The 230686-nt window shown below is 27.4% G+C and carries 234 protein-coding genes, 2 tRNA genes and 1 pseudogene (2 of these 237 cut by a window edge); 83 read left to right on the top strand and 154 right to left on the bottom strand.

The genetic code is table 11. From position 1 onward, the window contains the following. Positions 1–334: the 3' portion of a DUF505 domain-containing protein gene (locus CLV39_RS02175; RefSeq protein WP_121922582.1), read on the top strand. Its footprint begins 1619 nt before the window's first position; the window shows 334 of its 1953 coding nt (coding positions 1620–1953); its start codon lies off the left edge, out of view; it ends in the stop codon at positions 332–334. 32 nt (positions 335–366) lie between these two features. On the opposite strand, the gene CLV39_RS08570 is transcribed toward CLV39_RS02175, so the two are convergent. Together CLV39_RS08570 and CLV39_RS02170 are read right to left on the bottom strand one after the other, a co-directional pair. Further along, positions 367–537, bottom strand: a complete 171-nt coding sequence (locus CLV39_RS08570; protein WP_170145581.1) for a hypothetical protein — start codon at positions 535–537, stop codon at positions 367–369. Between the two features lie 33 nt (positions 538–570). Beyond that, a complete protein-coding gene (locus CLV39_RS02170; protein WP_121922581.1) occupies positions 571–1761 on the bottom strand; it encodes an MFS transporter in 1191 nt (396 codons plus the stop codon). A 76-nt stretch (positions 1762–1837) separates the two neighbouring features. Between CLV39_RS02170 and acs the strand changes: the two genes are divergently transcribed. Continuing rightward, positions 1838–3748 (top strand): acetate--CoA ligase, encoded by a 1911-nt coding sequence (acs, locus tag CLV39_RS02165; RefSeq protein WP_121922580.1) that lies wholly within the window; start codon positions 1838–1840, stop codon positions 3746–3748. Between the two features lie 27 nt (positions 3749–3775). On the opposite strand, the gene CLV39_RS02160 is transcribed toward acs, so the two are convergent. From CLV39_RS02160 to CLV39_RS02145, 4 genes are read right to left on the bottom strand one after another with little or no spacing between them, the layout of a single operon-like run. Further along, the gene (locus CLV39_RS02160) at positions 3776–4483 is read right to left on the bottom strand and encodes an HvfC/BufC N-terminal domain-containing protein (RefSeq protein ID WP_147435391.1); all 708 of its coding nucleotides are present in this window, start codon (positions 4481–4483) and stop codon (positions 3776–3778) included. Further along, a complete protein-coding gene (locus CLV39_RS02155; RefSeq protein ID WP_121922578.1) occupies positions 4464–5297 on the bottom strand; it encodes a DUF692 domain-containing protein in 834 nt (277 codons plus the stop codon). Before CLV39_RS02155 ends, CLV39_RS02160 begins: the two co-directional genes overlap by 20 nt. Next, positions 5279–5614: a hypothetical protein gene (locus tag CLV39_RS02150; RefSeq protein WP_121922577.1), complete on the bottom strand. Its 336-nt coding sequence runs from the start codon at positions 5612–5614 to the stop codon at positions 5279–5281. The genes CLV39_RS02155 and CLV39_RS02150 overlap by 19 nt, the downstream gene beginning before the upstream one ends. 20 nt (positions 5615–5634) lie before the next feature. Next, positions 5635–6090 carry a DoxX family protein gene (locus CLV39_RS02145; protein WP_121922576.1) on the bottom strand — a complete coding sequence of 152 codons (456 nt, stop codon included), beginning with the start codon at positions 6088–6090 and terminating at the stop codon, positions 5635–5637. A 73-nt stretch (positions 6091–6163) separates the two neighbouring features. Between CLV39_RS02145 and CLV39_RS02140 the strand changes: the two genes are divergently transcribed. After that, on the top strand, positions 6164–6823 hold the full coding sequence (locus CLV39_RS02140) for a Crp/Fnr family transcriptional regulator (RefSeq protein WP_170145580.1): 660 nt from the start codon (positions 6164–6166) through the stop codon (positions 6821–6823). Here the strand turns inward: CLV39_RS02140 and CLV39_RS02135 are convergent. Together CLV39_RS02135 and CLV39_RS02130 are read right to left on the bottom strand one after the other, a co-directional pair. Beyond that, positions 6786–7454, bottom strand: coding sequence for an alpha/beta fold hydrolase (locus CLV39_RS02135; RefSeq protein ID WP_121922574.1), 669 nt, complete (start codon positions 7452–7454; stop codon positions 6786–6788). The genes CLV39_RS02140 and CLV39_RS02135 overlap by 38 nt on opposite strands. Beyond that, on the bottom strand, positions 7451–8185 hold the full coding sequence (locus tag CLV39_RS02130; protein WP_121922573.1) for a 6-carboxyhexanoate--CoA ligase: 735 nt from the start codon (positions 8183–8185) through the stop codon (positions 7451–7453). Before CLV39_RS02130 ends, CLV39_RS02135 begins: the two co-directional genes overlap by 4 nt. 45 nt (positions 8186–8230) lie before the next feature. Here CLV39_RS02130 and dcd point away from each other — a divergent pair, with 45 nt between their 5' ends. Further along, positions 8231–8779 carry a dCTP deaminase gene (dcd, locus tag CLV39_RS02125; RefSeq protein ID WP_121922572.1) on the top strand — a complete coding sequence of 183 codons (549 nt, stop codon included), beginning with the start codon at positions 8231–8233 and terminating at the stop codon, positions 8777–8779. Here dcd and CLV39_RS02120 read toward each other — a convergent pair. Next, entirely contained in the window at positions 8776–9591 is an 816-nt protein-coding gene (locus tag CLV39_RS02120; RefSeq protein ID WP_281271965.1) for a YihY/virulence factor BrkB family protein, read from the bottom strand. The two genes, dcd and CLV39_RS02120, sit on opposite strands and share 4 nt — an antisense overlap. Before the next feature lie 43 nt (positions 9592–9634). Next, on the bottom strand, positions 9635–9928 hold the full coding sequence (locus CLV39_RS02115; RefSeq protein ID WP_121922570.1) for a YtxH domain-containing protein: 294 nt from the start codon (positions 9926–9928) through the stop codon (positions 9635–9637). A gap of 157 nt (positions 9929–10085) precedes the next feature. Between CLV39_RS02115 and CLV39_RS02110 the strand changes: the two genes are divergently transcribed. Continuing rightward, positions 10086–10544 (top strand): YbhB/YbcL family Raf kinase inhibitor-like protein, encoded by a 459-nt coding sequence (locus CLV39_RS02110; protein WP_121922569.1) that lies wholly within the window; start codon positions 10086–10088, stop codon positions 10542–10544. Between the two features lie 197 nt (positions 10545–10741). Further along, positions 10742–13492 (top strand): excinuclease ABC subunit UvrA, encoded by a 2751-nt coding sequence (uvrA, locus tag CLV39_RS02105; RefSeq protein ID WP_121922568.1) that lies wholly within the window; start codon positions 10742–10744, stop codon positions 13490–13492. Here the strand turns inward: uvrA and CLV39_RS02100 are convergent. Then, on the bottom strand, positions 13480–13671 hold the full coding sequence (locus CLV39_RS02100; RefSeq protein WP_121922567.1) for a hypothetical protein: 192 nt from the start codon (positions 13669–13671) through the stop codon (positions 13480–13482). The genes uvrA and CLV39_RS02100 overlap by 13 nt on opposite strands. Before the next feature lie 73 nt (positions 13672–13744). On the opposite strand from CLV39_RS02100, the gene ispH reads away from it, so the two are divergent. The 8 genes from ispH (at position 13745) to htpX (ending at position 21253) form a co-directional block, all read left to right on the top strand. Next, positions 13745–14599 (top strand): 4-hydroxy-3-methylbut-2-enyl diphosphate reductase, encoded by an 855-nt coding sequence (ispH, locus tag CLV39_RS02095; RefSeq protein ID WP_121922566.1) that lies wholly within the window; start codon positions 13745–13747, stop codon positions 14597–14599. Further along, the gene (locus CLV39_RS02090; RefSeq protein ID WP_121922565.1) at positions 14599–15636 is read left to right on the top strand and encodes a flagellar brake protein; all 1038 of its coding nucleotides are present in this window, start codon (positions 14599–14601) and stop codon (positions 15634–15636) included. Before ispH ends, CLV39_RS02090 begins: the two co-directional genes overlap by 1 nt. 3 nt (positions 15637–15639) lie before the next feature. Continuing rightward, a complete protein-coding gene (locus CLV39_RS02085; protein WP_121922564.1) occupies positions 15640–16398 on the top strand; it encodes a motility protein A in 759 nt (252 codons plus the stop codon). A 3-nt stretch (positions 16399–16401) separates the two neighbouring features. Next, entirely contained in the window at positions 16402–17100 is a 699-nt protein-coding gene (locus CLV39_RS02080; protein ID WP_121922563.1) for an OmpA/MotB family protein, read from the top strand. A gap of 8 nt (positions 17101–17108) precedes the next feature. After that, positions 17109–17813, top strand: coding sequence for an OmpA/MotB family protein (locus tag CLV39_RS02075; RefSeq protein WP_121922562.1), 705 nt, complete (start codon positions 17109–17111; stop codon positions 17811–17813). A 72-nt stretch (positions 17814–17885) separates the two neighbouring features. Then, positions 17886–18806 (top strand): ornithine carbamoyltransferase, encoded by a 921-nt coding sequence (argF, locus tag CLV39_RS02070; protein ID WP_211325027.1) that lies wholly within the window; start codon positions 17886–17888, stop codon positions 18804–18806. Beyond that, positions 18806–20266, top strand: coding sequence for an NADPH-dependent glutamate synthase (gltA, locus tag CLV39_RS02065; protein WP_121922560.1), 1461 nt, complete (start codon positions 18806–18808; stop codon positions 20264–20266). The genes argF and gltA overlap by 1 nt, the downstream gene beginning before the upstream one ends. 114 nt (positions 20267–20380) lie before the next feature. After that, positions 20381–21253, top strand: coding sequence for a zinc metalloprotease HtpX (gene htpX, locus CLV39_RS02060; RefSeq protein WP_121922559.1), 873 nt, complete (start codon positions 20381–20383; stop codon positions 21251–21253). On the opposite strand, the gene CLV39_RS02055 is transcribed toward htpX, so the two are convergent. Next, a complete protein-coding gene (locus tag CLV39_RS02055; RefSeq protein WP_121922558.1) occupies positions 21250–21519 on the bottom strand; it encodes a hypothetical protein in 270 nt (89 codons plus the stop codon). The genes htpX and CLV39_RS02055 overlap by 4 nt on opposite strands. A gap of 2 nt (positions 21520–21521) precedes the next feature. Next, positions 21522–22466, bottom strand: coding sequence for a magnesium/cobalt transporter CorA (gene corA / locus CLV39_RS02050; protein ID WP_121922750.1), 945 nt, complete (start codon positions 22464–22466; stop codon positions 21522–21524). A gap of 186 nt (positions 22467–22652) precedes the next feature. On the opposite strand from corA, the gene CLV39_RS02045 reads away from it, so the two are divergent. Genes CLV39_RS02045 through CLV39_RS02035 form a run of 3 tightly spaced genes read left to right on the top strand, consistent with a single transcriptional unit; the run spans position 22653 to position 25568 of the window. Beyond that, positions 22653–23051, top strand: coding sequence for a hypothetical protein (locus tag CLV39_RS02045; RefSeq protein WP_121922557.1), 399 nt, complete (start codon positions 22653–22655; stop codon positions 23049–23051). After that, positions 23041–24555 (top strand): murein biosynthesis integral membrane protein MurJ, encoded by a 1515-nt coding sequence (gene murJ / locus CLV39_RS02040; RefSeq protein WP_121922556.1) that lies wholly within the window; start codon positions 23041–23043, stop codon positions 24553–24555. Before CLV39_RS02045 ends, murJ begins: the two co-directional genes overlap by 11 nt. Continuing rightward, positions 24552–25568 (top strand): aldo/keto reductase, encoded by a 1017-nt coding sequence (locus CLV39_RS02035; protein WP_121922555.1) that lies wholly within the window; start codon positions 24552–24554, stop codon positions 25566–25568. Before murJ ends, CLV39_RS02035 begins: the two co-directional genes overlap by 4 nt. 13 nt (positions 25569–25581) lie before the next feature. Here CLV39_RS02035 and CLV39_RS08795 read toward each other — a convergent pair whose 3' ends face one another. Next, the gene (locus CLV39_RS08795) at positions 25582–25716 is read right to left on the bottom strand and encodes a hypothetical protein (protein ID WP_281271955.1); all 135 of its coding nucleotides are present in this window, start codon (positions 25714–25716) and stop codon (positions 25582–25584) included. A gap of 116 nt (positions 25717–25832) precedes the next feature. Continuing rightward, positions 25833–26609: a cytochrome-c peroxidase gene (locus CLV39_RS02030; RefSeq protein WP_245960279.1), complete on the bottom strand. Its 777-nt coding sequence runs from the start codon at positions 26607–26609 to the stop codon at positions 25833–25835. Between the two features lie 223 nt (positions 26610–26832). Here CLV39_RS02030 and CLV39_RS02025 point away from each other — a divergent pair, with 223 nt between their 5' ends. Then, entirely contained in the window at positions 26833–28227 is a 1395-nt protein-coding gene (locus tag CLV39_RS02025; protein WP_121922554.1) for a Do family serine endopeptidase, read from the top strand. On the opposite strand, the gene CLV39_RS02020 is transcribed toward CLV39_RS02025, so the two are convergent. The 4 genes from CLV39_RS02020 to atpC form a co-directional block, all read right to left on the bottom strand. Continuing rightward, positions 28217–28966 (bottom strand): patatin-like phospholipase family protein, encoded by a 750-nt coding sequence (locus CLV39_RS02020; protein WP_121922553.1) that lies wholly within the window; start codon positions 28964–28966, stop codon positions 28217–28219. The two genes, CLV39_RS02025 and CLV39_RS02020, sit on opposite strands and share 11 nt — an antisense overlap. Before the next feature lie 59 nt (positions 28967–29025). Continuing rightward, positions 29026–29646: a prepilin-type N-terminal cleavage/methylation domain-containing protein gene (locus CLV39_RS02015; protein WP_121922552.1), complete on the bottom strand. Its 621-nt coding sequence runs from the start codon at positions 29644–29646 to the stop codon at positions 29026–29028. 231 nt (positions 29647–29877) lie between these two features. Next, entirely contained in the window at positions 29878–30600 is a 723-nt protein-coding gene (locus CLV39_RS02010; protein WP_121922551.1) for a tRNA1(Val) (adenine(37)-N6)-methyltransferase, read from the bottom strand. Continuing rightward, positions 30593–31009 (bottom strand): ATP synthase F1 subunit epsilon, encoded by a 417-nt coding sequence (gene atpC / locus CLV39_RS02005; RefSeq protein ID WP_121922550.1) that lies wholly within the window; start codon positions 31007–31009, stop codon positions 30593–30595. Before atpC ends, CLV39_RS02010 begins: the two co-directional genes overlap by 8 nt. A 77-nt stretch (positions 31010–31086) precedes the next feature. Between atpC and elbB the strand changes: the two genes are divergently transcribed. From elbB to acnA, 11 genes are all read left to right on the top strand, one after another. Next, a complete protein-coding gene (elbB, locus tag CLV39_RS02000) occupies positions 31087–31743 on the top strand; it encodes an isoprenoid biosynthesis glyoxalase ElbB (RefSeq protein ID WP_121922549.1) in 657 nt (218 codons plus the stop codon). Between the two features lie 13 nt (positions 31744–31756). Continuing rightward, complete coding sequence (locus CLV39_RS01995; protein WP_121922548.1) at positions 31757–33085, top strand: homoserine dehydrogenase; 1329 nt, start codon at positions 31757–31759, stop codon at positions 33083–33085. Continuing rightward, on the top strand, positions 33072–34571 hold the full coding sequence (locus CLV39_RS01990) for an SLC13 family permease (protein ID WP_245960278.1): 1500 nt from the start codon (positions 33072–33074) through the stop codon (positions 34569–34571). Before CLV39_RS01995 ends, CLV39_RS01990 begins: the two co-directional genes overlap by 14 nt. 9 nt (positions 34572–34580) lie before the next feature. After that, a complete protein-coding gene (locus tag CLV39_RS01985) occupies positions 34581–35012 on the top strand; it encodes an NUDIX hydrolase (protein ID WP_121922547.1) in 432 nt (143 codons plus the stop codon). Continuing rightward, complete coding sequence (locus CLV39_RS01980; RefSeq protein WP_121922546.1) at positions 35012–35893, top strand: lysophospholipid acyltransferase family protein; 882 nt, start codon at positions 35012–35014, stop codon at positions 35891–35893. Before CLV39_RS01985 ends, CLV39_RS01980 begins: the two co-directional genes overlap by 1 nt. 138 nt (positions 35894–36031) lie before the next feature. Beyond that, a complete protein-coding gene (gene hemL, locus CLV39_RS01975; protein WP_121922545.1) occupies positions 36032–37321 on the top strand; it encodes a glutamate-1-semialdehyde 2,1-aminomutase in 1290 nt (429 codons plus the stop codon). Between the two features lies 1 nt (position 37322). Then, positions 37323–37730: a nuclear transport factor 2 family protein gene (locus CLV39_RS01970; protein WP_121922544.1), complete on the top strand. Its 408-nt coding sequence runs from the start codon at positions 37323–37325 to the stop codon at positions 37728–37730. A 4-nt stretch (positions 37731–37734) separates the two neighbouring features. Then, the gene (gene nrdR / locus CLV39_RS01965) at positions 37735–38199 is read left to right on the top strand and encodes a transcriptional regulator NrdR (protein WP_121922543.1); all 465 of its coding nucleotides are present in this window, start codon (positions 37735–37737) and stop codon (positions 38197–38199) included. After that, positions 38199–39404, top strand: a complete 1206-nt coding sequence (locus CLV39_RS01960) for a cation:proton antiporter (RefSeq protein ID WP_121922542.1) — start codon at positions 38199–38201, stop codon at positions 39402–39404. The genes nrdR and CLV39_RS01960 overlap by 1 nt, the downstream gene beginning before the upstream one ends. Continuing rightward, positions 39401–40180, top strand: a complete 780-nt coding sequence (locus tag CLV39_RS01955; protein WP_121922541.1) for an undecaprenyl-diphosphate phosphatase — start codon at positions 39401–39403, stop codon at positions 40178–40180. The genes CLV39_RS01960 and CLV39_RS01955 overlap by 4 nt, the downstream gene beginning before the upstream one ends. Positions 40181–40262: 82 nt before the next feature. After that, positions 40263–42998, top strand: coding sequence for an aconitate hydratase AcnA (gene acnA / locus CLV39_RS01950; RefSeq protein WP_121922540.1), 2736 nt, complete (start codon positions 40263–40265; stop codon positions 42996–42998). 29 nt (positions 42999–43027) lie between these two features. Here acnA and CLV39_RS01945 read toward each other — a convergent pair whose 3' ends face one another. The 5 genes from CLV39_RS01945 to CLV39_RS01930 are packed head-to-tail and all read right to left on the bottom strand — an operon-like array spanning position 43028 to position 49435. Continuing rightward, entirely contained in the window at positions 43028–44098 is a 1071-nt protein-coding gene (locus tag CLV39_RS01945; protein WP_121922539.1) for a M24 family metallopeptidase, read from the bottom strand. Then, entirely contained in the window at positions 44091–44267 is a 177-nt protein-coding gene (locus CLV39_RS08565; RefSeq protein WP_170145579.1) for a hypothetical protein, read from the bottom strand. Before CLV39_RS08565 ends, CLV39_RS01945 begins: the two co-directional genes overlap by 8 nt. Before the next feature lie 45 nt (positions 44268–44312). Next, positions 44313–46700 (bottom strand): ribonucleoside-diphosphate reductase subunit alpha, encoded by a 2388-nt coding sequence (locus tag CLV39_RS01940; RefSeq protein WP_121922538.1) that lies wholly within the window; start codon positions 46698–46700, stop codon positions 44313–44315. 16 nt (positions 46701–46716) lie between these two features. Beyond that, positions 46717–48423 (bottom strand): DUF7487 domain-containing protein, encoded by a 1707-nt coding sequence (locus CLV39_RS01935; RefSeq protein WP_121922537.1) that lies wholly within the window; start codon positions 48421–48423, stop codon positions 46717–46719. Positions 48424–48445: 22 nt separating this feature from the next. Continuing rightward, positions 48446–49435, bottom strand: a complete 990-nt coding sequence (locus CLV39_RS01930) for a ribonucleotide-diphosphate reductase subunit beta (RefSeq protein ID WP_121922536.1) — start codon at positions 49433–49435, stop codon at positions 48446–48448. Positions 49436–49606: 171 nt separating this feature from the next. Here CLV39_RS01930 and CLV39_RS01925 point away from each other — a divergent pair, with 171 nt between their 5' ends. The 4 genes from CLV39_RS01925 (at position 49607) to purH (ending at position 54244) form a co-directional block, all read left to right on the top strand. After that, the gene (locus CLV39_RS01925; RefSeq protein WP_245960277.1) at positions 49607–50245 is read left to right on the top strand and encodes a sulfite exporter TauE/SafE family protein; all 639 of its coding nucleotides are present in this window, start codon (positions 49607–49609) and stop codon (positions 50243–50245) included. A 12-nt stretch (positions 50246–50257) separates the two neighbouring features. Continuing rightward, a complete protein-coding gene (locus tag CLV39_RS01920) occupies positions 50258–51658 on the top strand; it encodes an MBL fold metallo-hydrolase RNA specificity domain-containing protein (RefSeq protein ID WP_245960276.1) in 1401 nt (466 codons plus the stop codon). A 153-nt stretch (positions 51659–51811) separates the two neighbouring features. Continuing rightward, a complete protein-coding gene (locus tag CLV39_RS01915) occupies positions 51812–52654 on the top strand; it encodes an SIR2 family NAD-dependent protein deacylase (RefSeq protein WP_121922535.1) in 843 nt (280 codons plus the stop codon). 39 nt (positions 52655–52693) lie between these two features. Next, positions 52694–54244 (top strand): bifunctional phosphoribosylaminoimidazolecarboxamide formyltransferase/IMP cyclohydrolase, encoded by a 1551-nt coding sequence (gene purH, locus CLV39_RS01910; protein WP_121922534.1) that lies wholly within the window; start codon positions 52694–52696, stop codon positions 54242–54244. On the opposite strand, the gene CLV39_RS01905 is transcribed toward purH, so the two are convergent. From CLV39_RS01905 to CLV39_RS01890, 4 genes are read right to left on the bottom strand one after another with little or no spacing between them, the layout of a single operon-like run. Continuing rightward, positions 54234–55634, bottom strand: coding sequence for a sigma-54-dependent transcriptional regulator (locus tag CLV39_RS01905; protein ID WP_121922533.1), 1401 nt, complete (start codon positions 55632–55634; stop codon positions 54234–54236). The two genes, purH and CLV39_RS01905, sit on opposite strands and share 11 nt — an antisense overlap. A gap of 1 nt (position 55635) precedes the next feature. Further along, the gene (locus CLV39_RS01900) at positions 55636–57672 is read right to left on the bottom strand and encodes a two-component system sensor histidine kinase NtrB (RefSeq protein WP_121922532.1); all 2037 of its coding nucleotides are present in this window, start codon (positions 57670–57672) and stop codon (positions 55636–55638) included. Further along, on the bottom strand, positions 57669–58220 hold the full coding sequence (locus tag CLV39_RS01895; protein WP_121922531.1) for a hypothetical protein: 552 nt from the start codon (positions 58218–58220) through the stop codon (positions 57669–57671). Before CLV39_RS01895 ends, CLV39_RS01900 begins: the two co-directional genes overlap by 4 nt. A gap of 2 nt (positions 58221–58222) precedes the next feature. Further along, the gene (locus CLV39_RS01890) at positions 58223–58945 is read right to left on the bottom strand and encodes a hypothetical protein (protein ID WP_121922530.1); all 723 of its coding nucleotides are present in this window, start codon (positions 58943–58945) and stop codon (positions 58223–58225) included. A gap of 76 nt (positions 58946–59021) precedes the next feature. Between CLV39_RS01890 and CLV39_RS01885 the strand changes: the two genes are divergently transcribed. The 3 genes from CLV39_RS01885 (at position 59022) to CLV39_RS08655 (ending at position 62722) form a co-directional block, all read left to right on the top strand. Continuing rightward, the gene (locus tag CLV39_RS01885; RefSeq protein ID WP_121922529.1) at positions 59022–60161 is read left to right on the top strand and encodes an anthranilate synthase component I family protein; all 1140 of its coding nucleotides are present in this window, start codon (positions 59022–59024) and stop codon (positions 60159–60161) included. A 367-nt stretch (positions 60162–60528) separates the two neighbouring features. Beyond that, positions 60529–61452 carry a hypothetical protein gene (locus CLV39_RS08660; RefSeq protein WP_211325025.1) on the top strand — a complete coding sequence of 308 codons (924 nt, stop codon included), beginning with the start codon at positions 60529–60531 and terminating at the stop codon, positions 61450–61452. A gap of 163 nt (positions 61453–61615) precedes the next feature. After that, positions 61616–62722, top strand: coding sequence for a hypothetical protein (locus tag CLV39_RS08655; RefSeq protein WP_211325023.1), 1107 nt, complete (start codon positions 61616–61618; stop codon positions 62720–62722). Positions 62723–62791: 69 nt separating this feature from the next. On the opposite strand, the gene CLV39_RS01875 is transcribed toward CLV39_RS08655, so the two are convergent. From CLV39_RS01875 to CLV39_RS01795, 17 genes and pseudogenes are all read right to left on the bottom strand, one after another. After that, positions 62792–63997 carry a glycosyltransferase family protein gene (locus CLV39_RS01875; RefSeq protein ID WP_121922528.1) on the bottom strand — a complete coding sequence of 402 codons (1206 nt, stop codon included), beginning with the start codon at positions 63995–63997 and terminating at the stop codon, positions 62792–62794. A 2-nt stretch (positions 63998–63999) separates the two neighbouring features. After that, positions 64000–65253, bottom strand: a complete 1254-nt coding sequence (locus CLV39_RS01870) for a glycosyltransferase (RefSeq protein ID WP_121922527.1) — start codon at positions 65251–65253, stop codon at positions 64000–64002. Positions 65254–65257: 4 nt separating this feature from the next. Then, a complete protein-coding gene (locus CLV39_RS01865) occupies positions 65258–66553 on the bottom strand; it encodes a glycerate kinase type-2 family protein (RefSeq protein WP_121922526.1) in 1296 nt (431 codons plus the stop codon). Positions 66554–66588: 35 nt separating this feature from the next. Continuing rightward, complete coding sequence (locus CLV39_RS01860) at positions 66589–67404, bottom strand: HAD-IIB family hydrolase (protein WP_245960275.1); 816 nt, start codon at positions 67402–67404, stop codon at positions 66589–66591. Beyond that, the gene (locus CLV39_RS01855; protein ID WP_121922525.1) at positions 67401–70535 is read right to left on the bottom strand and encodes an efflux RND transporter permease subunit; all 3135 of its coding nucleotides are present in this window, start codon (positions 70533–70535) and stop codon (positions 67401–67403) included. Before CLV39_RS01855 ends, CLV39_RS01860 begins: the two co-directional genes overlap by 4 nt. Then, on the bottom strand, positions 70532–71728 hold the full coding sequence (locus CLV39_RS01850; RefSeq protein WP_121922524.1) for an efflux RND transporter periplasmic adaptor subunit: 1197 nt from the start codon (positions 71726–71728) through the stop codon (positions 70532–70534). The genes CLV39_RS01855 and CLV39_RS01850 overlap by 4 nt, the downstream gene beginning before the upstream one ends. After that, entirely contained in the window at positions 71725–72942 is a 1218-nt protein-coding gene (locus CLV39_RS01845; RefSeq protein ID WP_121922523.1) for a TolC family protein, read from the bottom strand. Before CLV39_RS01845 ends, CLV39_RS01850 begins: the two co-directional genes overlap by 4 nt. Continuing rightward, positions 72939–73445: a M48 family metalloprotease gene (locus CLV39_RS01840; RefSeq protein ID WP_281271964.1), complete on the bottom strand. Its 507-nt coding sequence runs from the start codon at positions 73443–73445 to the stop codon at positions 72939–72941. The genes CLV39_RS01845 and CLV39_RS01840 overlap by 4 nt, the downstream gene beginning before the upstream one ends. Positions 73446–73710: 265 nt before the next feature. Then, entirely contained in the window at positions 73711–74127 is a 417-nt protein-coding gene (locus CLV39_RS01830) for a BlaI/MecI/CopY family transcriptional regulator (protein ID WP_121922520.1), read from the bottom strand. A 20-nt stretch (positions 74128–74147) separates the two neighbouring features. Further along, positions 74148–74405 (bottom strand): annotated as a pseudogene (locus tag CLV39_RS01825) (FixH family protein); the annotation flags it as partial. A gap of 149 nt (positions 74406–74554) precedes the next feature. Continuing rightward, positions 74555–74938: a DUF302 domain-containing protein gene (locus CLV39_RS01820; protein WP_121922518.1), complete on the bottom strand. Its 384-nt coding sequence runs from the start codon at positions 74936–74938 to the stop codon at positions 74555–74557. Positions 74939–75027: 89 nt separating this feature from the next. Then, positions 75028–75330 (bottom strand): hypothetical protein, encoded by a 303-nt coding sequence (locus CLV39_RS08705; protein ID WP_245960273.1) that lies wholly within the window; start codon positions 75328–75330, stop codon positions 75028–75030. 35 nt (positions 75331–75365) lie between these two features. Beyond that, entirely contained in the window at positions 75366–75725 is a 360-nt protein-coding gene (locus CLV39_RS08700) for a hypothetical protein (protein WP_245960272.1), read from the bottom strand. Between the two features lie 123 nt (positions 75726–75848). Next, the gene (locus CLV39_RS01810) at positions 75849–77057 is read right to left on the bottom strand and encodes a type II secretion system F family protein (protein WP_121922517.1); all 1209 of its coding nucleotides are present in this window, start codon (positions 77055–77057) and stop codon (positions 75849–75851) included. A 1-nt stretch (position 77058) separates the two neighbouring features. Continuing rightward, on the bottom strand, positions 77059–78486 hold the full coding sequence (locus CLV39_RS01805; protein ID WP_211325021.1) for a GspE/PulE family protein: 1428 nt from the start codon (positions 78484–78486) through the stop codon (positions 77059–77061). Positions 78487–78491: 5 nt separating this feature from the next. Beyond that, complete coding sequence (gene gspD / locus CLV39_RS01800) at positions 78492–80498, bottom strand: type II secretion system secretin GspD (protein ID WP_121922516.1); 2007 nt, start codon at positions 80496–80498, stop codon at positions 78492–78494. Continuing rightward, complete coding sequence (locus tag CLV39_RS01795) at positions 80485–81348, bottom strand: hypothetical protein (protein ID WP_121922515.1); 864 nt, start codon at positions 81346–81348, stop codon at positions 80485–80487. The genes gspD and CLV39_RS01795 overlap by 14 nt, the downstream gene beginning before the upstream one ends. A gap of 60 nt (positions 81349–81408) precedes the next feature. Between CLV39_RS01795 and gspM the strand changes: the two genes are divergently transcribed. The 6 genes from gspM (at position 81409) to CLV39_RS01765 (ending at position 87358) form a co-directional block, all read left to right on the top strand. Beyond that, entirely contained in the window at positions 81409–81885 is a 477-nt protein-coding gene (gspM, locus tag CLV39_RS01790) for a type II secretion system protein GspM (protein ID WP_121922514.1), read from the top strand. Next, positions 81882–82553 carry a hypothetical protein gene (locus CLV39_RS01785; RefSeq protein WP_121922513.1) on the top strand — a complete coding sequence of 224 codons (672 nt, stop codon included), beginning with the start codon at positions 81882–81884 and terminating at the stop codon, positions 82551–82553. The genes gspM and CLV39_RS01785 overlap by 4 nt, the downstream gene beginning before the upstream one ends. Before the next feature lie 81 nt (positions 82554–82634). Beyond that, positions 82635–84227, top strand: a complete 1593-nt coding sequence (cimA, locus tag CLV39_RS01780) for a citramalate synthase (RefSeq protein WP_121922512.1) — start codon at positions 82635–82637, stop codon at positions 84225–84227. A 3-nt stretch (positions 84228–84230) separates the two neighbouring features. Further along, positions 84231–84806: an RNA methyltransferase gene (locus tag CLV39_RS01775; RefSeq protein ID WP_121922511.1), complete on the top strand. Its 576-nt coding sequence runs from the start codon at positions 84231–84233 to the stop codon at positions 84804–84806. Then, on the top strand, positions 84807–85874 hold the full coding sequence (mraY, locus tag CLV39_RS01770) for a phospho-N-acetylmuramoyl-pentapeptide-transferase (protein ID WP_121922510.1): 1068 nt from the start codon (positions 84807–84809) through the stop codon (positions 85872–85874). It begins immediately after the preceding gene. Continuing rightward, positions 85874–87358: an ArnT family glycosyltransferase gene (locus CLV39_RS01765; RefSeq protein ID WP_121922509.1), complete on the top strand. Its 1485-nt coding sequence runs from the start codon at positions 85874–85876 to the stop codon at positions 87356–87358. The genes mraY and CLV39_RS01765 overlap by 1 nt, the downstream gene beginning before the upstream one ends. On the opposite strand, the gene CLV39_RS01760 is transcribed toward CLV39_RS01765, so the two are convergent. From CLV39_RS01760 to rpmB, 13 genes are all read right to left on the bottom strand, one after another. Beyond that, on the bottom strand, positions 87355–87768 hold the full coding sequence (locus CLV39_RS01760; RefSeq protein ID WP_121922508.1) for an NfeD family protein: 414 nt from the start codon (positions 87766–87768) through the stop codon (positions 87355–87357). The genes CLV39_RS01765 and CLV39_RS01760 overlap by 4 nt on opposite strands. Next, a complete protein-coding gene (locus CLV39_RS01755; protein WP_121922507.1) occupies positions 87765–88613 on the bottom strand; it encodes an SPFH domain-containing protein in 849 nt (282 codons plus the stop codon). The genes CLV39_RS01760 and CLV39_RS01755 overlap by 4 nt, the downstream gene beginning before the upstream one ends. A gap of 56 nt (positions 88614–88669) precedes the next feature. Beyond that, on the bottom strand, positions 88670–89926 hold the full coding sequence (locus CLV39_RS01750; RefSeq protein WP_121922506.1) for a hemolysin family protein: 1257 nt from the start codon (positions 89924–89926) through the stop codon (positions 88670–88672). After that, positions 89919–91211, bottom strand: a complete 1293-nt coding sequence (locus CLV39_RS01745) for a hemolysin family protein (protein WP_121922505.1) — start codon at positions 91209–91211, stop codon at positions 89919–89921. Before CLV39_RS01745 ends, CLV39_RS01750 begins: the two co-directional genes overlap by 8 nt. Then, a complete protein-coding gene (locus CLV39_RS01740; RefSeq protein WP_121922504.1) occupies positions 91204–92151 on the bottom strand; it encodes an oligopeptide/dipeptide ABC transporter ATP-binding protein in 948 nt (315 codons plus the stop codon). Before CLV39_RS01740 ends, CLV39_RS01745 begins: the two co-directional genes overlap by 8 nt. Further along, positions 92117–92737: a hypothetical protein gene (locus CLV39_RS01735; protein WP_121922503.1), complete on the bottom strand. Its 621-nt coding sequence runs from the start codon at positions 92735–92737 to the stop codon at positions 92117–92119. Before CLV39_RS01735 ends, CLV39_RS01740 begins: the two co-directional genes overlap by 35 nt. A 3-nt stretch (positions 92738–92740) precedes the next feature. Continuing rightward, positions 92741–93076 carry a DUF190 domain-containing protein gene (locus tag CLV39_RS01730; protein WP_121922502.1) on the bottom strand — a complete coding sequence of 112 codons (336 nt, stop codon included), beginning with the start codon at positions 93074–93076 and terminating at the stop codon, positions 92741–92743. A gap of 1 nt (position 93077) precedes the next feature. After that, positions 93078–93455: a fluoride efflux transporter CrcB gene (crcB, locus tag CLV39_RS01725; RefSeq protein ID WP_121922501.1), complete on the bottom strand. Its 378-nt coding sequence runs from the start codon at positions 93453–93455 to the stop codon at positions 93078–93080. Beyond that, the gene (gene fbp, locus CLV39_RS01720) at positions 93449–94414 is read right to left on the bottom strand and encodes a class 1 fructose-bisphosphatase (protein ID WP_121922500.1); all 966 of its coding nucleotides are present in this window, start codon (positions 94412–94414) and stop codon (positions 93449–93451) included. Before fbp ends, crcB begins: the two co-directional genes overlap by 7 nt. A gap of 12 nt (positions 94415–94426) precedes the next feature. Next, complete coding sequence (gene hfq / locus CLV39_RS01715; protein WP_121922499.1) at positions 94427–94663, bottom strand: RNA chaperone Hfq; 237 nt, start codon at positions 94661–94663, stop codon at positions 94427–94429. Positions 94664–94745: 82 nt separating this feature from the next. Then, positions 94746–95198 (bottom strand): nucleoside deaminase, encoded by a 453-nt coding sequence (locus CLV39_RS01710; RefSeq protein ID WP_121922498.1) that lies wholly within the window; start codon positions 95196–95198, stop codon positions 94746–94748. Between the two features lie 6 nt (positions 95199–95204). Continuing rightward, positions 95205–96203 carry a GTPase ObgE gene (gene obgE, locus CLV39_RS01705; protein ID WP_121922497.1) on the bottom strand — a complete coding sequence of 333 codons (999 nt, stop codon included), beginning with the start codon at positions 96201–96203 and terminating at the stop codon, positions 95205–95207. 140 nt (positions 96204–96343) lie between these two features. Then, the gene (gene rpmB / locus CLV39_RS01700) at positions 96344–96535 is read right to left on the bottom strand and encodes a 50S ribosomal protein L28 (RefSeq protein ID WP_121922496.1); all 192 of its coding nucleotides are present in this window, start codon (positions 96533–96535) and stop codon (positions 96344–96346) included. 157 nt (positions 96536–96692) lie between these two features. Between rpmB and moaCB the strand changes: the two genes are divergently transcribed. The 3 genes from moaCB to CLV39_RS01685 are packed head-to-tail and all read left to right on the top strand — an operon-like array spanning position 96693 to position 99188. Continuing rightward, on the top strand, positions 96693–97613 hold the full coding sequence (moaCB, locus tag CLV39_RS01695) for a bifunctional molybdenum cofactor biosynthesis protein MoaC/MoaB (protein ID WP_121922495.1): 921 nt from the start codon (positions 96693–96695) through the stop codon (positions 97611–97613). Beyond that, a complete protein-coding gene (locus CLV39_RS01690) occupies positions 97610–98101 on the top strand; it encodes a DUF4416 family protein (RefSeq protein WP_121922494.1) in 492 nt (163 codons plus the stop codon). Before moaCB ends, CLV39_RS01690 begins: the two co-directional genes overlap by 4 nt. 7 nt (positions 98102–98108) lie before the next feature. Beyond that, complete coding sequence (locus tag CLV39_RS01685) at positions 98109–99188, top strand: VIT1/CCC1 transporter family protein (protein WP_121922493.1); 1080 nt, start codon at positions 98109–98111, stop codon at positions 99186–99188. Positions 99189–99217: 29 nt separating this feature from the next. Here CLV39_RS01685 and tpx read toward each other — a convergent pair whose 3' ends face one another. From tpx to CLV39_RS01655, 7 genes are all read right to left on the bottom strand, one after another. Continuing rightward, entirely contained in the window at positions 99218–99730 is a 513-nt protein-coding gene (gene tpx, locus CLV39_RS01680; protein WP_121922492.1) for a thiol peroxidase, read from the bottom strand. 108 nt (positions 99731–99838) lie between these two features. Continuing rightward, positions 99839–99914, bottom strand: a tRNA-Pro gene (locus tag CLV39_RS01675). A gap of 9 nt (positions 99915–99923) precedes the next feature. After that, a complete protein-coding gene (locus tag CLV39_RS01670) occupies positions 99924–100466 on the bottom strand; it encodes a hypothetical protein (protein WP_121922491.1) in 543 nt (180 codons plus the stop codon). Then, positions 100456–100992 carry a gamma carbonic anhydrase family protein gene (locus tag CLV39_RS01665; RefSeq protein WP_121922490.1) on the bottom strand — a complete coding sequence of 179 codons (537 nt, stop codon included), beginning with the start codon at positions 100990–100992 and terminating at the stop codon, positions 100456–100458. Before CLV39_RS01665 ends, CLV39_RS01670 begins: the two co-directional genes overlap by 11 nt. Then, a complete protein-coding gene (locus CLV39_RS08790) occupies positions 100979–101101 on the bottom strand; it encodes a hypothetical protein (protein ID WP_281271954.1) in 123 nt (40 codons plus the stop codon). The genes CLV39_RS01665 and CLV39_RS08790 overlap by 14 nt, the downstream gene beginning before the upstream one ends. Then, the gene (locus CLV39_RS01660; RefSeq protein ID WP_121922489.1) at positions 101098–101586 is read right to left on the bottom strand and encodes a 6-pyruvoyl trahydropterin synthase family protein; all 489 of its coding nucleotides are present in this window, start codon (positions 101584–101586) and stop codon (positions 101098–101100) included. Before CLV39_RS01660 ends, CLV39_RS08790 begins: the two co-directional genes overlap by 4 nt. A gap of 10 nt (positions 101587–101596) precedes the next feature. Beyond that, positions 101597–102379, bottom strand: coding sequence for a dihydroorotate dehydrogenase electron transfer subunit (locus tag CLV39_RS01655; protein WP_121922488.1), 783 nt, complete (start codon positions 102377–102379; stop codon positions 101597–101599). A 112-nt stretch (positions 102380–102491) separates the two neighbouring features. Here CLV39_RS01655 and CLV39_RS01650 point away from each other — a divergent pair, with 112 nt between their 5' ends. After that, positions 102492–104564 (top strand): heavy metal translocating P-type ATPase, encoded by a 2073-nt coding sequence (locus tag CLV39_RS01650; protein ID WP_121922487.1) that lies wholly within the window; start codon positions 102492–102494, stop codon positions 104562–104564. A 141-nt stretch (positions 104565–104705) separates the two neighbouring features. Here the strand turns inward: CLV39_RS01650 and argH are convergent, their stop codons facing one another. Then, the gene (gene argH / locus CLV39_RS01645; protein WP_121922486.1) at positions 104706–106088 is read right to left on the bottom strand and encodes an argininosuccinate lyase; all 1383 of its coding nucleotides are present in this window, start codon (positions 106086–106088) and stop codon (positions 104706–104708) included. A 41-nt stretch (positions 106089–106129) separates the two neighbouring features. On the opposite strand from argH, the gene CLV39_RS08650 reads away from it, so the two are divergent. Further along, on the top strand, positions 106130–107530 hold the full coding sequence (locus CLV39_RS08650; protein ID WP_211325019.1) for a GGDEF domain-containing protein: 1401 nt from the start codon (positions 106130–106132) through the stop codon (positions 107528–107530). Here CLV39_RS08650 and CLV39_RS01635 read toward each other — a convergent pair. Together CLV39_RS01635 and mtaB are read right to left on the bottom strand one after the other, a co-directional pair. After that, complete coding sequence (locus tag CLV39_RS01635; RefSeq protein WP_121922485.1) at positions 107527–108198, bottom strand: peroxiredoxin family protein; 672 nt, start codon at positions 108196–108198, stop codon at positions 107527–107529. The two genes, CLV39_RS08650 and CLV39_RS01635, sit on opposite strands and share 4 nt — an antisense overlap. Next, a complete protein-coding gene (mtaB, locus tag CLV39_RS01630; protein ID WP_121922484.1) occupies positions 108195–109508 on the bottom strand; it encodes a tRNA (N(6)-L-threonylcarbamoyladenosine(37)-C(2))-methylthiotransferase MtaB in 1314 nt (437 codons plus the stop codon). Before mtaB ends, CLV39_RS01635 begins: the two co-directional genes overlap by 4 nt. A gap of 127 nt (positions 109509–109635) precedes the next feature. Here mtaB and CLV39_RS01625 point away from each other — a divergent pair, with 127 nt between their 5' ends. From CLV39_RS01625 to CLV39_RS01610, 4 genes are read left to right on the top strand one after another with little or no spacing between them, the layout of a single operon-like run. Continuing rightward, on the top strand, positions 109636–111213 hold the full coding sequence (locus CLV39_RS01625; protein WP_121922483.1) for an ATP-binding protein: 1578 nt from the start codon (positions 109636–109638) through the stop codon (positions 111211–111213). Then, positions 111213–111872: a phosphoribosyltransferase gene (locus tag CLV39_RS01620; protein WP_121922482.1), complete on the top strand. Its 660-nt coding sequence runs from the start codon at positions 111213–111215 to the stop codon at positions 111870–111872. The genes CLV39_RS01625 and CLV39_RS01620 overlap by 1 nt, the downstream gene beginning before the upstream one ends. A 3-nt stretch (positions 111873–111875) precedes the next feature. After that, on the top strand, positions 111876–112598 hold the full coding sequence (gene hisA / locus CLV39_RS01615; RefSeq protein ID WP_121922481.1) for a 1-(5-phosphoribosyl)-5-[(5-phosphoribosylamino)methylideneamino]imidazole-4-carboxamide isomerase: 723 nt from the start codon (positions 111876–111878) through the stop codon (positions 112596–112598). Next, entirely contained in the window at positions 112599–112973 is a 375-nt protein-coding gene (locus CLV39_RS01610; RefSeq protein ID WP_121922480.1) for a RidA family protein, read from the top strand. Here the strand turns inward: CLV39_RS01610 and glgB are convergent. The 8 genes from glgB to glgP are packed head-to-tail and all read right to left on the bottom strand — an operon-like array spanning position 112968 to position 126329. Further along, positions 112968–114872 (bottom strand): 1,4-alpha-glucan branching protein GlgB, encoded by a 1905-nt coding sequence (gene glgB, locus CLV39_RS01605; protein WP_121922479.1) that lies wholly within the window; start codon positions 114870–114872, stop codon positions 112968–112970. The genes CLV39_RS01610 and glgB overlap by 6 nt on opposite strands. After that, the gene (gene glgA / locus CLV39_RS01600; protein ID WP_121922478.1) at positions 114865–116331 is read right to left on the bottom strand and encodes a glycogen synthase GlgA; all 1467 of its coding nucleotides are present in this window, start codon (positions 116329–116331) and stop codon (positions 114865–114867) included. Before glgA ends, glgB begins: the two co-directional genes overlap by 8 nt. Next, positions 116321–117343 carry a galactose-1-phosphate uridylyltransferase gene (galT, locus tag CLV39_RS01595; protein ID WP_121922477.1) on the bottom strand — a complete coding sequence of 341 codons (1023 nt, stop codon included), beginning with the start codon at positions 117341–117343 and terminating at the stop codon, positions 116321–116323. The genes glgA and galT overlap by 11 nt, the downstream gene beginning before the upstream one ends. Next, positions 117336–119330 carry an alpha-amylase/4-alpha-glucanotransferase domain-containing protein gene (locus CLV39_RS01590; protein ID WP_121922476.1) on the bottom strand — a complete coding sequence of 665 codons (1995 nt, stop codon included), beginning with the start codon at positions 119328–119330 and terminating at the stop codon, positions 117336–117338. Before CLV39_RS01590 ends, galT begins: the two co-directional genes overlap by 8 nt. After that, complete coding sequence (locus tag CLV39_RS01585; RefSeq protein ID WP_121922475.1) at positions 119327–121339, bottom strand: glycoside hydrolase family 57 protein; 2013 nt, start codon at positions 121337–121339, stop codon at positions 119327–119329. Before CLV39_RS01585 ends, CLV39_RS01590 begins: the two co-directional genes overlap by 4 nt. Next, positions 121340–123853, bottom strand: a complete 2514-nt coding sequence (locus CLV39_RS01580; RefSeq protein ID WP_121922474.1) for a sugar phosphate nucleotidyltransferase — start codon at positions 123851–123853, stop codon at positions 121340–121342. Positions 123854–123868: 15 nt separating this feature from the next. Beyond that, positions 123869–124147, bottom strand: coding sequence for an isoamylase early set domain-containing protein (locus CLV39_RS01575; protein WP_211325018.1), 279 nt, complete (start codon positions 124145–124147; stop codon positions 123869–123871). A 55-nt stretch (positions 124148–124202) separates the two neighbouring features. Beyond that, the gene (glgP, locus tag CLV39_RS01570) at positions 124203–126329 is read right to left on the bottom strand and encodes an alpha-glucan family phosphorylase (protein ID WP_121922473.1); all 2127 of its coding nucleotides are present in this window, start codon (positions 126327–126329) and stop codon (positions 124203–124205) included. A gap of 87 nt (positions 126330–126416) precedes the next feature. On the opposite strand from glgP, the gene CLV39_RS01565 reads away from it, so the two are divergent. After that, positions 126417–126815 (top strand): secondary thiamine-phosphate synthase enzyme YjbQ, encoded by a 399-nt coding sequence (locus tag CLV39_RS01565; protein WP_121922472.1) that lies wholly within the window; start codon positions 126417–126419, stop codon positions 126813–126815. Between the two features lie 78 nt (positions 126816–126893). Here CLV39_RS01565 and CLV39_RS01560 read toward each other — a convergent pair whose 3' ends face one another. The 7 genes from CLV39_RS01560 to CLV39_RS01530 all read right to left on the bottom strand — a co-directional run bounded on the left by CLV39_RS01560 (position 126894) and on the right by CLV39_RS01530 (position 132916). Then, entirely contained in the window at positions 126894–127844 is a 951-nt protein-coding gene (locus tag CLV39_RS01560; RefSeq protein WP_170145578.1) for an outer membrane beta-barrel protein, read from the bottom strand. Between the two features lie 28 nt (positions 127845–127872). Further along, complete coding sequence (locus tag CLV39_RS01555; protein WP_121922742.1) at positions 127873–129165, bottom strand: ammonium transporter; 1293 nt, start codon at positions 129163–129165, stop codon at positions 127873–127875. Between the two features lie 25 nt (positions 129166–129190). Then, positions 129191–129529 (bottom strand): P-II family nitrogen regulator, encoded by a 339-nt coding sequence (locus tag CLV39_RS01550; RefSeq protein ID WP_121922470.1) that lies wholly within the window; start codon positions 129527–129529, stop codon positions 129191–129193. Positions 129530–129696: 167 nt separating this feature from the next. Continuing rightward, a complete protein-coding gene (gene recR, locus CLV39_RS01545) occupies positions 129697–130296 on the bottom strand; it encodes a recombination mediator RecR (RefSeq protein ID WP_121922469.1) in 600 nt (199 codons plus the stop codon). Continuing rightward, positions 130296–130628, bottom strand: coding sequence for a YbaB/EbfC family nucleoid-associated protein (locus tag CLV39_RS01540; RefSeq protein WP_121922468.1), 333 nt, complete (start codon positions 130626–130628; stop codon positions 130296–130298). Before CLV39_RS01540 ends, recR begins: the two co-directional genes overlap by 1 nt. Positions 130629–130633: 5 nt before the next feature. Further along, positions 130634–132085: a DNA polymerase III subunit gamma/tau gene (dnaX, locus tag CLV39_RS01535; protein WP_121922467.1), complete on the bottom strand. Its 1452-nt coding sequence runs from the start codon at positions 132083–132085 to the stop codon at positions 130634–130636. Between the two features lie 51 nt (positions 132086–132136). Further along, positions 132137–132916 (bottom strand): YlqF/YawG family GTPase, encoded by a 780-nt coding sequence (locus tag CLV39_RS01530; RefSeq protein WP_121922466.1) that lies wholly within the window; start codon positions 132914–132916, stop codon positions 132137–132139. Between the two features lie 61 nt (positions 132917–132977). Between CLV39_RS01530 and CLV39_RS01525 the strand changes: the two genes are divergently transcribed. Next, a complete protein-coding gene (locus CLV39_RS01525) occupies positions 132978–134999 on the top strand; it encodes an LPS-assembly protein LptD (protein ID WP_121922465.1) in 2022 nt (673 codons plus the stop codon). Here the strand turns inward: CLV39_RS01525 and CLV39_RS01520 are convergent. After that, the gene (locus CLV39_RS01520; RefSeq protein ID WP_121922464.1) at positions 134996–135658 is read right to left on the bottom strand and encodes an IclR family transcriptional regulator; all 663 of its coding nucleotides are present in this window, start codon (positions 135656–135658) and stop codon (positions 134996–134998) included. The genes CLV39_RS01525 and CLV39_RS01520 overlap by 4 nt on opposite strands. 83 nt (positions 135659–135741) lie before the next feature. Here CLV39_RS01520 and miaA point away from each other — a divergent pair, with 83 nt between their 5' ends. Genes miaA through CLV39_RS08645 form a run of 12 tightly spaced genes read left to right on the top strand, consistent with a single transcriptional unit; the run spans position 135742 to position 143796 of the window. After that, the gene (gene miaA, locus CLV39_RS01515) at positions 135742–136653 is read left to right on the top strand and encodes a tRNA (adenosine(37)-N6)-dimethylallyltransferase MiaA (RefSeq protein ID WP_121922463.1); all 912 of its coding nucleotides are present in this window, start codon (positions 135742–135744) and stop codon (positions 136651–136653) included. After that, positions 136654–136845: an RNA chaperone Hfq gene (hfq, locus tag CLV39_RS01510; protein WP_121922462.1), complete on the top strand. Its 192-nt coding sequence runs from the start codon at positions 136654–136656 to the stop codon at positions 136843–136845. It begins immediately after the preceding gene. A gap of 24 nt (positions 136846–136869) precedes the next feature. Then, positions 136870–137997 carry a GTPase HflX gene (gene hflX, locus CLV39_RS01505; protein WP_342769296.1) on the top strand — a complete coding sequence of 376 codons (1128 nt, stop codon included), beginning with the start codon at positions 136870–136872 and terminating at the stop codon, positions 137995–137997. A 14-nt stretch (positions 137998–138011) separates the two neighbouring features. Next, complete coding sequence (locus CLV39_RS01500) at positions 138012–138359, top strand: HIT domain-containing protein (protein ID WP_121922740.1); 348 nt, start codon at positions 138012–138014, stop codon at positions 138357–138359. Then, entirely contained in the window at positions 138359–138940 is a 582-nt protein-coding gene (locus tag CLV39_RS01495) for a sulfurtransferase TusA family protein (protein WP_121922461.1), read from the top strand. The genes CLV39_RS01500 and CLV39_RS01495 overlap by 1 nt, the downstream gene beginning before the upstream one ends. A 44-nt stretch (positions 138941–138984) precedes the next feature. Then, entirely contained in the window at positions 138985–139857 is an 873-nt protein-coding gene (locus CLV39_RS01490; protein WP_121922460.1) for a DHH family phosphoesterase, read from the top strand. Then, positions 139854–140456 (top strand): TetR/AcrR family transcriptional regulator, encoded by a 603-nt coding sequence (locus CLV39_RS01485; RefSeq protein WP_121922459.1) that lies wholly within the window; start codon positions 139854–139856, stop codon positions 140454–140456. The genes CLV39_RS01490 and CLV39_RS01485 overlap by 4 nt, the downstream gene beginning before the upstream one ends. A gap of 9 nt (positions 140457–140465) precedes the next feature. Beyond that, complete coding sequence (locus tag CLV39_RS01480; RefSeq protein ID WP_121922458.1) at positions 140466–141200, top strand: ATP-binding protein; 735 nt, start codon at positions 140466–140468, stop codon at positions 141198–141200. Beyond that, positions 141197–141784, top strand: a complete 588-nt coding sequence (hisB, locus tag CLV39_RS01475; RefSeq protein WP_121922457.1) for an imidazoleglycerol-phosphate dehydratase HisB — start codon at positions 141197–141199, stop codon at positions 141782–141784. The genes CLV39_RS01480 and hisB overlap by 4 nt, the downstream gene beginning before the upstream one ends. Next, positions 141784–142392: a DeoR family transcriptional regulator gene (locus CLV39_RS01470; RefSeq protein ID WP_245960271.1), complete on the top strand. Its 609-nt coding sequence runs from the start codon at positions 141784–141786 to the stop codon at positions 142390–142392. The genes hisB and CLV39_RS01470 overlap by 1 nt, the downstream gene beginning before the upstream one ends. Before the next feature lie 2 nt (positions 142393–142394). Beyond that, positions 142395–143333, top strand: coding sequence for a methionyl-tRNA formyltransferase (gene fmt, locus CLV39_RS01465; RefSeq protein ID WP_121922455.1), 939 nt, complete (start codon positions 142395–142397; stop codon positions 143331–143333). 1 nt (position 143334) lies between these two features. Beyond that, entirely contained in the window at positions 143335–143796 is a 462-nt protein-coding gene (locus tag CLV39_RS08645; RefSeq protein ID WP_211325014.1) for a hypothetical protein, read from the top strand. Here the strand turns inward: CLV39_RS08645 and CLV39_RS01455 are convergent. Then, entirely contained in the window at positions 143793–144359 is a 567-nt protein-coding gene (locus CLV39_RS01455) for a hypothetical protein (RefSeq protein ID WP_121922454.1), read from the bottom strand. The genes CLV39_RS08645 and CLV39_RS01455 overlap by 4 nt on opposite strands. Before the next feature lie 84 nt (positions 144360–144443). Between CLV39_RS01455 and bioA the strand changes: the two genes are divergently transcribed. After that, a complete protein-coding gene (bioA, locus tag CLV39_RS01450) occupies positions 144444–145814 on the top strand; it encodes an adenosylmethionine--8-amino-7-oxononanoate transaminase (RefSeq protein ID WP_121922453.1) in 1371 nt (456 codons plus the stop codon). Here the strand turns inward: bioA and CLV39_RS01445 are convergent. After that, positions 145811–146059 (bottom strand): hypothetical protein, encoded by a 249-nt coding sequence (locus CLV39_RS01445; protein ID WP_121922452.1) that lies wholly within the window; start codon positions 146057–146059, stop codon positions 145811–145813. The two genes, bioA and CLV39_RS01445, sit on opposite strands and share 4 nt — an antisense overlap. Before the next feature lie 92 nt (positions 146060–146151). Here CLV39_RS01445 and CLV39_RS08640 point away from each other — a divergent pair, with 92 nt between their 5' ends. Next, positions 146152–146373, top strand: coding sequence for a carboxymuconolactone decarboxylase family protein (locus tag CLV39_RS08640; protein ID WP_211325012.1), 222 nt, complete (start codon positions 146152–146154; stop codon positions 146371–146373). A gap of 135 nt (positions 146374–146508) precedes the next feature. Here CLV39_RS08640 and CLV39_RS01435 read toward each other — a convergent pair. The 9 genes from CLV39_RS01435 to CLV39_RS01395 all read right to left on the bottom strand — a co-directional run bounded on the left by CLV39_RS01435 (position 146509) and on the right by CLV39_RS01395 (position 153654). Further along, positions 146509–146581 (bottom strand) — tRNA-His (locus CLV39_RS01435). 56 nt (positions 146582–146637) lie between these two features. Further along, the gene (gene hemH / locus CLV39_RS01430) at positions 146638–147576 is read right to left on the bottom strand and encodes a ferrochelatase (protein ID WP_121922451.1); all 939 of its coding nucleotides are present in this window, start codon (positions 147574–147576) and stop codon (positions 146638–146640) included. Between the two features lies 1 nt (position 147577). Further along, entirely contained in the window at positions 147578–149473 is a 1896-nt protein-coding gene (locus tag CLV39_RS01425) for a transglutaminase family protein (RefSeq protein ID WP_121922450.1), read from the bottom strand. Further along, on the bottom strand, positions 149466–150209 hold the full coding sequence (locus CLV39_RS01420) for a DUF58 domain-containing protein (RefSeq protein ID WP_121922449.1): 744 nt from the start codon (positions 150207–150209) through the stop codon (positions 149466–149468). The genes CLV39_RS01425 and CLV39_RS01420 overlap by 8 nt, the downstream gene beginning before the upstream one ends. Positions 150210–150325: 116 nt before the next feature. Then, positions 150326–151255: an AAA family ATPase gene (locus CLV39_RS01415; RefSeq protein ID WP_121922448.1), complete on the bottom strand. Its 930-nt coding sequence runs from the start codon at positions 151253–151255 to the stop codon at positions 150326–150328. Beyond that, positions 151252–152706: an Asp-tRNA(Asn)/Glu-tRNA(Gln) amidotransferase subunit GatA gene (gatA, locus tag CLV39_RS01410; protein ID WP_121922447.1), complete on the bottom strand. Its 1455-nt coding sequence runs from the start codon at positions 152704–152706 to the stop codon at positions 151252–151254. Before gatA ends, CLV39_RS01415 begins: the two co-directional genes overlap by 4 nt. Positions 152707–152709: 3 nt before the next feature. Continuing rightward, complete coding sequence (locus tag CLV39_RS01405) at positions 152710–152997, bottom strand: YtxH domain-containing protein (RefSeq protein ID WP_121922446.1); 288 nt, start codon at positions 152995–152997, stop codon at positions 152710–152712. Continuing rightward, positions 152994–153245, bottom strand: coding sequence for a hypothetical protein (locus CLV39_RS01400; protein ID WP_121922445.1), 252 nt, complete (start codon positions 153243–153245; stop codon positions 152994–152996). The genes CLV39_RS01405 and CLV39_RS01400 overlap by 4 nt, the downstream gene beginning before the upstream one ends. Before the next feature lie 4 nt (positions 153246–153249). Next, positions 153250–153654, bottom strand: a complete 405-nt coding sequence (locus CLV39_RS01395; RefSeq protein WP_245960270.1) for an OsmC family protein — start codon at positions 153652–153654, stop codon at positions 153250–153252. Positions 153655–153804: 150 nt separating this feature from the next. On the opposite strand from CLV39_RS01395, the gene CLV39_RS01390 reads away from it, so the two are divergent. The 3 genes from CLV39_RS01390 (at position 153805) to tsaD (ending at position 157988) form a co-directional block, all read left to right on the top strand. Then, on the top strand, positions 153805–155526 hold the full coding sequence (locus tag CLV39_RS01390; protein ID WP_121922443.1) for a lysophospholipid acyltransferase family protein: 1722 nt from the start codon (positions 153805–153807) through the stop codon (positions 155524–155526). A 230-nt stretch (positions 155527–155756) separates the two neighbouring features. After that, the gene (locus tag CLV39_RS01385; RefSeq protein ID WP_121922442.1) at positions 155757–156977 is read left to right on the top strand and encodes a S41 family peptidase; all 1221 of its coding nucleotides are present in this window, start codon (positions 155757–155759) and stop codon (positions 156975–156977) included. Further along, positions 156978–157988 carry a tRNA (adenosine(37)-N6)-threonylcarbamoyltransferase complex transferase subunit TsaD gene (tsaD, locus tag CLV39_RS01380; RefSeq protein ID WP_121922441.1) on the top strand — a complete coding sequence of 337 codons (1011 nt, stop codon included), beginning with the start codon at positions 156978–156980 and terminating at the stop codon, positions 157986–157988. It begins immediately after the preceding gene. On the opposite strand, the gene CLV39_RS01375 is transcribed toward tsaD, so the two are convergent. The 32 genes from CLV39_RS01375 to CLV39_RS01220 all read right to left on the bottom strand — a co-directional run bounded on the left by CLV39_RS01375 (position 157985) and on the right by CLV39_RS01220 (position 187792). Continuing rightward, a complete protein-coding gene (locus tag CLV39_RS01375) occupies positions 157985–160006 on the bottom strand; it encodes an SPOR domain-containing protein (protein WP_121922440.1) in 2022 nt (673 codons plus the stop codon). The genes tsaD and CLV39_RS01375 overlap by 4 nt on opposite strands. Further along, positions 160006–161595 carry a tetratricopeptide repeat protein gene (locus tag CLV39_RS01370; RefSeq protein ID WP_121922439.1) on the bottom strand — a complete coding sequence of 530 codons (1590 nt, stop codon included), beginning with the start codon at positions 161593–161595 and terminating at the stop codon, positions 160006–160008. Before CLV39_RS01370 ends, CLV39_RS01375 begins: the two co-directional genes overlap by 1 nt. Next, positions 161596–162540: a tetratricopeptide repeat protein gene (locus CLV39_RS01365; RefSeq protein WP_121922438.1), complete on the bottom strand. Its 945-nt coding sequence runs from the start codon at positions 162538–162540 to the stop codon at positions 161596–161598. Beyond that, positions 162527–165223 (bottom strand): endo alpha-1,4 polygalactosaminidase, encoded by a 2697-nt coding sequence (locus CLV39_RS01360; protein ID WP_121922437.1) that lies wholly within the window; start codon positions 165221–165223, stop codon positions 162527–162529. The genes CLV39_RS01365 and CLV39_RS01360 overlap by 14 nt, the downstream gene beginning before the upstream one ends. Then, a complete protein-coding gene (gene pelG, locus CLV39_RS01355) occupies positions 165198–166574 on the bottom strand; it encodes an exopolysaccharide Pel transporter PelG (protein WP_170145577.1) in 1377 nt (458 codons plus the stop codon). Before pelG ends, CLV39_RS01360 begins: the two co-directional genes overlap by 26 nt. Then, entirely contained in the window at positions 166562–168043 is a 1482-nt protein-coding gene (gene pelF / locus CLV39_RS01350; protein WP_121922435.1) for a GT4 family glycosyltransferase PelF, read from the bottom strand. The genes pelG and pelF overlap by 13 nt, the downstream gene beginning before the upstream one ends. Beyond that, on the bottom strand, positions 168033–169007 hold the full coding sequence (locus CLV39_RS01345) for a tetratricopeptide repeat protein (RefSeq protein ID WP_121922434.1): 975 nt from the start codon (positions 169005–169007) through the stop codon (positions 168033–168035). Before CLV39_RS01345 ends, pelF begins: the two co-directional genes overlap by 11 nt. Positions 169008–169011: 4 nt before the next feature. After that, the gene (locus CLV39_RS01340) at positions 169012–170277 is read right to left on the bottom strand and encodes a PelD GGDEF domain-containing protein (RefSeq protein WP_121922433.1); all 1266 of its coding nucleotides are present in this window, start codon (positions 170275–170277) and stop codon (positions 169012–169014) included. Further along, positions 170274–170750, bottom strand: coding sequence for a hypothetical protein (locus CLV39_RS01335; protein ID WP_121922432.1), 477 nt, complete (start codon positions 170748–170750; stop codon positions 170274–170276). Before CLV39_RS01335 ends, CLV39_RS01340 begins: the two co-directional genes overlap by 4 nt. A gap of 148 nt (positions 170751–170898) precedes the next feature. Then, positions 170899–171243 carry a hypothetical protein gene (locus tag CLV39_RS01330; protein ID WP_147435390.1) on the bottom strand — a complete coding sequence of 115 codons (345 nt, stop codon included), beginning with the start codon at positions 171241–171243 and terminating at the stop codon, positions 170899–170901. A 199-nt stretch (positions 171244–171442) separates the two neighbouring features. Then, on the bottom strand, positions 171443–172099 hold the full coding sequence (locus CLV39_RS01325; RefSeq protein ID WP_121922430.1) for a bacterio-opsin activator: 657 nt from the start codon (positions 172097–172099) through the stop codon (positions 171443–171445). Between the two features lie 20 nt (positions 172100–172119). Further along, positions 172120–173031: a KaiC domain-containing protein gene (locus CLV39_RS01320; protein WP_121922429.1), complete on the bottom strand. Its 912-nt coding sequence runs from the start codon at positions 173029–173031 to the stop codon at positions 172120–172122. Between the two features lie 25 nt (positions 173032–173056). Beyond that, a complete protein-coding gene (locus CLV39_RS01315) occupies positions 173057–173644 on the bottom strand; it encodes a LolA family protein (protein ID WP_121922428.1) in 588 nt (195 codons plus the stop codon). Continuing rightward, on the bottom strand, positions 173644–174462 hold the full coding sequence (gene trxA, locus CLV39_RS01310; RefSeq protein ID WP_245960269.1) for a thioredoxin: 819 nt from the start codon (positions 174460–174462) through the stop codon (positions 173644–173646). Before trxA ends, CLV39_RS01315 begins: the two co-directional genes overlap by 1 nt. Before the next feature lie 47 nt (positions 174463–174509). Continuing rightward, a complete protein-coding gene (cmk, locus tag CLV39_RS01305) occupies positions 174510–175172 on the bottom strand; it encodes a (d)CMP kinase (RefSeq protein WP_121922427.1) in 663 nt (220 codons plus the stop codon). Beyond that, positions 175173–175685, bottom strand: coding sequence for a type 1 glutamine amidotransferase domain-containing protein (locus CLV39_RS01300; RefSeq protein WP_121922426.1), 513 nt, complete (start codon positions 175683–175685; stop codon positions 175173–175175). A 16-nt stretch (positions 175686–175701) separates the two neighbouring features. Further along, positions 175702–176082, bottom strand: coding sequence for a preQ(1) synthase (queF, locus tag CLV39_RS01295; protein ID WP_121922425.1), 381 nt, complete (start codon positions 176080–176082; stop codon positions 175702–175704). Further along, the gene (locus tag CLV39_RS01290) at positions 176083–176955 is read right to left on the bottom strand and encodes a polyprenyl synthetase family protein (RefSeq protein ID WP_121922424.1); all 873 of its coding nucleotides are present in this window, start codon (positions 176953–176955) and stop codon (positions 176083–176085) included. Next, positions 176956–177300: a YraN family protein gene (locus CLV39_RS01285; RefSeq protein WP_121922423.1), complete on the bottom strand. Its 345-nt coding sequence runs from the start codon at positions 177298–177300 to the stop codon at positions 176956–176958. Continuing rightward, complete coding sequence (locus CLV39_RS01280) at positions 177293–177913, bottom strand: ribonuclease HII (protein ID WP_342769299.1); 621 nt, start codon at positions 177911–177913, stop codon at positions 177293–177295. The genes CLV39_RS01285 and CLV39_RS01280 overlap by 8 nt, the downstream gene beginning before the upstream one ends. Further along, the gene (rplS, locus tag CLV39_RS01275) at positions 177879–178298 is read right to left on the bottom strand and encodes a 50S ribosomal protein L19 (protein ID WP_121922422.1); all 420 of its coding nucleotides are present in this window, start codon (positions 178296–178298) and stop codon (positions 177879–177881) included. Before rplS ends, CLV39_RS01280 begins: the two co-directional genes overlap by 35 nt. 153 nt (positions 178299–178451) lie before the next feature. Continuing rightward, positions 178452–178760 carry a hypothetical protein gene (locus CLV39_RS01270; protein WP_121922421.1) on the bottom strand — a complete coding sequence of 103 codons (309 nt, stop codon included), beginning with the start codon at positions 178758–178760 and terminating at the stop codon, positions 178452–178454. A gap of 63 nt (positions 178761–178823) precedes the next feature. Further along, positions 178824–179039 (bottom strand): 4Fe-4S dicluster-binding protein, encoded by a 216-nt coding sequence (locus CLV39_RS01265; protein WP_121922420.1) that lies wholly within the window; start codon positions 179037–179039, stop codon positions 178824–178826. Positions 179040–179088: 49 nt separating this feature from the next. Further along, a complete protein-coding gene (locus CLV39_RS01260; RefSeq protein ID WP_121922419.1) occupies positions 179089–179721 on the bottom strand; it encodes a pentapeptide repeat-containing protein in 633 nt (210 codons plus the stop codon). A 112-nt stretch (positions 179722–179833) separates the two neighbouring features. Beyond that, entirely contained in the window at positions 179834–180745 is a 912-nt protein-coding gene (locus CLV39_RS01255; RefSeq protein ID WP_121922418.1) for a 2-oxoacid:ferredoxin oxidoreductase subunit beta, read from the bottom strand. 28 nt (positions 180746–180773) lie between these two features. After that, positions 180774–182579, bottom strand: coding sequence for a 2-oxoacid:acceptor oxidoreductase subunit alpha (locus CLV39_RS01250; protein WP_121922417.1), 1806 nt, complete (start codon positions 182577–182579; stop codon positions 180774–180776). A gap of 95 nt (positions 182580–182674) precedes the next feature. Further along, positions 182675–183556, bottom strand: coding sequence for a succinate--CoA ligase subunit alpha (sucD, locus tag CLV39_RS01245; protein WP_121922416.1), 882 nt, complete (start codon positions 183554–183556; stop codon positions 182675–182677). A 28-nt stretch (positions 183557–183584) separates the two neighbouring features. Next, the gene (gene sucC, locus CLV39_RS01240; RefSeq protein ID WP_121922415.1) at positions 183585–184745 is read right to left on the bottom strand and encodes an ADP-forming succinate--CoA ligase subunit beta; all 1161 of its coding nucleotides are present in this window, start codon (positions 184743–184745) and stop codon (positions 183585–183587) included. Between the two features lie 17 nt (positions 184746–184762). Next, positions 184763–185353, bottom strand: a complete 591-nt coding sequence (locus tag CLV39_RS01235) for a DUF488 domain-containing protein (RefSeq protein WP_121922414.1) — start codon at positions 185351–185353, stop codon at positions 184763–184765. Continuing rightward, positions 185354–185929, bottom strand: a complete 576-nt coding sequence (locus CLV39_RS01230) for a Fe-S-containing hydro-lyase (protein WP_121922413.1) — start codon at positions 185927–185929, stop codon at positions 185354–185356. 14 nt (positions 185930–185943) lie between these two features. After that, positions 185944–186792: a fumarate hydratase gene (locus tag CLV39_RS01225; protein ID WP_121922412.1), complete on the bottom strand. Its 849-nt coding sequence runs from the start codon at positions 186790–186792 to the stop codon at positions 185944–185946. 10 nt (positions 186793–186802) lie between these two features. Continuing rightward, on the bottom strand, positions 186803–187792 hold the full coding sequence (locus CLV39_RS01220) for a malate dehydrogenase (RefSeq protein ID WP_121922411.1): 990 nt from the start codon (positions 187790–187792) through the stop codon (positions 186803–186805). A gap of 106 nt (positions 187793–187898) precedes the next feature. Between CLV39_RS01220 and ygfZ the strand changes: the two genes are divergently transcribed. The 7 genes from ygfZ to truB all read left to right on the top strand — a co-directional run bounded on the left by ygfZ (position 187899) and on the right by truB (position 193120). Continuing rightward, positions 187899–188819, top strand: a complete 921-nt coding sequence (gene ygfZ / locus CLV39_RS01215; protein ID WP_121922410.1) for a CAF17-like 4Fe-4S cluster assembly/insertion protein YgfZ — start codon at positions 187899–187901, stop codon at positions 188817–188819. After that, positions 188803–189213 (top strand): hypothetical protein, encoded by a 411-nt coding sequence (locus CLV39_RS01210; RefSeq protein ID WP_121922409.1) that lies wholly within the window; start codon positions 188803–188805, stop codon positions 189211–189213. The genes ygfZ and CLV39_RS01210 overlap by 17 nt, the downstream gene beginning before the upstream one ends. Further along, complete coding sequence (locus CLV39_RS01205) at positions 189182–189628, top strand: MotE family protein (protein ID WP_121922408.1); 447 nt, start codon at positions 189182–189184, stop codon at positions 189626–189628. The genes CLV39_RS01210 and CLV39_RS01205 overlap by 32 nt, the downstream gene beginning before the upstream one ends. Before the next feature lie 96 nt (positions 189629–189724). After that, a complete protein-coding gene (gene def / locus CLV39_RS01200) occupies positions 189725–190252 on the top strand; it encodes a peptide deformylase (protein WP_121922407.1) in 528 nt (175 codons plus the stop codon). Between the two features lie 3 nt (positions 190253–190255). Continuing rightward, positions 190256–191038: a prolipoprotein diacylglyceryl transferase gene (lgt, locus tag CLV39_RS01195; protein WP_121922406.1), complete on the top strand. Its 783-nt coding sequence runs from the start codon at positions 190256–190258 to the stop codon at positions 191036–191038. Next, on the top strand, positions 191025–192254 hold the full coding sequence (locus CLV39_RS01190) for a bifunctional folylpolyglutamate synthase/dihydrofolate synthase (protein ID WP_121922405.1): 1230 nt from the start codon (positions 191025–191027) through the stop codon (positions 192252–192254). Before lgt ends, CLV39_RS01190 begins: the two co-directional genes overlap by 14 nt. Continuing rightward, entirely contained in the window at positions 192242–193120 is an 879-nt protein-coding gene (truB, locus tag CLV39_RS01185; protein ID WP_121922404.1) for a tRNA pseudouridine(55) synthase TruB, read from the top strand. Before CLV39_RS01190 ends, truB begins: the two co-directional genes overlap by 13 nt. Here the strand turns inward: truB and CLV39_RS01180 are convergent. Both CLV39_RS01180 and CLV39_RS01175 read right to left on the bottom strand, forming a co-directional pair. After that, complete coding sequence (locus CLV39_RS01180) at positions 193114–194163, bottom strand: polysaccharide deacetylase family protein (protein ID WP_245960268.1); 1050 nt, start codon at positions 194161–194163, stop codon at positions 193114–193116. The genes truB and CLV39_RS01180 overlap by 7 nt on opposite strands. After that, positions 194072–194986, bottom strand: coding sequence for a glucosaminidase domain-containing protein (locus CLV39_RS01175; protein ID WP_147435389.1), 915 nt, complete (start codon positions 194984–194986; stop codon positions 194072–194074). Before CLV39_RS01175 ends, CLV39_RS01180 begins: the two co-directional genes overlap by 92 nt. Positions 194987–195068: 82 nt before the next feature. On the opposite strand from CLV39_RS01175, the gene gatB reads away from it, so the two are divergent. Continuing rightward, positions 195069–196532, top strand: coding sequence for an Asp-tRNA(Asn)/Glu-tRNA(Gln) amidotransferase subunit GatB (gatB, locus tag CLV39_RS01170; protein ID WP_281271963.1), 1464 nt, complete (start codon positions 195069–195071; stop codon positions 196530–196532). A gap of 14 nt (positions 196533–196546) precedes the next feature. On the opposite strand, the gene CLV39_RS01165 is transcribed toward gatB, so the two are convergent. Both CLV39_RS01165 and CLV39_RS01160 read right to left on the bottom strand, forming a co-directional pair. Continuing rightward, on the bottom strand, positions 196547–198541 hold the full coding sequence (locus CLV39_RS01165) for a sensor histidine kinase (protein WP_121922401.1): 1995 nt from the start codon (positions 198539–198541) through the stop codon (positions 196547–196549). Next, entirely contained in the window at positions 198522–199298 is a 777-nt protein-coding gene (locus tag CLV39_RS01160) for a citryl-CoA lyase (RefSeq protein ID WP_121922400.1), read from the bottom strand. The genes CLV39_RS01165 and CLV39_RS01160 overlap by 20 nt, the downstream gene beginning before the upstream one ends. Before the next feature lie 74 nt (positions 199299–199372). Between CLV39_RS01160 and CLV39_RS01155 the strand changes: the two genes are divergently transcribed. After that, positions 199373–200359 (top strand): ABC transporter permease, encoded by a 987-nt coding sequence (locus CLV39_RS01155; RefSeq protein ID WP_121922399.1) that lies wholly within the window; start codon positions 199373–199375, stop codon positions 200357–200359. A 129-nt stretch (positions 200360–200488) separates the two neighbouring features. Here CLV39_RS01155 and ileS read toward each other — a convergent pair whose 3' ends face one another. Further along, entirely contained in the window at positions 200489–203323 is a 2835-nt protein-coding gene (ileS, locus tag CLV39_RS01150; protein WP_121922398.1) for an isoleucine--tRNA ligase, read from the bottom strand. A gap of 187 nt (positions 203324–203510) precedes the next feature. Here ileS and CLV39_RS01145 point away from each other — a divergent pair, with 187 nt between their 5' ends. Then, positions 203511–204329 carry a tetratricopeptide repeat protein gene (locus CLV39_RS01145; RefSeq protein ID WP_121922397.1) on the top strand — a complete coding sequence of 273 codons (819 nt, stop codon included), beginning with the start codon at positions 203511–203513 and terminating at the stop codon, positions 204327–204329. On the opposite strand, the gene CLV39_RS01140 is transcribed toward CLV39_RS01145, so the two are convergent. From CLV39_RS01140 to CLV39_RS01065, 16 genes are all read right to left on the bottom strand, one after another. Further along, a complete protein-coding gene (locus tag CLV39_RS01140; protein ID WP_121922396.1) occupies positions 204326–206062 on the bottom strand; it encodes a GspE/PulE family protein in 1737 nt (578 codons plus the stop codon). The two genes, CLV39_RS01145 and CLV39_RS01140, sit on opposite strands and share 4 nt — an antisense overlap. A 3-nt stretch (positions 206063–206065) precedes the next feature. Beyond that, positions 206066–206914, bottom strand: coding sequence for a GAF domain-containing protein (locus CLV39_RS01135; protein WP_121922395.1), 849 nt, complete (start codon positions 206912–206914; stop codon positions 206066–206068). Continuing rightward, positions 206911–208605 (bottom strand): proline--tRNA ligase, encoded by a 1695-nt coding sequence (locus tag CLV39_RS01130; RefSeq protein ID WP_121922394.1) that lies wholly within the window; start codon positions 208603–208605, stop codon positions 206911–206913. Before CLV39_RS01130 ends, CLV39_RS01135 begins: the two co-directional genes overlap by 4 nt. 152 nt (positions 208606–208757) lie before the next feature. Then, positions 208758–209204: a DUF1931 family protein gene (locus CLV39_RS01125; RefSeq protein WP_121922393.1), complete on the bottom strand. Its 447-nt coding sequence runs from the start codon at positions 209202–209204 to the stop codon at positions 208758–208760. A 497-nt stretch (positions 209205–209701) separates the two neighbouring features. Beyond that, the gene (locus tag CLV39_RS01120) at positions 209702–211549 is read right to left on the bottom strand and encodes a citrate/2-methylcitrate synthase (protein ID WP_121922392.1); all 1848 of its coding nucleotides are present in this window, start codon (positions 211547–211549) and stop codon (positions 209702–209704) included. Positions 211550–211574: 25 nt separating this feature from the next. Continuing rightward, on the bottom strand, positions 211575–212885 hold the full coding sequence (locus CLV39_RS01115) for an ATP citrate lyase citrate-binding domain-containing protein (RefSeq protein WP_121922391.1): 1311 nt from the start codon (positions 212883–212885) through the stop codon (positions 211575–211577). Between the two features lie 104 nt (positions 212886–212989). Further along, positions 212990–213217 (bottom strand): DUF167 domain-containing protein, encoded by a 228-nt coding sequence (locus CLV39_RS01110; RefSeq protein WP_121922390.1) that lies wholly within the window; start codon positions 213215–213217, stop codon positions 212990–212992. Then, positions 213214–213897, bottom strand: a complete 684-nt coding sequence (locus CLV39_RS01105) for an HAD family hydrolase (RefSeq protein WP_121922389.1) — start codon at positions 213895–213897, stop codon at positions 213214–213216. Before CLV39_RS01105 ends, CLV39_RS01110 begins: the two co-directional genes overlap by 4 nt. After that, entirely contained in the window at positions 213846–214256 is a 411-nt protein-coding gene (locus CLV39_RS01100; protein ID WP_121922388.1) for an FtsB family cell division protein, read from the bottom strand. Before CLV39_RS01100 ends, CLV39_RS01105 begins: the two co-directional genes overlap by 52 nt. After that, complete coding sequence (gene eno, locus CLV39_RS01095) at positions 214213–215496, bottom strand: phosphopyruvate hydratase (protein WP_121922387.1); 1284 nt, start codon at positions 215494–215496, stop codon at positions 214213–214215. Before eno ends, CLV39_RS01100 begins: the two co-directional genes overlap by 44 nt. Before the next feature lie 13 nt (positions 215497–215509). Further along, a complete protein-coding gene (gene accC, locus CLV39_RS01090) occupies positions 215510–216943 on the bottom strand; it encodes an acetyl-CoA carboxylase biotin carboxylase subunit (protein ID WP_121922386.1) in 1434 nt (477 codons plus the stop codon). A gap of 11 nt (positions 216944–216954) precedes the next feature. Then, a complete protein-coding gene (locus tag CLV39_RS01085) occupies positions 216955–218187 on the bottom strand; it encodes an aspartate kinase (RefSeq protein ID WP_121922385.1) in 1233 nt (410 codons plus the stop codon). 62 nt (positions 218188–218249) lie between these two features. Then, positions 218250–218993: an aminotransferase class IV gene (locus CLV39_RS01080; protein WP_121922384.1), complete on the bottom strand. Its 744-nt coding sequence runs from the start codon at positions 218991–218993 to the stop codon at positions 218250–218252. Positions 218994–218999: 6 nt separating this feature from the next. Further along, on the bottom strand, positions 219000–220601 hold the full coding sequence (locus CLV39_RS01075; RefSeq protein ID WP_121922383.1) for an ArnT family glycosyltransferase: 1602 nt from the start codon (positions 220599–220601) through the stop codon (positions 219000–219002). Then, positions 220598–221110, bottom strand: coding sequence for a 5-(carboxyamino)imidazole ribonucleotide mutase (gene purE / locus CLV39_RS01070; protein ID WP_121922382.1), 513 nt, complete (start codon positions 221108–221110; stop codon positions 220598–220600). The genes CLV39_RS01075 and purE overlap by 4 nt, the downstream gene beginning before the upstream one ends. Then, positions 221107–222183, bottom strand: a complete 1077-nt coding sequence (locus CLV39_RS01065) for a 5-(carboxyamino)imidazole ribonucleotide synthase (RefSeq protein WP_245960267.1) — start codon at positions 222181–222183, stop codon at positions 221107–221109. The genes purE and CLV39_RS01065 overlap by 4 nt, the downstream gene beginning before the upstream one ends. A gap of 154 nt (positions 222184–222337) precedes the next feature. On the opposite strand from CLV39_RS01065, the gene CLV39_RS01060 reads away from it, so the two are divergent. Together CLV39_RS01060 and CLV39_RS01055 are read left to right on the top strand one after the other, a co-directional pair. After that, on the top strand, positions 222338–223393 hold the full coding sequence (locus CLV39_RS01060) for a sulfite exporter TauE/SafE family protein (RefSeq protein ID WP_121922380.1): 1056 nt from the start codon (positions 222338–222340) through the stop codon (positions 223391–223393). After that, positions 223365–224186 (top strand): menaquinone biosynthesis protein, encoded by an 822-nt coding sequence (locus tag CLV39_RS01055; protein ID WP_121922379.1) that lies wholly within the window; start codon positions 223365–223367, stop codon positions 224184–224186. Before CLV39_RS01060 ends, CLV39_RS01055 begins: the two co-directional genes overlap by 29 nt. Here the strand turns inward: CLV39_RS01055 and CLV39_RS01050 are convergent. Further along, complete coding sequence (locus tag CLV39_RS01050) at positions 224167–224598, bottom strand: DUF501 domain-containing protein (RefSeq protein WP_121922378.1); 432 nt, start codon at positions 224596–224598, stop codon at positions 224167–224169. The two genes, CLV39_RS01055 and CLV39_RS01050, sit on opposite strands and share 20 nt — an antisense overlap. Then, complete coding sequence (locus tag CLV39_RS01045; protein ID WP_121922377.1) at positions 224598–224897, bottom strand: hypothetical protein; 300 nt, start codon at positions 224895–224897, stop codon at positions 224598–224600. Before CLV39_RS01045 ends, CLV39_RS01050 begins: the two co-directional genes overlap by 1 nt. A 55-nt stretch (positions 224898–224952) precedes the next feature. Here CLV39_RS01045 and CLV39_RS01040 point away from each other — a divergent pair, with 55 nt between their 5' ends. Next, the gene (locus CLV39_RS01040) at positions 224953–226188 is read left to right on the top strand and encodes a class I SAM-dependent RNA methyltransferase (RefSeq protein WP_121922376.1); all 1236 of its coding nucleotides are present in this window, start codon (positions 224953–224955) and stop codon (positions 226186–226188) included. Here CLV39_RS01040 and CLV39_RS01035 read toward each other — a convergent pair. The 4 genes from CLV39_RS01035 to hisC form a co-directional block, all read right to left on the bottom strand. Continuing rightward, positions 226163–228130: a sensor domain-containing protein gene (locus CLV39_RS01035; protein WP_121922375.1), complete on the bottom strand. Its 1968-nt coding sequence runs from the start codon at positions 228128–228130 to the stop codon at positions 226163–226165. The genes CLV39_RS01040 and CLV39_RS01035 overlap by 26 nt on opposite strands. 87 nt (positions 228131–228217) lie before the next feature. Next, positions 228218–229024: a radical SAM protein gene (locus tag CLV39_RS01030; protein ID WP_170145576.1), complete on the bottom strand. Its 807-nt coding sequence runs from the start codon at positions 229022–229024 to the stop codon at positions 228218–228220. Then, a complete protein-coding gene (locus tag CLV39_RS01025; protein WP_121922374.1) occupies positions 229017–229658 on the bottom strand; it encodes a TIGR01906 family membrane protein in 642 nt (213 codons plus the stop codon). The genes CLV39_RS01030 and CLV39_RS01025 overlap by 8 nt, the downstream gene beginning before the upstream one ends. Further along, positions 229655–230686 carry the 3' portion of a histidinol-phosphate transaminase gene (gene hisC / locus CLV39_RS01020; RefSeq protein ID WP_121922373.1) on the bottom strand. The gene runs 9 nt beyond the window's last position, so 1032 of the gene's 1041 nt are visible here — the last part of the coding sequence; its start codon lies off the right edge, out of view — the gene reads right to left on this strand; its stop codon occupies positions 229655–229657. The genes CLV39_RS01025 and hisC overlap by 4 nt, the downstream gene beginning before the upstream one ends.

The following is a 230686-nucleotide window of genomic DNA, read 5'->3' as shown; positions in this document are numbered from 1 at the left end:
TGTTCTTCCGAATAAAGCAATTGTATTAACAGAAGCGGGGAAACTTATTAAAAAAGCTTTATCAGGAGTTCCGGAAGGTATTGCTAACCCAATAAATCCTGTATTAGTCAGAATATTACAAGCTATAAAAGAAGTAGGTAATCTTTATGTAAAAGAAAGAAAAGTTAGAATCTTACCTAAAAACTGGGAAGAAGCTATTAAAAAATCAGGTGTAGATAAAGAGACATTTGAAAAAGAGATAGCAGTTGCAAGACTTGCAGGATATATTGGTAAAACTTCATTACATGAATCAGCTCTTGAGATATTAGAAGCAGTAGAGCTTATGAATCAATAATAAATACAGAAGGGGAAATCTTTTCCCCTTTTTTAAACATAAATATCTATCAATCTATTTTTCTTTTTTTCTTTTAAATCTTTTTTTAAATTTTTAATTTTATTTTTCTTTTTTTTCTTAAAAAGGAGCCAAGTTCTATGGCTCCTTCTTCTATCAGATATAGGCTCAACTTCAAGAGGTTTTTCTATTTCAAAACTATCCATAATGGATAAAGTTAATTAATTGAAATTAAAAAATCAAACTCTCTTTTGAGGCATTTGCATAGTTAATACTAAAAGAAGCCATATAACTGTTATTATTCCAACAAAAACAAATACTGCAAACTCTCCATATTTTAATAAAAATCCTGCAGAAGCACCACCAACAAAAGCCCCTAAAAACTGAGATGTATTAAATACCCCTGATGCAGTTCCTTTTAAATGTTTTGGAGCATATTTACTCATTAATGAAGGCATAATAGGTTCAAGCATCATAAATCCACTAAAATAAACAATAATAGCTATTACAGCAGGTACAAAACTATTTTCAAATTTTACAAACAATCCAAAAGATATTAAAAGAATAATTATAGCCGCTATTTTTACTTCTTTAATTAAGCCTTTTTTTTCTGCAATAATTGTAGAAGGTACCATTACTATTAAACCAACTAAAAACATTACTAAATAGACTTTCCATATATCAGAAGGAGAGATAAATTTCTCAAGAATTAAAGGAGAAACAGTAAATACAGCAGTCAGTCCCATATGGAGAGTAAACATACCAAAATCCATTTTTAATAAATTTGAATCTTTTAAAACAGGTCCAAGATATGAACTTGTAAACTCTGCATCTTCATGATGAACAATTTTTTCAGGTCTTGGAATACCCCAAATAATATATGGAAGAGATATTAAAGCAAGAATTGCAGTAAATAAAAAGACTCCTCCAAGCCCAAAATGAGATGCTATTAATGGACCTAAAACCATACCAAAAGCAAAAGCCATTCCAATAGAAGCACCTATTGTAGCCATGGCTCTTGTTCTTATTTCTTCTCTTGTAAGGTCTGCTATTAATGCAATAACAACTGAAGAAACTGCTCCCATACCTTGTAAAAATCTACCAACAATTAAAAGGTATATATTTTGCTCATAAGATGCATAAGCAGCAAGGCCACTACCCAAGAAAAATATAATAGTTGAAAATATTAATATAGGTATTCTTCCATACTTATCACTCCAAAGACCATAAGGTATTTGGAAAAAAGCTTGAGTTAAACCATAAGCACCAATAGCAATACCTACTAAAAATGATGTTGCTCCTGGAAATTTAGAAGCATAAATAGATAAAACAGGTAAAACTAAAAATAATCCAAGCATACGTAAGGAGAAAACTCCAGCAAGGCCTAATGTGGCCTTCCTTTCTTCAGGTGTAAAATCCTTGTCTATCATAATATTTGCCAACCTCCGTAATTTATTATAAGTTAATTATATCAATTTATAAAACTTCTATAGGAGGTTCAATATTATGTCAAAAAAAGTAGATGAGGTTCTTCTAAAAATTAATAAAGTTTATAATCCACCAAAAAAAGTTTTAGAAAAAGCTTTACTTACAAAAGAGCAGTTTGATGATATGTATAAAAAATCTATTGAGGATCCAGAAGGATTTTGGGCAGAATTGGCAGAAAAAGAACTTCATTGGTATAAAAAATGGGATAAGGTTTTTGAATGGAACTTTCCATATTATAAATGGTTTATAGGTGGAAAAATAAATATAACTTATAACTGTCTTGATAGACATGTTCAAAATGGGAAAAGAAATAAGCTTGCTTATATATGGGTAGATGAAGATGGAATTGAGAAAAAGATAACTTATGGAGAGCTTTTAGAGCTAGTAAATAAAACTGCAAATGCTTTAAAAGAGCTTGGTTTAAAGAAAGGAGATAGAGTAGTTATTTATATGCCTCTTACTATAGAGCAGATAGTTATAATGCTTGCTTGTGCAAGAATAGGAGTTATTCATTCTGTAGTTTTTGCAGGATTTAGTGCTAATGCTTTAAGAATGAGAATAAGCGATGCAGAAGCTAAAGTAGTATTTACATCAACATGGACTAAAAGAAGAGGTAAAAAAATAAATCTAAAATCTGTGGTAGATGAAGCTTTAGCCCAAGAATGTGATTGTGTTGAAAAGGTTGTGATACATCAAAGAGATAAAGGTGAGTTAGAACTTCAAGAGAATGAACTTGATTTTTATGAGCTTATAGAAAAACAATCCCCAAACTGTGAGCCTGAAATAATGGATGCAGAAGATCCTTTATTTATCTTATATACATCAGGTTCTACAGGAAAGCCTAAAGGGGTTTTACATACAATTGGCGGATATAATCTTTATACTCATATAACAACAAAATATGTATTTGATATTAATGAAGATGATATTTATTGGTGTACTGCAGATACCGGGTGGATAACAGGACATAGCTATATAGTATATGGCCCTTTATCTGTTGGTACCACATCTATAATAGCAGAAGGAGCACCTGACTATCCAGATCCAGGCAGATGGTGGTCAATAGTTGAAAAATACAGAGTAAATATTTTCTATACAGCACCAACAGCAGTAAGACTTTTTATGAAATATGGGGAAGAATGGCCAGCTAAATATGATTTATCATCTCTAAGAGTTCTTGGTTCAGTTGGAGAGCCTATAAATCCTGAAGCTTGGATTTGGTATTATGAGAATATTGGAAGAAAACAATGCTCAATAGTTGATACTTGGTGGCAAACAGAAACAGGAGGACATATGATAACTACAATTCCTTCTTATCCTCAAAAACCAGGTAAAGCAGGAAAACCTTTCTTTGGAATAGAAGCAGATGTTGTAGATGAAGAAGGAAATCCACTTCCTCCAAATGCAGAAGGTTATCTTGTAATCAAAAAACCTTGGCCATCAGCTTTAAGAACATGTTGGGGAGAACCAGAAAGATTTGAAAAATACTGGACACAGATAAAAGGAAAACAATGGTATCTTCCTGAAGATGTGGCAACTAAAGATGAAGATGGATATATAATGATTCTTGGAAGAGCTGATGATGTATTAAATGTTTCAGGTCATAGAATAGGAACAGCAGAAGTTGAGAGTGCCCTTGTTTCTCATCCAGCTGTAGCAGAAGCGGCAGTTATTGGTAAACCTCATGAAATAAAAGGTCAATCAATCAAAGCATTTATAATTCTTAAAACAAGTTATGAACCTTCAGAAGAACTGAAAAAAGAAATAAAAGAACATGTAAAACATGAGCTTGGACCAATAGCTGTTCCAGATGAAATAGAGTTTGTAGAAAAACTTCCAAAAACAAGAAGTGGAAAGATAATGAGAAGAGTTCTAAGAGCTAAAGAATTAGGCTTACCTCTTGGAGACACTTCAACTTTAGAAGATTAATTAGTAGAGGGAGTTTTTCTCCCTCTTTTAAATTAAAATTTTATTTTTTATAAGCATTTTAAAGAAATTTTCCAATTTAGGAAGTATATCTTCATAATTAATATTAAAACTTTTACAAACTTGTTTTACTTGATTTATAAGTTTTTCTGAATTTATATTATCAAGTATTTGATATAAAAAAGGTGTTATTTCTAAATACTCTATTTCATAAGTATCTGGATTTTGAAATATTATTAAAAAGTAATCAGCTTTTAAATCTTCTATCTTTTTTATATCAATCTCTGAAATCTTATGTATAGGATACTTGAAATTCAGTAGCTTGGAAGTTTTTGAAAAATTATATTTTTCATACCAATTAAACTCTCTATTTACAGATGGTATATCTTCATTAAAAATCTCTATTTCTAACCATTCATAAAGCATTAACTCATATAAAAAGGATTTTTCCTCAAAAATTCCTTTATTTTTTAAAAAAGAAATAAACTCCTTAGGAACTTCCCAAAGATAAGGAGACTTAAATTTATGATTTTTTAAGAAATCGGATATAAGCTTTTCCCATTTATCTTCTAAAATTTTTTTAGTTAAAGGAAAAGCTTTGGCACATGAATCTTCTATATTGTTATAAACTAAACTTTGGTAAATAGAAAGTCTATTTTCTGGAAGATTTAATAGATTTTCTCCATAAATAATAGATTTGTAAAACTTTTCTATAATCTCAAACGAATTTTTTTTCATTTTCAACAATATCTTTTACTTTTTTATACTCTTTTAACAGCTCTTTATAAGGAGGAATATTATTATCTCTTTCAAGTAATACAGGTTTATTTCCAATAGTTTCAAGAGTATATCTTAAAAGATCATAAACTTCATCTATAACATTTTGTCCATGGGTATCTATTATTAAATTTTCTTCTATTCTATCATGGCCTGCTATATGATAATACATAACCCATTCTGGATTAATCTTATCTATAAAATCATAAGGATTAAAACCATGATTAACAGAATTTACATAAACATTATTAATATCAAGAAGTAGCTTACAGTTTGCATTCTCAATTATATATTGGATAAACTCATACTCTTCCATCTCTTTTTCTAATATTAAATATATAGATGCATTTTCTATAGCTATCTGTCTATTTAAAAAATCTTGAACTATTTTTAGCTTTTCTATAATATTGTCTGCAACTTCTTTTGTAAAAGGAAGTGGCAAAAGATCATAAGTATTACTACCCTTAAAATATGAAAAGCTTAAATGCTCTGAGTAAAGCTTTATTTCATAATAATCTAAAAAATCTTTAAGTTCTTTTAAAAAAGAAAAATTTATAGGGTCAGGGCTTCCTATGGAAAGAGAAAGCCCATGACATATAAATGGAAAATCTTGCCTTATTTTTTCAAAAAGTTTTTTTAAATAACCACCTTTTTTTATCCAGTTTTCAGGAGCAACTTCAAACCAGTTTGGCTTTAAATTATAATCATAAATCTCTTCAATAAAAGCTGTTCTAAGGCCAAGACCTGCACCTTTAATTATTTCATTGCTCCACATTGGCCACAAGCCATTTCCTTAGCTTTTTCTTTAGTGCCTTTTTTCATCATTGCTCCACCATTTCCTTCTTTACTCTTTTCTTTTAGAAGTTTTTTACATTCTTTCATTTTAGAACCGTAACTTGCCTCTTTCATCATTTTCTTACACTCTTTCATTTTTTCCTTCATCTCTTTTCCACAAGTCATACCATCTGCAGATGCAAGCAAATATCTACTATCTGATACCTTACCTTGTTGGTAGCTTACAAGCTGATCTGCCATTGCAGTTGAAGCAATCATTCCTACTGCAGCTGAAATAGCTGTTATTTCTTTCTTCATAATAATACCTCCTACGATAATTAGTTTTTAAAATACTTATTTAATATTAAATAGTCAATAGAAAATTTACCTGCTCCAAAAAATAAAACTATTAATGAAGCAATTAAAAAAGTTAAAGGCTGTGCCATGTAAAAATCTTCAGGTTTTGAGAATATAGATAAAAGAGCATCTTTATGTCCTACTATAAATGCTCCAATCATATTAAAGGTTAAGATTAAAGCTGTAATTCGGGAGAATATTCCAAAAAACAATAAAATTCCACCTACTGTTTCAACAGTTGCTATAAAAATTACAAAATATTCTGGATATGGTAAGCCTAAATAATCAAAAAATTTAGTTGCTTGTGGATAATGGGTAAATTTCCAAAAACCAGCTCTAAAAAATAACCATCCCCAGTATAATCTAATAGCCAATAAGAAAAAATCACTACTTTTATTTAAAATTTCTTCATACTTTTTATATATTTCTTTAATCATAATTTTCTCCTACATAATGTCATAGTATAATATAATGAAAAATAAAAATAAAAACTGTAATCTGGATTACAAAATGGAAAAGATATGGTTTATAAAAAGGCTTGATATATTCAAAAATCTTCCTGAAAATATGATCAATGATTTAGAGGATAACTCCTTTTTAAAAGAAATGAAAAAAAATACTGTAATTACAACTCCTGAAAATAGAGATTATATATATGTGATAAAATATGGTAAAGTCGCAATATATATTGAAAATAATGGAAAAAGATTAATTACAGATATTCTAAAAGAAGGGGAAATCTTTGGTTGTTTGACAGATTTGGAAAAAGAGTATGCAGTAGCTTTAACAGATGTTGTTTTGTGTATGATTAACAAAAAATTTTTTGAAAATCTTATAACAAAAGATTTAACTTTAAATATAAAAATAAGAAAATATCTTGGTTTAAAAAGGTATCATATTGAGTTAAATTTTTCAGATATTATTTTTAAATCTGTAGAAGAAAGATTAATATCTATTTTATCAAGACTTTCCTCTAAATTTGGGGTTAAAGAAAAAGAAGAAGATTTTATTAAAATTAATATTCTTCTTACACATCAAGATATAGCAGATATGATAGGGTCAACAAGAGAAACTGTTTCAAAACTGATAAATAAATTAAAAAAAGAAAATCTAATCAAAACAAAGAAAAAGTTTATATACTTAAATCAGGATAGATTTCATTTAGAATAATCTGCTTATCTTCTAAAAATGGTGCATGATGAGAATTTATCTGAATTAATTTACTATTTTTTATTTTCTGATTTGAAAATATACTTGCCAGTGGATTTATAATTTTATCTTTTTTTCCATGAATTAAAGTAGTAGGAACATCTATTTTTTCAATTTCTGAAGTAATATCTAAATTTATATACTCATTTAAGAGATTATAACTTCCTTTCTCCTCAGGCAAAGGAATACTTTTAAAATAACAGTTAGTAGAAGATTTTCTAAAATTAAAAACTGTGTTTTTAAAATCCTTCTTTAATGAAATCATAAATGCCCTTACATTTTTTGGATTATGTCCAAGTTTTTCATCTTTAAATTTTGGAGAAAACCCAATTAATATAAGCTTTTTCACTTTCTCAGGATATTTTAGATAAAATAAAACAGAAATAGTTGCCCCTAAGGACCAACCTATTAAAGTAGAGGATTTTTTTATCTTTTCCTTTATATACTCTATATAGTTTTCTATAATATTTTTATCTTCAAAATCTTTAAAATCTCCATGAAAAGGCAAATTAAAAAAAAGAGAATTTTCTAAATTATAAAAATCTTTCCATATTGTTTTATCAAAACTCCAACCATGAATAAATATATTCATAAATCAACATCCTTTATTAAAACTGGTGTTTCTCTTAGATATTTTATTAACTTTTCTTTATTTGTATCATTTTTTACAAAATAAATCCTGCCACCTTTATCAAGTTGATACTCTTTTAAAGGAATAAATCTATAGTAATATTTTTTAGTAGATACATATCCTATTGTATAATCAGAATCATCTGATATACAAAATTCTGCAACAATATTAGGATAATTTAGATTTTTAGTTGTTAAAGCTAAAGCATCTACAGTTCTTTTTGTAAATCCATTTTTTTCAAGTTTTTCTGTTATTTTTTCCCTATCTACAAAATCAACTAAAACAGTTCTTATTCCTTTTTCATCAAGTCTATTGCCATTTAAATCAATAATCATAGCACCCTTTAAATTTTCTCCATTTTCCCCTGCACCTTTATATAAAAGCTCTATATAACTTTTTATCCAGTTTTCATCTTTTTTTAACTCTTTTGAAAGAATATCAATAGCTTTTTTTAAAGATTTTTTATAATTTTCATACTTAAATTGAACTATTTTTAAAGACTTTTCTATATAAATAGGTTCTTGCTTTAGCTTTTCAATCTTTATATTTGAAAAATCAAAATCTTTATTTTGTTGTCTTTCTAAAAGCTGCTTCACTACATTTGGTATATTTTCTTTAGAGACAATTCTTTCTGAACCTGAAATATGTTTATTTTCTTTTGAAGCTCTAACTTTAATGCTGTATAAATCCATAAATTCTATTATAATATGAAAAAAAATAATAATTAGAGGTAAAAATTGATACTAAATGATAAAACAATTAAAGAATATTTAAATACAGGAAGACTTTTAATTGAGCCTATTGAAGATTATCAGATTCAACCATCTTCTGTTGATTTAAGGCTTGGTTATGAGTTTTTAATTTATTCAGATAGTATAAAGATACTTGATGTTAAAGATAAAACCTATACAGATAAAATGGAAAATATAAAAGTTTCAAAAGAAAAAGGATTTATAATACAACCAAAACAGTTTGTATTAGCTACAACTTTAGAATATGTTAAACTTTCTGATGATATTACAGCTTTTGTAGAAGGTAGATCTTCTCTTGGAAGGCTTGGACTTTTTATTGAAAATGCTGGTTGGGTTGATGCAGGTTTTGAAGGAAATATAACCCTTGAGTTTTATAATGCAAACTCAAGACCAATAAGGATATATCCAGAGATGAGAATATGTCAGCTTGTTTTTGCTCAAATGAAACAACCAGCAGAAAAACCATATCAAGGCAAATATCAAGGACAAAAAGGAACTACAGTTTCAAGAATTTTCATGGATAAAGATGTTTAATCTATAGGTTTTAAATTTTCATATAAATAATATAAAGCTCTAGCACCAATTAGAATGACGCTATAAGATATATATAGCCAAGCTAAAAATGCAAAAATGCCAGATAAAGAACCATAAACTGGGTTTGTTTTTGATGCAAACACAATGTAATAATTAAATGCTAATTTAAACAAAACCATAAAAATAGATATAAAAAAGGTTATATTAAAAATATATTTTTTATTTTTTTCTTCTACAGGTGGAAAATAGTAATAAACCCCGAAAAGAAGTATAAAAAAAGCAACAAAATTTGTAATTTTAGATATATCTGCAAAAAAGAGGATAAGTTTTTTTATCTCAAATTTTTCTAAAATTGCTGAGAAATTTTCCAAAATTTTAGAGTGAAGTAAAATCTCAAATAAAGAAGAAGATAAAAAAATAGCAATATAAATTAGTATTAATAAAGCAGTAAAAATAGGAACACCTACAAGATAAATAAAAGCAGTTCTTTTAAATCCTACTTCTTTTTCAAAAACTTTAACAATTGAGTTATGAAGAGATGTAAATATATTGTTTGCAAAATAAAAAGCAACTAAAAATCCAAAAATTCCAAAAATTGTTCTTTGATTTGAAAGATAAGTTATAAAATCTAAAAATTGAGAAGTTATCGTGGGGAAAAATTTAATAATTGTTGTAACTAGAAAATCAGGATTTAAAGTAAAAAAAGAAATAATAACAGTTAGTACAATAAATAAAGGCACTATAGACATTAATGTATAAAAGGATACAGCTGCTGCATAAAAACCATATCCTTTAAAAAAATAATCTAAAATTGCTTTAAAAAGAGCCTCTAAAAAGAGACTCTTAGAAAAAATATTAAGTTTCAGATTTTACAGCTTCCTCTATTTGTTGAATTTTTTCTTCAACTTCTGCAAGAGCTTTCTCCTTTTCTTCTGGAGATAGTTCCTCACCTTTGCTTACAAGATTTTTAATCTTATCTACTGCTTCAGTTAATGCTGTTTTTGCTTTTTCTGTAAAATCTGTTTCTTTAATAGTATTTTCAATCTCTGAAAGCTTGTTTAAAATCTCTTCTTTTTTATTAAGTGCAACATAAGCTCCAACAGCTCCAATAAGTGAACCAATAGCTACTAAAAGTGCTTCTTTCTTCATAAAATATCCCTCCTTTTTTTATCGTTATATCTAAATATATAACTTATTTAACATTAAAGCAAGCTTTATTTAGTTTATTTCAAAGTAGTATTAATTAAGTCTTTACAATTATTGCCATAAACTATATATTTAAAATTAAAAAATGGAGGGATTTAACATGAAAATATTAAGTAATGCTTTTGAAAATGGTGAATTTATTCCTGAAAAATATACATGTGATGGTATTGACATTTCCCCAGCTCTTAAATTTATAGATATCCCTGAAAATACAAAAAGTTTAGCTTTGATTGTGGAGGATCCTGATGCACCGATAGGAGTTTTTACCCATTGGGTAGTTTATGATATTCCACCAAATATAACTGGTTTTCCTGAAGGTATGCCAAAAGAACCATTATTAGAATATGGCATAAAACAAGGAATAAATGATTTTGATAAAATTGGCTATAATGGACCTTGTCCACCACCTGGAAAACCTCATAGATATTTCTTTATTTTAGTTGCTCTAAATATTCAAAATGTAGGACTTGCACCTGGAGCCACTAAAAATGAACTTATTAAAGCTATAAATGGTCATATTATAGATAAAGCAGAGCTTATAGGATTATATAGAAGGTAAGATGGGGAGTAAAATTCTTCCAGCAAATATAAAATCTCTTGGCATTTATTTAAAGAGTAGATAATTTATTCTCATAAATATTGTATCCATCTTTAGGATTTAATGGTTTTGTAAAAATATAATTACCTTAAGTTATTGACATTAATTATTTATTTTCCTATCTTTTTATCTGTTTTAAATTTTAAACTGGAGTTTTAATGGATAAAATAAAAATAATAGGAGCAAGACAACATAATTTAAAAAATATAAATCTTGAACTTCCAAAAAATAAATTAATTGTTATTACTGGCCCTTCCGGTTCAGGAAAATCTTCTCTTGCTTTTGATACTATCTATGCAGAAGGGCAAAGAAGATATGTAGAAAGTCTTTCTGCATATGCAAGGCAGTTTTTAGGACTAATGGAAAAGCCAGATGTAGATAATATAGAAGGCCTATCTCCTGCTATAGCAATAGATCAAAAAACAACCTCTAAAAATCCCCGTTCTACTGTTGGAACAATTACAGAAATTTATGATTATTTAAGACTTTTATTTGCGAGAGTTGGAAAACCTTATTGTCCTGAATGTAATGCTCCTATTACTTCCCAGTCTCCAGAAGAGATTGTAGAGCAGATTTTAAAATTTAAAGAAGGTAGTAAAATTCAAATTCTTGCTCCTATTATTAGAGGAAAAAAAGGAAAACACAAAGAAATATTAGAAAAAATAATAAAGATGGGTTATCCAAGGGTAAGGATTGATGGAAAGATTTATTTAGTTGAAGAGGTGCCTGAACTTGAAAAAAATAAAAAACATACTATAGAGGTAGTTGTTGACAGAATAATAATTAAAGAAGGAATAAGATCAAGATTAGTTGACAGTGTAGAACAAGCTTTAAAGCTTGGAGAAGGAATTGTAATAATAAATAAACTTGAAAATAATGAAGATTTAATATTTAGTGAAAAATTTGCATGTCCAGAGCATGGCTTTTCAATAGCAGAAATATCTCCAAGGCTTTTTTCTTTTAATAGTCCTTATGGTGCTTGTCCTGAATGTAAAGGATTAGGAGTTATTCATAAAATAGATATTGATTTACTTGTTGATAAAAATAGATCAGTAATTGAAAGTTTTAGAATAACTGATAGCTTTTATTTTAAATATATTAAAGGAATGATTTATGATTTTATTTATTATCATGGAATAGATAAATTCACAAAATTTAATGATTTACCTACGCATCTTCAAGATGAACTTTTATTTGATATAGTTTCTCATTTAGAAAGAAAATATTTAGAAACAGAAAATGAAAAGCAAAGACAAGAACTTGAAAAATATATTAAAGAAGTAGTCTGTCCTGTATGTAAAGGTTCAAGGCTAAAAAAAGAAGCTTTATATATTCTTATAAATGGTAAAAATATATGGCAAATTACTCAGATGGATATTAAAAAGGCTTATTCTTTTTTTGAAGAGTTTGAAAAAAGCCCAATGTCAGAAAAAGATAGAGTTATATCCTCAAAAATAATAAAAGAGATAAAAGAAAGACTTAAATTTTTACTTGATGTTGGACTTGATTACTTAACATTAGATAGAAAAGCTACAACTCTTTCAGGTGGAGAAAGTCAAAGAATAAGACTTGCAACACAAATAGGTTCTAAATTAAGTGGAGTTTTATATGTATTAGATGAGCCATCTATAGGACTTCATCCAAGAGATACTGCAAAACTTATAAAAACTTTAAAACATCTTAGAGACTTAGATAATACAGTAATAGTAGTAGAACATGATCCAGAAACTATAGAAGAAGCAGATTTTATAGTAGATATAGGGCCGGGTAGTGGAATAAATGGAGGACAGATAACAGCAATAGGAACTCCTTCTGAAATAGCAGAAAATCCAAACTCTTTAACTGGAAAGTATTTAAGTGGAAAATTAAAAATTCCTTTTCCGAAAAAAAGAAGGAAACCAGATTTTTCTAAAAAGTTAGTAATAAAAGGAGCAAAAGAACATAATTTAAAAAATATAGATGTGGAAATACCTCTTGGATTATTTGTAGCAATTACAGGAGTTTCAGGAAGTGGTAAATCAACTTTAATATATGATATTTTATGGAATGCATCCAAAAAACATTTTGGATATAAAACAGATTATATTGGAAAACACGATAAGATAGATGGTTGGGGAAATATAGACAAAGTAATAAATGTTGATCAATCTCCTATAGGAAAAACGCCAAGATCCAATCCAGCTACATATACAAAGGTTTTTGATCTTATTAGAAATTTATTTGCATCAACACCAGAAGCAAAGCTTAGAGGATATAAACCAGGAAGATTTTCCTTTAATGTAAAAGGTGGTAGATGTGAAGCTTGTAAAGGAGAGGGAGTAATAAAAATAGAGATGCATTTTTTACCAGATGTTTATGTTGTATGTGATGTATGTCAAGGAAAAAGATATAACAAGGAAACTTTATCTATTGAGTATAAAGGCAAAAACATAGCAGATGTTTTAGACATGACTGTAGCAGAGGCATTAGAATTTTTCAAAAATATTCCATCTATAAAAAGTAAGCTAAAACTTTTATATGATGTTGGACTTGATTATATAAAATTAGGACAACCTGCTACTACCTTGTCAGGTGGAGAAGCTCAAAGAATAAAACTATCAAGGGAACTTTCAAAAAGAGATACAGGAAGAACTTTATATCTTCTTGATGAGCCAACTACAGGCCTTCATTCTAATGATGTAAAAAAACTTATAGATGTTTTAAATAAATTAGTAGATAAAGGAAATACAGTTGTTGTAATTGAGCATAACCTTGATGTAATTAAAAATGCAGACTGGATTATAGATTTAGGTCCAGAAGGAGGAGATAAAGGTGGCCAGATTGTAGCCACTGGAACCCCAGAAGATATAGTTAAAAATGAAAAATCTTGGACAGGTAAATTTTTGAAAAAATATCTTCAGTCTTCATAAGGAATTTCTTCTTCCATTCCCCATTCTTCAAGCTTTTCTGTCTTTATTCTTTCTTGCCAACATTCTTTACAAAAAACAAGACCTTCTATATTGGGATCTTCATAAAGCTCTTTTTTAGAGCCACATTTGAAGCATTCTTCATTCTTATCTTCTACTTTTTTAAGATTTTTATAATCCATACTTGTATCCTCAATTTTATTTTATAATTTAAATTTAAGCTAAAAATTTTCAAAATAAATAGGAGGAAAAATAATGGCTCAAATAATATTAGCAGAAAGTGCAGGTTTTTGCTTTGGAGTAAAAATAGCTGTTGATGCAGCAAAAAAAGCAGGAGAAGAACTTGGAGGAGCTTATACAGATGGCCCTATTATTCATAATAAACAGGTTGTTCAGTTCTTAGAAAGTTTAAATGTTAGAGAATTAGAAGAAGGCCAACAGTTAAAAGAAGGAGATACAGTATTAATAAGATCCCATGGAGTACCACCAAAAGAAGAAAGAAGATTAAAAGAGGCAGGAGTAAATGTAATAGATGCCACTTGCCCTTTTGTTAAAAAAGTACATGAAAAAGTAAGACAGCTTGTAGAAGAAGGATATTTTGTAGTAATAATAGGAGAGCATAAACATCCAGAAGTGATTGGTATTTTAGGGCATTTGGAAGAGTCAGGAGGCAAAGGAATAGTAGTATCTAATATGGAAGAGCTTATAAAAAACTTACCAAATAAAAAAAGAATAGGAATTGTATCTCAAACTACACAAAGTGAAGACTTCTTTAGAGAAGCAGTTGGATATATAGCAGAAAATACAGAAGAAGTAAAAATATTTAATACAATATGTGATGCAACATCTGTTAGACAAGAAGAGGTAAAAAAAATAGCTCCAAATGTCGATATTATGATAATAATAGGGGGAAAACATAGTGGAAATACAAATAGATTAGCTCAAATATCCAGAGCTTTAAATCCAAATACTTACCATATAGAAAAAGCAGATGAATTACAGCCTAAATGGTTTGAAGGTAAAGAAAGAGTAGGAATAAGTGCTGGTGCATCTACACCAGATTGGATAATAAATGAAGTTGTAGAAAGAATTAAGGAAATAACAAAATAATGGATGAAAGAGTAAATATTTTAGTAGAGGCTTTTAAAAGGACTACAGAAAAAGGTGTTTCTATAGAAGGAATACTAATTGTAATATTCCTATTTTCAGCAATTGCAGGGATTATTTTATTTTCTTACAATTTTAAAAATATATTAGAAAAAAGAAGATTAAAAAAATTATTTATAGATACAGCAAGAGAAATAGGACTTACAACTGAAGAGGTAGAAATTTTATGGAATACAGCTCACAAAATAAATAGAGATCCTTATCTTGCATTAGAAGTTAAACAAACTTTTGAAAAGATAATAGATACATATATCAAGGAAAATCCTAATTTTGATCAAGAAAAAATAAGACATATGAGAAAAGTTTTAGGATTTGATATTGTTCCTCCATTTATGCCTTTAACTACTACAAAAGATATTGATTTATTTCAGTCAGGAAATCTTATTTTAGAAGATAGAAGGGTAGATGTTGCATTAGTTGATAAAGATGAACTTTATATGTACTGGGCAGTATTAGATCCAGTTCCTGTTAGAATTGAAAAAGGAGAAAAAGTATTAATTTCCTTTATAAGAAATAACGATGCTATTTATAGATTTGAATCTATCATAGAAGATATATACAAAGAAAATGATAGAACTATACTAAAATTGCCACATACTTTCCATTTGGAAAGAATCCAAAGGAGAAAAGACATTAGAATTCCAGTAACTATTCCAATTAAAATTTATATTAAAGATTTAAGCTTTTCTTTTAAAACAGAAGATCTTAGTATAAGTGGATTAAAATTTTGTATTCCTAAAACCGAAGATAATAATATAAAAATATTCAATCTCGGAGCTGAGTTGAATTTAGAAATATATATAGAAAATAAAATCATAGAAACAGAAGGGAAAATAAAAAATATCTATGACAGAGAAGATAGAATTTGCTTTGGAATTCAATTTATAAATCTTAAAAAAGAGTATTCTAAAATTCTTGAAGATTTTATAAAAGTAAAGCAGATGGAATTTTTAAAACAATATAAAAAAACAAAGGGATAATCAATGGATATAGCTACACTAATTGGTATTATAGCTGCATTTTTATTGATAATTGTTTCAATAGTAATGGGCGGAAGCCCAATGGCCTTTGTAAATATACCTTCTATCCTTATTGTTATAGGAGGAGGTCTTTCTGCATCTTTAGCGTCTTATCCTCTACCGGAATTTATAAAAGGTTTAAAAGCAATAGTAAAAGCATTTAAGCCTACAGTTCCTAATATACAAGAGCATATAGATTTTTTAGTAAATATACTTACAAAAGTTAGAAAAGATGGAATATTATCCTTAGAAGCAGAGATTGATTCATTTTATGAACGAGATCCATTTTTTGGAGATTTAATGAGAATGCTTGTTGATGGTATAGAAATAGAACAGATAAAGGAAAATGCAGAAGCTGCTCTTACAAAATATGAGCAAGATTTGTCTACAGAAATAGCTATATGGGATGCTTTAGGAGAGTTATTCCCAGCTTTTGGTATGATTGGTACTTTAATAGGACTTATTCAGATGCTCCAAAACTTAAATGATCCTTCTGCTCTTGGTCCAGGTATGGCTGTTGCTATGATTACAACTTTATATGGTGCCGTTTTAGCCAATGCATTTGCTATACCAATTACAAAAAAATTGAAATATTACAAAGATGTAGAAATGATAGTTAAAGAAAGTTATATACTTACTGTTAATGCTATAGATAAAGGAACTAACCCTAACTTGTTTAGAGGAACATTAAATACCTTATTTGGTATAAAAGGCGGTGAATAATATTTGCCTCGAAAAGAAAAAAAGCAGGAATGTAAAACAATTCCTGCATGGCTTATAAGTTTTGGGGACTTAATGTCTCTTGTTCTTACATTCTTTATATTACTTTTTTCTATGGGTACTATTTCTTTACAAAAGTTCCATATGTTAATAAAAGGTTTTACTGAATACTTAGGTGGAAGAAAGGTTCAATTTGAAGAAAAGTTATTAAAGGAAAGCAATATACCTGTAGAATTTAAAAATATGTATCCAAAAATAAAAAATAAAAGAAAAAAATTAAAAAATAAATTAAGAGCCTTAAAAGAATCATTAAAGAAAGCTGGAATAAATTCAGAAGTTGAAGAGCATGGTTCTATTATAAGATTTAGAGTAAATACTGATAAAATGTTTCCAGTTGGAAGTGAAATTCCTTATAAATCTGCAATACCTTATATAATGACAATATGTAAAAATCTGCAAGAACTTGGCCTTCCATTAACAATAGAAGGCCATACAGATAATCAAGGAAGTTATAAATTAAATTTAGATCTTTCTTTAAAAAGAGCTTTATATATTATGAAATTGTTCATAAACTGTGGATATGATCCTGATTTATTAAATGTTAGAGGATATGGACCTTCAAGACCTATAGCCCCTAATAATACACCAGAAGGAAGAATGAAAAATAGAAGGGTTGAATTTGTAATACAAGTTAAAGATTTTTAGAGGAGAAAATGGCAAGAAAGAAAAAAGAAGAATGTCCTGCAGCTCCTGGATGGCTTATAAGTTTTAGTGATTTAATGTCTTTACTTCTAACTTTTTTTATTTTGTTATATGCAATGTCTGTATTAGATGTCAAAAAACTTATGAAATTTTTGTGGTATTTCCAAGGTGAAAAAATAAAAGAATATTCAATTACAGTAGCAGTAGTTCCTCCAATTAGTCTTTTACAAGAAGATGTTGCAAAGAAAGTAAAGCAAAGATTAAAAAGAGTTCTTCCAATTTATGCATATCAAATTGATAGTATTGAAAATTATGTATTAATTAGACTTTTTAATGATATAGCATTTAAACAAGATAGTTATATATTAACACCAGATGCACAAAAAGCAATTCCAGAAATTGCAAAAGCAATAAAAAAATATCAAAATTACTTTGATAATATAAAAATAATAGGACATGCTTTTATAAAAAATAAGTCAAAACTACCACCTGGAATAAAAGATAGCTGGGATTTATCAATTAAAAGAGCAGAAGTTATAGCTAATATTCTGATAAAAAATGGAATTGATAGAAAAAAAATAATACTTGAAGCTTATGGAGATACAAGACCTATTTATAAATGGAAAAATCCTATCCTTCAAAGAATGAATGATAGAGTAGAAATATTCTTAGAAGTTAAGCAAGAAAGACCAGATATATTAAAAGAGAAAAAATAATTCAAAAACTCTTGAAGAAAAAATCAAACAATGTTATATTTTTTACTTCCTAAATAAATGGAGGAAATATTCTTGAAAAGGGATTTTGTTAATTTTGAAGACTTAAGCAGGGACGAAGTTTTAGAAATTTTAGATTATGCATTTTATATTAAAAAAAATCCTTTTGCTAATAATATTTTAAAAAATAAATCTATTGGATTAATTTTTATGAAACAATCTACAAGAACAAGACTTTCTTTTGAAGTTGGAGTTAAGCATCTTGGCGGACAACCTATTTATATTCTTGGTTCTTCTACTCAGTTAAGTAGAGGTGAAGATATAAAAGATACTGCAAGAGTAATGTCAAGATACTTAGATGGCATTGTAATAAGAACATATAGCCATCAAGAAGTAGAAGATTTAGCAAGGTATGGAAATGTCCCCGTAATAAATGCTCTTACAGATTATCAACATCCATGTCAGGTTTTGGCAGATTTACAAACAATAAAAGAAAGATTTGGTAAGTTAGAAGGTTTAAAACTAACATATATTGGTGATGGAAATAATATGGCAAATACTTTATTGATAGCTTGTTCAATGATGGGAATAAATATATCAGTTGCTACACCTCCAATGTATGAACCAAATGGAAAAGCTATCAAGACTGCTTTAGATTTTGCAAAAGAAACAGGAGTTAATATTGAAATAACAAATAATCCAGAAGAAGCAGTAAAAGAATCTGATATTTTATACACTGATGTTTGGGTAAGTATGGGACAAGAAAATGAATCAAATAAAAAAAATGTTTTTGAAGGTTTTACCATAAATAAAAATCTTTTATCTAAAGCAAATAAAAATGCTATTGTAATGCATTGTCTTCCAGCACATAAAGGTGAAGAAATAACAGAAGAAGTTTTTGAGATGTTTGCTGATATTATATTTGATCAAGCAGAAAATAGACTACATGCTCAAAAATCTTTATTAAACTTTTTATATAAAGGAGGTAGTAATTAATGAAAAAAAGAAAAAAAGTTGTTTATAGAAGGCATGATAGAAATGAGATGCCTCTTTTAGATCCTGAAATAAGAAAAAAATATTTAAATAAAGAGTATGCTCTAGGATATGGACATACAGTAGCCCTTGATGAAGCAGATAGATGTATTTTATGTAAAAAAGCTCCATGTACTCCATCATGTCCTGTAAACTCAGAAATGGAAAAATGGATTGAAGAAATACAAAAACAAAACGTATTTGAAGCTTATAAAATCCTTAGAAGAAACAATCCATTTAGCTCTGTATGTGGTAGAGTATGTCCACAAGAAAGACTTTGTGAAAGTACTTGTGTTTTAACATTTAAAGATAATGGCCTTTCTGTAGGAATAGGAGGACTTGAGAGATTTGTAGGTGATAGTATAAGAATGTCTGGAATAGATTGGATAGATGAAAAAGAACCACCTACAGGTAAATCAGTTGGAATTATAGGAGCTGGTCCTGCTGGATTATCAGCTGCTTATTTCTTAGCAAGAAAAGGACATGATGTTACTGTATATGAAGCTTTACCATTTGCTGGTGGAGTTATGAGATATGGTATTCCTGAAGCAAGGCTTGATAGAAGAGCTTTAGATTTTGAAATAGAACTTATTAAAAAACTTGGAGTAAAAATAAAAACAGGAGTAAAAGTAGGTGTTGATATTCCTTTTGAAGATATAAGAAATGCTCATGATGCAGTATTTATAGCTGCTGGTTCAGGAAGAGGAAAGAAAATGGGTATTCCCGGTGAAGATTTGAAAGGTGTTTACACTGCAATAGGCTATTTAATGAAAGTAAATACAGATTATATAGATCCTATGCTTGCTCCTGAAGAAGATATAGAACTTCCAAGAAATAAAAGAGTAGCTGTAATAGGTGGTGGATTTACAGCAGTTGATTGTTTAATTACTTCAGTTAGACTTGGAAATGAAACTCATCTTATATATAGAAGAACAAGAGAAACATCTTCAGCAAGAGATGAAGAATGGGATCATGTGGCAGAAGAAGGTGTAATTTTACATTGGTTAACTCAACCTATAGAAGTAATAGGAAATGAAAAAGGAGAAGTAGTAGGTTTAAAATGTGTAAAAATGGAGCTTGTTCCTGATGAAAAAGGAGGAAGACCAAGACCTAAACCAGTAGAAGGATCAGAGCATATTATTGAATGTGATGTTGTTATTATGGCAGTAGGGCAAGGAGATAATCCAACTGCATATAAAGATGTACCAAACTTAAAAATAGATAAATGGAATAATTTATCAACTGTAGATTCTAAATTTAGAACAAATGTAGAAGGAATTTTTGCAGGTGGAGATGTAGTTAATGGTGGTGATACTGTAGTTACAGCAATAGCTCATGGAAAAAAAGCAGCTCAATCTATACATGAGTATTTAACTACTGGTGTTTGGGCATATGGGGAAGAAGAGGAAGAAGTTAAAGCTTAAATCATCTTAGGGGATTTCTTTCCCCTTTTTATTTTTCTGAATATATATCATATTGCTTTTCTAAAATCTCGTACAAAATTATTATTTATATAATGAAATTTGAGGAGGGAATATATGTATAATCTGAAAACTGTACTGCTACTTGGAATATTAACAGGTTTATTTCTTGTAGTAGGTAAAATTCTTGGTGGCCAGACAGGTATGATTATCGCTTTCATTCTTGCAATGGGTATGAACTTTTTTGCTTATTGGTTCTCTGATAAAATGGTACTTTCAATGTATGGAGCTCAAGAGGTTCCTTATGAAGAAGCACCTTGGCTTCATGATATGGTAGAGGAACTTGCAAGAAATGCAGGTATTCCTAAACCAAAAATTTATATTGTTAATTTAGATGTTCCTAATGCTTTTGCTACAGGAAGAGATCCAAACCATGCAGCAGTTGCAGTTACAACTGCTATATTAGATATATTAACTGAAGATGAGCTTAGGGGAGTTTTAGCTCATGAACTTGGACATATAAAAAATAGAGATATATTGATTTCTACAATTGCCGCAACAATTGGTGGTGCTATATCTATGATTGCTGAAATGGCATTTTGGTCTAATCTATTTGGTAGCCATGATGAAGAAGAAGGAAATGGAATAGGTGATATTATAGGTACGTTTTTATTATTTATTCTTGCACCTATTGCAGCAATGATTATACAAATGGCAATATCAAGATCTAGAGAATTTGCTGCAGATAAGGCTGGTGCAGAAATTTCAAGATGTCCTTTATGTCTTGCTAATGCTTTACAGAAATTGGAAGAATATGCAAAACAGTTAACACCTATAGCAGAAAGGGAAGTTAATCCTGGAACAGCTCATATGATGATTGTAAATCCTTTTAAAGGAGATTTCATAGCAAAATTATTTTCTACTCATCCACCAACAGAAGAAAGAATTAGAAGACTTATAGAGTTAGCACAAAAAATGGGACAGGCTTAATTCCTGTCCTTTTCCATATCTTCTTTTATAATTTCTCTATTTTTCCTTTCTACCCAAGGTTGTTTTTTTAAAACATATCTTAAAGTTAAGATATATCCAATAAAGGCAATAACATGGAAAGCAACTATTGGTGGAGATAAAAGCCCCTCATCAAGTATTAAACTAAGAATTTCTGAAACTACAGCAGCAAAGAAAATAAATAAAAAAGAAATGCCAAAAATTACAGTAACTCTACGATTTAATAAATAATCTTTTGTTTCATCCATTTTTACAACCACCCTTTCTTTTTAAATATAAATAAAGGTATTATAGCTGACAATACCATTAATAATAATGAAAATGGATATCCAATTTTCCATTGTAGTTCAGGCATATATTTAAAGTTCATACCATAAATAGCGGCAATTAAAGTTGGAGGAAGAAAGATAACAGACATTAAAGTAAAAATTTTCATTACTTTATTCTGTTTAATATTAATAAGTCCTAAAAATGTATTTTGTAAATAATCTAATCTTTCAAAATTAAAGTTTGTATAATCAATTAATGAGTTTATATCTTTTATCATTATTCTTAGTTCTTCTCTTAAATCTTGAGGTATTTTATGACTTTTTAATAATGAAGAAACTAATCTTTGTTTATCAGTTAAACTTTCTCTTATTGTCATATTATAATCTTCATAGTAAGAGATAGTCTCAAGAAGTTTTTCAGTAATATCTATCCCAGTAAACACAATTTTACTTAATTTATTTATTTCTCTTGTAATAAACTCTAAAGTATCTGCATCTGTATCTATTCTAATCTCTAAAATTGTTATGAGAATATAAAATCCATTTTCATAAAAACGGGGATTAGAAAGAACTTTTTTAGCGGTTTCAGAAAAAGTAGTTAATTCTCTATATCTAATTGTAATAAGAATATTTTTTGTTAAGAAAAAAGATACTGTCTCATTTATAAAGTTTTCTTTTTCTTTTATTAAAAAATATGCATTAATATTTATATTTTCTTCATCTTCCCAATACCTTGAACTTACTTCTATTTCTTCCATTTCTTGTTTTGTTGGAAGTTCTATATTAAAAGTATTTTCAACCCATTCTTTTTCTTCTTCAATAGGAGATAATAAATCTATCCATAAAATTTTGTCTGTTTCTATATCTTCTGTAATTTCATTTAATATTCTTATTTGTAAGTTATCTTTAATGAAGATTCTAATCATAATCATAATTATAACAAACTATAAGCTTAACTGATTTAATTAAGTTATAATAAATGGAAAAATTTCTTATTTGTAAGTTATCTTTAATGAAGATTCTAATCATAATCATAATTATAACAAACTATAAGCTTAACTGATTTAATTAAGTTATAATAAATGGAAAAATTTTAATTAGAGAGGAAATAAATGAGAATAATTCTTGTATTAACTTTATTTATTTTCAATTTATCTTTTGCTACAGTTATTTTCAATTCTGAAAAAAAAGAATATAAGGAAAATGAAAATATATGTTTTTACTTAAAAAATAATTCTAATAATATTATATTTTTACCATCTTCAGCACCTTGGGCAGTTTTTGAAGATGAAAAATTTGAAAAAATAATATATTCACCAATTAGTAGTCAAGTAATAGTAAAGTTAAATCCTAATCAAGAAAAAAAATGGTGTTGGAAACAAGAAAATTTTAAAAATAAAAAAGTTTCAGCTGGTGAATATACTATAAGAATTACTTATTTTGAAAATGGCAAAAGAAAGTTTGCAACTTTTAAAGTTAAAATAGTTTCTGACTATTCTGATGCAAAGTAGTTTTTTCAAAAATACTTTTGTATTTTCTATTGCTACATTTATAAGTAGAATTTTAGGATATGTTAGAGATGCAACTATTGCTTATGTTTTTGGGGCATCTTATTTAACAGATGCATTTTTTGTTGCTTGGAGACTTCCAAATACTTTAAGACAACTTGTAGCAGAAGGAAGTTTTAATGCTGCATTTATTCCAATTTATACAAATTTAATAAAAAAAAATCCCGATAAAGCAAAAGCTTATTTATCTTCCTTATTTTCTTATTATGTTTTGATATTATCTATAATCACATTTTTTGCAGTTATATTTTCAAAGATTTTGATTTTAATTTTAGCACCAGGATTTTCAAAAAGTCCTGAAATTTTAAATTTAGCCTCAAATTTAGTAAAAATTGTTTTTCCTTATCTTATTTTAGTTGGAATAGTTTCTTTTTTTATGGCAGTTTTAAATACAAAAGATAAATTTTTTATTCCTGCAGTTTCACCTGCTTTTTTAAATCTTTCTTTTATATTTTTTGCTTTATTTTTATCTTCTTATTTTGGAATTTATTCAATTGCTTTTGGAGCGTTATTTGGTGGATTTTTACAAATTTTACTTACATACACTCTTTTTAAAAAAGAAGGTTTTTATCTAAAACCAAACTTTCAAAAAGTCGTAGAACTAAAAACTACTTTAAAAAGGATTTTGCCAGCTTTTGCTTCTTTTGGTGTAAGTCAGTTTGGCTTTGTAATAGATACAATCCTTGCATCTTTAATAATGGCAGGAGCTATTTCTTATTTATATTATGGAAATAGAATATTTCAACTTCCTATTGGTATTTTTGCAATTGGCCTTGGAAATGCTCTTTTAGTTTCTTTGTCAAGACATTATGCAGAAAATAATTTGAAAGCTTTTAGTAAAGATTTAAATGAAGGTTTGAAACTTTCTTTAATAATTTCTATTCCTGCAAGCTTTGGAATGATAGTTCTTGGTAAAGAGATAATCCAGCTTTTGTTTGCTCATGGAAAGTTTAGTGAAAAAGATACAATTTATACATTTTATGCCCTTACTGGATACTCTATAGGCCTTATTTTTTATACTATGACAAGACCTTTAAAAAGTGCCTTTTTTGCTATAGAAGATGTGAAAACCCCTTTATATTCTACAATAGCTGGTATTTTAGGAGGAATACTTTTTGCAATTATATTTGTTTTTATTTTTAATCTTGGTGTTTTTGGACTTTCTTTTGCATCTTCTATATCCGGTTTAATAAGTCTTATTTATCTTTTTTATTTCTATCCTTATGAAATTTTAAAAAAAGATATATTTAAAACCTTTTTAAAAGCTTTATTTTCTGCTTTTTTAATGTCTTTTGTAATACTTTTACTAAAACCTTTTATCTCAAATTTAGCAATACTTGTATTTGGAATGATTTTTATATCAATAATCATTTATTTTTCTACTCTTTATGTGTTAAAAGAAAAATTAGTTTTAAAAATATTTGAAAAAGTAAGGAGAAAATTATGAGATATAAAGATTTTTTAGATTTAAAACTTTCAGAAATAGGAGTAGGTACATATCTTGGAAATATTGATGAAGAAACAGATAAAAATTATTTTGAGACTATAAAACTTGCAATAGAAAAAGGAATAAATGTCATTGATACTGCAATAAATTATAGAAATATGAGAAGTGAGATTGTAATCGGCAAAGTAATTAAGGAAATAGATAGAAAAAAGGTAATAATATCAACAAAAGGTGGATATATAGCAGTTCCACCAGATATAAAAGATGCTTCATCTTGGTTTAAAAAAGAACTTGTAGAAAAAGGAATAATACAACCTCAAGATATAACTCAAACTGGAAATATAATTACGGCAAAATATATAGATTGGGCTTTTAATAAAAGTTTAGAAAATCTTAATACCAATTATATAGATGTTTACTTTTTACATAATCCAGAAGACCAGCTTTTAAATTTTGATAGAGAAACTTTTTATAAAAAATTAAGAAATGTTTTTAGACTTTTAGAAGGAAAAGTAAACGAAGGAAAATTAAGATATTATGGACTTGCAACATGGAATGGTTTTAGAGTTTTACAAACAGAAAAGCAGTATTTAAACTTAAAAGATATTTATGATATTGCTACAGATACTGGAGGAGAAAATCACCATTTTAGGTTTATACAACTGCCATATAATATGGCAATGCCTGAGGCTTATACTTTAAAAAATCAAAATATAGATGGAAAAAACTTATCAACTTTAGAAGCTTGTGAAAAACTTAATATTTATACATATATAAGTGCAAGTTTAATGCAAACTAGAATTTTAGGAAGAATTCCTGAAAATATACTTAAAAAATTAGGTGTTGAAAAACAAGTTCATGCAGCAATCCAGTTTGTAAGAAGTACAAAAGGAGTTGGGACAGCTTTGATAGGAATGAGTAAAAAAGAACATCTTCTTGAAAATTTAGAGATTGAAAATATAAATCCTTTAAAACCAGAAGAGATTGATAATCTTTTTAAAGAGCCTGCATAAAGCAGGCTTTATGTTATTGATTATATGATGGAAGTATAGGAACAGTCTTAATATCTTCAGATAATTTTCCTGTAAGGGATTTTAAAATTGCATAAATATCATCTATATCTTCTTTAGATAAATCTTTGCCAAGTTGAACCTTTGCCATTATTTTTATAGCATCTTTTAAAGACTATACACTACCATCATGGAAATAAGGAGCAGTCATCGCAACATTTCTTAAAGGTGGTACTTTAAATACATATTTATCTGCAGGATTTTTAGTTACATTATTTTAGTTACATTATATCTACCTTCATCTATTTTTTTACTTTTTGTATATTTCCAATAAGGTTCAACTATACCAAATTTTTGGTACATTGTTCCACCAAGTAATGCTCCTTGATGGCAAGATGCACAACCTATTTCTATAAATTTTTTAAGTCCTTTCTTTTCTTTTTTTGTTAAAGCATTTACATGACCTTTTAAAAATTCATCAAATCTAGAAGGAGTTGATAAAGTTCTTTCCCAAGCTCCAATTGCTTTAGCAAAATTATCAACAGTTATAGGATTTTTATCCCTAGGGAATGCTTTTTTAAATAAGATTTTATAGCCTTTTATACTTTTTAGTTTATCTTCCACCCATTTATAAGAAGGTGCTCCAAAAGAACCTTTACCAAGTAATGCTCTTTTAGCTTGATCTTCTACATTTTCTCTATCTCCTCTCCAATGCTCTGAAACCTGACCTGCTGCATTTAAAACAGTAGGGGCATTTCTTGGATTTATTTTCCCATTATTCCCTTGAGCTTTTGGAAGACCATCTGCACCATACAAACTAATTGGATGGCATTTTGCACAACTTGTAGCACCATCGATAGATACTCTTGGCTCATAAAATAAAATTTTACCTAATTTAACTTTTTCTTTTGTAATTGGATTCTTATCAGAAGGAAATAAATCAGGTAAAGGTTGAAAATACTTTTTAGCTTCATTTAATAATGAAACATCAGATGCAAATGAGAAGCTTGTAAAAATCAGAGAAGAAAGTAATAATTTTTTCATAGCTACCCTCTAGTATATGTATTATTATAATTTTATATTGATAAAAATAAATCATTTTTAATGAAAATAAAAGGTTACATTGCTTATATTTTAAAATCATCAGTTTTTGAATATTATAAATTTACTCTCCGAAAACAAATAAAGAAAACAAGAAACCTTCTTTCACAAGATTTTCATCTTTAATGTAAGATAATTTAATAAAAATGAAATCTTGGAGGAAAAAATGAAAAGATATTTTTATCCTGTTTTTTTAGCTTTAATGCTGATTAATTTATCTTTTGCTTCTTTGTTAGAGCAAATTGAAAAAGAAAGGGTCAGTATTGTTCAATCTGTTTCACCGGGAGTTGTAACTATATTTACAGTTAAAGAAGTTAAAGTTCCTAATCCTTTTGCAGGTACACCATTTTCAGACTTTTTTGGATTTCCTGGAAATAGAAATTTTACTCAAAGAATAGAAGGTCTTGGCTCTGGGTTTATAGTAAAAGTAGATAAAGATAAAAAATTAGTATATATACTAACAAATAACCATGTTGTAGAAAATGCAACAAATATAAAAGTTCAATTTAAAAATAGAAAAGTTCTTAATGGGAAAATAGTAGGTACAGATAAACTAAGTGATGTTGCGGTTGTTTCAGTAAAATTTAAAGAAGGAATAGAAAAGTTTGCAGAAAAACATACTTTGAAACTTGGAAATTCAGATAAACTAAAACCTGGAATGACTGTTTTTGCTATAGGTAGTCCATTAGGATTTAAATATACAGTAACTCAAGGAATTATTTCAGCATTAAATAGAGAAATAGAAGGACATCCTGGAGAAGGTTTTATCCAAACAGATGCTGCTATAAACCCAGGGAATTCTGGAGGTCCACTTATAAATGTAAAAGGTGAAGTAGTTGGTATGAACACAGCAATTATTGCAGGGGCTCAAGGTCTTGGATTTGCTGTTCCAATAAATCAAGCAAAATGGGTTATGGATCAAATATTAAAATATGGAAAAGTTAAAAGAGGAAAGCTTGGAGTTGTAATACAACCTTTAACACCTGAACTTGCTAAACATTTTGGGTTAGATTATGGAGTTATAATTACACAAGTTCAAAAAGGTAGCCCTGCTGAAAAAGCTGGATTAAAAAGTGGAGATGTAATAGTTGCAGTTAATGGACATAAAGTAAAAACTCCTAATGATTTACAAAAATATATAATGAGAGCAGGTCCTGGGGCAAAAGTAGATATTACAGTTTATAGAGATGGAAAGAAAATAACGGTAAAAGCTATATTAGGTTCTTGGGAAGATGAATATATTGGAGATTATGAGAAATTAGAAGAAAAATATGGTCTTAAAGTTATAGACTTATCTCCTGCAATTAGAGAAAAATATCAACTCCCTAAAGTTCCTTATGGTGTTTTAGTATATGGAGTAAAATACGGTTCTGTAGCAGATGAAGCAGGTCTTAGAAGTGGAGATATTATAATTTCTGTAAATCAAAAACCTGTAAAAACAGTATCTGACTTTTGGAAATTAATTGTTAAAGCTGAGAAAAGAAAAGCTTCAGATGTACTTTTAAAAGTTAGAAGAGGTTCTTCAATATTTTATACTACATTACCAATTATTAATGAATAATAGCTTTTATTACCTTTTTCATTTCAAGGTAGCCTATTTCTATAGGCTCCTTTCTTTTTCTTATATCAAAAAGGCCAATTTCAGAAAGTTTTTTTGGCTGTAAAAATATATCTGCATATTTTTTTCTAAATTCTATATAAGCACTAATAGAAATATTGAAACTTCTTAAAGTTATAGAAAAGATATTATTTAAATTCTCAGACTTTTCTATAGGGTTTACATCTACAGCAATAATAAAATCTGCTCTACCTATAAAAGGTTCTACAGGAAGATTATTTGTCACACCACCATCAACATGTTGTCTGCCATCTATTTCTACAGGTTCAAAAAAGAAAGGTATTGAAGAAGAAGCTCTTACTATTTTATATAAATTCCCTTTTTCCCAAATCCTGAATTTACCATAATTTAAATCTGTTGTTGTAACAAAAAGCTTAGTAGGAAGATTTTCTATTTTTTCTTCTTTTATATGATTTTTTAGAAATCTCTCTAAATTTTCTAAGGAAAATAAAGATTTAAAAGTTTTTGAAGGTTTAAACCATTTTAAAAAATTTTCTTTTAATGCAATTTCTTCTAGCTGATTAGCTTTATATCCTGATGCATATAAAGAACCTATTATAGCTCCTGCACTAACACCAGATATTGCTTCTATTTCTATATTTTCTTCTTCTAAAGCTTTTAAAACTCCAATATGTGCTAACCCTCTAACAGCACCACCGGATAAGACAAGAGAAATTTTCATGTATATTTTCTATAAAAAAAAGAAAAGGGGATTTCCCCCTTCTAAGATAAGATATAACGCTAATCTAATAAGTATATGAATTCAACTAAATCATCTTCATTTGCACATGTCCATCCCGAAGTAGAAGTATTTATAGCACCACCTGTTGTTTCTATAATACTACCTTTTGTAGCTTCAACTGTTCCATCAATTGCCGTATCTATTATTTTGGCAGCATAACATGGTACATGCTCAACAAGAATTGCATTTTTGTTTTCTCCATTTATAGTAGTATGTAGATAAAAAAATCCACCATTAAAAACATGTCTTGCTAAAATCCTATGCGGAGTATCAGGAGATAATAATCTGGCTGCTTGAAGTTCTGCTAAAGGTGCATCTGGGTCACCATTTGCAGCTGTTAAAAACGTATTTGAAGGATTATCATCATAATTTGCTTGTAGAGACCAGTTTAAATTATTTCCATCAATTAAACCATTAAAATCTCCATCACCAGGTAATCTTCCATATCTGTCATAAAAAGTTAGAGCTAAAACTTCAAATCCTTTCAAGTCATTTAATAACCTCTTAGCTTTAGCATTATTAATTAAATCTTTACCTTTAAGAACAGCTCCAAGAATAATACCAATAATTACAAGAACAATAGCCAGCTCTACTAATGTAAACCCTTTTTGGTTTTTCATGTTTTACCTCCCAAAAAATATTTTGTAACAATAAAATATACTTTTTATTATCGGATTTGTCAAAAAATTTTAAAGTACTTACTAACCTTTATTTTTAACCTTAACATATAGCCTTTTCCAAATTAACCACATCAAATTTCAAAATATCCATATATTTCCATCTATAAGCTATAGCATGCATAATTTCCTTAAATCTAATGAATTTGTACATATAAGTATTTTCATAAATTTTCAAATAAACTCTTCTAAAATAAATTTAACTTCTTCTGTATAAATTTTATCTTTCGGATTTTCATACACAATTAAAGGTTTTTCTATAATCTCTCCACCTTCTTTTGCATTTTTATGGGCTTCCAATAAGAAATGAGTTGCATTCTCGTTTACTGAAGGATATATAAATCTATATCTTTTTGGTTGTAATTTGTTTTCTTTTAAATAAAGAATAATTTCTGAAAATCTACTAACAGGTGAAACCATATAAAATTTACCTTTATCTTTTAAAAGATATTTTCCTGCTTTTATAAAATCTTCAATAGTTGCTAAATATTCACTCCTTGCTATTTTAAGCTGTAAATTTTCTGTTTTATATTCTTTAAAATATGGTGGATTTGTTATTACATAATCAAAACTATTAGGTTTAAATATTTTTTTTATATTTTTAATATCTTCTTTGAATAAGTTTACATTTACATTATTTAGTTTAAAATTTACTTTTGCTAAATTATAAAATTCTTCTTGAACTTCTATAGCATAAAAGTCTAAATTTTTATATTTTAAAGAAAGAAGTAAAATTAAAATTCCATTACCTGTGCCTAAATCTATTAACTTTCCTTTTTTTTGAAATTTTGGAAACGATGCAAGTAAAACTGAATCTAAATTAAAACGATAACCTTTTTCTGATTGATAAAGGAAAATCTTCCCCCTGATAAAAGGGGAAGGTTTATTTTTATCCAACTTTTTGTTTTGATTCTTCTAAAATTCTAAGAAGTGTTTCTGCTCTAAATTTTTGCTTTTCATATCTTTCTCTTTCTTCTTCAGAAAGTTCTTCAGATTCTAATTTTGCTTCTGCTTCTTCTAAAAGTTGTGTTTCTTTTACTCCATCTATCTTATCTATTTCATAAATTTCTTCTGCAAGTATAATTACTTTATCTCCCGCTACATCTATCACTCCATAAGTAGATGCATATTCTATTGGTTCTTCACCTTCTTTTTCAATTCTTATCTTCCCAGGGATAACATTTGTTAAAAGTAGCATATGATTTTCTAATATTCCTATTTCTCCATCTGCAGTATTGACTACTGTTTGATAAGCTTCACCACTGTAAACAATACCTTCAGGGGTAACTATCTCAAGTTTATACATATCTTGCCTCCATTTCAACATTTTAGTAAATTAGTTTACAATAATTTATATATATTTTAAAGATGGAGGTTTTGAAAATGAAAGTAGGTGTATTGCTTTCTGGTTGTGGTGTTTTTGATGGTGCAGAAATTCATGAAGCGACTTTAACTTTATATTTTTTAGATAAAGCAGGTGTTGAAATTGTATGTATGGCTCCTAATATTCCTCAAAAAGAAGTAATTAATCATTTAACAGGTGAAAAAACTAATGAAACAAGAAATGTTCTTGTTGAAGCAGCAAGAATTGCAAGAGGAAATATAAAAGATATAAATGAAGTTTCTGCTGATGATATAGATGCTTTAATAATGCCTGGTGGATATGGAGTAGCTAAAAACTTTTCAAACTTTTTAGAAAAAGGTGCAGATGCAGATGTAATACCTGAAGTAAAAAGACTTTTAGTAGAAATGTTTGAAAAGAAAAAACCAATAGGAGCAGTTTGTATATCTCCTGTAATTGTTGCAGCAGCATTAAAAGAAGCAAAAGTTAAATTAACTATTGGAACTGATGAAGAAGTAGCAAAAGCTATAGAGGCTATGGGACAACAACATTTAGTATGTCCAGTATCTGAAGCTCTTGTAGATGAGGAAAATAAAATAGTTTCTACTCCTGCATATATGGAAGGAAAAACTATTAAAGATGTAGCAGAAGGTATAGAAAAACTTGTAAATGAAGTTTTAAGACTTGCAAAAAGTTAATTTTTAGGAGGAGATATTGAAAATAGATATTGGTATAGTTGGTTATGGCGTTGTAGGAAATGGAACTGCAAAAATATTAGAAGAAAAAAAAGAGCTGATAAAAGATAAATCTGGAGTTGAAATAAATCTAAAAAAAGTATTTACGAGAAACTGGAATAAAGAATTTCCTTTTTCTTTAAAAGAAGATCAGAAAGCTAAAAGTTTAGAAGAACTTCTTGAAGATGAAGATATAAAAATAATTGTTGAGCTTACTGGTGGTATAGATTTTCCATATGAGCTTTTAACAAAAGCTATAGAAAAAGGAAAACATATTGTTACTGCAAATAAAGCACTTCTTGCAGAAAAAGGAAAAGATATATTTTTAAAAGCAGAAGAAAAAAATATAAGAATAGGTTTTGAAGCAGCAGTAGCAGGTGGAATACCTATAATTAGGGCTTTAAGGGAAGGACTTGTAGCAAATAATATAGAAAAGATTTATGGAATTTTAAATGGAACAACAAATTATATTCTAACTTCTATGTTTAAAGAAGGAAAAGATTTCCAAACTGCCCTTGAAGAAGCAAAAGAACTTGGATATGCAGAAGCAGATCCAACTCTTGATATAAACGGAGTAGATGCAGGCCATAAAATAGCTATACTTGCATCTCTTTCTTTTGGAGGATTTTTAAACTTTTCAAAAATTCATATAGAAGGTATAGAAAATATAAATCTATTAGATGTTGAGCTTGCTAAGGAACTTGGATATACATTAAAACTTCTTGCAATTGCTAAAAATCAAAATGGTGAAGCAGAAGTAAGAGTACATCCTACCTTTTTACCTTCAGACCATCCTTTAGCAAAAGTAGAAGGAGTTTTTAATGCAGTTATGGTTGAAGGTGATAGTGTTGGAGAAACTATGTTTTATGGAAAAGGGGCTGGAAGTCTTCCAACTGCAAGTGCAGTAGTAAGTGATATTGTTGATATTGCAAAAAGTATATCCTTAGGTATAGGAAGAGAGATAGAAATAACTTCTATGAATTGGAAACATAAAGATATAAACCTAAAAAAAGTTTCTGATTTTTATACAAGATATTATCTAAGGTTTACTGTTCCAGATATTACAGGAATACTTGCAAAAATTGCAAATGTTTTTGCTAAATATAATATAAGTATTGCTGCTGTTTTACAAAAAGAAACAGTTTTAAGATATACACAAACTGAAAATGATAAATTAGTTCCTTTAGTAATTCTTACTCACACTGCATCAGAAAATAATTTGCAAAAAGCAGTAAAAGAAATAGAAGATAATAAATTTACATATGAAAAAACTGTATTAATAAGAATTGAGCATGAAGAAAGATGAAATGTTGGTAGAGGATTTAGAAAATAAGAAAAAAAAGATAGGTCTATTTTTAGCACCAACTTTGGCAGTTTTAACTTATATTTTGCCACTTTCCATTAAATCTGATGCAAAAATAATTCTTTCTATAATGGTTTTTTGTATTGTATTTTGGCTACTTGAGGTTTTACCTCTTGGAATTACTGCTTTTTTAGGAGTTTCTTTAGCTGTTGTTTTTGGAATAGTTTCTGCTAAAAAAGCTTTTTTAAGTATGGGACATCCTGTAATTTTACTTTTCATAGGTAGCTTTTTAATAGCTCAAGCTATGACTAAATATGGTTTAGATGAAAGAATTGCTTTAAATTTATTATCAAAAGATATATTTTTAAAATCACCATTTAGGATACTTTTTGCATTCACTTTAATTTCCTTTTTCTTATCTATACTTTTTGCATTCACTTTAATTTCCTTTTTCTTATCTATGTGGATAAGTAATACTGCTACAACTGCTATGCTTTTACCACTTGCCCTTGGGATAATTACTCTTTTTTCTCATAATAAAATTAAAAATTCTAAAGCTTTTGGAATTTTTTTACTTATATCTATAGCTTATACTGCGTCCATAGGAGGTACTGCTACACTTATAGGAACTCCTACTAACCTTGTTGGAGTAGGTTTTTTAGAAGAAACCGGATATAATGTAGATTTTCTACAATGGTTTTTGATAGTTTCACCTATATCTATTTCAATGTACATAGTTTTACTTTTATATATGAAATTTAATATAAAAAATTTTAAATTTGATTTTCATCAAGTAAAACAGATAATATCATCTGAAAAAAATAAATTAAAACCTTTATCTAAAGGAGAAAAGAATACAATTTTAGCTTTCTCTTTTGCTGTAGTTTTTTGGCTTTTACCTGGTATAGCAAATTTAGTTGGAAATAAAACAGCGTATTTATTTTTAAAATCTCATTTTTCAGAAGGAATAGTAGCTATCTTAGCAGCAATACTACTTTTTTTACTACCTACAGAAAATTCAAAATCAACTTTAAATAGCGAAGATTTAAAACAGATAGATTGGGATACAGTCCTTTTATTTGCAGGAGGAATTGCTCTTGGTAAGATAATAATTCAAACTGGCCTTGCAAAATACATAGGTACACAAATAGCAAGTTTAGTACCTTCAAATATGACTATTTTATTTATTTTTGTAATTATTTTAGCAATGATTTTCTTAACAGAGATAAGCTCTAATACTGCCACTGCTATTACTTTTGTTCCAATAATAATTGGTGCTTTACAACAATTAAATATAGATGTTTTTTTTCCTGTAATTGCAGTTATAGTTGCTTCCAGCTTTGCTTTTATGCTTCCTATTGCAACACCACCAAATGCAATTGTTTTTGGTAGTGGGTTGATAAAAATTTCAAAAATGGTAAAATTAGGTTTCTTTTTAAATATAATCGGTAGCATCATTTTAACAATTTTTGTAATAATACATTTGTGAGGTAAGTAAATGCATAAAACAGAGTGGGAATTTTCTGCAGGAGGTATTGTTTTTAGAGAAACTGAAGAAGGAAAACTTGAAATTATTTTAATTAGAGTAAAAAATAGGTGGAGTTTCCCTAAGGGAAATGTTGAGAAAGGGGAAACAAAAGAAAATGCTGCTTTAAGAGAAGTAAAAGAAGAGACAGGAGCAGATGCAGAAATAATTAAATATCTTGGAGAAGTTGATTATTGGTATAGTAGCGGATTAGTAAGGATACATAAATTTGTTTATTATTTTCTTATGAAATATAAAGGTGGGGATTTAGTTCCTCAAAAAGAAGAAATAGATGAAGTAGCTTTTGTTCCTGTGGAAGAAGTAGAGAAAAAATTAAGCTATCCAACAGATAAAGAAATCTTTGAAAAAGCTTTAAAGGAGCTTAAAGCACTCGGCAAAATATAATGTCTTATCTTTTGGCAAAATCATTTTTTAGCATTGTTTCTAAATTAGAAAGAGATAAAAATTTAAAAATAGGAGAGAGCATAGGCTCTCTCTTTTGGAATTTAGGATATAGAAAAAAGGTTATACTAAAAAATTTAGATATTGCATTTCCTGAAAAAACTTTAGATTGGAAGCTAAATATAGGTAAAAAATCTTTACAAAATTTAGGAAGAGTTTTAACTGAGTTTCCTAAAATTCCAGAGTATATAAAAACTGGATATATAGAAGAAATTTTTGAAATAAAAAAAGGTAAAGAACTACTTGAAAAAGAAGAAGGTAAAATCTTAGTTTCTGCACATATTGGGAACTGGGAACTTGCAGGTGCAGGGCTTTCTTATAATATTGAAGGAATGGTAAGCTTAGCTTATCGTATGAAAAATAAAAAGTTAAATGATTTAATTACAAAAATAAGACAAGATTCAGGAATAAAAATAATTTTTCATAATCAACCTTTAAAAGATTTTTTAAAAGCATTAAAAGAAAAAAAAACTATATCTTTTTTAGTAGATCAAAACACATTAACTCATAGAGGTATTTTTGTTGATTTTTTTGGACTTGAAGCATCTACAGTTACTTTTCCTGCAAAACTTGCACTTAAATTTAATAAAGATATAATCTTTGGATATTCTTATTATGATAAAAATACTAAGAAAGTATTTTTAGAGCTTGAAAATATAGATTTTGAGAAAACAGGAGATTATGAAAAAGATTTAAAAAATTTAGTTCAAGCATATACTAAAAAAGTAGAAAAAGCAGTAAAAAAACATCCAGAGCAATATTTTTGGACTCATAAAAGATGGAAAACAAGGCCAAAAGGAGAGCCTGAAAATATCTATAAATGATCTATTAAACAAAAAATAAAATTAAATGTTAAAACTAAGACACCTTTCATAGCTTTTATAATAGTAATATTATCATATTCTTCAGTTAAAAACTGATATAATTAAATTTTAGGAAATTAAATTATAAGAGGGTTGTTTATGAAATTAGAAAAATCAAAAAAATTATTTAAAGAAGCACAAAAATATCTTGTAGGTGGTGTAAATTCACCTGTTAGAGCATTTAAATCAATAGGAATAGAGCCAATTTTTATAGAAAAAGCAAAAGGTAGTAGAGTTTGGGATGTAGATGGTAATGAGTATATAGATTATGTTTTGTCATGGGGACCTTTAATTTTAGGACATGCAAATGATCAGATAATAAATGCAATAAAACAGGTTTCAAATTATGGAACAAGTTTTGGAGCACCTACAGAGCTTGAAATAGAAATGGCAAAAGCAGTTGTAGAAGCAGTACCATCTATAGAAATGGTAAGATTTGTAAATTCTGGAACAGAAGCAACAATGTCTGCTATTAGACTTGCAAGAGGATATACAGGAAAGAAAAAAATTATAAAATTTGAAGGTTGTTATCATGGGCATGGAGATAGCCTTTTAGTTTCAGCAGGTTCAGGAGTTGCTACTCTTGGAATACCAGGTACACCTGGAATACCTGAAGAGCTTGCTAAACTTACTATAGTACTTCCTTATAATGATATAGATGCAGTAGAAGAAGCTTTTAAAAAGTATGGAGATGATATAGCCTGTGTAATTATAGAACCAGTTGCAGGTAATATGGGAACAATTGCACCTTCAAAAGAGTATCATCAAAGATTAAGAGAAATTACAAAGGAATATAATAGTCTTTTAATATGGGATGAAGTAATGACAGGATTTAGACTTGCTTTAGGAGGAGCTCAGGAACTTTATGGAATTGAACCTGATTTAACAACCCTTGGAAAAGTCATAGGAGCAGGCTTACCTGTTGGAGCTTATGGTGGAAAAGCAGAAATTATGAAATATGTTGCACCTGAAGGACCTGTATATCAAGCAGGAACATTATCAGGAAATCCTTTAGCAATGGTAGCAGGACTTAGACAGCTTGAAATACTTAAAGAAAAAAATCCATATCCAGATTTAGAAGAGAAAGGAAAAAGATTAGAAGAAGGTATTAAACAGTTAATAGAAAAATATAATATAAAAGCAACTGTAAATAGAGTTGGTTCCATGATGACAATATTCTTTACTGATAAAGAAGTTAAAAATTTTGAAGATGCTAAATCTTCAGATTTAGAAACTTTTAATAAATTTTATATATCTATGCTTGAAAAAGGTATATATCTTGCACCTTCTCAGTTTGAAGCGTCTTTCTTAAGTACAGCCCATAGTGATGAAGATATAGAAAAAACATTAAATGCTATAGAAGATAGTTTTAAAGAGATTGGAGGATAAAATGGAAAAAAATCCAATTCAGATTACCATAGATAACTGGATAGAAGATTTTAATAATAAAAATATAGATAAACTTTTAGAAAATTACACAGAAGAAGCAGAAATTTATGATCCAAAAATAAAAGAATTAATGCCAGACAAAAAAGAGCTTTTCGTAAAAGGTAAAGAAGAAATAAAAGATTATTTTAATACTGTATTTTTACTTTTTCCTAATATTAGTGTAAAACCTGTAGGCCTTTGGATAAAACAAAAAGTAGGTGGAGCAGAAGCTATCTTAGAATACTTTATTTATCCAGATAAAGATAAAAAAGCATATACAGATGCAGTAGTTAAATTTTTCTTAGATAAAGAAAATAAAATAAAAGGAGAGTTTATCTATTATGGCTTAGGATATGCAGAAAAGGAGTGATTAAATGAAATGTCCAAAATGTGGTTCTATAAATGATAAGGTTATAGATACAAGGCTTTCAAAAGATGCAACTGTAATAAGAAGAAGAAGAGAATGTATAGAATGTGGAACAAGATTTACTACTTATGAAAGACAAGAAGAAGAAAAAATAATTGTTAAGAAAAAAAGTGGAATAACAGAACCTTTTGATAAATCTAAAATAGTTAGGGGAATAATGCTTGCATCTAAAAATAGACCTGTTTCAGAAAAACAGGCAAATGAAATTGCTGAAGATATAGAAAAATTTTTAATTGACGAAGGTAAATTGCTTGTTGAAAGTTTAGAAATAGGAGATTTAGTTCAAGAAAAATTAAAAGAGATAGATGTAATAAGCTATATCAGATTTAAATCAGTTTATAATCAGTTTAAAGATTTAAAAGATTTTGAAAAAACTATAAAAGAGATAGAAAAAAATAAAAAGGATCAATAATGGAAGTTGATGTTTCTCAAGTATTTCTTGTTTTATTCTTAATATTAGTATCTGCAAAGATTTTTGGTGAGATTTTTGCTTATCTTAGGATACCTCCTGTCCTTGGTGAAGTGTTTGCAGGACTAATATTAGGTCCTAGTTTTTTAAATATTGTGCAGCCATCTGAAATACTTAAAATATTAGCAGAGATAGGTATTATTCTCCTTCTTTTTGAGGTTGGTCTTGAAACAGATATAAAAAAACTAAAAGATGCAGGGAAAAAATCTGTCATTGTAGCAATTATTGGAGCTTTAGTTCCTTTTGTATTAGGATTTTTAATTAGCTATTATGTCTTAAATTTATCATTAATAGTTTCTTTATTTATAGGTGGTACTTTAACAGCTACAAGTATTGGAATAACAGTTAGAGTATTAAAAGATATAAATAAACATAAAACAGATGTTGCTCAAATAGTGATAGGAGCTGCTGTAATTGATGATATATTAGGTGTTGTTTTACTTGTTATGATATATGATTTTGTTATTACAGGAACAGTAAATATATATACAACTTTAAGGATGATTCTCCTTATCGCTGTTTTCTTTGCTCTTGCTCCAGTAATAGCCAATATAATATCTAAGCTAATTCATATTTATGATAAAAAATTTAGGAAGGTAGAAGGATTTATACCTTCAATAATAATATCTTTAATTTTAATTTTTGCATATTTATCACATAAATTTGGAGCACCAGAAATACTTGGAGCTTTTACTGCGGGACTAGCTTTATCAAGAAGATTTTTCTTGCCGTTTGGGGCATCCTTTCAATCAGATCCTAAATTTTTAGAAAAGATAGAATCACAGATAAAACCTATAATACATCTATTTACACCTATATTTTTTGTGATGGTTGGTGTTTCTATAAATTTAAAAGTAATAAATCTAAGTTCATATGATTTTTGGATTATATCCTTAGTTTTATTATTAATAGCAGTTGTAGGAAAGATGATAGGTGCTTTTTTATTAAGAAACCTTTCTTTATTAAAGAAAAGTATAGTAGGTTTTGCTATGGTTCCAAGAGGAGAAGTTGGCTTAATTTTTGCGGAACTTGGTAGAACAACTGATATACTAAATCCAGTAATATATGCCATATTAGTATTTGTTATTGTTATAACTACATTAATACCACCATTTATTCTAAAGTATTTATTTAGGAGAGAAGAATGACAGTTATTGATTCTATAATTTTAGGAATAGTTGAAGGTATTACAGAGTTTTTACCTGTTTCTTCTACAGGACATTTAATTCTTACTTCTAGTTTATTAGGAATACAGCAAACAGATATTCATAAAGCTTTTGAAGTTTCTATTCAACTTGGTTCTATATTGGCAGTTATTTTTATTTATTATGAGAAGATATTCCATAGTAAAGAGCTTTGGAAAAGATTAATAATTGCTTTCTTACCTACTGGAGCTTTAGGATTTATTTTATACAAATTAATTAAAAGCCTATTTAGTCCCGTAATTACAAGCATCATGTTAATCATAGGTGGAATTATTTTTATACTTGTTGAACTATTTTATAAAGAAAAAGAACATCATTTGGCAGATGTTGAAAAAATTCCATACACAAAAGCTTTTCTTATTGGTGTCTTTCAGTCTTTGGCTATGATACCTGGTACCTCAAGATCTGGTGCAACCATAATAGGAGGATTACTACTTGGATTAAAAAGAAAAACAGCAGCAGAATTTTCTTTTTTACTTGCAGTTCCAACAATGATTGTAGCTACTACATATGATACTTTAAAACATATAAATGAATACCATTTTGATAACTGGATAATACTTGGTACAGGATTTATTACTGCTTTTATATTTGCTTTAATTACAATAAAACTATTTTTGAGATTTATCTCTACCCATAACTTTATACCTTTCGGAATTTATAGAATAATTATTGGAATTTTATTCTTGGTTTTATTAGAAAAAGGTTTAATTAGTTAAAATTTTATAAAACACTGTTTGATTTTTCTTTATGTTTCAAATTATAATATTTAATTAAATAATTATTAACTGGAGGTTTTAAATGAACAAGTCTGACTTTACAAAATCTTTATCTGTAAATGGCAAAGATTATACAGTTTATAGTCTTGAGAAACTTCAAGAAGCAGGAATTGGAAATATTGAAAGACTTCCATTTTCAATAAGAGTTTTAGTTGAAAATTTACTCAGAAATTTTGATGGAAAAGTAGTAACTGAAGAGCATGTAAAAAATATTGCAAATTGGCAAAAAAAGTATGAAACACCAGTAGAAATTCCTCATCATCCTGCAAGGGTTTTAATGCAGGACTTTACAGGTGTACCTGGTGTAGTTGATCTTGCAGCAATGAGAGATGCGGCAAAAGAACTTGGAATTGATCCAAAAAAAGTTAATCCTCTTGTACCTGTTGATCTTGTTATTGATCACTCAGTACAGATTGATTTTTTTGGAACAGAAGATGCTTATAAGAAAAATCTTGAACTTGAATATAAAAGAAATAAAGAAAGATACCAACTTTTAAAATGGGCTCAAAATGCATTTGATACATTAAGAATATTCCCTCCAGGAAGTGGAATTATCCATCAGGTTAACCTTGAGTATATAGCTCAAGTTGTTATGGAAAAAGACGGAGTATTATTCCCTGACTCACTTGTTGGTACAGATTCTCATACTACAATGATTAACGGACTTGGTGTAATTGGATGGGGTGTTGGTGGAATTGAAGCAGAAGCAGTAATGCTTGGACAACCTTACTATATGAAAATACCAGAAGTTGTTGGAGTTAAATTAACAGGAGAACTCCCTGAAGGAGCTACTACTACTGATTTAGTGTTAACTATTACTCAAAAATTAAGAGAAGTTGGAGTTGTTGAAAAATTTGTTGAATACTTTGGGGAAGGTGTTAAAAAACTTTCTTTACCTGATAGAGCTACTATTGCAAATATGTCTCCGGAATATGGAGCTACAATGGGATTCTTCCCAGTTGATGAAGAAACAATTAATTTCTTAAAGCTTACAAATAGAAAAGAAGCAGCAGAAAGAGCAGAAAAATACACTAAAGAAAACATGCTTTTCTATACAGGAAATGAAACTCCTGAATATTCAGAAGTTATAGAAATAGATATGTCAAAAGTAGAACCTTCTTTAGCAGGACCTGCAAGACCTCAAGATAGAGTGGCATTAAAAGATATGAAAAAAACTTTTGTTGATTTATTAAACTGTAATTACAATAGAGAAATAGATGATATAAAAGAAATTACTGCTTTTGAAGATGAAGCAGGAAAAGATTTAGAAGTTGGAGAATGTAGAATACATAAAGGTAAAAAAGTAGCTAAAATAAATTTAGATGGTGAAGAAGTTGTAATTGGTGATGGCTCTGTAGTTATAGCATCTATTACTTCTTGTACAAATACTTCAAACCCATCTGTATTAATTGGTGCAGGAATTCTTGCTAAAAAAGCAGTAGAAAAAGGACTTGATGTAAAACCTTATGTAAAAACATCTTTAGCACCTGGATCAAGAGTTGTAGAAGGATACCTTAAAAAAGCAGGACTTTTAGAATATCTTGAAAAACTTAAATTTAATATTGTTGGTTTTGGTTGTACTACATGTATTGGTAATAGTGGACCTTTACATCCAGAAATAGAAAAAGCAATTAAAGAAAATGATCTTGTAGTTTCTGCAGTACTTTCAGGAAATAGAAACTTTGAAGCAAGAATACATCCAGATGTAAAAGCTAACTGGCTTGCATCTCCTATACTTGTAGTTGCTTATGCAATAGCAGGAAGAACAGATATAGACTTAACAACAGAACCTCTTGGAAAAGATAAAGATGGAAATCCAGTTTACTTAAAAGATATATGGCCTTCTCAAGATGAAATAAACAACATATTAAATCAAGTATTAACTGCAGATATATTTGAAGAAAAATACAAAAATATATTAGATGGTGATGAATATTGGCAAGCTCTTGAAGCACCAACAGGAGAGATTTTTGAATGGGATCCAAAATCTACATATATCAGAAAAGCTCCATATTTTGATGGATTTAGCGTAGAAGTAAATCCTCCAAAAGATATTAAAGGAGCAAGAGTATTAGAACTTCTTGGAGATTCAGTAACTACTGATCATATCTCACCTGCAGGTAAAATACCGGAAGACTATCCAGCAGGAAGATATTTAATAGAGCATGGAGTAAAACCAGAAGAATTTAACTCATATGGCTCAAGAAGAGGAAACCATGAAGTAATGGTAAGAGGTACTTTTGCAAATGTTAGAATTAAAAATAAACTTGTAGCTCCAAAAGAAGGTGGATATACATTAAAACTTCCAGAAAAAGAAGAAATGTTTGTATATGATGCGGCAGTAAAATATGCAGAAGAAGGTACTCCATTAATTGTTCTTGCTGGAAAAGAGTATGGAACAGGTTCTTCAAGGGACTGGGCAGCAAAAGGTACACAACTTCTTGGAGTAAAAGCAGTTATTGTTAAATCTTTTGAAAGAATCCATAGATCAAACCTTGTTGGAATGGGTGTTTTACCACTTCAGTTTAAAGAAGGAGAAGGTTGGGAAGAGCTTGGACTTGATGGAACTGAAACTTATGAAATTTTCGGAATAGAAGATATAGCACCTGGAAAAGAACTTAAAGTTAGAGCTACAAAAGAAAATGGAGAAGTTGTTGAATTTAATGTAATTACAAGACTTGATACAGTAGTAGATGTAGAATACTTTAAAAACGGTGGGATATTACCACTTGTTTTAAGAAAAATAGCTAAATCTTAAAATATGAAGGAGGCTTAAAGCCTCCTTTTTTATATTTTTACAAAATCTAAAGGTGTAGTTGTTAGAACTTCTGCTTTGTCTTTTCTGCAAACAACTATATTTTCAAGTCTTACACCACCTTTGTTTGGAAGATAAATACCCGGTTCAATTGTAAAAACTGTGTTTTCTTTTAAAATATCTTCATTATTTTTGTAAATTCTTGGTTCTTCGTGAATTTCAACACCTATTCCATGCCCTGTAGAATGAATAAAATATTCTCCATAACCTGCTTTCTCTATTACTTTTCTTGCCGCTAAATCTACTTCTTTTATAGGTATTCCTGCTTTAATAACTTCTGTAGCTGCAAGGTGTGCCTCTTTTACTATTTCATATATTTTTTTTAATTCTTCATCTACTTCACCAATTGCTAATGTTCTTGTAAAATCAGAGCAGTATCCTTCATAAATCATTCCCATATCTATAAGAAGTAAAGTATTTCTCTCAATAGGTGAGTTTGAAGTTTCCCAGTGAGGAATTGCTGAATGTTTTCCAGATGCCACTATAGCAGGAAAGCTTTCCCCTGTTCCTCCTTCTTCAAATATATAGTTAATTATCTGTCTTCTAACATCAAGTTCTGTTTTCCTACAAACAATATCAAAATGAAGATGTGAAAGGATTTTTTTATAAACATTATCTATTTTTAAAACTGCTTTTCTTATAATATTTATCTCTTCTTCTGTTTTTATCATTCTAATTTCATTTAAAAAACCTTCATATCCTATCAACTTGTCTTTTAAATCAGTATTTTCTATAAACTTTTCATAAAATGAGATTGTAAATTTATCTTTCTCAAAACCGATTTTATTAAATTGAGATAAAAATTCTTTAAGTTCTTTTAGTCCTTGTTTTAAAAGAATTACATCCCAATCTTTTAGTTTCTCTTTCGCACCTTCAAAATATCTAAAATCTGTAAAAAAATATTTTTCTTTATCAGTTAAAACTACATAAGCATTTGAAGATTTAAATCTGGAAAGATAAAAAACATTAGCAGGTGATGAAAATAAAAATGCATCAAGTTCTTCTTTTTTTATTTTTTCAAAAACTTTATTTATATTAGCCATCTGATTCCTCTTTTTTATTCTTTTTTAAAGCATTACCTAATAAATTTCTTCCTTCTTTTTCCTGCATGCAAGATTTATAGGCACATGTTATGCAAAGTATATCATCCGGATTAAAACCTTTCTTTTTAGCTTCTTCTAACACTTCTTTTGGAATATTTTCTAAATCCATTTTATTTTCCTAACCCATAAAAAGAGGGCTATAAAAACCCTCTTTTTATTCACAACTTGGGCAGATTTTATTTAAAAGTGGGTCTGTTGGGCAAGCTTCTATATTCCCTGATTTTACTTTATCTACTACTTCATCACCGTATTTTTCTCTTGCCATTTTTTCAAGATGTTGGATATCTTCTTCCTGATTTTTTACTCTTTCTTTTACTAATCCAAATCCTCTTCTTGTGCCTCTTTTGTTTACTTTTTGAGTATATTTTTCTCCTTTAATTGTTTTATCAATAAAGCAATAATATGTTGATTTTAAACCTTTTTCCCAAGCATACATGTAAATGTCAAACATATCATCTCTTAAATCTTCTTCTATATAAATAGATTTTGAAACTGCTTGATCTATATATTTTTGGAAAGCAGCTGCTATATCTATCTGTCTTTTTGGATGAATTTCATAAGCTCCTTTAAATAGTTCTTTGTTTATCTTTCCATCAAGTTCTTCTATATACTGGATAGAACCACCATCTGCTTTTATTTTTTCTGCCATTTCTTCATTCCACATATCAAGTTCTTCAAGTTTTTTCATAAGCTGTTTATTTACAACTATGAATTTACCTGAAAGGGTATCCCTTGAATAAACATTAGAAAAATAGCTATCTATAGAAGATGTAGTTCCTGCTATTATAGAAATAGATGCTGTAGGTGCTATTGCAAGAAGTACTGCATTTCTTCTTGGTGGATATGGATATGGATTTCCTTTTTGTTTCATTTCTTCATAATGTGGGAATGGGCCTCTTTCTTTTGCAAGCTCTTCTGATTTTGCATAAGCAGTATCTCTCATAAATTTAGCTACTTTTTCTGCAAACTGCACTGCTTCATCACTATCATAGGCAATTCCAAGTTCTACAAGGGTTTCTGCAAATCCCATTAATCCAATACCAAGAGGTCTTAAGTCCATTGTATTTTTCTTAGATTCTTCAGAAGGATAAAAATTTTTATCAAGAATATTGTCAAGGGCTAATACCATAGTTTCTATGGTATCTTTCAATTTATCCCAATCTATATCTTTTTTCTCTTTATCTATATGTTTAGCGAGATTAACAGACGCTAAAGTACACACTGCGGTGCTTTCCGGTGAATTCGGAATTGAGATTTCGCTGCAAAGATTACTAGAGTTTATAACTGAATATTGCGGGCAAGGGTTGTTTTCATTATGTCTGTCTTTAAATGTTAGCCATGGATGTCCTGTTTTTGCAAGTTTAAATAAATATCTTCTAAACCATTCTCTTGAATCTAATTTCTTCCATAATCTTAATTGGCCTGATTCTGCTTTTTTAATACATTCATTGTATTTTTTAGCAAAGTCTTCTCCCCAAGATTCAACAAGTTCTGGACATTCTGCTGGATCAAAAAGATATAGAGGCTCTCCTTCTTTTATTCTTCTCATAATTTCATCAGGCATCCAAAGAGCAGTATTTAATGAAGGCGTTCTAAAGTAAGGATTTCCTGTAGTTTCTCTTAAATCTAAAAATGCCTCTATGTCCATATGCCAAGGTTGTATATACATTACTTGTGAGCTTCTTCTTCTACCGCCTTGTTGTATAGCATTTACAATTGTGTCAAATATTTTTATAAAAGGTATTACTCCTGAAGATTTTGCATTTAAAGATTTTATAGGTGAACCTGTAGCTCTTATTCTTGTAATATCTGTTCCAACACCACCTGCATATTTTGCTAAAAATGCAGTTTCTTTAGCTTTATCCATTATTGATTCAAGAGAGTCACTTATGACGTTTACATAACAACTAGAGTACTGGTGTGTAATAGTTCCAGAGTTATAAAGGGTAGGTGTTGAGTGTAAGTATTCAAGTTTTGATATTTTATTATAGATTTTTATTACTTCTTCTTCATTATTTCCTATTCCAAGAGCTACTCTCATAAAAAACCATTGAGGCTTTTCTATAATTTCTCCATTTCTGTCTTTTGTAAAATATCTATCTTTTAATGTAGTAAGTCCAAAATAATCAAGAAGATCATCCCTTGAATAATCTATAGCATTTTCTATTTTATTTAAGTCAAAATTTAAAATATCTTCTTTATATAATCCTTCTTTTACTCCATACTCAAGAGCTTCTTTAAAAGATTTAAATCTTCTTTCTATCTTTCTATTTATTATCTTTTTAAGCTGTCTTGTTGCTAAAGTATCATAAATATAATGATTTGGTATTAACTGTTCTATAGCTTTTAAAACTAAAAAATCAAGCTCTTCTGTTGTAACTCTTTCAGGTATCTTTAAATCAAGTTCTTTAGCAATTCTAAATGCTATTTCCCAGTCATCAGGTAGATCCATACCATCAAAAAGTGCAAATATTGCATTTATAAGTTTTTTCATCTGAAATTTTTCTTCTGTTCCATCCCTTTTTACAACTATTCTTTGCATATAAAAAACCTCCTTTTTAAGTTTCTAATAAATATAAAGCATTACCTACACCATATATTTTTTTATATCCATTTTTTTCTGCAAATAACTTTTCAGAAATACCTGTTTTAGATTTCATAAACCATTCTCTTTGTACTAGATTTATATAATCTTTTGTATAGTAATAATCAGGCTTTGTAATTTTTATTCTTTTAAAGCCTAACTTTTCTAAACTTTTTCCTGTAAAAAGTCTTAAATCAACATAAGAGTAAAGTTTTTTTATAGCTAAATCTTTTAAAACATATTTTATTAGTTTCCCAGTTCCTCCAATAACATTAAATCCGTTTTTAGTAGCTATTCTATAAATCTCGTATCCATCAAGTCCAAACCTTGCTTTTCCAATAGATATTACTTGTAATATTTCTCCATTAAAAACTAAAGCATAATTTTTAGCTAAGATAGGTTGATTATATATATGATTTTCTATAAAAAATTCATAAGCTTGTTTTTCTCCTATTTTTTCTATTTTACAGTTTTTAGCATAAATCTTTTTATTTAACCCTAAAGCTGAACCTATAATACTAAAAACTATATCTTTCTTGTTAATAATCTCACTATCCCAAAACTGAATTATTCTTATACCTTTTTCTGTTGCTAAAATCCATTTTAGTCTATGGTAATTCTTTGCTTGTTTTGGTGATAAATTCCTAAGTTTTATAAGATTTTCATAAGTGTGATAATAAATTCCATTTACTTCAATAGCTATTTTTCTATCTGGAACATAAATATCTATTTCAAGAGACTTTAGAATTTTTCTATTTCCTGTTTCAAATCTTATTGATTTTTCTTTTAAAAATTTTGTTATTACTCTTTCAGGTTTTGTTTGAGTTTTTGTACATACAGGACATAAAGGAATGTTTCCATTGTCTAAATGATCTAAAAATTTATTACCACATTTTAAACATAAAAATGGAAATCTATTTCTATCTTTTACATTTATCTTTTTGTAAAATTCATAATCAAACAAAGGTTTTATATTATGCTTTTTTAGTCTTATTAATAATCTTTCCCATACTTTATATTTGTAATTTTCTAATACTTTTTCTTTTACATGAGGAATATGCATAGGTGTTTCTACACCATATTTTTCTAATAATGATTGTTTAGTTTTTTCTGTTATTTCTTTTCTATTTTTCTTTAAAGCTACCAAAACTTTTTCTTTTATAGTCGTAGATTTCATAGGATGAGTTGTTCCATACTTTTTTAAAGAAGTTTTTTTAGCTTTTATCTTGTATTCTGCTGTTTTTGTATAGTTATCTACGCCATATTTTTTTAATGTTGTTTTTTTTGCTTTTTCTCTTGTAATAATTCCTATATTTTCTACTCCGTATTTTTGAAGAACAGTTTTTTTTCTTTTTTCCTTAACTGATTCAAGCTTTAAATGATGTTCTACACCATACTTTTTTAAAAATTTTTCTTTATCAAGTTGAGCACATCTTTTTGAGCAGTATGTTCTAAACTGTCCCGTAGAGTAAGCAGGAAGCTTACCACAAACAGGACATTTAGGAACTTTATCCTCTGATAATATATCATTTTTTAAGCACCATATTCTAATAGACTGTGGTATATCTTCAGGAAGAAAACTAGTAAGTTTATAAAGTTCTTTTTTTAAGTTTGGATTTTTAGACAGTTTTATCCCTAATCCTCTTGGTGTAAGCTGTTTAGCAAGTATTAATAAATCCATTTACCTAACTTCTTTGAAGTTATTAGAAATTAGTATACTCAGTACTTGATACCTCAAAGAAATTTGTTAATTTTTTGACATCTTCTTTTTGTAAAAACTTAAGTGGATTTCTATCTATTTTGAATTGAGGGTCAAAGCCAAGTTCTTCAAGTCTTCTGTCTGCTATGTATTTCATATATTGTTCTAATTCTTTATAAGAAACTCCAAATATTGTTGTGCCGCCGAATTTAGTTTTTAAGTAGTTTAGTTCAAGTTCTACTGCATCTATTATTGTATCTCTTATATTTTCTACAAATTTTATATCATCTACTATTTCTGGATTTTCTTCTACTATTGTTAATATTGCTTCTATTCCGTTTTGAAGGTGTAAAGATTCATCTATTAATACAAGTTCTACTCCTGAAACTATATTTTTCATTTTTCCTGTATCTTTCATTGCAAAGAAATGCGCAAATGCTGAATAGAAGAACAAGCCTTCTTGGATAATATTATTTAAAAGTATAGAAGTTAAAATCTGTTTTTTACCTTCTAATGTGTCTGGATCTGCTTTTCCATATGTAATTCTATCAACTGCTCTAATTATAAGCTCTTGTTTTTCATTTAAAAGTTTATCTTCAAGGGTTATGTTATAAACTCTCTTTCTATCCATATCAAATGAGTTTATTATTATTTCAAAAAAGTCTGAATGAATATCTTCCATAAACATCTGTGCAGTAAAAGACATCTTTGCATATGGGTCTGTTAATACTGGGAAAAATCCATTTCCTAAAACATTTTGTACTAAAAGCTCTGATGATGCAAAGTATCCAACTGCACTTTCAAATAAATCTTTTTCTGTTGGTGTCAGTGATTTATAATCAAGGACATCTTGTTGAATATTAAGCTCTTCAGGAAACCATACTGCTTTTTTCTGTTTAGTGTATAATGTTTTAAAAACTGGGTATTTTGGATTTTCAGTAAGTCTTATATTATCTCTAACTGATGTTTTTCCGATAAATTTTAAATTCTTCATTTTGGGCCTCCTTATACTATATATTGTGTTTTTTTAATTTAACACCACTATATATAGTATGTCAATCTTTTTTTTCATTAAAATTTTAGGAAGTATCTTTAAACTTTTATCATTATTTATTTTTCTGTGGTAAATTTAATTTAACATAAAAATTAACAATAAATTTTTAAGGTGATAATATTGGAATACATACTTGTTATTCTTGCAGGATTCTTAGGCTCATATCACTGTATTGGAATGTGTGGATTTATACCTCCTTTAATCCAGTATAAAAATTGGTTTATAGGAAATCTACTTTACAATATAGGTAGAATTTTTACTTATGGTTTTCTTGGTTTTGTGGCTGGATATATTGGAATGTTTTTCCATTCATTGCAGTTTCAACTTTTTCAGAAAGCTTTATCTTTAATACTTGGAATTTTTATGATAATTCTTGGACTTCAAATACTTGGAAGAGTTAAAGAAAAAGGTGTTCCAGGTCTTGACTTAATATTTACAACTATTGCTGAGATTTTATCAAAATTTAGGAAAAATCCATTTTTTCTTGGAATGTTTAATGGTTTTTTACCTTGTCCTTTAGTTTATGCAATGCTACTTCAATCAGTATTAGAAAAAAGTGTAGTAAAAGGCTTTATATTTATGGTTCTTTTTGGCATAGGTACTATTCCTGCAATGTTTTTTTCAAGTTTTGTTTTTAACAAATTAAGCCCACCTTTAAGAAAAAAACTTGCCAGTAGTAGTGGTTTGATTGTAATTTTATTTGGTATACTTGCAATAATTAGAGCTTTAGGAATTATGCATCATCATTAAAGGAGGTTTTCTATGACCATTTTAGTAAGATCTTATGGTGCCACAGAAATGGTTACAGGTTCTTGCCATTTAATAGAAGTTGGTAAAACTAGAATTTTAGTAGATTGTGGAATGTTTCAAGGTGAAAATGAAGATTTAAATTATGAGCCTTTTGGATTTGATCCTAAAAATGTTGATTATCTAATAGTTACCCATGGACATATAGATCATATAGGAAGAATTCCAAAGCTGTATAAAGCAGGTTTTAGAGGAAAAATAATAACAACTTTAGCAACCAAAAGAATAGCGAGAATTATGCTACTTGATTCTGCAAAAGTAATGCTTGAAGAATATCAAACAGAATACAAAAAAGCGTTAAGAAGAGGAAGACCAGAAGATGTAAAACCTCCTTTATATTATGAAGATGATGTTTATGATGCTATGGAGCTTTTCAAAATAACCTTAGATTATGAACAAAAATTAAGTATTAATGATAATATAACTATTAAATTTAAAAATGCTGGACATATTTTAGGTTCTACCTTTGTAGAAATATTTATTAAAGATAATGGAGTTAACAAAAAATTAGTATTTTCTGGAGATTTAGGACTAAAAGAAAAATTAATTATAAATCCTCTTGAAGATGAAGATTATGCAATTTCTGTTTATACAGAAAGTACTTATGGAAATAGAAATCATAAAAGCTTAGAAAAAAGCATTGAAGAATTTAAACAAGCTATAATTGATACTTTAAAAAGAGGTGGAAATGTAGTAATTCCAACATTTGCTTTAGAGAGAAGTCAAGAAGTTTTATATATCTTAAGAAAGATGTATGATGAAGGAAGTCTTCCAACAAATGCAAGAATATTTTTAGATAGTCCTCTTGCAATATCTGCAACAAGAATATTTTTACAATTTCCTCAACTTTTTAATGAAAAACTAAAAGAGATGATAAGAAAAGGAGAGAATCCTTTCATATTCCCAAATGTTGAATTTACTCAAACAGTAGAAGAATCCAAAAAGATAAATGATATTGCTTCAGGAGCCATAATACTTGCAGGAAGTGGAATGTGTACAGGTGGGAGAATAAAACATCATTTAAAACATAATCTATGGAGAGAAGAAAACTCTGTAATTTTTGTAGGTTATCAAACAAAAGGTTCTCTTGGAAGGGCAATAATAGATGGAGCTAAAACAGTTCGTATTTACGGAGAAGAGATAGCAGTAAAAGCTAAAATTTATACAATAAATGGATTTTCATCTCATGCTGATCAAAAAACATTATTAAATTGGCTTGGAAATATAAAAGGACTTGAAAATATTTTTATAGTACATGGAGAAAAGGAAGTGATGGAAATTTTTAAAGAAAAAATAAAAGAGGAACTAAATATGAAAGCTCATATTGTAAAAAAAGGAGAAGGAATATTTATTTAAAAAAGAGGCAAAAACTCCATAATTAAAAGCTTCATGAAAAAACACCTCCCTATTTGATAAAATTATTAAAAAAATCTACTCAGATTAGATTTCAAATTTTTTATACGATTATGTTAGAATTTCCCAACTAAAAATATCTTTACAAAGAGTCTAATGGATAAGAAAGATTTAGAAGAAAATATAAAAAAAGCTAAAGATGTTTTAAGGAAATCAGATGCTGTTTTGATAACAGCTGGAGCAGGAATGGGAGTTGATTCTGGTCTTCCTGATTTTAGAGGTCCAGAAGGTTTTTGGAAGGCATATCCAATTGCTAAAAAATTAGGACTTAGATTTGAAGAGCTTGCAAATCCAAGATGGTTTAGAGAAGATCCAGAGCTTGCTTGGGCTTTTTACGGTCATAGATTAAATCTTTATAGGAAAACAAAACCCCATGAAGGGTTTTATCTTTTAAAAGATTTTGTAACTGCTAAAAAAGGTGGATATTTTGTATTTACTTCAAATGTAGATGGTCAATTCCAAAAGGCAGGTTTTGATGAGAAAAAAATAGTTGAAATTCATGGAAGTATCCATTATTTACAATGTAGTATTCCTTGTAATGATGAAATTTGGTCAGCTAACAATATTAAAATAAAAATAGATGAAGAAAGTTTTAAAGCTATCCCTCCACTTCCAAAATGTAAAAAATGTGGAAAAATCGCAAGGCCTAACATATTAATGTTTGGAGATTGGGACTGGATTCCTTATAGAACAGAAAGTCAAGAATATAGATTTGAGATATGGTTAAATCAGATACAAAACAAAGGATATAATCTTTCAATTATTGAAATAGGTGCAGGAAAAGCGGTTCCTACTGTTAGATTAACTTCTGAAAAAATAGCATCTGAGTTTGATGCTACTTTAATAAGAATAAATCCAAGAGATTATGATATTCCATCTTCTAAGCATATATCTATTCCTCTTAGTGGTCTTGAAGCAATAAGAAAGATATTATCTTGATATAATAATATCTCTATAAAAATTAATAAGGAGCATAAATTGAAAAAAAGAGCTCTTATTTCTGTATCTAATAAAGAAAAAGTTGTTGAGTTTGCTAAACAGCTTGTTAATCTGGGTTATGAAATTATATCCTCATCTGGTACAGCAAAAGTATTAAAAGAAAGTGGTATTCCAGTTATAGAGGTTTCAGAAATTACAGGATTTCCTGAAATAATGGGAGGAAGAGTAAAAACATTACATCCAAAAATTCATGGTGGTCTTCTTGCAGTTAGAGATAATCCAGAATATATGAAACAGCTTGAAGAACATAAAATAACACCAATAGATATAGTAGCTATAAATCTTTATCCTTTTGAAGAAACTGTTAAAAAAGGTGCTGATTTAGATGAAATTATAGAAAATATAGATATTGGCGGCCCTGCTATGGTAAGGGCTGCTGCTAAAAATCATAAATTTGTAACTATTATTGTAAGTCCTAAAGACTATGACAAAGTTATAGAAGAATTGAAAGAAAAAGGAGAAACATCATTAGAAACAAGAAGAAATTTAGCTTTAAAAGCTTTTAGACATACTGCAGTTTATGACAGTATAATATCATCTGTATTAAATGAAAAATTTGGCATAAATGAAAAATTCCCTGAGGAGTATTCAATTCCACTTAGAAAAAAAGAAATTTTAAGATATGGAGAAAATCCACATCAAGAAGCAAGTCTTTATATTTCTCCTGTAGAAAATGGACTTTCTATTGCAGAAAGTGAAGTTTTACATGGAAAACAGATGTCTTTTAATAATTATCTTGATGTAGAAGGTGCAGTAAATCTTGTAAAGGAGCTTGACTGTGAAGAAAATGTTTGTGTAATTGTAAAACATAGTAATCCATGTGGAGTTGCAATAAGAAATTCTCAAAAAGAAGCTTATATTGAAGCTTTAAAAAGAGATCCAAAATCTGCTTTTGGTGGAATTGTAGCATTTAATAAACCTTTAAACTTAGAAACAGCAGAAGAAATTTCTAAAATATTTTTAGAAGTTATTATTGCTCCTGATTTTGAAAAAGATGCTTTTATGTTTTTATCTTCTAAAAAGAAGAATTTAAGACTGGTAAAAATTAAAAATTTTGATAAAAAACCTGAAGGATTTGATTATAGAAGAATATCTGGAGGCATTTTAATTCAAGATAGAGATTTAGAGCTTTATAAAGACTTAAAAGTAGTTACTGAAAGAAAACCAACAGAAGAAGAAATGGAAGATTTAATTTTTGCATTTAAAGTTGTAAAACATGTAAAATCAAACTCTGTTGTTATTGTAAAAGATAAAGCATCTATTGGAATTGGTCCAGGTCAAACTTCAAGGGTTGATAGCTTAGAAACTGCTATTAAAAAAGCCAATGAATTTAATTTACCTTTAGAAGATAGTGTTCTTGCATCAGAAGCATTTTTCCCGTTTAGAGATAGTGTAGATGAAGCGGCGAAATATGAAATAAAAGCAATTATCCAGCCCGGTGGCTCAATAAGAGATGAAGAGGTTATTCAAGCTGCAAATGAGCATGGTATAGCTATGATATTTACAGGGATGAGACATTTTAAACATTAGTTTTTCTAAACTCTTCAGGATTTACTCCATATTTTTTTAAAAGTTTTTGCAAGGATTGCCTTTCTATATTGGCCATCCTTGCTGCTTTTGATATATTACCTTTTGTAATAGATAATAAAACTTTAAGATATGTTGTCATAAAACTTTTCTGATATTTTTCTTTTGCTTTATTATAATCAAAGATAAAATCTGTCTTTTCTGTGTTTTTAATTTCTTCAGGTAAATCTTTAACATCTATATAATCTTCTGCAAAGACACAAGCCTGATTTATAATGTTTGCTAACTGTCTAACATTACCTTCCCATTCATAATTTAATAAAATTTCTAAAGCTTCCGGTGTGATTCCTTTAATATTTTTGTTAAGTTTTTCATTAAATTTATTAATAAAATGAAATACAAGAATAGGAATATCTTCTTTTCTTTCTCTTAAAGGTGGAAGATGTACATGGAATGATGTAAGTCTATGGTAAAGATCTTCTCTAAATTTTCCTTCTTTTACAAGCTTGGTTAAATTCTTATTTGTTGCAGCTATAATCCTTACATCTACTTTTTTAGATTCTGTATCTCCTATTTTTCTTACTTCTTTATCTTGTAAAAATCTTAAAAGTTTTGCTTGTATACTAGTTGGAATTTCTCCTATCTCATCTAAAAAAACAGTTCCTCCTTCTGCCTGTTCAAATAACCCTTTCCTATCAGTATCAGCTCCTGTAAATGCTCCTTTTTTATATCCAAAAAATTCTGCTTCCATTATATCTGGAGAAATATTTGCACAGTTTATAGGTAAAAACTTTTTATCTTTCCTTAGACTTAAATCATGGATAGCTTTAGCAAAAAGTTCTTTACCTGTTCCACTTTCTCCTGTTATTAAAATAGTAAAATCTGTTGGGGCTACTTTTTTTACATAATTGATAATATCAAGCATCTGTTTATTTTGAGTAATAATATAATCTAAATTTGTTTTATTTTTAATTTTATTAAGCTCTTCTTCTAATTTCATTTTTTCTTGTAATATTTTAGATTTTTCCACTGCTTCTTCTATAATTTTCCATACTTTTGGATCATTAAAATCTATTGGTTTTGTAAGGTAATGGAAAGCTCCCTTTTTCATACATTCTACTGCATTATTTATAGTTCCATAAGCAGTCATAATTACAAAGCTTGTAAATTTATTAAATTTTCTAAGTTCTTCTAAAAACTGTTCTCCTGTCATTTCTGGCATTTTCATATCAGACAACACAAGTTCATAAATATTTTCTTCTAAAATCTTTAAACCTTCTTTGGCAGAGGTTGTAGTATCTACTTTATATCCTTCATCTTCTAAAATCTCTTTAAAAAGGATTAATATATCTTCTTCATCATCTACTATAAGAATTTTTCCTCTATATTTCATATTAGTCCTCTATTGGTAGTTTTATTATAAATTCTGTACCTTCTCCTTCTTTACTTTCAACAAAAATTTGTCCACCATGATCAGTAATAATTCTTTTTACAACTGAAAGCCCAAGCCCAGTACCTTCTACTTTTGTAGAGAAAAATGGTTCAAAAACATCTTCTAATATACTTTCAGGTATACCTATACCATTATCTTTTATTTTTACAATCGCATATCTATCATTTTCTCTATCAAGATTTATTTCTATTATACCTTCTTCTAACTCATCCTTAGATTTATCTTGTATAGCTTCTATAGAATTCATTATAAGGTTTACGAAAACTTGCTGTAAGGAATTTTTATCTCCATAAACATATACATTCTTTCTGATATTTTTTTTGATTTTTATATTTTTACCTTTAATAGAATGGTTTATAAATTCTAATGTTTGATTTAAAATATCTTTCAGATTGATTTTCTCTAATTTATAGTAAGAAGGTTTTGAATAATTTAAAACCCTATCTATAATATTTTTTGCTCTATCTGAATGAAATTCCACTTTTTCTGAAAGCTCAATAATCTTTTCATTCCCTAATTTTTCTCCATTTTTCTTAATTCTATATGCAGATGCAGATATAGCAGTAAGAGGATTTTTTATTTCATGTGCTAAAACAGCTGCCATTTTTCCAATTACTGCAAGTTTTTCTGTTTCTACAAGTTGTGCTTCTAATTTTTCTTTCTCTGTAATATCTTCTATTATAAGTATTATTTTTGATTTCTCAGGAAGTTCTATATGAAGAGGTAAAGCTTTTATCCTATATATAAATCCTTTTTTATTTATAGAAGATAAAACAGTTTCAAAAGGTTTTGCTTGAGAAATTACATTTTTTAAATCTTTTTCTAAATATTTTAAAGTTGGAATTATATCAATTGCATTATTTTTATCTTCATTAACAGCCATATTCCTAAAAGCTTTATTTGCCATCTGTATATTCAAATCTTCATCTAAGACAGCTATTCCTATATCTAAGGATTCAAAAGTTTTATAAGTAAGTTCTTCTAAGTTAATTAAATCTTCAAAATGAATAATATTTGCAACTGCTATTGCTACTGAGTTTGCATATGTTGATAAATATTCTGTTTCTTTTGGAAGTATACCTTCTTTTTTATAAACAGCTAAAAATCCTAAAATCTCATCTCCAACTTTAAATGGAAGTAAAATATATTTTTCTTCTTCATTAATTATTAATTTTTTTAAATTTGATATATCTTTAATTTCTTGAAACTGTTTAAAATTTGGGAAAAATCCCCCTTTTTTAAAAATATCTTTTTTTAATATAGAAATTACAATTCCAGTATATCCAAGACTTAATAATCCTTCCACTGCCCTTTCAGCCATAGCATTTAAATCTGTTGTAGATACTGTATAATTACTTAGCTTGAAAATTTCTTTCAATTTTTTAGAGGTAATTGATATATCTTCATCAATCTGAAATATTTTTTTCTGAACTTCTGTATTTATAGCTCTATCAAGCAATTTTTTATATTCTAAATTTTCCTTTTCAAGCTCTTTTTTATATGTGAAAATATAATCAGTAATAAGATATATTGCATAAATAGAAGAAAAAACTAAAAATAAAGATAAATCAATATAATATGAGATTATCAAGATAATATTAATTAGATTAAAACTTAAAAAATCAGTAATGTTTTTATACCTTTTAAGAAATAAAGTTAAAATAGCTAAAGGTATCAATATCTCAAGATTTATCTCTTTATGTTCAAAATAAGTTAATATTCCTAAGGAAACAAACCAAAATATAGCAATAAGTTTATATTTAAAATCTAAATTTTTATTTAATTCTAAAAATAGAAATAAAAAATAAGATATTAAAACAAATTTTAAAATAGCTACTTGATTATCTATAAATAAAAACAAAGACAATAAATAAATAAGAAATATTAAAATAATCCTTGGATTAGGTTTTATATTTAAATACCTTAAAACTAAAAATAAACTAATCCATGGAAATAAACCAATAAAAACAGAAATCATTCAACAACCTCTTTAATATTTAAAGAGTAACCATCTTTTAATTTTTTTAGCTCTCCTATTGCTATAACTCTTTTACCATCTAATATTTCTACTTCTAATTTATTATCTTCTGAAAGAATAAATTCTGTTCCAGAACCGATTTTATTTAACTCTTCTAATGAAACTCTTTTTTTTAAAGCTCTTATAATTAATTTATCTGGATATTGCTTTAATTTTTTTTCTTTCCTTATCTCTTTGTTAAACTTTGCTTTTGTTTCTATTATAATAGCATTATCTATATTATCTATATCTATAGAATATCCACTTAAAACATTAATTTGTTCCACAATATCATTACTTTCTACTTCTTCATTAAAAAGCTTTTTAAAAAGATTTTCTCCCCATTTTGAACCTTTTGAAAATATTTGAGAAACAAAAAAATCAGTTCTTATGAAAAGTTTATTATTTTTATTTTTTATAAGATAGTATTCATCATTTAATGATAAATTTTCAACTTCTTTTATTTTTTCTATATTAAATTCTTTTTTTAGTTTCTCTTCAAAATCCATAGTTATTTTATTTGTATATTAAATTTCATATCTGATAATTTTATATTATTTTGGGTTAAATCTATATTTATTGGCTGAGAAATAATTTCCAAATCAAATCTTAATAAACTTTTTAGCTTATTTATTTTAATTATTTCTTGAGAAGTTGGTTTTGAATAAATCCATTTACCAAGAACTTCACTTTCTAGAAAATTTTTTTCTAAATATATACTTATATATGAACTTTTATCTTCTAAAAAACATTCATATTTAAATTCAATTACTTCTTGATCAAAAAAATGAGTATATGGATTTGAAAGCTTTTCTGAATTTAGATTTATCTCTTTTAAAAGATTATCTGCTAAGTTTTCTATTATATTTTGAACTATTCTTAGAGGATAGTTTTTTTCAAGTTGAATACTTTTTGAATAATTTTCAATATTTTTAATAAATTGTTCATCAATATCAAAAAATACTCTATACTTTTTCTCAAAATCTATTCCTAAAAAAGCTTTTTTAACGTTGTTGTCATAATTACTTATAGTAAAGTCTTTAATAATAATAGGAATAGAGCTCATATCTGCTAAAGTACTATTAAATATGCTTTTAAGTTTATATCCATAAAATTTATATAAACCTTTTATATCTTTCTTTTTAAGATCTGTTGATTTTAGATTTATATTCTTATTATCAAAGATTTCTTCAAAAAGAGCATTTAGCTCTTCCTTAGGGACTTTATTTATCATAGTATATCCCAACCAAATTTAAGTGAAAAATCTCAATTATAATTATATGTATAATATAAAAATTTTGCAAAGGATAATGGAAGATATAATCTATTCGTCTGAAAATGGTTTTTTTGATAAAAAAGGTTTTTACTTTTTTGATAAACCTATATTTACTATTCAATATAAAAATAATATTTTACAGATAAATAATAAAAAGTTAAAAACTAAAAATCCTATACCAATAATTGAAAAATTAATAAAAGGTTATTTTTCTGTTGGTTTTATATCTTATGATTTTAAAGAATATATTTATGAAAACTTAAAAAAAATAAATAAAGATAAAATAGATTTACCTTTAATATATTTAAAAGTTTATAAAAATTTTAAATACCAAAAAGATTTTTATCAAAAAAAAGCCAATAATCAAATATTTTCAGTAAAATATCCTGATAAAGGTAGATTTATTGAAGCAGTTAAAAAAGCAAAAAAATATATAGAAGAAGGAGATATATATCAGATAAATCTTTCCCATAGAATAGAGATTGACGGATTTTTTAATGTAAAAATTATATTTTATAATCTAACAAAATATCAACCGACACCTTATCTTATGCTTATAAGAGATAAAAATTTTTCTATTATATCTGCAAGTATGGAACTATTTTTAGAAAAAAAAGGTGATATTTTAAAAACAAAGCCAATAAAAGGAACAAGACCAAGAGGTAAAACTAAAGAAGAAGATGAAAAGTTAAAAAAAGAACTTTATTTAAGTGAGAAAGAAAGAGCCGAAAATTTAATGATTACTGATTTAATGAGAAATGATCTTGGAATTATTTCTGAAAAAGTATTAGTTGAAAAATTATTTGAGGTTGAAGAGTATAAATCTCTTTTCCAGATGAGTTCTACCATTAAGTCAAAATTAAAAAAAGATATAACATTAAAAGACATTATATATGCTACTTTCCCACCAGGATCTGTAACAGGAGCACCAAAAAAAAGAGCTATGGAAATAATAGATCAGCTTGAAGATTTTAAAAGGCATATCTATTGTGGAAGCTTATTTTTAATTAAACCTAATATGGATTTTATAATGAGTGTTGCAATAAGACAATCTATTTTTCAAAAGAAAAAATGTTGTATTTATGTAGGAGCAGGGATTGTTGCAGATAGTATTCCTGAAAAAGAGTATGAAGAAACTATTTTAAAAGCAAAAGCAAATATAAAGAGTATTTAAACAAAAATATATTTAATTATAAAAAACATATTGACAATGAAAAATTTTTATTGTAATTTCATTATTAAGAAATTAAATAGTAAGTATTTACTAAATATATGAATATAAAAATAATAATATATTTTAAAATTCGTAGGAGGTGTAGCTATGGTAAAAATCGGCTGCAGGTTTTATCTGCAGGGGTTTTATCAACTGCAGTTTTAGCTTTTGGTGCCTATGCTCAAAAGCAATATGATCCAATCCACCTTTTGGATTAAATCTATTAAAACCAACAGAAGTTAAAGTCGGAGGATTCTTCAGTAAAAAAACTATAAAAGCTTATCAGCCAAAGAATCCTTACAATATCTTCATTAACTATGAACTTGGAATGCACTGTGTAGGGTTTGATATTTCTTACTGTTGTGTAATTCCACCATATAACTCAATACAAGCTCAAGTAGTAAAATCCGGAGAAAATGGAAAACTTCCAAAACTTCTAACACCAGAAGATGGAGTAAAACTTTATTACTATGTAAAAGATAATAGCTATTCTGAAGGAAATAAAATGAGATACTGGTCTGTTCCGAAGGATACAAATGGCGACGGTGATATGTCTGATCCTGGTGATAACATAGCAAATTATGTATGGACACATCTTTTTATATATCAAGATTTAGAAGGAACTGTACCTAAAAACTGGAAAAAATCACAAAGATTACATGTAGGAAAAGAGATAAATGTACCTATTGATGCTGGTCCTTCAGGTAAGCCTATGGCTGGTGGATATATGGATTATGCAGGAGATAATGGTGGAAATATTGTATTTACAGAACCAATGAAAGCAGTTCAAGGACTTGTACCTCATGTTCCATTAAAACTTACTGCTTCTAATATATGGGATGCTTTAGGTCTTCCTTTAACTGCATTTAATGATAGTAGAAGAAAAGGAACTATAAGAAGCATTACATCAAAAGATTTTCAACCTTATCAATACTCAATGGTACAGCTCCATGATAAAAACGGAAAACCAATTACTGTAAATGGAAAGATAGTAGAATTTTTTGGAACAAACCCTGTTGATATTCCAAACTGTATTGTATGTCACTCAGGAAATGGAAAAGCAGCAAAACTTTCAAGACAAGAAGGATTAACAGCTGTTGATAAAGAATATAACTACTGGAAGAAAAACTATCCTGACATATCTGAATATATGGCAAGACTTTCTGCAGCTTCTATAAATATACTTGAACTTCATGATAAAAGACATGGTACTCACTTTTTAAAAAGAATACAATCCAAATGCTTCTTCTAACAGACTTGGATCAGTAGGACCTGTTAACTGTGCAGACTGTCATGGTGATAATATTTCTGGAAACCTTCAAGAACCAAGACCAAATGTTTCAGGATATAAGGCAGTAAAAGCTAAAACATTAACAGAAGCTATCCATGCTGCCCATGCTTTATTCCTTGCAGATATGAATGATAAAGCTGGAAGAACTGTAACATGTCAAGCTTGCCATCCAACTCATTGGCAAAATCCTGATATGAATGATTTTAATACTAATCCATTCCAGATTACAGACTTTAATGGAAATAATAAATTTGCAGATTCAGATCAAAGAATAGCAGGTGGTGGTTGTTATTTAAGAAGAGATGCACATACAAATCCAGATGTAAAACCTCCATTCTTCTTAAATGAAATTGGTAAATGGTACTTAAGAAATGTAAGTATGAGAAATGAAGATGATGAACCTATTTCAGAAATTAGAGGATTAACATGTACAAACTGTCATAACCAATTAACTCAAGAACTTTATAAATATGATGATTTAGAAGATGCAGTATTACAAAAAGGTAAAACTTTAAGAAATAAATCTATTGAAGAAATAGTAAAAGTTATTGCTAATGGAGATATGAAAAAATTCCAACAAATGGCTGATCCAAGATATAAAGGTGGCGCAAATCCTGTATTTGAATTTTACAATAATCATAAAGGTGCTACTCTTGTGAAACTTGCTGATAAAAATGGTAAAAAAGTACTTCTTCCTTGGAATGCTAAAGAAGGACAACCTGTTCCTTATGATGCAGCATCTGCTGGTAAAGACTGGTGGCTTGCAGCTGCAGAACCTCATTGTTCAAACTGTCATATAGCACCATTTGTTGAAAGTGAAGGTGGAAAATACTTCCCAATAGATCAGAAAAATAAATACTCTCTTTATAGATACTCTAAGGCTCATGGAAGTATAGCTTGTCAATCATGTCATGAATCTATCCATGGATTATATCCTGTTAGATATGAAGGAGATGAAAGAACAGTTGATTTAACAACTCATCAACAAGCTTTACAATTCTCTCCAGATGGTAGTTACGCAGGACCTGTAACTTGTGCAGCTTGTCATACAGTTAATAAAAAAGGTGTACCTGTACAGCTTGAAGGAACAAAATATGCTAATGACTACTGGGCTTCTGTAGTTCTAATTCACTTCATGAGAGAAGGAGACCAAAAACTTTCTGTAAAAGAGCTTGTTAAAAAATATCCATATGAAAAAGCTAAAGAAATAGTATTAAAAGGTTGGAAATAATTATTAGAACCTACCTTCTATCTTTGCCCTCCCTTGGGGGAGGGTTTTTTTATTTTTTAAACATTAAAACTATTTATTATCATCTTCTACAGCCTTTATTAACTTTTCAGAAATATCAGGAATAGCTGCTCTAACTCTTATCCAAGCAGGAAGATTTGGTTCTCCTATAGGATCTTGAGAAAATTCATCTTTTGCTATCTTTAAAGCTTGAACAAATTTTTCTACTGCTGTAATTTCACTATGTCTATCATATTCTAAGCCATTTATTAAAGATAAAGCATTATATTTTTCTATGGATTTTGTTGCTTCTAATAAATATGTTGTTAATAAGCTTCTAAAAAATGAATCAGAAAGTTCAACTCCATCTTGAGATAAAACTCTAAATAGTGTTTTTGCTATATCTGTTGCCATTTTTATAAGTCCTTCTTCTGCTGAAGAACCTACTTCTTTATGTTTATGCTCAAAATTTTCCATTAGCTCTACTTGGCATATTCTATTTACAGAAGTATTTTGATAAACTTCAGAAAGCATAGATACTTCTAATCCCCAACTTGGTGATATTCTTAAACCTCTTGCCAAACTTCTTATAAAGGCAAACTCACCAGATAAAGCATATCTAAAACTATCTAAATATTCTAAAAATCTATTGCATCCTAAAAATTTTTTTAAAGCTCTTATTAATGGTGTATAGTAAAGTCTAGTTACCCTTCCATAAAGTTTATCTTTAAATCTTGGATAATAGCCTTTACTAAATTCAAAATCTAATGCAGGATGAACAATAGGATAAAAAAGCCTTGCAGGAAGTTCTCTTGAGTAATTTACAATATCACAATCATGGAGAGCTATAGCGTATGCATTTATATCAGAAAGTATATAACCAAGTGTCATCCATACTGAACGCCCTTTTCCACGAAGACCTATTTTAAACTTTTTTTCTTCTATCTCTTTATAGATTTTTTGCATGTTTGGACCGTCATGCCATACTATTTTTACATCAGTTGGAATTTCAGACATTATTTCTTTTACTTTTTTAAACTGTTTTTCATCAGCTTTATCTAAGGATAATACTATTCTGTATAGATATTTAATCTTTTTTAGTTCTTCTACTATTTTAGGCATTGCTGGTCCTTCAAACTCTGAATAAAGGGCTGGAAGCAATAAAACCATGTTTCTTCTTTTTGCAAAACCCTCAAGCTCTTTCTCTAACTCTTCTAAATTTCTAGATCTTAATCTTTGTAAAGTTGTTATAAGTCCATTTTGAAAAAAGTCAGACATAATTACCCCCAGATTTTTATTAAATAATCTTTCATATCTTCAAACATTTTTGCTTGACAATCATAATAATTTTCAGCTTCTTCAACATTCTTATCTTTTAATTCATTAACAATAGATGCAACCCGAGCTTGATATAAAGGGATCATTGTATTTAAAACTTTAAATTCCTGTCTTGGTGTTAAATGAAAATAATTTGCGTATCTATAAACGGTTCTTACCCAGGTTTCTATAGGCATAATAAAGTCTTCTACTTTTTCAACCATAAAAAGTTTTTCTATTATTTTAAAATCTTGTTCTTCTAAGATATTTTTCCATATGGGTGCAAAGTTGTTATATCCAATTTTAAAATACTCTATTAATCCATTGATATCTATTTCAAAAGGCTTAGGATCTATTCCTATAGGTTCTCCTAATATTTCCACATCTTCAGAGCCTTTTACTTTTTTCCAGAAACTTTCATAAGATTCTTGTTCCATTAGATTAAAAATAGTACCTACTACTTCTCTATACATATCACTTAAATCTGAAGATGGATTTTTTTCATTATGTATTTTTGCACCAAGTCTTGCTTGACACAACTTATAACCATCTACTATAGCTGTTGTTGTCATAAATATATCAATTCCAAATTTGGCGATTTCTGTTTCCCAAACTTCCTTATCAAGAAAATCTTTTACAAGCTTATATGAAAATGCAAAATCTCCACCTATTGGTTGTCTAATCTTTTTACCATATAAAGCTCTTGTTAGGTTATAAGCAATAGTATTAGTAATAGTTCCATCATATTTCCATCTTTTGTAATATGGTGCAACAAAATCATATCCTTTTAATATAGGTTGTGCTAAATTGTTTACCCATTCTGGTGTAATAGATCTTAAATCTGCATCAAAAGTTATAACAACTTTAGCTTTTAAAAATTCAGATGCTTCAAAGACTGCTCTTAAAGCTGAACCTTTTCCTGGAATACCTCTATAAATACCCACAATTTTAGTAATATTATATTTTGATATATCTACAGACTCTGCAACCTCTCTTGTATCATCTGTAGAACCACCATCTGAAACAAAAATAAGGGATTTTTTATCTGGAAAATATCTATCTAAACCTTTTGCCGCTTGTTCTATAACATATCCTATTGTATTTTGACTAAAATAAGAAGGAATTCCTATAACTATATCTGCATAACCTAAATTTTCTATCTGTTTTCTTGTTTTTTCTCTTAAAGCAGTAGAAAATCTTATTGTAGATTTAATCATTCTTTTACCCCACTATTAATATTTGTATATCCATAACATTTGTTCCTGTCTTTCCTGTAAAAATTAAACTATTTAGTTTTTTAAAAAAGTTATAAGAATCATTGTTTTTAAGATACTCATCAATATTTAATCCAAGTTCGTTTGCTTTTAAATAATCATTTTTATCTATTACTGCTCCATCTGCATCAGAGTTTCCATCTATTCCATCTGTTCCTGCTGCTAAAAAAACTACCTTTTCTAAATTTTTAAACTCTTTAAGAGCAGATAATGCCATTTCCTGACATCTTCCACCTTTTCCATTTCCTAAAACATTAACAGTTGTTTCTCCTCCAAATAACAAGCAGACTGGTTTTTTAAATGGATTTTCTGATTTTTCTATTTCCTTTGCAATAGACATAATAACCTTTGCTACTTCTTTTGCTTCTCCATGTAGTGAGCTTGTCATTATATATGTTTTATAACCAATTTCTGTTGCTTTTTCTTTTGCTTTATTTAACATATATGAATTATTTCCAATAATGTAATGTTTTATATTTTCTGGTGGATTTTTTGGTGTTTCCTCTATTTCTCCTTTTAAACCTTTTTCTATTACAGTTTTTACACTTTCTGGGATTTCTTCCCAGATATTGTATTTTTTTAAAACATTATAAGCATCTTTATAAGTAGTTTTATCCATATACAAAGGTGCAGAGCCTATAGTTTCAAGGTTATCACCTATTACATCAGAAATTACTAATACTACTCCTTTTGCTTTTGTTAATTTTGCAAGTCTTCCACCTTTTACCTTAGATATATGTTTTCTTACTGTATTTATATCATCAATAGGAACAGACTTTTTTAAAAGTAAATTAGTAGTTATTTTTAAATCTTCTAATGTTATAGGCTCTATAGGAAGTTCTAAAAGAGCAGAGCTTCCTCCAGATAGAAGATATATAAAAAAGTCATTTTCTTTTAAAGATTTTATTTTTTCTATCAATGATTTTGTAGCATCAATTGTTTTTTCTGTAGGTAATGGATGAGAACCCTCTAAAACCTTTACCTTTTTTAATTTTTCTGTATAGTTTGATATTACTAATCCATCTTCAATATAATCTAAGAAGTATTTTTCAAAGGCTTTTGCCATACTGACAGAAGCTTTTCCACTTCCTAAAATATAGAATTTATCTTTTAATGGATATATATCTTTTTCAATGTAAAGGTTGTTATTTTCAATTTTTATTTTATCTTTTATAAGATTTTCCGGAAGAACAGATTTTAAAGCAAAATCAAATATCTGTAATGCTTCTTCTTTTAAAGGCATTAAATCCCCTTTTTGTTTTAAATATAAATAGTTTTCTATCTGTTTTCAAGGTATTTTTCTAATAAAGGCATTACAACCTCATTCCATCCTTTACTACCTTCATAAGTTGATTTTATTAAATTTGGTAGATTTATATCTATATAGCTACCATCATGTTTCTTTATTAATATAGGTATATCAACTTTTTCAAGTAAAGGTATATCATTTTTACTATCTCCAAGGCCTATTGTTTTTATTTTTGTTTTTAGATTTTCTTCAAATATCTTTTTTGTAATTTCTACTGCTTTTCCTTTATCCTGATTTTGGCTAATAAAATGGTAAAATCTTCCACCTTCTATTATTTTAAATCCATGTTTTGCCACTTCCTTTTTTAAGTCTTCTATTTTTTCTGGGCAATCAGTAATAAAAGGCTCTGTGAACTCTCTTTGTTTTGAAAGTTTTACTCTTTCTAAAGGTAAGTTTGTAAGCTTAACTATTTCTTCTGCAGTTAAATCTCCAAAACCTTTAAGACAGTAATCTTTTTTATAGATATTAAAAATTTCTCTTACTTTTTCATATCTTTCTCCTAAGATTATTACTTGGTAATCATCAATAGAAACAGTATTTGGAATTTTAAAACCTTTATAACCTTTTTTGAAAAATATAGCGGCTCCATTTTCTACTATAAATGGATCATTAATGCCAATATTCTTCTGTAAAATTTCTACTTCTTTTCTTGTTTTACTTGTTGTAAGTATAAGAGGAATATTATTTTGTTTTATTTTTTCTAAAGCAGGTTTAGCATCTTCAAAAGAGTAATCTCCATAATTTAATAAAGTTCCATCTAAATCTGTAAAAATTAGCAGATTCATTCAAATAATCCCTCTTTTCTTAATTGCCATTTTTTTATAATTGCATATATAGAAGGAATTATCAATAGAGTAAGAACTGTTGCAGAAATTATTCCCCCTATCATTGGTGCAGCTATTCTTTGCATAACCTCAGAACCTACACCTGAGATATATAATAAAGGTAATAATCCTGCAATAATAGTAGAAACTGTCATAATTACAGGTCTTACCCTTAAAACTGCCCCTTCATATATAGCTTCATTAAATAATTTATTGTTTAGCTTTTTATTTTCTTTTATATATTTTTTTACAGACTCTTCAACATAAACAACCATAACAATTGCAGTTTCTGCTGCAACTCCTAATAATGCAAGGAATCCAACAACTACTGCAATACTTAGATTAAAATGTAGATAATCTAAAAACCACAAACCTCCAATCATTGAAAAAGGTAAAGAAAGCATTACAATAAGTGTATTCTTTATATCTTTAAATGTCATATAAACAAGTAAGAATATTATTAATATTGCCAAAGGAACTATAAATTTAAGTCTTTCTTTTGCATGTTCTAAGTATTTACTCTGTCCTGCCCATTCTATAAAATATCCTGAAGGTAAGTTTATATTTTTTAAAATTTTATTTGCTTTTTTTACATAATCTTCAGTTGTTATATTTGGCTGTGGTGTAATATAAACATATACTACCTTCATTCCTTTTTCTGATTTTATAACGGAAGGTGCTTCTGTATAATAAACATCTGCTACATCTTTAACTAAAACGCCTCTATTATACTTTGTAGGTATTACTAAATTTTTTATAGCTTCAATATTTGTTCTATAATCATAAGGAAATCTTATAAGCATTGGATATCTTTCTAATCCTTTGTATAGAGTAGATATAGGCATACCACCTATTGCAGTTTGTATTACTGTTTCTATATCATCTGTAGTAAGTCCATACCTTGCAAGTTTTTCTTTTTTTATATCTATATTTAGATAATACCCTTGTGCTACTCTATCAGCAAAAACAGATAAACTTTCTGGCATTTTTTGAAGTTCTTTTTCTATTTTAGTAGCTATATTTTGTAGTTTGTTTAAATCATCTCCATATAGCTTTATACCTATTGGTGTTCTTATTCCTGTTAAAAGCATATCAATTCTTCCTTTTATTGGATAAGTCCAACTATTAGTAAGCCCTGGTACTTTTAATTTTTCTTCCATTTCTTGCATAAGAGATTGATAAGTTTCTCCTTCTCTCCAGTACTCTTTTGGTTTGAATGTGATAATTGTTTCTATCATAGATAAAGGTGCAGGATCTGTTGCTGTATCTGCTCTACCTGCTTTTCCAAAAACAGTATCAACTTCAGGAAATGATGCAATTATTTTATCTGTAAGTTGAGTAAGATTTTTAGCTTCATCTGCAGAAATACCAAAAGGTGTAACAGGCATATACATAAATGTTTGTTCATTTATAGTAGGCATAAATTCCCAAGATAACTTTTTATAAAGAGGATATATATATCCAATAGCTATAATAGTAAAAACTACAATCAAATATCTAAGTTTTAGCACTATTTTTATTATTGGTGTATATATTTTCAATAAAAGCCAGTTAATAGGATTTTTATGTTCTGGAATAATATGACCTCTAATAAACCATACCATTAATATTGGCACAACTGTTATTGCTAAGAATGATGCAGCAAGCATTGCAAATGTTTTAGTATAAGCAAGAGGTTTAAATAATAGTCCTTCTTGTCCAGTTAAAGCAAAAATAGGTAAAAATGAAACTACTATTATTAATAATGCAAAAAATATAGGTTTTCCAACCTGTTGTGCTGCTAAGATTATAGCTTCTACTCTATCTTTTTCTGTAATTTTTCCTTTTTCTTCTTTTATCTTTTCTATATGCTTATGAGCATTTTCAACCATAACAATGGCACCATCTACCATAGCCCCAATTGCAATAGCAATACCACCAAGGGACATAATATTAGAAGTGATACCAAGCATTTTCATAAATAAAAATGATATTAAAATTCCAAGAGGAAGAGTTAAAATTATCACTAAGGAACTTCTAAAATGAAATAAAAATATGCCTACCACTAAAATTACTATTAAACTTTCTTCAAAAAGGGCTCTTTTTAATGTTGCTATAGCTTTTTCTATGAGCTGTGATCTATCATAAGTTGTAATTACTTTTATATCCATAGGTAAAGATTTTTTTATCTCTTCTATTTTTTCTTTTACTCTTTGAATAACTTTATATGCATTTTCTCCAAATCTCATTATTACTATTCCACCAACAACTTCTCCAAGTCCATTTAAATCGGCGAGACCTCTTCTTCCCATAGGTACAAGCTCAACATCTGCTATATCTTTAATTCTTATAGGAATAGCATTTTTATCTATTTTTATTGTTATATTCTTAATATCATCAAGTTTTTTTATATATCCAAGACCTTGAATAATAAACTCAAAACCATTTTTTTCTATTATTCTTCCACCAGTGTCATTATTATTTTCTCTTAAAGCTTTTAGTATATCTTTAATGGTTATATTGTATATTCTTAGCTTTTGAGGATGGATAGTTATTTGATAACCTTTAACAAATCCTCCAATAGATGCAACCTCTGATACTCCATCAACTCCAAGAATGGCATATCTTAAATACCAGTCTTGTAATGTTCTTAACTGCCATAAATTTCTTTTGTCTGAATAAAGAGCATATTCATAAACCCATCCAACTCCTGTAGCATCTGGACCAAGAGTAACCTGAGCAGTTTTAGGAAGTTTATCTTTTATCTGAGATAGATACTCTAAAACTCTACTTCTTGCCCAGTATATATCTGTCCCTTCTTTGAATATTACATAAACTGCAGATGTTTCAAAAGAAGAAATTCCTCTAACTGTTTCTACCTTAGGGACAGAAAGAAGGGTTGAAACTATAGGATATGTTATCTGATCTTCAACAACAGATGGTGATTGGCCAGACCATTTTGTAAATACTATTACTTGAGGCGGTGATAAATCTGGAATAGCATCTAATGGTGTTTCTTTTAAAGCCCATATAGATGCTCCAAAAATCATTACTAAAACAGATAAAACTATAAACTTATTTTTAACTGACCAATATATTATTTTTTCTATCATTTTTTCTTACCTATAGATGCTTTTTCATTAAGCTTTCTATATTCACCTTTTAATTGAGCATCTGCATCAAGAAGGAATAAAGCTGAATTTGCAACAACCATACCTTCTTTAACACCACTTAGAATTTCATAATATCCATCTACATATCTTCCAAGTTTTACATATAAAGGTTTGAAAATACCTTTTTCTTTTTGATAGAAAACAATTTGCCTTTTACCTGTGTTTATAACTGCTGTTTCAGGTAAAACAAGAGCCTCTCCTATAGGTATTTTTATAGTCACTTTTGAATACATACCAGGTACTAACTTATAATCCTTATTTTGTATAACAATACGAACATCTTTTGTTCTATTTTTAAAATCCATCATTGGATAAACATAATCTATCTTACCTTTGTAAATTTTATCTGGATATGCATCAAACTTTATATCTACATTCTGACCTTCTTTTACAAAAGGAATATCTTTTTCATAAACCTTTACCATTAACCATAAATCTTTATGTTTTGCTATTCTAAATAAAGGTTTTCCTGCTTTTACTTTAGAACCAAGATATACAAACTTTTCCATAATCCATCCATCATATGGGGAATATAAAGTCATTGTTTTAAAAACTTTCTTTGTTTTTTTAAGATTCTCAATCTGTTTTTCTGTAATATCCCAGTATAAAAGCCTTTTATATGATGCTTCATAAAAATCTTTTGCAGTTTTTTTTAGAACTTCATCATCTGTATTTTTCATTTTTTGATAATATTCATAAGCTCTTAAGAACTCTTCTTGTGCAGATACAAGCTGTGGACTATATATTTTTACAAGAGGTTGTCCTTTTTTTACATATTCCCCTGTAAAATCTGCATAAAGCTCTTCAACATATCCATCTATTTTAAAAGTAATATCTTTTATATCTGATTCTGGATGGGTAAGGTCTGCATAAGTTTCTATCTTTTTAACTAGCTTTTTCCTTTGAACTTTTGTTGTATCTATATTAAATAGCTGTTCTACAGTTAAATTTCCTACTGGATATGCAGTTGGTTTTGGAAGAGAGGCTGACTGAATAGTTTTATCTTCTTTATAGATTAAATCCTCAATATTTATTTTGTCATATATCTTAAAAATAAATCCTGCAATAATTCCTGTAATAAAGCAAGCTATACCTATAATAAATATTAAAAACTTATTTTTTAGTTTTTTCATTTTATCTCTCCAGTCAGTTTTTCTATATTTTTGTAAGAGATATTAAAGTTTGCAGTTATCTCAATTAATTTCATTTTTACATTAAGAATTTGATTTAAAGCTTTTATTACATCAAATATATTTTTTGTTCCTACTTTATACTCATCTATTACACTTTCATAAACTGATTTTGTTTGAGTAAGTAAATAATCTTTAAAAATTTTGTAGCTTTCATAAAAAGAGTTTGCATTGTAAAAACTTTCTTCTATTTGAGATTTTATTTTATTTTCTAAATCTTTATACATATCTTTTTCTTTATTTAAAAGCAAAGAAGTCTCTATCACTTTTTTATCTTGTCTATACTTTTTCCAAACAGGAAGGTTAAAACTTACTCCAAAAGAGATATAATCTCTAAAGTGTTCACGATAAGAATAGGTTGTGAAAAATCTAAAATCAGGTTTATAATCAAGTTTTGCCAATTTAAGTTCTTCTTTTTTAGCCTTTATTTTTTGCTTATATGATTTTAGTTTTGGATTTTGCTCTAATGCTAAAGAGATATAATTATTAAGTCCTGTCAGATAATATGGTTTAATTAGATTAATTTTTATATCTTTAATATTAAAATTAGTATAATAATAAAGATTTGAAAGTAAAGATTTTTGTCTTTCTATAAGTCTTACTTCTTTTTCTTTTAACTGAGAATAAAAAACCTGTGCATTAAAAACTTCTGATTGTGAAACTTTACCTACACTGTATAATGTATTTGAAAAATCTATAAGATGTTTTGCTACTTTTTCATACTCTTTTATTATTTTTAGTTTCTCTTTAACTTCCCAGTATCTATAAGATATTCTATAAATATTAAAAATAATATCTTGTTTTAAATCTTGTAGATAATAAAATCTTTCATCATAAAGCTTTTTTATTTTATCTTTTTTTGTTTTAAGTTTTTTTAACCAAGGAATTTTTTGAGAAAAACTAAAATTAACAGTTTGCATAGGTTCTAACGTTCTTGATAATGGTTTATAAAAAATCTGAATATCATTTATAGAAAAGGAAACTACAGGGTCTTCTAAATTTGAAACAAATATTTCTTTAGCTTTATATGATTTTAGTTCTTTTTCTATAGCTTTTAGTTTTGGATTTTCATTTAAAGATTTATTAATAATAGTTTTTATATCTTCTGCAAAAACTATAGATTGTAGTATTAAAATGCAAAAAATAATTTTTTTCATATCATTATCCCACAAAAACAGGTTTTGTAAATTATAGCTATAAACAGGGTTATTAATATAAGCAGAACAATTAAATGTATAACTTTTGGTAATTTTATATTTTCTTCTTCAAATAAATTTTTAATTCTTTCTTCAGTGAAATTATTCATCATAGGCTGACTATATGAAGATAAAGTTTTAAATTTAAGCAAAGTATTTGCTAAAAATTTAGCATCTATAAAATTTAATGCATATCTATCTGCTTTTGTTTCTAAGAAAAGAATATAGCTTTTTTTAATATATTTTTTAATAAAATCTGGAAATAATTTAAATATAAAATTTGCAAATACTAATTTAAAACTATCTTTATTTTCCATATGCCCCTTTTCATGTAAAAATAAAGCTTTTCTTTCTTTTGTATTTAGGTTTTTAAATACTGCTTTGGATAATACAACTTTTCCTAAAAAATTGAAAGCAAGATTATCTTTATAATCTATAACTACTACATTTTTAAAAGACTTAATTTTAAAGCTATTTATAAACTAATTGAGAAGATATATCCGATAAAATTCTTTTATTAAAAAATAAATACCTTTCATTAAATAAATAGATATTAAAAAGAAAAGAAAAACAAAAAAGAAAATATTAATATGATTAATTAAAAAGCTTTCAAAATTCATAACCTTAAAACAGTGATATAAATCTGAAATCCAAAAATTTATGTTATCAATTAAATAAAAGTATAAAGAAAAATATAAAATACCTGTGAAAGCTAAAATTAATGTATATCTATCTTTCATTTTTCTGCTCTATAAACTTTTTTAACTTTTCAATATCTTCTTGAGAAAGATTTTCTATTATTCCTTCAAATGCGGCTATAGCTGCAACAGGATTTTCTTTTGTAAGATTTTTTACAACTTCTTTTGTAATACTTTTTTCAAATTCTTCTTTTGTCATTACAGGAAAATATCTATATCCTTTACCTTCTTTTTCCCTTTTTAAAACACCTTTCTTATATAATCTATCAAGAATTGTCATTATAGTTGTATATGCAAATTTATTTTTTAAAGCTTCTCTAACTTCTGATACTGTTGCATTTTCTTTTTTCCATACTACTTCCATTACTTTTTCTTCAAGTTCTCCAAAAGGGGAAGGTTTATTTCTTTTAAATCTTAAAGCTTTTAAACCTTTTTTTAAAAACTCCATATTTTAATTACCTCTCTATTTTATAAATTAAATCCAAATTTAAACTCCACCTTCTCATTTCCTTTTTCTGCTTTTATAGTGATCTGCCAAGTTCCTCCCATTGAGAGATTAACCTTAGCTTCATAATAAGAACCTTTATCTTCTACAGGATAATCAAAGCTCATTTCTGGCATTCCAGGCATAGGTGGCATATAACCATGAACTGATACATTAGCTCCTGTCATAAGTTTTCCATCAGGTTGATATATTTTTATCTTCCAGATATTTATACCAACATGTGGTGCTTGGTCTGAAAGTTATAACTGCTTTATAACTTCCTGAGGTTAATTCTTTCTTAAAAGCTTCTTTTTTCTGACATGAAAAAGCTAAAATGGATACTATAGATAAAAATATTGATAGAAAAACTATTTTTCTTATTTTTTTTACCTCACTTAGATAATTTTTCTATTATTTTATTTATAATTTCTTGAACTTCCTTGGCTATTTCTTCTATTTTAGGGTTATTAAAAGTTTTAGCAACTGTAAAAATATCTAAAATAGATATTTTTACATTATCTCCTTCTTGAATAACTGTTATCTTACATGGCATAAAATTAGCAATATCTGGATTTTCTTCTATTAATTGCTTTGCATAAGATGGATTACAAATTTCAAAAGCAGTTACTTTTTTCTCAATTGGAAACCCTTTTTCTTCTAAAAGATTATGGAACTCGTAAACCTTTAAAACTCCAAATTTGCTTTCTTTACAAACTTCTTCTACATTAGAAATAATCTCGTCAAAACTTTTGTTTGTATCAAATACTTTTATCATTTCCTTTAACCTCTAAATTTTGTTTATTACTATTTAATATAGTATTTATTTAAAAATTTGTCAATACTTTAAAAAAAGGTGTTCTAAAATTAAGCAATCAAAAATAAAAATAAGGTAGTAATAAGAAAGAAAAAAATAACTAAAAGATACATATTATAAATGGCAAAAACAGCTAAACCCATTTTCTTAGCTATTTCTTGATTTTTTACACTAAAGTGGGATCCTAATTTCTGTTTTATATTACCAAATAAACTCTCTATTAAATATCTATACCTACCAAACTTATTCCAGCCTTCTTTTGATTTTTTCCTTAATGGATGTTTTACATTTATCCTAAATGTTTCTTTTACTCTAATAGCTAATTCTATTCCTGATTTTGCTATATCTTCCATTATTAAATCCTTTGTCTGCTATAAAGGAATGAACTTTAATTAGGGTATATATCATCAAAACTAAATCCTGTTCCATCTGCTATAAGATAAGAAACTTTTTTCTTTATCTTTTTTATTATGATTATTGCTGTTTTATATATTATTTTTTGTAATAAACTTTTTGGCAAAGTCTTTACCCTATAATGATATACAGATAATGGTGGTAATTTCTGTATTATATCTTTTGTTTCTTCTAATACTTCTCTATATGAATATCCTTTTAGAATTTGGTATAGAAATATTGATATAATTAAATAGTCTGGATATTCTTTTGGTCTTCCTTTCCCTTTTTTCTCTTTTTTGCTTTTTTCTCTTAGTATTGATTTAGTTATTTTAATTATTTTTTTGAATTTCAATCTAGTTCTTCTTATTTTTATTCCCTCCTACTTTTAGTTTTTACCTTATTTTACATCTGACTCTATATTTTTAGAACAGCTTTAGTCTAATTTGAGAAACAATTAACTTTGAATAATTGTAGTTTATTGCTTAACAGATAGATTAAATATAGGAAATAATGTTGCAAATATGAAAAATCCAATCATCACTGATAATATTATTAAGGTTATAGGTTCAAGAAGGGTTATAAATCTTGTAATTAATTTTTCTGTTTGTTTTTTGTAAATATCTGCTATCATCTGAAACATATCTTCAAGCTGTCCTGTTTCTTCTCCAACTGAAAGGATTTGGATACTACTTTCTGGTAAAATCTGTTTTTCTTTTAAGCTATCTGCTAATTTTTTCCCTTTTTCTATCTGTGGTATAACTTCTTGAAGTTTTTCTTTTAATACTTGATTTGATATACTTGAGTTTGCTATTTCTAATGCTTTAGTTAATTGTAGTCCACCTTTTAAAAGAATAGCTGTAGTATTTGCCCAAGATGATATTTGAGAATATAAAAGCACTTTATTGAAAAAAGGAATTTTTAGTTTTAATCTATCCCAAAAATCTTTTTTTAGGTATTTTCTGTTTAGGATAAATCCTAAGATTAAAATAACTGGTAAACTTTTAAGAAATAAAGAAAAAATACTAGAAAATATTATTACAATTTTTGTAGATGTTGGAAGTTCTTTACCAAACTGGTTATATATTTTTACAACTGTAGGCACAACTACATTCATTATTATAATTAAAGATAAAAATCCAACTCCAATAACTATTGAAGGATATATTAAAGAGTTAATTATTTGAGATTTGAAGTTATTCTGTTTTTCTAAATACTCAGATGCAGAAATAAATATATCTCCTAATGCACCTGCTTCTTCTCCTGCTTTGATCATTTCTGTTAAAAATTTTGGAAAGATTTCTATTTCTTCAAAAGCTTCTGCTACTGTTTTTCCCTCTGCTATTAAAGATTTTGCTTTTAATAGTTTTTTTTTCAATAATGAGTTTTCTTGCTGATTTGCTACTATCTCTATTGCAGATGTTATATGTATATTTTTTCCAATTAACATACCAAGTTCATAAAGGATAAATACTATCTCATCTGTAGAAAACTGCTTTTTAAAAAAAGTGATATTTAAATCTTTTAAGGATTTTATTTTTTTTGATTTTCCAAGTTCTTCTACTTCTAATAATATTAGATTTTTTTTAGACAGTACATTTTTTAGATGGGATACGGAGTTTGCTTCTATTGTTCCTTTTTCTTCTTTTCCTGTTTTTGATAAAGCTTTATATTTATAAACTGGCATTTTAAGATTTAGCCACCTGAAGTACTTCTTCTACTGTTGTAATTCCATTTATCGCTTTTCTAAGTCCATCTTGAAGAAGGGTTCTCATTTCATTTTTTAAAGCATAATCTCTTATTATTTTACTGTCTGTATTTTTTGATATTAATGATCTTAAATCTTCATCTATTTTTAGTATTTCATATATAGCTATTCTTCCTTTGTATCCTGTATTTAAGCATTTTTCACAACCTTTTCCTTTGTAAAGATTAAAATCTTTATCTATGTTTAAATGTTTTTTTATAAATTCTTTTTCTTCTTCTGAAGGTTTAACCTCTGTTTTACAGTTTTCGCATATTCTTCTTACAAGTCTTTGGGCTATTACTCCTTCAAGGGAAGAGGCAATTAAAAATGGTTCTATACCAATATCTGCAAGTCTTGTAATAGAAGATGGTGCATCATTTGTATGTAAAGTAGATAAAACAAGATGGCCTGTCATTGATGCATGGATAGCCATTTCTGCAGTTTCTAAATCTCTAATCTCACCTACCATAATAATGTCTGGGTCTTGTCTTAAAATACTTCTAAGTCCTGATGCAAATGTTAAACCTATTTTTGGATTTACTTGTATCTGGCTAATTCCATCTATCTGATATTCTACTGGGTCTTCTACTGTGAGTATATTTTTTCTTGGAGTTTTTAGTTTTAATAAAGATGCATATAATGTTGTTGATTTTCCTGAACCTGTTGGTCCTGTAACAAGTATTAAACCATAAGGTTTTGTAATTATACTTTCAAAAAGTTTATAATCATCTTCATATAATCCAAGTTCTTTTAAAGTTAATATTTTATTTGCTTTATCTAAAAGTCTTATTACTACTCTTTCTCCAAATACTGTTGGTAAAGTTGAAACCCTCATATCAACTTCTTTATTTCCTATCTTTATTCTAACTCTACCATCTTGAGGAAGCCTTTTTTCTGCAATATTTAGTTTTGAGATTACCTTTATTCTTGAAACTACTGAAGAATACATAGATGTAGGGATTTTATCTATCTGATGTAAAACTCCATCCATCCTAAATCTGATTAAAACTTCCTCTTTAAAAGGTTCAAAATGTATGTCTGATGCATTTGTTCTAATAGCTTTTATAAATGTAGAGTTTAAAAGCTGTATAACCGGTGTATCTGAACCTTGAAGTATATCTTCTACAGATTCAATATTCTCTTCTGTTTCTTCTTCAAGTTTATGAGATATATTTGATATATATTCTTCAAGTTTTTCTTGAAACTCTTTTTCAGAAATTTTTATAAGCTCTGGAATAGTATTAAGGTAAAACTTAACATCTTCTACTGCAAAAAATGGTGTTTTATCTGTAATATAAAATTTATTTTCCCCTGCAGGCAGAATATAATTATTTTTATAAAAATCTATAGAAAAATTTAGCTTTTCCAAACTAATTATCTCCCAAAATAACTATTATAATCCTCTATAATATCTTTTTTCTTTTTAGTTTCAACTTTTCTTATTTTTTTATTTGTCTTTTTCATTTTATTTAGTTTTTCTAATATCTTTTGATGTTCTTCTGTAATTTTTGCTATATCTTCTGGTGTATTTATTATAAATGGAGTAATAAATACAAATAAGTTTGTTTTGTTAAATTCCTTAGATTTATATTTAAATAAGTTTCCAATAAGTGGAATATCAGAAAGAAGTGGCACTCCTTCCATTGTGTCTATGGTCTTTTTAGAAATAAGTCCACCTAATACTACAGTTTTTCCATTTTCTACAGTAATAGAAGTATCTATCTCTCTTTTAGATGTAATTGGTACAACATAGCTAATTTGTCCAATCTGTGGCTTCTCAAAACCTATAACTTCATTAGTTTCTTGATGCAGTTCCATTACAATATTTTTTCCATTTATATGTGGTGTTACTTCAAGCTTTAATCCAACTTCTTTATAATCATAATTAATTATAGGATTTCCATTAACATCAAATTTTAGACTTGAGGCAAAAGGAGTAACTTGTGAAACATTTATTAAAGCTTTTGAATTATCCATTGTAAGAATTTTTGGAGAAGATACAATATTAAAACCTGTTCCTTTTTCCAGTAAAGACATTAAGAATAATAAATCAGGGAAAAATAAGGTATTCCCTGAAACATTTACAGATCTTCCAGAACTTGTTAAAATTCCTGCGGCAAAATTAGTGCTACCAACAAGATTATAAAAACCTTCTGTTGATATTCCACCTTTAAATGCAGCCCCTCCTGAAGAACCAAAAATTTGCCATCTAACTCCTATTTCTTTTAAAGCTTTTTGAGAAACTTCTGCTATTAATGCAGTGATTAAAACCTGCTTTTTCTGTTTGTCAAGATTTTCTACAAGATTTTTTATAGCCTGAAACTCTGCCTTATTTGCATAAACTATAAGAGTATTTGTAAATTTGTCTGCAATTACTTTTGGTTTATCTTTATTAGAATTAATATTTGGTGGCCTTACTATAACTGTTTTACCTTTTATTTTTTCTGTTTTTGTATTTGCTTGCTGAACTGAAACAAGCTGAATATTTTCTAAAAGTTTATTTAAAATATTTGCAAGTTCTTCTGCTTTAGAGTTTTTAAGCTTTATTGTGTAAAAGGTCCTTTGATTTATGTTTTCTGTAGATAAAGGTTTGTCCACGCTTTTTATAAAATTATCTATCTGATTTATTAGATTTGAAGGTGCTTTAACTGCTATACTGTTTAAAGAATTTAGGTTTATTACTCTATAAAAAACCCCTTTTTTTGTATTATCAGAAAGAATAGCATTTATTGCAGAAGATACTTCTGAAGATTTTGCATATTTAAGATTATATATTTTTATTACTTGATCTCCTGATAAATTATCAACAAAAGATATAAGACTTTTTAAATTTTCTATATTATCTTTTGTATCTGTAATAATTATTATGTTTGCAGGATTATATGAATAAACAACACCTCTTGGTGATTTTAATCCTCTAAGAATATTAGTTAAAGGTATAATATCTGCTTTTTTTAGCTTATACACATAAGTTGCAAGTTCTGCAGATTTAGAAGGTTTTTCTGTAATAGGTGGTGTGTTTTTCCTTGATAATCCTTCAGGGATTATTTCATAATAGCCATTTTTTTCTACTACAACATAACTTCGTGATTTTAAGATGGCAGTATAAATATCCCATGCTTGTTTTATGGTTATTGGTTTATTAAATATTAATGATATTTCTCCTTTTAGATTATCTGGATATATTATATTTTTCCCTGTAAGAGAAGATATAAAATATGTTAAAAGTTTTAAATCAATCTTTTCAAAATTTAGTAAAACTTTATTTTCCTTTTTAAACTCTTTTGAAAGTTTTAAAAGATAATCTAATGATATATTTTCTGCTTTTGCAAAGACTACAAAGAATAAAATAAAAATAATTAAAAACTTACTGAATCTCATATACTATTACCTTCCTTTTCCCTCTTCTTTCTATTTCAAGTTCAACCCTATTTTCGTTTCTTAACATATTATATATTTTAAAAGCTTCCTCTGCAGTTCTTACAGGCATACCATTTATACTTTTTATAAAATCTCCAGTTCTAAGTCCATATTTATACAAAATGCTTCTTGGATTTACATAAGTAAATTTAAATCCAACAGTTTCTCCATTTTTAACTACAGGTATCAGTCTAACATCTTTTAAAAGATTTCCAATATCTGCAGTTTCTTTTTCTACTAAGGATTTACTCAAAGTTATAGTTTGAATTTCTGAATTTTGATTATATGTATTGGAAATTTTTCTTTGTGATAGATTGTTTTTAGATTTAAAACTTAATGTTTTTTTTGATAAATCAAGATTTATTATGTAAGATTTACCATTTTTCTCAAGTTTTACAAAATATTTATCTATTTTTAATACTTTATATACTTTAAAATTTTCTCCTTCTTTTAACAAATATTCAGAGTTTTCTTCTTTAACTAAAGCCAATTTTTTACCTTTAAATATTAAAGTTCCTATTAGTTTAATATTTGGTAAGGTTTCTAAATTTTGTTCAGGGATTGATTTGTTTTCAGTTTTTATAGATGGTTCAATTTCTATTTTTTTAAATAAATATGCAATATTGTTATATGGTTTAAATAGTTCTTTATACTTTGTTTTTTTTATTTGAATTTCTTCAGGTAAACTGAAGTTTTTTATTGCAATATAAGAATTTATACTTATTGCTAATAAAAATGAAAAGGAAACTATTGTAAAAATTATTAATATATTTTTAGTAAAAGCAAAAATATCAAGTCTAAAAAAACCCATTAAGTTTCCTTTAGCTACTATTTATTGAATATAGGTATAAAAAATATTAACATAGTTTATATGAAGAATTTAGAAATTATTTTTAACTCTTTAGAAGAAAGAGAAAAGTATATACTTTTTATTGGTGTTTTATTTGTTATTGCTTTTGTTGGAATATTTTTTATTACAGTTCCGCAAATTAATTATATGAATAAGCTTGAAAAAAAGCTAAATAAAGAGATTGAAAGTTATAATGAACTTTTAAAACTTGCAGGTATTTATGCTTCAAATAAACAGATTAAAATAAAAAAAGGTTTAAATATTGCAAATATTGATAAAATAGCAACAAAAACAGGTATTAAAAATAAAGTACTTAAAATTAAACCTATTACTTATCAAAATAAAGATGCTTATGAGTTAACAATAGAAAAAATAACCCCTGAAGAACTGCAAAATTTTATTAATAACCTGAAAAAAGAAAAAATAGATATATATTTTATTTCTATAGAAAATCCAAGAGACAATAATAAGCTAAATGTTAGGATTACAATAGGATGATTAGGATATTAAGTTTTTTTGTTGTTTTTTTAGTTTCATTTTTTATTTTCTTTATTTATACATTTCCATCAAGAGAAGTATTTGGAAAATATTTATCAAAATATGGCATTAAATATGATTCTATATCAGGCAATTTATTAAAAACTAAAATAAAAGGTTTAACTTATGGTAACTTTGTAAAAATTGATGACATAGCTGTTAGTAATAAGTTTTATAAAATGGAATTTTTAATAAATAAGAAACAAAAATTGTCAGTTTTTCCTTTGGAAAAGAAAGCTAAAATAAAATTTAAAAACTTAGAGATAAATAAATACACAAATAAAATTTCTGGAACATTAAATTTAAAAGGAAAAATATTTATTAAGGATAACTATATTTTATCAAATCTAAATGGTGATAGCTTTTTAAGGACTTTACCAGTTCCTATTGTAAAAGATATAAAGATAAGTTTAAAAACTATGGCAAAAGAAAAAGAAAATAAGATTAAAGCAAAAATATTTAGTTCAAATATTACTGGAGAATTTAATGGAGTAGCCTTAATCCCAATAAATATTCAAAATGCAACCTTAAAAGGTAATTTTGAAGGAAAATTATATGGCTCTAAAATAAAACAGAATATATCCTTAAGATTTAAGGATATTATCAATGGTAATTTAAAGTTGTTTTAACCTTGTTCATAGTATAATAATAAAATTGTAAATTTATAATTAAAAGCTAATTATTAAGATTAAATTTTAGAGAGAGAAATGATGGAAAAAAAAGTTTTGATATATGATACAACTTTAAGAGATGGAACACAGGCTGAAGGCGTTAATGTTTCTGTAGAAGATAAATTAAGAATTACAGAAAAGCTTGATGCTTTTGGAATTCATTATATAGAAGGTGGATGGCCCGGTTCCAATCCGAAAGATGATAAATATTTTGAAGAAGTAAAAAATCTAAAACTTAAAAACTCTAAAATAGCCGCTTTTGGCTCAACAAGAAGAGCATATCTAAAAGTTGAAGAAGATAAACTTATCCAAAATTTAATAAAAGCAGAAACACCTGTTATTACAATTTTTGGTAAAGCTTGGGATTTACATGTTATACAAGCTTTAAAAACAGATTTAGAAAAAAATTTAGAAATGGTTTTTGATACTGTTTCATATCTAAAAAAATACACAAATGAAGTAATATTTATAGGAGAACATTTTTTTGATGGTTATAAATCAAATTCTGAATATGCAGTAAAAGTATTACAATCTGCAAAAGATGCAGGAGCTGATTTTATAGTTTTAGCAGATACAAATGGTGGCACTCTTCCAAATGAGATAGAAAAAATTATTAAAGAAGTTAAAGAAAAAGGAATAAAAGAAAATCTTGGAATTCATGCCCATAATGATAGTGATACTGCAGTATGGAATTCCATTGTAGCAGTTTTAAATGGAGCAGTTATGGTACATGGCACTATAAATGGATTTGGTGAAAGATGTGGTAATGCAAATCTTTGTTCTATAATTCCAAATCTTTCATTAAAGCTTGGATATGAAACTGTTCCAAAAGAAAATATTAGGAAACTTAAAGAAGTATCTAATTTTGTAGCAGACCTTGTAAATCTACCGGTTCCTAAGAATATGCCATATGTTGGAGATAGTGCATTTGCCCATAAAGGTGGAGTCCATGCGTCAGCAGTAATTAAAAATTCTAAACTTTATGAGCATATAAATCCAGAAGAAGTAGGAAATAAAAGAAAAGTTCTTGTTTCAGATTTAGCAGGGAAATCAAATATTATATATAAAGCAAAAGAGTTAAATATTCCTTTAGATGAAAAAGATCCAAGACTTCCAGAGCTTATAAATAAAATTAAACAACTTGAAAACTATGGATACCATTATGAAGCAGCAGAAGCATCTTTAGAATTATTAATGAGAGATTTTTTAGGATTACTTCCAAAATATTTTGATTTAGATGCTTATAGAGTTTTAATAGCTAGAAGATATTCAGATAAAATGCCAATATCAGAAGCAACTGTAAGAATAAAAATGGAAAACCATTATGAGCATACTGCATCTCTTGGAAATGGGCCTGTTAATGCCCTTGATAAAGCTTTAAAAAAAGCTCTTATATCCAAATATCCAAATCTTGCAGAAGTAGAGTTAATAGATTATAAAGTAAGAATTGTTAATGAAAGTAGTGGTACAGCCGCTAAAATAAGAGTTTTAATAGAAAGTAAAGATAAAGATTCAAGATGGGGTACTGTTGGAGTATCTGAAAATGTTATAGAAGCATCTTGGCAAGCAGTTGTTGATAGTTTAATTTATAAACTTGTTAAAGATAATACTAAACCTGTAGGAGAAAGCTAATATATGAAGAATAGTCATGTTTATATATCTGTAGTACATTATCCTGCAGTTAATAAAAATGGAAAATGGATAGTTACTTCCTTTACGACTTTAGATTTTCATGATATAGCAAGGCCTGCAAGAACTTATGAACTTGGTGGATATTATATAGTTCAGCCTTTAGAAGCTCAGCAGTTTGTTATTTCAGAGCAGATAAAATACTGGACAGAAGGGTTTGGAAGTAAATTTAATCCAAAAAGATCTGCTGCTGGTAGTCTTGTAAAGCTTGTAAGTTCTATTACAGAAATGATTGAAGATATAAAAAACAATACTGGGAAATATCCAAAACTTATAGCCACTTCTGCAAAAAAATATCCTCAAACTATATCTTATAAAGATTTAAGAGAGAAAATAGAAAAAAAAGATGATATATATCTAATATTGATGGGTACAGGTTGGGGAATGCCTGAAGAGTTAGTAAAAAGTTGTGATTATGTTTTAGAACCTATTCTTGGTCCAGGAGATTGGAATCATCTGTCTGTAAGGAATGCATCAGCAATAATTTTAGATAGATTATTTTCTATAAATAGGGGGCTATAATTGCTTTATAGCCTTTTTTATCAGTATTTAGATATAAACGTTTTTAAATATATTACTTTAAGAGGATTTTTAGCTTTACTTAGTTCTTTTTTTATTGCTTTATTAGTTGGGCCATACTTAATAAAAAGATTAAAACAGTTTCAAAATAAAAAAGGTGGTTATGTTAGGGAATATACACCTGAAACTCATCAAGTAAAAAAAGAAACTCCTACAATGGGAGGCATTTTAATAATAATATCTGTTTTAATATCTACTTTTTTATGGTGTGATTTAACTAATTTTTATATATGGGTTGTTTTGTTTAGTTTTATTTCTTTTGCTTTAGTAGGTGGTATTGATGATTATATAAAGATAAAAAATAAAAAAGGGATATCATCTAAAACTAAATTCTTATTCCAGTTATTATTTGCTTTTATTATAGCTTTAGCTCTTTATATTTATCCTAAATTTAATACTATTTTATATTTTCCAGTTTTTAAAAATCTGTATATAGACCTTGGGTTATTTTTTATAATTTGGGCAGTGTTTGTTATTGTTGCCTCTTCAAATGCAGTAAATCTTACAGATGGGCTTGATGGCCTTGCAATAGGGCCTGCTTTAATAGTTATTTTCTCATTTGTATTTTTAGCTTATGTATCAGGAAATATAGAACTTTCTAAGTATTTACATCTTCCGTATATTGCAGGAAGTGGCGAGCTTTCTGTTTTTTTAATGGCTTTACTTGGTGCAGGTCTTGGATTTTTATGGTTTAACTCTTTTCCTGCAGAGATGTTTATGGGAGATGCAGGCTCATTAGCTATAGGTGCAACCTTAGGAACTGTTGCTATAATTACAAAAGAGGAATTTATATTTGCAATTATTGGTGCTATATTTGTGATAGAAACTATATCTGTTATTTTACAAGTTGCTTATTTTAAAGCTACTGGTGGTAAAAGACTATTCTTAAGGGCTCCTATCCATCATCATTATGAGCTAAAAGGAATGCCAGAGCCAAAAATAGTAGTTAGAGTATGGATATTTACTATAATTCTTACGATTATAGCTTTTGCTTTAATTAAGATTAGATGATGAGTAAATATTTAAAATTAGCTTTAGTATTTCATATTTCTATATTCTTTGTAAGAATTTTATATGTATTATTTAGAGATATAGATTTATCACCTGAAGAGGCTCAATACTGGCTTTGGTCTAAACATTTAGATTTATCTTATTACTCAAAACCTCCTTTAATTGCCTATATGAACTTTATATCTACATCTATTTTTGGTGATACAGAACTTGGAATTAGAATAAATGCAGTAATAATTGGATTTTTCCTTGCTTTAATAACTTTTTATTTTACAAAATATCTTTTTAAAGACGAAAAATTAGCCTTTTTTAGTTCTATTTTTATATATTTAATACCTGCTTATGATATAGCATCTATCTTATTTTTAACAGATACTCCATTAGTGTTATTTTGGGGATTAACAACTTTTTATTTTTTTAAAGCATATAAAGAAGATAAACCTATATACTGGATATTGACGGGTATATTTGCAGGACTTGGATTTTTAGCTAAATATTCAATGGTATTTTTCTTCCCTATAGCATTAATTTTTTTATTTATATTTAATAGAAATACTTTTAAAAATAAATGGTTTTATATATCTATTTTCATTGCCTTTTTATTTACTTTACCTGTAATTATATGGAATATTCAAAATAATTTTGTATCTTTTAAACATGTTGAAACTTTAGCCGGTGTAAATAAAACTACTTCTACATTACATTTAAATTATATAGGAGATTATATTTTAGGGCAGATAGGTTTTAACTCTGTATTTTTATTTCCATTTTTTGTATATGCTTTAATAAAAGGTTTTAAAGAAAGAAAAAAAGCAGAAATTTTTTATCTTTGGATTCCTGCTATATTTGTATTTATAGTGTTTTTACTTATCTCTCTTAAAAAAAGAGTATATGTTAACTGGCCAGTTTTTGCATATTTTAGCTTTTATATATTAACTGCTTTTTATATATATAAGAAAAAATTATTAAAGATAGGAACTTTATTATTTGCTTTATCCGGATTAAGCATAATTATTCTTTTTTATACACCTATTTTGGATAAATTACATTTAACAAAACTACTTCCTCCAGAAAAAGACCCTACTAAAAGAATTGTTGGCTGGGAAGGTCTTGGAAAAAAGGTAGAAAATGAAATAAAAAGCCTAAACACTGATAAATACTTTATATTTTCCGACTCTTACCAAGTAGCTTCAGAACTTGCATTTTATGTTAAACCTTTTAAACAAACCTATTGTATAAATCTTGGAAGGAGAATGAATCAGTTTGATTTATGGAAAGGAATAAATCAGTTTAAAAATAAAAATTATTATGGAATTTATGTTACTTATGGAGGACTTCCTAAAAGAGTAGAAGATGCTTTTAAATCTGTAGTTAAAAAAACATACTATTCTATAGTATATAGAGGTAAAGAAGTTTATAGACTACATATTTATATCTTAAAAGATTTTAAATATTTAAAACAGCCTTCTATATATTCCTTTTAACTTTTCTTTTTGACTATTAAAACATTGCCATCAATCTTTTTTATTTTTACTTTATCTCCTACTTTCAAATCTTCATCTGAATAAGCTTCCCAGATAGTTTCTCCTCTAAATCCAGTTGGGAACATTACAAGATATTTATTATTTTCAAGTTTAACTTGGACAATTCCTTCTTTATACTCAAAAAGTTTTGCATTTTTAAGTTTTTTGTTATATATAAATAAAATTAGATAACCTAAAATTACATAAAAGGAAAAGAATAAAGAAAGTAGTATTAGATTTTTTATAAAATAAGCAGTAAATCCTGTAAGAATTATTGCTACTCCAATAGGAAATAAAATTCCACCTGTTATGAAAATATCAGATATTATTACTATAAAACCTATAACAACAAGTAAGATTATAAATCTCATTTTTTATTCTCATTTAAAATTTTAAATATATTTTCAACATTAGGTGGCAAGACTATAATTTTTGAGTTATTAGAATTTGCAATCTCTTTAAGAGAAGAAACAAATCTATCTCCTATTAAAAATTGAGAAGCTATTTCAGAATTGTCTATAATCTCTTTTAAAGCTTTAACTGCATTTGCTTGAGCTTGCCCAAGCCTTTCTATCGCTTCTGCTTCTTGATATTTGGCAAGTTTATAACCTTCTGCTTCTAAAACTTCTGCCTGTTTTTTTCCTTCAGCTTCTGTAATCATAGCTCTTTTATTTCTCTCAGCTTCCATCTGTTTTGTCATTGCATCTACTATATTCTTAGGTGGTTTTATCTCTTTAACTTCAGTTCTTTTTACAATTATTCCCCAATCATCTGCAACGCCTTGCAAAGTTTCCCTAATTTTCATATTAATTTTTTCTCTTGATTGTAAAACTTCATCTAAGGTCATACCACCAATAATATCTCTTAAATTAGTTTGAACAGTCTGAATTATTGCATATTCAAGATTTTCTATGTTATAAACTGCTTTTTCTGGGGATACTATCTGATAATAAGCAACTGCATCTACACTTACTATTGCATTATCTTTTGTAATTACATCTTGTTTTTCTATATTCATTACTTGTTCTTTTAAAGAGACTTTTGCCCTTATATTTTCAAGATAAGGAATTATAAATCTTAGTCCGGCATATAAAGTTCTGTTATACTTACCAAGTCTTTCTACAATTAATGCTTCTTGTTGATGAACAATTCTAATTCCCCAAAGAAGTGTAACTATAATAAAAAATACTATCAAAATTGGAATTATTGCTTCCATATCAATTCCCCCGTATTTTATAAATATATTATATATAGTTTATCAACTTTTAAATTTCATTGTTCGTTTACAGAATTTGTTTTTTCAATCATTATTTCTCTAATTCTTCTTCTGCTTGTTTTTAAAACTTTAAAAATATAATCATCAAAATTTAAGCTTTCTCCGATTTTTGGCATTCTACCAAATGTATAAATCATCCAACCTCCAAGGGTTTCATAAGGTCCCGTAGGAAATTTTATATCAAGTAATGTTTCAATTTCTTTTAGTTCTATTCTTCCATCTACTACAAGTTTATCTTTTAATGTTTTCTTAATCATTTTCTTTTCTTTTTTTGCATACTCATCTCTTATCTCTCCAACAATCTCTTCAAGAACATCTTCAAGGGTTATAATTCCCATAGTTGCCCCTCTTTCATCAACTACAACAGCCATATGATCTTTATGGGTTTTGAATCCTTTTAAAACCATAGGAAGACTTGTAAATTCTGGTAAGTATCTAATTGTATTTGCATACTTTTTTATTTTTTCTTCTGGTCTTGCATAAGCAAGATCATAAGCTCTGATTACTCCTACAATCTCATCAATTCTTTTACTAAATACTGGAATTCTTGAAAATCCTGTTGATTGAAAAACTGGTATAACTTCTTCAATTTTTGCATTCTCAGAAACGGCTACTACATCTGAAAGAGGCACTACTATCTCTCCAAGTCGTCTTTCTTCAAATATTAAAACATTAGCAATAATTTTCTTCTCTAATTCTTCTAAACCTTCAGATTCCATTAAAAGAACATCTAATAACTCTTCTCTGTTTAATATCTTTTCTTTTTTTGGCTCTATTCTAAAAACAAAAAAGATAATTTTAGTAATAAGATTTGCAAATAATATAAAAGGTATAAATAATTTTCTAAAAAATTCTAAAACTGGTACTAAAAAATATATAATTTTTTCTGAAAAATGTTGGAAAACACTTTTTGGAAGTATCTCACCAAATAAAAGAGTAAAAATTACAATACTTTCTGCAAATAACTCTTCTTTAGAATGTAAAAAAGGTAAAAATTCCGCAGTTTTCATTAAAAATTGGACATAAACAGCAGTAATTGTAACAATACTTAAAGTAGTTCCTATTAATGTTGTCGCTATATAATCATCAAAATGTTTACTTAATAATTTATATATCTTTTCTGCTTTTTTATCTCCATTTTCAGCAAGATATTTCAGTTTTGCTTTATTAATAGAAAAAAGTGCTATTTCAGAACCTGAAAAAAATGCTTCAAGTATAAGAAAAAATACTATTGTAATAATATAGCTAATCATTTAGTACCTCTTCCTGATTTTCATTTGTAGTTATTTTTTCAACAATTACAGAAATAATTCTATTGTTTTCTACTTTTTTTATAGTAAATCTAAATCCTTCATATTCAAAAACTTCTCCTTCTTTAGGAATTTTTTTTAAGTAATCAAGTATGAAACCTGCAACTGTATCATACTCATAATCTTCTGGTAAAGGAATTCCTATTTCTTCTCTGAATGTTTCTATATCTAATCTTCCTGAAACCTCCCATTTGTTTTTGTTTATTTCTTTAATATACATCTCTTCAGTTTCGTACTCTTCTGGTATCTCTCCAACTAAAAACTCTAAAATATCTTGGAATGTAATTAGCCCTACCACTGTTCCATGCTCATCTATAACTATTGCAAGATGATTTTTTGTTTCTTCAAACTCTTTTAGTAAGGAGATTAAAGGTTTAAACTCTGGAATAAAAAAAGGTTTTCTTAGATAATTATCTATAACATCATTTTCTTTTCCTTTAAATTTAAGAAAAATTATATCTTTTAGATATAAAATCCCAATTATATTATCTAAATTTTCTTTATATATAGGAATTCTGCTGTAATCTTTATCTTTTGTCTGCTCTAAAACTTCTTTAACTGTTAATCCTGATTCTAATGCAAATATATCTCTTCTTGGTGTCATAATTTCACTTACTGTTGTATCATCAAGTTCTAAAGTTGCTTCAATAATTTCTTCTTCTTCTTTTGTAAATATCCCTTGTTCTCTTCCAATAGCTAAAATCGTTTTTAAATCTTCTTCAGATATTTTATGGCTTTCAATAGGAAGTTCTAAACCAAATTTCTTTAATAAAGCAGTAGCAATTTTTGTAAAAATAAATCTAAAAGGTGTTGCAACAATATAAAAAAGATAAAAAGGTCTTGATGCAAAAAGAGCATACTTTTCAGGAAAATAACTGCCTATGGTTTTTGGTGTAATTTCTCCAAAAGTTAAAATTAATATTGTCATAACAATAACTGCAACAAATACATATTTTTCACCTAAGTACTTTATAGCTAAAGAAGTTGCTATGGCAGAAGCAGTAATATTTATAAGTTCATTTCCTATTAAAAAAGTAATTACCAACTCTTTTGGTCTTGATCTTAACCAGTCTGCAAGTTTTGCTGATTTATTTCCTGTTTTTGCCAATCTCTTTATTTTTAACCAATCCATAGAAAAGAAAGAGGATTCTATTCCTGCAAAAAATGCTGATAATCCAAGCAAGATAAATATTATGATGAAATTGGTAAAAAATTGAGAATCAAACAAAGTAGCAGTAAACCTCCTTTCCATTAATTTTTTTCATAGGTGGTTCTTTTTTGCATATATCTTTTGCTATTGGACATCTATGGTAAAAGACACAAGCTCCTTCTATATCTTCTCTTTCAATATCAATAATCTTTTTCTTTTTTCTATGAAATGGATCTATAGGTGGTAAACTTTCTATTAAGATTTTTGTATATGGATGGGATGGATTTTTTAGAATATTTTCTGTTTTCCCCGTTTCCATTATTTTACCTCTGTATAAAACAATAATTCTATTAGCTAAAATTCCTACAACATTTAAATCATGGGATATAAATAAAAAGCTTATATTTTTTTCTTTGTTTAAATCTTTTATTAAATTAATTATCTGAAGCTGTATAGAAACATCTAAAGCAGAAGTTGGTTCATCTGCTACAATAAATTCTGGATTTAAAACTATAGCTCTTGCTATTGCTACTCTTTGTCTTTGTCCACCTGATAGCTCAGAAGGATACCTATTTAAAAACTTTTCACTATCTAATCCTGCCAAGTTTAGTGCATTTTTTACCTTTTCTAATCTTTTATTTTTGTCTTTAATCCCCATTACAAGTAAAGGTTCTTCAACAATCTCTTTAATCTTAAATCGTGGATTTAAAGATGTTCTTGGGTCTTGAAATATTATTGATGTTTCTTTTCTAAAAGATTTATTTTCATAATAGTCAATATCTTTACCTTTAAATAATATTTTTCCACTATCTTTTTTTATAAGTTTAAGAATTAATTTACCAATAGTTGATTTTCCACTTCCAGACTCTCCTACAAGTCCAACAATTTCTCCTTTATTCACTATAAAAGAAACATTATCAACAGCTTTGAAATATTTTTTTTCTAAAAGACTCTTTTTTATAAGATAATATTTTTTGAGATTTTTAACTGTCAGTAGGGGCTGACTGTCGTTTTCCATTTTTCTCTTTTACCTTTCTTTTGATTCTATTTGTTGAAGGTACAAATCTATATTTAGGGATAAATAATTTTTCTTCAAAGCTTTCTACAACTTCATAATCTTTTTTATTTAAACTTAAAGATGTAAAAGCAGATATAACAGCATTTAGCTCTCTTCTTAACTTATTTTTATCCTTAGATAAAAATCCCTTTGGTAATTTTATTCCTGTTTTCTTTAGGTTATATAATCTTTGCTCTAATCCTTCTCTAGTTGTAATTGGAAGTATATCTTTCCTAATTATTTTTTTAAAAAACAGATCTGTAGCTGTTTTTATTATTATTTTTCTTTCTCCTTTTTTAATTATATTTTCATCAGCTATTATATACTCAAACTCTTTTTGAATTTTATGAATTATATCAAGGGCATACTTAGTCTTACTTGGTTCTTGATTTATAGCAATATTAACAGTAAGTATATCTGGATGATGATGATCTATAAACCAGTAAAGACCTTCTTTAAAAAAATGACTTAAAATTTTTACATTTTTATTTTCATCTATTTGACATACAGTAAATTCTTTAAAATCTACATCTATTCCATAATACATAATCTAACCTTCAGCTGTATATTTTATAACATTTACTTTTTCCATTGTAATTAAACCTGACTTTATAATATTATCTAATAACGGTAAAACTTTATCTATTCTTTCTTTTTTATCAACTACTTCTATTACTACTGGTAAATCTGAAGAAAGAGATAATATACCTGCTTCATGTATTCTTGAAGATGCTCCATATCCTAAAATACCTCTAAATACAGTTGCTCCAGCAACATCATTTTCTCTTAGTATTTCAACTATCTTTTTATATGTTAATTTTCCGTCTGTTCTATCAGTTTCACCTACAAATATTCTTAAAAGAACAGCTTCACCTGTTATTTTCATTTTATATCACCATCCTTGCAGTTATAAATCCGAAGATTCCTGCACCTAAAGCAAAACTGTTATTTAACAAAATATTAACAATACCTTTGATATATTCTCCATCTTGGAAAAGAGCTATAGTTTCATAAGAAAAAGAAGAAAATGTTGTAAAAGCTCCTAAAAATCCAACACCTAAGAAAACTCTCCATAAAGGATCAATTGCTAACTTTTCTAAAAATAAGATCATAAAAAATACAAGTATAAAAGAACCTACAGTATTAACAATTAAAGTTCCATAAGGAAAATCAGTGCCAAAGATTTTAGCTGAAAAATTAACAACAAAATATCTTGAAAGAGCTCCTAATGCTCCTCCAATCATTACTGCCAATATATTTAACATATATGCTCCAGTAATTGTTTTATTTCTTTTTGACTTCCTAAGAATACAGGTGTTCTTTGATGTATATCTTGAGGTTTTATATTTAAGATGCTTTCTTTACCATTTGTGGAAAGGCCACCTGCTTGCTCTATTAAAAATGCCATAGGTGATGCTTCATATAAAAGTCTTAATTTACCATTTTTATTTTTTTTGTCTGATGGATATCCAAAAATTCCACCTTTTATTAATGTTCTATGAACATCAGCAACCATTGAGCCTATATATCTTGATGTATAACCTTCATCTTTCAAAGTATTTATAAAATCTTTTAAACCTTCTTTATCCCATTTTTTCTCATTAGCTTCATTTATTGAATATATTTTCCCTTTTTCTGGCAGTTTAATATTAGGATGAGATAATAAAAACATTCCAACAGAAGGATCTAATGTAAAGCCATTAACTCCGTTTCCAGTAGTATAAACAAGCATAGTTGAAGAGCCATATATTACATATCCTGCGGCTATTTGTTTATAACCTTCTTGAAGAAAATCTTCTTGTGTACCATTTACTTTTTTATGTATAGAAAATATTGTTCCAATGCTAACATTAACATCTATATTTGAAGAACCATCTAATGGATCAAAAGATATTACATATTTACCATTTTTACCTTTTTCTGGGAAAATAGGTTCATTTAGCTCTTCAGAAGCTAATCCAAAAAACTCTCCACAATCAGAAAGATAATCTATAAGAATCTCATTTGAAAGTTCATCAAGTTTTTGAACTTCTTCACCTTGTACATTTACTTTTCCAGCTTTACCTAAAATATCTACTAGTCCTGCCATTCTTACATGAGATGCAATTACTTTACAAGCAGATGCAATTGTATTTAATGCTAGAGATAAAGAACCAGTTGCTGAAGGATATTTTCTTTCTTCTTCTAAGATAAATCTTGTTAATTCGGTACCTATTTCTGCCAAGTTTACCCTCCTTTATTCCTCTTCTAAAGAAAATTCAACCTGTCTTTTAGGTTTTACAGTGGTAACTGCATGTTTATATACTAAAATCTGTCTTGGTCCTTCTTTTAGTAAAATACAAAAAGTATCAAAATATCTTATTTTTCCTTCAAGTTTTACACCATTTTCAAGATATACATTAACTCTAACATTAGCTTTTCTTATAGCATTTAAATATTTTTCCTGAATTCTTGGCATTTTATTTTTAGCCATTATTTCCTCCATAAATGCAAATAACATTAATTATTATATAGAAAAAATATAACTTTTTTTAAAACAATATCTCTACTCTATATCAAATCTTTTCTTTTTTTCTTCGTTCTTGAAAAAATTTTTTTAAAATATCAGAAGCTTCTTTAACAGGAATATAATGATAATCTACATTAAAAGGTAAGAGATCATCATCAAAAAGAGTATATTTATTCATAATTGCTCCACCTTTCTTATCTTCTGCAAGGAAATTAACATTTTTTATTCTAGCTTGCATAATTGCTCCAGCACACATTACACAAGGTTCAAGAGATACCCAGAGTTCACAATCATCTAATCTCCATCTACCAAGTTTTTTACAAGCTTCACTGATAGCAACAATTTCTGCATGAAGAATAGCATTATTTTTTGTTATTCTTTGATTATGGCCTCTTGATATAATTTCTCTATTCCTCACTACAACAGCTCCTACAGGAACTTCACCTTTTTTATAAGCTTTTTCTGCTTCTTCTAATACAGCTCTTATTGCTTTTTCCATGTTTAATTAAAACCTTTGTGATAATTTATATATCTCTTCTTTTAATTTATTTATTCCTTCTTTTGTGACAAGAGATATAGGAATAAAAATATAACTCTTTTTAGAAAACGCATCTTTTAATTTATTTATTTCCTCTTTATTTGAAAGCATATCTATTTTATTTCCTACAATTATTTGAGGTTTCTCAAGTAGCTTAGGATTATATTCTTTCATCTCTTTATTTATAGATTCAAAAGCTTGTATCGGATCTCTTTCTCTAAAATCAGATATATCTATTACATGAATTAAAAATTTTGTTCTTTCTATATGTCTTAAAAACTCATGTCCTAAACCAGCTCCTTGAGATGCCCCTTCTATTAGGCCTGGAATGTCAGCTAATACTATTGATTTTCCATAATCAAGCTGTAAAACTCCAAGAACTGGTGAAAGGGTTGTAAATGGATAATCTGCTATTTTTGGTTTTGCATGGGATAAAACAGAAATTAAAGTAGATTTTCCTGCATTTGGAAATCCAATAATTCCAGCATCAGCAATAAGTTTTAGCTCAAGCTCTATCCATCTTTCTTCTCCTTTTTCTCCTTCTTCTGCATAATCAGGTGCTTGATTTGTAGCAGATTTAAACATTGCATTTCCTTTTCCGCCTTTTCCACCTGTTGCAACAACAACCTCTTCTCCTTCATTTACAAGATCTGCAAGTATCTCGCCTGTTTCAGCATCTTTTACTACAGTTCCTACTGGTACTTTTATAATTAAATCTTCAGCAGATTTACCATGTTTATTAGAACCAGAGCCATGTTGTCCTCTTTTTGCTTTAAAATGTCTTTTTAGTTTAAAATCATAAAGAGTTTTCATTCTACTATCTGCTTTTAATATAACATTACCACCATTTCCACCATTACCACCTGCTGGTCCACCTTTTGGAACAAATTTTTCTCTTCTCCAAGCTACACAGCCATTACCACCATCTCCACCTTTTACATATATTTTTACTTTATCTACAAACATAGTTATTTCCTTTTTTTATGGGATTTTTAGTTAAGAAATTTATTCTTTATGAGAAAAATTGCAATTGAAAAGAATTGGATATTGTTAATTATGAAGGAAGATTTATAAATATTGGAGAGGATTTAACCTCTCCAAGTTTGTTAAACAGCTTTTACTACTTTGCCAGCTTTTAAACATTTAGTGCAAACATAAATTCTTTTAACAGTTCCATCTTTAAGTTTTGCTCTTACTCTTTGAATATTTGGTTTCCATGTTCTTTTAGTTGTTGTTGCAGAGTGTGCTACAGAATTTCCATGAGCAGTTTTTTTACCACATATTTGACATACAGCCATTATATCATTTCCTCCTTTTTTCTCATTAAGAAATAAATATTATAACATAATTATTAAATTTAGTTTTTGCAGATAGAATATATAAGATTGATATATCTTATATAAAAGATTTATTTTTTCATATAAACTATTAAAAATTAATTTTTGGAGGATTAATATGGGGTTTAAACCTGTTGATGTATCAGGAAAGTTTGAAACAATAAGAACTGCTAAAGCAGAAGGTAAAATATACCTTTCTAAGGAAAGTGTAGAAATGATAAAAGAAGGGAAAGTGCCAAAAGGAGATGTTTTACTTGCATCTCAGATGGCAGGAATGTATGGAGCAAAAAGAACTCCTGATATTCTTCCGTTTTGCCATAACATAATGATAGATCATGTTGTTGTTGATACAAGATTAGATGAAGATGGAGTATATGTTAGTGCTGAGGTTAAAAATGTAGGAAGAACTGGAGTTGAAATGGAAGCTTTAACAGCTGTTTCTGCTGCTTTATTAAATGTTTATGATATGTTAAAAGCTTTTGATAAAAATATGGTAATTGGAGATATAAAACTTGTTTCAAAAAGAGGTGGAAAATCTGATTATGCAGAAGATTTATCAGGTTTAAAATGTGCTGTAATTACTTTATCAGATAGCTGTTCAAGAGGTGAAGCAGAAGATAAAAGTGGTAAAACTGCAATAGATATAATTGAGAATGAGTTTGGTGGAGAGGTTGTCCATTATAAGATACTACCAGATGATAAGGATAAAATTGTAGAAGAGTTAAAATCCTTAGAAGGAAAAGTAGATGTTATATTTACAACTGGAGGAACTGGTTTTAGTGAAAGAGATCAGACAGTAGAGGCTACAAAAGAAGTTATAAGAACAGAAGCAGTAGGATTTGGAGAAGCAATGAGAATAATAGGTGTTAAATTTACTCCAAAATCTCTACTTTCAAGAGCTACTGCAGGCATTATAGGTAAAGACACATTAATTATAAATATGCCAGGTAGTAGAGGTGGTGTTAAAGATAATTTAAGAATGCTTGCACCTATGGTAAAACATGCTATTAGAATGGCAAGAGGAGAGAAAAAGCATTGAAATCTCTCCTTCTTTTTGCTCTAATGTGGAAAGATAAAGAATATTTAAAAAAAGTAGAAAATTATTTACAAAATTTTTATGGAAAATTTATTAAAGAATCAGAGGCTTTTGAGCCTCCTTTTTCTAAATATTATTATGATGAAATGGGGAAACCCTTATTTAAAAAATTTGTAGCTACAGAATTTTTAACAAATCATTTGGCTTTAGCAAATATAAAAAAGCATTGTATGTTTATAGAAGATAAATTTAGATTAAATAAAAAAAGAACAGTAAATATAGATCCTATTTTACTTGATATGGAAAAAGTTTTAGTAGCTACTACAAAATATAGAGGAAATAGAATACAGATAGATAAAGATTTATATATGGAAATTGAGCTTTGGTACTATAATAAAGAATTTAAACCATTTTTGTGGACATATAAAGATTATGAGTTAAAGGCAGATTTTTTTAAAGAAGTTAAAAAAATTTTAAAAAAGTTAAAGTAGGTAAGTTATGGATTATATAAAGAAAGCAAAACAGTTTTTTATTAATGAGATAAATGATTATATGTTTTATAAGCTTTTAGCAGAAAAAGTAAAAGATGGAAATTTTAGGGAAAATCTAATAAGAATTTCTAATATGGAAAAAACTCATGCTGAGTTTTGGAAAAGTTTTTTAGAAAGAAGGGGAGAAAAAGTACCTGAAGTTAGTATCTCAAGTTTAAAAAAGATTTTAGTAAATATTTTAAGTAAATTCCCAAATCCAGCGGTAATGGTATCTTTTTTGGAACTTGGAGAAGCATCTGGAGTTAAAGAGTATAAAGAATTTTTAGATAAATCTAATCTTGATAATAAAGAAAGAGAAATACTGAAAAAAATAATAATAGATGAGATAAAACATGAAACATTCTTTTCAGAAGAAGCAGAAAAACTTGGACTTTCTAATGTAAGAGATTTTGTTCTTGGAATGAATGACGGACTTGTAGAGATTCTTGGAGCAGTTACAGGTCTTTCTGCTGTCTATATAAATAATCCTTTAATAGTTGCTTCTTCAGGTTTAGTTGTTGGAATAGCAGGTGCTTTATCTATGGGAATTGGTGCATTTATATCTGTTCGTTCTCAAAAACAAGTAAATCAGGCAATGAAAGAAAAAATGGAAATTATTTTTGAGGTATCTCCAGATTTAGCTGTAGAGGAAATTAAAGATTATTTAGAAAAACTAAGTATTCCACCTGAAATTGTAAAAAAAGTTTTAGAAAATATAGATGATAAAAAAAGTATAGCAAAACTATTGTTAAAAGAAGAAGATGAAAATGAATTAAAATCAGGATTATTTACGGGATTTGCATATCTTTTTGGTGTTTTCTTTCCTATAGTACCTTACTTTTTTGCTCCATCTTCTTTAGTTGCATTACCATTCAGTATATTATTTGCAGGTTTAGCTTTAGCAACAGTTGGTATTTTTATTTCATTATTTTCAGGAATTAATATTAAGAAAAAAGTTCTTGAAATGGTTCTTGCAGGATTTTCTGCAGCAGGACTTTCATATATATTTGGAAAAATTGTACAAACTGTATTTGGAATTGAAATATAAAAGGAGGCTTTAAGCCTCCTTATTGTTAATTATGCTCCAAGAGCAGATTTTAAAGTGTTTATTACTTCGTCATAGTTTGGTTCTTCTGTGATTTCAGGTACTAATTGTTTGTAGCAAACTTTACCTTCCGGATCAACTATAAATACTGCCCTTGCAAGAATTCCTTTTAATGCACCTTCTGCAATTAATACTCCATATTTTTCCATATCTCTGTATCTAAAATCAGAAGCTACAGTTATATTTCCAATGTTATAGCTTTCACAAAATCTTTTTTCTGCAAATGGTAAATCCATAGAAACTACTGTTACATCAACATCAAGCCCTGCTAATTTTTCATTAAATTCTTTTGTTTCTTTTTCACAAACAGGTGTGTCAAGAGATGGAACAGTGATTATTACTTGGTATTTACCTTTAGCTCCTCCTACTGTTTTTTCTGATAAATCAGAAGCTACTACAATAGCTTCAGGAGCTTTATCTCCTACATTAATTTCTGGTCCTACAAGTGCTACAGGATTTCCTTTTAAATTTACTGTTGTTGCCATAAAGCTAACCTCCTTCAGTTTTAATATTTGAAATTAGTTTATAAAAAAATCAAATAGCGTTATATGATTTTTGTCCTAATTTGAAAATTTTATTGAAGAAAAAGGAAATGGTCGGAGCGACAGGACTCGAACCTGCGACCTCTGGCCCCCCATGCCAGTGCTCTACCGCCTGAGCTACGCTCCGACTTTTTTCTTAAAAAGAGTAATTTATTCCTATACCTACATTGGAAATAATTACATTATAGTTTTTTCCTTGACTATTTCCTTCGTATTTTAAAATATAATAACTATAAAAATCATCAACTCTTAAATTTAGTTCTAAACTAAATTTCTCAAAAATAGGAAATATTATACCACTTTCTAATCCAATACCTATGCCAACTCCTTCTCTTTTAATATCTCTATTTGAATAATCTTTAAAAGAGCCTATGCCTGCACCTACATAAGTTTTAAACTTACTAAAATCAAATAAATAATCATAAAAAAAATTTACTGAATATCTATCTTCATTACTTTTACTATTATAAATTATTCCAAGAAAGCTAAATCTATGTTTATTATTAGAAGTACCACCAATTTTTAGTATTACATAGCTATCTTCACTATTATTTATAGCATCTGTATTGGCATTTATGCTTGCACTTCCAAATTCAACACCTAAAAAATTTTCTATAGAGGCATAAACAGTTTTATTTAATAGTAAAAAAACTGCAATAAATAAAAATTTATTTTTCAATTAAATCATTCTCTTGTTTTAGATATTCATTCTTATAGTTAATATAGTTTTGATAAGATTTTTCAAGCCATTTTATTTCTTCTTCTGTTAGACTTCTTTTAAATCTTGCAGGTGAGCCTGTCCATAAACTTCTTGGTTCAATTTTTTTTCCGGGAGTAACTAAGGCACCTGCTCCAATAATACTTTCTTTTCCTACAACTACTCCATCCATTACTGTAGAAGACATACCTATTAAACATCTATCTTCAATAGTGCAAGCATGTAGCATTACATTATGGCCTACTGTTACTTCTTTTCCTATAATTGTTGGATACTTTTTATGATCTACATGAATTATTGTCCCATCTTGGATATTTGTTCTATCTCCAATTCTTATATAATTAACGTCTCCTCTTATTACAACGTTATACCATATAGAACAGTCTTCTCCTATTTCAACATCTCCTATAATTACTGCATTTTCTGCAATAAATGCAGTAGGATGGATTTTTGGATATTTGCCCTTATATGCTTTAATTATTGCCATCCTTTCTATCCTCTTTATTTTTTGTTAAAAATTTATATCCTACAACAAGATATAAAATAAACATTGATAACATTATAAAAGTTGCAGGAATTAAATAAATAATCTTCATTTTTCACCTTTATATGTTGCTTTTCCTGTTTCAGTTTCCCAAACAGTAATTGAGACAATTTTAATATCTTCAAGAAGTCCTGCTTCTTCTAATTTTTTCTCTAAAAATTCATATATAAATTTAGCAATTGCTTCTGCTGTAGGACAAAAATCAACAATAAATAATTTTAAAAATCCAAAATCTTCTTTAAACTTAGGATATAAAGGATCATTTTTATCTATTATGAAAGAATGATCTATCTGATTATCTATTAAATCTTTTAACGCCGCTTTTATATGATAAAAATCTATTACCATTTCTTGTTCATTTAATGTATCAGAACCAACTGTCACTTCAAGTTTATAACTATGTCCATGTATATTTAAACAAGGATTTGGAGGAATTTCATTCCCCATTAATTTAGCACCTTTTCCTGCCATGAGGTTCTGTTTCCAAACTCTATGACCTGCCTCAAACTTAAATTTTTTTGTTATTTCATATCTCATTGTTTTCCTCCTAAAGCTCTATTTTATAAGTATCAAAAACTGGCCCTTCATAACAAACTCTAACATAATTGTTTTTTTCTATATCTTTTACTACACATCCTATACATATTCCAAATCCACATGCCATTTTACTTTCTAAAGATGCATAACATGGGATATTTAGCTTTTTAGCTATTTTATCAACTGCTTTCATCATTCCTTTTGGGCCACAGGTAAATATAGCAGTATTTTCTTTTTCTAATGCTAATTTCTCTAAATCTCTTGTAACAAGTCCTTTTTCTCCATAACTTCCATCTTCTGTATATATAATTACATCTTTTTCTAAATTATTATCTTTTATCCAATCAAGCATTGAAAGCTGTTCTTTTCTTCTTACTCCATATATTGCTTTAAATGGAATATTTTTCTTTTTAAACTCTTTCATTAAAAATGATAGTCCTGCAAAACCTATTCCACCACCTACCAAAAGATAATAATCAAAATTCTCAGGAAATAGATTTTTTCCAAGAGGCCCTAAAACATTTATCTCTTCTCCAACTTTTCTTTCTGTTAATACTTTTGTTCCTTTTCCATATACATCATAATAAATCCATATTTCATCATCTATAACATCTGCAATAGCAAAAGCTCTTCTCATCATAGGATCATATTGATATTCAGGAATACCTTTTACCATTACAAAATGTGCAGGTCTTGCTTTTTTTGCTATCTCTTCATTCCTAAATTTTAAAAGCCAAGTAATTCCACTGATAAATCTATTTTCTGTAATTTTTACCTTGTAATCTTTTATCATCAAGTTGCCTCAAATTTAGCTTTTGAAAATATTTTATCATTATTTGAAACTCGCTAAATATTTCTTAATTTTTATAGTAAAATTGCTAAAAAGTTAGTTTTTGAGGGAAAAGTTGGCAAATAAAGAATGCTATCAATGTGGAATACCAATTACTGGAAAATCTTTAAGATATGATATTGGAAATGGCCAAGTTGAAGATTTTTGTTGTTTTGGTTGTTATTTAATAAATAAAACTACCGGTTTAAGAGGAGAAGAAGGAAATGCAGTAGCTTTTCTTGGTAAATTTGGCTTCGGTTATTTTTTAGCTATGATTGTTTTTATGCTTTCTACATACCTTTATGGAGCACATATGACTCCTGATGATCCAGAGGCTCAAGCTTTTACAAAGGTTATAAAATATATTATTTTAATTCTTTCTACCCCTGTAATGATTTTACTTGGGATTCCTATATTAAAAAACTCATTTTCAAGACATAACTGGCTAAATTTTAATACAGATACATTAATTGCTATAGGCGCTTTTTCTGCTTATTTTTTATCAGTTTATTCTGTATTTACAAATAAACCTTCTATATATTTTGAAACTGCAACAATGATACTTGTTTTAGTTACATTTGGTAGATATTTAGAAACATCTTCAAGAGTTAAAGCCTCAAATTTTGCTAAACAGCTTTTAAGATTAGTACCTCAAAAAGCAACTTTATTAAAAGATGGTAAAGAGATAGAAGTTAATGCTGATAAATTAAAACTAGGTGATATTGTTCTTGTTAAAGAAGGAGAAAAAATACCTGCTGATGGTATTGTTTTAGAAGGAAATGGATATGTAGATGAAAGTATGCTTACCGGAGAATCAAAACCAGTCTCTAAAAAAGAAGAAGATGAAGTTTATGCAGGAACTATACTTAATAATGGATTTTTAAAAATTAAAGTTATAAAACCTCAAGAAGAATGGGCTTTAAATAAATTTATTAAAATGATGAAAGAAATTAGAAACTCAAAAGCACCTATTAACAGAATTACAGATACAGTTTCAGCATACTTTTTACCTGTAATGCTTTCTTTATCAGCTGGAGCTTTTGCATACTGGTATGTTGAAGCAGGTTTTGAAAAAGCATTAATAACTTCAATGTCTGTTTTATTAATATCTTGTCCTTGTGCATTTAGTATTGGAGCTCCTCTTGCTTTATGGATTGGTTTAAGTGAGGCTTTTAGAGAAGGAATTATTATCAAAGGAGCTGATGTTCTTGAAAAATTATCATCTGTAAAAACTATATTTTTTGATAAAACAGGCACAATTACAGAAAGATTTTTAATGGTAAGTAAAGTCAAAGCAAAAGATGAAGATATTATAAAAAAAGCTTACTGCTTAGAAAAAATGTCTCAACATCCTTTAGCTATAAGTTTTGTTTATTATTGTAAATCAAAAAATCTAACTGCTGATTGTAATGTAAAAGATTTTAAAACCCATTTTGGTTATGGAATTGAAGGTATAGTAAATGGAGAAAAATTATATATTGGAAATAAACAATTTATTTCAAAATTAGGCTTAACAATACCCCAACAGTTAGAAGAGATAGAGAAAGAAGCAGAAAAAAATGCAGAAATTCCAGTATTTATATTTAATGATAAACAAGTTCTTGGAATAATTACATTTTCTCAAAAAATAAAAGATGAAGCTCCTATTGCCATAAAGGCTTTGAAAAAATTAAAGTTAAAAATAAAAGTTTTAACCGGAGATACAGAGTATTTCGCAAGGATAATAAAAGAAAAACTTGGAATTGAAGAAGTTAAAGCAAATCTTTTACCAGAGGATAAAATTAAGGAAATAGAAAAAGAAAAACAAAAAGCTAAAGTAGTTGCAATGGTTGGAGATGGTATAAATGATGCTCCAGCTCTTGCAAAAGCAGATATTGGAATTGCTATGGGTTGTGGTACAGACATTACAAAAGAAAGTGCAAACATAAGTTTAGTAAGTGATGATTTAAGAAAAGTTCCTTTAATGATTTTACTTGCAAGAAAAGTTAAAAGAGTAATTTATACAAATATATTTTGGGCTTTTATTTATAATATAATTGGAATAGGATATGCATTAACTGGTAATTTAAGTCCTATTTTAGCCGCTCTTGCTATGGTTTTAAGCAGTGCATTTGTAATAGGTAATTCTATAAGAGTTAAAAATTGGTAAAAGCTTTTTTCCTAAAAATTATTTTTATATAAAAATTTAGCTAATTAAGATTCAAGAAGCTAAACAGCTAAAATCCCTATAAATTAACTTTACTTATCTACAAGCTATAATATTCATATTTTTTTAGTCTCAATTAGATTTTTATTTTTCAGTTAGATTTTCCTTCCAAAAAGCTATCTGTTCTAAAATTCTTTCTTTGGCAGTTCCACCGAAGGTTTTTCTCGCATCTGCTACATATTTCGGGTTTAAAATATTTAATGCATCTTCTTCAAAAAGTTCAGAGAATTTCTTTAACTCTTCTAAAGTTATGCTTTCAAGCTCTCTATTTTGAGCTGTTAAATATCCAACTATTTGTCCTACAACATGATGAGCTTGCCTAAAAGGTAATCCTTTATTTACAAGATAGTTTGCTAAATCAGTAGCTAAAGCAAATCCACCTGCTGATTTTTCCATGTTTTCTTTTTTAGGTTTTAATCCTTCTATAATTTTAGTCATACCGATAATTGAACCTTTTAATGTTTTAACTGCGTCAAAAACTGGTTCTTTATCTTCTTGTAAATCTCTGTTATATGCCATAGGAAGTCCTTTAACTATAGTTAAAAGTGCTATTAAATCTCCATAAACTCTACCTGTTTTACCTCTTATAAGCTCAAGGACATCAGGATTTTTTTTCTGAGGCATTATAGAAGAGCCTGTAGTTAATTTATCAGGAAGTTCTACAAAAGAAAACTCTGTAGAATTCCATATTATTAAATCTTCAGACTGTCTTGATAGGTTAGACATACATATTGCACTGTTTGATAAAAATTCTATAATTGCATCTCTTGAGGCAGTTGCGTCTAAGGAATTTCTCATAATTTTTGAAAATCCAAGCTCTTTTGCTGTCATTTCTCTATCAAGAGGAAAATCTACTCCTGCTAATGCTCCACTTCCAAGAGGCATCTGATCTATTCTTCTTAGATTATCTTTAAATCTCTCTTGATCTCTGTTGTACATTTCAAGATATGCTAAGAAATAATGGGCAAGTCTTATAGGTTGTGCTCTTTGAAGATGTGTATAAGCAGGCATAACAATATCAACAGTTTCTTCTGCTTTTTTTAGTAAAGCTTTTTTTAATTCTTCTAAAAGATTTATTATATTATTAGTTTCTTCTTTTAAATAAAGTCTAAAAGCTGTAATTACTTGATCATTTCTACTTCTTCCAGTATGAAGTTTTCCTCCAGTATCACCAATTTTTTCAATTAAAGCTTTTTCTATATTCATATGTACATCTTCAAGCTCTTTTTTCCATTCAAATTTCCCTTCTTCTATTTCTTTTTTTATTTCTTCTAATCCTTTTATTATTTTCTCAGAATCTTCTTTTGGTATTATCCCTTGTTTACCAAGCATTCTTGCATGAGCAATACTTCCTTTTATATCGTAAAGAGCAAGTTCTTTATCAAAAGAAATACTTTCTGTAAACTCTTCTACAAACTCATCTGTTCCTTCTGAGAATCTACCGCCCCATAACTTTTTCTTTTCCATTTTCACCTCTAAGATTAAAATTTGTCTGATATACTAAATATATGAAGAAATATATAATTATAATACTTTTTATACTGCTTTTTGTAAATGGCCTTGGTATATGTGTATTTTATAAAGATAAAAAAGAAAAAGAAGATATTTTATATAAAAATTCCATTAAAAATTTAAGATCAAATTTTAACTCTGTAAAACGTCAATACAAAAAATTAATAAATTATGCATTTTATAAAGATATAAATAACAAATACATATTAAGATTAATAAAGAAAAAAAATAAAAAGAAGCTAACCTATGAGCTTAAAAGAATTTTTAATTATTTAAGAAGAGAAAATGTAGATAAAATCTTTATATTAGATCTTACTGGAAAGCTTATAGCAGGTGTGTCTAAGGATAAACTCTCAAATCAATTTAAGCCTGAAAAGTTAGCATCTATTCAATATGTTTATCCATTAACCTATAAAAATAGTTTTTTAGGAAATATATATTTTTCAATTCCATTTTCTGTTATTCAGGAAGAGCTAAATAAAATTTTTCCTGAAACTTATCTTTTTTTATTAAATAAAGATATTATTGTAGATAAAATTAAAAGAAAAACTACAAAAATTGCAATTCCTTCTGAAATATCAGCTAATTTTTACTATGAAAATATGACTTTAAAAAATATTCCTATTAGTTTAATTAATAGCAAAATTAAAGAAGAAGTACAACCATTTTTAAGTTTAAAAAAGCCTATTTCTTTAGTTTATAAATACAAAAATAACTATATTTTAATTTCTTTTTATCCTGTATATAATCTAAAACAACAATTTATAGGATATTTAGTTTCTTATTCAGTAGATAATACTTATGGTGTAATTATAAAATCTTACTATTTAAATATAATATTAACTTTTTTAATCTCTATTGTTTTAGCTATTTTAGTTTATATAACTATAAAAAATATAGAAAGATTTAGATATTTAGCAGAAACAGACAGGCTTACAGATTTATATAATAAAGGTAAATTTAATGAAGTTTTATCTCAAGAGATTGAAAGAGCAAGAAGATATAAAAGGCCTTTATCTTTAATTGTTTTTGATATAGATCACTTTAAAAAGATTAATGATACTTATGGACATAAAGTTGGAGATGAAGTTTTAAAGGCTTTAGCAAAATTAGTAAGGAAAAAGGTAAGAAAGACAGATTTTGTAGCAAGATGGGGTGGTGAAGAGTTTGTAATTTTAGCTCCAGAAACAGACTTAGAAGGAGCTAAAAAATTAGCAGAAAAGATAAGACAAGCTGTTGAAAACTATGAATTTCCAACTGTTAAAAAAGTTACTATAAGCTTAGGTGTAGCCCAATTAAAAGAAGATGATACTCCAGATGACTTTATAGTAAGGGCAGATAAAGCCCTTTATAAAGCAAAAGAAGGTGGTAGAAATCAAGTTCAAGTTACAGATTAATTTAAAAGCTGTTTTAAATAGCTATCTATCTCTTTTATACTTTCTGCAATTATGTCATATCTAATTTTGAATCTCTCTTCTTTTTTAAATTCTCTGTATTCTTTATGTAAACCTTTGTCATCTTCCATTTCTTTATATACAGATGCAGGTCTAAGTAAAATTCTTACAATCTTTCCATCAGGCTTTATAAAAACAAGATAAGGAACATCTACCTTTGCAATATTGTAATTTCTAATTGCATCTGAGTATGCTCTATATACAGGGATTTTTAACGGAAGTTTTCTTTTAGCTTCTTGCAATTCTTCACCATTTGACTTACTAAGTAGAACAGCCATAAATTTTATTTTGTCTTTATATTTATCATAAAGTTTATTCATTTCTGGTAAGAAATAATAAGTTCCTGGTCTATCTCCTATAGCCCAAAATATTATTAATATAGGTTTTCCTTCTTTTTTTTCTTCTTTCAAAATATCTGAAAAATGATATTCTTTACATCTTTTTTTCCATTCTCCATTTTCTTTATAATAAATCTCACTAGGACCATACTGGCATTCTTCAGATAAGAACGTGAAATCTGGAGCTTTTTCTCCTATTAAGATATTTTCTTCGTAAGCAAAAGAAAAACCAAGGACAAATAAAATTGCTAAGAATAAGCTTTTTATTCTCATTTTATCACCTCTTTTCCAAAATTTTTTTCTCTATCTTTTTCTATTTTAAACATATTAACATATGTTATTTCATTTATATCTTTATCTGAATCAAAATTTATGTGGATATAATTTCCTGTAAGTCCTAATTTCTTTCCATTTTTTTCACCAATAATTAAAACTTCTAAATCTTTATTTAAATACTTTTTTCTGAAGTTATAATTTTTTTCTTCTGAAATCTTTCTTAAAATTTTAGTTCTTTCTTTTTTTTCTGTAGGATGTACTTTATCTCCAAATTTTACTGCTGAAGTATTTTCTCTTTGTGAATAGGTAAATATATGCATATAAGCAAAAGGTATTTCTTTTATAATTTTTACACTTTTTTCAAATTCTTCTCTTGTTTCAGTTGGAAAACCTGTAATTATATCTGTACCTATTGCTGTCTCTGGTCTTCTTTTTAAAATCTTATTTACAATATCAATATATTGAGAAACTGTATAATTTCTTTTCATATCTTTTAATACTTTATCGCTTGCAGACTGCATAGAAAGATGAAAATGAGGAGCTATTTTTTCTTCTGAAGTTAATAATGAAAGTAGATTTTCATCAATCTCATTTATTCCCATAGATGAAAGTCTTATTCTGTAAAGTTCTTTTATATTTATTAATCTTTTTAATAAATTATATAAATATCCTTCTTTATGGTCGTATCCATATTGAGAAAGTTGAGTACCTGTTAAAACTATCTCTTTGAAACCTTTATTTACTAATATTTTTACTTGATTTTCTATATCTTCTATTTTTGCACTTCTTACTTTTCCTCTTGCAAATGGGATAATACAAAATGAGCAGAAACTATTACATCCTTCTTGAACTTTTAGTATAGGTCTTGCTCCTTCATAGAAAGTGCTTATTTGGAAAGTTTCAAACTCATTTTTCCTGAAAATATTATCTATGAAAACTTTTTCTTCTTTTCTTTCATTTATATAGTTCTCTACTATTTCATAAACAGTAGTTTTATGGGAATTTCCTATTACTAAATCTATCTCATCTATCTGAGCAAGTTTTTCAGGGCTTACTTGTGCATAACAACCTGTAGCTACTACTATAGCATTAGGGTTTCTTCTTTTTGCTTGTCTTAAAACCTTTCTTGAAGTTCTATCTGCATCATTTGTTACTGTGCATGTATTTACAATATATATATCTGCTTTTTCATCAAAAGGTATAATCTGATAACCTTTATTGCTAAACTTTTCTTCTAAAGCAGAGGTTTCAAACTGATTCATCCTACAACCAAGAGTAGAGAATGCAACCTTCATAGAATTTTCCATTTATTTCCTCAGTATTAAATAATAATCTATTGAAATTTTAGTATAAATCAAAATATTATCAACTGTTTTTATCATAAATTTGTAGTAAAATTCTTTTAAGAAAAAAAGCTTTAATTTATGGTAAAAAATGAAAAAGATAGGATATAGCATAGGTATTACAAGGCCAAATAGAATAGAATTTATTACAGATTTTCCTGTAAGGCTTGGTCAGTTTGTTATTCTTGAGTATGAAGAAAATGGTAAAAATCACCAACTACTTGGAATGATTCAAAAACTTGAAAGGGAAAATCCATTTTTAAAGGATGTTGCTTTTGTTTCTCAAGTAGAAGGAATGAGAGAATTTTCTAATCCTGAAACTATTATAAGAGGAGAGATAAATATATTAGGACTTATAGTGGAAACTGATAATGAGATTTTCTTACAAGTACCAAGAACACCACCACTTCCAGCATCTCCTATATATGAGGCAGATCCAGAGCTTTTAAAAAAACTTTTTGGTTCCAAAAAAGAAAGCTTTGTGAAAATTGGAACATTACTTTCTGAAAAAGAAGAAGTGCCAGTTTATATAGATATAAATCAGGTTGTTTTAAGACATCTTGCCATATTAGCAGTAACAGGAGCAGGGAAATCAAATACAGTTTCAGTATTACTGAAAAATATAGTTGATAAAAAAGGAACAGCAGTAGTTTTTGATTTTCATGGAGAATATACTAAAACAAAAATTACAAGAAATGGAAAAATTGCAGTAAATCATATAAAACCTTTTATAAATCCTGTACATCTTAAAGTAAAAGAGTTTGCATCTTTAATAGGAATAAAACAAAATGCCCATGTTCAGTATAGATATTTTAGACTTGCTTTAGAAAATCTACTTTCTGATTTAAAAGAAGAAAAAGGTGAGGACTGGGAAAGATTTTTATCCACAGAAGAGTTTTTAGATAGATTAAAAGAAGAAGTAGAAAATATTGCAAATACAGATGAAGAATCAAATAAGAAAAAGATTAAAGGAAAAGTAAAAGATGATTCTTTATATGAAGTTTTAAATAAACTTGAAGATACATACTTGGAACTTGGACATATTATAAAGCTTGGAGTACCACCATTAATTGATGTAATTAAGGAAGGTTATATAAATGTTTTTGATTTTTCAGAACTTGATGAAGATGTAGCAGATACAATAGCATCAAATATTTTAAGATGGAGTTTAGAAGAAAGAAAAAAAGCAGTAAGGCAAGGTGGTTCTAAACTTCCGTTTCCTATATTAATAGTAATAGAAGAAGCTCATATTTTAGCAGGGGAAAAAAGAAATACAGAATCTAAATACTGGATAGGAAGAATTGCAAGGGAAGGTAGAAAATTTGCATTAGGACTTACAATTGTTACTCAAAGACCAAAAGGACTTGATAAAGAGATTCTTTCACAAATGAATAATATGATTATATTAAAACTTGTTGAACCAGAAGATCAAAAACATGTTCAAAGAGCAAGTGAATCTCTTTCTGCTGAGTTAATGGAATACCTACCTTCTTTAAATCCGGGAGAAGCTATCCTACTTGGTAATATGACTAAAATACCTTTACTTGTAAAAATAGATAAAGCTAAGGAAAAAATAGAAGGAAACGATATAAATGTAGTAGATGAATGGGCTAATACTAATATAAAAGAAAATTCTTCAGATATTTTAGATGAGTTAGATTATATATAATGAAGTTATTTAAAAATAGAGAAGAAGCTGGCAATTTAATAGGAAAATATTTAAACAAATATCTTGAAGATAAAGAAGATGCAATAATCCTTGCCATACCAAGAGGTGGAGTACCAGTTGCTTATTATGTAGCAAAAGAAACAGGAATTCCTTTTTATTTTGTAATCTCAAGTAAGATAACATCTCCTTCTGATCCCGAGCTTGCCCTTGGAGCTGTTGATATTGAAGGAAATTATGTAATATCAGATTTTGCAAGAAGAATATATAATCAAGAACAATTAGAAATATTCAAAAAAATGGCTTTAGAAAAAAATAAAGAAAAAGCAAAAAAATATGGATTTAAAGATATAGATTTAAAAGATAAAATAGCTATAATTGTAGATGATGGAGTTGCTACAGGATATACTGCTATTGTTTCATCTCTTTATGCAAAGAAAAAAGGAGCTAAAAAAGTAATACTGGCTGTACCTGTTTGTCCTTCTGATGCTATTTATAGATTAAAAGATTATTTTAATGATATTATCTGTTTAGAAAGAATAGATAGCCCTTATTTTGCAGTTGGTATGTATTATGAAGATTTTCATCAAGTTGAAGATGAAGAATTTTTTGATTATATAGAAAAAGCAAAAAAAGAAAAAATATTTTTAGAAAAGGAGTAAATTTTGAGTTTAAAAGATTTTATAATTCCTGCAGTAGATATAAAAGATGGAAAAGCAGTAAGACTTTTTAAAGGTGATCCAAATGCAGTTAAAGTTTATGCAGATAATCCTATAGATATGGCAAAAATATGGGAAGAAAAAGGAGCAAAACATTTACATATAGTTGATCTTGATGGGGCGTTTGAAGGAATTCCAAAAAATTATAAGATTGTTGAGCAGATAGTAAAAAATGTTTCAATACCTATAGAGTTTGGTGGTGGTCTTAGAACTTATGAAGCAGTTAAAACTATGATAGAAATAGGTGTTGAAAGAGTTGTAATAGGAAGTTTAGCTTACCAAGATAAAGAGCTATTTGAAAAAATTGTAAATGATTTTCCTGAAAAAGTAATTCTTGGAATAGATGCAAAAGATGGTAAAGTAGCAATAAAAGGATGGCTTGAAAAAACAGATTTTACTCCTTTAGATTTTGCAAAAATGTTTGAAAATTTTCCTATATGGGGATATTTATACACAGATGTAAATAGAGATGGTGCTTTAGTTGGTCCAAATATTGAAGGTACAAAATATCTTGCAGAAAATCTTAATAAACCTGTAATTGCATCAGGTGGTGTTTCAAGTTTAGAAGATGTAAAAAAACTTTATGAAATAAAAGATGTTGGAATTTATGGTGTAGTAGTTGGAAAAGCTCTTTATGAAGGAAAGATAAATTTAGAAGAGGTAGATTAAATGCAGATGATAAATACAGATAAAGCTCCAAAAGCTATAGGTCCTTATTCACAAGCTATAAAGTATGAAAATTTAATTTTTATCTCAGGTCAGATAGCAATAGATCCTAAAACTCAAGGATTGATAGAAGGTGATATAAAAAAGCAAACTGAAAGGATTATGGAAAATATTAAAGCAATTTTAGAAGAAGCAGGATTATCTTTAAATCATGTAATAAAAACTACTATCTATCTAAAAAATATAAATGATTTTCCTGCTTTAAATGAAGTTTATGGAAAATATTTTACAGAGCATAAACCTGCAAGAGCTACCATAGAAGTTTCAAATCTACCTAAGGGTGCTTTAGTAGAGATAGAAGCTATAGCAGGCTTATAATTTTTTTAAATATATTACTGATAAAGGTGGAAGGGTTAAACTGATAGAGTTTTTTCTTCCATGGCATTCAACTTTTTTAGATTTTATTGGTTTTTCATTTTTTATATCTAATCCACCAAACTCTTTATACTGAGAATTAAATATCTCTTTATAAATGCCTTCTTCTGGAACACCTATTCTATAATTTTCTCTTGTAATACCAGAAAAATTACAAACAATAATAATAAAATCATTATCACTTTTTCTAATAAAGCTAATTACATTACTTTTATAATCAAGTTCATCTATCCATTCAAAACCTTTTGCTTCACAATCATACTGATGTAATGCTTTTTCATTTTTATAAAGATTATTTAGTTGTTTTACTAAATTTTGAACTCCTCTATGTTTTGGGTAATCTAATAAATTCCAGTCAAGACTTTCTTTATAATTCCATTCTTTCCACTGGGCAATTTCTCCACCCATAAATAATAATTTTTTTCCTGGAAATGCAGTCATGTATGCAAATAAAGCTCTTAAATTTGAAAATTTTTGGTCATAATCACCGGGCATTTTATTTATAAGAGAACCTTTCATATGAACAACTTCATCATGACTTAAAGGAAGTATATAATTTTCATTGTACATATACACAAAACTAAAAGTTAATTGATGATGGTGATACTGCCTAAATAAAGGATCAACTTTCATATAATTTAAAGTATCATGCATCCATCCCATATTCCATTTAAAACCAAATCCAAGACCTCCTAAATATACAGGCTTTGATACCATTGGAAATGCAGTAGATTCTTCTGCAATAGTCATAATATCAGTAAATTCTTCATAAACTGCTTTATTTAGCTGTTTTAAAAACTCTATTGCTTCTAAATTTTCATTTCCTCCATATTTGTTTGGTATCCATTCTCCTTCTTTTCTTGCATAATCAAGGTAAAGCATTGATGCTACTGCATCAACTCTAATTCCATCTATATGATATTTTTCAAACCAAAACATTGCACTTGATATTAAAAATGCTCTAACTTCATTTTTTCCATAATCAAATATTGCACTTCCCCATTCTGGATGATAAGCCATTCTTGGATCTGGATGCTCATAAAGAGGCGTTCCATCAAAATTTATAAGTCCATGTCCATCTACTGCAAAATGAGAAGGAACCCAGTCTATAATAACTCCTATATCATTTTGGTGCATAATATCTACAAACTGCATAAACTCTTTTGGCGTACCAAACCTAGAAGTTGGTGCAAAATATCCAACAGTTTGATAACCCCAAGAACCATCAAATGGATATTCTGTAATTGGCATTAATTCAATATGAGTATAACCCATTTCTTTTACATACTTAACAAGCTCTTCAGCTAATTCTGTATATGTTAAATACTGATTGTTTAATTTTCTTTTCCATGAACCTAAATGAACTTCATAAATATTGATTGGTGCTAAATGATTATTTTTTTCTATTCTATTTTCCATCCAATCTTTATCTTTCCATTGGTATCCTTTTATATCATAGGTAATAGTTGCTGATTTTGGTGGTTTTTCAAAGAAAAATCCATAAGGATCACTTTTTTCATTTACTATTCCATTATGTTTTGAGTATATTTTGTATTTATATGTTAATCCTTCTTGAACGCCTTCAATAAATCCTTCCCATATTCCACTTCCATCTTCTCTTTTCTTTAATGGATGTACTTTATCATCATAATTATTAAAATCCCCAATAACACTTACTTTTTCTGCATTTGGTGCCCATACACTAAAATAAACTCCTTTTTTACCTTCTCTTTCCATAAAATGAGCACCAAACTTTTCATAAAGTTTTCTATGGGTTCCTTCTTTAAAAAGATATATATCAAAATCTGTAAACCTTGATATATCGTAATAGATTTTATGCATCTATACCTCTTATTTTTTTATAAACTTTTTCATATTTCTTAGCTGAGTTTTCCCAACTAAATCTTTTCCTCATTCCTCTTTCTTGCATTTTTTTTATAGCATCTTTATCATTTTTCCAAGTATCTACTGCCCATTTTACTGTGTTATATAAAGCTTCTGGTGTTGCATCCCAAAATTTAAAACCTGTTCCTTCTTTTGTAATTGGATTAAAATTTTCTATAGTATCATCAAGACCTCCAGTTGCTCTAACTATAGGAATAGTTCCATATCTTAAAGAGTAAATCTGATTTAAGCCACAAGGTTCAAATAATGAAGGCATTAAAAATAAATCACTTCCTGCTTCTATTTTATGGGCTAACTGGTTGTTATATCCTATATAGCATCCAAATTTTTTTGGATATTTTGAAGATATTTCGCTGAAAAAATGTTCTGCCCATTTCTCTCCTGTTCCAAGAATTACATACTGAGCATCTAATTCTAAAAGTTTATCAATAGCTCCTGCTATTAATCCTATCCCTTTTTGTTCTACTAATCTTCCTATAAATCCAATTAAAGGAATATCATTCCTTTCTGGAAGATTAAATATTTTCTGTAAATCTTTTTTACATTCTTTTTTGCCATCCATGTTATCTATATCATAATTTTTAACTATATATTTATCTATCTTTGGGTTCCATTTTGTATAATCAACTCCGTTTAATATTCCATAAAGCTTATAACTATGAGCTTTAATATGGTCATCTAATCCAAATCCATACTCTTTTGTTTGAATTTCTTGGGCATATTTTTTACTTACAGTTGTTATTGCATCTGCATGATAAATTCCGCCTTTTAATATATTAATAGCTCCAAGGGCTTCCATCTCATAAGGATTAAAATGCTCCCATCCTATTTCTAATATTTCCATATCTTCTTTTGGAAAAATTCCTTGATGTTGCAGATTATGTATTGTTAAAACAGATTTAGAATCTTTAAAAATATCTTCATTTTTATATCTTGTATTTTTTAAAATAGGTATTGCCGCTGTATGCCAATCGTTTGCATGTAATATATCTGGTTTAAATCCTATTTTTTTACAAAGTTCCATACTTGCTTTAGAAAAAAATATAAATCTTTTGTCATTATCTCCATATGAGTATCCATTTTCATTTGTATATAGATTTTTTCTTCCAAAAAATAGTTCATAATCTATAAAGTATATTTCAACATCTGAATCTGGAATATAACTTTTATAAACTCCTGCATATAATTCTCCCATTTTACCCATAGGCACAGATAATGGGCCAGGAATATGCTCTAAATTCTTTCTATCTATTTCATAATATCTTGGCATTACAACAATTATATTGTGTCCTAACTTTTTTAATGCTTTTGGTAAAGCCTCTCCAAAATCTGCTAATCCTCCAGTTTTTGCAAAAGATGCAACTTCTGATATTGTAAATAGTATATTAAATCCCATTTTCCATAACTCCTCTTAATAAGGTTGCTACTTTTTCAGGTAATACAGGATTTATTTTCATATTTGTTGATAGCTCAAATCCTGCTAATCTGTAAATTCTTGGCATTATCCTTATATAAAATCTCCAAAAATATTTTATATCTTCAAAAAACTCTTCTATCTCAAAATTTTTATTTATTGGTGGATTTCCAAAAGATATATTAAAATCAAAATCTCCAAGTTCTTCATAAAGGGCATCTATTACTTTTTTTAGGATATTAGATAACTCTTTTAAATCTTGATTATCTAAATCAATTATAGATGATTTTTGTTTTTTTGGAATTATCATTATCTCAAATGGAAAACTACTTGCAAATGGTGCAAAAGCTATAAAAAAATCTGTTGATATTATTACTCTTTTATTTTCAAACTCTTCATTTGTAATTATATCTTCAAAAATAGTTCTTCCATGTTCTTTGTAATAATTAAATGCTCTTTTTAATATCCATAAAGAGCTTTTAGGAACTATTGGAAGAGCTATAAGCTGTGTATGTGGATGGCTTTGACTTGCTCCTGCTAATTTTCCTTGGTTTTTGAAAAAAACTAAATATATCAATCTTGTATCTTTTTTTAAATCTACTGCTCTTTCTCTTATTACATAAAGCCAGTTATAATACTCTTCTAATGTAAAATCATTCATTTTAAAAAGATGTCTTGGTGTATCTATAATAACTTCATGGGCTCCAAATCCTTCTATTTTTTCAAAGATTCCAATCTGGGTTGATATTAAAGGTGCTTCAATTTTTAAAGCTTTATATAAGTTTGGAACAACTCTTACTTTCCATTTATTCCCATCTCTTAAAGAGTAAATCTCATTTGGTGTTAGATGTTCATTTCCAGGACAAAATGGACAATCTTTTATGGAAATTTCTTTTATCTCTTTTTTTTCTTTAAAACTATCTGGTTTTCTTAATCTTTCAGGTGCTATTATTACATATTCATCATTTATTAAATCATATCTTATTTCAGACATTTTCTATGCTTAAACTCCCATTTATATTTAATTGTTTTTCTAAGGAAAAGATTAAGGCAAAACTTACTCCTTGAATAATAAAATCAACTCCTTTTTCATTTTGAGAAAGGGTTTTTATTAATGTTGAATAAAATGAAAAACTATTATCTGTAGAAATTAAAATCTTATTTTTGGTGTATAAATCTAAAATCTCTATCTGTTTTATATTATTTATTTCCAAATCGTTAAGAGAATTTTTGTTATTTATAAAAATATTTTCTAAATTTGCAAAATGGAAATTAAACTCAAGGATATATAAATATTTATTTATACTTTCAGTATCTACTTTAATATTAAAATCTATTTTATTTTTTTCAGTAATATATCTTTTTTCTATTGTTGTAGGATAGGTTTTGTCCTGATATATCCCACCAATCCTTTTAAATTTTATTGTATTGCCTTCTTTTTTTAGCTGAAATGGTTGATTTGTAAAATCTCCAAGTTCTTTAAAACTACATTTTTTAAAATTTTCTAAATTAAAAGAGTTATCACTAATATGGTCTATAAAGGAATTTTTTATATACCAGTCATAAACTATCTCATTTTTTGTTTTTTCATCAATAGTTGGATGTATTTCATGGATTGTTACTACTTTTTTGTCTTTTTTGTTTTGATTATTATTTATTAGTTCTTCATGATAAGCTTCTTTTCTTCTTGTTAAGGTGTTTTGGAAATTAAAACAACTTTTTCTATCATCAAGTTCTATAAGCTGTCCACCATATTTTGAGTAAAAACGAGCTATTAAGTTTTCTGTAATTATCTTTACTTCTTCAAATCCATCTAAATCATTATCATTAATCTCAATTATATTTTTATTTTTATATCTTAAATTTTCACATTCTATAATGTATCTATATGCATTATCTCTTAAATTTGGAAGATATAAACCACCAAATACTCCATGCCAAAGAACATCATTACATTGAGATTTATATAGATAATCTAGATATTTTTCATCTTTTAGTTTATTTTTAGAACATTCTAACATTCTTTTATGAATTCTATTTGATTCTTCATATTTAACAAAAAAGTTTTTCCATAAACCACTTTTTAAAAACTTTATTGCTATATCTTCTCCAAGCTGTTTTTTTAACTTTTTTATTTCTATAGCTTCTTCTGTATTTAAGCTCCATTCTCCCATTTCATAATAAGAAACATTAGGGATATAAGCTAATCCTTTTGGTTTATACTGATTAAAATATTCATTATAATGGATTGGTATAATTTCTTTATTTTCTAAGATTTTTTCTATAAACTGTTTTAGCCAACCTTTTTCATAAACCCATCCATAAGTATTTGGCCATAATCCAAACTTTTCTAAATCATCAAATATTATTGCTACTTCTTTTCTACTTTTTATACTTTTTATAGCTATATCAACTTCTTTAAATGGAATATCATATCTAAGTCTTTTTGATATTGGAAAAAGTCCTATGATTTCTCCACCTTCTTCTGTTAGGTAATAACCATTTAAATCTTTTTCATCAAATCCAACATTTATAAAATGGTAATCATCTACCATACAATAATCAAAACCAGTTTCTTTCAAATCTGATATTATCCCACTTTCCCATACTCTCTCTGTAAGCCAAATACCTTTTGGTTCTTGATTAAACTCTTTTTTTAAAAATGAATTTAATTTTTTTAACTGATTAATTCTATCTTCTTTTGGAATTGAGCTTAAAATCGGCTCGTAATATCCTCCTCCAAATATCTCAATACTACCTTTATTAATTAAATACTTTATATTTTCAAAAACTGTAGAATATTCATATTTTATTTTTTCAAAAAGCCATCCACTACAATGTAAAGAGAACTTAAATTCTGGATAATCTTTTAATACTTCAAAAAATGGTGCATAACATTTTTCTATGGCATTATCTATAGCTTCTTTTAAGTTATCTACAGGTTGGTGCATATGAACACCAAATAAAAGTAAAGTTTTCATACAAACCAACACCTTTTAAAATCTTCATTTAAATTAATTTTTAGTTCAGTTATTCCAGGTAGAACTTGTAAAATATTATTATCTTTTTGAATCTCTATCCTAAAATAAACAAGCTGTTGATTTATACATTTTTTCTTTATAGCTATTTCTACAATCTCATTTATTGCCATCTTAATACAATCATCTTCATATACATTTTTATCTGTATTTAATGAAAATAGGTTTTTTTCTCTTAAGAATATATTGATTTTTGAGCCTTTTAATTTTTTTATATCTCCATCAAGTCTTAAATATATATTTTCTTCATCTTCTCCCCAGTAGATTTTACTAATAATGTTTTTTTGTTTTTGCATTGTTGTATAAGCTTTTTCTTCATCTATAAGTCCACTATCAAGCCATTCAAAAAAAGAAGTTTCTTTACCATCTATAACTGGTGATATATATGATTTTGGCTCCATCACAAAAGATTCTATATTTTTAGATTTTGCAATTGGTATATAGAGATTAGATGGAACAGGTAAGCCTATTAATTTATAAATTTTAATAAGATGGTTTCTAAAAAGAAAATCAAATTCTAAATTAAATTTTGTAAAATGTCCTTTTCCATACCACCAAAACCAATCACTACATTCTGATTTCAAAAATTCTTCTTCTATCTGTTTTATAGTATCTTCATTTAATTCATTTAAATGATGTTTAAAATCTCTTTTTGTTTGAAATATAAGCTCCCAAGCTTTATTTTTTTCTTCATCTCCTATCCAGGTATTAAAATTCCCATATATCCATGATCCAGGTTTTATATTCTCTAAATTTTTAGGTTCTGTACTTAGTATCTCATCCATTGTTTTTGTTTTACAAAAATCTAAAGAAGATATTTCTTCATATAGTTTATTTAAAAAATCTTTTCCATTATTTTTGTAGTATTCCCAAGGGTTTTCACCATCTAATATTACAGATACAATAGAATTTTCAAAATTGTTATTAATATTTTTTAAATGAGTTATAAAATCGTTTACTGCCTTTTCAAAATCCCAAAATTTATAGACAAAACCTATTAAATCACTTAAATTATGGTCTCTAAAAACTATTTTTATACCTTTATGGTTATATAGTTTATATAGATTTTTTCTATTGTTATCTTTTAAAGATTTAAAAAGAATAGCCTCATCTGTAGCTATCCATTTAATATCTTCATCAATATATAAGAATATACTTTTTTCATCTACTGCTCCTTCTGCTGGCCAAAATCCATTTGGTTTTATACCAAAAATTTCTTCATATAGTTTTTTTGCTTTTTTAATATGTAATATTGCATCCTCTTTCAAGCTTTCCGGATTTTTTGGTAGTTTAATATTTTTATCTGCTTCTTTTGCAACATTTATATCTATTAAAAGTGGAAGTATTGGATGGAAATAAGGGGTTGTAGATATAGATATTTTTCCTTCTTCTTGAAGTTTTTTATAAAAAGGTAAAATTTTTGGAATAAAATTTATTAACTCTTCAATTAGGCTATTTTTATCTTCAGATGTAAAATTTTTTCCTTTTTTTAGCAGTTCTTTTACAACTTCAGAGTTTTCTTTTAGATAATTTCCAGTCCAAGACAGTAAATATATAACTTCTAAATCAAGTAACTCTTTATTATTTAAAATATCTTTTTGATACAGTTCTTTATATCTTTCATAAGGCTCTACCATTGTTTTATATGGTGAGCTTTTACATATTTTTATAATAAAATTTTTTTCTTCTTTAGTTAAATCTTTTGTATCTTTTTTTAATAAGATTAAAAATTTATCCTTTTCTGTTTTATATTCTTCATATAATAGAATTTGCTCTATTAAAGTAGGTGTTAAATTAAAAGTAGCTTTTATATTTTCAAATTTAGACACTAAAAAAGGCATATCAAAATAATCTTTTATAGAATGTAGAAAAACCCATGGCATATGCATTATTCCATCTTCATTTAAGTAGCTTGGTTGATGCATATGCCATATAAAATTAAGGGTTAACATTTAGTTTTCCATCCAGTTTTTTATCTTTTCTTCATATTTTTTATGTAATTTATTTCCTATTTCTTCATTCTTTGCTTGCATATATAAATGTAAAAATTCCCCATACTGATCTGGAATTAAAAGTATCCAATCAGTATCATTCTCCCATATTTTCACTCCATCAACTAAGGAATGTTTTTTTCCTTTTGCTTCTTGTATAAATTTTTTCATTATTTTCCCTTTTTTTATTTGAGGGCAAGGAATTTCGCAATGTTTATAAAAGAATTTAACTATATTTTTAGAAATTTCAGCTAAACTTAATTTATATCTGTTTAAAAATTCTAATATTTTTAATGTTGCATACATAGTATCTCTATATGGTACAAACTCTGTAAATGCAAAACTACCTTCTACAGTTGCAACTAAATAGTATTTTTGAAGATCTTCAAGTTTAAAATCTGTATATTTACCATAAGTTATTTCTAAATTTTCAAACTTAACAATATCTGGCGCCCACACAGGTAAAAATACTTTTAGTTTAGTATTTAGATTTTTTGCATGTATATCAACAAGATTTAAAACAACAAGTAAACCTTTGATTTTATCAAGTACTTCTCCTTCTTCTGTAATTATTAGGATTTTCTCTCCATTTGGATAAAGCATAAAACCAGCTTTTAGCCCTAAGGATTTAACTATATTTGACATATCTTTTTTAGAAATATTCTCTAAATGAGGCAAGTTAAATAGTTTTCTTTCATCATAATAACTATTTAATGTAATATGTTCTATTTCTAACTCAGTTAGTATTTCAGGAAATACTTCTCCTAAAATTCCATGCATCATATCAACTGCAATTCTAAAATTTTCACTTGTGATGATTTTAAAATCTACTGTTTCTTTAACCGCATTTTTATATTTTTCTATTTCTACTGCATAATCATTTTCATAAATTTTTCCTATTTGATAATAATCAACTCTTCTAAATTTCTCTTTGAAGAATGCTTTTTCTACTGCTTTAGCAGTATTTGTACTTATTCTAAGTCCATGCTCATTAAAAAAGGTTGCCTCTGTTGAAAATGGATCAACAGAACTTTGTTTAAAATAAACCCCACCTACAATCTCTGGGTTTGTATAAATCTCATGTCTTAATACAGAGATAGGAACTCCTCCTAAATCAACAACATTTATACCAGAAGATAAAAGACCTCCTAAGAATGATCTTTTAAGCATTCTAGCACTTTTATCTTTATCTCTTGCAGTAGCTATTTTTGCTCCAACAGGTAAAACAGTAGCAAAAGCTTCTGCTAATTTTGTTGCCATATCACAACTAAATTCAATATTACTTTTACCTACGACACTACCATGTTCAAAAATAGAGCTTTTATATCTATCTCCAAATACAATATTATTATTTACTATTGAAGCTGGGTCTATCTTTTTATCTGGCCATATAGTAACATCTTGCTCTATTTTTACTAAATCTCCAATTTTACAATTTCTTGCAAGTATTAATCCTGCTTTTGCTTCAACATTATCTCCTATTTCATTATTTTCACATATAACCCCATTATCTAAAATAAAGTTTTTACCTATTTTTATATCATGCCATAAAACAGAATTTCTTATTTTTCCATTTTCTCCTATTTCTACATTATCACCTATTACCACATTATTAAGTTTTACACCTTTTCCAAGTTTTACATTATTCCCAATTACTACATTTCCAACAATCTCTACAGAGTTATCTATTTGACTATCTCCAGTTAAATAAAGTTTTCCATCAGGATATTCTACAACCTTTCCTGGAATTTCAAAATTTAATCTTTCATTTAAAATATCTTGATGGACTTCTCTATAACTATCTGGATTTCCAACATCTCTCCAGTAGCCTTCCATATTTATTCCATATAAATCAATACCTTTTTCCATAAGTAGTGGAAATAGATTTTTAGCAAAATCAAAATTTTCTTTTAATGGAATAAAATCTAAGATTTCAGGTTCTATTACATATATTCCTGTATTTATGGTATCGCTAAAAACTTCACCCCAACTTGGTTTTTCTAAAAATTTCTCTATTTTTTGATTTTCATCTGTAATAACAATTCCAAACTCTAAAGGATTTTCAACTGAGGTTAAAGCAATACTTAGTTTTGAGTTTTTCTTTCTATGTTCAGAGATAATCTTTTTAAAATCAAAATCTGTTACTAAATCTCCACTTACAACCATAAATGTAGTATCTAAAAACTCTTGTGCAAACTTTACTGCTCCTGCAGTACCATAATCATCATCAGGTAAAACATAATGTATTTTTACTCCCCATTTACTACCATCTTTGAAATAGTTTTTTATCACATCAGGTTTGAAATATAGTAAAATTACAACTTCATCAATTCCTGTTCTTTTTAACTTTTTTAGTATATGTTCCATCATTGGAAAATTTACAACTGGAAGCATTGGTTTTGGTACAGATGCAGTTAAAGGTTGAATTCTTGTACCAAAACCACCAGCCATTAAAACTGCTTTTACATTTGACATGAACCTTCCTTTATCTTATATTTTTAAAACAGAATTTTTACTACCAAAAGGACTATAAACAGTTTCCACTGTATCGTCCCAAATCCATTTATTACCATCAATAAGATAACCAAACTCATATGTTTGGTTAGCTGGTAAATATTTTCTAATATAAAATTCTCCATTTTTCTTTTTTTTCATTTCTTCCGGTTGCCAGTCATTCCAACTTCCTTTTATCTCTACTTTTTCGCATTCTAAAACAGGAGTAGTAAAAGTAACCCAAGCTTTATTTCCTTTTTTAGCTATCTTTACCAAACTTTTTTCCCTCCTTTTAAAATAAATATAGCTTTTAAGCTTTAAGCTGTCTATATTAATCTTTTTTAGTTATTTCTTTTGTAATTGGAATATAAAATTTTTCTAAATAATCTTTCATCATTCTTCTTGCACTAAATCTTGGAGATACTGAAATCATTGCTTCTTTCATTTTTCTTATCCATTTGTAAGGAATACCGTCACTATTTCTATCATAATAAAGAGGTATAACTTCATTTTCCAATAGGTTGTAAAGTTCTTCTGCATCTTTTGAATCATCTGCAGGCTCTTGTCCAAAAACCCAACCATTTTTACCATTATATCCTTCTACCCACCAGCCATCATTAGATGATAAATGTAAAACTCCATTCATAGATGCTTTCATTCCACTTGTTCCACAAGCTTCAAGAGGAGGTTTTGGAGTATTAAGCCATAAATCAACACCTTTTACTAAATATCTTGCTACTAATTTTCCATAATCTTCAATAAATACTATTCTTCCTTTAAATTTAGGATCTTGAGCTATTTTAAATATTTTTTGGATGATCTTTTTACCTGGAATATCTGCTGGATGTGCTTTACCTGCAAATATAATCTGAACAGGCTTTGATTCATTGTTTATTATCTTTTCTAATCTTTCTAAATCATAAAGTATTAAATCTGGCCTTTTATATGAAGTCATTCTTCTGGCAAAGCCAATTGTTAAAATATCAGGATCAAGCATAACCCCTTCAGCAATAATAACAGATGGATCTGCTTCTTCATTTGCCCATTTCTTTCTTGCTTTCTCTCTTATAAAATTAATCATCCTTACTTTGTTTTTGTATTTAATTTCCCAAAGTTTTTTATCATCTATATCTAAAATCTTTTCCCATATATCAGGATTATCTTGAAGTATTAGCCATCTATCTCCTAATATTTCTTCATAAATATCGTAAAGCTCTTCATCAAGCCAAGTAGGTATATGTACTCCATTTGTTACATAATCAACTGGTACATCTTTTTCATTTTCTTTTTCAAATACATGTTTCCATATTTTCTTTGTAGTTTCACAATGTTTTTTACTTACTGCATTTCTATAATTACACATTCTAAGGGCAAAAACAGTCATATTAAAACCAGAAGGATCATCTGGATTTATTCCAAAACTTAAAAACTGTTCTTTTGTCATTCCTAAATGTTGCCAATAATCTTGAAAATATTTGCTCATCATATCAAAACTATATACATCTGTTGCTGCTTGTAGAGGTGTATGAGTTGTAAAAATAGAACTTCTTTTAACCTTTTCTATAGCTTCATCTAATGTTAAATTTTCATCTTCTACAAAATTTCTAATTCTTTCAAATATAGCAAAAGCTGGATGTCCTTCATTTAAGTGTAATATTGAATACTCAATACCAAGCTCTTTCAAAACTTTATAACCACCAATTCCTAAAACTATCTGTTGTCTTAATCTTTGTTGTAAATCAGGTGTATAAAGTCTATAAGAAATTTCTCTATCCCAAGGATCATTTTGTTCTATATCTGTATCAAGTAAATATAAAGAAACCTTCCCTACATTTACTTTCCATATTGCCGCATAAACAGGAGGATCAATAAAAGGCACTTGAATTATAAAATGATTTCCATTTTTATCTAAAACCCTTTCTATTGGAGCTAAATCTTTTTGTAGCTCTTCTTTTGTTCCATGTTGCCAGCCATCTGAACCTATTACCTGTTTTACATATCCATGAGGATACATAAATCCTATTCCAACTATTGGTATATTCATATCACTAGATTCTTTTAAGATATCTCCTGCTAATATCCCAAGTCCCCCTGAATATATAGGAATTGTATGATGTAATCCAAATTCTGCACAAAAATAAGCAATTGGAAGAGGTTTTTCTTTAGCATATATATTAGTATCATTCATATAATCTTTAAAAAGAGCATAAACATATTTATACTCTTTCATAAAGTTTTCATCTTTAGTAAGACTTTCTAAGTATTCCTTAGGTAAATTTTTTAATACTGCAATAGGATTATTTTCACTTTCTTTCCATAAATATGGATTTAAAATTCTAAAAAGATTTTCTCCTCTTGGATTCCATGTCCACCATAAATTTAGAGCAATTTCACTTAAACCTTTTATTTCTTCAGGTAAAGATGGTATTATAATATTTGCAGAAGGATCTTTATTCATTTTGCATCCCCAATTTTTTATATTAGCTCTGATTATATCAAAATTTTGTTAAAATTTTATGAAAGTATAAAAAAGAAAGGGGTAAAAATGATTAAAATTTTAGAAGTAATAACTCAAAAAAGAACTCATTTTGTAGATATTACAGATCAAGTTCAAGAAGTTTTAGATGAGATAAGAATAAAAGATGGAATATGTTATCTATATGTTCCTCATACTACTGCAGGGATATTTATAAATGAAAATGCAGATCCAGATGTAAAATGGGATGTAGAGCAAACCCTTGAAAAACTTGTACCTTGGAATGATGACTATAAACATATAGAAGGAAATGCTGCAGCCCATATAAAATCTATTCTTGTAGGAACAAATACTTTTGTGCCAATAGAAAATGGAAAATTATTACTTGGAACTTGGCAAGGGATATTTTTTGCTGAATTTGATGGTCCAAGAACAAGAAAGGTTTATATAAAAATAATAAAAGATTAAAAAGAAGGAGGCTTAAAGCCTCCTTAAGTCAAGCATAGGTTTAGCAGCAGCAACAGGATGCTATAGCATCCTGCTTATTTAAAATGTATATCCTGCTTCTACTCTAAATACTACATTTGAATCATCAACATATCCCCCAGCTGCATCAGAGCCAGATATTCCTTCTTTCTTATCATAGTTATAATAAAAAGCTTCAGCTCTTAAATAACCAGATTTAAATTTGTAAGTTGGAGTAATAGCAATATCATATCCTTTATTGTTATTATAAGCGCCTGAACCATTATCATCAAAAGATTCTAATCTGATTGGTAAAGATATATTTCCAGCTTTTGGAATTATATAAAAAGCTACTCCATAACCATTATTATTTTTTCCTATTTGATAATCTCCATTTACTGCTACATCTAAGTTTTCCATTAAAGATGTAGATAAAATAATATCTACAATATCAGGTTCAGATGGATTATTCTTATCATAATAAGAAGCTACATATTCTATATTATTTAATTTTCCTATAGAACCAACTGACCAAGCACCGCTATTTCCATCATCATTAACTTCCGCAAAAACATTTAAATCTTCAGTGAAAGAATATGTTAATCTTGCACCACCATAATAAACAGGTTGTGCACTCCATACTTTACCTAGTGTAATATTTGGATTTGCATATGTGTTTGCAACTTCATAACCAACATTCGTTGTAAGAACTCCAGCATCAAGGGTTATATTTTCTATAGGTTTTATTGTTAAATATCCATATTGGAATCCAAATTGATCTCCTGTAGTAGATGGCTTATTTGATGATAAATATCCGATTGCTGCAGTAAAACCTATATCTCCTGTTTCAGCATCTTTTGAAAATTCAAGTAAAAAGTTATTTAGTTCAAATCCTTCTGCTGTAGAATCTGCATAAGAGTATCCTGCAGAAATTCCGCCACTTACTTTAACTGGAAGTTTTAAATTAACCTCAGCAGCATTTACTGAAGTTAAGAGTCCTGCTACTGTTAAAAATCCTACTAATTTTTTCATACTACATACCTCCTTTAGATATAAAATTTTATAAATTAAAGCCTCTTTCTCCATGGGTTGTTTCATCAAGTCCTACAGTTTCTGATTCTTCGTCAACTCTTGCACCTTTAGTTAATACCTTAGCTACAAAAAATAAGATAGTAGTCATTATTGCAGTATAAATAATTGTGAAAAGTATTGATTCTACTTGTACCCATATCTGACCTAATCTATCTCCATTTTGTAAAGGAGAACCATCCCATGCTAAAGATTGAAGAGCAAAAATTCCTGTAGCTAAAGCCCCCCACATTCCTGCGAGTCCATGAACACCAAAAGTATCTAAAGAATCATCATATCCAAGAGCTTTTTTAAGGACATAAACACCAAACCATCCTACTATACCAGCCACAAGACCTATAATTAAAGCTCCTATAGCATCTACAAAACCAGCTGCTGGAGTAATTGCTACAAGTCCTGCAATTGCACCTGAAGCTGCACCAAGTAAAGTAGGTTTTTTAGCAGTTATCCATTCCATTAATACCCAGGATATTACTGCTGCTGCTGTTGCTAAATTTGTAGTTAATAAAGCAACTCCTGCCACTTCATTTGCACCAAAAGCTGAACCTGCATTGAAACCAAACCATCCAAACCAAAGTAGACCTGCACCAAGAGCTGTTAACACTACTGAAGATGGAAGAATAGCTGTTTTTTTGTAATCTTTTCTTTTTCCAACTAAAAGAGCTAAAACTAAACCTGTAACCCCTGCATTAATATGAACAACAGTACCACCTGCAAAATCTAAAGCACCAGCTTCAAATAAAAATCCACCACCCCAAACTACATGAGCTATTGGAGCATATACAAATGTTATCCATAAAATTACAAATATAATCCAAGTTGAAAATTTCATTCTTTCAATTACAGCACCTGCAGCAAGGGCTATTGTTATTGCAGCAAAAGTTGATTGAAATGTTGCAAAAACCCATTCAGGATATGTTCCAGATAAAGCTTTATAATCAACTCCATTCATTAAAAATTTACTTAAGCCTCCAACAATAGCATTTAAACTTCCACCTTCTGTAAAAGCTAAAGAATATCCCCATAAAAACCAGACAACAATAGCAACTGCATAAGCCATAAGAACCATCATTACTGTATTAACTACATTTTTAAATCTTGTCATTCCACCATAGAAAAGAATTAATCCCCCTACTGTCATTAAAACAACAAAAGCAGTAGCTGTTATCATCCATGCAGTATCTCCTGTATCCAGCTTTGATTCTCCTGCAAAAGAAATGTAAGGGACTAAGGCTGTTAGCAATAACATAATTTTGCTTTTCATACTAAAACCTCCTAATATTAATTTTTTATAAAGCTGCATTTCCTCTTTCCTCTGTTCTTATTCTTACTGCATCTTCAACAGGAATAATAAAGATTTTTCCATCTCCAACTTTTCCTGTTCTTGCAGATTCAGATATAGCTTTAACTACCTTTTCTACCATCTCATCTTCAACAACTATCTCCATCTTGATTTTTGGTAGAAAATCAATTACATACTCAGCACCTCTATAAAGTTCTGTATGTCCTTTTTGCCTTCCAAAACCTTTTACTTCAGAAATGGTTATCCCAAAATTACCAAGCTCTGTTAAAGCTTCTTTAACTTCATCAAGTTTGAAAGGCTTAATAATTGCTTCTATTTTTTTCATCTTTAAATTCCTCCTTAAATGTTTTGTTTTTATTAATGAAAATTTCATGCCAAAAATGGAAAAGTATTGATATTTAAAGCTTAGATAGAATTTTGATAAATTAAGAGCAGATTTTTATATTGAAATGTTGCATAAAAATTGTGCAACTTATATATTATTGGTGCAATTTATATTCTTCTTTTTCCTTCTAATGCTTTAGAAAGGGTAAAAGTATCTGCATTTTCAAGACTTGCACCAAATGGAAGGCCATAAGCTATTCTTGAAATTTCTATATCTTTATTTTTTAAAAGATTATAAATATAAGTTGAAGTTGCTTCACCTTCTATTGTTGGATTTGTAGCTATTATTATCTCCGTAGCTTTTTCTGCTCTTTTTACAAGAGAAGGAATATTTAAATCCTTTTCTGTAATTCCTTCAAGTGGTGAAAGTCTTCCATGTAAAACATGATAAACACCTTTAAATTTACCTGTTTTTTCTATTGCAAAAGCATCAAAGCTTTCTTCAACTACACAGATTATAGATTTATCTCTATTTTCATCTGAACATATATTACATATTTCATGTTCTGTTAAAAGTCCACATTCTTTACAAGGATTTATTTTATTTAACATATCAAGGAGAGCCCTAATAGTATCTATAGACTCTCCTTTTGGAAGTTTTAATAAATTTTCTACAAATTTTTGAGCAGATTTTTCTCCATATCCCGGCAGTTTTGATATATGCTCTATTGCTTTATGTAAAGCTTCAGGAAGAATCTCTTTTTCCATTAAAATAAATTATCCATTCCAGGTAAATTTGCAGGCAATCCTGATGCTTCTGTCATTTTTTTACTCATAACTTCTTTAGCTCTTGCATTTGCTTCATTTAAAGCAGCTATTAATAAATCCTTTAAAACCTCTTCATTTTCTTCATTTAATAATGATTTGTCTATCTGTATATCTATTACTTCTCCAAGTCCATTTTCAACTATTTTTAACATTCCTCCACCAACTTCAACTTCAATCTCTTCTTTTTTTAATTCTTCTTTTGCTTTTTTTACATTTTCTTGTAAATCTTTAAGCATTTTCATCATATTTCCAAGATCACCAAAATTAAACATTTATTTTATTCCTCCTTATAATTTATAATTTTTCCTTCAAATAAATTTAAAACCTTATCTACTGCCTCGTCTCTTTTTTTGCTCTTTTTTTTCTTATTTTCTGGCTGTGTTTTTATTATAGAAACTTCTTTATTGAAATATTTCTCAATTATATCTTTTTTTGCCACTAAATTATCATATAAAATTTCTGGAGCTTTTATTTCTAATATATTACCTTTATCTTCAATTTTTGATTTTTTTATTGCTGAAGCAACAATAGCTCCAGCTTCTTTACTTATTTTTGCTAATATATACTCCAGATTATCTTTTTTTTCTTCCTTTGCTTCTTCTTTTTTTTCTTCTTTAACTTCTTGCTTTATAGAACTTGTTATTTTTACATTGTCCTTTAAAATATCATCTATATTAGTAAGTTCCTTTATATATTTAATTTTTAATATTGCAAGCTCATATATATTTTTTTCATTTCCAGAGCTTTTAGCTTCTATGAAAGCTTTATTAAAAACTGATTGAACATATATTAAATACTTTAAATCTTCTTTTTCAAATATTTTCCCTTTTTCTTCAATTGCTATATTTATAAGTTCATTATGGATTTCATTTAGTATCTGTTTCCAAAATACTGTTAAGTCTTGTCCTTCTTTATAGAGATTTTCTATTTGAATAATCATCTGTTTTATATCTTTTTCTTTTAAATACTTTAAAAACTGATTTATTACATTTGAAGATATTACTCCAAGTAGTTGCTGAGTTTTTTCTAAGGTAAGTTTTTCTCCTGCATAGGTAGTAGCTTGGTCTAAAAGGCTTGCAGAATCTCTTACTCCACCTTCACTAAATTTTGCTATAAGCTCAACAGCTTCTTCTTCATAAGGTATATTTTCATTTTCTAAAATTTTTATTAAATACTGTTTTATCTGGTTTTCTTTTATAGGTTTAAATAGAAAAACTTGAGTTCTTGATTTTATAGTATCTGGTATTTTATGAAGTTCTGTAGTTGCTAAAATAAATATATTATTTGGTGGTGGTTCTTCTAAGGTCTTTAAAAGTGCATTAAAAGCTTCTTTTGTAAGCATGTGAGCTTCATCTATTATATAAACTTTATATCTTCCTTTAATAGGTGCATAATTTATATTTTCTTTTAAAGCTCTTATATCATCTATTCCTCTATTTGATGCTGCATCTATCTCATACATATCAGGAAATGAGCCTTTATCTATTTCTATACAGTTTTCACAAACTCCACAAGGCTCATCTGTAATACCTTTTTGACAGTTTAAACTTTTAGTTAATATTCTTGCTATTGTTGTTTTACCAACACCACGAGGTCCTGCAAAAATATATCCATGGGAAACCTTGTTTAGTCTAATTGCATTTTTTAAGGTATTTACAACATGCTCTTGACCAACTACAGATTTAAAATCTTTTGGTCTATACTTTCTTGCAAAAGCTTCATAAGTCAAAATATTTACCTCAAATTTAGCTTTATATCTTAAATATAAGCATTATTATAATTATATCCAATATGCTTTTAAATTACCTTTTAACCAATCCCATAGAATTTTTTTAGCTACTCTATCATAATCTATATCTCCACCGGAAATTTTATAGTTAAGTTTTTCTCCAATATTTTCTAATGTTTTTACAGGATTATTATCTACCTTTATTTTATATGCTTTTTCTAAAGCATCAGGTTTTTTTTCTAAAATTTTTTCTAAAAGTTTTATTGCAACATCTACTGGATATTCTAACTTATCTGGTATCCAAGAACCTTTTAGTGCCAAATCTTCTGGATATTCAAGGGTAATAATACCAGGAGTATCTATTAAAAATATATTTTCATCAAGTTTTATAAGCTGTTTACCTCTTGTCATACCAGGTTTAGGAGATGTAGTTGCTACTTTCTTTCTTTTCAAAGAGTTTATTAGTGAAGATTTTCCAACATTTGGATATCCAAGTATACCAACTTTTATAATACCTTTTTCTTTTGCTATTTTTCTTAATAAGGATAATAACTCTTTTAATCCTTTATTATTTTTTACAGAAAAAATAATTGTTGGATATTCTTTTTCAAGCTCTTTTTTTGCTTTTTCTAAAAAACTTTTATCAACTAAATCAGATTTATTTAAAATAAATATTAATTTTTTATTTCTTTCTTTTGCAAGTTGCTCTACTGTTTTATTTCTTGTTTCAAAAGGAATTCTTGCATCTAATACTTGCAAAATAACATTTGAATCTTTTAAAACTTGTTTAGCAATACTTTTTTCTCTAAGCCATTCTCTTGGTTTCTCCAAAATTTACCTCTTTTAATGTTTTATAATTATTTTCTGTAAAAATATATTCTGAGGCTTTAGTTTGGCAAAATTTTTTAGGTTATTTATTTTAACACTGTTAATTTTTTCTTTCTCTTTTGCAGAAAAGGTATATCTTGAAGCAAATTCTATAGAAAAAATAGATAAGGATAATATTATTGCTAAAGGAAAGGTTGTTTTAAAGTATCAAGATATTACAGTAAACTCAGAAAAACTAATTTTTAATAAAACAAAGAAAATAATAAAATTTGATACAAAAACAGATATAAAATCTCCTAAGTATCATTTAATAGCACGTAAAGGTTGGTATAACTTTGAGACTAAAAATGGAGAGTTTTATCAAGTTCAAATATCTTTTGAAAATAAATATTTTATAAAAGCTAAAAAAATAGAAAAACAAAAAGATATTTTTTATTTTGAAAAAGCTAAGTTTTCAAGTTGCTCATTTGATCAATATGACTGGTTTATTTACTCATTTGATGGAAATTTTAAAAAGAATGATTATTTGACTGCAAAAAATGTATTCTTCTTTTTCTGTAAAGCTCCTTTATTTTATACTCCTTATTTTAAATATCCAACTGCAAGAAGGAAAACAGGATTTTTACCTTTTTTAATCTCTCAAGACACCTATAATGATTTTATATTAAAAATTCCTTTTTATTTAGTAATAGATAAAAGTTCTGACTCAACTTTTACCTTAGATTATAGAAATAAACAAGGTAAAGGTATTGATATTGAATATAGGAAAAAATTTTCACCTTCAGAATATATAAATCTAAATACATTCTTTTTTAAAGAAAAATCAAATGGTTCTTGGTGGGAAGGTAGAAATATAGGAAGTTTAGAAAATCGCTGGCTTTTAGAAAGTGATGGTAGATTTAATCTGTTTAATAATACAAAGCTATTTTTAAGATTAAATATTCCAAGTGATAAATATTTTTATGAAGATTTTTATAATACTTCAACTTTAAGATATACTTCATATACAAAATCTCAGATTTTAGCTTTAACAGAAACTAAGGATTTTACCGTAGAAATAAATTTTGATTTTTTATATGATTTATCTACCAAAAATAACGAGTATACTCTACAAAGACTTCCAGAAGTTAGATTTTACTGGAAAGAAAGGCCTTTATTTTCAAATATTTATTATGATTTTTTAAGTGTAAATACAAACTTTTATAGAAAAAAAGGAACACGAGGATTAAGATCTGATAACCAATTTAGATTTATACTTTCAACTCCTTATAAATATATTACAAACTCTTTTGAATTTATCCCAAGAAGTACTTTATATGCTAATGTTAAAGAAAATCCAGAAAAAAATCCATCAAGAAATTTGGTAGAAATAAAAGATAGAGTAAGCTCTATTTTTCAAAAAAAATATTCAAATTTTACACATAACATAATCCCTATAATCCAGTTTAATTATATAAATAAAGTAAATCAAGAAAAACTTCCTATCTTTGACAAAGAAGATAGAATACCAGCCAAAAAAGATATAGATTTGTCTTTATATAACATATTTGATTTTCAAAATAATAACTATTTTAGATGGGAAATATCTACAGGATATACATTTTTAAATGAATATTATATAGGTGATAACCTTTATGAAGGTAGAAAAAAACCTTTTAGAAATAGTTTTATATATAGTATAAATAGCTTTACAGGTGAAAATACTTTATTTTATGATTTTAAAAAAAATCAGATAGTAAGAACTATATCAAGTTTTAGTTTTCCTATAACTAAATACTTTAGATACTCTATGTCTCATTCTTTTGATAAAGGAGAACAAAATTCAACAAATCAGTTGTTAAATAGTATATCTGCAAATTATAAAAATATTTCTTTAAATTTTTCTATATTATCTAATATAAAAGAAGGGTATATTCAGCAAAAAAGGGGAAGTCTAACCTTTAATAGAAAATGCTGGTATGTAAAATTAGATTATATTAAAGATTTTAATAAAACTACAGGAAAAAGCTATAAAGTTATAACTCTTACATTAAATATAATAAACTTTAGCTACAATTTTCCATTATTAAAACCAACTGAAGATTAAACAGAAAGAGATTGTGAAATTTTATTTGCACAGTTTAAAATTTTTTCTTTAACTTCAAGAACATTAGATGGATTTAATCTACTTATAGGAGCAACTACAGATATAGCAGCTTTAGGTATTTTATCCTCATAAATTACTGTTGCTACTTCAGAAACTTCTAATTCTAATCCTTGGAAATCATATTCTATAATTTCTTGTTTTTTTCCTTTTTTTGCTTTTAATAATGCTCTACCGGGAGCAGTATCTTTTGCTTTAAATCTTTTTGCTATTCTTGAATGAACTAAAACTGATCTATTTGCTTCTTCACTATATATATAAATAATATCATCTTTATCTAAGATTGATATATAAACAGTTTCATTTAACTCTCTTCTAAGTTGTCTTAAATAAGGTTTTGATTTTTTCAAAAAGTTTCTTCCTTGAAGATAAGCATATTCTAAATATAAAACCTTTGTTCCTAATTTATACTCTTCAGTTTCTTCATCTTGTTCTATAATACCTTCAACCTGTAAAGTTGCTAGAAGTCTAAATACATTATTTTTATTTAAACCAAGTAATCTGCTAAGATCTGTTACTCCTAACCTTTCCTTTTCTTTCAAAATCTCTATTAAATTTAAAGCTTTCTCTATAGAGCTTTGAGTTTCTCTTTTTTTGACCAAATTTTAAAAATCCCTATATTTTATATATTTAATTATTATTATTTTATATTATAAAAAATAAAAAAAGGCAAGAGGTAGCATTATTGAATAAATTAATTATAATTACAGGAACTACTGCTACAGGTAAAACAGAGACAGCTATAAATTTAGCAAAAGAAATAGATGGAGAAATAATAAGTGCAGACTCCATGATGGTATATAAATATATGGATATTGGAACTGCAAAACCAACAAAAGAAGAAATGGAAGGCATTCCCCATTATTTAATAGATATTAGATATCCAAATGAGTTTTTTGATGTAAAAGATTTTATTAGTTTAGCAAAAGAAAAAATAAAAGAAATAACAGAAAAAGGAAAAACAGCTATTGTAGTTGGAGGAACTTGGCTTTATATAAACTCCCTTTTATACGGATTATCAGAAATTCCAACAGCAGACTGGAATTTAAGAAATAAACTATATAAAGAATCATCTGAATTGCTTTATGAAAAACTAAAAGAAGTAGATCCAGTCTATGCAGAAAAAATACATCCAAATGATAAAAAAAGAGTTGTTAGAGCTTTAGAAGTTTATTACCTTACAGGAAAACCTTTTTCATCTTTTCATAAAAATGAAGATAAGCCTTTATATGATTTTATAGGTTTTGTATTTGAAAGAGATAGAAATCAGATAATGGAAAGAATAGAAAAAAGGGTTGATAAAATGATAGAAAAAGGTCTTTTAGATGAAGTCAAATTTTTATTGGACAAAGGATATGAAAATAGCATAACATCTATGCAAGCAATAGGATATAAAGAGCTTATTCCTTATTTTAAAGGAAAATGTAGTTTAGAAGAAGCAAAAGAAAATATAATAAAAAATACAAAAGCATTTGCAAAAAGACAGATAAGAACATTCCGTAAAAAATTTAAGGATGATAAATGGTATTTTATAGATATAAAAGATGAATATAATTTGGTAAACTATATATTAGAAATAATAAAAAGGAGGAAATAGATGGATATACAAACTGAAATTCTAACTGAGATTAAAGAAGAAGGTAAAGAGATTACAATATATCTCACAAGAGGTACAAGAATTACAGGGAAAATAGAGGCATTTGACCAGTTTACAATACTTTTAGATGTTGCTGGAGAAAAGCAGCTTATTTTTAAACATGCAATCAGTACTATTGTTATTGACATGTAAACTATTTTTACTAAATTTTCATCTATGATGAGAGCAATATTAGTTGGACTTCAAACTAAAGATAAAACAGAGAAAGAGGTTAAATATTCCCTTAATGAGCTTGAAGGATTAGTAAAAGCTTTAGATGGTAAAGTAATTGGTAAACTTTATCAAAAAAGAGATTCTATAGATCCTGCTACTTATATAGGAAAAGGAAAAGCAAAACAATTAAAAGAATTAATTGAAGGAACAAAAGCAGATTTTGTAATTGTAGATGGAGAGCTTTCTGCTGTTCAGGTAGTAAATTTAGAAAATATTGTAATGGTTGATGTTTATGATAGAACAGATTTAATATTATCTATTTTTTCAGAAAGAGCTAAAACAAAACAAGCAAAATTACAAGTAGAACTTGCACTTCTTGAACATGAACTTCCAAGAGTTTATGGACAAAAAGGAAAAAAGCTATCTCGTATTGGTGGAGGATTTAAAACAAAAGGTTCCGGAGAAAAAATAGGAGAAATAAAAGCAAGAACTATAAAAGATAGAATATCTAAAATAAAAAAAGAGCTAAAAGAGATAGAAAAACAAAGATTTGAACAAAGAAAATGGAGAAATAAAAATCCAAATATACTTAAAGTATCTCTTGTTGGATATACAAACGCAGGAAAATCTACTCTTTTAAAAAGACTTACAAAAAGAGAAACATTTATTTCAGATCAGCTTTTTGCAACCTTAGATACAAAAACTTCATATATCCAGTTTCCAGATATACCTCAAAAGATATTAATTACAGATACAGTAGGTTTTGTACAAAATATGCCTCAAGAATTAATGGATGCATTTATGGTAACCTTAGAAGAAATTCAAGAAGCAGATATTATTTTACATGTTGTAGATGTATCAGATGAAAACTGGCTTAAAAAAGTAGAAGCTGTAGAAAAGGTTTTAAATGAAATAGGAGCATTAGATAAAGAAACTATCTTAATCCTAAATAAAATTGATAAAGTAATACCTTCTAAAGAATATTTAGATGCAACAGATGAAACTTTAATTTCAAATGGTAAAAAAGCTATTGTAGTTTCAGTAGAAAAAGGATGGAATTTAGAAAAAATTTATGAGATATTAAAAGAAAAGGCTTTAGAATATTCTAAAAAATTGGTAGTAGGAGGATAAAAATGTCAAAGGTAATAGAAGATTGCATTTTTTGTAAGATAATAGCAAAAGAAGTTCCTGCAGAAATTGTTTATGAAGATGATTTAATGATAGCATTTAAAGATATAAATCCTCAGGCAAAAGTTCATATTCTTCTTGTTCCAAAAGTTCATATCCCAAATAATCTTTATTTAGAAGGAAGTCATAAACCTTTAATTGGACATATAATCTTAAAAGCAAATGAGATAGCGAAAAAATTAGGTATAGCAGAAACTGGATTTAGATTAATAGTAAATAATGGTACAGATGCTGGTCAAGAAGTTCCGCATATACATTGGCACTTACTTGGTGGAGAACCCTTAGGGAGGTTAATCTGTAAATAATGAAAGTAGTTGATACAAGAGGCTTATTCTGTCCTATTCCTTTAACTATTGTTTCTAAAGAACTAAAAAATATACCTGTTGGGGAGAAAATAAAAGTTATTGCAGATGATAAAGCATTTAAAAAGGATATTTCTTCATGGGCTTTTGAAACAGGTAATAAACTAATAGAGTTTAAAGAAGAAAATGGTTATTATGTAGCAATAATAGAAAGAGGAAAAGGTTTTAAAGGAGAGAAATTAATTGATAAAATTAAGTTTATTTCTCTTGGTGTAAAACTTCATATAAAAAAACATCTTCTTGATATTTTTTTCACAAAAAAGCCAAAATATTTAATAACATTTGTTTCAGTTGCCGAAGGTTTAAGGGCAAATAAATGGCTTGAAGAAAAAAAACTAAATAAAAAATATGTTATGCTACCTGTTCCAAAAGAAATTTATCCTCACTGTGGTCTTGTTTTTGGCTTAAAGAAAAAGGAAGATGCAGTAGGTTTATTTAACCTATTAAAAGAAAACAAATTTGCAGTAGAAGATATTCATATAGTAGATAAAGAAAAAAAGTATCCAAAATTAGAAATTAATTAATCTATAATATTTTTAATTATCTTTCTTAAAAAAAAAGGTGTAATATGGAAAAAGTGATAGGTATTTATCATAAAAATTGTAATGATGGTACAACGTCTGCATCAGTTTTACTAAAAAAATTTCCTAATGCTAAATTATTTCCTTTAAGTCATAATTATAAAGAAGAAGATTTTGAAGAAATTTTAAATAATATAGATAAAGATACAGTAGTTTATATTGTTGATTTTGCATTAAGAGAAGAGGATGCAAAAAGAATTTTAGAAAAAGCAAAAAAAGTAATAAATATAGATCATCATATTGGTGTAAAAGAGGAACTTGAGAATTTAGCTAAGAAATATGAAAATTTCGTATTTGTATTTGATAATAATAGTAGTGGAGCATCTTTAACTTGGAAATATCTATTTGGAGAGCCAATTCCTAAATTTATAAAACTTGTTGAAGACAAAGATATATGGAAATGGGAATTTGGAGAGGAAACCAAATATTTAAATAACTATATTTCTATCTTTGTAAATAATCCAGAAAAATTAAAAGGGTTATTAGATATAGATACTAAAGATATAGAAGAGAAAGGCAAGATAATAACAGAATTTACAGATTATTTAATCAATAAATTTGTAGAAAATGCAGAGCCAACAATTTTGAAAATAGGAAATTATAATGTAAAATCTTTTAATACTGGTCTATTTCAGTCAGAAATAGGTAATATTTTATCTGATAAATATGGTGAAGCAGTAGCTTTATTTAATATAAGTGGTAATTTCGTAAAATTAAGTTTTAGAAGTATAGAAGGCCAAAAACCAACAGCATTAGAATTAGCCAAAATACTTAAAGGTGGTGGGCATAAGCATGCAGCAGGAGCTGGAATATCGCTAAATGAATTTTGCAATATAATTGTTAAGGAGGTTAATGATTGATTAATGACGTAGAATTTGAAAAGTTATCTACAAAGGAAAAGATTGTTAAAGTTGCTGCAGATATAATTGTTAATGAAGGGCTTAGAAGATTTACTGCTAAAAATATAGCTTCAAGACTTGGAATTACTGATGCGGCAATCTTTAAGCATTTTCCAACAATGGATGATATTATTTTAACCTTAATAAATGAGTATGTTATCAGATGTAGTAAAAGTGCTGAAGTTGGTATTTCACAAGGAAAAACAGTAAAAGAAAAGTTAGAACTTGTTTTAAAAGCACATATTCAAGTTTTAGAAGAGACAAAAGGTGCTGTACCTATACTATGTTTTGAGTTTTCAAGGTCTGAAAATGAAAAATTTACAAGCATTTTACACTCTTTTGTTCAAAATTATAAAAAAACATTAGCAAAAGTTTTAGAAGAAGGCCAAAAGGAAGGAATAGTAAGACAAAAATCAGATCCAGAAGAGATTGCTATGTTTGTTTTAGGTTCAATACAAGCAAAAGTTTTTGCAAAAGTAATAGAAAAAAGAGAAGGCCCTGTAGTTCCAGATCCTGATTCTTTTATAGATGAGATATTTTATGGAATTCTTGAAAGATGAGAAATAGATATGAAGCCTATAAAACAAGAAGAAAAAATAAAATGTAAAATATGCAAAGATACAGGTTGGGTAAAAAAAGGAAATATTGTATATAAATGTAAATGTAAACTTAAAGAGATAACAGAAAATATTTATAACAGAATGAAAATTCCTAAAAGATATAGAGATGTTTCTTTTGAAAACTTTATGCCAACAAAAGCATATGGACAAGATTTAGTATTAAATAAAGCAAAACAGTATGTATTAAGCAATGATTATAAAGAAGGAAAAGGTATTTTATTTGTAGGGCCACCTGGTGTTGGTAAAACTCATCTTGCAGTTTCTATACTAAAAGATTTCTTTTTAAAAAGAAGTATTGTAGGCTTATTTAGAGATACAAGAACCCTTCTTTTTGATTTAAAACTTACATTTGATGGTTCTGCATCAAGTAGAGAGCTTTTAGAAGAGGTTTTAGATGCACCTATCTTAGTTTTAGATGACTTAGGTTCAGAAAGACTTTCAGATTGGGCAAAAGATATCCTACATTATGTAATAATTCATAGATATAATGAGCAAAAACCAATTATAATTACATCTAACTTAGATTTAAGTTCAGATGATGAAATGCAAACTTCCTTAGAAGAAAAATTAGGAAGTTCTATAGCATCAAGGATTAGAGAAATCTGTGAAGTAATATATGTTAAAGGCCCAGATGTTAGAGGAAGAAATTTCTTGAATAGACTTCAGGAGGAAGATGAAGATTGAGAAAAGCATATATAAAAAGAGAAACAAAAGAAACTCAGATAGAAGCAGAGATAAATTTAGATGGAACAGGAAAAAATAATATAGATACACCTGTTGGATTTTTAAATCATATGATAGAAAGTTTTTCAAAGCATTCATTAATAGATATAAATCTAAAAGCATCTGGAGATGTCCATATAAGTCATCATCACACAGTAGAAGATACAGGTATTGTTCTTGGAGAGGCATTAAAAAAAGCTCTTGGAGATAAAAAAGGAATAAAAAGATTTGGATATGCAATTATACCTATGGATGAAGCTCTTGCATTATGTTCTATAGATTTATCAGGAAGGCCACTTATTTTTTATGATGATTTAGGATTTAAAGGAAAAATTACAGAGTTTGATTTTGAACTTATGGAAGAATTTTTTAAAGGTTTTACCCTTTCTGCAGGAATAACAGTTCATCTAAAAGCTTTATCAGGTAAAAATTTACACCATATTGCTGAATGTTTAACAAAAGCATTTGCAGTAGCAATTAGAAATGCTATAGAAATAGATAAAAGAAGAAAGGATGAAATACCTTCTACAAAAGGAAGTTTATGATGGATAGAAAAAAGAGGATATTAGAAATTTTAAGAGAAAAAAATGAAGTTACTGCAAAAGAGCTTGCAAATGTATTTAAAGTTTCTGAAATGACTATTTATAGAGATATAAAACAGTTAGAAAAAACTGGAGAGATAATAAGAAAACATGGCTCTATATTATTAAATACAAAAGAAAATAAAGAATCTAAAACAGTTGATACATGTCCTATATGTGAAAAAGCTATTACAAGAAGCCATCCTTATAAAATTGTGATAGAAGATAAAAAAACTTTAGAAGCTTGCTGTGAACATTGTGGATTTTTACTTCATAAAAAGTATGAAGACAAAGAAGTCTCTGCAATAACATATGATTTTATTACAGAAAATCCAATAACTGCATTTAATGCATATTTTGTTGTAGCAAGCAGTGCAAAGCCTTGTTGCAGTCCAAGTGTAATTCCATTTTCTTCAAAAGAAGATGCAGAAAAATTTGCAAAAGGTTTTGGAGGAAAGGTATTAAACTTTTTTGAAGCTTATAATGAGATAGTAAACTCAACAAATAGAAATATAAAAAGTTGTTGCCAACCTCAAACAATTAAGCTTTCAGATTTGAAAAAAGGAGAATAATATTGAATATAGTATTTTGGGGAACACCAGATTTTGCAGCAGAAAGTTTAAAAGCTTTAATAAATTCAAAACATAAGGTTTTAGCAGTAATTACACAGCCAGATAAGCCAAAAGGAAGAGGTAAAAAATTAACACCTCCACCTGTAAAAGTAATAGCTCAAGAAAATAATATTCCTGTGTATCAACCTGAAAAAATAAAAAATAATCCTGAAATTTTACATATTTTAAAAGAACTAAACCCTGATATCTCAGTTGTTGTTGCTTATGGAAAGATACTTCCAAAACAGATAATAGAACTTCCAAAATATAAAACAATTAATGTACATGCTTCATTGCTACCAGAATATAGAGGAGCTGCACCTATCCATAGAGCAATTCTTGAAGGAAAAGAAAAAACAGGTGTTTGTATTATGGAAATAACAGAAGAACTTGATGCAGGAGATATTTATGAATGTAGCGAAGTTCCAATAACTGAAGAAGATGATATTATCACTTTACATGACAAACTTGCAAAAGAAGGAGCAAATTTATTAATAAAAGTTTTAGATAAAATAGAAACTGGAAAAATAAATAAGAAACCTCAAGAGAATGAAAAAGCAACTTATGCAAAGCCAATAAAAAAAGAAGAAGGTAAAATAAACTGGGAAAAATCAGCAAGGGATATTTTTAATCAGATAAGGGCTTTTAAAGTATGGCCAAAAGCATTTACAACTTTTAGAGATAAAGAGATAAAAATATTAGAAGCAAAAGTTATAGATGAAAATTCCACTGGAAAATTTGGAGAAATTACAGATATTATAAAAGGTAAAGGTTTTGTAGTTCAAACAGGAAAAGGAAAAATTTTAGTTGAAAAATTGCAGTTTCCAAACTCAAAGGCAATATCAGCAGATGATGCAGTTAGAGGTTATCATATAAAGATTGGAGAAAAATTAGGAGGTTAGAATGAGGAAATTTTTATCACTAATTTTAATAGCTGGATTAGTATTTTCTAATATATCTTTTGCAAAAGGCTTTAGAATTGGAGGATTTAAATATTATAAAGGTTCATCAACATTAAAACATGGAAATAGTCCTTTTATTAAAAAATCTACTTCAGATAAGCCAGTTTCTCAAAAATATGATACTACAAAACTAAAACAGAAATTCCAAAATAATAAAACTCAAACTTCAAAAACAACTGCATTAAATAGACAAAGTAATAGAGGATTTTTATCAAGCCCTTTATTTAAATGGTTAATAGGTAGTATGATTTTTGGAGCTATTTTATCACTATTAATGGGACATGGTTTTCATTTTGGAGCTCCGGGACTTTTAGAAATACTTCTTATTTTAGGAATAATTTACTTAATGTATAAAGCTATTAAGACTTCTAAAGAAAAAGAAAGATGGCAAGAAAGCTCTTAAAGAGCCCTTGCCAAGTCTCCATCTTTTAAAAGTTCTATAAGATAATCTTCATCAAACTCTCTTGAAACTATCTTTTTTTCTTTTATATCATATATAAAAAATATTTCTTCACCAAAACTCCCAATAACTAAATTATCAGAATTTCCTATTAATGCACCTGCAATTACTGAAGATTTAAAATCAGGAGTTAATTTTTCTCCTGTATTTATATCATATAAAGCATAATGAGTTTTTTCTTTTGCCCAGTAAAAATTACTTTCTCCAGTAATAGCTCCTCTATCTCTTATTTTTCTAAACCATTTTGTTTCTTGCTTTTCAAGAGAAAAAATAGCCTCTTTTTTATTAAAAGTTGCTCTAAAATATTTTGATTGCCCTTTGACAAGGCCATTAGGAGAAATCCAATCAAAAAAATCTGTTAATCTTTCCTTTTTTTCAAAATCATATATTGCCCATTTTGCATTTTGCATAGATTTTCCAATATTTTCAGGGTCTATATAATCTTCTGTAGCAATTATATATCTACTTTCTCCTTTTATAGCTCCTTCTTTTAAATAATATTTCATTAGAACCTGCCTTTTTAGTATTAGGTTTATACATTATAATAATTGTTATAAAAATAAAAGATGATATATATCAAAGGTGATGAGATGGAAAAAAAAGAAGAATTAAAACTTTATGAAGAATGGGATAAGAGATATTTCTGGCATCCTTTTACTCAAATGAAGGTTTATGAAGAAGAAGAGAATGTTATTGTAGAGAGAGGAGAAGGAGTTTATATATATGATATTTATGGAAATAAATATTTAGATGGAGTTGCATCTTTATGGTGTAATGTTCATGGGCATAATCATCCTAAATTAAATCAAGCAGTAATAGAGCAAACAAAAAAGATAGCTCATTTTACGACCTTAGGAGCATCAAATATCCCAGCAATAAAGTTTGCAAAAAGAATAGTAGATATTACTCCTAAAAAACTTCAACATGTTTTTTATAGTGAAGATGGTTCTGAAGCAATGGAGATAGCTATAAAAATTGCATACCATTATTGGCATAATAAAGGAGAAAAAGAAAAAAATAAATTTATCACCCTTTCTGAAGCTTATCATGGAGATACAATAGGAAGTGTTTCTGTTGGTGGAATAAATATTTTCCATGAAAAATATAAACCTTTATTATTTGATGTTTATAAAATGCCATCTCCATATCTTGAAGCAGTAAAAAAAGTAGGAAGAGAGAAAGCTTTAGAATATAAAACAACAAAACTTTTAATTGAAGAAGTAGAAGATTTTGTATTTCACCTCCATCAAGAAATAGCAGGATTTGTTTTAGAAGCAGGTGTTCAAGGTGCCGCAGGAATTCTTCCATTTCCAGAAGGATACTTAAAAGAAATAAGAAGAATATGTGATGAATATAATATTTTAATGATTGTAGATGAAGTTGCTACAGGATTTGGAAGATCTGGCAAAATGTTTGCTTGTGAAAAAGAAGGTGTAGAACCTGATATTATGGCCCTTGGAAAAGGCATTACAGGAGGATATTTACCACTTGCTGCCACACTAGTAAGTGATGATATTTATAAAGAATTTTTAGGAGAGTTTGGAGAGGCTAAACATTTTTATCATGGACATACATATACAGGAAACCCAATAGCTTGCAATGTAGCTTTAGCTAATTTGGATGTTTTTGAAGAAGAAAATACTTTAGAAAAACTACAGCCTAAAATAAAACTTTTAGAAGAAAGATTAAAAGAGTTTTGGGAATTAAAACATGTTGGAGATGTTAGACAGTTTGGATTTATGGCAGGAGTAGAACTTGTAAAAGATAAAGAAAAAAATGAGCCATTTCCTTATGGCGAAAGAACAGGATTTAAAGTTGCAAAAAGTATGTTAAAAAAAGGTATATGGGTTAGACCTCTTGGAGATGTAATGGTAATAATGCCACCACTTGTAATAAAAGAAGAAGAACTAAATTACTTTATAGACAGCCTAAAAGAAAGTATAAAAGAGCTTGAAAGCTAATCTTTGCTTTCAGCTCCTTCTTCTAAGTTTTGAATATCTTTGTATTTTTTTGTAAACCATTTAAAACTTGAGTATAAAATAATTCCTACTGCTACTAAACCTGATATAAGTTTAGCTTGATTTACAGGCATATGCAAAACTTCTGAGATAGAAAACCATAAAAATGCATAAAATAGATATACACCATATAAAAGTAAAGCTACAGATAACGCTTCCCATAAAATCTGATAAATTTTAAATGCCACCTTAACCTCAAAAAAATTTTTTTATTGCCTATTTATTATAAATGATTTATCTTTAAAAAAAGAAGAAAGCTGTTATAAAGGAGGGTTTTAAGATGGAATCAGCAAAAGAAAAACTTAAAGAAATTGGAGAATTAATTGAAAGATTAAAAAAAGAAGTTCCAGTAGAAATTGAAACATTTTTAAAGTTTGCCACTTTAACAGAGGCATCAGGAACAATAGATGCTAAACATAAAGCTCTTATTAATGTAGCCTTAGCAGTAGCAGCTCAATGTAAATGGTGTATTGCCTTACATACCCAAGAAGCAGTAAAATAAGGTGCAACTAAGAAAGAGATTTTAGAAGCAGGTATGCAAGCAGTATTAATGCATGGAGGACCAGCTCTCATGTATATGACACCCCTTGAAAAAGCTATTGATGAATTTATGGAAGGAAAATAAAAAACAGTAAAGGGAGGGTGACGGGACTTGAACCCGCGACCACAAGGGCCACAACCTTGTGCTCTACCGACTGAGCTACACCCTCCATATTAGGAAGATATATTATAATCTTACTTTTTATTTTTTTCAAGAAAAATTTTTCTATCCTTTAACATTTTCAACAAGTTCTTTTAAAGCTTTAATAAAAGTTTTACTAGTTTGTAAAGTAGGTATTCTTACATAATTTTCTATTCCTACTTCTTTTGCAAGGTTTCCATACTGAATATCAAGTTCATATAAGGTCTCTGAATGTTCTGAAACAAAAGATATAGGTATTACTGCAAGATTTTTTATACCTTCTTTAGCAACTCTTTCTATCTCTTTATCTGTAAAAGGTTCTAGCCATTTTACAGGTCCTATCTTACTTTGATAAGCAAGATTATATTCATTTTCAGGAAAATGTTTCATCACAAGTTTTACAGTTTTCATTACTTGTAGCTGATAAGGATCTCCTTCTTTTATAACTTTTTCTGGAAGACTATGAGCTGAAAATAAAAAGTAGTAATTTTTATAATCTGGTAGATTTTCTTTTATATTTTCAACTAAAGCCTGTATATATGTAGGATAATCAAAATAGCTTTTTATTTCTATTACCGGAATATTTTTATTAAATTTTTTAAAAACTCTATAAAATTCATTAAAAGAAGAACCAGTTGTTGTTCTACTATATTGAGGATATAATGGAAGAAGGATTATTTTATCTATATCATCTTTAAAAAGTTCATTTAAAGCTTCTTCTGTAAATGGATGCCAATATCTCATTGCAACAACAACTTTATATTTATCTCCTAATGCTTTTTGCAATTCTTTTGCTTGCTCTAATGTTTGTTCTTTTTGAGGTGATTTTCCTCCCATTAACTCATAATATTTTCTAGTACTTTTTGCTCTTGTTTTAGATATTAGGTAAGCTACAGGTTTTTGTATTAATCTTGGAATTTCTATAATATCATGGTCTGAAAAAAGATTATATAAAAAAGGTTGTATAGCTTCTAAGCTATCAGGTCCACCCATATTTAAAAGAACAACGCCTGTTTTTGCCATCTCAAATCCTCTTTATTAAATTTTCTAATTTTGTCTTTTCTTCTTTATTTAATTTTTTGTCTTTATAGTATATACTTTCAAACTCTTTTACAAAAGTATTTGCTTTTTCTTTTAAATCTTCTTCTTTTATTTTATTTATAAACTCTTCAAGTCCTTCATTTTCTTTCTTTAAATATCCATACTTTTCAAGTTTTTTTAAAAATTTATTTAAAATTCTTTCTTCTATAGGAATAGAATAATATCTAAATAAAACAACACCTACAAAGGAAATTAATCCACTTAACAAAATATAAATAATATTTTCTTTAAAAAATCCTATTATCAAATAGATTTGAGATTTTATATCTGAGATATTTTTTGAAACAGATTTAAATAGATGTACTTGCTTTTGAAAATTAAAATCAATAACAAAGTTTATATAATAATAATTAATAGTGTCAAACATTAGTCTTAGTTTAAATAAAAAAGATAATTCCTTTTTTTGAAGTTCTAAAGGTAATGCTGAAGGAGTTGTATCTAATGTATTCCAATATCCATTATAATAATACTCTACCCAGCTATGAGCATTTTTATTAAAGACTGCATAATATCCTCCAAAATCATTATAATCACCGCCTTTATAACCAATTACTACCCTTGCAGGTATGTTATTAAGTCTTAAAAGTATTGCAGTAGCTGATGCAAAATATTCACAATTTCCAGATTTTGTTTTAAATAAAAATTTGTAAAGGGCATCATCTCCTGTTGGAAGATTTTTTAACGAGTATTTAAAATCTCTAAAAAAAGTTTTTAGATTTTTTATAAATTCAGGAACTGATTTATTTTCTCTTAATCTTTTTGCAAGCTTAATAATATTAGGGTTAATATTTTTAGGAATTTGAAGGTATATATATTTATTTTCTAATGTTTGTTTTATTTTTGGCTTTAATATTGAGTAAACTTCATACTTTATTGTTTTATTTATAGTTTTTCTTGACTTAAATGTAAAATCTGAATAAAGGATATTATCTACTCCGTAAACTCTTATAGGATAATTAAGTCCAAACAGATAATTTTGGCCATAAGGATTTAAAAATACTACTGATTTAAATTTTTCCCCTGAAATACTAAAAATTTTTATAGGTTTTTTATATCTTCTATGCCAAGTTTTACCATCAAAATAATCTAAGGTAATTCCTCTAAAATAAATCTCTTTATTTAGTTTTGGCATTTTAACTCGAAAAATAATACTGTTATCTTCTTGAATATCTGATACATCTCCAAGGGATACCTTATCAGAAAAACCTGTAATTCCTGAACTGGATTTATTTAAAAAGTTTAAAAGTGGATAATCTGTTCTAGGAAGTATTACAAATAAAAAAATTGTGGCAGGAATTGATATTAAAGGTATTGCAAGTAGTTTTATTAATAATGAAAAAAACTGATTTTTTGTAAAATAAATATTTTCTTCTTGAGAATAAAAGGTTAAAAATATAATTCCTACTGAAACTATAAAGAAAAGCAACAAAAAATAGATTAAAAAAGTAATATCAATAGATAAAAGAGCTCTACCTGCAAGTAAAAACACAGATATTAAAAATATCTGCATATAATCTCTAAACTTTTTTTGTTCTATTAATTTAATTCCAAGTAAAACAGTTAAAGCTTCAACTATTGGTACAACAGGATTTTCCAAAGAAACCTGTAAAGCTGAAAATAACACAATAGCTATAGATAATATGTTTAAGAAAACTCTTTTTATTGGAAATTTTTGTTTTTTTTCAAAGTAAAAAGAAAGTCCAAGAAATAAAGCAAAAATTATAGAGTATATAGGATTTATAAAATTCATTACAGATAAAAATGCAATAATTGAAGCAATATATGAAAATATATTGACAATATCTTTTATACTATACATAAAGGGCAAGCTCCTTTAACATTGAAATTTTATGCCCATAAGATAAAGAAGGTTTAAAAATCTTATTACCTATTTTAAGGCCAACAGGAATTTTTTTCTTATAAAAACTATTTATTAAATATGTAGCACATGAAAGAGATTTTTCAATATTTTTATCTTTTAATTTATCAAAATCTATAATTATAGGCCTATCTGTATCAGAATAAAGCTCTTTTACAAAAAGCTTCCCTGTTTTTGCATAATGTTTCCAGTGTATATATTTTATAGGTTCTCCTAAATTATACTCTTTTAATCCTCCTATCTCTCCTTCGTAAGCCTTTAATTTTCCTATATCCTTTTCTCTTTTTTTGCTACTTTTTGTTTCTTGGTATAAACTGCATTTTTCAGGTTTTGGAAAAACTATAGTTTCAAATTTTTTATTAAAGGAAAAACATCTTACAAAAAAATTAAATGGAAAAACTGAGCATATATAAATATTTTCTATTTTTCCTACTCCTCTATTTTCAAATAAATATAAAATCTCAATCTCTTCAGTCGTTCTTGTTTTTATATAAGGAATTAAAACCTGTTTATCTTCTATATGAACTTTTATAAGGATTGACGGTAAAAATCTTTTTTGATTTTTAATTAATATTTTTAAAGGAAACTCCTTACCTGCATACTTTTCTTCTGAAAATTGTATATCTATATCTACGGCTGATATATTTCTTTTACCAAAAAATCCTGAAATTCCCATAAAAGATAAAAAAGATGCATCTATTAGATATATAAGATTATTTCCTGTATTTGCCCCTGCTATTCCAAGAATAATAGATATTCCAATAAAAATCCAACCTGCTTTTGTTATCTTTATTAAGCTGGGACTTTTACCTCTTCTATTAAAGATTTTATAATCTCCTTTTTGTCTTTCTCTTCAAACTCTTCTTTAAATATAACTCTATGAGGGATTGTATAAATAGCAAGCTCTTTTATATCTTCTGGAATTACATAATCTCTACCTTTAAAATAAGCATTTGTTTTTGCAGTATAAACAAGAGAAAGACTTCCCCTTATTGAAAGTCCTGAATAAAGAAATTTTGTTTTTCTTGTCAATTCTACAATATCAAGAATATAATCTATAACTTTATCAGATATATAAATCTCATTTCTAATTTGATCTTGTATTTTTAATACTTCTTCTTTATTGAAAATTGGCTCTATATTATAGAGCTCTTCTCTTTTACTTCCACCTTTTAAAATTTCTTTTTCTGCTTTTCTTGTAGGATAACCTATACTTATTTTCATCATAAATCTATCAAGTTGAGATTCTGGAAGAGGGAAAGTACCAAATTGTTCAACAGGATTTTGAGTTGCTATAACAAAAAAAGGCTTTTCAAGTTTATATGTTTTTCTTTCTACAGAAACCTGTTTTTCTCCCATAGCTTCAAGAAGTGCTGACTGGGTTTTTGGTGTTGCTCTATTTATTTCATCAACTAAAACTATATTATGAAATATAGGGCCTTTTTGAAATTCAAACTCTCCAGTCTTTTTGTTAAAAATAGAAACTCCAATAATATCTGATGGTAATAAATCACTTGTAAACTGAATTCTTCCAAAAGAAAGGCCTAAGGTTTTTGCTATTCCTATTGCTAAAGTTGTTTTACCAAGTCCCGGTAAATCTTCTATTAATAGATGTCCTTTTGAAAAAAAGGTAATTAAGGAAAGCCTAATGGCTTCCTCTTTTCCATGTAAAAACTTAGATAATATATTAATAACTTCCCTTATTTTTTCATTTTTTATCATAACTCAGGAAACTTTTTATAAAAATCATTCATTCTTTCAAAATAATGGGCTACTTTTAAAATTGTACCTTCATCAAAAGGTTTTCCTATAAACTGCATACCTACAGGTAAATTATTTTTAAATCCACATGGAATACTTATAGCAGGTAAAGTAGCCATATTTACAGAAACAGTATATATATCAGATAGATACATCTGAATAGGATCATTAGATTTTTCACCTAATTTAAATGCTACATCTGGCGTTGTTGGAGTTAATATTACATCTACATTATCAAAAGCTTTCATAAACTCTTGATATATTAAAGTTCTAACTTTTTGAGCTTTTAGATAGTATGCATCATAATATCCTGAAGATAAAGAATAAGTACCAAGCATTATTCTTCTTTTTACTTCTGGTCCAAAGCCTTCATCTCTTGTTTTTGAGTACATCTCTTCAAGATCTTTATAATCTTTTGCCCTATATCCATATCTAACACCATCAAATCTAGCAAGGTTAGAAGATGCTTCAGAAGGAGCAATTATATAATAAGCCTCAATTGCATACTCTACTGTTGGCAAAGATATATAAATAATTTCTGCTCCTTCTTTTTCTAATTGTTTTATAGCATTGTTAATAAGAGCTTTTATCTCATTATTTAATCCTTTGAAAAACTCCTCAGCAATACCAATTCTTAACTCTTTTATATCTTGTCTTAAATATTTAGTAAAGTCTGGTACTTCTACATCTGAAGAAGTGCTATCTTTTTCATCTTTTCCTGAAATAATATTTAAAAGAATTGCAGAATCTTCAACAGTTCTTGTAATAGGACCTATCTGATCTAAAGATGATGCAAAAGCAACAAGTCCATATCTTGAAACTCTACCATAAGTCGGTTTTAATCCAACTACTCCACAAAAAGCAGCTGGTTGTCTAATGGAGCCACCAGTATCAGAGCCTAATGCTGCAGGTACAATACCTGCTCCAACTGCTGCAGCAGAGCCACCAGAAGAACCTCCTGGAACCCTTTCAAAATCCCATGGATTTTTTGTAGGAAAAAATGCAGAGTTTTCTGTTGAAGATCCCATTGCAAATTCATCAAGATTTGTTTTTCCTGTAATTATATATCCTTGTTGATTTAGTTTTTCTATTACTGTAGCATCAAAAGGAGGTATATAATTTTCAAGCATTTTAGATGAACAAGTAGTTCTTATTCCTTTTGTAGAAATATTATCTTTTATTGCTATAGGAATACCAAAAAGCTCTGGAATATCATCCAGTTTTGTTAACTCTTCGTCTTTTGCTTTAGCTTCTTCTAAAGCTTTTTCTGATAAATCAGTAACATAAGAATTTATCTTTGGCTCAAACTTTTCTTTTCTTTCTATAAAACTTGCTAAAACTTCTGAAGGCTTAACTTCTTTCTTTTTTATTAAATCTGATAATTCTCGTAGAGATTTTTTCCAGAAATCCATTTCTTACCCCTTAACAACTTCCTCTAATTTTTTGATTTTTTCTTCAACAATATCTAAAATCTCTTCTGTTTCTTCTTTTGGAAGATTTTTTGTCTCATTAATCTTTGTTTTTAAAGTATTGATTACATCATTTACAGTGCCTTTAATCTTTTCTTTTACTTCTAAATCTTTTATAGATTCTTCTAATTCTTTAAGTCTTTCTTTAAGTTCTTTCCTATTTCTATAAAGTAAATATGAAATTATTAAAGCTGAAATTACTCCTAATAAAAATGCTAAAACTCCTTTTCTCATTTTTCACCTCTTTTTTTTCTTTTAAATAATGAAAGTAATCCTACAATAGAAGTTGTAAATTCTAAATTTTCTATAACTCGTCTTACCTTAGGAGAAACTGCCTTATAATCTGTCTTAACTTCTAAAAGTAAATCTTTTAAAATTTTAAGAATATTTGATAGCATAAAAAGAGCTACCACTATACCAATAGTAATAAATAGCATACAAAATGCAATAATTCCTAAAAAAATTGTGTTTAAAACTTCCATTTAATCACCCAATATATTTTTTTTCTATAATTGCTCCTTTTTCAAGAGTATTTCCAACAGTGCATCCTCTTTTTCCAATTTCCATAACCCTTGTTATCTGTTCTTCTGTTAAATCAGATTTGAAGGAAACATTTATAGAAAGTCTCTCATATCTATTTTCCTTAGGATGTTTTTCTCCAATTACTTCTATTTTTACATCTTCAATTTTATAACCTTTATGGTTTGTATAAGCTTGAATAGTTATACCAAAACAATATCCTAATGCCATTAACATTAAGTCTGTAGCTTTTACTTTCATATCTGATATATCTATATCTTTTATTTCTTCAGCATTTAAAGCTTTAGAAAGCCATTTTTCATCTTCTAAGGATAAAGAAACTGTTCTTTTTTCTTCTTTAACTGGTGCCAACATTTACCTCCTACAATTCAAATTTAAATCTTATTATACACTAAACAAACATTGTACATAATAAATAATTTTCTTAAAAAAAACTTAATAAAAACTTAATAAATTTTTAATAAATAGAAATTAGAATATAAGTTTAAGGGAGGTAATTTTATGAATAAATTAAGTGCTGAAGAGTTTTTAATACATCATTATCCGAATATAGAAAAATATCCTAAACCTTTAAAAAATTTTATCATTAATACAATAAAAAATTTTCTTTACGAGGATGAGATAAACAAATTTCTCAATGAAAATATTAATAAAGATAGTTTTAGTTTTGTAGATTCTATTTTAGATTATTTAGATATAGGAATAAAGATAAATACAAAAGAATTAGAAAGAATACCTCAATTTGGAAGAGTTGTAATTATAGCTAATCATCCTTCTGTGTTAGATTCATTATTTCTAATACAAATAATAAAAAATGTAAGAAAAGATTTTAAAATTGTAGCAAACTCTTTCCTTCAAAATATAAAACCATTAAAAGATTTATTAATAGAAGTAGATAATGTAAATGAATCTATAAAAAAATCTTCTTTTAGGGAGATGATAGATTATTTAAATTCTGAGCATGCAATTATAATATTTCCATCAGGTGAAGTAAGCAGGCCTTCTAAAAAAAGTTTTGTTATAAAAGAAGGAAAATGGAGACCAGGATTTTATAAAATAGCGTCTAAAACATATTCTCCTATCTTACCAATACATATAAAAGCTAAACATTCTTTATTGTTTTATGCTTTATCTATGATAAATAAATCTATTTCTACTGCAATTTTACCAAGAGAGGTTGTTAATTTCAAAAAGAAACAGGTTAATGTAAAAATAGGAAATTTAATACCATATGAAAGCTATAACATACAAGGTATAAATACAGATAGGAAAGTAAAACTTATTAGAAAACATCTTTTTAAAATTGCCAAAAATAAAAAAGGTATATTTAAAGAAGAAAAAGGTATCTGTCTTCCAGAACCAGTAAATGAAATAAAGTCAGAAATTAAAAATGGAAAACTTTTAGGAAAAACATTTGATGGTAAAAGTATAATCCTATATGAAAGTGATACTGAAAATAGTGTAATAAAAGAAATAGGAAGATTAAGAGAAATTACATTCCGCTTTGTTGGTGAAGGAACAGGAAATAGAAAAGATATTGATAAATATGATTTTTACTATAAACATCTAATTATATGGGACGAAGAAAATTTAGAAATTGCAGGTGCTTATAGAATAGGAGTATGTAAAGATATTGTAGAATCAAAAGGTATAAGTGGTTTATATACAAGCACCCTTTTTAGATTTGATGAAAAATTTCATAAATATTTACCTAATAGCTTAGAACTTGGAAGAAGTTTTGTTCAACCAAAATACTGGAACAGTAAAACCCTTGATTATTTATGGCAAGGTCTTGGAGCTTATATAAGAGAAAATCCTAATATAAAATATTTATTTGGTCCTGTAAGTTTAAGTAATAGATTAACTTTACAAGCCAAATCATTAATTGTTTATTTTTATAAATTATATTTTAGTCCTAAAGAAAAGCTTGTAAAACATAAAAATCCTTTTTATATACCAAAAGATATAGTTGAGTATTGTAAGTATATATTTGAAGGAAATGATTATAAAAAAGACTTTTTAACATTAAAAAGAGAACTTAATTTTTTAGGATTTTCTGTTCCAACTTTATATAAACAGTATACAGAAGCTTGTGAAAGAGAAGGAGTAGCTTTCCATGATTTTGGAATAGATGAAAATTTCAATAATTGTGTAGATGGTTTTATATTTGTTGATTTAAATTATCTTAAACCTTCAAAAAAGAAAAGATATCTCCGTTTATAATTTTCTAAAAATCTAATCAAACTGTTAGTTATTTTATAAATCTTATATTTGTTTTAAAATTAAAATAAACAAATTTTTAGGAGATAAATATTGAAGAAGAAAATAGCTCTGGTATCTACCTTATCATTAATATTTATAATGGTAATTGGATTTTTTGTTTTTATTAAGAATTTAAAAGAATTTTCATTTAAAATAGAATATAAAAAATAAAAATTATAAGGAGATAAACCTTGAAAAATAAACTTGCTTTAGTATCTGGAATATTAATTTTATTTTTTGCAGGATTTACTTTTGGTATTAATGCAAAAACAGAAAACGATAGATCAGAAGATATTAAATTACTTGGTCTTTATACCCATGTTTTTAAATTAGTTAAAGATTATTATGTAGAACCAGTAGAGTCTAAAAAACTTGTTTATAGTTCTTTAAGAGGAATGATGCAAGCTCTGGATCCTTTCTCTTCATTCTTTACTCCTGATGAGTTTAAAGAGTTTACTACAGAAACAAAAGGCGAATTTGGTGGTTTAGGGATAGAAATAACTATGGAAAATCATAAACTTATAATTGTTGCTCCTATTGAGGATACCCCTGCTTGGAGAGCTGGATTAAAAGCTGGAGATATTATTCTTAAAATAGATGGAAAGCCTGTTGAAAAAATGACTTTAATGCAAGCTGTAAAATTAATGAGAGGAAAACCTGGAACAAAAGTAACTCTTACTATTTTAAGAAAAGGAGTAGAAAAACCTTTTGATGTAACAATTGTAAGAGATATTATCCATGTAAAAAGTGTAAAAACAAAACAGTTAAAAGATGATATAGGTTATATCAGATTAACCCAATTCCAAGAAAATTCTGCAGAAGAATTTGAAAAAGCTTTAGAAAAATTTAAAAACAAAAAAGGAATTATTGTTGATTTAAGAAATAATCCTGGTGGCCTTTTATCAGCAGCTGTTACTATTGCAGATATGATTCTTCCTGAAGGTAAACTTATTGTTTATACAAAAGGAAGAATACCAAGTAGTAATGAAAAATATTATTCTGAATCTAAACCTATAATTTATCCAAAAATTCCTATAGTTTTAATTGTTAACCGAGGTTCTGCAAGTGCTTCTGAAATATTAACTGGTGCATTAAGAGATAATAATAGAGCTTTAGTTGTTGGAGATAGAACATTTGGAAAAGCATCTGTTCAAACACTTATGCCACTTCCAGATGGTTCTGGATTAAAACTTACCACAGCTCATTATTACACTCCAAGTGGAAAAATGATTATGTATAAAGGAATAATGCCTGATATTATTGTGCATGAATCTCAAGAAGAACAACTTAAAAGAATGAAAGCAGAACGAGAAGCTAAACTCAAAGGTAAAAAAATAAAAATAGAAGATCCTCAACTTGAAGCGGCAATTAATGCTATTAAGATATTAAATTTTGCAAAAGAAAGTATATAAATGAAAGTTTTAGGAATAGAAACTTCCTGTGATGAAACAGCAGTTGCTATTTATGATAGTGAGAAGGGGTTACTTTCAAATGTAGTCTCTTCTCAGATTGAAATACATTCTGAATGGGGAGGAGTTTTTCCTGAACTTGCTGCAAGGGAACACACTAAAAATATTTTGCCCGTCTTAGATAAAGCTATAAAAGATGCAGATATTTCTTTAAGTGATATAGATGCTATTGCCTTTACAGCTGCTCCCGGACTTATTGTTTCTCTGGTAATAGGTGTTGTAGGAGCAAAAGCTTTAGCTTTTTCAATTGATAAACCTTTAGTACCTGTTCATCATATAGAAGCTCATATATTTTCAAACTTTTTAGAAGAAAAAATAGATTTTCCTTTTTTAGCTTTAGTTGTTTCTGGTGGACATACAGAGCTTTATATTATAAATAATTTTGAAGATTATAAATATCTTGGTGGAACAATAGATGATGCAGTTGGTGAAGCTTATGATAAAGTTGCAAGAATGCTTAATTTAGGATATCCAGGGGGACCAATAATAGACAAGTTATCAGAAAAAGGTATCTGCTCTTTAGAACTTCCAAGACCTTTATTAAAAGGAAAACCACAACATAAATATAATTTTTCTTTTAGTGGATTAAAAACTGCAGTATTGAAAGAAGTAGAAAAACAAAAATATAAACCTGAAGATATAGCCAAAAGTTTCCAAGAAGCAGTTGTAGAGGTTTTAGTAAAAAAAACTTTAAATGCAGCTGCAGAGTTTAATATTAAAAATATAGTTGTTGCCGGTGGAGTTTCTGCCAATAAAAGATTAAGAGAAAAGCTAACTGAAGAAGCAAAAAAAGAAGGTATAAAAGTTTATTTTCCACCTTTATATCTCTGTACTGATAATGCAGCAATGGTAGCTTATACTGGATATTTAAGAGCTAAAAAAGGTAAGTTTGTAAGTTATGACTTTAAACCTTATGCAAGGATTAGAATGGATAAATTTGTAGAATTGATTTAGAACCATCTTGTGTAATAAATTTGTAATCTAAAAATTGTGTAAGGATTTGCAAAAAATCCTTTACCTATATAAACTCCAAAAGATAAGTTATCATTATCAAACATTTCACCAGCCAATCCAGAAAATAGTGAATATCCGATGTTATAAGCAGTATTGTAGCAAATATTTGTGTCCACAAAAGGTCTTAATTGTTTTTTATAACTATCAATATAATTAATTCCAAACAAAGAACCTATACATGCTTCTATAAAATTATCAGGTAAAACTTGTGTATTTGGTGTTATTAAAATTTTATTGATAGAACCTGTTTTATTTGATTTTTCATTATAAAAACCTCCTGATAGCTGAATATAATTAGAAAAATCTGGATATCCTATTCTATATTTATGTAAGTATCTTGATTCAAAGTAATAACCATTACCTATTTCTTTAAAATCTTGAGAATAATAATTATTAATTGAAGTACTACCAGATATAACATTTTTTGAGTTTATTGATATTGTTGTACTGTATTTTAAATTAGTTTTAGATGCTCCATAAAAAGAAAGATTACTTTCTTCTGCTCTTTGATTTATTCCTAAGGATAAAGTAGAATCCCAGTATTTATTAGTTTTGAAATTATAATCTATAGATAAAATAGGAAATAATTCTACAGATTTTCTTGCTCCTAACTTTATGATTATATCTGAAGAATTAAATATTTTTTTTATTCCTATTGTTAATAAACTATCAATACTTGGCAATTTTTTATAATTACTTTTTTTATAAGAATTTGTGAAATAATTTTCATTATCTATATAAAGATAACTATTTAGCCAAAGATATTTTTTTAATTGATATTTAAGATAAAATCTTGAAACATCTTCAAAATATTCATAATTAATATGAGATTTAAATCTGTTTGAATATTTTGTATATAAATCTACAAATTGTTTATATGCAAGGTAATCTTCCTTACTTCTTTTTAAGTTTCTATAAGAAGTATTTAATGCTTCATTTACTCTTCCAACAATATCTTCTGCATAAACTTTATCTCTATAAGGTAAGGTATCTTTGTATTTTTTTAATGTTTTGTTTATTCCATCTTTATCTATTTCATTAATTTCTATATTTAGTACTTTATCTTGTTGTATTTTTATTTTCTGTTTTTCTGTTTTTTCTATTTTTACTGTTTTATTTTTAATATTTATATCTGGAATCAAACTCAAAATATCTTTTGTATCTTTAACTATTTTAAATTTTTCCTCTTTTTTAGTTTTTATTTTTTCTTGATTATCAGGTTTTTTTTCTTTAATCATAGATTTAACTTTTTCTTTTTTAAATTTAAAATTAGCTAATATAATTCTTTCAGGAATAATATCAGCTATCCTAATAAAAGAATCTTTATAGTATTTTTTAATCTCTTTTAATAAAGGTTTTAGTTCTTTTGTAAACCTTGTATTACCAACTCTAACAACATAGTAAGAGCCAATCTTTTCAATTCTTGCATATGGATATTTAGAAATTTTTTTGTAAACATTTTTTGCTTCTTTAATATCTTTTGTACTTATTACTTGAATACTATATATATTAATATAACTTTCTACCAAACTACTATTTACATTTTGAACAAATTTTAATTTTTCTTCTTTTTTAGTTTTTATTTTTTCTTGATTATCAGGTTTTTTTTCTTTAATCATAGATTTAACTTTTTCTTTTTTAAATTTAAAATTAGCTAATATAATTCTTTCAGGAATAATATCAGCTATCCTAATAAAAGAATCTTTATAGTATTTTTTAATCTCTTTTAATAAAGGTTTTAGTTCTTTTGTAAACCTTGTATTACCAACTCTAACAACATAGTAAGAGCCAATCTTTTCAATTCTTGCATATGGATATTTAGAAATTTTTTTGTAAACATTTTTTGCTTCTTTAATATCTTTTGTACTTATTACTTGAATACTATATATATTAATATAACTTTCTGCAAAACTACTAAAAGCTGTTATTAAAATTATTAATAATAATTTTTTCCACATTAGAAAATCCTCTTATAGTTGTAAATATAAAAGGATGGATCATATTCTCCTAAATATAGATAATAATCTAATATTAGGTTTAAGTATTCATTATAATTAAGGGTATTTTTTGCAATTTTTAGTAATTTTTTTATTTTTTTAGGTGAGCTATATTTGAAAGAAAGCCTAATATAATTCCTTAAAAATTCTTTATTGTTTATTATATTTGGATTTATTCTTAGCTGTTTATTAGCTAAAATCCATGCTTTATTGTAATAATAAGAACTTTCATCAAATTTTGTTTGTATGTTTAATATATCTGCATATAATATTAAAAAGGATAAATTATTTTTCTCTTTATTTATATATTTTTTAGCTAAACTATAAGCTTTATCTAATTCTTGGATATTCATATATGCAGTAATAACTTCTATATATAAATCTTTTTCTTTTTTAAAGAAAGGTAGATATGTTTTTAATAACTTATAATATTCTTCAGAATTATCTATAAAAAACCATAAAATCTCTTTCTTTTCATTTAGGGAAAGTTGTTCTCTATAATCTTTTAATAAAATTTTGTAAATCTTGGCAACTTTTTCTTTATTTTTTAGTCCTGCATAAATTTTTGCTAAATAAAACAGATATTCTTTATCACTAAATATACTCGTGTTTTCATTTAATATTTCTAAAGCTTGTTGGAATTTTTTGTTTTCTATAAGTATATTTATATATTCTTTTATAAATGCTTTTGTTTTTTTTATTTTATAGATTTTAGAGTATATAAATTCTAAAGATTGTAAATCCTTTTTCCTATAATAATAATCTAAAAGAGGATATATATAAGAAATATCAATCTGTTGTTTTATTAAAAGATATTTAACTACTTTTATAAATTCTTTATATTTTTGATTTTTCAAAAGTAAAAATAGCAGTAAATTATAATAAGTTTTATCTTTTGGTAAATCTTGCACATATCTTAATACTTCCAGTGCCTTATCATAATATCCTTTTGCTATTAAAAGATATACTATGTCATATTTTTTTTCTAAAGGGAAAACTTTTAAAGTTTGAATATATTTAACTAAAATATGAGTTTCACCTAATTTAGTTGCATAGATTAAGTATTCATATAAATACTCTTTTTTATTAGTTTTTTCATAAATTTGCTTTAATAACTTTAGAGATTTTTCTGGATAACCAGTATATTCATACAATTTTGCAAGTTCTAAAGCATTTTGATAATTTCCTTTTTTTACCTGTGTTTCATATTTTTGTATTTTCAGATTAATAATTTCAGGATAAGAAAAGGTAAATAGTATTTTTTCTATAGAAGGATCTTTAGTTTTATTGTAAATATAAAGATAGTTTTTATATGCTTCGTCTGTTTTTCCAAGCCAAAGAGCTAGTTGTGCAACTCTTTTCCTCCATTTTATACTAAAAGGTATAACTTTTAGTACTTTTTTTGCAACAATATAAGCATGTTCTAAATCTTGCGTATAGATAAAACTTTTATACATAAGCTCATAAAGTTGTAAATCAAATTTTTGTTTACTAAATACAGGATTTATTAGCAATACTATTAAAATTAAAGAAACAATTATTCTTTTCATTTAATTTATTACCTTTAATATTTTTAATGATAAAATTCTTGCTAATTTTAAATTTCCAGTTTGAAGATAAATATCAAGTATTTTTTTCAAAGCTAATCTATTTCTTGTTTTTAAAAAATAATTTTCATATCTTTTTGCTATATTTATAGCTTCTTTATATTTTTTATTCCAAAGAAGAATATAAACTGCTTTCAAAAAGTATTTTGTTTTTACATTTTCATTCTTTGTAATTTTAAATAAAGTTAAATATATATCTTTTGCTTTTTCTGAATGTTTTAAGTATTCATAAATCTGTGCTTTCTTTTCTAAATATTTTATATTTTTTTCTTTTTTGTAAAGTATATCTAAGATATTTAAAGCAGCTTTATAATCTTTATAATATAGACTTATATTTAGAAGATCTTTTAGGTATTCTTTTTTAGGATTTATTTTTACTAATTTTTTTAATGTTTTATAGCTTAAATCTACAAAATTCATAGATTTACTTTCATTTAATACAAATTCATAATTAGTTTCTGTAGGATTAAGCTTTAGAATTAAACTTAAATATTTTTTCGCTTCTATTAAATATTTTTTATTTTTAGATTTAAAATATAGATTTTTATAAACGAAATAACTATTCTTAATAAAACCAATATTTCCTATACATTGTTTGTTTTTTTGACAATTTTCAATTAAATTTTCTGCTTTTTTTAGTTTACCAGTTTTTAAATAAAATCGTAAAAGAGCTATTTTAAAAAAAGCATGTTTTGGGTATGCTTTTGATAAACTTTCTAAATATTTAATTGAAACTTCATAATTACTTGTTTCCATATCTATCATTGTTTCCAATTTTCCTTTTGGAAAAAGTATTATAAGAATAGTTATAAATAAAATAATAATAGCGAGTAGTTCATATTTAGATATTACTTTTTTATTTTCTAAAATTTCCTTAGTTGCACTCAAGCTTAAACTCCACTTTTTCCGTGTTGAAGATTAGCATATTCTTAATTTTTTTATATTTATTTTTTGTATATATCTTGCAATTTTGTAATTTGTTAAATATTACCTTTACAGGTTGATACCCTTTTAAACTAAATTCATTTTTATTTACCTTTTTTATTCTTGCATTTGTCTGTTTTATGTAAGTTTGATTTGGTCTATTTTCTGTAAATTTTATTTTATAATTTCCAGAGCCATCTAAACTTATATAAAGTTGGTCATTATATGGATAAAAACCTATTACACCTTTACTTGTTTCTAAATTAGGATATCCAAAGCCTTTTGGAACTTTGAGTGTTCTTAAATTTTTATCTGTCTTTATTATCCAATAATCTCCTTCTTTTGCAATAGCACTATGGTAAAAATCAAGAACTTTCAGAATATATTCTGAAACTTTCATAGGAATTACATCTTGTTTTAAAGCATAGTTATAAACTTCTTTTAATGCATTTAAACTTGCAAGTTTTGTTCCAGAAAAAAAGTGATAATAAATATCAATTGGCTTCAATCTTCTTGGTTTGTCTGTTAATTGGAAAGTTTCTATTACTTTTTTATATCCCCAAAAGTTTTTGGTAAAATCATCTGTATAGAGCTCTTCATTTTGTTCTCCGTCATATATTTGATAATATTCTCCTCTTTTTAATCCGGCTGGAGCTACTAATGACAAAAAAGGCCTGTCTTTTGTTATGTATGTATCACCACCATTAATATTTAATATATTATGTTCATAAGCTATTTTTAAAGCTTTTTTTGGAGGATTGCAATCGCCTGACCAATATAAAATATTTACTTTTTTGTTTGGAGGACAAAGTTTAGATAAATTTTTTACAGAATCAACTATCTCTCTATATAAGCTAAATTTATAGTTTGGTATTTTTAAATTATACCCTTCAGGAATTTCATTTTTATCTTTTAGCTTTGAAATTTCCATCCATTTAAATGGATGAGAAAAAGTATGTGAAGCCGGTTCTACATTATCAAGGGCATAAATAGATTTTGCCACTTCTATAGCCTTTTTTGAGTATTGTGGATAAACCCCATATGGCATAATTTCTGCTTCTATAAAGGATACTCCTATTGGAATTTTATATTTTTTCAGTATTTCATCTCTTATTACTTCCATTGCAAATTTTTTGGTAGGGCAAAATTCACAAAGAGAAACTGAACCATCTCCATCTATATGAGAAAATAAAACTCTCATGCCATTTTCAGTGGTAAAATCTGGTGCAGGGAAAGGTTTTAGTCTAAGACTTCTTTTAAGTAATTCAAATGGATTTGGTATCCATTTAATTATATCACCAACATCTACAGTCAAATATTGTTCCAAAACATATCCACCCCATGGTGTTATAGTAATAGGATGAAACTCTTGATTTTTACTATTTTTTAATATTAATAGAGGCTTTCCTTTATTGGTTTTTATTAAGCTATCTGGAGTTATGTTTAAAGGAGGTTTTTCTTCAAACCCTACAATTTTATCTTGAAAGATAACTTTGTTTTTACTGAAAAAGCCAGCTTTGTTATTTTCAGCAGTTAAACCTAAAGGCTTTAGATACCTTTGCGTTTCTGGAAATCCAAAATATCCTAAAAATAGAATTTTATTGCCATTTTTGATTCTTTTTAATATCCAATTATAAAATTTATCATAATTTTTAACTATATCATTTTCAAGCCATACTACCATTCCGGCATATCTATCTATTGTATGTTTTAACTGCATTGCCTCTTTTGGAGTTTTTAAATCAGCTACATATCCTAAATATTCTAATGGCATTTGAATTAATCTATGGGCATTAGAATATGCTACATCATCCTTAGTCTTATAAATAACTAAAACTTTTCTTGGAAATATCTCAAAATTAGATAGGCCTATAATTGATAAATCTTTGTTTGTAATATATGGTATAAATCCTAACTTTTCTATTTTTTCTGCTAATTTTCTTGCTAAATTTTTTTCATTTGGCTTGACATAATCTATAACATAAACAGGAATATTTTTGGATTTTATGTAATTTAATTTATTTATTAGCCATTTTCTATCTTCTTTTGAAACTTCATAATAATTTTTCCCGTTATATCCCCTAAATAGAGATTCTGCAACAACACCATTAATATATGGATAAACTTTGTCAAACACCTCAAATCCTCTATTTAAGAAAATTTTTGAATTCGGAAATTGCTTTTTTACTTCAATTATAAAATTTGCCAAAGCATTTTCATAACTTTTCCAATCTTTCTTTTTTAAAGCTAATTGATAAGAGTCTAATGTATCAAAAAAGAAACTATTTATTCCTTCTTTTCTAAAATTTTTTATTTTATTTAATAAGGACTTTCTATAATCCTTATTTCTAATATCTGTAACTAAAGAATCCCAGTTTTTGTTTTTACCTAAAATCCATTCTTTTTTAGCTTTTGTTTTATCTGAAACCTCCTCTATACTTATATAAGCTACTAATTTTTTATTATATTTTTTTAATACATTCTTAGAAATATCTTCTACATTAACTACAACATAATCATAAACTTTTAATAGTTCTTCTGGTACGTCTTTATCATAATAAAAGGCTAAATTTTTACTAAATGCTTCAGACATTATAATTAAGGCAAATAATATAACTAGTTTATCTTTGTAGCATAAAAGTTTCATACTCTAATCTCCTCATAACTTTATCTAAATAAATTAAACCAATAGTAGAAGCAATTAACATTGCTAAAGCTGTTCCATATCCATAATAATAGGGACCTAATATTATAGTTATTATTGGCAAAATAATGTTAAATACTGCCATTATTATTGTAATAATCAATGTTTCATATCTTCTATCTAAATAAAATAAAATAGCAAGTATGTTCATTACTAAGAGTTGAAGCTGCGTGGCTATCATATCTATATAAAATAGTGGTATTGCAGCTGAAGGTAAATTGAATATAGAAAAAATTAAAGGTGCAGTTATATAGAGTATAATATTGAATATACCTTGTAAAACTATGGCTTCTTTTATTGAAATTCTAACTATGTCTATCATCTGTTCTTTAAATCTAACTAAGGTTTCTAATGTAGCTCCTTCTACAACACCCTTGAAATATTTTTCATAATATTCAGCAAAATCTGCTTCTAATCTTAAGAAAAAAACAGCCATACCTGGAATAATTGATAAATAAGCTAAAAACAAAGGTAAATCATAAACGACAGATGATCTAATCTTTCCAATTATATCTTCACCAGTTAATGGTGAATACCAAAATATATATTCATCAGCCCATATCCCAAGATTAAAGAAAAAACCTGCTAATGCTAATGGAAAATATTGTTTATAAGCTTTTATAAAATCAAAAGATAAAACTTCAAAAAATTGATAATTTTTTAAAATTAAATAAAGCAATAAAATAAATAATATTAAATTTCCTAAGAAAAAAGAAATAAGCAAATAAGCTAATCCAAAATAACCTATAAAATATGAAAAAACTATGATTAATAGATATGAGAAAAAATAAGACAAAACAACATATCTATATTTTTTTACACTTATAGCTAAAATATTTATTATCCAAAGATTAGAAAGTAAAATCAAACTAAATAAAAAAGTAGTAACAAAATATATATTTTTTACATCTTTTAAAAATAAATAAATATAAATAATGGAAAATAATAAAGACAAAGCAGTATTTAGAGTTAAAATACCAAAAAAATTAGGTACAATTTCTTCCTCTTTACCTTCATATATTCTATCTGCAACAAATCTTGTAAAAACTAACTGATGAAAGCCAGATAATATTAAGCTTAAAGAAATTAGATATGTAACACTTACCTGAAATTTTATAATATCAGCTGAATTTCCATATATTGATATATTGATAAGTCCAACTAAAATTATTGCCAGAATAGATATTACCCATCCACCTGCAGATAAGATAGCAGCATATCCATAAGCTTCAAATAAAGAACTTATCTTATTTTTCTTTAGTATTTTTCTTAATTCAAAACCTATTCCTGCCAAGATAAAGCCTCGTAATATAATTTTTTATAATTAGAAAAAAATAATTCTTGAGTATAAAACTTATTAACCCTTTCTAAAGCCACCTGCTGACATTTTTTCCAAAGGGCTTCATTTTCTAAAAGTTTTATATAATGTTTTGCTAAATCTTTAGCATCTGCAACTTTACAAACAAAACCAGCATTACCTAACTTTTTATCTTCTTCATTTAGTCCACCATATATAATATCAAAGCAAGAACCTACATCTGTAGTAACTGCAGGAACACCTGCAGCAAAACCTTCTAATATAGAAAGAGGCATTCCTTCACTAATAGAAGTAAGAGTATTTACAGAGATTTTTGGGAAAATATCTAATATATTCTGAAAGCCTAAAAATTTTACATTTTTTTCTAAATCTAAAACCTTTACTAAATTTTTGCATTCTTCATAATATTCAGGATCTTCATCTGTTGGACCAACAACCCATCCTTCAGCATCAGGTATTTTATTTACAACAATTCTCATAGCTTTTATAAATGTTTTTATATCTTTAATAGGAACAACTCTTCCTATTAAACCTATTACTTTTGGATTTTTTGAAGGTCTTTTTTCTAAACATGATTTTAATCTATCTATATTTACACCATTAGGTATAACCATTGTCTTTTCTTTAGGTGCTCCATATTCAATTTGTATCTGTCTAGCTTTTTCATATAATGATAAAATTTTATCTGCCGTATAATAGCTAAATCTTCCTATACTTTCAAAAAATTTATTCCATACAAATTCTAATCCTGAAGATTCTTCCATACTTTTAAGGAATCTTCTTCTAGTGGAAAACCAATCTGAAGTAAGTAAATCAATTTTCCTTTCTCTTGTATATATTCCGTGCTCTGTAAGTATATAAGGGATATTTCTATTGAGTTTAAGAAGTCCTGCTAAAAAGCCTGCATAACCAGTTGAAGGAGAATGAACAATCTTTATTCTTGGAATACGATTTATAGCCTTAAATATTTCCCACAGGGGTATATGCATATTACGAATTGTCCAAAAGTAATCAATAAATGATTCATTTTCATATTTTTCCAAGTAAGTATTAACTATAAATTCCCAAGATACATTTGAATAGAGAAAATCTTCTAAAGATATATTTTCAATCAGTCTATTAATAGCATCTAAATTATTACCTTCTTTATTAAAGGATTTATGAACTGTTTCTATTTGTTGGTAATATTCTTTTTTTAGTTTTCTTCTTTTAGGTATAGGTAGTTCTTCCTTATCAAAAATATATATTTCATCAAAATAAACTAAATTATCAGGGAATTTATATCTTTTTTCTCCATAATCTTCTCTTCTACTTCCTATGAATAAAACTCCAAATTTAAACTCAGGAAGACCTGATATTAATTGATGAATCCAAGAAGAAACTCCTCCTCTTATATATGGATATGTTCCTTCTCCAATTATCAGTATATCTATATTAGATTTCATCTTCAGACCATACCTTGTAATTAAAATAAAAATTTGGATGTATAGAATATAAATCAATATTTTTAACTAAATTAAAAATTTTCTTAAAATCCTTTTTTTCATAATAGATTTCCATTAGATAAGGGATAACTTTTCTATTTCCTAATTCATAAGCTTTACTTAAATATTCTTCTGCAAGCTTATAATCTTTTTCTAATAAAGCGATTCTTCCAAGATAAAATTTTATTTCTGGATCTTGTTTTAAGCTAAGAGCTTTTAAAAAATATTCTTTTGACAAATCCAAATAGTAATTTTTTAATTCTTCATCTACAATACCAAGGAATATACTTTCCCAATATAAAACAGCTATATTTTTATATATATCTGCTTTTTCTTCTTTAGAATTTACATTTTCTAGTTTCTTTTGTAATTCAAATATATTTTTATTTATATTATCTTCTTCTTTTGAAAAGATACTAAAAGCTAATAATCTAATTTCATCATTATTATCTGAAAAAGCTTCTTTTAAAATTACACCTTTATTTGGATACTTTAATCTTTTTTGCAAAGATAGAATATTAAGCTTTATATGTTCTGGTAAATTTTTATTGAAGTTTTGTAAGGAGCCTTCTCCTAATCTTCGTTTTATTATAGGAATATGTTCTTCTAAATCTTCTGTTTCTAATATATCTATATTTAGATTTTTCTTTTTTGAAGTTTTATAAAATAATACATATATAATAGATAAAATAATTCCTATAACTGAAGTGATAAATATAAAAGTAGTTAGTAATATTATTATTTTTACTTTTTGTTTTTTTAATTTAATAGCAAATATTGGAGTTAAGACTAAAGAAATAAAAAAACTAGCTATTAAATGAAAAATTATATAAACATAAATAGAAAATATATTATCAAATATCAAAAAATTTGCCATCCCAACTATTTCAAAGAATATGCTAAAATATATGTATTCTTTTTGCAATATTTTATCCTTTTACCAAATTATTTAAAATTTCATTCACTTTATTTAAATCTTTAATATTAAAAACAAAATATTTATATTTATGGTCTAAAAAATCAAATTGCTCATATAATCTATTTATAAATCCAATACCTCCTTCCTTAGCAATTAAGGGAAGGACAATTATAAAAATATTATTCTCTTTATTTTCTATTTTTGTATAAAAATCTAAAGCTCTAAGGCTTTGTCCTAAGAAGTTATCTATTATTGAAGAATAACTACTTTTTACTTCTATTATTACAATAGAAGAATCTACATCTGAAATTTTTTTTAATTTACGTAGTTTAAATATTTCATATTTAAAATCAGATGGAATATATTCAGGTAATATATTCTCTTTACTAATAGCTTCAATTTCTTTTTGTTTAGCTATATTAAATAAAAAATACTGAGAAACAAGCTGTATAGAAAGTAGATTTTCAATATTATAATGGATAAATGGTATATGTTCTATTAAAAAAAATGCTTTTAATTTTTCATTAATATCAAATATAGGAATGGTAGCTATATAATCTATATTTTTTATATCTATCATATCTTTTATATATACAATCTCTTGCAAAAATAACATTTTTTGAATCAAAGGATGCTCTAAATCTATCTTTTTTTTATCTGAATTAAAAGGATACACATTTTTTATTTCTTCTTTTTCAGAATCATACTCCACATAGACAAAACTTTCTACAAAAAATTGATTTGATATGAATTTAAAAAAATTTTCTATATTTTCTTCTTTTTGTATTTTATGTAAAACAGCTCTTATTGTATAAGGTTTTGATATATAGCTTTTTTCCAATATATCATGAGATATTCTGATTGTATGTGCAGCTATACCTATTTCTCTTAATTTTTCCTCTAAATATGTTGCTTTAGACTCTATTGATTCTATTTTTTTTCGCCAATAAAAATAAAATTCTCCTGAAATTAAAGAAAGCATCAAACCATTTAAGAAAAAAAATTCAGGAAACTCTTTTAAATAAATAAAACCAGAAATAGTAAGTAAAAATAGTAACAATAATCCAGCACCCATACCATAAAATAAAGATAAAACCAAAATAGGTATATAAAAATAATTAAAATTAGAGGTTTTTATAAATAGAGGATCTTGATTATTTAAAATATATCCTATAGAAAAAGATACAACAAATATTACAATTATTTCAAAAATAACAGAAATATCTTTTAAACTTTTAAAATTTATTTTTATATTTGATTTTAAACTTTCTTTCATTTACTTTTACTAACAAGCTCATCTATTAATTCTTGAGCTGTTAAAGATACAGATTTATGTCCCCATTGTGATTTTGATCCAGTAGCAGACCATATTAAATGTCCATTTTTATTTTTAATTTGTATATACAAACTAACTGCAGGTTCACCATCTATTCCTGTTTTATATCTCCATTCTATTACTTTACCAGTTAATTTATAATCAAAATTTTTAATGCTTTTTAATTTTATATTTTCACCATCAAAAATATAACCATCTACTACTTTAAAACCTTTACTTAATAAAATCCCCTTTGTTAAAGAAGCTGCTTTCACACCTGCATAAGGAGTTTGAGAGAAGTTTTCAAAAGGGTAAACAACAATAATTCCTTTTTTAGGTAATTTCCCTACTTTTATATTTTCTTTTACTGAAGAACAAGATAATAAATAAAACGAAAAAAATATTAATAATATTGTAAAAAAAGATTTTTTCATAATAACTCCTTTTTTAACTAAATTTTTATTTACCATAATTATATTTAACATTATTTATTATATTTAATATTATATCATTTATAATGAAAAATCACATTTGATACTTTTTTAAAATTATCGAATAATTGTTAAAATTTTTTAGTTATATTTACTGTTTTGTTCCTATTAAACTCCAAAGTTCATGATCTATATTATGAAGAATATATTCAGGAGCTTCTACTTCTATAACCCATTTTTTATCAATGTAAAGTGGATTACCTTTTTCATCTAATTTATATCTAACTTCACCTGCTTTATTTTTTCCTTTGTAAAACTCAATTTTGTTCTCTTTTCTTACAATATTAGAAATACCATGCATATTCATCTGTCTAACAATAACATCTTCTATAAATTTTTTATCTGCTATGGAAAAAACTCTAATACTAATTTGTTCATTATAATATTTATCATTAAGCCAAACTAAAAATGCAAAAACTATAACGGCTATATCCATTATTGCAAAAGAAACACTATACTTAGTAGGTAAGAAAAAAAAATGAGGATATTGTAAATAATGTAAATAATATAATTCCAAGAAGAATGGTTTTGCCGTAATTAAATTTCATAATTATCCTCTTTAGGAATATATTTATTTTAAGTATATCAAATATAAAATAATAGAAAAAGGGTTCAAGTAGAACCCTTAAAATTTTTTATACTAATTCTTGTTTTTGTAAATACTCATGGATTTCATGTAAAAGCAATGCAGGTGTATTAATTGGATAATTTATATGCTCAACAATTTCAGAGATTTCTAAACCTTGTGCTTTTATACCTTTAAGTTTTTCAGCTATTTCTTCAGGTTTTGTAATTGGATATTTTATACCTCTAAGTTGTTTTAATACTAAATAAGGCCATGGAGCTTCACAAACTACTTGTACTGCTTGCTCTGTCATTTGTTGACAGAACTGTAATAAGCTTTGGGCTTCTTGGCCTTCTTTAATCATTCTGTAAGCAAGTTTAGCAATACCTCCAGCAGTGTGTACTCTTAACTCTTTTTTCTCTTCTGATGTTAGCTCATCTATATGTTGAACTTTATAAAGTGCAAGCTCTGGATCAGCCCTTAATATATTACGAACTGTATTTTTAGTAAGCCCCACTTTTTCTGCAATTTCTTCTTCTGTATAAAAGTATTTATCACTTAAAACAACTGCATAAGCAGCACGAGCTAAAGATGGAAGCCAAGTAAGTGTACGATATTCTGCAAGCTTTGTAAGACCTCCTAATAAATCAATAGATTTAAAAAATACACGAGCTACTAAAGATTCAAGCTCACTTTCATCCACTTGTGGTTTTAGTTCTATAACCATATCAAACCCTCCTTTTTATTTTAACTTAATGGTTCTAATATTCTTACTAAACCTGTTTCTGTTATTTCAAGATAATGAGTTTTTGTATCATGTCCAGACATACGACATCCATCTATACGGAATAATCGTACAATTTCACCAATAGGTTTTTTATATATTTTAGCTTGATAAGTTGTCATAATAATCTCTTTTGCAAGAACCATTGTTCCATCAACAATATGTCCTACTGCATAGCCACCTGCTGCTTCTGAGCTTAAATCTTCATGTCCACTTCTTTTTTGAGAAACAAAAAGGGCAGTTTGTTTATGTTCTTTCATAAAACTATATAGTCTTCTTACTATACCTCTTGCTTTCATCTCTAGATTTTCAAATAACCCTGTCACAGAATCAATAACTACGAATTTTGCTCCATACTCTTTTATTGCATATTCCATAGTAGCTGTTAAATTTGGTATGTTTTCCCTTAATGATACATGAGATGCTGCATCTATTAAGATAATATTATCTTCTATTTTTGAAAAATCATAGCCCATAGCCTGAGCTCTCATCTGTATAGATGATATAGCAAAATTTGCAGGAGTTTCTACAGTAACAAATATAACTTTTTCACCTCTTTGAGCTTGTTTAACAGTAAACTGTTCTACCATTAAAGACTTTCCTGTATCATTTACACCTGTAATATTAAAAACAGAATAAGCAGGTATTCCTCCTAAGTTTTTTTTAACAGGTTTTCCATTTTCTATCTCTGTTATGAAAAATAAATCATCTAAACCTTCTACTCCTGTAGGTACACCATAAATCTTCGGTGCTTTTGCAAGGGCATGACTGCCGATTAATACACCTTCTTTTACTACTTTTGGCTTAAAATCTTCGTTTTCTGCTTCTGTCCAAGTTCTCTTATACCAACTACTTTTACCATATTTATCTGTCATATCCCTTCTCCATTTATTTTTATTATTAATAATTAATTACTTCTACATCTTTTGGCAAGATATAATTTATATCAAAACTTTTTTCAAATTCAACATTAATTATTTTAAAAATTATTTTGTTTCCTATGGTATCATAAATTATAATTTTTTCAATATCATTATTTTTAAATCCTATTTCCATTTTTTTCAGTTTAAATTTTTTGATAAATTTTTCCTTAGCAGTTAAAACATAAGTTTCATTTTTTTTATTTATATAAAAATAATTAGATAATTTTTCTTTTCCTGATAAAATCTTTACTAAGGTAAGTATAAATAAATCTTTATTTTTATCAGTTATTATTACTTGGTTTTCATCTGGTGAATATATGAATATTTTATTTTCTTTTGAAAATATAACTTGTTTGTAAGGCTTTGTATAAACAACTTTAAATTTAGGACTTTTTAAATAAATAATTCCTGCAAATTCTTGTTTTTCATTTAGTTCTTTTATGTATGAAATTTGTTTAAACTCTATTTTACTATTTGAATATTTTTTTATTATTTTTTCTAAATTTAAGCTTTCATTAGCAAAAGAAAAAAAAGGAATAAGAAGGATTAAAAGTATTTTAGCCATTAGTATAAAGCCATTGCAAGTTTTTTTCTGTATTCCTTAGTTAGTGGATGTCTTTCCCCAAGAATATTAAATATTGTTATCATTCCTTTTCTTCCTGCTTCATCTTTATAATTTTTATCTAGCTGAACTATCTGTAGAAAATGTTTTAAAGCTTCTTCATAATTTCCATTCACTGTTTCACAAGCTGCCTTTTTATAAAGCTTATCTAACTGGGTTTCTTCTTTTAAATTATCACAAGCTTCTTTAAGCTTAGCTATCTCTTTTAAGGCTTGAGCTTGGATATAATATTCTTTGTGATATTCTTTAATAGTATCTAAAATTTTTAAAGCTTCATCTATTTTCCCTTCATTTATGAAAAATTTAGCTGCTTCAATAACAAGAGCTTTATTTTCCGGATAATCTTTTAAAAGCTGTTTAAATAATTCTTCTGCTTCTTTTACCTTACCATCTAAAATAAGTATTTTAGCTTCATCTAATTTTTGTTGTACTTTAGATTTGATATGTTTTTCTAAGAAATCTCTTAATTTTGGTTCTGGATAAGCTCCAACAAATTGATCAATTACTTTACCATCCTTAAATAATTTAACATCTGGAATTCCTTGAACTCCAAACTCTTGAGCTATATGTGGATTTTCATCAACATTAATTTTTGCAAGGATATAATCATATTCAGAGGCAAGTTTTTCAAGTAATGGTTTTAATGCTTTACATGGCCCACACCATTGAGCCCAAAAATCTACTAAAACAGGTTTTTCATAAGATTTTTCTATAACTATTTCTTCAAAATTTTCATCAGTTACATCATATATATTAGCCAATATAAAACCTCCTTAAGTATTATATTAATATATAATAATATCTACTTTTAATTTATTTTTTCAAGGTTGACTTTTTTTATAATATCTGTTATCTCTTCAATAACTTCTTCAATACTTTTATCAGTAGTATCAATTACTATATGCTCTTTTGTTGGCTTTAATGGTGCTATTTTTCTAGTACTATCTATTTTGTCTCTTTCTTTTATTTTCTCTAATAAATGCTCATAAGGAATATTAAATCCTTTTGCCTTTAGTTCTTCATATCTTCTTTTTGCTCTTTCTTCAGCTGTAGCAGTTAAAAATATTTTTATATCTGCATTTGGGAAAACAACTGTTCCTATATCTCTTCCTTCCATTACAACACATTCTTTTTCTTTTGCCATCTGTCTTTGTTTTTCAACAAGTTTTTCTCTAACTATTTTTATGGTGGCTATCTTAGAAGCCATTTTAGAAACTTTTTCATCTTTTATTTTGTCTGAGATATCCTCTCCATCAAGTAAGACTTTATCTTTATCAAGGGATATAGATATATTTTCAAGAATATTTTTTAAATCCTCTTCTGTAAATTTTCCACCTATTTGAAGTAGTTTATAAGCAACTGCTCTATACATTGCTCCTGTATTTATATAGGTACATCCTATTTTTTCTGCTAATATTTTTGCTACTGTGCTTTTTCCAGCACCTGCAGGCCCATCTATTGCTATAATCATTTATAATTCTCCATTTAATTTTTTTATAAATACTTTTACCATTTCAGGCATAGCTTTTGGATCTGTTCCTGTTATTATGTTTCCGTCTATTTCTACTGGATTTCCTGTATATATAGCTCCTGCATTCTTTATATCATCTTTTATTGAAAAGAAACCGGTAATTTTTTTACCTTTGATAATTCCTGCAGATATTAAGACCCATGGAGCATGACATATAGCTCCTATTATCTTATTTTCTTTATACATATTTCTTATAAAATCTACGGTTTCTTTATCTCTTCTAAATCTATCAGGGGCATAACCTCCTGGAATAAAAACTGCATCAAATTCTTTAGCTCTATTTGGTTCTATTTGTTGATTTGAAAAAAAAGTTAATCCATTTTTGCCTTTAAATTCACCAACCTTTGGCGAAAGAACAGTTATATTAAATTTTTCTTCTTTAAATCTGTATAAAGGATATATAAATTCAACTTCTTCAACAAAATTTTCAAGTAATAAAGCTATACGTTTCATTTTAATCCTCCATAATTTATTTATTTTCTTCTGAAGAAACTTTAATTATAGTTTTAACATTACCTCTTGGATTCCAATCTCCAATAACTTCTAAAAATCTTGGTTTTAATAAATTATATAAATCATCGTATATCTTATTTGTTGCTTCTTCATGGGATATATACTGGTTTCTATATTTATTAAGATAAAGTTTTAAAGATTTTAACTCTACAATAGTTTTATCTGGAATATATCTTATTTTTATTGTTGCATAATCTGGATATCCAGAGCGAGGACATAAACAAGAAAATTCAGGAAATGTAATATCTATTGTATAGTTTCTATCTGGATATGGATTTTCCCAAGGTTCTAACTTTGCTTCTAAAATCTCTTTTTCACCATATTTTAAGTTTTCCATTTATACCTCTCTACTTATTATATATTTTGCTAACTTTTCTAAAATTTCTTTATTTTCAAAAATTTCAATACTTTTTAATGCTTTTTCTATATGTTTTTTTGCTATCTCTTTTGATTTTTCAATTCCATAAATAGATGTATATGTAAGTTTATTGTTTTCTTTATCTTTACCAACAGTTTTACCAAGTTTTTCAGTTTCTCCTATTTCATCTAGTATATCATCCCATATCTGAAAAGCCATTCCTATATTATATCCATACTCTTTTAATGCTTTTTCTTTTGTATCTTCTGCATCTGCTAAAATAGCTCCAATTTGACAGCAAGCCATTATAAATTTAGTAGTCTTATTTTCATGGATGAATTTAATATCTGTAAAGCTTTTTTCTTTTTCTGCTAAAATATCTGCTGCTTGACCTGCTATCATTCCATAAATACCAACATTATGAGATAGAATGTTAATTATTCTAACTAATTTTTCCGCTGGAATATTTTTTATAGATGATATTTTCTCAAATGCATAAGTTAAAAGGCCATCTCCTGCAAGAATTGCGATAGCTTCTCCAAAAACTTTATGATTTGTAGGTTTTCCTCTTCTTAAATCATCATTATCCATAGAAGGAAGATCATCATGTATTAAAGAATATGTATGTATCATCTCAACTGCTAAAGCTATATCTAAAATATCCGCGACATTTTCTTTACCACAAACTTTAGCACTTTCTAAAACAAGAATAGGCCTTATTCTTTTTCCACCTGCATTAAGACTATAATGCATTGAATCAAATAATTTTTGTGGGATACCTTCTTTTAATTGATTTTCAAGCTTTTGATTTATAAACTCAGCCTGAGTTTTAAGATACTGTTTAATATCCATTTAAACCTCAAAAGCACTTTCTATATGATTTATTTTATCATTTAAGATAGATATTACATCAAATCTTATTTCATCATAATCTATATTTTCTTTTTCTATAAAAAGCTGTGCAGTTTTAATTATCTTTTGTATTTTTGGTTTATCTATTGTTTCCTCAGGTAGCCCAAAGGCTTCATAACTTTTACTTCTTACTTCAATAAAGACAAGAGTGTTTTTATCTTTGGCTATAATATCTATTTCTCCAAACTTTGAATAAAAATTTGTTGCTAATATTTGATACCCTTTGTTTTTCAAATATTCTTTAGCAATGTTTTCTTTTTCTTTGCCAATATGTCTTTTATTCATAATTTAATCTAAAACTTTTTCTGTGAATTGGAGTTATACCATACTCTTTTATTTCTTGAATATGTAGTTTAGTAGGATATCCTTTATGTCTTTCAAAAGAGTGAGGATAAATTTTTGAAAAATGTTCCATTATTTTATCTCTATAAACTTTTGCAATTATTGATGCAGCAGCAACAGATATACTTTTTTCATCTGCTTTTTTTATTGATATGTGAGGATATGGATCAAATTTAATATAATCAGTAATAATATAATCAAAATCTGATTTTAGACTGAATAATGCTCTTTTCATAGCAAGTTTTGTTGCATTATAAATATTAATTCTATCTATTTCTTCAGAGTCAACTACTCCAATTCCAATAGAAACTGCTTTTTTTCTTATCTCTTCAAATAAGGTCTCTCTTTTCTTAGGAGATAATTTTTTGGAGTCTTTTTCTATGAAAATATCTATATTTTGTGGAAATATAACAGCAGCAGAGACAACGGGACCTGCTAAAGGTCCCCTTCCTGCTTCATCTATTCCAACTAATTTTTTAAATCCTTTATCATATAGAGATTTTTCAATCTCAAACATATATTTATTGATTTTCTTCTTTAGATTCTTTAGCAGCAGCTGATTCTGCAGCTCTTTTTTTGAGCTCCCATTCTTTAATTTCTTTAATTCTTGCTGCTTTACCTTTTCTTTCTCTAAGATAATAAAGTTTAGCCCTTCTAACTTTACCTCTTTTAGCAACTTCTATTTTTGCTATTGAAGGACATCCCCATGGGAAAGTTCTTTCCATTCCTACTCCATAAGAAACTTTTCTTACTGTAAATGTTTTTCCTGTTCCACTTCCTTTTATTCTTATTACTGCTCCTTCAAAAACCTGTATTCTTTCTTTTCCTCTTTCTTCAATTTTTACATGAACTCTAATTGTATCTCCAACTCTAAATTCTGGCCAATCTTTAGTATTTTCAAGGTATTTTTCTTCTATCTCTCTAATTAATGCACTACTCATTTCTTTCCTCCATGAAATTTTGACAAAAAAATATTTTATAACAAACTTAAATAATTTACAAATTTGTTGGAATAATATCTTATGGGATAAAAAGATTTAGATTTTTATTTCTTGAAATAAATAGATAATTTTAGACAAAAGAGGAGAGTTATTTTACTCTCCACCGTACTCTACAGAATCTATTTCTTCTATGAATTGTTCAATATAAAATGTGATTAAATTAGCAAGATCTTCTGGTTCCATTTGAGTATATTTTCTTCTTATCTTTATTTTTCTTTCATGTACATCGCCTTCTTCTATTGTGTACTTTACAGAGATATATGGTTCTTTATTTACATTACAAGATGATGAATCCATTTCAACTTCAGGTATGCAAAATTCTATATCTATATCTGGATTAGCCATATCTTTTTTTACAAGTTCTACTACTTTTTGAAGTTTTTCTTTTAATTCTTTTTCCATAATTAAACCCTCCATTTTTTATTAAATAGGAGATAGATTTTCTATCTCCTAAGACTAAAGCATTTATGTTACCATTTCCATTGTGATACAATCTCTTTTTAATAAATCAGAACATACATAAACACATAAAGCACAACCTTTACATCTATCTTCAACTACATATGCTGCATTTTTATCTTCATCAAACATTAATGTATTTGCTTCTGGACAGAATAATGTACACTGTCTACAGTTATAAGTTGCGCATTTTTCTTGATCTACTTTAGCTACGTAATACATATTTCAACCTCCTATTTTTTCTAGAAAACTATTATAACAGTTAATTTGTTTAATCTCCATAATTTCTTGGTAAAATTTCATCATATCTCACATCTGCTTTTGATCCTTCAAGCCAAGGTTTTCTTCCATATATAAGAACATTTTCAGCTTCTACATTCTCAAACCAAGCACCACTAAGTTTTGTTTTCCTAAAATCACTATTACTAAATTTTGTTTTTATAAAACTTGCTTTTTGTAAATCTGCTCCTCTAAAATTAGAATATCTCATATCTGCATTATCAAAGTTAGCTTCTTGTAAATTACTATCTTCAAAACGAGTAGCTACCATAAATGCATTTTTAAAATTAGCATTTCTTAAATCTGATACCATTATTTGTGTTCTTTCTAAATTAGTATTTTCAAAGTTTGCATTTTTTAAATTTACCCTTTGAAATACACTTCTTGTTATCTGACTATTTTTAAAACTTACATTTTCTAAATCTGCATCTGCGATAAAAACATTATCCATTTTACAGTTTTCAAATTTAGCATTTCTTAAATTGGCACCAGTAAAAGATGTATTTGAAAGATCCAGATTTGAGAAATCTATCCCTTCAAGCTCTGCAAAAGAAAAGTCATATCCTTTTAGATCTTCACCTTTTTTTATAAGTTCTTCTACTTGCTGTTTAGTAAATGTTTCCATACTTAAATTACCTCAAAATTTAGGATACTAAAAATATTTTATGATTCTTTGTTAAATATCCAATGATGTTGAGCATAAAATAAAAAAAAGCCCCATTTTTGGGGCTTTTTAATTAAACTTTATAGTTAGAAAGGATATCATCCCATACAGTTTCAGGATTTTCAGGTTTATATTTTTCTTTAAGAGCTTCTACTTTTTCTTCAAAAGTAGGTATTTCTTCTGTTTTATAGAAAATTCCTATAGGTACTTTAGCATCTGGATTATAGTCAGCATCATAATCATGTTCAGCAAGTTCCATAGCTTTTTGTTTATCTGAAGGATCATGCCCTAACTCTTTATTTATATCTACTAATCTTCCTTTATAAAACTTAAATGTATCTAACTTGTTATAAGTTGGACAAGGAGAAAGTATATTTACAAACGCAAATCCTTTATGTTCAATAGCAGCTTCTATAATCTCTGTCATATGTTTAGGATTTCCTGCATATGTTTGAGCTACAAAAGTTGCTCCTGATGCAATTGCAAAGTTAATTACATTGAAAGGATTATCAAGGTTTCCGTAAGGTGTCAATGATCCTTTATATCCTGTTCTTGATGTTGGTGAAACTTGATTTTTTGTTAATGCATACATTCTATTGTCCATAGAAATAACAACCATATCAAAATTTCTTCTTGCTGCATGTGGAAAGTGTTCCATACCTATTGAGAATAAATCTCCATCACCTGCAGTTACTATTACAGGAACTTCTGGCTTAGCAAGTCTTGCACCAACCGCTGCAGGAACTGCTCTACCATGACATGAATGTAATCCAAAAGCATTCATCCAAAGAGGAAGTCTTGAAGAACATCCAATTCCTGACACTAATGATAATGCTGTAGGATCAAGTTTTTCATCAGAAAAAGCTCTTGTTAATGCAGTAACTACTCCAAAATCACCGCAACCTGGACACCATGTAGATTCAAGGCTTGATTTATATTCTCTTGGTGGAAGTTTTTCTTCCAATCTTACATATTGTATATCCATTTTTATTACCTCCTAATTTAAATTTTTATTAAGCTTGTACTTTTTTACCAAGTATTTCTTCAACTTTTTCTTCTATTTCCTTAGGTATGAATGGCTCTCCTCTATAAATGTTATATTGAACAATTTTTTCTGCAGGTACTGAAGAGAACATTCTTATAAATTTAGCTAAGTGTCCCATATAGTTAGCTTCTGGAACTAAAACAATGTCTGACATAGAAGCAGCTTTTTCAACAGCTTTTGCTGGTAAAGGATATATTAATTTTGGATATAATGCTGCTACTTTTATTCCTTTATTTCTAAGTCTTTGTATTGCTTCTTTTGCAATAGATGCAGTTAATCCCCACGTAATTATAGTAATATCTGCTTTTTCTCCTTCTTGTAAATCTCCTAAATCCCATTCAACTAAATGTGGATTCTCATCTTCTATGTTTTTAATTTTTCTAAATCTTTTATCCATCATTTCTGTTCTTTCTTTAGGAGTTGTTCTTGGATAAGAGTTTTCCCCGTGTTCAAGTCCTGTAGCAGTATATGGTTTTGGTGATTCGCCTGGTGCTAAGAAAGGAGATATTCCAGTATCTGTAATTTTATATCTGAATAAGTTTTCTAATTCTTCTGGAGAAACTTCTCCTTTTCTAACAATTGGTCTTTCTATTAAGTTTTCTTTAATTTTATTTATATCTGGAGTAGGTATTGCTTCAGCCCTTAAAGATAATGATGCATCTGTTAAAAGTAATACTGGTAATTGATATCTTTCTGATAAATTAAATGCTTCTACTGTTAAATAGAAATTTTCTTCAACATTTGTTGGAGCAAGTACTACTCTTTGATCATCACCATGTCCGCCAAGCGCTGCTGCAAAAAGATCTGCTTGATCATGTTTAGTTGGCATTCCTGTAGAAGGTCCACCCCTTTGAACATCAACTATAACTGCTGGTATTTCTGTCATAGATGCAAGTCCTATAAGCTCTTGCATTAAAGATATACCAGGTCCTGAAGTTGCAGTCATTGCTTTAACACCAGAGAAAGATGCTCCAATTACTATTGCCATTGAAGATATTTCATCTTCAGCTTGGTATACATATCCACCTGTTTTTAATATATGAGGAGCTAAATAGTTTCCAACTGTTGTAGCTGGAGTAATAGGATATGCTGCATATACTTTAACACCTGCTGCAAGTGCACCAAGTGCTATTGCTTCATTACCTTCTACAATTATTACATCTTTCTTAGGTAATGGTCCAGGTACTTTATATGGATCTACTTTTTTGATATTTTCCTTTACATATTTTTGAGCTACTTCTATAGCTTTAAAGTTCAAATCTATAACTTCTTGTCCTTTTTTAGAAAATTTAGCAACTATTTCTTCTTTTAAAAGCTCTATAGGCATTCCTATTAACTCAAATGTAGCTGCCATTGCTATAACGTTTTTAGTTATATAAGCACCAACTTCTTTTTTAGCAAGTTGAGACATTGGAACAGCATACATAATTACTCCTTTCTTTTCTAATTCTTCAAATTCAGGTTCAAAATCTCCACCTTCTGGGCCATCCCAGATTAATACTGTTCCTTCTCTAAGTAATGGCTTGTTTACTTCGTAAGCCTCACCATTAAATGCAACAAGAATATCAAATCCATCACCTTGAGATAATATCTTTTCATCAGACATTCTTACTTGAGATAAAGCATATCCACCTTTTATCTCTGCAGGAAAAGATTTAAAGGTTACAACTTCATATCCCATTTTTGCTGCTGCTTTCATTGTAAAATCACCAGAAGATATAACACCTTCTCCACCTTCACCTGCATATTTTACAGTTAAATCAAAAGACGCCATCTTTTTGTCCTCCTTTTTTAAATTTACTTACTTAAAAATATAACACTGTTTGAAAATTTCGTCAAATAAAATATAACAGCGTTTGAATTTTTCATCTATGATTTATTTAATATTTCTTCTACTACCTCACCTATTGTTGATATATTTTTTACTGTAGTAACTCCAGCAGACTCTAAAGCCTTATATTTTTCTTCTGCTGTTCCTTTTCCACCTGCAATAATAGCTCCTGCATGTCCCATTCTTTTTCCTGGAGGTGCTGTTACCCCTGCTATGTATGCTACTACTGGTTTTGTAACATTTTGTTTTATAAATTCAGCTGCTTCTTCTTCTGCTGTTCCTCCAATTTCTCCAATCATAACTATGGCTTCAGTTTCTGGATCTTCTTGGAACCATTTTAATACGTCTGTAAATACTGTTCCTGGCACAGGATCTCCACCTATCCCAATAGCTGTTGATTGTCCTATTCCTCTTTGAGTTAATTGGTAAGCAGCTTCATATGTTAAAGTTCCTGATCTTGATACAAGCCCAACTTTTCCTTTTTTAAATATATGTCCCGGCATTATTCCTATTTTTGCTTCTTCTGGAGTAATTACACCTGGACAGTTAGGTCCAATTAATACTGTATCTGGATAGTATGTTTTTATGTAATTTTTAACAGGTATCATATCATTTACTGGAATTCCTTCTGTAATACAGATAACTGTTTTTATTCCTGCATCTACTGCTTCTAAGATAGCATCAGCTGCAAATGGAGGAGGAACAAAAATTAAAGAGCAATCTGCTCCAGTATTATCTACTGCTTCTTTTACAGAATCAAAAACTGGGATACCTTCTACTTCTTGTCCACCTTTTCCTGGAGTTACTCCACCAACTACTTGTGTACCATAAGCTTTACATTGAGTAGCATGGAAAGAACCTTCTCTACCTGTAATTCCTTGAACAATTACTTTGGTATCTTTATTTACTAATACACTCATTTATATTACCTCCTAACCTATTTCTTTATTATTTTGCAGCTTCAACTGCTTTTACAGCACCTTCCCACATTGTATCTGCAGTAATTAAATTAAGTCCACTTTCTTCAAGCATTTTCTTTCCAAGTTCAACATTAGTACCTTCCATTCTAACTACTATAGGAACATGAGGTTTTACTTCTTTTGATGCAGTAATAATTCCTTCTGCAAGTCTATCACATCTTAAAATTCCACCAAATATATTGATAAATATTGCTTTCACATTAGGATCAGATAAGATAATTTTAAATGCATTAGCTATCTGCTCTGCATTAGCTGAACCACCTACATCTAAGAAGTTTGCAGGTTCTCCACCAGCAAGTTTAATTGTGTCCATTGTTGCCATTGCAAGACCTGCTCCATTAACCATACATGCTATATTTCCATCAAGTTTTATATAATTAAGATGATACTGTTTTGCTTTTACTTCTAATTCTGATTCTTGGGTTGGATCTTCCATTTCCATAATATCTGGATGTCTAAACAATGCATTATCATCAAAATCAACCTTTGCATCAAGAACTACAATGTTTCCTTCTTTAGTTAAAACAAGAGGATTTATTTCTACCATAGATGCATCTTCTTTCATATAAACATCATAAAGTTTTAAAAATACTGATGCTACTTTATTTATAAGATTTTTAGGAAATCCAAGTTTTAATGCAATTTCTCTTGCTTGGAAAGGTCTTAAACCTAAGAATGGATCTATTTCTTCTGTAATTATTGCTTCCGGTTTTGTAGCTGCTACTTCTTCAATTTCCATTCCACCTTCTGCTGAAGCCATTATTATCAGTTTTGATTTACTTCTATCAAGGGTAATAGCAACATAATACTCTTTATCAATATTTGTTGCTTCTTCTATATAAAGTCTACTTACAGGAAGTCCTTCTGGTCCTGTTTGGAAAGTTACTAATGTTTTACCAAGTAGTTCTGCTGCATATTTTTGAACTTCCTCTATATTTTTAGCTATTTTTACACCACCTGCTTTTCCTCTTCCACCTGCGTGAACCTGAGCTTTAACTACCACTGGAAATTTACCAAGTTTTTCTGCTACTGCGCAAGCTTCATCTACTGTAAAAGCAGGATATCCTTGTGGAACTGGAAGTCCATATTTCCTAAATATCTCTTTTGCCTGATGCTCATGTACTTTCATCTGACTTCCTCCTATTTTTAATTAAATAACTTTAAAGTTTCTATTTTAGAAGGGAATTTTTCTTCCCTTTTATTATCTATTTTGTAAAGTTTATTTAATCTTTGTATTAGTAATCTTTCAGTATTTAAATTTAAAGATTTAAGATTTTCTTTTTCTTTCCACCAATTTATAGTTTCTTCAAAAGAAAAGAGCTTATCTTCAATAATATTTTTAACTTCTAAATCTGTATATAAATGCAATAAACTAGCTACTGCTAAAAATCTATGACAATCAAAAGGGGATTTTTCTGCACACATTATTGCAATGTTTTCATTTTTTGATAATTTATAAAGATAGTTAATACCTTTCTTTATTTTTTCATCTGTAAGTAAATCTTTTAAGCTATTTATTCCCTCTTTTACTCTGTTTTTTATTTTAAGTCCTCCAACATAATCTCCTAAGAACTTATAGTGAAAAACTTTCTCTAAATTTTCTTTATTGTATTGGGGAAAAGCATTAGAATATGGAAATGTCCTAATATCTATTAAAATAGAAATATTATTATCCTTTAACTTATTTATAAGCTTTTCTACCTCAAAAAAAGAGGAATAGCCTACGGTAAATAGCATTTATAGTTGGCAGTTAAGGTCTAATTTCCTGTATTTTGATTGTCCCTCTTGGAAAATATCTCCGCCGTAAATATCATTTGCAACAATAACTGGAAAATCTTTAAAAGTTAGTTTTCTTATAGCTTCTGGTCCTAAATCTTCATAAGCTATAATTTCTGCAGATGTAATATGTTTTGAAAGAAGTGCTGCTGTTCCTCCATATGCAGCAAAATAAACTGCTTTATATCTTTTTAAAGCTTCTTTTACTTCAGGTCCTCTCCATCCTTTACCAATAGTTGCTTTTAATCCAAGTTCATGTAATTTTGGAGTATATTTATCCATTCTATATGCAGTTGTTGGTCCTGCTGAACCTATAACTTGGCCAGGCTTTGGAGGAGTAGGTCCTACATAATAAATTACTTGCCCTTTTATATCAAAAGGGAATTTCCCAGTTTTTTCAAACTCTTCAAGCATTCTTTTATGAGCAGCATCTCTTGCAGTATAAACTACTCCATTTAGTAAAACCCTATCTCCAACTTTTAAACTTTCTATTATTTCATCTGTTAAAGGTGTTGTAATTCTTTTTACTTCACTCATTTCCTTTCCTCTTTTTATATTTCTATTTCTTTATGTCTTGCTGCATGGCATTGAATATTTACAGCAACAGGTAAAGAAGCTATATGTACAGGTGCTACTTCTATTTTTACATCAACTGCAGTAGTTGAACCACCAAATCCTAAGGGTCCTACACCAAGTTTATTAGCCTCTTCTATTAATTCTTCTTCTAATTTAGCAATCCTTGGATCTGGATGTCTTTCACCTATATGTCTAAACAATGCTTTTTTTGCAAGAACTGCTGAATAATCAAAAGTACCTCCTATTCCAACTCCAACTGTAAAAGGAGGACATGCATTTGGTCCTGCATTTGCAACTGCACATAAAATAAATTCTTTTACACCTTCCCAACCATCAGATGGCTTTAACATCTTCTGTTTACTTTGATTTTCTGATCCACCACCTTTTGCAGCAAATTTTATTTTAATTTTGTCTCCAGGAACAATATTGTAATAAATTAAAGCTGGAGTATTATCTCCTGTATTTTTTCTATCTATTATAGGATCATAAGCTAAAGATGCTCTTAAATATCCTTCTTTTGTAGCTTCTCTAACTGCTTCATTAATAGCATCTGTAATATTTCCACCTACTATATGAACATCTTGGCCAATATCTACAAAAAATACTGGATATCCTGTATCCTGACAATAAGCAACTTCTTCGTCTGCAGCTACTTTTGCATTATCAAGGATTGTTTTTAATATCTCTTTTCCCATTTCTGATTCTTCTTTTTCAATAGATTTTTCTATTGCAGTTAAAAAATCAGAAGGAAGAAAATATTCTGCATCTATTACTAAGCTTTTAACTATTTCTTTAATCTCATTTGCATGTATTTCTCTAACCATTTTTACACCCTTAAATTAAATTTAATTCTTTTATTCTATTAATGCCAGCTTTTACAGATTCTACAGATTTTTTCCAGTTCTCTCTTTCTTCTTCACTTAAAGGTATTTTTTCTATAGATTCTACTCCATTTTTACCAAGTTTTGCTGGCACTCCTATATAAATATCATCTGCTTCATAATATTTCGCATCATCGTCTTCAAGATATACAGAACAAGGCATTATTTCTTTTCTATCCTTTAATATAGCCTCTACCATATAAGCAGCAGATGAACCTGGAGCATGATATGCAGATGTACCCATTAAGTTAACAATTTCTCCACCACCAAATTTTGTTCTTTCTACTATCTCATTTAATCTATCTTGTTCTATTAAATCAGTTAAAGGAATTCCTGCCACATTTGATGCTGTTAAAACAGGTACCATATCATCGCCATGGCCACCTAAAACATAAGCATTTATACTTTTAACAGAAACATTTAGTTCTTCTGCTAAGAATGTTTTAAATCTTGCAGTATCTAAAACACCTGCCATTCCTAAAACTCTATTTTTTTCAAATCCAGTAAGTTTAAAAGCTGCATAAGTCATAACATCTACAGGATTTGATACTACAATTACTATTGAATTTGGAGCATACTGTTTAATTCTTTCTGATATTACTTTTATAATTCCAACATTTTTAGATAAAAGATCATCTCTACTCATTCCAGGTCTTCTTGGAAAACCAGCAGTAACAACTATAATATCAGAACCTTCTAAAGCTTCATATCCTTCACCTTCAGGAGTTACAGTAAAACCTTCAACATTTACATCTTTTCCAAGAGAAATAGCCATCTGTTTTATATCTAATGCCTTTCCTTTTACTACTTCAAAAACTTTATTTTCTGTTTTTCTTGCAAGGTCAAACATTCTTACATCTGCTATACCATTTATAGCAAGGATATTTGCCACATGTTCCCCTACATTTCCTGCTCCAACAACAGATACTATAGGTTTAGACATAAGAATCCTCCGTAATTTGTTTTAAATCATACTTTATATACAATAAATTAGTCTATAATTAATAAAAAAATTTGTCAAACACTGTTTGATTTTAATGGAGATGAAAATGAAGTGGATAATTTTAGATAGGTATAAAATAAAAGTTTATGGTAAAAAAAGCAAACTTGTAATAAAAGGAATAGCTGAAGAACATAAAGCCTTTTTACACAATCTTTTAACAAATGATATAAATGGATTAAAAGAAGGGTTTTTTAATTATAATTTAAGACTTAATGGAAAAGGTTATCCTACGCAAGACTTTTTTGTGTTTAATCTTGGAGATTTTTTTATTTTAGACACTGAAGGAAAAGCATCTGAAATTATTGAAGAGTTTAATAAACTAAAACTTTCTATGCAGGTGTTTTTTGAAGATTTAACACCAAACTATAAGCATATTCATATTTTTGGTAAAGATTCTGAAGAGTTTATAAAGAAAAATTTTGATATAAGCTTACAAAACTTTCAGTTTAAACTTTTAGATGGACTTATAATAGCTAAAAACTTTTTAAGAACAGGTAATATAGGATTTGATGTTTTTGGGAATATAGAACAAGTATTAAATCTTTTAGATGAAAAAGATAAAATATCAAATGAAGAGTTTGAAAACGAGAGAATCAAGAACTGCATACCAAAGATAAAGAAAGAACTTAAAGAAGGATATTTGCCAAATGAAAGTCCTATTTTCCCATATGCAGTAAGTTTAACTAAAGGCTGTTATATAGGACAAGAAGTTGTTGCAAGGGTCCATTATAGAGGAAATCCACCAAGAACAACTGCAAAATTTACTTTTGAAGGAAATTTAAAAGAAGGAGAAAAGATATTTATAGAAGATAAAAAAGTTGGAGAAATAACTTCCATTTCACCTTTAGAAAATGTAGCATTAGGATATATTTTAAAAGCAAAACTTTCCGAAAAAGAGTTTAAAACAGAAAATGGAAATAAAATAAAACTAGTGGAAGAGTGTAATTTAAATGGAAAAAATAATTGATAAGGTAAAAAAAGCAAAAGAAAATCAGTTAAAGGTATTACAAAAAGAGATTTTTTTATTAAATGAAGAAATAGCATTTTACGAAAATAGAAATAAGGAAATAGAAAAGTATATTAAAAGCATAGATAAAACTAAATATAATAATGTAATTGAATTATTGGCTTTAGATAATTATATACAATCTTTACTTAAAGAGAAAAAAAAGAATCTAAATAAAATAGAAAATTTAAAGGAAAAGATTGATAAAATAAAAGATGAGATGAAATATATCCTTGGAGAGAAAAAAGCAATTGAGAAATATTCTGACAAGATTAAAAAACAAAAACAAAGAAAAGAGCTACAAAAACAAGTTCAACTTACTGATGAGATTTTTAATCGTAAGTTTATTTATTAATATTTTTATATTTGGGGTTTCTTATAGTCAACCTGAAAAAAAAGAAATAGATAAAGAGATAAAAAAATTAGAAAAATTAAGAACTGAAGTTCAAAATTTAATCAAAAGAAATGAAGAAATTTTAAAAAAAATAGAAGAAGAAAAGTCTAAATTAGAGAAAGAAAGAAAAGAGTTTGAAAAATATGTAAAAGAAGTAGAAGATGAAAGATATAAAAAACTTGCAAAAGTTTTTGAAAAAATGGAGCCTGAGCTTGCAGGTCAGAAAATATCAAATATGGAAGATCCTAAAAAGGCCGCTTATATAATTTTTAATATGAAAGAAAGATCTGCAGGAGAAGTTTTAAATTATGTATCTCCAGATATGGTAAATCAGATAACAAAAATTCTTACAGATATAAAGAAAAACGCTAAATAAACTATCCAAGATATAAAAAAAAATTTGACAAAATGGTTTATTATCTGACAAAATAGCATATAATTTAAATAAATTATTTGATTTAAGGTGAAAAAAATGAACTATAAAATAAGAACTTGGCCAGATAAGATATTAAAACAAAAAATGAAAGAGGTTGATTTTTTTGATGAAAGGCTTAAAGAATATATAGATGTTATGTTTGAAAAAATGTATGAGCTTGAAGGAATAGGCCTTGCAGCAAATCAGATAGGTATTCCATATCAGATAATTGTTATTGATACAAACACAAAAAAATATGAAGAGCAAGGAGAAGAAGGGGTAAAACTTGTTTTAATAAATCCTAAAATAGTAGAAAAAGAAGGAGAAGTAGAATCTACAGAAGGTTGTTTAAGCTTTCCTGGAATAAATATAACAATTCCAAGAGCTAAAAGAGTAAAAGTAATTGCAAAAAATGAGAAAGGAGAAGATATAGAGATAGATACAGATGATTTTCTTGCTATTGTTTTACAACATGAAATAGACCATATTAATGGAATTCCTTTCATAAATCATTTATCACCTGTAAAAAGAAGACTTGTTCTTGAAAAATATATGAAACAGAAAAAACAGTTAGCAAAGGCTTAATATATGTTTCCTGATTTAATAAAAATAGGTGATTTTACAGTTCATACATATGGAGTTCTTGTTGCTCTTGGATTAATAGCTTCTTATATTACTGCTATTTATTTTGCAAAAAGAGAAAATTTAGATACAAAAAAGGTTGAAAATATTATTATATTTGCAGTTATTGGTGGATTAATAGGAGCAAGAATTGCTTATGTAATTGAGCATCATGACCAGATGAAATCTTTTTTAGATTATATTGCTATTTGGAAAGGTGGTATAGACTGGTTCGGTGGATTTATAGGAGGTATTATAACTGCTTTAATTTTTATAAAAAAATATAACATACCTATATGGAAAGCAGGTGATATAGCAGGAATTTCTATAATAATAGGACATGCTTTTGGAAGATTAGGATGTACATGTGCAGGTTGTTGTTATGGTAAACCTGTTCCTGATGATTCGATTTTTAAAGATTTAGCTATAAAATTTCCTAATCATCCTGATACAGTAGCACCACCAGGTATAGCTTTATATCCAACTCAACCTGCAGAAGCTATAGGAAATTTTATCATATTTGGAATATTGTTTTTATTTTATAGAAATAAAAAATTTGATGGACAGATTTTTGCACTTTATTTAATATTTTATGGATTTGAAAGATTTCTTTTAGAATTTTGGAGAGGCGTTACACCACCAGTTCCATATATTAATCTAACATGGAATCAGATAATAACTCTTGGAATGGTTCTAGCAGGAATTATAATTTTAATAATAAGAAGTAAAAGACAAATTGAAACTGTATAAGCTTTTTGAAAAAAAGGTTTTTAATATAGAGCCGGGCCTTGAAAGAATAAAAAAAGCATTAAATGATATAAAAAATCCACATCAAAATTTTAAATCTATTCTTGTAGCAGGAACAAATGGGAAAGGTTCTACATCTGCATTCCTAGAAAGTATATTTAGAAATTATGGTTTTAAAACAGGGCTATTTACTTCACCGCATCTTATAGAAGAAAATGAAAGATGGCAGATAAATAGAAAAAATATACCTGATTATAAACTTGAAAATTATATAAAACAGTTAAAGCAAGTTATAAAAAAGTACAATTTAACCTATTTTGAAGCATCAACACTGTTTGCTTTTAAATACTTTTCAGATGAAAAAGTTGATATTGCAATATTAGAAGTTGGTCTTGGTGGAAGATGGGATTCTACAAATGTAGTTGAACCAGAAGTTTCAATAATTACAAATGTTTCTTTTGATCATATGCATATGCTTGGAGATACTCTTGATAAAATTGCTTTTGAAAAAACAGGAATAACAAGAGAAAACAAACCTGCTATTATTGGAAGAAACCAAAAAGAGATTATAAACTGGTTAAAAAAAAGAAATATAAAAAGGTATTATGTAAAAGATATAGATTTTAAAGTTTTTCCAAAAGGTAATACTAGTTTTGATTATCAATTTCAAAATATAAAAATAGAAAATATAAAACCTTCTTTAATTGGAAATTTTCAGTTTGAAAATGCAGCTACTGCAATCACTTCATTTATAATATTTGCTCAAAATAATAATATTCAGATAGATAAAGAGCTACTAAAAAAATCAATATCTTTTACAAAATGGATTGGAAGACTTCAGATTCTATCAAAAAATCCTTTAATTATTTTAGATGGAGCCCATAATGAAGATGCATTAACAAAAAGTTTTAAAGAAATAAAAAGACTTTTTCCAGACAAAAAAATTATTACTTTATATTCAGGAATGAAAGATAAAGATTTTAAAACTATTTTTAACATACTAAAAGAAAATTCTGAAAATATTTACTTCACAAAAATTCCTGTATCAAGAAGCATAGATAAAGACTTTATTCCAAAAGTATATAATTTTATTGAAAACATTCCAGACGCAATAAAGACTATTAAGAAAAATTTAAAACAAAATGAACTATTATTTATTACAGGTTCATTATACTTAGTAGGAGAAGTTTTGAAACAGGAGGATATATGGACGGTATAATATTAATAGATAAACCTGCAGGTATTACTTCCAATAGGTTAGTTCAAAAAGTAAGAAAACATCTAAAAGATATTTACCAGCAAAATATAAAAATAGGACATACAGGCACCCTTGATTTTTTTGCTACAGGATTAATGATATTAACTATTGGAAAAGCAACAAGACTTACTGAAGAGTTTCAAGGACTTGATAAACAATATATAGCAACTGGAGAACTTGGAAAAATAACAGATACATATGATATAAATGGAAAAATTATTGAAGAAAAAAAGTGTAATATAGATAAAGAAAAGTTAAAACAGATAATAAAATCCTTTGAAAAAACATATTTTCAATATCCACCACCTTTTTCTGCAAAAAGAATAAATGGCAAAAGGGCATACCAATTAGCCAAAAAAGGAATAGAGATTGAATTAAAACCAAAAAAAGTAAGTATTTATAAAATAGATATTTTAGGTATAAATATTCCTTTTTTTAAAATAAAGATAGATTGTAGCTCAGGAACATATATAAGAAGTTTAATTAAAGAGATAGGAGATGAAACATGCTGTGGTGCTTATGTTAAAGAGTTGAGAAGAACTAAAATAGATAGTTTTTCAGTAGAAAATGCAATATCTTTAGAAGAGTTTCTTTCTTTTGACAAAGAAAAAATAGAAAAAAATTTAATACCTATAGAAGATTCACTGCCATTTTTAGAAAAAATAATTTTAGACGAAGGTTTTGACAAAAGATTTTTAAATGGCCAAAGATTTAAAATTCCTTCTAATTTAGAAGGAAAAGTTAAAGTTTTTTCTAAGGATAATAAATTCTTAGGTATTGGATTTATAAAAGATAATATCCTACATCCTAAAAAAGTTTTTCATTGAGGATTTATAACCATATAAAAAAAACTTGCTGATTTTTTTGTTTTTTTATCAAAGCAAGTAAATCCTATTCTGTTTTTCCATCTTTTTAGTTTTGGAATATTTTCTACATAAATGGTATCTTTATTTCTTTTTGCTTTTATCCAACCAAGTTCTGAGATATATATTCCACAGTTTTTATAATCTTGTAAATTTTTTATCTTTGCCATAATCTTATCTGGAGGATTTTTCTTTAAATTACCAAAGCTAGGCTTAGAATCAATAACAGGTAAAGGTTCTATATTTAGTATCTTTTTAAAATGTTTTAAAGTTCCCCAATGTCCAACTATAGGCTGTCTTGGAATTATATATAGATTATTTTTTGTGTAAACACTTGAAGGATCTTGAGTAAAAGCTGCTTTATAACCTAAATCTTTTAAGACCTTAACCATTAATTCATTATATTCACCGTAAGGATAAGCATAATATTTAGGTTTATATCCTATAATTTTTATAAAGCTTTTTTCTGCCTTTAAAGTATCTTCTCTAAATTTTTCAATAAACTGATTTTTATCAAAACCTTTTTTTACCTTAGGAAAATGGAAATGAGTATAAGAATGATTTCCAAAGGTTATTTTTCTATATTTTTTTAACTGATTTATTTGATTATAACTTAAAAAGTCAGGATATCTTCCTATTGCTTCCATATATAAAAATAAAGTAAATGGAAAATTATATTTTTTTAATATTTTAAAAGCCTTCATTGTAGATTTATAGCCATCATCAATTGTTATGGAAACTGTTTTAGGTGGTATATATCCATTTTTTATATAATCTATTATTTTATCTAAGGAAACAACATTATAATTATTTTCCTTTAAATATCTCATTTGAGCTTCAAAATCTTTTATAGGAATAGAAGTTGAAGGATATTTAGGATTATCAAATTTATGATAAATAAGTATTACTGCATATTTATTTTGTGCCTGTGTAGGTAAACTTAAGCTTACAATTATCATACTGCTGAAGATTATTATGTTTAATAACTGTTTTAATTCTCTTAACATATTTTTCCCTCAAGATTGAGTATTTATCTAAATAGTTAGCAAGTTTTAAAGAATCTTTTGTTTTTAATCTAACCTTTCTAAATTTTTCATAAGCCCAACTTACGCTAACATTATAATAATAATCTCTTATAGCATCTAATACACTATTATATCTTTTTAAATATACATTACTTTTTTTAGCTTTTATTTTATATGCATACTTCTTATTAAAAGTCCAAGTTCCAAACAAATTATTTGCTTTTACTGCAAAACGAGAAGTTCCCCAACCACTTTCTATTGCAGCTTGAGCTATGATTAAGCTTGGTTTATGAGTATTTATTTTCTCTAAAAGCTCTGGAATACTTTTAGCTTTATATTTCTCAAGTAAACTTTCTAAAAATTCCTTTTCTTTATATGTTAATTCTTCATTATTGTCAAGTTTTTCTTGAATTTTTTTTAATTTTTCTCTTACTTTTTGTATTTCATAATTTGCAATTAAAATTGAAGGTAGTATTAAAGCTATAAACTTCTTTTTTCTTTCTTTAACAGGTAAGTCTTTTAAAGAAACTATATTTTTGTAAACAATAGGTAAAACTGCTTTGCAATCTATATCTGTTATATCCATAGGATTATTAATGACTTTATATATTATTATTAATTCTTTTTCTGGAATTTTTGTAAAGCTTTCTTTAAATGGCTTTTGTTGTTTAACAAATATTTCTGTTTCCACAAAAGGAGAAAAAGGCATAGTAATTATGTAAAATGAGATGAATATAATAATTAAGGGAAAAATTATTTCCCACTTATTTATATTTTCTTTATATAAATTTATTTTTCTCTTCATTAACAATATTATAATATATACAATTTTCTTTAAGGCCTTCAAATTTTTCCTTTAGTTATGTTAAAATCCTTTAAGTAAAAGAATAAAACTTTACTTTAAAAAAGTAAAAGAGGTAAAAATGGAGTTTGATGTTGTAATAGGTCTTGAAACTCATGTACAGATGGCCACAAATACAAAATGTTTTTGTTCTTGTAAATTAGAGTTTGGCGGGGAACCAAATACCAATGTATGTCCAGTATGTCTTGCTTTACCAGGAAGTCTTCCTGTTTTAAATGAAAAGGCTTTAGAATATGCAATTAAAGCAGCTCTTGCTTTAAACTGTGAGGTTCATGAGCTTTCTGTGTTTGCAAGAAAAAATTACTTTTATCCAGATCTTCCAAAAGGTTATCAAATATCTCAATATGATAAACCTCTTGCTACAAACGGTTTTATAGATATAAAAGAAGATGGAAAAACTAAAAGAGTAAGAATTCATAGACTTCATATGGAAGAAGATGCAGGGAAGACAATACATGAAGGTAATAAATCTTATGTTGATTTAAATAGAGCTGGAACTCCATTAATGGAGATAGTAACAGAGCCAGATATTGATTCTGCAGTTGGTGCAAGACTTTATCTTGAAAAACTTAGAAATATAATGAGATATATAGGTGTATCTGATGCAGATATGGAAAAAGGACAGCTTAGATGTGATGTTAATATTTCCTTAAAACCAAAAGGAAGTGATAAACTTGGAACAAAAGTTGAAATAAAAAATTTAAACTCATTTAGATTTGTCCAAAGGGCTATAGAGTATGAAATAGAAAGACAAGCAAAAATACTACGAAAAGGTGGAGAAATAATACAAGAAACTAGACTTTTTGACCCTTCAGCAGGAAAAACTTATACAATGAGAACAAAAGAAGAAGCTCATGATTATAGATATTTCCCAGACCCTGATTTAATACCTGTAAGACTTACTAAAGAACAGATAGAAAAAATAAAAGAGACAATTCCAGAACTTCCCGATGAAAAATTCGAAAGATATGTAAAAGATTATAAACTTACAGAATATGATGCTGATGTATTAGTAGCAGATAAAGATAGAGCATTATTCTTTGAAAAAGCAGTAAAATCTTATAATAAAAATCCAAAAGCAATAGCAAATTGGGTAATAAATGAACTCCTTGGAAGATTAAATGAAGAAGGTATAGATATATCAGAAAGTCCAGTAAAACCAGAACATATAGCAGAATTGGTATCTTTAATAGACGAAGGAACTATTTCTACAAAAATAGCTAAACAAGTTTTTGATGAGGTATTTAAAACTCAAAAATCTCCAAATCAGATAGTAGAAGAAAAAGGATTGAAACAGGTATCAGATGAAGGAGAAATAAGAAAAATTGTAGAAGATATAGTAGCTAAACATCCAGCAGAAGTTGAAAAATATAAAGCAGGAAATCAAAAACTAATGGGTTTCTTTGTTGGACAGGTTATGAAAGCTACTAAAGGAAAAGCAAATCCTAAGATAGTAAATAAAATACTAAATGAGTTTTTAAATAGTTAAAATAAAGAAAATAATTAAGCTTTTGGTAGTATAATCTCAAAAATAGCTCCATCTTCAGATGAGATGGCTGCTATTTTTCCTTGATGTCTTTCTATAATATCTTTTGTAATTGTAAGGCCAAGTCCACTACCTTTTGCTTTTTTAGAGTAATAAGGAATAAATATTTTGTCTATTTCTTCTTTTGGAATTCCTTCTCCATTATCTTTTATAGTTATAATAATTTTTTTATTTTTTTCTTTTGCAGATATTTTAACCTCTCCTCCATCAATTAGTTTTTCATAACTATTTTGGATAATATTTGAAAAAGCCTGTCTTAAAAGTTTTTTATCTCCTTTTATGTATAAATTATCAGGGATTTCTATATTTACTTTAAATTTATCTGTAGAATAACTATTTTTAATTTCATTTAAAAGCTGTTTTAGATTAATCTCTTCTTGTTTTATTTTTTCATTTGTAGCAAGCTGCCTAAAATCTTTAACTAATTTTGAAAGATGGTCTACTTCAGTATATATAACATTTACAGATTTTTCTAATATCTTTTCAAAATTTTCATTTTTCTTTTTAAACTGTCTTTCTATCCTTTCTGCCGCAAGTTTTATAGGTGTTAATGGATTCTTTATTTCATGGGCAATTCTTTGGGCTATCTCTCTCCAACTTTTTGCCTTTTCTGCTATTAAAACATCTGTAATATCATCTAATACTAATAAAGTTCCTTTTTTGAAAAGTTTAGTAGCTTTTATGATTACAATCTTTCCATTTATCTCAATTGTATTTTCTTTGTATAAATTATTTTTATCTACATTAAGAATATCTAAAAGTTCATTTATAGGTTTTCCAATAATCTGGTCTTTTTTTATATTTAGTAATTTTTCTGCTGCTTTATTTATTTTTATAATATTTCCATTTCTATCTGTATAGACAACCCCTGTTCTTGCATTTTCAAGTATAGCTTCTAAATATTCCTTATTAAACTTTAGTTCTCTATTACTTTTTTCTAAAGCAATATAAAGAGATTTTAATTCTTTAACCATATGATTAAACTCTTCTATTAATATTCCTATTTCATCAGAAGATTTAACATTCACCTTAACATTTAAATTTCCAGATGCAAGCTTTTTGGACGCCTCTACAAGTTTTTCAAGAGGATATGTTAAATTTCTAACTATGTATTGTCCAAACCAGATGGCACCACCAATCACAAACATTGTAATTGTAAGAATTGTGACTATATAACTTACTCTTATAGGTTTTTTATAATGTCTAAACTGATTAAATACAGAGGAAATTTCTCTTAATTCTTCTTCTTTATTAATTAAAAATTCAGGAATTTTCTCATCTAATATAATATATCTGCCATCTTTTGTTTTTGTTATATATCTAAAATAATTTCCTATCTGAACAAATTCTTTGTTTAAATCTAAATTTTTAAAACTAAGTGGTTTTCCATATATTTTGTCTGGTATTCCTTTTTTATTTGTAAATGTTATTGCTTTTAAATTGAAAATTTTTTTAATATTGTATGGATTTGTTTCTTTTAGCTTTAATAAATTACCTGCAAGTTCTAATTTTTGTTTTTCATTTTTTATCACTTGATTTACTACATCTTTTGCACCTTGTAAAGCTTTTTCAACTTTTCCACTAAACCAAAAGTTTGTAGCATCAGATATAAGAGTTATTGATACTGTAGAAATTGTAATTGCAGGAATAAAAATCATTGATATTAAAATTATAGAAAGCTTTATTCTGAGCTTTCCTCTTTTTTCTTTATTTTCAAAAAATAGTTTTATTAAATGTCTTAAAGATATTGCTAAAATAACAAGGAAAAAAACAACATCTATATTGATTATTATCAAAAATAAATATGGATTAAAAAATTGAGAAGCTCTAGATATTTCTTTAAAAATAAATAAATTTCCAACAAAAAATACAGTTAAAACAATAGATGCTATTATTATATTTCTTCTTCTTCTCTCAAGCTCTTTATAATTTTTATCTATTTTTATATTCATCAGGTAATTTTCTTGGTTTAACTCCTAAGTATTCAACCTCTTCATCTTCATTTAATCTTTTAGAAAAGGGTTTTTCATAAACAAGTTCTTCATAAGCATGGGCTACAAGTCCCGGAATTCTTCCTATAATAAAAAATCCTTTACCAAGTCTCCAATCAAATCCCATTTCAGAAACTACTGATGCTATAGCTCCATCTACATTCATAACTAATTTTTTACCTTTTATTTTTTCAATAGCTTTTTCAACTTTTATAGCAAATTTGACATATTTTCCATAAAAATCAAGTTTTTTTGCATATTCTAAAATTTTTTTAGTTCTTGGATCAAAATCTTTAAAAAATTTATGCCCAAAACCTGCAATTCTTTTTTTATTTGTAAGATATTCTTTAACAACTTCTTCAGGATTTTTATTTACATTTTCTTGGAAAAATTTCATTGCATCTTCTAAAGCTCCTCCATGAGCTTCACCAAAAGCAAGAACTCCTGCTCCAACACCAACATGTAAAGAGTTTCCACCACTTATTACTGATCTTGCAGCAAGAACTGAAGGTGGTGCTATAGAATGTTCAATTATAGAGACAAATATTATATCAAGCATCTTTTTTTCTTTTTCTGTAGGAAGTTCACCTTTTAAAACTAAATATATAGCTTCTGTAAATGTTAAATTTCCAATAAGTTCTTCAAGCTCATATCCTCTAACATAAGCTTTTTTATCAATATGGGTACTTATTCTTGTTTTCCACATTTTTTCACTCATTTATATATCTCCTTTTTTAAAGGATTTTGTTTTTATTATAAAATAAAAATCTACACAACTTTTTGAGGTTAATAATGTTTTTATATATATTAAAAAGAATTTTACAGATGATTCCTCTTTTAATAGGAATTACTTTTTTATCTTTTATTATCATACAACTTGCACCTGGTGATTATTTAGATAAACTTAGAATGAACCCTCAAATATCACAAGAAACATTAGAAAAATTAAAACAAGCTTATGGATTAGATCAACCTTTAATTGTTCAGTATTTTAAATGGCTTTTAAATGCTTTAAAATTTGATTTAGGATATTCTTTCAGCTATCATGTTCCTGTAATAGAAATAATTAAGGAAAGGGTAGGTAATACTCTTTTTTTATCAATAACCTCTGCAATTTTAGCTTGGAGTTTAGCTATTCCTCTTGGAATAATTGCTGCAGTTAAACCAAATACTATTATTGATAGATTTATACAACTTTTCTCATTTACATTTATGTCAATACCAAATTTCTTTTTAGCGTTTTTAATGTTATTTTTAGCTGTAAAAACAGGAATACTTCCTACAGGGGGAGCTACAAGCCCTGATTATGATCAGATGTCTATATGGGGAAAAATATTAGATAGATTATGGCATGTGTCTCTTCCTGCTTTTGTTCTTGCAATAGGTTCTTTAGCCGGTCTTGTAAGGCTTGTAAGAAGTACTATGCTTGAAAGTCTTCAGTCTGAGTATGTAATGTTTGCAAGGGCAAAAGGTCTTCCTGAAAAACAGGTAATTTTAAAGCATGCTTTAAAAAATTCTTTAAATCCATTTATTACCCTACTTGGTTTTGAGATAGCAAGTTTATTATCTGGGGCTGCATTAGTAGAAATTATAGTAAACTGGCCAGGAATGGGTATGTTAATGCTTGATGCAGTACTATCTCAAGATTTATATCTTGTAATGGGAGGCCTTTATATAGGGGCTATTATGCTCATTATAGGAAACCTAATAGCTGATATACTACTTGCAAAAATAGATCCAAGAATAAGACAAAGGGAAGTAGAAGGCGTTTTAAAGTAAAGCTTCTCGGAGGATACTAATGGAAATTATTAAAGAGTTTATTTTTACTTTTTGGCAATATTTAATAGATATAGCTCCATATTTTATATATGATTTAGTTTTTTAAAAAAGGGTAGATAGACTACCCTTTTAATTTTCTTCTTTTATTTGGGAAATATCAATGTTCATTTTTTGAAGTTGTAAGTAGCATCTTTCACAAACAGGTATTCCATTTTTACCAACAGAAGTATCATATATCCAACATCTTGGGCATTTTTCTCCTTCTGCTTGCTGAACAGCTACTGTAGCTACTTCTCCTTCTATTACTATATCTCCTTTAGGTTCCTCTGATAACTCTGTTTGAGAAACAGTAAAAAAGAATTTTATCCAGTCTAATCTTTTTTCAATTAGATTTTTATATTCTTCAGGAAGTTTTATAATTACTTTAGCTTCATAAGGATGTCTTATTACATCTTTTTGTCTTGCATCTTCTAAAGCTTTTAAAACATCCTCTCTTACTTTTAATAATTTTAAGTAAATCTCTTCTAAGTTTTCATCTATATATTCCTCATTTGGTTTTGGCATAATTTCAAGATGGACACTTTCTTTTACTTCTGGAGCAAATTTTCTTACATGTTGCCATATTTCTTCTGCAGTAAAGGATATAATTGGGGCAAGTATTTTTACAAGAGCATTTAAAAGCTCCCATAAAACTGTTTGAGCTGATCTTCTTTCTATAGAGTTTGGTGCATAAACATAAAGTCTATCTTTTAGTATATCTAAATATATTGCTGATAAATCAACAATTACAAACTGCTTTACTGTATGATAAATCTTATAAAAAGTATACTGTCCATAATATTGATGGGATAAATCTATTAATTTTTGAAGTTTTGATAATATCCATTTATCTATTTCTAATAAATCTTCATATTTAACTTTATCGGTAGAAGGATTAAAATCATATAAATTTCCTAAGAAATATCTAAATGTATTTCTTAATTTTTTATAATCATCTGCAACTCTTTTTATTAAATTATTCCCTATTTTTATATCTTCAGTATAATCTTCAGTAACCACCCATAACCTTAATATATCTGCTCCATATTGTTTTATTATCTTTTCAGGAGGAATTACATTGTTTAAGGATTTAGACATTTTTCTTCCTTTCTCATCAAGGGTAAATCCATGAGTAAGAACATTATCATAAGGAGCCCGATTGTAAGAAGCTATACTTTCTAATAGAGAGGACTGGAACCATCCTCTATGTTGATCAGAACCTTCTAAATACATATCAGCAGGCCATCTTAACTCTTCCCAAAAACCTGTTTTTAAAACAGATGCATGAGAAACTCCTGAATCAAACCAAACATCTAATATATCTTCTTCTTTTTTAAATTCTGTACTTCCACATTTTTTACATTTATATCCTTCAGGTAAAAGCTCTTTTACATCCTTTTCAAACCATATATCAGCACCAAACTCATTATTTTCTACTAAGTTTGCTATATGCTCAAAAATTTCTGGATCATCAGCTATTGCATCACATTCTTTACAATAAAAGACAGCAATTGGTACACCCCAAACTCTTTGTCTAGATATACACCAATCAGGCCTATTTTCTACCATTGATTTTATTCTATTTTCTCCCCAAGAAGGTATCCAGTTTACTCTTTCTATCTCTTTTAAAGCTTTTCCTCTTAAAGTATCTCCTCCTTCTAAAACTGCATCTATTGCTATAAACCATTGAGGAGTTGCTCTAAATATCACTGGATTTTTACATCTCCAACAATGAGGATATGAGTGTTTTATATATTCAACATGAAGTAAAGCACCAACTTCTTTAAGTTTTTCTATTATCTTCTCATTTGCATCAAAAACTCTTAATCCATAAAGCCATTCAGGAGCTTGTTTAGTAAATCTTCCCTCATCATCTACAGGAGCAAAAGCTTCTACTCCATATCTTTGTCCAATAATATAGTCTTCTTGACCATGTCCTGGAGCCATATGAACAAGACCTGTACCTGTACCAAGTTCTACAAATTCAGAAAGATATATTTTAGAAACTCTATCAATAAATGGATGTTCATACTCTAAAAATTCTAAATCTTTTCCTTTTTTTTCTTTTATTACATTTCCCTCTAATCCTGTTTTTTCTTTAAAACTTTCAAGAAGTTCTTTTGCAACAATATAAACTTTATCACCTATATCAAAAAATACATAATCAAATTCAGGATTTACCATAATTCCAAGGTTTGCAGGTAAAGTCCATGGAGTAGTTGTCCATATTACAGCATAGACAGCTTTTTCTATATCAAAAGGATTTTCTACAAGCTTAAAAGCAACATAGATTGATGGATCTTTTTTTTCTGCATATTCTACTTCTGCTTCTGCTTCTGCAGTTTTATCATAAATACACCAGTAAACAGGCTTTTTACCTCTATAAGCAATACCTTTATTAAATACCCTTCCAAGTTCTCTAATTTCTTGAGCTTGATAAGAAGGCCTCATTGTAAGATATGGTTTTTCCCAATTTGCAATAATTCCAAGTCTTTTAAATTCTTCTTTTTGAATTTCTACAAATTTTGATGCATACTCTCTGCATAATTTTCTAAACTCTGTTTTTGGAATATCTTCTTTTCTTTTTTTCTGTTTTTTTAACTCTTTTTCAACTTGTTGTTCTATTGGAAGACCATGACAATCCCAACCAGGAACAAATGGAGCATCTTTACCTTGCATACTTTCATATTTAACAAGAATGTCTTTTAAAATTTTATTTAATGCATGTCCTATATGTATATGTCCATTTGCATAAGGAGGTCCATCATGTAATATATATTTATCTGCATTTTTTCTTTCTTCTCTAAGTTTTTGATAAATATTTAACTTATCCCATAATGATAAAAATTCAGGTTCTCTATTTGGTAAATTACCTCTCATAGGAAATTCAGTCGTAGGTAAATTAAGGGTGTCTTTCCAGTCCAAATTAAACCTCCATAAATAAAAAATTTTTAAATAAATTATTATTTTATAATAATTAGAGATAAAACAGAAATCAGATTTGATTTTATTACCAAAAAATACAGACTAATAAAAGTTAAATCATTGATGTTAAACTATATTTATATATAATTAATTCATAAATCATTGTATTTTTAGATTGGAGGAAAAAATGAGATTTTTATTTTTAATATTGTTAATCATAAATTTTGCTATAGCAAATCCAAAAGAAAAAGTTGATGAGATGCTTTTAAAAGCATGGCAGTATTATGAAGAAGGTAATTATTATATGATGTTAGAACAATCTAAAAAAACATTAAATTATGCTTTAAAACATAATGTTCCTAAAGGTATAGCAGAAGGTTATTATTACATAGGAATAGCATATTTCCAGATGGGAGATTTAGATAAAGCAATAAAATATGCAAATAAAGCTATAGAGTATTCAAAAGATAAATCAAATTACAGATGGAAGGCTTATGCAAAAAATCTTCTTGCTGAAATTATGATTCGTCTAAAAAAATATGATGAAGCTTTAAAACAGTACAATGATATTTTAAAATTATCAATAGAAAATGATAATAAAAGAATGATAGCCGTTACTTATTTAGATATAGGAAATGTCTATTTTCATAAAAAAAATCTAAAAAAAGCATTAGAAAATTTTAAAAAAGCTTATGAACATATGCAAAGGATAAAAATAAGACCGTATTATTTGGCATTAGTCAATTATAATCTGGGTATAGTTCATTATAAATTAAATAACTTTCAAAATGTTATTCCTTATTTAGAAAAATCATTAAATATCTATCAAAAAATTAATGATGAAAAATCTACTGTTGAAACTGCTTACTTTTTAGCAGATTCTTTTTATGAAATAGGAGATAAAGAGAAAGCTTTAAATACATTAGAAAGCTATAAAAATTTAGCAAAAAAGGTACTTTTATATAGAAAATTTAAAAAATTAGAGAAAAAAATAAAAAGTAGCTAATCAATAGTTATTCTTTCAACTTCTTCTATAGTTGTGATACCTTGTATAGCTTTTAATACAGCGTCTTGGCGAAGTGTTTTCATTCCTTCTTTTATAGCTTCTTTTCTTAATTCTTCTGTAGATTTATTTTCAATTAGCATATCTCTTAATTTATCTGAAATTTCTAATACCTCATGAATCCCAATTCTACCTTTATATCCTGTAAAATTACAAACTTTACAACCTTTGCCTTTATAAAGGTAATTTATATCTTCAGTTTTAAATCCAGCATTTTCAATTATTATTATTTCTTTTTTAGAAGGGGTATATTTTGTTTTACAGTTATTACATATTCTCTTTGCAAGTCTTTGAGCAACTATAATCAAAAGAGAGTCTGCTAAAAGGTAGCTTTCTATTCCCATTTCAGTTAATCTAGTTACAGTACTAACAGCATCATTTGTATGAAGTGTAGAAAAAACAAGATGCCCAGTTAAAGATGCTTCTACAGCTATTTTTGCTGTTTCAAGATCTCTAATCTCTCCAACAAGTATTATATCTGGATCATGTCTTAAAAATGCTTTTAAAGCTTTTGCAAATGTATATCCTGCTGCTAAATTAATACTGGTTTGAACAATACTTCCACCAAGGGTATATTCAACAGGATCTTCAACAGTAACAATTTTTACTCCAGGATTATCTACTTCTTTCAGTGCTGAATAAAGAGTTGTTGTTTTTCCTGAGCCTGTAGGCCCTGTATGTAAAATCATTCCATAAGGCTTTTTTATAGCATTTTTATACTTTATTAAATTTTCTTCTGTAAATCCAAGTCTATCAAGATTTAAAAGCTCTGATTTTTTTTCAAGAAGTCTCATCACAATATCTTCACCATATACAGTTGGAACTGTTGAAACTCTTAAATCTAAGTCAATAGATGGATTATATTTTAAAAAATTTATTCTTCCATCTTGAGGTAATCTTTTCTCATCTATTTTTAGATTTGACATTATTTTATATCTTGAAACTAAAGCTTCATGAATATATTTAGGAAGTTCAAGTATAGTATGTAAAACTCCATCTATTCTATATCTTACTTCAACTTTATTCTCAAAAGGTTGAATATGTATATCACTTGCTTTTCTAAAATGTGCTTCTTCTATAATTTTATGAGCTAAAATTATTATTGGAGAACTTTTTTCTGATATTTTTTCTTCTTCAGATGTTTCAACAGGGGTTTCAAAATCTTTAAAAGATTTTTTTAAAATATCCAAAATTTCTTCAAGCTTTCTTTCTTCTTCATAAAGAATATCTATCTTTTCTTCTATCTGAGATTTTGTAGAAACAATAATATTAACCTCTTTTACTTCATAACCATATTTGTTAAATGTTTCTACAATCTGATTTATTGTCAAAACATCTGTAGGTTCATACATTGCAATAGTTAAGACATTATTCTCATATTCTAAAGGTAATACAAGTCTATTTTTTAAAAATTCTTTAGTAAATAAATCTTTTATAAATTCTGGAGGATTATAATTTGTGAGTTTATCAAATTTAAATCCAAAGTATTCAGCTTTTATTTTTGCAATATCTTCTTCTAAATACCCTTTTTCAATCAGTAAATTTAGCACACTCTTTTTTTCTTTTAATGCTTCATCTTGAATTTGTTTAAACTCTTCTTTTGAAAGACCAAGCCTTTCCATAATAAGTTCTGCAAAGCTTTTCTCACTTGGCCTTTTATTGATTCTGATTGTCATTTTTTATCCTTTTGGATATTTAAAGATATATATAATTTTCTTCAGTTTTTCTTTATTAAAATCTTTAATAATTACAGGCAAAATCTTTATTTTTATAAGATCTGATAGTAGCTCATCTGCTATCCAACTTTTTTTAACATTTTCTGTTTTTTGTATCAATTCTTTAGAAATTTCAGAAAGAATGTCTGGTAAATATCTATCTTTTATTTCTCCAAAGGTATATCTAAATCCTAACATTTCCATAAAAGAAGAATTTACTTCTAATATTTTCATATCTAAGTCTGTAATAACTATAGCTTCTGCTATATTTTCTATTAATATTTTTTTTTCTTCTTGCTTTTGTAATATATTTACAATAGTTAAGCTATTATAAAGGGCTATTCCTATAAATTTAGCTATTAAATTTAATTTTTCTTCATCTTTTTTAGAAAAAGATTTTTCTTTCTTAATCAGTTCAAGAATTCCTAATTTTTTATTTCCTTTTTTTATAGGAATAACTAATATACTTTTTATCTTATATCCTATTTTTTTATCTAATTCTTCATTATGTTTTAAATTCTTATCAATTTTCTTTAAATTTTTTTCATCATAAACATCTTTTATATTTAAAATTTTATCTTCAAGAAAAGCATAACCTGTAATACTATTTTTATCTATCTTTAGCTCTATTTTAGAAATATTTTCTCCCTCTATGACAATAGACTCTAAAGAGTTATTTTCTTCATTGTAAAGATATAGAGTACCCCTGTCAGCTTTAATATACTCTTTAGTATAGGAAATAATATTTTTAAGTAATTTTTCTATATCATTTTCTGAAAAAAGAACTTCTAAAAAGTTTAGAACATTTTTCACATTAACCTCTGTAAAAGTTCATCAATTTCTTCAATAGGAATCTCTTTTTTATTCTTATTTTTTCTTTGTTGATATTCTACAATTCCTTTTTTAACTCCTTTTCCTACTACAATTCTATGTGGTATTCCTATTAAATCTGCATCTTTAAATTTGGCTCCAACTGACATGTCTCTATCATCATATAAAACTTCTATTCCTATATTTTTAGCTTTTTCATATATTTTTTCTGCAGTTTCTACTATTTGCTTATCTTTAGTATTTAAAGCAAGTATATGAAGTTTAAATGGAGCTATACTATCTGGCCATATAATTCCATTTTCGTCATTGTTTTGTTCAACAGCTGCCGCCATTAATCTACTTACACCTATACCATAACACCCCATTATTATCGGTTTTTCTTTTCCATCTTTATCAACAAAATAAGCTTTCATAGCTTTTGAATATTTAGTTCCAAGTAAAAATATATGCCCTACTTCAAGTCCTGTTGTTTCTTTTAAAGGAGATTTACATTTTGGACAAGGGTCATTTTCCTTAGCTGTTGAAAAATCAACAAATTCCGTAGGTTTGAAATCTCTTGGAATATTAACATTTATATAATGATAATCTTTTTCATTAGCTCCAACTACAAAGTTGTGTAAATCTTTTACAGATATATCAGCATATACAGGAATATCTAGTCCAATAGGACCAACAAATCCTTCCACTATTCCCATTTTTTCAAGTTCTTCAGATGTTGCAAGTCTTGCATCTAATACATTGAAATAATTTATAAGCTTTGTTTCATTTAGTTCTCTATCTCCTCTTATAATTATAGCTACTGCAGTTCCATCAGATAATATATATATAAGAGTTTTAACTATTTTCTTTATATCTGTATTTAAAAATTTAGCAACATCTTCTACAGAGCTTACATTAGGAGTATGTACTTTTTCTAACGGCTTTTCTTCTTCAGGAGGTAATTTATCAAGTTCAAACTCATATTTTGCTGCCTCAACATTTGCCGCATATCCACAATTTTCACAATAAACAATATGAGCTTCTCCATTTGCTGCTTTTACAACAAACTCATGAGAAAATTTACCACCAATAGCTCCTGTATCTGCTTCTACCATTAAATAATCAAGATTTAACTCATCAAATATCTTTTTATAAGTTTCTTTCATAATCTCATAAGATTTAATTGCCATCTCTTCAGATATATCAAAAGAGTATGCATCTTTCATTAAAAACTCTCTACCTCTTATAAGTCCATATCTTGGACGAGCTTCATCTCTAAATTTTGTTTGAATTTGATAAAAGTTTTTTGGTAAATCTTTATAAGAACGGATATTTTTTCTAACTAAATCAGTAATTGTTTCCTCATGGGTAGGACCAAGAGCAAACATTCTACCTTTTCTATCTTCAACTCTAAAAAGTTCTTTTCCATAAACTTCCCATCTTCCTGTTTCCTGCCAAAGTTCTGCTGGTGTTAATATTGGAAGTAAAACCTCTAAAGCACCAGCTTCATCCATATGTTTTCTTATTATATTTTCAATCTTTTTTAAAACTCTAATTCCAAGGGGTAAATATTCATAAAGTCCTGCGGCAAGCTGTCTTATAAAACCAGCTCTAACAAGATATATATGACTAATAGCTTCTGCTTCTGATGGTGCTTCTTTTAATGTAGGAATGAAATATCTTGATGCTCTCAATAAAAAACCTCCAAAATATATGCTTTTCTTTATTTTAACTTTATTTTGAGAGGAAAAAAAGAGTTAATGAAGAGTAGATAAAATATGTACAATAAATATTGAGGAAAGAAAAAGTAGGGAAAATGAAAGTCCCTACTTCCTTGATTTTTAATTTAAATAGTTAAGTTATAAATAGTTTTTGCTTTTTCTAAATCTTCAGCAGAAACTTTACGATCTTGAGAAATTTCCTTTAAAATCATTGCTAAAATATAAATAAGTGTTCCAGCTATTTCTGGAAGTTTCTTTTCTAATTCTACTTCTAATTCATATTTTAGAGGTGGTAAAGTAGCTAAATGATCTAAAATTGGCTGTAATTCTAATTCTTCTTCTAATTCTTTGAATTTTCTCATAGATTCTTTCATTGCTTTAGTTAAAGGAACATCACTTAACCAAATAACATCTCTAGCATTATAGCCTGCATTTTCCTCAGCTACTATCAATAAGTCATATAACTTTTGACTTATTAAATCATTAACTTCTTTAATTTTATCTTTGTCTAATCTTAAAGAAGCTGATTTTTTAAAAATTTCTTCAATTTTATGAACACCTGTAATTGCCATAATTCCCTCCTTTTTCATTTTTAAAGTACTATATTAAAGTATATACTTAAATGAAAAAAAATGCAAGATTAATTTAAGTAAAGATTTATAAAATTTTATAAAAAATACTTTATAAGATTTTTATCTATGTATAACACCTTAAAAAAATGATAATTTTCTTGAATATTCAAAATTTGTGGATTTTTACTTTTTAGAATTTCATACAAAGCATTGATATTTATAATTATATCTAAAATTTTATACCAATATCAATTAAAATTTCCCTTTTAGTTTGAGCCAATATTAAATTCGTAATTATGATTAAATTAGTTATGAAACATTTAATAAAAGGAATGGTAAATTTAACGAAGTTTTAGTATTATTTCTTTTATATCTTAAATTAATGTTATTGTAAAAAGTTCAATTAACCTTTTAATTAATTTTATTTTGTATGGATTTTTAATTGAAAATAAAAGGTTTTTAATATAAAAAAAAGGGGCTTGAAGCCCCTTTTAAAATTACTCAATATCACATTTAACATCATAAAGAATGTCATCCCATGGATGTCTATATAATGGCATATCAAGTCTTTTCTCATCAAGATAATGTCCAATAAATCCTATTGTTCTACCAAGTACAAAGAATGCATTAAATGCACCAGCATTAATAAGTTCATCAATTTCTTGATCAGAGTATCCAAGTTCTTTAAACATATCTACAAGTAAAACACCAATTGTTCCATCAACATTAAGAATAAGGTTTTCTTTCTTAGAAGTAGTTAATTTTTCAACTTCTAAAGCATAGTCTAAAAGCTCAGTTTTAGGAAAGTTTTCTTTAGCAAAGTTTTTAAGTAGTTCTACCCTTTTATCTGGATTTTTAGTAGATTTAATTCTATGTCCAATTCCCGGTATAGGTATTTTTTCAACATTTTTCATATAAGCTACAAATTCATCTGGAGACATATTTTTCTCTTTTGCCATTTTGAAATATTTAGCAGCACCATCAATTGCACCACCAAATCTTGGCCCAATAGTTAATATACCTGTAACAATTGAAGACATTAAATCTTTTCCAGCTCTTGCCGTAACTTTTGTATTATGTGCTCCTGAAACTGCAGGACCATGATCAGCAACAATTTTAATTACCATATCTATAAATTTAGAAGACCATTCTGGGAATTTCTTTTTAAACCATAAAAGGCCGATTACATCAGCAATTGAGAATCCTCTTTCTACAACTTCAGAAATTGGTACTCCACAGTAAGTTGCTTCTTCACCTCTATCATCTGATATTGTACAGATAAAGTTTGTAGGTCTTCTTACTTTTCCAGCTTTTACTGCTTTTGCATAATCTTCTGGAATTGGTGGTACTTCTGGTTCTTCTATTTCTGTAATTATTCCTTTTGATTTTAGTTCTTCATAAATACCATTTATAAGTTCTGGTAAGTCATTAAAAGATTTTGGTACATGAGCACCTGCTTCTGCAAGGGCAGCATTTTTAGCATCTGCAGTTTCTCTTTCTGCACCTGCTTTTGCACCTGCATGTCCAAACTGAACTTCTCCACCAAAATGTTTAGAAATAGTACCTATACACCATCCAATTACAGGTTTTGTAATTCTTCCATCTTTTATAGCTTCAGCAACTTTGTATTCAAGTTCTCCACCAACTTCACCAAGAAGAACCATAAATTTAACTTGTGGATTTTTTTCATATCTAAGCATATGATCTAAAAAGTCTGATCCTGGATATCTATCACCACCAATAGCTATACCTTCTGCAAGACCATCTGCATTTCTTGCAATTACATTTGAAAGCTCATTAAATAATCCACCTGATCTTGTAACAAGGCCTACAGAACCTGGTCTATGAAGTTTTGAATTTATAATATTTTCTATTGTTCCACCTGTATTTGCTATTCTAAATGCTCCTGGAGCAATTCCACCAACTGTAGCTGGCCCTATAATCCATTTTCCAAGTTCTTTTGCTTTAATTCTCATAATTCTTGCAAATCTTTCAGGAATACCTTCTGCTGTAATTGCAATTGTTCTTATAGTTGGTATTTCAAGAGCTTCCATTGTTACATCATAAGCAGTTCTAAAAGATGCAAAATTTAATAAAACATCAGCTTCTGGGAAATCCTTAGCTGCATCTGTAGTTGATTTATATATAGGAATTCTTATTTCTTGTGTTCCATAGAAGAATTTGTCAAATTTTCTTGATTGAGTAGGTGCAACTATCGCTACTATTGAAGGCTCTCTTCCTACTACATAATCATAATCAAGCATTCTTTGTATTGCGTTTCTGTTTAAGTTCCAAAAAATTGCTTTAGTATTTCTGTCAAATAATAAGTAATCAGGTTTGCTCATTAGTTTTTCCTCCTTATTTTTCTTATTAAGCTGCTTTATTTACATTTTCATCTATAGCTTTTCTAACTATTTCAGTCATATGAGTTTCAGGTCCATAAACTTCTATTGGAAGGCCAAGTTCTTCAGCTGCTTGTTTAATTCTTTTAAGACCTACTTCGTAATTAGGACCACCTCTTCTTACATAGATTTTAACTCCAACTTCTTTAAGCTTATCAGCATATTCTTTCATTGCATCTATAATACCTTCAAATGTTTTTGCAACATCTGTAAAGTTAGCGATAGCACCACCAATTATTAGAATTTTATCTCCTTCTGGATGTTTATTTCTTGTCATTAAATCAAAAACTGTTTTTACATACTCTCTTGTTTCTGTTCTTGATGGGTTTCCTGAGTACTCACCATAATTTGCAAGTTCTTTAACCTGTCCTAAGTCTGCAACAGTATCAGCATAAACAACAGATGCACCACCACCTGCAACTAATGTCCATATTCTTCCTTCTGGATTTAAAATTGTAAGTTTTAAAGATGCACCAGATTTTTCATCCATTTCTTTAATATATTTCTCTTCAGGTGTAAGTTCTCCTCCAAATCCTGCAGGAAATTCTAAATCTCCCCATTTTTTACCAACAACAAATTGAGCTGTATCATCAACTCTACCAACAAAGTCAAGTGGGTAAACTTTATTTCCGACCATTACAAGTGGATTAATTTCAAGATATGCAAAATGTAAATCTCTAAAGAGTTTATAAAGTCTATATACAAAATCTGCATATTTTTCTTTATCTTTTATATCTGCTGGAACATTTTCTTCAATTAATTTTTTTATTTCTTCATCTGAAGCACCTACTGGTATTTTTACTTCAACAACTTTATCCCAATTTTCTTCAACTTCTATTCCACCAAAAGCAGACATATAAACAATATCTTCATCTTCACCAACTGTTATTGCTACATAATATTCTTCTTCTGGTTTATGAGGAACAAAAGGTTCAACTAAGAAATGAGTTAAATGTCCTTTTACTCCGTTTATTTCAACTTCTTCAGCCATTTTTTGCTTTATCCATTCTTTAGCATCTTCCCAAGTAACATCTCCAGGTTTTTCCTTTTTAAAATAGATAAGGCCTAATTTTCCTCTTTTACCAAAAAGCATATCTGGTTTTGCAACAAGAGGAGTTTCTTTAACCCAAGGATATTCTTCAGGAATTTTGTCTAAATCTGTTTCTGGAGTAATTAATATTGATTTAAAGTCATACTCAAAATCCCCATTAAAATACTCTTCCCAGTTTTTAGCTAAAATTCTCTTACCATCAAATTCCCTAATTCCTCTTTGAGCCATTTAAATCCTCCTACAATTATTCAAAAAATAAATAATAACCTTAAAATTATATCAAATGTATAAGGAAAATAAAACGCTGTTTTATAAAATAAAAAATTAGGGAATTAATCCTTAGGAATAATTTCAAAAAGTTTTTCTTTTGAGGTTTCACCTTTTAAAAGAGTAATATTTGATTTTGGCACTTTAAAATATTTAGATAGTATCTCTATAACTTTTTTGTTAGCTTTTCCTTTTTCTGGAACAACTGTAACTCTAATTTCAAAATAGTCATCTTCTATTTTTTTTATCTCTTCTTTTTTTGCATTAGGTTTTACTTTTATTCTTATTTTCATAAAAGTATCCCTTTTAGTTCTTTAGTATTTTTCACTATAAAATTTGGACCTAATTTTTTTGCAATATCTATTTTCCCAAATCCATATTCTACAAGAATAGTGTATATACCTGCCTCTTTCCCTGATTTTATATCTGTTTCACTATCTCCAATCATTACTGCATTTGATATGTTTAAATCTTCTAATGCTTTTAAAACAGGCTCAGGATGAGGTTTTTTATTTTCTACAGAATCGCCTCCTATTAGAATATCTATCATGTCTATTATTTGAAGTTTTCCTAAAATCTGTTTTGATATATCAAAATATTTATTTGTAATAACTGCTATTTTTTTATTTTTCTTTTTTAATCCTTCTAATATCTCATAAATACCATCATAAAGTTTCGTATGTACTGCCGGATTTGAAAAGTAATACTCCCTAAAATATTTAACTCCTTCCTTTATTAATTCTTCTTTTTTTTCTGGCAATATTCCTTTTATAAGGTTTTCACCACCATAACCAACATTTTTAATTATCTCTTTTTCAGGAAGTTCATTAAAACCAAGTTTTTTTAAAGCATAGTTTGCTGCTATTGCTATATCTTTTGAAGAATCTATCAATGTTCCATCAAGATCAAAAAAATATCCTTCTAATTCTTCAAATAATATTCTTTGTAAATATTCTTTATTTTGTCTATCCATTTATCTGATTTTTCCTTTTTTTCTTTTTGATCTTCTATTATTACAAAAATTTCTTCTCCATCTTTCATTAAGCCTAAATCTTCTCTTGCTTTTTTTTCAATAGTATATTTATCATATTTTAAATCATGGATTTTTTCTTGAAGAACTTGATTTTCCTTCTTTATGTCTTCTATCTTTTTTAACAATCTTTCTTTTTCTTTTTTTTCTTGTATATACTTAAAAACATTGTTTTTTCCAAATAAAAGAGTTAGGCCTGCATATATTAAAAGGAAAAAAAAGATTAAAGGCAGAATATTATCTGCCTTTAATAAATTTTTAAAGATATTTTTTGAAAACTTCTTTTCCTTTAAATATTGCATTATCTCCTAATTCTTCCTCAATTCTTAAAAGCTGATTATATTTTGCTGTTCTATCTGTTCTTGATGCAGAACCTGTTTTTATCTGTCCTGCATTTGTAGCTACTGCTAAATCAGCTATAAATGTATCTTCTGTTTCCCCTGATCTATGGGAAATTATATTCGTATAAGCATTTATTTTTGCAAGTTCTATAGCATCTAATGTTTCGGTTAAACTTCCTATTTGGTTTAATTTTATTAATATAGAATTTGCTACTCCTTCATCTATACCTTTTTGAAGGATTTTTGGATTTGTTGTAAATAAATCATCTCCTACTAATTGAACTCTATGCCCAAGGGCTTCAGTTAGCTTTTTCCATCCTTCCCAATCATCTTCTGCTAAAGGATCTTCAATTGAAACTATTTTATAAGCACTTATAAGTTCACCATATAAATCTATCATATCTTCTGCTGTAAGCTCTTCTCCTTCAAACTTGTAAACACCTTTTTCTTTATCGTAAAACTCAGATGAAGCAGCATCTAAAGCTAAAAATATATCTTCTTCTGGATCATATCCTGCTTTTTTAATAGCTTCTTGGAGTATTTCCAATGCTTCTTTTGTACTATTTAATGCTGGAGCAAAACCACCTTCATCTCCTACATTTGTAGAAAATCCTTTTTCTTTTAAAACTGATTTTAATGTGTGGAAAACTTCCACTCCTGCTCTTAAAGCCTCTTTAAATGAATCTCCAAAAACAGGTACTATCATAAATTCCTGAATATCAAGTCCATTATCTGCATGGGCACCACCATTTATCACATTCATTAAAGGAACAGGTAATATTTTTGCATTAGTTCCACCAAGATATCTATATAAAGGAAGTTCAAGCTCTTCAGCAGATGCTCTTGCTACAGCCAAAGAAACTGCAAGTATAGCATTTGCTCCAAGCTTAGATTTATTTTCAGTACCATCAAGTTTAAGCATAATATTATCTATATTGACTTGATCTGTAGACTCTTCTCCTATAATAGCATCTGCTATTTTTGTATTAATATTTTCTACTGCTTTTAATACACCTTTTCCTTTAAATCTTTTAGGATCTCCATCTCTAAGTTCTATAGCTTCTCTTTCTCCTGTTGATGCTCCACTTGGAACTATTGCTCTTGCTACTACTCCGCTTTCTAATGTTACTTCTGCTTCTACTGTTGGGTTTCCTCTTGAATCTAAAACTTCTCTACCTTTTACATCAATAATTATTGACATCTATTACCCTCCTTTAAAGTTTATGATACGCAGCTATAGCTGCAGCTAATGCAACTGCTAAATCTTCAGGATTAATTTCTTCCCTTTTAAATTTGAATTTTGGAAGTTTTTCATCTAAATAGCTTGTTGTAAATCTTCCTTCTCTAAAATCTTTATCTCTAACAATATGACGAAGTAATGCTAAATTTGTAGGTGTACCTCTAACTATAAATTCATCTAAGGATCTTTGAGCTCTATTTACAACTTGTTCCCAATTTAAAGCCCAAACTATAAGCTTTGCTATCATAGGATCATAATAAGGAGGAATTATATAATCTTTGTATACAGCAGCATCTATTCTTACTCCTGGCCCCCCTGGTGAGTGATAAGATGTTATTCTACCAGGAGATGGTGCAAAATTTTTAGTTGGGTCTTCTGCATTTATTCTAAATTCTATTGAATAACCTCTCATCTGAATTTCTTCTTGTAAGAAAGGAAGTTTTTTTCCTTCTGCTATTTCTATCATCCTTTGCATTATATCTATTCCTGTTATCATTTCTGTAACTGGATGTTCAACTTGAATTCTTGTATTCATCTCAATAAAGTAAAAATTATCATTTTCATCAACAAGAAACTCTAATGTACCAACACTTTCATAACCAAGTTTAAACATAGATTTTACTGCTACTCTGTAAAGCTCTCTTCTAACTTTTTCTGATAAAGTTGGAGAAGGTGCTATCTCTATTACTTTTTGATGTCTTCTTTGTATAGAACAATCTCTTTCCCCAAGATGTACAACATTCCCATATTTGTCTGCAATTACTTGAATTTCTATATGTCTTGGATTTTCAACATACTTTTCTATAAATACTGCTCCATTTCCAAAAAATTTCTCTGCTTCTGAAGTTGCAGATTTAAAAAGTTCTTCAAAATCTTCTTCTTTTTTAACAATTCTCATTCCACGGCCACCGCCACCATAAGCAGCCTTAATTATTACTGGAAAACCTATTTTCTTTGCAAATTTTTTAGCTTCTTCTAAATCTGTAATTGGCTCATCAGTTCCGGGAAGAACAGGTACTCCAACCTCTCTCATTGCAATCTTAGATTTAATCTTATCTCCAAAAAGCTCTATATGCTCAGGTTTAGGACCTATAAATATAATTCCTCTTTTTTGACAGTACCTTGCAAAATCTGCATTTTCAGCTAAAAACCCATAGCCAGGATGAATAGCATCTGCTCCAGTGTTCTTAGCTAAATCTACAATTTTATAAAAGTTAAGGTATGCTTTTATTGGATCTCCAGGTATCATATAAGCTTCATCTGCTTTTTTTAGCCATAAACCTTTAGAATCTGCTTCCGAGTAAATAGCAACAGTTTTTATACCAAGCTCTTTACATGCTCTTATTATTCTTGTTGCTATTTCACCTCTATTTGCTATTAAAACTTTTCTTATTTTCTTTCTTCTCATAATAAATCTCCTTAATCTATAACCATAACATCTTTATCTTCTATAAATGCCTCATGTAAAGCTCTTACTGCAAGCTCTGCGTATTTTTCATCTATTAAGCAAGATATTTTTATTTCAGAAGTAGAAATTGCATATATATTAATTCCTTCTTTTTGAAGAACATCAAACATTTTACCTGCTGTGCCTGCATGGGTTTTCATACCAAGACCAACAACAGATATTTTTGCTATTTTATCATTTCTATCTACACCAGCTGCTCCGACCTCTTTTGCTACTTCCTTTGCTATATCTTCTGCATAATCTGCGTCTGTTTTATTAACTGTAAATGAAATATCTGTATAACCTTCATGAGAAACATTTTGAACAATCATATCTACAACTATATTTTTGTCTCCTAAGGTTTTAAATAGTTTTGCTGCAATTCCCGGTTTATCAGGAACTTTAACAACAGTTATTTTTGATTCTTTTAAATCATGACTTATTCCTCTTACTGCTACTTTTTCCATTTCTTCATTTTCCTCCATAATCCATGTACCTTCTTCATCATTAAAAGAAGATCTTACATGTATTTTTACTTTATATTTTGCTGCAAATTCTACTGATCTTATCTGCATGACTTTAGATCCAAGAGAAGCCATTTCCATCATCTCTTCGTAAGAGATAATAGGTATTTTCTTAGCTTCAGGTACAATTCTTGGATCTGCTGTAAATACTCCAGGAACATCTGTATATATCTCACAAATATCAGCTTTTAAAGCTGCTGCTAAAGCTACTGCAGTAGTATCTGATCCACCTCTTCCAAGGGTTGTAATATCTCCATTTTTATCTATTCCTTGAAAACCTGCAACTATTACAACTTTTCCTTTATCTAATTCTTCTTTTATTCTTTTAGAATTTATATGTTTAATTCTTGCTTTTGTATGAATATCATCTGTTTCTATTGGTACTTGCCACCCTGTTAAGCTTACTGCAGGTATTCCCATCTCTTGAAGTGCTATTGATAAAAGTCCTATTGCTACTTGCTCTCCAGTTGATACTACCTGATCTACTTCCCTTGGATTTGGCCTTTTTGATAAACTATAACAATACTCAAGAAGTTTATCTGTTTCTCCAGACATTGCAGAAGAAACTACAACAACCTTTTCACCATTTTCTACTGCTTTTTTTACTTTTTTTGCAACATTTCTTATTCTATCTAAATTTCCAACTGATGTTCCACCAAACTTTTTAACAACTAAAGGCAATTAATATCCTCCAAAAACAATAATATTTATAAATAAATATAGTTATCATATACTATTATAGCTTAATAAATAATAGATTTAACCCTAATTATTCCATGTAATGAATTTGTTATAAAAATAAAGTCTGCACTTTTTAAATCTTCCAATTTAAATCTACCTTCTGTAAACCATAGACCTTTTCTTACAGCTTGTTCTAATACTATCTGCCTTGTAATACCTTTTAAAACTCCACACTCTAAAGAAGGAGTATATAAATGTTTATCTTTTATCCAAAAAATATTTGCAGATGAGGTTTCTGTTATCTCATCATTTTCATTTAAGAAGATGCTATCAAAAGCACCTTTTTCAAGGGCATATCTTTTTGCAAGGATATTTCTTGCATAACTTGTTGATTTTATTCTTAGAAGTGGATCAGAAGAATGAACTTTGTAAGGATAAACAGTTAATTTAACCTCTTTTTTTTCTAAAGGCTTAAAAGGTTTTGCTATAACAAGTAAATTAGATGCCTCTGGAAGTAATGGAAAATAAGAATTTCCTTGAGAAGTAAGAATAGTTTTAATATATAAATCTTTTTCTTCAAGATTTTTTACTGTTTCTTCTATGTAATAGATGTAATCTTCTTTTGTAATTGCTGGAATGCTTAGTAATTTTGCTCCTTCAACTAATCTTTGGTAATGTTTATCAATTGTTTTTGGTAGTCTTCCTTTATATCTAAATGTTTCAAAAACTCCTTCTCCATACATTAATGTTCTTAATACTTTTTTATTTAAAAATCTTTTGCCATTTAAAGTTATAACTTCTTCCATTTTTCTTTACCTCATATAAATAAGTTTCCATTTTCTAAAATCTGAATAATCACCTTTTTCTGCTTTTATTACTGCTTTTAAAAATTTCATAAATTGAGATTCACTACCTTTATTATAAAGGTATCCTTCCCATAAAACATCTGTATTTTTAAAATACTTATAATCTTTTTCTAAGACTAATGCTAAAATAGGCTTTTTTGCTTTTAAAATTTTATTTAAAGGATAATCCCTTAAAACTTTTCTTTTAGCATAAAATGGTAAGTTATGAAAGAATTTATTTTCTATTATTAAAGGAATTGAAGGATGTATTAAGTTATCTTCGATAGCTTTTCCTATCTTATCGTAAGGTCTATATTTTTCTATTTTTGGAAGTACAGATATACTAAACATTAAAAAAAGTAAAATTGATGCTAAAAAAGGAGCTAAAGCTATATCTTTATATCTAACAATATACAAGAGAGGGAAAACTACAAAAATATAATAAAAGTAATCAAGATGTAAAACATACACTAAGTATCCTATTGCTGCCATAAATAAAAAAGTAGGAATTAAAAAGGATAAATAATATAGATATTTTTTCAGATTTTCAGGTTTATAATTTACAATAAAATAAGCAGTCAGTATAGACATAGCAGGAAAAGCTTGGATTATATAAGTTGGAAGTTTTCCTTTAGCTATTGTAAATATTATTATCATTATCCAAAACCAAGCAAAAATAAATGAAAAAGTTTTAAGCTGTTTAAAGTATTTAATTAATGCAAAATAAAATGCCAATGAAAATGGTAAAAATGCCCATAAGATAACTATCCAATAATAAGTTAAGTTCTTTATACTAAAAAAAGGGGTAGGTTTATTTAAAGCTCTACCAAATGTTTCTTTATAATAAACATTCCAAAAAGAATCTCCAAATTTTAGATATTCATATATATACCACCAAAAACCTATAGCAATAGTTATAGGAAGTCCTATCCATATTTTTAAAAATAAAAAATCTTTCCAGAAATTTTTAAGGTTAAAATTATTTTCTATTAAAAGATAAAAAATAACAATGGCACCTATAACAAATATATAAGGGAATCCTTTTGTTAAAACTACTAATCCAAGAGATATATAAGAAAGCAAAATATATTTAAAATTTTTCTCTTTATAACCTATTAAAAATAGGTATAAAGTTAGCAGAAAAAAGAAAGTAAGAGGCACTTCAGGAGATACATATCTACTATTTCCTATAAACTGTAAAGAAACAGACATTATAAAAGCGGAAATAATACCTACTTTAAAACCATAAAGTCTTCTACCTATTAAAAATGTAAGAAAAACTGAACCTAAAGCCATTAAAACTATAGGAAGTCTTATTGCAAACTCAGAAATACCAAAAATAAAGCAAGATAATGCAGAAAGATAGTAAGTTAATGGAGGTTTATTAAATCTTGGCTCATAATTGTAATAAATATCAATAAAATTTCCTGATTCAAACATCTCTCTGACTGCTTCTGCATAAAAGCTTTCATTTGGTATCCATATATCATTTATCCAAAAATTCCATGTGTATGTAAAAACTAAAACAAATATGAAAAGAGAATATTTATATTTTTCTATATTGCTCATATATTCATTTCCTTTAAATACTCTTTGTAACCTATATTTTCTAATGTTTCTGCTTTTTGTAAGACCATTTCTTTTAAATTTTTTCTATATTCTTTTAATCTATTTGCAACTTCTTTATCAAAGGTGGAAATTATAGATGCTGCTAGAAGTCCTGCATTTTTTGCATTATTTATTGCAACTGTCGCAACAGGTATACCCGCTGGCATCTGTACAATAGATAGAAGCGAATCTATACCATTTAATGAAGATGTTTTTACAGGTACTCCTATTACTGGTATAGTTGTTAAAGATGCCACCATACCAGGTAAATGAGCAGCTCCTCCTGCACCTGCTATTATTACTTTAATCCCTCTTTTTTCTGCATTTTTTGCATAATCATACATTCTTTCAGGAGTTCGATGAGCTGATACGATCGTCATTTCATAAGAAATATTTAATTGCTCTAAAATATCAGCAGCTTGTTTCATTACAGGTAAATCTGAATCACTACCCATTATTATTCCTATCATAATTTTCTATCTCCTTTTACTTTTAGATTTTCTTTTACATATTTTGCTTTCTCTAAAGCTTTATTTATGTCTTTATCTATTACAGTAACATGACCCATTTTTCTTAAAGGGAATATTTGTCTTTTACCATATATATGTATATATACACCATCTATTTTGATAACTTTTTCTAGTCCTTCATAAATTGGATTTCCGGAAAATCCATTTTCTCCTAATAAATTTATCGTTATTGCTGGTATCATTTGATCAGTTGATCCAAGAGGCAAATTAGAAAGTATTCTTATCTGTTGTTCAAACTGACTTGTTTTACAAGCTTCAATAGTATAATGTCCAGAATTATGAAGCCTTGGAGCAATTTCATTTAATAATATTCTACCTTTTTTATCTAAAAATAATTCAACTCCAAAAACACCAATCCCATCTAAAACTTCTACTGCCGAAGATGCTATATCCTTTACTTGATTTTCTATTTTTGAATCCAAAGTTGCTGGAGCTATTAGATAATCAAGTAAATTCCCTTCTTTATTAAAAACCATATCTACAACTGGATATGTTTTTATATTTCCATGTATATCTCTTACAACAATTACAGCCAACTCTTTTTCTATTTCTACAAATTCTTCAATGTAAGAAGGTTTATTTAACGCTTTTGTTAAATCTTTTTCTGTTTTTATAATAATAACTCCTCTACCATCATATCCACCAACTTTTACCTTTTGCACAACTGGTATAAAAGGTTTAATATCATTTATAGATTTTACTTCTTTGAAAAATGGCACAGGTATTCCTGCTTTTGATAAAAACTTTTTCTGCTTATATTTATCCTGAATTATTTCTAATATATTTATAGATGGATATACTTTAGAAATGTCAATACTTTTTTTTAATATATTTATATCTATAAATTCTACTTCATAAGTAATTACATCTGCTATTTTATCCAGTTGATGCAGTTTTTCAGGATTATTAAAACTCCCTAGTATATGATCTGCAACCATCGAAGCTGGACAGTGTTTTGTAGGATCAACAACCACAATATTAAACCCTAACTTTCTTCCTTCTTGCGCTGCCATTTTTGCGAGTTGTCCGCCACCAATAAATCCTATTGTATAATCAGTTGGATTTTTAACATGAATATTCTTTAAATCCAGTATGATATACCTCCTTATATATTTTGATAAAATATTCTAATATTTTAATAAATTTTTAGAAAAACAGGAGGCAAATTTGGAAATATTTTTGCCTATAGCAGGTATTCATATAAATATATTTTACATTATTTTACTTGGGATTGTTGTTGGATTTTTATCTGGATTAATGGGAATAGGTGGAGGAATTATTTTAAACCCTGCTTTAATTAAAATTGGAGTACCACCTATTGTAACTGTAGGAACTTCTGTATCTCAGATGGTTGGTGCTACTGTTTCTGGATTTTTAGCTCATCTCAAACTTAAAAACATAGATTTAAAAATGGGATGGGTTATGGTTTTAGCTGGATTTGTAGGTGGTGGTTTTGGTGTTTATTTAGCAAGAGCTTTAGAAGATGCAGGATATTTTAAAACATTTGTTTTATCTTTATATACTTTTTATTTAGGATTTACTGGTATTACTATGTTGATTGATTTTTTCAAAGGAAAAAAAGAGGAAAAGAAAAAATCAGGTTTAAAGAATTTTCTAAATAATCTTCCTTTTAAAATGAAATTCCAATTTACAGAAATCTCAGTTTTAGTACCTGCAGGGATTGGAGCATTTTCAGGATTTTTAGCAGCTGTAATGGGAGTTGGTGGTGGATTTGTTGTAATTCCTGCTTTAATTTATCTTGCAGGATTTCCTGTAAATAAAGCAGTAGGAATGAGTTTATTTCAGATGATATTTATTACCGCATTTTTAACATACTTTCATGCAGTAGTTAATTTTGGAGTTGATATAGTTTTAGCTGCTTTATTAATGGCAGGTTCTTCTTTTGGAGCAGTTTTTGGTGCAGCAATTGGAGAAAAAATAGATAAAGAAAAAATAAAACTTGTAATGGCTATTTTAGTTTTATCTGTCTCTATTATGAGTTTTTATCAGTTATTTTTTGAAAAGTCAAAACCTAAAGCAGATTTACATCATCTATTAACAAATAGTGAAATTGCACAGTTTGCATATCATCATCCTCATATATATGCTATATCAGTGATAATTTTTAGCTTAATTTTTGGTTTTATAATAAGTAGCTTAACTCATAGACTAAAAGTATTAATAGAGATTTATTTTGAAAAAAGGAAACAGAGAAATGCTTAAAATAGGATGGATAGATTTTTTAAATACTTTACCTTTCAATTTTGAAATTGCAGGAATAAAGCCAGAATTTGAGTATAAATTATATAAAGGAGTTCCAGTTAAGCTTAATAAACTTCTTAGAAATAAAGAAATAGATATTGCAATTGCTTCTTCCGCTGAATACATAGAAAATTTTCAAGATTATCTAATTCTTCCTAATCTTTCTATATCTGCTACAAACAAAGTCCATTCAGTTGCTATTTTTTCAAATAAACAGCTTTCAGATATAAAAGAGGTTTATTTATCAAAAGCATCTAAAACATCAAGATATTTAACAAAGATAATATTTGATATTTTTCTTAAAAAAGAAATATCTTATAAAGAACTTGAAAACTATCAGGATATTGAAAAGAAATCTGTTTTATTAATAGGTGATAATGCTATCTTTTTTTCAGATAGATTTAAATATGTATATGATTTGTCAGAAATATGGTATAAAAATACAGGTTTACCTTTTGTTTTTGCTTTATGGATTTTAAATAAAGAAATCTTTTATAAAAAAGAAAGACAGTTAAGACAGTTTTATAATATATTGATGGAATCTAAAGAAAAAATTTTAAAAAATCTACCAAATTTTGTAAAAAATTTTGTAAAAACAGAAAAATTTAGCAGAGAATTTGCTACAGAATATATAAAAAATCTAGATTATAATTTGACTGAAAAACATATTCAGTCTTTAAAACTTTTTTCAAAATATCTTCAAGATGTTAAAATAATAAAAAAAGAGCCTAAATTTAATCTTTTAAATTTTTAATCTTTTCTAAAACATACTCACCTATAAAGTTTTCAAACTCTTTATTGGCAAGATGATAAGCAGTCCAAAGATGAAGACATTTAACTTTAAAAGGTTTTTCCCAATAATTTTTTATTCCACCAATTCCAACTGTTTCATCAAGTAAAGCTTTTTTAAATACTTCAGGTAAATCCGGATTCTCTGCTACAAATCTTTTTCTATTTTCAATATCTTTTTTATGAAGATTTAACATTTGATTAAAGATTTTTTCATCTTCAGTAATTATCTGAGATATTTTTTTTATTTCGCCCTTTTCTTCAAGTTTTGAGATTAATCTATCTAACTTTTTATCATAAAGCCAGTATCTTGTTGGGTTTGGCTGTTTTTGCTTATTTACTCTGCTATATATAATATAGCCTAAATCGTAAATCATTATCTTAAATGTTTTGAAAAAGAGTTAAGTAGATTTACAGCTATTTCATCAGGATGAAGAGCAGTAAAATTAGAAACAACAGATACTTCATTTGTACTTTTTTTATATCTTAATACTTTATAAGTCCTGCCTTTATTATCTATTTTTCGAAACAAGAAAAAGAGAATATCGTGAGCAAAGTTTGGTTCTATAACTTCAAGTAAAGTATATCCTTTTGAATGCTTGTATAATTCTAATCCCTCTTGTAAGTCATACTTTTCCATTATCGGAAGCATATCTGTTGGCTTATTTATCTCCACTATTTCTCCAGATAATTCTTTATAATAGTTTATAAAAAATATAAGGATTTAAGAAATGATAGTCAATATAGAAAAAATAGTTTATGGCGGAAAAGGTTTAGGAAAACTTAACTCTAAAACTTGTTTTATTCCTTATGTTCTACCAAATGAAAAAGTAAAAATAAATATTAAAAAAGATAAAAAAAGTTTTTGTGAAGGTTATCCTTTAGAAATTTTAGAAAAAAGTGAATATAGGGTAAATCCAGAATGTGAATATTATACTAAATGTGGTGGCTGTGATTTTCAACATATATCTTATGAAAAACAACTTGATTTAAAAAAAGAAATTTTAGAAGAAGCATTATTTAGATTAGGGAAAATTGAAAAGAAAGTAGATAAAATTATTCCTTCAGAAAATCCTTTTTATTATAGAAATAGGGTTCAATTTAAAATTAATAATGGAGAGTTTGGATTTTTTGCTCCAGAAAGTAATGATGTTATAAACATTGATTCTTGTAAAATATCTCATCTAAAAATAAATGAAGCCATAGAAAGTTTAAAGAAGCTTTCAAAAAATCATAAAAATATAAAAGAGATACATATATTTTATCCAAATACAGAAAAGGCTCTTTTAAATATATATCTAAATGAATTTGAAGAATTAGATTTTCAAACTATAAAAGAAAATTTACCTATATCTATAAATGGAGCAGGAATTTATCTAAAAAATAAAAGAATAAAAACATTTGGCAAAAGTTTCACCTTTGAAAAAGTTGGTAAATATAACTTTAGAATTAGCTTAGATAGCTTTTTTCAAGTAAATAGATTTCAGATAGAAAATATTTTAAATGAAGTTTTAAAAGAAATAGAAGAAAATAAAATTGTTGGAGATATATTTTGTGGAGTTGGCCTTTTTACAATACCTGTAGCTAAAAAATCAAAAAAAAGTTTTGGAGTTGAAATAAATAAATCTGCTGTTAAAGATGCAAATTACAATTTAAAGATAAATAACATTCAAAACACAAAAATTTTTGAAACATCAGCAAGTAAGGCTTTAGATATAATTTCAGGTTATCAACCAGAAATACTTATTTTTGATCCTCCAAGAACTGGATTGTATAAAGATTTAATAAATAAAGTTTTAAATTTAAAAAAATTAGAAAAAATAGTTTATGTTTCTTGTAATCCTGCAACCGCTTCAAGAGATATAAATCTTTTAGCTGATAAATTTAAACTTAAAAAAGTTAAAATGATAGATATGTTTCCACAAACTCATCATATAGAATCTATCTTTGTTTTAGAAAGGATTTAAAATCTTCAAAAGGCATAGGTTTTGCAAAATAATATCCTTGCCCATAATTACAACCTAATTCCTTTAATTTTTCTAACTGTTCCTTTGTTTCTATACCTTCAGCTACTGTTTTTACTCCCATAATTTTACTTATATTTATTATAATTTTCACAAGCTCTTCATCATTTTTATCTATAAGCATATCTCTTATAAAAGACATATCTATTTTAATTTCACTACATGGAATTAATTTCAGATATTTTAAAGATGAATATCCTGTTCCAAAATCATCTATGGATATATCAAAGTCCATCTCTTTCATTGCATTTAATCTTCTTAGATTCTCATCAGGATTCTTCATAGTTTCTGTTTCTGTAATTTCAATTATAATATTTTTAGCAGGGACATTGTATTTTGCAGCTAAATCCCATAATTTTTGTGGATAAGTATCGTATTTTAACTGTTCAAAAGACATATTTATAGCAATTTTTAAATCAGGATTTATTTTTAAAAGTTGTGAAGTATAGGAAAGGGCTTTCTCTGTTATAGCACAGCCAGCATCAAACATTAAATTTACTTCAACTAATATTGGTATAAACTCAGTTGGTGGTATTTTCCATCTTGCAAGGGCTTCAGCTCCAATAATTTTACCTGTTTTAAGATCTACTTTTGGCTGGAAATAAACATCAAATTCTTTAAACTGGATAGCTTTTTTTAATTGAGTTATTATTTCTACTTTTTTATTAAAACTTTCATTTATCTTTTTATTGAAAAAAGATGTAGCATTTAATCCTTTCTGTTTTGCATGTTTTAAAGCAATTTCTGCATGTCTTATTAAGTCATCAGGAGTTTTACCATCTGTTGGGAATATAGTTATACCTATATTATAATTAGGATATATTTCTAATCCTTCAATATTAAAAGGTTTTAATAATGAATTTTTCAATTTATTTAAAATAATAGATAAGTTTTCAATATTTTTAATATCTTTAATAGCCATTATAAATTCATCAGAGCCATATCTTGCAACTAAATCTCTATCAAATAAACTTTCTTGAATCCTTTTTGCTATTTGTTTTAATAATTTATCTCCAATATATCTACCATAACTTTCATTTATCTCTGTAAAATTATATATATCTAAAAGTAAAATTGCTAATTTTTTTTCTCCTCTTTTGGCTTCATTTATATATGTTTTCAGTTCTTCATAAAAAAGATTTTTATTAGGTAAATCTGTTATAGAATCATAATTTTGAATATGATAAAGTTTTTCTTCTAATTGTTTTTGTTGTGTGACATCAATAACTGTAGATATTCCTGCGTATTTTCCTTCATATAGTATAGTATTTGTAGTTATATATATCCATTTTCCTTTTCCATCTTTAGTTTTTAATTTTATAATACCACTAAAAGTAAGCTTTTCTCCTTTTAACCTTTTCTTAATTCTTTCTTTAATTTCTTCCTTGAACTTGTCATCTATTAAATCTAAAACTTTCATATTTTTTAATTCATTAGCTGTATATCCTGTAATTTTTTCAACATAAGAATTTACATATAAAATTTTATCTCTATATATTGCAATACCTATATTTGACTTATTTAATATAATATCTAAAAGTTCTTCCTTTAAATTTGAAATTTCATCTTTTATTCCAATATAAAAGGTTTTATTATTTATTTTTATAGGAAATGCTATAAGAAAACATTTAAGTCTCTTTTTCTCTTTTGTAGTACATTCTACTTCTCCTGCAAAAAATCCATCTTTTTTTATAGTCTCAATAATTTTATAAAACTGCTTACCTAAATATACCTCAGGAGTTTTATTTTTTAATTCTTCAATTGAATATTTTATAAGATTCTCATGTATTTTATTTTGATCTACATAATAACCTTTTTCATTTATTAAGGCTATTGCATATTTTGAAGCCTTTAAAAGCTTTTCCTGTATATCATATTCTTTCATGTACTCTCTCCTTGAATATCTATAAAAAAATAAAAGAACCTATTTAAGTTATTATCGAAATAAAGATATAGAAAATTTAAATAAAAACTATGATTTTAACCTGTTAATCATTAATGTTCCACAGCCACCTATCTTTCTTGTTCTATATTTATTTGAAAGGGTAATTTTTAGTCCTTTATTTTTTAAATATAAAAAAGTTTTTTCATAATCTTCATCAGTTGTTGTTTTATATGGTATTCCTTCTATCTCATTATACTTTAATAAGGATATTGAAAATTTCAATTCTTTTGCTATCTCTGCTAATCTATCAAGTTCTTCTTTTGAATCATTAATATCTTTAATTAATAAATAAGCTAAGGAATAAAGTTTTCTCTTTCTGTTTGAAAGTTTTTCAGTATGCTCTTTTAAAATAGAAATTAATTTATCTATACTTGCACTCTTTGGTATAAGCTTTTTTCTATTTTCTTCAGAGACTGCATGTAATGATAAACTTACACCATTATGAGGTAAATTTAAAAGCTGTTTAAAATTTTTTAAAGGAAATCCTGTTGTGTAAAAACTTACTTTTAATCCTTTTTCTTTAAAATACCAAAAGGCTTTTTGGACATTTTCCCAGTTTAAAAGAGGTTCTCCAATCCCTGCAAAAGTTATATTTGTAATATTTTCTTTTTCTGCATTTTCATATTGCTGAATAATCTCTTCAAAAGTTAAATTTCTTATTAATCCCTTCATTCCAGATGCACAAAACAAGCATTTAATAGGACATCCTACCTGTGATGATACACAGAGAGTATTTCCTCTATAAAAAACAGATTCTATTGTGAAGTTATCATCTGTTTCAAGTTCAAAAAGCTTGTTAATATCATCATTTATAATTTCTTTAATTTTAATCATTTTTCTTAATAAAATTACCACTAACTAAAATTAAAGAAGATATTATAATGAAAATAACACCAATTGCAACAGTTCCATTAAACCAAAATTTCATAGGATATATTCTAAGAAGTGTATCTGTATTTGAAAATCTCCAACTTGTTTTACCAAAGAAGAAATTATGAAATATCTCAAAGGCCTTATTATAATCTGTAAAAGAAAGTAGTCCAATAGATATTAAAAAAAGAATAGAAAATATTCCTGAATATAAAAGCATGCTTTTTCTTAAATCTTTAAGAAAGATTAATCCTAATAGCCATAATATAAAAAGAAAATAACTTAAAGGAAAAAGTATAGATAAAAACTTGTTTACATCTTTCATATGATTTATTTCTTTCTGTCTAAATGCTTTTCTTCCATCTGGAAGTTTTGCTTTTTTAAACTCTTCCAATCCTTCTTTAGAAAGAACAGCTTTTAAACCTAATTTTGCAAGCTTTCTTCTATATTCATTATCAAGACCAAATCTATCTTTTGGAAAATCTTTTCTTGAATATTCAAAATCAATAAACCAGTTATTAAATACTAACCTTGAAGATATACCTAGAATCCAAAAAGGTGAAATAAAAACTAAAACAAAAAATATAAATTTCCTCATATTATAGATTTTATGGCTTCTAAAAAGAAATTATTTTCTTCAGGAGTTCCTATGGAAACTCTAAGACAACCTTCTAATTTTGGAAGATACGACATATTTCTTACAAGAACACCTTTTTCAATTAACTTTTTATGTATTTTGTCAGCATCTGCTACTTTTATTAAAAAGAAATTAGCATCAGACGGATAAACTTTTATATTGTTTAGCTTTAATATTTCTTTAATAACTCTTTCTCTTTCAGATTTTATTTTTTCAATTTGCTCTTTTATAACTTCTTTTCCTTTTGTTAAAACAACCTTTGCAACTGCTTCTGTAGGTAATGTAATATTAAAAGGAGATCTAACTTTGTCTAATATAGATGCTATCTCTTCATTTGCAATTAATACTCCAAGTCTAATTCCTGCAAGTCCAATTTTAGAAAAAGTTCTTATTACTATAATATTTTCTTTACTTAATGCTTCTTTTAGAAAATCTTCTTTATCAGAAAAATCAATATATGCTTCATCTACTACTGTAAAAACATTATTTTTAGCAACATATTTTATTAATTCTTTATCAAAGCTATTTCCTGTAGGATTATTTGGAGATGCAAAAAATGCAACATCAGGTTTTTGTTCTAAAGCTTTATCTACACTTTCTTTTCTTAATTGAAAATTTGCATCAAGCTCAAATTCAGCTTTTGGTCTATTTAAAACATCTGAATAAACTCTATACATAGGAAATGTAGGCACTGGATACATTACAGGATTTTTTATATCACCAACTGATTTTATAAGAATTTCTATTAGCTCATCAGAACCATTTCCTAAAACTATATTCTCAGGCTTTATATTATAATGATTAGCTATTATCTCTTTTAATTGTTTATATGTTGGATCAGGATATCTATTAAAAGATAATTTTTTTATCTCATTTGCTATTTCTTCTTTTAACCAACCGGGTAGTTCATAAGGATTTTCATTTGATGAAAGCTTTACTTTTGTAGGAGTTGTTTCAGTTTTGTATGCTTTAAAATCTTTAAATCTATC

It is taken from the genome of Hydrogenothermus marinus, from assembly GCF_003688665.1.
GTDB classification, from domain to species: Bacteria; Aquificota; Aquificia; order Aquificales; family Hydrogenothermaceae; genus Hydrogenothermus; species Hydrogenothermus marinus.
Note: the sequence above shows the minus strand (reverse complement) of the source record. Positions and strands in the feature narration are given on the sequence as shown.

Coding starts and splice junctions, on each gene's coding strand:
- CLV39_RS08570 (WP_170145581.1), bottom strand. CDS start 537: ATGGATAGTTTTGAAATAGAAAAACCTCTTGAAGTTGAGCCTATATCT.
- CLV39_RS02170 (WP_121922581.1), bottom strand. CDS start 1,761: ATGATAGACAAGGATTTTACACCTGAAGAAAGGAAGGCCACATTAGGC.
- acs (WP_121922580.1), top strand. CDS start 1,838: ATGTCAAAAAAAGTAGATGAGGTTCTTCTAAAAATTAATAAAGTTTAT.
- CLV39_RS02160 (WP_147435391.1), bottom strand. CDS start 4,483: ATGAAAAAAAATTCGTTTGAGATTATAGAAAAGTTTTACAAATCTATT.
- CLV39_RS02155 (WP_121922578.1), bottom strand. CDS start 5,297: ATGTGGAGCAATGAAATAATTAAAGGTGCAGGTCTTGGCCTTAGAACA.
- CLV39_RS02150 (WP_121922577.1), bottom strand. CDS start 5,614: ATGAAGAAAGAAATAACAGCTATTTCAGCTGCAGTAGGAATGATTGCT.
- CLV39_RS02145 (WP_121922576.1), bottom strand. CDS start 6,090: ATGATTAAAGAAATATATAAAAAGTATGAAGAAATTTTAAATAAAAGT.
- CLV39_RS02140 (WP_170145580.1), top strand. CDS start 6,164: ATGGAAAAGATATGGTTTATAAAAAGGCTTGATATATTCAAAAATCTT.
- CLV39_RS02135 (WP_121922574.1), bottom strand. CDS start 7,454: ATGAATATATTTATTCATGGTTGGAGTTTTGATAAAACAATATGGAAA.
- CLV39_RS02130 (WP_121922573.1), bottom strand. CDS start 8,185: ATGGATTTATACAGCATTAAAGTTAGAGCTTCAAAAGAAAATAAACAT.
- CLV39_RS02115 (WP_121922570.1), bottom strand. CDS start 9,928: ATGAAGAAAGAAGCACTTTTAGTAGCTATTGGTTCACTTATTGGAGCT.
- CLV39_RS02110 (WP_121922569.1), top strand. CDS start 10,086: ATGAAAATATTAAGTAATGCTTTTGAAAATGGTGAATTTATTCCTGAA.
- uvrA (WP_121922568.1), top strand. CDS start 10,742: ATGGATAAAATAAAAATAATAGGAGCAAGACAACATAATTTAAAAAAT.
- CLV39_RS02100 (WP_121922567.1), bottom strand. CDS start 13,671: ATGGATTATAAAAATCTTAAAAAAGTAGAAGATAAGAATGAAGAATGC.
- ispH (WP_121922566.1), top strand. CDS start 13,745: ATGGCTCAAATAATATTAGCAGAAAGTGCAGGTTTTTGCTTTGGAGTA.
- CLV39_RS02090 (WP_121922565.1), top strand. CDS start 14,599: ATGGATGAAAGAGTAAATATTTTAGTAGAGGCTTTTAAAAGGACTACA.
- CLV39_RS02085 (WP_121922564.1), top strand. CDS start 15,640: ATGGATATAGCTACACTAATTGGTATTATAGCTGCATTTTTATTGATA.
- CLV39_RS02075 (WP_121922562.1), top strand. CDS start 17,109: ATGGCAAGAAAGAAAAAAGAAGAATGTCCTGCAGCTCCTGGATGGCTT.
- gltA (WP_121922560.1), top strand. CDS start 18,806: ATGAAAAAAAGAAAAAAAGTTGTTTATAGAAGGCATGATAGAAATGAG.
- htpX (WP_121922559.1), top strand. CDS start 20,381: ATGTATAATCTGAAAACTGTACTGCTACTTGGAATATTAACAGGTTTA.
- CLV39_RS02055 (WP_121922558.1), bottom strand. CDS start 21,519: ATGGATGAAACAAAAGATTATTTATTAAATCGTAGAGTTACTGTAATT.
- corA (WP_121922750.1), bottom strand. CDS start 22,466: ATGATTAGAATCTTCATTAAAGATAACTTACAAATAAGAATATTAAAT.
- CLV39_RS02045 (WP_121922557.1), top strand. CDS start 22,653: ATGAGAATAATTCTTGTATTAACTTTATTTATTTTCAATTTATCTTTT.
- murJ (WP_121922556.1), top strand. CDS start 23,041: ATGCAAAGTAGTTTTTTCAAAAATACTTTTGTATTTTCTATTGCTACA.
- CLV39_RS02035 (WP_121922555.1), top strand. CDS start 24,552: ATGAGATATAAAGATTTTTTAGATTTAAAACTTTCAGAAATAGGAGTA.
- CLV39_RS08795 (WP_281271955.1), bottom strand. CDS start 25,716: ATGGCAAAGGTTCAACTTGGCAAAGATTTATCTAAAGAAGATATAGAT.
- CLV39_RS02030 (WP_245960279.1), bottom strand. CDS start 26,609: ATGAAAAAATTATTACTTTCTTCTCTGATTTTTACAAGCTTCTCATTT.
- CLV39_RS02025 (WP_121922554.1), top strand. CDS start 26,833: ATGAAAAGATATTTTTATCCTGTTTTTTTAGCTTTAATGCTGATTAAT.
- CLV39_RS02020 (WP_121922553.1), bottom strand. CDS start 28,966: ATGAAAATTTCTCTTGTCTTATCCGGTGGTGCTGTTAGAGGGTTAGCA.
- CLV39_RS02015 (WP_121922552.1), bottom strand. CDS start 29,646: ATGAAAAACCAAAAAGGGTTTACATTAGTAGAGCTGGCTATTGTTCTT.
- atpC (WP_121922550.1), bottom strand. CDS start 31,009: ATGTATAAACTTGAGATAGTTACCCCTGAAGGTATTGTTTACAGTGGT.
- elbB (WP_121922549.1), top strand. CDS start 31,087: ATGAAAGTAGGTGTATTGCTTTCTGGTTGTGGTGTTTTTGATGGTGCA.
- CLV39_RS01990 (WP_245960278.1), top strand. CDS start 33,072: ATGAAGAAAGATGAAATGTTGGTAGAGGATTTAGAAAATAAGAAAAAA.
- CLV39_RS01985 (WP_121922547.1), top strand. CDS start 34,581: ATGCATAAAACAGAGTGGGAATTTTCTGCAGGAGGTATTGTTTTTAGA.
- CLV39_RS01980 (WP_121922546.1), top strand. CDS start 35,012: ATGTCTTATCTTTTGGCAAAATCATTTTTTAGCATTGTTTCTAAATTA.
- hemL (WP_121922545.1), top strand. CDS start 36,032: ATGAAATTAGAAAAATCAAAAAAATTATTTAAAGAAGCACAAAAATAT.
- CLV39_RS01970 (WP_121922544.1), top strand. CDS start 37,323: ATGGAAAAAAATCCAATTCAGATTACCATAGATAACTGGATAGAAGAT.
- nrdR (WP_121922543.1), top strand. CDS start 37,735: ATGAAATGTCCAAAATGTGGTTCTATAAATGATAAGGTTATAGATACA.
- CLV39_RS01960 (WP_121922542.1), top strand. CDS start 38,199: ATGGAAGTTGATGTTTCTCAAGTATTTCTTGTTTTATTCTTAATATTA.
- CLV39_RS01955 (WP_121922541.1), top strand. CDS start 39,401: ATGACAGTTATTGATTCTATAATTTTAGGAATAGTTGAAGGTATTACA.
- acnA (WP_121922540.1), top strand. CDS start 40,263: ATGAACAAGTCTGACTTTACAAAATCTTTATCTGTAAATGGCAAAGAT.
- CLV39_RS01945 (WP_121922539.1), bottom strand. CDS start 44,098: ATGGCTAATATAAATAAAGTTTTTGAAAAAATAAAAAAAGAAGAACTT.
- CLV39_RS08565 (WP_170145579.1), bottom strand. CDS start 44,267: ATGGATTTAGAAAATATTCCAAAAGAAGTGTTAGAAGAAGCTAAAAAG.
- CLV39_RS01940 (WP_121922538.1), bottom strand. CDS start 46,700: ATGCAAAGAATAGTTGTAAAAAGGGATGGAACAGAAGAAAAATTTCAG.
- CLV39_RS01935 (WP_121922537.1), bottom strand. CDS start 48,423: ATGGATTTATTAATACTTGCTAAACAGCTTACACCAAGAGGATTAGGG.
- CLV39_RS01930 (WP_121922536.1), bottom strand. CDS start 49,435: ATGAAGAATTTAAAATTTATCGGAAAAACATCAGTTAGAGATAATATA.
- CLV39_RS01920 (WP_245960276.1), top strand. CDS start 50,258: ATGACCATTTTAGTAAGATCTTATGGTGCCACAGAAATGGTTACAGGT.
- CLV39_RS01915 (WP_121922535.1), top strand. CDS start 51,812: ATGGATAAGAAAGATTTAGAAGAAAATATAAAAAAAGCTAAAGATGTT.
- CLV39_RS01905 (WP_121922533.1), bottom strand. CDS start 55,634: ATGAAATATAGAGGAAAAATTCTTATAGTAGATGATGAAGAAGATATA.
- CLV39_RS01900 (WP_121922532.1), bottom strand. CDS start 57,672: ATGATTTCTGTTTTTATTGGTTTATTTCCATGGATTAGTTTATTTTTA.
- CLV39_RS01895 (WP_121922531.1), bottom strand. CDS start 58,220: ATGGATTTTGAAGAGAAACTAAAAAAAGAATTTAATATAGAAAAAATA.
- CLV39_RS01890 (WP_121922530.1), bottom strand. CDS start 58,945: ATGATAAATAAAGTCCCTAAGGAAGAGCTAAATGCTCTTTTTGAAGAA.
- CLV39_RS01885 (WP_121922529.1), top strand. CDS start 59,022: ATGGAAGATATAATCTATTCGTCTGAAAATGGTTTTTTTGATAAAAAA.
- CLV39_RS08660 (WP_211325025.1), top strand. CDS start 60,529: ATGCACTGTGTAGGGTTTGATATTTCTTACTGTTGTGTAATTCCACCA.
- CLV39_RS08655 (WP_211325023.1), top strand. CDS start 61,616: ATGAATGATAAAGCTGGAAGAACTGTAACATGTCAAGCTTGCCATCCA.
- CLV39_RS01875 (WP_121922528.1), bottom strand. CDS start 63,997: ATGTCTGACTTTTTTCAAAATGGACTTATAACAACTTTACAAAGATTA.
- CLV39_RS01870 (WP_121922527.1), bottom strand. CDS start 65,253: ATGATTAAATCTACAATAAGATTTTCTACTGCTTTAAGAGAAAAAACA.
- CLV39_RS01865 (WP_121922526.1), bottom strand. CDS start 66,553: ATGCCTTTAAAAGAAGAAGCATTACAGATATTTGATTTTGCTTTAAAA.
- CLV39_RS01860 (WP_245960275.1), bottom strand. CDS start 67,404: ATGAATCTGCTAATTTTTACAGATTTAGATGGAACTTTATTAAATTAT.
- CLV39_RS01855 (WP_121922525.1), bottom strand. CDS start 70,535: ATGATAGAAAAAATAATATATTGGTCAGTTAAAAATAAGTTTATAGTT.
- CLV39_RS01850 (WP_121922524.1), bottom strand. CDS start 71,728: ATGAAAAAACTAAAAAATAAGTTTTTAATATTTATTATAGGTATAGCT.
- CLV39_RS01845 (WP_121922523.1), bottom strand. CDS start 72,942: ATGAAAAAAATTATTTTTTGCATTTTAATACTACAATCTATAGTTTTT.
- CLV39_RS01830 (WP_121922520.1), bottom strand. CDS start 74,127: ATGGAGTTTTTAAAAAAAGGTTTAAAAGCTTTAAGATTTAAAAGAAAT.
- CLV39_RS01820 (WP_121922518.1), bottom strand. CDS start 74,938: ATGATAAAAGTATTTGATACAAACAAAAGTTTTGACGAGATTATTTCT.
- CLV39_RS08705 (WP_245960273.1), bottom strand. CDS start 75,330: ATGGAAGATATAGCAAAATCAGGAATAGAATTAGCTATTAGAGTAAAA.
- CLV39_RS01810 (WP_121922517.1), bottom strand. CDS start 77,057: ATGCCAGTTTATAAATATAAAGCTTTATCAAAAACAGGAAAAGAAGAA.
- gspD (WP_121922516.1), bottom strand. CDS start 80,498: ATGAGATTCAGTAAGTTTTTAATTATTTTTATTTTATTCTTTGTAGTC.
- CLV39_RS01795 (WP_121922515.1), bottom strand. CDS start 81,348: ATGGGTTTTTTTAGACTTGATATTTTTGCTTTTACTAAAAATATATTA.
- gspM (WP_121922514.1), top strand. CDS start 81,409: ATGAAGAATTTAGAAATTATTTTTAACTCTTTAGAAGAAAGAGAAAAG.
- CLV39_RS01785 (WP_121922513.1), top strand. CDS start 81,882: ATGATTAGGATATTAAGTTTTTTTGTTGTTTTTTTAGTTTCATTTTTT.
- cimA (WP_121922512.1), top strand. CDS start 82,635: ATGGAAAAAAAAGTTTTGATATATGATACAACTTTAAGAGATGGAACA.
- CLV39_RS01775 (WP_121922511.1), top strand. CDS start 84,231: ATGAAGAATAGTCATGTTTATATATCTGTAGTACATTATCCTGCAGTT.
- CLV39_RS01765 (WP_121922509.1), top strand. CDS start 85,874: ATGAGTAAATATTTAAAATTAGCTTTAGTATTTCATATTTCTATATTC.
- CLV39_RS01760 (WP_121922508.1), bottom strand. CDS start 87,768: ATGAGATTTATAATCTTACTTGTTGTTATAGGTTTTATAGTAATAATA.
- CLV39_RS01755 (WP_121922507.1), bottom strand. CDS start 88,613: ATGGAAGCAATAATTCCAATTTTGATAGTATTTTTTATTATAGTTACA.
- CLV39_RS01750 (WP_121922506.1), bottom strand. CDS start 89,926: ATGATTAGCTATATTATTACAATAGTATTTTTTCTTATACTTGAAGCA.
- CLV39_RS01740 (WP_121922504.1), bottom strand. CDS start 92,151: ATGGAAAACGACAGTCAGCCCCTACTGACAGTTAAAAATCTCAAAAAA.
- CLV39_RS01735 (WP_121922503.1), bottom strand. CDS start 92,737: ATGTATTATGGAATAGATGTAGATTTTAAAGAATTTACTGTATGTCAA.
- CLV39_RS01730 (WP_121922502.1), bottom strand. CDS start 93,076: ATGAAAATAACAGGTGAAGCTGTTCTTTTAAGAATATTTGTAGGTGAA.
- crcB (WP_121922501.1), bottom strand. CDS start 93,455: ATGTTAAATATATTGGCAGTAATGATTGGAGGAGCATTAGGAGCTCTT.
- hfq (WP_121922499.1), bottom strand. CDS start 94,663: ATGGCTAAAAATAAAATGCCAAGAATTCAGGAAAAATATTTAAATGCT.
- CLV39_RS01710 (WP_121922498.1), bottom strand. CDS start 95,198: ATGGAAAAAGCAATAAGAGCTGTATTAGAAGAAGCAGAAAAAGCTTAT.
- obgE (WP_121922497.1), bottom strand. CDS start 96,203: ATGTTTGTAGATAAAGTAAAAATATATGTAAAAGGTGGAGATGGTGGT.
- rpmB (WP_121922496.1), bottom strand. CDS start 96,535: ATGGCTGTATGTCAAATATGTGGTAAAAAAACTGCTCATGGAAATTCT.
- moaCB (WP_121922495.1), top strand. CDS start 96,693: ATGGGGTTTAAACCTGTTGATGTATCAGGAAAGTTTGAAACAATAAGA.
- CLV39_RS01685 (WP_121922493.1), top strand. CDS start 98,109: ATGGATTATATAAAGAAAGCAAAACAGTTTTTTATTAATGAGATAAAT.
- tpx (WP_121922492.1), bottom strand. CDS start 99,730: ATGGCAACAACAGTAAATTTAAAAGGAAATCCTGTAGCACTTGTAGGA.
- CLV39_RS01665 (WP_121922490.1), bottom strand. CDS start 100,992: ATGGCAATAATTAAAGCATATAAGGGCAAATATCCAAAAATCCATCCT.
- CLV39_RS08790 (WP_281271954.1), bottom strand. CDS start 101,101: ATGAAGATTATTTATTTAATTCCTGCAACTTTTATAATGTTATCAATG.
- CLV39_RS01660 (WP_121922489.1), bottom strand. CDS start 101,586: ATGAGATATGAAATAACAAAAAAATTTAAGTTTGAGGCAGGTCATAGA.
- CLV39_RS01655 (WP_121922488.1), bottom strand. CDS start 102,379: ATGATAAAAGATTACAAGGTAAAAATTACAGAAAATAGATTTATCAGT.
- argH (WP_121922486.1), bottom strand. CDS start 106,088: ATGGAAAAGAAAAAGTTATGGGGCGGTAGATTCTCAGAAGGAACAGAT.
- CLV39_RS08650 (WP_211325019.1), top strand. CDS start 106,130: ATGAAGAAATATATAATTATAATACTTTTTATACTGCTTTTTGTAAAT.
- CLV39_RS01635 (WP_121922485.1), bottom strand. CDS start 108,198: ATGAGAATAAAAAGCTTATTCTTAGCAATTTTATTTGTCCTTGGTTTT.
- mtaB (WP_121922484.1), bottom strand. CDS start 109,508: ATGGAAAATTCTATGAAGGTTGCATTCTCTACTCTTGGTTGTAGGATG.
- CLV39_RS01625 (WP_121922483.1), top strand. CDS start 109,636: ATGAAAAAGATAGGATATAGCATAGGTATTACAAGGCCAAATAGAATA.
- CLV39_RS01620 (WP_121922482.1), top strand. CDS start 111,213: ATGAAGTTATTTAAAAATAGAGAAGAAGCTGGCAATTTAATAGGAAAA.
- CLV39_RS01610 (WP_121922480.1), top strand. CDS start 112,599: ATGCAGATGATAAATACAGATAAAGCTCCAAAAGCTATAGGTCCTTAT.
- glgB (WP_121922479.1), bottom strand. CDS start 114,872: ATGCATAAAATCTATTACGATATATCAAGGTTTACAGATTTTGATATA.
- glgA (WP_121922478.1), bottom strand. CDS start 116,331: ATGGGATTTAATATACTATTTACAATATCAGAAGTTGCATCTTTTGCA.
- galT (WP_121922477.1), bottom strand. CDS start 117,343: ATGTCTGAAATAAGATATGATTTAATAAATGATGAATATGTAATAATA.
- CLV39_RS01590 (WP_121922476.1), bottom strand. CDS start 119,330: ATGAAAACTTTACTTTTATTTGGTGTTCATATGCACCAACCTGTAGAT.
- CLV39_RS01585 (WP_121922475.1), bottom strand. CDS start 121,339: ATGTTAACCCTTAATTTTATATGGCATATGCATCAACCAAGCTACTTA.
- CLV39_RS01580 (WP_121922474.1), bottom strand. CDS start 123,853: ATGTCAAATGTAAAAGCAGTTTTAATGGCTGGTGGTTTTGGTACAAGA.
- glgP (WP_121922473.1), bottom strand. CDS start 126,329: ATGAATAAAGATCCTTCTGCAAATATTATAATACCATCTTTACCTGAA.
- CLV39_RS01565 (WP_121922472.1), top strand. CDS start 126,417: ATGATTAAAATTTTAGAAGTAATAACTCAAAAAAGAACTCATTTTGTA.
- CLV39_RS01560 (WP_170145578.1), bottom strand. CDS start 127,844: ATGAAAAAATTAGTAGGATTTTTAACAGTAGCAGGACTCTTAACTTCA.
- CLV39_RS01555 (WP_121922742.1), bottom strand. CDS start 129,165: ATGAAAAGCAAAATTATGTTATTGCTAACAGCCTTAGTCCCTTACATT.
- CLV39_RS01550 (WP_121922470.1), bottom strand. CDS start 129,529: ATGAAAAAAATAGAAGCAATTATTAAGCCTTTCAAACTTGATGAAGTT.
- recR (WP_121922469.1), bottom strand. CDS start 130,296: ATGGAAAAAGAGATTCTTCCTGAAGCTTTACATAAAGCAATAGAGCAT.
- CLV39_RS01540 (WP_121922468.1), bottom strand. CDS start 130,628: ATGTTTAATTTTGGTGATCTTGGAAATATGATGAAAATGCTTAAAGAT.
- hfq (WP_121922462.1), top strand. CDS start 136,654: ATGGATATACAAACTGAAATTCTAACTGAGATTAAAGAAGAAGGTAAA.
- hflX (WP_342769296.1), top strand. CDS start 136,870: ATGATGAGAGCAATATTAGTTGGACTTCAAACTAAAGATAAAACAGAG.
- CLV39_RS01495 (WP_121922461.1), top strand. CDS start 138,359: ATGAAAGTAGTTGATACAAGAGGCTTATTCTGTCCTATTCCTTTAACT.
- CLV39_RS01490 (WP_121922460.1), top strand. CDS start 138,985: ATGGAAAAAGTGATAGGTATTTATCATAAAAATTGTAATGATGGTACA.
- CLV39_RS01480 (WP_121922458.1), top strand. CDS start 140,466: ATGAAGCCTATAAAACAAGAAGAAAAAATAAAATGTAAAATATGCAAA.
- CLV39_RS01470 (WP_245960271.1), top strand. CDS start 141,784: ATGGATAGAAAAAAGAGGATATTAGAAATTTTAAGAGAAAAAAATGAA.
- CLV39_RS08645 (WP_211325014.1), top strand. CDS start 143,335: ATGAGGAAATTTTTATCACTAATTTTAATAGCTGGATTAGTATTTTCT.
- CLV39_RS01455 (WP_121922454.1), bottom strand. CDS start 144,359: ATGAAATATTATTTAAAAGAAGGAGCTATAAAAGGAGAAAGTAGATAT.
- bioA (WP_121922453.1), top strand. CDS start 144,444: ATGGAAAAAAAAGAAGAATTAAAACTTTATGAAGAATGGGATAAGAGA.
- CLV39_RS08640 (WP_211325012.1), top strand. CDS start 146,152: ATGGAATCAGCAAAAGAAAAACTTAAAGAAATTGGAGAATTAATTGAA.
- hemH (WP_121922451.1), bottom strand. CDS start 147,576: ATGGCAAAAACAGGCGTTGTTCTTTTAAATATGGGTGGACCTGATAGC.
- CLV39_RS01425 (WP_121922450.1), bottom strand. CDS start 149,473: ATGTATAGTATAAAAGATATTGTCAATATATTTTCATATATTGCTTCA.
- CLV39_RS01420 (WP_121922449.1), bottom strand. CDS start 150,209: ATGGGAATTTCAGGATTTTTTGGTAAAAGAAATATATCAGCCGTAGAT.
- CLV39_RS01415 (WP_121922448.1), bottom strand. CDS start 151,255: ATGATAAAAAATGAAAAAATAAGGGAAGTTATTAATATATTATCTAAG.
- gatA (WP_121922447.1), bottom strand. CDS start 152,706: ATGGATTTCTGGAAAAAATCTCTACGAGAATTATCAGATTTAATAAAA.
- CLV39_RS01405 (WP_121922446.1), bottom strand. CDS start 152,997: ATGAGAAAAGGAGTTTTAGCATTTTTATTAGGAGTAATTTCAGCTTTA.
- CLV39_RS01400 (WP_121922445.1), bottom strand. CDS start 153,245: ATGGAAGTTTTAAACACAATTTTTTTAGGAATTATTGCATTTTGTATG.
- CLV39_RS01390 (WP_121922443.1), top strand. CDS start 153,805: ATGAATAAATTAAGTGCTGAAGAGTTTTTAATACATCATTATCCGAAT.
- tsaD (WP_121922441.1), top strand. CDS start 156,978: ATGAAAGTTTTAGGAATAGAAACTTCCTGTGATGAAACAGCAGTTGCT.
- CLV39_RS01375 (WP_121922440.1), bottom strand. CDS start 160,006: ATGTGGAAAAAATTATTATTAATAATTTTAATAACAGCTTTTAGTAGT.
- CLV39_RS01370 (WP_121922439.1), bottom strand. CDS start 161,595: ATGAAAAGAATAATTGTTTCTTTAATTTTAATAGTATTGCTAATAAAT.
- CLV39_RS01360 (WP_121922437.1), bottom strand. CDS start 165,223: ATGAAACTTTTATGCTACAAAGATAAACTAGTTATATTATTTGCCTTA.
- pelF (WP_121922435.1), bottom strand. CDS start 168,043: ATGAAATCTAATATAGATATACTGATAATTGGAGAAGGAACATATCCA.
- CLV39_RS01340 (WP_121922433.1), bottom strand. CDS start 170,277: ATGAAAGAAAGTTTAAAATCAAATATAAAAATAAATTTTAAAAGTTTA.
- CLV39_RS01335 (WP_121922432.1), bottom strand. CDS start 170,750: ATGAAAAAATCTTTTTTTACAATATTATTAATATTTTTTTCGTTTTAT.
- CLV39_RS01330 (WP_147435390.1), bottom strand. CDS start 171,243: ATGGATATAGCCGTTATAGTTTTTGCATTTTTAGTTTGGCTTAATGAT.
- CLV39_RS01325 (WP_121922430.1), bottom strand. CDS start 172,099: ATGGTTATAGAACTAAAACCACAAGTGGATGAAAGTGAGCTTGAATCT.
- CLV39_RS01320 (WP_121922429.1), bottom strand. CDS start 173,031: ATGACAGATAAATATGGTAAAAGTAGTTGGTATAAGAGAACTTGGACA.
- CLV39_RS01315 (WP_121922428.1), bottom strand. CDS start 173,644: ATGGCTAAAATACTTTTAATCCTTCTTATTCCTTTTTTTTCTTTTGCT.
- cmk (WP_121922427.1), bottom strand. CDS start 175,172: ATGATTATAGCAATAGATGGGCCTGCAGGTGCTGGAAAAAGCACAGTA.
- CLV39_RS01300 (WP_121922426.1), bottom strand. CDS start 175,685: ATGAAACGTATAGCTTTATTACTTGAAAATTTTGTTGAAGAAGTTGAA.
- queF (WP_121922425.1), bottom strand. CDS start 176,082: ATGGAAAACTTAAAATATGGTGAAAAAGAGATTTTAGAAGCAAAGTTA.
- CLV39_RS01290 (WP_121922424.1), bottom strand. CDS start 176,955: ATGGATATTAAACAGTATCTTAAAACTCAGGCTGAGTTTATAAATCAA.
- CLV39_RS01285 (WP_121922423.1), bottom strand. CDS start 177,300: ATGAATAAAAGACATATTGGCAAAGAAAAAGAAAACATTGCTAAAGAA.
- rplS (WP_121922422.1), bottom strand. CDS start 178,298: ATGAGTAGTGCATTAATTAGAGAGATAGAAGAAAAATACCTTGAAAAT.
- CLV39_RS01270 (WP_121922421.1), bottom strand. CDS start 178,760: ATGGAAAAAGAATTAAAAGAAAAACTTCAAAAAGTAGTAGAACTTGTA.
- CLV39_RS01265 (WP_121922420.1), bottom strand. CDS start 179,039: ATGTATTACGTAGCTAAAGTAGATCAAGAAAAATGCGCAACTTATAAC.
- CLV39_RS01260 (WP_121922419.1), bottom strand. CDS start 179,721: ATGGAAACATTTACTAAACAGCAAGTAGAAGAACTTATAAAAAAAGGT.
- CLV39_RS01255 (WP_121922418.1), bottom strand. CDS start 180,745: ATGGATATACAATATGTAAGATTGGAAGAAAAACTTCCACCAAGAGAA.
- CLV39_RS01250 (WP_121922417.1), bottom strand. CDS start 182,579: ATGGCGTCTTTTGATTTAACTGTAAAATATGCAGGTGAAGGTGGAGAA.
- sucD (WP_121922416.1), bottom strand. CDS start 183,556: ATGAGTGTATTAGTAAATAAAGATACCAAAGTAATTGTTCAAGGAATT.
- sucC (WP_121922415.1), bottom strand. CDS start 184,745: ATGAAAGTACATGAGCATCAGGCAAAAGAGATATTTAGGAAATATGGA.
- CLV39_RS01235 (WP_121922414.1), bottom strand. CDS start 185,353: ATGCTATTTACCGTAGGCTATTCCTCTTTTTTTGAGGTAGAAAAGCTT.
- CLV39_RS01230 (WP_121922413.1), bottom strand. CDS start 185,929: ATGAGTGAAGTAAAAAGAATTACAACACCTTTAACAGATGAAATAATA.
- CLV39_RS01225 (WP_121922412.1), bottom strand. CDS start 186,792: ATGGTTAGAGAAATACATGCAAATGAGATTAAAGAAATAGTTAAAAGC.
- CLV39_RS01220 (WP_121922411.1), bottom strand. CDS start 187,792: ATGTCTAAACCTATAGTATCTGTTGTTGGAGCAGGAAATGTAGGGGAA.
- ygfZ (WP_121922410.1), top strand. CDS start 187,899: ATGAAGTGGATAATTTTAGATAGGTATAAAATAAAAGTTTATGGTAAA.
- CLV39_RS01210 (WP_121922409.1), top strand. CDS start 188,803: ATGGAAAAAATAATTGATAAGGTAAAAAAAGCAAAAGAAAATCAGTTA.
- CLV39_RS01205 (WP_121922408.1), top strand. CDS start 189,182: ATGAGATTTTTAATCGTAAGTTTATTTATTAATATTTTTATATTTGGG.
- def (WP_121922407.1), top strand. CDS start 189,725: ATGAACTATAAAATAAGAACTTGGCCAGATAAGATATTAAAACAAAAA.
- lgt (WP_121922406.1), top strand. CDS start 190,256: ATGTTTCCTGATTTAATAAAAATAGGTGATTTTACAGTTCATACATAT.
- truB (WP_121922404.1), top strand. CDS start 192,242: ATGGACGGTATAATATTAATAGATAAACCTGCAGGTATTACTTCCAAT.
- CLV39_RS01180 (WP_245960268.1), bottom strand. CDS start 194,163: ATGTTAAGAGAATTAAAACAGTTATTAAACATAATAATCTTCAGCAGT.
- CLV39_RS01175 (WP_147435389.1), bottom strand. CDS start 194,986: ATGAAGAGAAAAATAAATTTATATAAAGAAAATATAAATAAGTGGGAA.
- CLV39_RS01165 (WP_121922401.1), bottom strand. CDS start 198,541: ATGAATATAAAAATAGATAAAAATTATAAAGAGCTTGAGAGAAGAAGA.
- CLV39_RS01160 (WP_121922400.1), bottom strand. CDS start 199,298: ATGAGTGAAAAAATGTGGAAAACAAGAATAAGTACCCATATTGATAAA.
- CLV39_RS01155 (WP_121922399.1), top strand. CDS start 199,373: ATGTTTTTATATATATTAAAAAGAATTTTACAGATGATTCCTCTTTTA.
- CLV39_RS01145 (WP_121922397.1), top strand. CDS start 203,511: ATGAGATTTTTATTTTTAATATTGTTAATCATAAATTTTGCTATAGCA.
- CLV39_RS01140 (WP_121922396.1), bottom strand. CDS start 206,062: ATGACAATCAGAATCAATAAAAGGCCAAGTGAGAAAAGCTTTGCAGAA.
- CLV39_RS01125 (WP_121922393.1), bottom strand. CDS start 209,204: ATGGCAATTACAGGTGTTCATAAAATTGAAGAAATTTTTAAAAAATCA.
- CLV39_RS01120 (WP_121922392.1), bottom strand. CDS start 211,549: ATGAGCAAACCTGATTACTTATTATTTGACAGAAATACTAAAGCAATT.
- CLV39_RS01115 (WP_121922391.1), bottom strand. CDS start 212,885: ATGGCTCAAAGAGGAATTAGGGAATTTGATGGTAAGAGAATTTTAGCT.
- CLV39_RS01110 (WP_121922390.1), bottom strand. CDS start 213,217: ATGAAAATAAGAATAAAAGTAAAACCTAATGCAAAAAAAGAAGAGATA.
- CLV39_RS01105 (WP_121922389.1), bottom strand. CDS start 213,897: ATGGATAGACAAAATAAAGAATATTTACAAAGAATATTATTTGAAGAA.
- CLV39_RS01100 (WP_121922388.1), bottom strand. CDS start 214,256: ATGCAATATTTAAAGGAAAAGAAGTTTTCAAAAAATATCTTTAAAAAT.
- eno (WP_121922387.1), bottom strand. CDS start 215,496: ATGTCAATAATTATTGATGTAAAAGGTAGAGAAGTTTTAGATTCAAGA.
- accC (WP_121922386.1), bottom strand. CDS start 216,943: ATGAGAAGAAAGAAAATAAGAAAAGTTTTAATAGCAAATAGAGGTGAA.
- CLV39_RS01080 (WP_121922384.1), bottom strand. CDS start 218,993: ATGGAAGAAGTTATAACTTTAAATGGCAAAAGATTTTTAAATAAAAAA.
- CLV39_RS01075 (WP_121922383.1), bottom strand. CDS start 220,601: ATGAGCAATATAGAAAAATATAAATATTCTCTTTTCATATTTGTTTTA.
- purE (WP_121922382.1), bottom strand. CDS start 221,110: ATGATAGGAATAATAATGGGTAGTGATTCAGATTTACCTGTAATGAAA.
- CLV39_RS01065 (WP_245960267.1), bottom strand. CDS start 222,183: ATGGCAGCGCAAGAAGGAAGAAAGTTAGGGTTTAATATTGTGGTTGTT.
- CLV39_RS01050 (WP_121922378.1), bottom strand. CDS start 224,598: ATGATTTACGATTTAGGCTATATTATATATAGCAGAGTAAATAAGCAA.
- CLV39_RS01040 (WP_121922376.1), top strand. CDS start 224,953: ATGATAGTCAATATAGAAAAAATAGTTTATGGCGGAAAAGGTTTAGGA.
- CLV39_RS01035 (WP_121922375.1), bottom strand. CDS start 228,130: ATGAAAGAATATGATATACAGGAAAAGCTTTTAAAGGCTTCAAAATAT.
- CLV39_RS01030 (WP_170145576.1), bottom strand. CDS start 229,024: ATGATTAAAATTAAAGAAATTATAAATGATGATATTAACAAGCTTTTT.
- CLV39_RS01025 (WP_121922374.1), bottom strand. CDS start 229,658: ATGAGGAAATTTATATTTTTTGTTTTAGTTTTTATTTCACCTTTTTGG.